The organism is Shewanella waksmanii, from assembly GCF_043643685.1.
GTDB classification, from domain to species: Bacteria; Pseudomonadota; Gammaproteobacteria; order Enterobacterales; family Shewanellaceae; genus Shewanella; species Shewanella waksmanii_A.
Window position 1 is genome coordinate 134960 of sequence record NZ_JBHZSN010000001.1, and the last position, 230686, is coordinate 365645.

Annotated in this window: 192 protein-coding genes, 2 tRNA genes, 1 pseudogene and 1 other annotated feature (2 of these 196 cut by a window edge); of the genes and pseudogenes, 118 read left to right on the top strand and 77 right to left on the bottom strand. The window is 44.2% G+C overall.

Annotation, left to right across the window (positions count from 1 at the left end):
• Positions 1–126: the 5' end (the start) of a chloride channel protein gene (locus ACHUFW_RS00665; RefSeq protein ID WP_394200010.1), read on the bottom strand. The gene continues 1590 nt to the left of window position 1, outside the view; only the first 126 of its 1716 coding nucleotides appear in the window; its start codon is at positions 124–126; its stop codon lies beyond the left edge, outside the window.
• Positions 127–193: 67 nt separating this feature from the next.
• Between ACHUFW_RS00665 and ACHUFW_RS00670 the strand changes: the two genes are divergently transcribed.
• Both ACHUFW_RS00670 and erpA read left to right on the top strand, forming a co-directional pair.
• Positions 194–1051 (top strand): DUF6776 family protein, encoded by an 858-nt coding sequence (locus ACHUFW_RS00670; RefSeq protein ID WP_394200012.1) that lies wholly within the window; start codon positions 194–196, stop codon positions 1049–1051.
• Positions 1052–1214: 163 nt separating this feature from the next.
• Complete coding sequence (gene erpA, locus ACHUFW_RS00675; protein ID WP_028774044.1) at positions 1215–1565, top strand: iron-sulfur cluster insertion protein ErpA; 351 nt, start codon at positions 1215–1217, stop codon at positions 1563–1565.
• Between the two features lie 86 nt (positions 1566–1651).
• Here erpA and ACHUFW_RS00680 read toward each other — a convergent pair whose 3' ends face one another.
• The 6 genes and pseudogenes from ACHUFW_RS00680 to ACHUFW_RS00705 all read right to left on the bottom strand — a co-directional run bounded on the left by ACHUFW_RS00680 (position 1652) and on the right by ACHUFW_RS00705 (position 9512).
• Positions 1652–2110 (bottom strand): hypothetical protein, encoded by a 459-nt coding sequence (locus ACHUFW_RS00680; protein WP_394200014.1) that lies wholly within the window; start codon positions 2108–2110, stop codon positions 1652–1654.
• A gap of 15 nt (positions 2111–2125) precedes the next feature.
• The gene (locus ACHUFW_RS00685) at positions 2126–2497 is read right to left on the bottom strand and encodes a DUF2750 domain-containing protein (protein ID WP_394200016.1); all 372 of its coding nucleotides are present in this window, start codon (positions 2495–2497) and stop codon (positions 2126–2128) included.
• Positions 2498–2608: 111 nt separating this feature from the next.
• Positions 2609–2740 (bottom strand): annotated as a pseudogene (locus ACHUFW_RS00690) (aquaporin); the annotation flags it as partial.
• Between the two features lie 160 nt (positions 2741–2900).
• Positions 2901–4241 carry an alkaline phosphatase gene (locus tag ACHUFW_RS00695; RefSeq protein ID WP_394200018.1) on the bottom strand — a complete coding sequence of 447 codons (1341 nt, stop codon included), beginning with the start codon at positions 4239–4241 and terminating at the stop codon, positions 2901–2903.
• A gap of 10 nt (positions 4242–4251) precedes the next feature.
• On the bottom strand, positions 4252–6678 hold the full coding sequence (locus ACHUFW_RS00700; protein WP_394200020.1) for an alpha/beta hydrolase family protein: 2427 nt from the start codon (positions 6676–6678) through the stop codon (positions 4252–4254).
• Between the two features lie 77 nt (positions 6679–6755).
• Positions 6756–9512 (bottom strand): TonB-dependent receptor plug domain-containing protein, encoded by a 2757-nt coding sequence (locus tag ACHUFW_RS00705; protein ID WP_394200022.1) that lies wholly within the window; start codon positions 9510–9512, stop codon positions 6756–6758.
• A gap of 350 nt (positions 9513–9862) precedes the next feature.
• Between ACHUFW_RS00705 and ACHUFW_RS00710 the strand changes: the two genes are divergently transcribed.
• The gene (locus ACHUFW_RS00710; protein ID WP_394200024.1) at positions 9863–12004 is read left to right on the top strand and encodes a winged helix-turn-helix domain-containing protein; all 2142 of its coding nucleotides are present in this window, start codon (positions 9863–9865) and stop codon (positions 12002–12004) included.
• A gap of 13 nt (positions 12005–12017) precedes the next feature.
• Here the strand turns inward: ACHUFW_RS00710 and ACHUFW_RS00715 are convergent, their stop codons facing one another.
• Positions 12018–13127 carry an anhydro-N-acetylmuramic acid kinase gene (locus ACHUFW_RS00715; protein ID WP_394200026.1) on the bottom strand — a complete coding sequence of 370 codons (1110 nt, stop codon included), beginning with the start codon at positions 13125–13127 and terminating at the stop codon, positions 12018–12020.
• Positions 13128–13139: 12 nt separating this feature from the next.
• Positions 13140–14588, bottom strand: coding sequence for a peptidoglycan DD-metalloendopeptidase family protein (locus ACHUFW_RS00720; RefSeq protein ID WP_394200027.1), 1449 nt, complete (start codon positions 14586–14588; stop codon positions 13140–13142).
• 126 nt (positions 14589–14714) lie between these two features.
• Between ACHUFW_RS00720 and tyrS the strand changes: the two genes are divergently transcribed.
• Positions 14715–15911 (top strand): tyrosine--tRNA ligase, encoded by a 1197-nt coding sequence (tyrS, locus tag ACHUFW_RS00725; RefSeq protein ID WP_394200029.1) that lies wholly within the window; start codon positions 14715–14717, stop codon positions 15909–15911.
• Between the two features lie 78 nt (positions 15912–15989).
• Here the strand turns inward: tyrS and ACHUFW_RS00730 are convergent, their stop codons facing one another.
• The 7 genes from ACHUFW_RS00730 to gltB all read right to left on the bottom strand — a co-directional run bounded on the left by ACHUFW_RS00730 (position 15990) and on the right by gltB (position 25518).
• A complete protein-coding gene (locus ACHUFW_RS00730) occupies positions 15990–16436 on the bottom strand; it encodes a nuclear transport factor 2 family protein (RefSeq protein WP_394200031.1) in 447 nt (148 codons plus the stop codon).
• A 48-nt stretch (positions 16437–16484) separates the two neighbouring features.
• Positions 16485–17111, bottom strand: a complete 627-nt coding sequence (locus ACHUFW_RS00735; protein ID WP_394200033.1) for a trimeric intracellular cation channel family protein — start codon at positions 17109–17111, stop codon at positions 16485–16487.
• Positions 17108–17497: a DUF2721 domain-containing protein gene (locus ACHUFW_RS00740; RefSeq protein WP_394200034.1), complete on the bottom strand. Its 390-nt coding sequence runs from the start codon at positions 17495–17497 to the stop codon at positions 17108–17110. The genes ACHUFW_RS00735 and ACHUFW_RS00740 overlap by 4 nt, the downstream gene beginning before the upstream one ends.
• A 66-nt stretch (positions 17498–17563) precedes the next feature.
• A complete protein-coding gene (locus tag ACHUFW_RS00745) occupies positions 17564–18544 on the bottom strand; it encodes a cobalamin biosynthesis protein CobD/CbiB (protein ID WP_394200035.1) in 981 nt (326 codons plus the stop codon).
• A gap of 6 nt (positions 18545–18550) precedes the next feature.
• Positions 18551–19249 carry a 5'-methylthioadenosine/S-adenosylhomocysteine nucleosidase gene (mtnN, locus tag ACHUFW_RS00750; protein ID WP_394200037.1) on the bottom strand — a complete coding sequence of 233 codons (699 nt, stop codon included), beginning with the start codon at positions 19247–19249 and terminating at the stop codon, positions 18551–18553.
• A 404-nt stretch (positions 19250–19653) separates the two neighbouring features.
• Positions 19654–21063: an FAD-dependent oxidoreductase gene (locus ACHUFW_RS00755; RefSeq protein ID WP_394200039.1), complete on the bottom strand. Its 1410-nt coding sequence runs from the start codon at positions 21061–21063 to the stop codon at positions 19654–19656.
• A gap of 6 nt (positions 21064–21069) precedes the next feature.
• On the bottom strand, positions 21070–25518 hold the full coding sequence (gene gltB, locus ACHUFW_RS00760) for a glutamate synthase large subunit (protein WP_394200040.1): 4449 nt from the start codon (positions 25516–25518) through the stop codon (positions 21070–21072).
• A gap of 497 nt (positions 25519–26015) precedes the next feature.
• Here gltB and mnmL point away from each other — a divergent pair, with 497 nt between their 5' ends.
• The 3 genes from mnmL to oxyR all read left to right on the top strand — a co-directional run bounded on the left by mnmL (position 26016) and on the right by oxyR (position 28620).
• Positions 26016–26966: a tRNA modification radical SAM protein MnmL/YtqA gene (gene mnmL, locus ACHUFW_RS00765; protein ID WP_394200042.1), complete on the top strand. Its 951-nt coding sequence runs from the start codon at positions 26016–26018 to the stop codon at positions 26964–26966.
• A 146-nt stretch (positions 26967–27112) separates the two neighbouring features.
• Positions 27113–27478 carry an Hpt domain-containing protein gene (locus ACHUFW_RS00770; RefSeq protein WP_394200044.1) on the top strand — a complete coding sequence of 122 codons (366 nt, stop codon included), beginning with the start codon at positions 27113–27115 and terminating at the stop codon, positions 27476–27478.
• A 236-nt stretch (positions 27479–27714) separates the two neighbouring features.
• On the top strand, positions 27715–28620 hold the full coding sequence (oxyR, locus tag ACHUFW_RS00775) for a hydrogen peroxide-inducible genes transcriptional activator OxyR (RefSeq protein WP_394200046.1): 906 nt from the start codon (positions 27715–27717) through the stop codon (positions 28618–28620).
• A 71-nt stretch (positions 28621–28691) separates the two neighbouring features.
• Here oxyR and ACHUFW_RS00780 read toward each other — a convergent pair whose 3' ends face one another.
• Positions 28692–29768, bottom strand: a complete 1077-nt coding sequence (locus ACHUFW_RS00780) for an adenylate/guanylate cyclase domain-containing protein (RefSeq protein WP_394200048.1) — start codon at positions 29766–29768, stop codon at positions 28692–28694.
• A 120-nt stretch (positions 29769–29888) separates the two neighbouring features.
• Positions 29889–30566 carry a DNA mismatch repair endonuclease MutH gene (gene mutH, locus ACHUFW_RS00785; protein WP_394200050.1) on the bottom strand — a complete coding sequence of 226 codons (678 nt, stop codon included), beginning with the start codon at positions 30564–30566 and terminating at the stop codon, positions 29889–29891.
• A 690-nt stretch (positions 30567–31256) separates the two neighbouring features.
• Here mutH and rppH point away from each other — a divergent pair.
• From rppH to ACHUFW_RS00835, 10 genes are all read left to right on the top strand, one after another.
• Positions 31257–31778, top strand: coding sequence for an RNA pyrophosphohydrolase (rppH, locus tag ACHUFW_RS00790; protein ID WP_394200052.1), 522 nt, complete (start codon positions 31257–31259; stop codon positions 31776–31778).
• A gap of 28 nt (positions 31779–31806) precedes the next feature.
• Positions 31807–34044: a phosphoenolpyruvate--protein phosphotransferase gene (gene ptsP / locus ACHUFW_RS00795; protein ID WP_394200054.1), complete on the top strand. Its 2238-nt coding sequence runs from the start codon at positions 31807–31809 to the stop codon at positions 34042–34044.
• A 71-nt stretch (positions 34045–34115) separates the two neighbouring features.
• The gene (locus tag ACHUFW_RS00800) at positions 34116–34919 is read left to right on the top strand and encodes a sulfite exporter TauE/SafE family protein (protein WP_394200056.1); all 804 of its coding nucleotides are present in this window, start codon (positions 34116–34118) and stop codon (positions 34917–34919) included.
• A 90-nt stretch (positions 34920–35009) separates the two neighbouring features.
• Positions 35010–35861, top strand: coding sequence for a thymidylate synthase (locus tag ACHUFW_RS00805; RefSeq protein ID WP_394200058.1), 852 nt, complete (start codon positions 35010–35012; stop codon positions 35859–35861).
• A gap of 312 nt (positions 35862–36173) precedes the next feature.
• The gene (gene nhaA, locus ACHUFW_RS00810) at positions 36174–37355 is read left to right on the top strand and encodes a Na+/H+ antiporter NhaA (protein WP_394200060.1); all 1182 of its coding nucleotides are present in this window, start codon (positions 36174–36176) and stop codon (positions 37353–37355) included.
• A gap of 629 nt (positions 37356–37984) precedes the next feature.
• Positions 37985–39160 (top strand): Na+/H+ antiporter NhaA, encoded by a 1176-nt coding sequence (nhaA, locus tag ACHUFW_RS00815; protein WP_394200062.1) that lies wholly within the window; start codon positions 37985–37987, stop codon positions 39158–39160.
• Positions 39157–39540: a hypothetical protein gene (locus ACHUFW_RS00820; RefSeq protein WP_394200064.1), complete on the top strand. Its 384-nt coding sequence runs from the start codon at positions 39157–39159 to the stop codon at positions 39538–39540. The genes nhaA (ACHUFW_RS00815) and ACHUFW_RS00820 overlap by 4 nt, the downstream gene beginning before the upstream one ends.
• Positions 39541–39552: 12 nt before the next feature.
• Positions 39553–40461 (top strand): transcriptional activator NhaR, encoded by a 909-nt coding sequence (nhaR, locus tag ACHUFW_RS00825; protein ID WP_394200066.1) that lies wholly within the window; start codon positions 39553–39555, stop codon positions 40459–40461.
• Positions 40462–40526: 65 nt separating this feature from the next.
• Positions 40527–40766: an FAD assembly factor SdhE gene (locus ACHUFW_RS00830; RefSeq protein ID WP_394200474.1), complete on the top strand. Its 240-nt coding sequence runs from the start codon at positions 40527–40529 to the stop codon at positions 40764–40766.
• Positions 40767–40863: 97 nt separating this feature from the next.
• Positions 40864–41148 carry a hypothetical protein gene (locus ACHUFW_RS00835; RefSeq protein WP_394200068.1) on the top strand — a complete coding sequence of 95 codons (285 nt, stop codon included), beginning with the start codon at positions 40864–40866 and terminating at the stop codon, positions 41146–41148.
• A gap of 61 nt (positions 41149–41209) precedes the next feature.
• Here the strand turns inward: ACHUFW_RS00835 and nadB are convergent, their stop codons facing one another.
• Entirely contained in the window at positions 41210–42817 is a 1608-nt protein-coding gene (gene nadB / locus ACHUFW_RS00840) for an L-aspartate oxidase (protein WP_394200069.1), read from the bottom strand.
• A 414-nt stretch (positions 42818–43231) separates the two neighbouring features.
• On the opposite strand from nadB, the gene rpoE reads away from it, so the two are divergent.
• From rpoE to ACHUFW_RS00915, 15 genes are all read left to right on the top strand, one after another.
• Positions 43232–43810, top strand: coding sequence for an RNA polymerase sigma factor RpoE (gene rpoE / locus ACHUFW_RS00845; protein ID WP_394200071.1), 579 nt, complete (start codon positions 43232–43234; stop codon positions 43808–43810).
• A 40-nt stretch (positions 43811–43850) separates the two neighbouring features.
• Complete coding sequence (locus ACHUFW_RS00850) at positions 43851–44456, top strand: sigma-E factor negative regulatory protein (protein ID WP_394200073.1); 606 nt, start codon at positions 43851–43853, stop codon at positions 44454–44456.
• A 100-nt stretch (positions 44457–44556) separates the two neighbouring features.
• On the top strand, positions 44557–45489 hold the full coding sequence (locus ACHUFW_RS00855; RefSeq protein WP_394200074.1) for a MucB/RseB C-terminal domain-containing protein: 933 nt from the start codon (positions 44557–44559) through the stop codon (positions 45487–45489).
• A gap of 11 nt (positions 45490–45500) precedes the next feature.
• Entirely contained in the window at positions 45501–45956 is a 456-nt protein-coding gene (locus tag ACHUFW_RS00860; RefSeq protein ID WP_394200076.1) for a SoxR reducing system RseC family protein, read from the top strand.
• A 104-nt stretch (positions 45957–46060) separates the two neighbouring features.
• The gene (gene lepA, locus ACHUFW_RS00865) at positions 46061–47851 is read left to right on the top strand and encodes a translation elongation factor 4 (protein ID WP_394200078.1); all 1791 of its coding nucleotides are present in this window, start codon (positions 46061–46063) and stop codon (positions 47849–47851) included.
• Between the two features lie 128 nt (positions 47852–47979).
• Positions 47980–48897: a signal peptidase I gene (gene lepB / locus ACHUFW_RS00870; RefSeq protein WP_394200080.1), complete on the top strand. Its 918-nt coding sequence runs from the start codon at positions 47980–47982 to the stop codon at positions 48895–48897.
• Position 48898: 1 nt separating this feature from the next.
• Positions 48899–49576, top strand: coding sequence for a ribonuclease III (rnc, locus tag ACHUFW_RS00875; RefSeq protein WP_394200082.1), 678 nt, complete (start codon positions 48899–48901; stop codon positions 49574–49576).
• On the top strand, positions 49573–50565 hold the full coding sequence (era, locus tag ACHUFW_RS00880) for a GTPase Era (protein ID WP_394200083.1): 993 nt from the start codon (positions 49573–49575) through the stop codon (positions 50563–50565). Before rnc ends, era begins: the two co-directional genes overlap by 4 nt.
• Before the next feature lie 127 nt (positions 50566–50692).
• Entirely contained in the window at positions 50693–51382 is a 690-nt protein-coding gene (recO, locus tag ACHUFW_RS00885) for a DNA repair protein RecO (protein ID WP_394200085.1), read from the top strand.
• 132 nt (positions 51383–51514) lie between these two features.
• On the top strand, positions 51515–52252 hold the full coding sequence (gene pdxJ / locus ACHUFW_RS00890) for a pyridoxine 5'-phosphate synthase (protein WP_394200087.1): 738 nt from the start codon (positions 51515–51517) through the stop codon (positions 52250–52252).
• A gap of 50 nt (positions 52253–52302) precedes the next feature.
• Positions 52303–52698: a holo-ACP synthase gene (gene acpS, locus ACHUFW_RS00895; protein ID WP_394200089.1), complete on the top strand. Its 396-nt coding sequence runs from the start codon at positions 52303–52305 to the stop codon at positions 52696–52698.
• Between the two features lie 107 nt (positions 52699–52805).
• A complete protein-coding gene (locus ACHUFW_RS00900) occupies positions 52806–53420 on the top strand; it encodes an RraA family protein (RefSeq protein ID WP_394200091.1) in 615 nt (204 codons plus the stop codon).
• Positions 53421–53544: 124 nt separating this feature from the next.
• On the top strand, positions 53545–54579 hold the full coding sequence (locus ACHUFW_RS00905) for a cation diffusion facilitator family transporter (protein ID WP_394200093.1): 1035 nt from the start codon (positions 53545–53547) through the stop codon (positions 54577–54579).
• A 3-nt stretch (positions 54580–54582) separates the two neighbouring features.
• Positions 54583–54999 carry a MarR family winged helix-turn-helix transcriptional regulator gene (locus tag ACHUFW_RS00910; RefSeq protein WP_394200094.1) on the top strand — a complete coding sequence of 139 codons (417 nt, stop codon included), beginning with the start codon at positions 54583–54585 and terminating at the stop codon, positions 54997–54999.
• A 199-nt stretch (positions 55000–55198) separates the two neighbouring features.
• Positions 55199–55738 (top strand): Mpo1 family 2-hydroxy fatty acid dioxygenase, encoded by a 540-nt coding sequence (locus ACHUFW_RS00915; protein ID WP_394200096.1) that lies wholly within the window; start codon positions 55199–55201, stop codon positions 55736–55738.
• A gap of 66 nt (positions 55739–55804) precedes the next feature.
• On the opposite strand, the gene ACHUFW_RS00920 is transcribed toward ACHUFW_RS00915, so the two are convergent.
• Both ACHUFW_RS00920 and ACHUFW_RS00925 read right to left on the bottom strand, forming a co-directional pair.
• Positions 55805–57088 carry an HlyC/CorC family transporter gene (locus ACHUFW_RS00920; protein WP_394200097.1) on the bottom strand — a complete coding sequence of 428 codons (1284 nt, stop codon included), beginning with the start codon at positions 57086–57088 and terminating at the stop codon, positions 55805–55807.
• A gap of 127 nt (positions 57089–57215) precedes the next feature.
• Positions 57216–58004: a cytochrome C assembly family protein gene (locus ACHUFW_RS00925; protein WP_394200099.1), complete on the bottom strand. Its 789-nt coding sequence runs from the start codon at positions 58002–58004 to the stop codon at positions 57216–57218.
• A 307-nt stretch (positions 58005–58311) separates the two neighbouring features.
• Here ACHUFW_RS00925 and ffh point away from each other — a divergent pair, with 307 nt between their 5' ends.
• From ffh to ACHUFW_RS00990, 13 genes are all read left to right on the top strand, one after another.
• Positions 58312–59685 (top strand): signal recognition particle protein, encoded by a 1374-nt coding sequence (gene ffh, locus ACHUFW_RS00930; RefSeq protein WP_394200101.1) that lies wholly within the window; start codon positions 58312–58314, stop codon positions 59683–59685.
• Positions 59686–60141: 456 nt separating this feature from the next.
• Positions 60142–61353 (top strand): efflux RND transporter periplasmic adaptor subunit, encoded by a 1212-nt coding sequence (locus ACHUFW_RS00935; RefSeq protein WP_394200475.1) that lies wholly within the window; start codon positions 60142–60144, stop codon positions 61351–61353.
• A gap of 2 nt (positions 61354–61355) precedes the next feature.
• Complete coding sequence (locus ACHUFW_RS00940; protein ID WP_394200102.1) at positions 61356–64511, top strand: efflux RND transporter permease subunit; 3156 nt, start codon at positions 61356–61358, stop codon at positions 64509–64511.
• Positions 64508–65980: an efflux transporter outer membrane subunit gene (locus tag ACHUFW_RS00945; protein WP_394200104.1), complete on the top strand. Its 1473-nt coding sequence runs from the start codon at positions 64508–64510 to the stop codon at positions 65978–65980. The genes ACHUFW_RS00940 and ACHUFW_RS00945 overlap by 4 nt, the downstream gene beginning before the upstream one ends.
• A gap of 329 nt (positions 65981–66309) precedes the next feature.
• On the top strand, positions 66310–66558 hold the full coding sequence (gene rpsP / locus ACHUFW_RS00950) for a 30S ribosomal protein S16 (RefSeq protein WP_394200106.1): 249 nt from the start codon (positions 66310–66312) through the stop codon (positions 66556–66558).
• 20 nt (positions 66559–66578) lie between these two features.
• Entirely contained in the window at positions 66579–67109 is a 531-nt protein-coding gene (rimM, locus tag ACHUFW_RS00955; RefSeq protein WP_394200107.1) for a ribosome maturation factor RimM, read from the top strand.
• A gap of 15 nt (positions 67110–67124) precedes the next feature.
• Positions 67125–67877: a tRNA (guanosine(37)-N1)-methyltransferase TrmD gene (gene trmD, locus ACHUFW_RS00960; protein ID WP_394200109.1), complete on the top strand. Its 753-nt coding sequence runs from the start codon at positions 67125–67127 to the stop codon at positions 67875–67877.
• Positions 67878–67906: 29 nt separating this feature from the next.
• A complete protein-coding gene (gene rplS / locus ACHUFW_RS00965) occupies positions 67907–68257 on the top strand; it encodes a 50S ribosomal protein L19 (RefSeq protein ID WP_011864870.1) in 351 nt (116 codons plus the stop codon).
• A 358-nt stretch (positions 68258–68615) separates the two neighbouring features.
• Positions 68616–69707 carry a 3-deoxy-7-phosphoheptulonate synthase gene (locus ACHUFW_RS00970; RefSeq protein ID WP_394200111.1) on the top strand — a complete coding sequence of 364 codons (1092 nt, stop codon included), beginning with the start codon at positions 68616–68618 and terminating at the stop codon, positions 69705–69707.
• Positions 69708–69721: 14 nt separating this feature from the next.
• Positions 69722–70861 carry a bifunctional chorismate mutase/prephenate dehydrogenase gene (gene tyrA / locus ACHUFW_RS00975; protein WP_394200113.1) on the top strand — a complete coding sequence of 380 codons (1140 nt, stop codon included), beginning with the start codon at positions 69722–69724 and terminating at the stop codon, positions 70859–70861.
• Positions 70862–71099: 238 nt separating this feature from the next.
• On the top strand, positions 71100–72764 hold the full coding sequence (gene hcp, locus ACHUFW_RS00980; RefSeq protein WP_394200115.1) for a hydroxylamine reductase: 1665 nt from the start codon (positions 71100–71102) through the stop codon (positions 72762–72764).
• A 59-nt stretch (positions 72765–72823) separates the two neighbouring features.
• On the top strand, positions 72824–73876 hold the full coding sequence (locus ACHUFW_RS00985; protein ID WP_394200117.1) for an FAD-binding oxidoreductase: 1053 nt from the start codon (positions 72824–72826) through the stop codon (positions 73874–73876).
• Between the two features lie 73 nt (positions 73877–73949).
• Positions 73950–74285, top strand: a complete 336-nt coding sequence (locus ACHUFW_RS00990; protein WP_394200119.1) for a hypothetical protein — start codon at positions 73950–73952, stop codon at positions 74283–74285.
• Positions 74286–74427: 142 nt separating this feature from the next.
• On the opposite strand, the gene ACHUFW_RS00995 is transcribed toward ACHUFW_RS00990, so the two are convergent.
• Both ACHUFW_RS00995 and hpf read right to left on the bottom strand, forming a co-directional pair.
• On the bottom strand, positions 74428–76407 hold the full coding sequence (locus ACHUFW_RS00995) for a chorismate mutase (protein WP_394200121.1): 1980 nt from the start codon (positions 76405–76407) through the stop codon (positions 74428–74430).
• A 38-nt stretch (positions 76408–76445) separates the two neighbouring features.
• Positions 76446–76562, bottom strand: a sequence feature (Phe leader region).
• A 753-nt stretch (positions 76563–77315) separates the two neighbouring features.
• Positions 77316–77669: a ribosome hibernation-promoting factor, HPF/YfiA family gene (gene hpf / locus ACHUFW_RS01000; RefSeq protein ID WP_394200123.1), complete on the bottom strand. Its 354-nt coding sequence runs from the start codon at positions 77667–77669 to the stop codon at positions 77316–77318.
• Positions 77670–78012: 343 nt separating this feature from the next.
• Here hpf and ACHUFW_RS01005 point away from each other — a divergent pair, with 343 nt between their 5' ends.
• Positions 78013–78705 carry a cytochrome b/b6 domain-containing protein gene (locus tag ACHUFW_RS01005; RefSeq protein ID WP_394200125.1) on the top strand — a complete coding sequence of 231 codons (693 nt, stop codon included), beginning with the start codon at positions 78013–78015 and terminating at the stop codon, positions 78703–78705.
• 65 nt (positions 78706–78770) lie between these two features.
• On the opposite strand, the gene ACHUFW_RS01010 is transcribed toward ACHUFW_RS01005, so the two are convergent.
• Positions 78771–79220 (bottom strand): c-type cytochrome, encoded by a 450-nt coding sequence (locus ACHUFW_RS01010; protein ID WP_394200476.1) that lies wholly within the window; start codon positions 79218–79220, stop codon positions 78771–78773.
• 340 nt (positions 79221–79560) lie between these two features.
• Here ACHUFW_RS01010 and trpR point away from each other — a divergent pair, with 340 nt between their 5' ends.
• The gene (trpR, locus tag ACHUFW_RS01015; RefSeq protein ID WP_394200127.1) at positions 79561–79836 is read left to right on the top strand and encodes a trp operon repressor; all 276 of its coding nucleotides are present in this window, start codon (positions 79561–79563) and stop codon (positions 79834–79836) included.
• A 10-nt stretch (positions 79837–79846) separates the two neighbouring features.
• Here trpR and ACHUFW_RS01020 read toward each other — a convergent pair whose 3' ends face one another.
• Entirely contained in the window at positions 79847–80227 is a 381-nt protein-coding gene (locus ACHUFW_RS01020) for a hypothetical protein (RefSeq protein WP_394200129.1), read from the bottom strand.
• A gap of 155 nt (positions 80228–80382) precedes the next feature.
• Positions 80383–80997 carry a peptidylprolyl isomerase gene (gene slyD, locus ACHUFW_RS01025; protein WP_394200131.1) on the bottom strand — a complete coding sequence of 205 codons (615 nt, stop codon included), beginning with the start codon at positions 80995–80997 and terminating at the stop codon, positions 80383–80385.
• A 712-nt stretch (positions 80998–81709) separates the two neighbouring features.
• On the opposite strand from slyD, the gene thrA reads away from it, so the two are divergent.
• The 4 genes from thrA (at position 81710) to ACHUFW_RS01045 (ending at position 86987) form a co-directional block, all read left to right on the top strand.
• Complete coding sequence (gene thrA, locus ACHUFW_RS01030; protein ID WP_394200132.1) at positions 81710–84178, top strand: bifunctional aspartate kinase/homoserine dehydrogenase I; 2469 nt, start codon at positions 81710–81712, stop codon at positions 84176–84178.
• The gene (thrB, locus tag ACHUFW_RS01035; protein ID WP_394200134.1) at positions 84175–85107 is read left to right on the top strand and encodes a homoserine kinase; all 933 of its coding nucleotides are present in this window, start codon (positions 84175–84177) and stop codon (positions 85105–85107) included. Before thrA ends, thrB begins: the two co-directional genes overlap by 4 nt.
• A gap of 36 nt (positions 85108–85143) precedes the next feature.
• Positions 85144–86427 (top strand): threonine synthase, encoded by a 1284-nt coding sequence (gene thrC, locus ACHUFW_RS01040; RefSeq protein ID WP_394200136.1) that lies wholly within the window; start codon positions 85144–85146, stop codon positions 86425–86427.
• Positions 86428–86681: 254 nt separating this feature from the next.
• The gene (locus tag ACHUFW_RS01045; protein ID WP_394200137.1) at positions 86682–86987 is read left to right on the top strand and encodes a hypothetical protein; all 306 of its coding nucleotides are present in this window, start codon (positions 86682–86684) and stop codon (positions 86985–86987) included.
• Between the two features lie 2 nt (positions 86988–86989).
• On the opposite strand, the gene nfo is transcribed toward ACHUFW_RS01045, so the two are convergent.
• Positions 86990–87847 (bottom strand): deoxyribonuclease IV, encoded by an 858-nt coding sequence (gene nfo, locus ACHUFW_RS01050; protein WP_394200138.1) that lies wholly within the window; start codon positions 87845–87847, stop codon positions 86990–86992.
• Between the two features lie 261 nt (positions 87848–88108).
• On the opposite strand from nfo, the gene ACHUFW_RS01055 reads away from it, so the two are divergent.
• Complete coding sequence (locus ACHUFW_RS01055) at positions 88109–88651, top strand: hemerythrin domain-containing protein (RefSeq protein WP_394200139.1); 543 nt, start codon at positions 88109–88111, stop codon at positions 88649–88651.
• Positions 88652–88720: 69 nt separating this feature from the next.
• Here the strand turns inward: ACHUFW_RS01055 and ACHUFW_RS01060 are convergent, their stop codons facing one another.
• The 5 genes from ACHUFW_RS01060 to ACHUFW_RS01080 form a co-directional block, all read right to left on the bottom strand.
• Positions 88721–88909: a DUF3545 family protein gene (locus ACHUFW_RS01060; protein WP_394200140.1), complete on the bottom strand. Its 189-nt coding sequence runs from the start codon at positions 88907–88909 to the stop codon at positions 88721–88723.
• A gap of 227 nt (positions 88910–89136) precedes the next feature.
• On the bottom strand, positions 89137–90774 hold the full coding sequence (pgi, locus tag ACHUFW_RS01065; protein ID WP_394200141.1) for a glucose-6-phosphate isomerase: 1638 nt from the start codon (positions 90772–90774) through the stop codon (positions 89137–89139).
• A 12-nt stretch (positions 90775–90786) separates the two neighbouring features.
• The gene (gene tal, locus ACHUFW_RS01070) at positions 90787–91743 is read right to left on the bottom strand and encodes a transaldolase (RefSeq protein WP_394200142.1); all 957 of its coding nucleotides are present in this window, start codon (positions 91741–91743) and stop codon (positions 90787–90789) included.
• 264 nt (positions 91744–92007) lie between these two features.
• Complete coding sequence (locus ACHUFW_RS01075; RefSeq protein WP_394200143.1) at positions 92008–93102, bottom strand: OmpA family protein; 1095 nt, start codon at positions 93100–93102, stop codon at positions 92008–92010.
• 230 nt (positions 93103–93332) lie between these two features.
• Positions 93333–95699, bottom strand: coding sequence for a phosphoketolase family protein (locus ACHUFW_RS01080; protein WP_394200144.1), 2367 nt, complete (start codon positions 95697–95699; stop codon positions 93333–93335).
• A 433-nt stretch (positions 95700–96132) separates the two neighbouring features.
• Here ACHUFW_RS01080 and ACHUFW_RS01085 point away from each other — a divergent pair, with 433 nt between their 5' ends.
• Both ACHUFW_RS01085 and yaaA read left to right on the top strand, forming a co-directional pair.
• Positions 96133–97611: an alanine/glycine:cation symporter family protein gene (locus ACHUFW_RS01085; RefSeq protein WP_394200145.1), complete on the top strand. Its 1479-nt coding sequence runs from the start codon at positions 96133–96135 to the stop codon at positions 97609–97611.
• A gap of 123 nt (positions 97612–97734) precedes the next feature.
• Positions 97735–98508 (top strand): peroxide stress protein YaaA, encoded by a 774-nt coding sequence (gene yaaA / locus ACHUFW_RS01090; RefSeq protein ID WP_394200146.1) that lies wholly within the window; start codon positions 97735–97737, stop codon positions 98506–98508.
• Between the two features lie 59 nt (positions 98509–98567).
• On the opposite strand, the gene ACHUFW_RS01095 is transcribed toward yaaA, so the two are convergent.
• Positions 98568–99983, bottom strand: coding sequence for a M20/M25/M40 family metallo-hydrolase (locus tag ACHUFW_RS01095; RefSeq protein WP_394200147.1), 1416 nt, complete (start codon positions 99981–99983; stop codon positions 98568–98570).
• Positions 99984–100118: 135 nt separating this feature from the next.
• Between ACHUFW_RS01095 and ACHUFW_RS01100 the strand changes: the two genes are divergently transcribed.
• Positions 100119–100415 carry an ArsR/SmtB family transcription factor gene (locus ACHUFW_RS01100; RefSeq protein ID WP_028774842.1) on the top strand — a complete coding sequence of 99 codons (297 nt, stop codon included), beginning with the start codon at positions 100119–100121 and terminating at the stop codon, positions 100413–100415.
• A gap of 197 nt (positions 100416–100612) precedes the next feature.
• Here ACHUFW_RS01100 and rpsT read toward each other — a convergent pair whose 3' ends face one another.
• Complete coding sequence (rpsT, locus tag ACHUFW_RS01105) at positions 100613–100879, bottom strand: 30S ribosomal protein S20 (protein WP_028772570.1); 267 nt, start codon at positions 100877–100879, stop codon at positions 100613–100615.
• Between the two features lie 246 nt (positions 100880–101125).
• Between rpsT and murJ the strand changes: the two genes are divergently transcribed.
• From murJ to ACHUFW_RS01165, 12 genes are all read left to right on the top strand, one after another.
• Positions 101126–102685, top strand: coding sequence for a murein biosynthesis integral membrane protein MurJ (gene murJ, locus ACHUFW_RS01110; RefSeq protein WP_394200148.1), 1560 nt, complete (start codon positions 101126–101128; stop codon positions 102683–102685).
• 65 nt (positions 102686–102750) lie between these two features.
• Positions 102751–103686, top strand: a complete 936-nt coding sequence (ribF, locus tag ACHUFW_RS01115) for a bifunctional riboflavin kinase/FAD synthetase (protein WP_394200149.1) — start codon at positions 102751–102753, stop codon at positions 103684–103686.
• 32 nt (positions 103687–103718) lie between these two features.
• Positions 103719–106541 (top strand): isoleucine--tRNA ligase, encoded by a 2823-nt coding sequence (ileS, locus tag ACHUFW_RS01120; protein ID WP_394200150.1) that lies wholly within the window; start codon positions 103719–103721, stop codon positions 106539–106541.
• Between the two features lie 13 nt (positions 106542–106554).
• A complete protein-coding gene (gene lspA / locus ACHUFW_RS01125) occupies positions 106555–107076 on the top strand; it encodes a signal peptidase II (RefSeq protein WP_394200151.1) in 522 nt (173 codons plus the stop codon).
• Between the two features lie 9 nt (positions 107077–107085).
• Positions 107086–107508, top strand: coding sequence for an FKBP-type peptidyl-prolyl cis-trans isomerase (gene fkpB / locus ACHUFW_RS01130; RefSeq protein ID WP_394200152.1), 423 nt, complete (start codon positions 107086–107088; stop codon positions 107506–107508).
• A gap of 2 nt (positions 107509–107510) precedes the next feature.
• The gene (gene ispH / locus ACHUFW_RS01135; RefSeq protein WP_394200153.1) at positions 107511–108461 is read left to right on the top strand and encodes a 4-hydroxy-3-methylbut-2-enyl diphosphate reductase; all 951 of its coding nucleotides are present in this window, start codon (positions 107511–107513) and stop codon (positions 108459–108461) included.
• Positions 108462–108690: 229 nt separating this feature from the next.
• On the top strand, positions 108691–109245 hold the full coding sequence (pilV, locus tag ACHUFW_RS01140; RefSeq protein WP_394200154.1) for a type IV pilus modification protein PilV: 555 nt from the start codon (positions 108691–108693) through the stop codon (positions 109243–109245).
• A complete protein-coding gene (locus tag ACHUFW_RS01145) occupies positions 109246–110229 on the top strand; it encodes a PilW family protein (RefSeq protein ID WP_394200155.1) in 984 nt (327 codons plus the stop codon).
• Positions 110230–110241: 12 nt separating this feature from the next.
• Positions 110242–110679: a pilus assembly PilX family protein gene (locus ACHUFW_RS01150; protein ID WP_394200156.1), complete on the top strand. Its 438-nt coding sequence runs from the start codon at positions 110242–110244 to the stop codon at positions 110677–110679.
• On the top strand, positions 110679–114242 hold the full coding sequence (locus ACHUFW_RS01155; RefSeq protein WP_394200477.1) for a pilus assembly protein: 3564 nt from the start codon (positions 110679–110681) through the stop codon (positions 114240–114242). The genes ACHUFW_RS01150 and ACHUFW_RS01155 overlap by 1 nt, the downstream gene beginning before the upstream one ends.
• Positions 114243–114272: 30 nt before the next feature.
• Positions 114273–114665, top strand: coding sequence for a type IV pilin protein (locus ACHUFW_RS01160; RefSeq protein ID WP_394200157.1), 393 nt, complete (start codon positions 114273–114275; stop codon positions 114663–114665).
• Entirely contained in the window at positions 114662–114955 is a 294-nt protein-coding gene (locus ACHUFW_RS01165; RefSeq protein WP_394200158.1) for a TapY2 family type IVa secretion system protein, read from the top strand. Before ACHUFW_RS01160 ends, ACHUFW_RS01165 begins: the two co-directional genes overlap by 4 nt.
• Here ACHUFW_RS01165 and ACHUFW_RS01170 read toward each other — a convergent pair.
• Positions 114952–115494, bottom strand: coding sequence for a GspH/FimT family pseudopilin (locus ACHUFW_RS01170; RefSeq protein WP_394200159.1), 543 nt, complete (start codon positions 115492–115494; stop codon positions 114952–114954). The genes ACHUFW_RS01165 and ACHUFW_RS01170 overlap by 4 nt on opposite strands.
• Before the next feature lie 112 nt (positions 115495–115606).
• A complete protein-coding gene (locus tag ACHUFW_RS01175; RefSeq protein ID WP_394200160.1) occupies positions 115607–116119 on the bottom strand; it encodes a GspH/FimT family pseudopilin in 513 nt (170 codons plus the stop codon).
• A 225-nt stretch (positions 116120–116344) separates the two neighbouring features.
• Between ACHUFW_RS01175 and ACHUFW_RS01180 the strand changes: the two genes are divergently transcribed.
• A complete protein-coding gene (locus ACHUFW_RS01180; RefSeq protein WP_394200161.1) occupies positions 116345–116683 on the top strand; it encodes a P-II family nitrogen regulator in 339 nt (112 codons plus the stop codon).
• A gap of 61 nt (positions 116684–116744) precedes the next feature.
• On the opposite strand, the gene ACHUFW_RS01185 is transcribed toward ACHUFW_RS01180, so the two are convergent.
• Positions 116745–117758 (bottom strand): LacI family DNA-binding transcriptional regulator, encoded by a 1014-nt coding sequence (locus ACHUFW_RS01185; protein ID WP_394200162.1) that lies wholly within the window; start codon positions 117756–117758, stop codon positions 116745–116747.
• Positions 117759–118195: 437 nt separating this feature from the next.
• Here ACHUFW_RS01185 and ACHUFW_RS01190 point away from each other — a divergent pair, with 437 nt between their 5' ends.
• Positions 118196–120916 (top strand): TonB-dependent receptor, encoded by a 2721-nt coding sequence (locus ACHUFW_RS01190; RefSeq protein ID WP_394200163.1) that lies wholly within the window; start codon positions 118196–118198, stop codon positions 120914–120916.
• Between the two features lie 125 nt (positions 120917–121041).
• The gene (locus ACHUFW_RS01195) at positions 121042–122553 is read left to right on the top strand and encodes a tryptophan halogenase family protein (protein WP_394200164.1); all 1512 of its coding nucleotides are present in this window, start codon (positions 121042–121044) and stop codon (positions 122551–122553) included.
• 22 nt (positions 122554–122575) lie between these two features.
• Here ACHUFW_RS01195 and ACHUFW_RS01200 read toward each other — a convergent pair whose 3' ends face one another.
• Positions 122576–124087 (bottom strand): tryptophan halogenase family protein, encoded by a 1512-nt coding sequence (locus ACHUFW_RS01200; RefSeq protein WP_394200165.1) that lies wholly within the window; start codon positions 124085–124087, stop codon positions 122576–122578.
• Positions 124088–124138: 51 nt separating this feature from the next.
• Complete coding sequence (locus ACHUFW_RS01205; RefSeq protein ID WP_394200166.1) at positions 124139–124861, bottom strand: SapC family protein; 723 nt, start codon at positions 124859–124861, stop codon at positions 124139–124141.
• 643 nt (positions 124862–125504) lie between these two features.
• Between ACHUFW_RS01205 and ACHUFW_RS01210 the strand changes: the two genes are divergently transcribed.
• From ACHUFW_RS01210 to ACHUFW_RS01220, 3 genes are all read left to right on the top strand, one after another.
• Positions 125505–128519, top strand: a complete 3015-nt coding sequence (locus tag ACHUFW_RS01210) for a TonB-dependent receptor (RefSeq protein WP_394200167.1) — start codon at positions 125505–125507, stop codon at positions 128517–128519.
• Positions 128520–128736: 217 nt separating this feature from the next.
• Complete coding sequence (locus ACHUFW_RS01215) at positions 128737–130251, top strand: tryptophan halogenase family protein (protein WP_394200168.1); 1515 nt, start codon at positions 128737–128739, stop codon at positions 130249–130251.
• Between the two features lie 22 nt (positions 130252–130273).
• Complete coding sequence (locus ACHUFW_RS01220; RefSeq protein ID WP_394200169.1) at positions 130274–131788, top strand: tryptophan halogenase family protein; 1515 nt, start codon at positions 130274–130276, stop codon at positions 131786–131788.
• 44 nt (positions 131789–131832) lie between these two features.
• Here the strand turns inward: ACHUFW_RS01220 and ACHUFW_RS01225 are convergent, their stop codons facing one another.
• Both ACHUFW_RS01225 and ACHUFW_RS01230 read right to left on the bottom strand, forming a co-directional pair.
• The gene (locus tag ACHUFW_RS01225; protein WP_394200170.1) at positions 131833–133338 is read right to left on the bottom strand and encodes a tryptophan halogenase family protein; all 1506 of its coding nucleotides are present in this window, start codon (positions 133336–133338) and stop codon (positions 131833–131835) included.
• 56 nt (positions 133339–133394) lie between these two features.
• Complete coding sequence (locus ACHUFW_RS01230; RefSeq protein ID WP_394200171.1) at positions 133395–134192, bottom strand: sulfite exporter TauE/SafE family protein; 798 nt, start codon at positions 134190–134192, stop codon at positions 133395–133397.
• A gap of 1263 nt (positions 134193–135455) precedes the next feature.
• Here ACHUFW_RS01230 and ACHUFW_RS01235 point away from each other — a divergent pair.
• The 6 genes from ACHUFW_RS01235 (at position 135456) to nagP (ending at position 144228) form a co-directional block, all read left to right on the top strand.
• Positions 135456–138104: a family 20 glycosylhydrolase gene (locus tag ACHUFW_RS01235; protein WP_394200172.1), complete on the top strand. Its 2649-nt coding sequence runs from the start codon at positions 135456–135458 to the stop codon at positions 138102–138104.
• 226 nt (positions 138105–138330) lie between these two features.
• Positions 138331–139233, top strand: a complete 903-nt coding sequence (gene nagK, locus ACHUFW_RS01240) for an N-acetylglucosamine kinase (protein WP_394200173.1) — start codon at positions 138331–138333, stop codon at positions 139231–139233.
• A gap of 66 nt (positions 139234–139299) precedes the next feature.
• Positions 139300–140298, top strand: a complete 999-nt coding sequence (nagB-II, locus tag ACHUFW_RS01245) for a glucosamine-6-phosphate deaminase NagB-II (protein ID WP_394200174.1) — start codon at positions 139300–139302, stop codon at positions 140296–140298.
• A 51-nt stretch (positions 140299–140349) separates the two neighbouring features.
• Positions 140350–141480 (top strand): N-acetylglucosamine-6-phosphate deacetylase, encoded by a 1131-nt coding sequence (nagA, locus tag ACHUFW_RS01250; protein ID WP_394200175.1) that lies wholly within the window; start codon positions 140350–140352, stop codon positions 141478–141480.
• Positions 141481–141554: 74 nt separating this feature from the next.
• The gene (gene nagX / locus ACHUFW_RS01255; protein ID WP_394200176.1) at positions 141555–142691 is read left to right on the top strand and encodes a transmembrane glucosamine N-acetyltransferase NagX; all 1137 of its coding nucleotides are present in this window, start codon (positions 141555–141557) and stop codon (positions 142689–142691) included.
• 235 nt (positions 142692–142926) lie between these two features.
• Entirely contained in the window at positions 142927–144228 is a 1302-nt protein-coding gene (nagP, locus tag ACHUFW_RS01260; protein ID WP_394200177.1) for an N-acetylglucosamine MFS transporter NagP, read from the top strand.
• An 869-nt stretch (positions 144229–145097) separates the two neighbouring features.
• Here the strand turns inward: nagP and ACHUFW_RS01265 are convergent.
• A tRNA-Thr gene (locus tag ACHUFW_RS01265) sits at positions 145098–145173 on the bottom strand.
• Between the two features lie 6 nt (positions 145174–145179).
• Positions 145180–145255: transfer RNA gene (locus ACHUFW_RS01270), tRNA-Phe, on the bottom strand.
• Positions 145256–145613: 358 nt separating this feature from the next.
• Here ACHUFW_RS01270 and ACHUFW_RS01275 point away from each other — a divergent pair.
• A complete protein-coding gene (locus ACHUFW_RS01275) occupies positions 145614–146165 on the top strand; it encodes a cytochrome b (RefSeq protein WP_394200178.1) in 552 nt (183 codons plus the stop codon).
• Positions 146162–146737, top strand: coding sequence for a YceI family protein (locus ACHUFW_RS01280; protein ID WP_394200179.1), 576 nt, complete (start codon positions 146162–146164; stop codon positions 146735–146737). The genes ACHUFW_RS01275 and ACHUFW_RS01280 overlap by 4 nt, the downstream gene beginning before the upstream one ends.
• A gap of 30 nt (positions 146738–146767) precedes the next feature.
• On the opposite strand, the gene ACHUFW_RS01285 is transcribed toward ACHUFW_RS01280, so the two are convergent.
• Together ACHUFW_RS01285 and mutY are read right to left on the bottom strand one after the other, a co-directional pair.
• The gene (locus ACHUFW_RS01285) at positions 146768–147046 is read right to left on the bottom strand and encodes an oxidative damage protection protein (protein ID WP_394200180.1); all 279 of its coding nucleotides are present in this window, start codon (positions 147044–147046) and stop codon (positions 146768–146770) included.
• A gap of 2 nt (positions 147047–147048) precedes the next feature.
• Entirely contained in the window at positions 147049–148104 is a 1056-nt protein-coding gene (mutY, locus tag ACHUFW_RS01290) for an A/G-specific adenine glycosylase (RefSeq protein WP_394200181.1), read from the bottom strand.
• Between the two features lie 234 nt (positions 148105–148338).
• Between mutY and trmB the strand changes: the two genes are divergently transcribed.
• The 5 genes from trmB to ACHUFW_RS01315 all read left to right on the top strand — a co-directional run bounded on the left by trmB (position 148339) and on the right by ACHUFW_RS01315 (position 152653).
• On the top strand, positions 148339–149055 hold the full coding sequence (trmB, locus tag ACHUFW_RS01295; protein ID WP_394200182.1) for a tRNA (guanosine(46)-N7)-methyltransferase TrmB: 717 nt from the start codon (positions 148339–148341) through the stop codon (positions 149053–149055).
• Positions 149056–149095: 40 nt separating this feature from the next.
• Positions 149096–149419: a YggL family protein gene (locus ACHUFW_RS01300; RefSeq protein ID WP_394200183.1), complete on the top strand. Its 324-nt coding sequence runs from the start codon at positions 149096–149098 to the stop codon at positions 149417–149419.
• On the top strand, positions 149419–150333 hold the full coding sequence (glsB, locus tag ACHUFW_RS01305) for a glutaminase B (protein ID WP_394200184.1): 915 nt from the start codon (positions 149419–149421) through the stop codon (positions 150331–150333). The genes ACHUFW_RS01300 and glsB overlap by 1 nt, the downstream gene beginning before the upstream one ends.
• Positions 150334–150528: 195 nt before the next feature.
• Positions 150529–151356 (top strand): YggN family protein, encoded by an 828-nt coding sequence (locus ACHUFW_RS01310; RefSeq protein ID WP_394200478.1) that lies wholly within the window; start codon positions 150529–150531, stop codon positions 151354–151356.
• Positions 151357–151708: 352 nt separating this feature from the next.
• Positions 151709–152653, top strand: a complete 945-nt coding sequence (locus tag ACHUFW_RS01315) for a LysR family transcriptional regulator (protein WP_394200185.1) — start codon at positions 151709–151711, stop codon at positions 152651–152653.
• 617 nt (positions 152654–153270) lie between these two features.
• On the opposite strand, the gene ACHUFW_RS01320 is transcribed toward ACHUFW_RS01315, so the two are convergent.
• The 8 genes from ACHUFW_RS01320 to ACHUFW_RS01355 all read right to left on the bottom strand — a co-directional run bounded on the left by ACHUFW_RS01320 (position 153271) and on the right by ACHUFW_RS01355 (position 160485).
• Positions 153271–155118 (bottom strand): DUF885 domain-containing protein, encoded by a 1848-nt coding sequence (locus tag ACHUFW_RS01320; protein ID WP_394200186.1) that lies wholly within the window; start codon positions 155116–155118, stop codon positions 153271–153273.
• A gap of 464 nt (positions 155119–155582) precedes the next feature.
• Entirely contained in the window at positions 155583–156722 is a 1140-nt protein-coding gene (hemW, locus tag ACHUFW_RS01325; RefSeq protein WP_394200187.1) for a radical SAM family heme chaperone HemW, read from the bottom strand.
• On the bottom strand, positions 156722–157324 hold the full coding sequence (rdgB, locus tag ACHUFW_RS01330) for an RdgB/HAM1 family non-canonical purine NTP pyrophosphatase (RefSeq protein ID WP_394200188.1): 603 nt from the start codon (positions 157322–157324) through the stop codon (positions 156722–156724). The genes hemW and rdgB overlap by 1 nt, the downstream gene beginning before the upstream one ends.
• A gap of 107 nt (positions 157325–157431) precedes the next feature.
• Entirely contained in the window at positions 157432–157866 is a 435-nt protein-coding gene (locus ACHUFW_RS01335; RefSeq protein ID WP_394200189.1) for a DUF4426 domain-containing protein, read from the bottom strand.
• A gap of 112 nt (positions 157867–157978) precedes the next feature.
• Positions 157979–158266, bottom strand: coding sequence for a DUF167 family protein YggU (yggU, locus tag ACHUFW_RS01340; protein ID WP_394200190.1), 288 nt, complete (start codon positions 158264–158266; stop codon positions 157979–157981).
• Positions 158266–158814 carry a YggT family protein gene (locus ACHUFW_RS01345; protein WP_394200191.1) on the bottom strand — a complete coding sequence of 183 codons (549 nt, stop codon included), beginning with the start codon at positions 158812–158814 and terminating at the stop codon, positions 158266–158268. The genes yggU and ACHUFW_RS01345 overlap by 1 nt, the downstream gene beginning before the upstream one ends.
• Positions 158815–158844: 30 nt before the next feature.
• Entirely contained in the window at positions 158845–159663 is an 819-nt protein-coding gene (gene proC, locus ACHUFW_RS01350; protein WP_394200192.1) for a pyrroline-5-carboxylate reductase, read from the bottom strand.
• 114 nt (positions 159664–159777) lie between these two features.
• Positions 159778–160485, bottom strand: coding sequence for a YggS family pyridoxal phosphate-dependent enzyme (locus tag ACHUFW_RS01355; protein WP_394200193.1), 708 nt, complete (start codon positions 160483–160485; stop codon positions 159778–159780).
• A gap of 35 nt (positions 160486–160520) precedes the next feature.
• Here ACHUFW_RS01355 and ACHUFW_RS01360 point away from each other — a divergent pair, with 35 nt between their 5' ends.
• From ACHUFW_RS01360 to hemH, 5 genes are all read left to right on the top strand, one after another.
• Complete coding sequence (locus ACHUFW_RS01360) at positions 160521–161558, top strand: type IV pilus twitching motility protein PilT (RefSeq protein WP_394200479.1); 1038 nt, start codon at positions 160521–160523, stop codon at positions 161556–161558.
• Positions 161559–161572: 14 nt separating this feature from the next.
• Positions 161573–162685, top strand: a complete 1113-nt coding sequence (locus tag ACHUFW_RS01365) for a PilT/PilU family type 4a pilus ATPase (protein ID WP_394200194.1) — start codon at positions 161573–161575, stop codon at positions 162683–162685.
• A gap of 97 nt (positions 162686–162782) precedes the next feature.
• Positions 162783–163916: a hypothetical protein gene (locus ACHUFW_RS01370; RefSeq protein ID WP_394200195.1), complete on the top strand. Its 1134-nt coding sequence runs from the start codon at positions 162783–162785 to the stop codon at positions 163914–163916.
• A 90-nt stretch (positions 163917–164006) separates the two neighbouring features.
• A complete protein-coding gene (locus ACHUFW_RS01375; protein ID WP_394200196.1) occupies positions 164007–164549 on the top strand; it encodes a glutathione peroxidase in 543 nt (180 codons plus the stop codon).
• 30 nt (positions 164550–164579) lie between these two features.
• On the top strand, positions 164580–165587 hold the full coding sequence (hemH, locus tag ACHUFW_RS01380) for a ferrochelatase (protein WP_394200197.1): 1008 nt from the start codon (positions 164580–164582) through the stop codon (positions 165585–165587).
• Between the two features lie 51 nt (positions 165588–165638).
• Here the strand turns inward: hemH and ruvX are convergent, their stop codons facing one another.
• From ruvX to ACHUFW_RS01400, 4 genes are all read right to left on the bottom strand, one after another.
• Complete coding sequence (gene ruvX / locus ACHUFW_RS01385; RefSeq protein WP_394200198.1) at positions 165639–166058, bottom strand: Holliday junction resolvase RuvX; 420 nt, start codon at positions 166056–166058, stop codon at positions 165639–165641.
• A gap of 44 nt (positions 166059–166102) precedes the next feature.
• The gene (locus ACHUFW_RS01390; protein WP_394200480.1) at positions 166103–166663 is read right to left on the bottom strand and encodes a YqgE/AlgH family protein; all 561 of its coding nucleotides are present in this window, start codon (positions 166661–166663) and stop codon (positions 166103–166105) included.
• Between the two features lie 19 nt (positions 166664–166682).
• Positions 166683–167012 (bottom strand): stress response translation initiation inhibitor YciH, encoded by a 330-nt coding sequence (gene yciH, locus ACHUFW_RS01395; protein WP_394200199.1) that lies wholly within the window; start codon positions 167010–167012, stop codon positions 166683–166685.
• Positions 167013–167160: 148 nt separating this feature from the next.
• Positions 167161–167475 carry a hypothetical protein gene (locus ACHUFW_RS01400; RefSeq protein WP_394200200.1) on the bottom strand — a complete coding sequence of 105 codons (315 nt, stop codon included), beginning with the start codon at positions 167473–167475 and terminating at the stop codon, positions 167161–167163.
• Positions 167476–167656: 181 nt separating this feature from the next.
• Here ACHUFW_RS01400 and ACHUFW_RS01405 point away from each other — a divergent pair, with 181 nt between their 5' ends.
• Together ACHUFW_RS01405 and ACHUFW_RS01410 are read left to right on the top strand one after the other, a co-directional pair.
• The gene (locus tag ACHUFW_RS01405; protein WP_394200201.1) at positions 167657–168217 is read left to right on the top strand and encodes a DUF4136 domain-containing protein; all 561 of its coding nucleotides are present in this window, start codon (positions 167657–167659) and stop codon (positions 168215–168217) included.
• A 164-nt stretch (positions 168218–168381) separates the two neighbouring features.
• Positions 168382–168828 carry a DUF924 family protein gene (locus ACHUFW_RS01410; RefSeq protein ID WP_394200202.1) on the top strand — a complete coding sequence of 149 codons (447 nt, stop codon included), beginning with the start codon at positions 168382–168384 and terminating at the stop codon, positions 168826–168828.
• Here the strand turns inward: ACHUFW_RS01410 and ACHUFW_RS01415 are convergent.
• Complete coding sequence (locus ACHUFW_RS01415) at positions 168825–169712, bottom strand: LysR family transcriptional regulator (protein ID WP_394200203.1); 888 nt, start codon at positions 169710–169712, stop codon at positions 168825–168827. The two genes, ACHUFW_RS01410 and ACHUFW_RS01415, sit on opposite strands and share 4 nt — an antisense overlap.
• Before the next feature lie 87 nt (positions 169713–169799).
• Here ACHUFW_RS01415 and ACHUFW_RS01420 point away from each other — a divergent pair, with 87 nt between their 5' ends.
• From ACHUFW_RS01420 to ACHUFW_RS01430, 3 genes are all read left to right on the top strand, one after another.
• Entirely contained in the window at positions 169800–170225 is a 426-nt protein-coding gene (locus ACHUFW_RS01420; protein WP_394200204.1) for a PACE efflux transporter, read from the top strand.
• Between the two features lie 258 nt (positions 170226–170483).
• Complete coding sequence (locus ACHUFW_RS01425) at positions 170484–171041, top strand: OmpA family protein (RefSeq protein WP_394200205.1); 558 nt, start codon at positions 170484–170486, stop codon at positions 171039–171041.
• A gap of 30 nt (positions 171042–171071) precedes the next feature.
• Positions 171072–171899, top strand: coding sequence for a mechanosensitive ion channel family protein (locus ACHUFW_RS01430; RefSeq protein WP_394200206.1), 828 nt, complete (start codon positions 171072–171074; stop codon positions 171897–171899).
• A gap of 86 nt (positions 171900–171985) precedes the next feature.
• On the opposite strand, the gene ACHUFW_RS01435 is transcribed toward ACHUFW_RS01430, so the two are convergent.
• A complete protein-coding gene (locus tag ACHUFW_RS01435) occupies positions 171986–172621 on the bottom strand; it encodes a trimeric intracellular cation channel family protein (RefSeq protein ID WP_394200207.1) in 636 nt (211 codons plus the stop codon).
• A 310-nt stretch (positions 172622–172931) separates the two neighbouring features.
• On the opposite strand from ACHUFW_RS01435, the gene ltaE reads away from it, so the two are divergent.
• The gene (ltaE, locus tag ACHUFW_RS01440; protein ID WP_394200481.1) at positions 172932–173942 is read left to right on the top strand and encodes a low-specificity L-threonine aldolase; all 1011 of its coding nucleotides are present in this window, start codon (positions 172932–172934) and stop codon (positions 173940–173942) included.
• Positions 173943–174048: 106 nt separating this feature from the next.
• Here the strand turns inward: ltaE and ACHUFW_RS01445 are convergent, their stop codons facing one another.
• From ACHUFW_RS01445 to ACHUFW_RS01455, 3 genes are read right to left on the bottom strand one after another with little or no spacing between them, the layout of a single operon-like run.
• Positions 174049–174768, bottom strand: coding sequence for a hypothetical protein (locus ACHUFW_RS01445; RefSeq protein WP_394200208.1), 720 nt, complete (start codon positions 174766–174768; stop codon positions 174049–174051).
• A 52-nt stretch (positions 174769–174820) separates the two neighbouring features.
• Positions 174821–176467 carry an alkaline phosphatase gene (locus ACHUFW_RS01450; RefSeq protein WP_394200209.1) on the bottom strand — a complete coding sequence of 549 codons (1647 nt, stop codon included), beginning with the start codon at positions 176465–176467 and terminating at the stop codon, positions 174821–174823.
• Positions 176468–176481: 14 nt separating this feature from the next.
• Positions 176482–177987, bottom strand: a complete 1506-nt coding sequence (locus ACHUFW_RS01455) for an alkaline phosphatase (protein ID WP_394200482.1) — start codon at positions 177985–177987, stop codon at positions 176482–176484.
• A gap of 607 nt (positions 177988–178594) precedes the next feature.
• On the opposite strand from ACHUFW_RS01455, the gene ACHUFW_RS01460 reads away from it, so the two are divergent.
• Entirely contained in the window at positions 178595–178963 is a 369-nt protein-coding gene (locus ACHUFW_RS01460; protein ID WP_394200210.1) for an acyl-CoA thioesterase, read from the top strand.
• Positions 178964–178999: 36 nt separating this feature from the next.
• On the opposite strand, the gene ACHUFW_RS01465 is transcribed toward ACHUFW_RS01460, so the two are convergent.
• The 3 genes from ACHUFW_RS01465 to ACHUFW_RS01475 form a co-directional block, all read right to left on the bottom strand.
• Positions 179000–180301 (bottom strand): NAD(P)/FAD-dependent oxidoreductase, encoded by a 1302-nt coding sequence (locus ACHUFW_RS01465; protein WP_394200211.1) that lies wholly within the window; start codon positions 180299–180301, stop codon positions 179000–179002.
• A 362-nt stretch (positions 180302–180663) separates the two neighbouring features.
• Complete coding sequence (locus ACHUFW_RS01470; protein ID WP_394200212.1) at positions 180664–181032, bottom strand: cytoplasmic protein; 369 nt, start codon at positions 181030–181032, stop codon at positions 180664–180666.
• A 344-nt stretch (positions 181033–181376) separates the two neighbouring features.
• Positions 181377–184208 carry a TonB-dependent receptor domain-containing protein gene (locus tag ACHUFW_RS01475; RefSeq protein ID WP_394200213.1) on the bottom strand — a complete coding sequence of 944 codons (2832 nt, stop codon included), beginning with the start codon at positions 184206–184208 and terminating at the stop codon, positions 181377–181379.
• 633 nt (positions 184209–184841) lie between these two features.
• Here ACHUFW_RS01475 and ACHUFW_RS01480 point away from each other — a divergent pair.
• From ACHUFW_RS01480 to ACHUFW_RS01495, 4 genes are all read left to right on the top strand, one after another.
• Positions 184842–185999 (top strand): efflux RND transporter periplasmic adaptor subunit, encoded by a 1158-nt coding sequence (locus tag ACHUFW_RS01480; protein WP_394200214.1) that lies wholly within the window; start codon positions 184842–184844, stop codon positions 185997–185999.
• 12 nt (positions 186000–186011) lie between these two features.
• Positions 186012–189137: an efflux RND transporter permease subunit gene (locus ACHUFW_RS01485; RefSeq protein ID WP_394200215.1), complete on the top strand. Its 3126-nt coding sequence runs from the start codon at positions 186012–186014 to the stop codon at positions 189135–189137.
• Between the two features lie 154 nt (positions 189138–189291).
• The gene (locus tag ACHUFW_RS01490; RefSeq protein WP_394200216.1) at positions 189292–189597 is read left to right on the top strand and encodes a hypothetical protein; all 306 of its coding nucleotides are present in this window, start codon (positions 189292–189294) and stop codon (positions 189595–189597) included.
• A gap of 116 nt (positions 189598–189713) precedes the next feature.
• On the top strand, positions 189714–190868 hold the full coding sequence (locus ACHUFW_RS01495) for an acetyltransferase domain-containing protein (protein WP_394200217.1): 1155 nt from the start codon (positions 189714–189716) through the stop codon (positions 190866–190868).
• Between the two features lie 58 nt (positions 190869–190926).
• On the opposite strand, the gene ACHUFW_RS01500 is transcribed toward ACHUFW_RS01495, so the two are convergent.
• Positions 190927–192084, bottom strand: coding sequence for a BamA/TamA family outer membrane protein (locus ACHUFW_RS01500; RefSeq protein ID WP_394200218.1), 1158 nt, complete (start codon positions 192082–192084; stop codon positions 190927–190929).
• A 368-nt stretch (positions 192085–192452) separates the two neighbouring features.
• Between ACHUFW_RS01500 and ACHUFW_RS01505 the strand changes: the two genes are divergently transcribed.
• Entirely contained in the window at positions 192453–193814 is a 1362-nt protein-coding gene (locus tag ACHUFW_RS01505) for an NCS2 family permease (RefSeq protein WP_394200219.1), read from the top strand.
• A 52-nt stretch (positions 193815–193866) separates the two neighbouring features.
• Here the strand turns inward: ACHUFW_RS01505 and ACHUFW_RS01510 are convergent, their stop codons facing one another.
• Positions 193867–194286, bottom strand: coding sequence for a CBS domain-containing protein (locus ACHUFW_RS01510; RefSeq protein ID WP_394200220.1), 420 nt, complete (start codon positions 194284–194286; stop codon positions 193867–193869).
• A gap of 131 nt (positions 194287–194417) precedes the next feature.
• Between ACHUFW_RS01510 and dapE the strand changes: the two genes are divergently transcribed.
• Positions 194418–195617 (top strand): succinyl-diaminopimelate desuccinylase, encoded by a 1200-nt coding sequence (dapE, locus tag ACHUFW_RS01515; RefSeq protein WP_394200221.1) that lies wholly within the window; start codon positions 194418–194420, stop codon positions 195615–195617.
• A gap of 421 nt (positions 195618–196038) precedes the next feature.
• Here the strand turns inward: dapE and olsF are convergent, their stop codons facing one another.
• The 4 genes from olsF to ACHUFW_RS01535 all read right to left on the bottom strand — a co-directional run bounded on the left by olsF (position 196039) and on the right by ACHUFW_RS01535 (position 205022).
• Entirely contained in the window at positions 196039–197787 is a 1749-nt protein-coding gene (olsF, locus tag ACHUFW_RS01520) for a bifunctional ornithine lipid synthase OlsF (RefSeq protein WP_394200222.1), read from the bottom strand.
• 163 nt (positions 197788–197950) lie between these two features.
• On the bottom strand, positions 197951–201655 hold the full coding sequence (locus tag ACHUFW_RS01525; protein ID WP_394200223.1) for a two-component regulator propeller domain-containing protein: 3705 nt from the start codon (positions 201653–201655) through the stop codon (positions 197951–197953).
• A gap of 137 nt (positions 201656–201792) precedes the next feature.
• On the bottom strand, positions 201793–203124 hold the full coding sequence (locus ACHUFW_RS01530) for a YjiH family protein (protein WP_394200483.1): 1332 nt from the start codon (positions 203122–203124) through the stop codon (positions 201793–201795).
• A 353-nt stretch (positions 203125–203477) separates the two neighbouring features.
• Positions 203478–205022, bottom strand: coding sequence for a methyl-accepting chemotaxis protein (locus tag ACHUFW_RS01535; protein WP_394200224.1), 1545 nt, complete (start codon positions 205020–205022; stop codon positions 203478–203480).
• 391 nt (positions 205023–205413) lie between these two features.
• Between ACHUFW_RS01535 and ACHUFW_RS01540 the strand changes: the two genes are divergently transcribed.
• A complete protein-coding gene (locus ACHUFW_RS01540; RefSeq protein ID WP_394200225.1) occupies positions 205414–206100 on the top strand; it encodes a DUF998 domain-containing protein in 687 nt (228 codons plus the stop codon).
• 1 nt (position 206101) lies between these two features.
• Here ACHUFW_RS01540 and ACHUFW_RS01545 read toward each other — a convergent pair whose 3' ends face one another.
• Positions 206102–206995: a U32 family peptidase gene (locus ACHUFW_RS01545; RefSeq protein WP_394200226.1), complete on the bottom strand. Its 894-nt coding sequence runs from the start codon at positions 206993–206995 to the stop codon at positions 206102–206104.
• Positions 206986–207987, bottom strand: a complete 1002-nt coding sequence (ubiU, locus tag ACHUFW_RS01550) for a ubiquinone anaerobic biosynthesis protein UbiU (protein WP_394200227.1) — start codon at positions 207985–207987, stop codon at positions 206986–206988. The genes ACHUFW_RS01545 and ubiU overlap by 10 nt, the downstream gene beginning before the upstream one ends.
• A gap of 198 nt (positions 207988–208185) precedes the next feature.
• Between ubiU and ubiT the strand changes: the two genes are divergently transcribed.
• Positions 208186–208695, top strand: coding sequence for a ubiquinone anaerobic biosynthesis accessory factor UbiT (gene ubiT, locus ACHUFW_RS01555; RefSeq protein ID WP_394200228.1), 510 nt, complete (start codon positions 208186–208188; stop codon positions 208693–208695).
• 195 nt (positions 208696–208890) lie between these two features.
• Here the strand turns inward: ubiT and ACHUFW_RS01560 are convergent, their stop codons facing one another.
• The 3 genes from ACHUFW_RS01560 to ACHUFW_RS01570 form a co-directional block, all read right to left on the bottom strand.
• Positions 208891–209163 (bottom strand): hypothetical protein, encoded by a 273-nt coding sequence (locus ACHUFW_RS01560; RefSeq protein ID WP_394200229.1) that lies wholly within the window; start codon positions 209161–209163, stop codon positions 208891–208893.
• Positions 209164–209741: 578 nt separating this feature from the next.
• Positions 209742–210890: an L-threonine dehydrogenase gene (gene yiaY, locus ACHUFW_RS01565; RefSeq protein ID WP_394200230.1), complete on the bottom strand. Its 1149-nt coding sequence runs from the start codon at positions 210888–210890 to the stop codon at positions 209742–209744.
• A gap of 317 nt (positions 210891–211207) precedes the next feature.
• Complete coding sequence (locus ACHUFW_RS01570; protein ID WP_394200231.1) at positions 211208–211666, bottom strand: hypothetical protein; 459 nt, start codon at positions 211664–211666, stop codon at positions 211208–211210.
• Between the two features lie 290 nt (positions 211667–211956).
• Here ACHUFW_RS01570 and ACHUFW_RS01575 point away from each other — a divergent pair, with 290 nt between their 5' ends.
• From ACHUFW_RS01575 to ACHUFW_RS01605, 7 genes are all read left to right on the top strand, one after another.
• Positions 211957–212871 (top strand): sensor domain-containing diguanylate cyclase, encoded by a 915-nt coding sequence (locus ACHUFW_RS01575; RefSeq protein WP_394200232.1) that lies wholly within the window; start codon positions 211957–211959, stop codon positions 212869–212871.
• A gap of 349 nt (positions 212872–213220) precedes the next feature.
• Positions 213221–214342, top strand: a complete 1122-nt coding sequence (locus ACHUFW_RS01580; protein ID WP_394200233.1) for a class I adenylate-forming enzyme family protein — start codon at positions 213221–213223, stop codon at positions 214340–214342.
• Positions 214343–214347: 5 nt separating this feature from the next.
• Entirely contained in the window at positions 214348–216120 is a 1773-nt protein-coding gene (locus ACHUFW_RS01585) for an AMP-binding protein (RefSeq protein WP_394200234.1), read from the top strand.
• Positions 216117–216965: a hypothetical protein gene (locus tag ACHUFW_RS01590; RefSeq protein WP_394200235.1), complete on the top strand. Its 849-nt coding sequence runs from the start codon at positions 216117–216119 to the stop codon at positions 216963–216965. The genes ACHUFW_RS01585 and ACHUFW_RS01590 overlap by 4 nt, the downstream gene beginning before the upstream one ends.
• Positions 216958–218040 carry an MBOAT family O-acyltransferase gene (locus ACHUFW_RS01595; RefSeq protein WP_394200236.1) on the top strand — a complete coding sequence of 361 codons (1083 nt, stop codon included), beginning with the start codon at positions 216958–216960 and terminating at the stop codon, positions 218038–218040. Before ACHUFW_RS01590 ends, ACHUFW_RS01595 begins: the two co-directional genes overlap by 8 nt.
• The gene (locus tag ACHUFW_RS01600) at positions 218041–218187 is read left to right on the top strand and encodes a hypothetical protein (RefSeq protein WP_394200237.1); all 147 of its coding nucleotides are present in this window, start codon (positions 218041–218043) and stop codon (positions 218185–218187) included.
• A complete protein-coding gene (locus ACHUFW_RS01605) occupies positions 218184–219428 on the top strand; it encodes a hypothetical protein (protein ID WP_394200238.1) in 1245 nt (414 codons plus the stop codon). Before ACHUFW_RS01600 ends, ACHUFW_RS01605 begins: the two co-directional genes overlap by 4 nt.
• A gap of 2 nt (positions 219429–219430) precedes the next feature.
• Here the strand turns inward: ACHUFW_RS01605 and ACHUFW_RS01610 are convergent, their stop codons facing one another.
• Entirely contained in the window at positions 219431–221311 is a 1881-nt protein-coding gene (locus ACHUFW_RS01610) for a methyl-accepting chemotaxis protein (RefSeq protein ID WP_394200239.1), read from the bottom strand.
• Between the two features lie 123 nt (positions 221312–221434).
• Between ACHUFW_RS01610 and ACHUFW_RS01615 the strand changes: the two genes are divergently transcribed.
• From ACHUFW_RS01615 to ACHUFW_RS01635, 5 genes are all read left to right on the top strand, one after another.
• A complete protein-coding gene (locus tag ACHUFW_RS01615; protein WP_394200240.1) occupies positions 221435–222643 on the top strand; it encodes a porin in 1209 nt (402 codons plus the stop codon).
• A gap of 287 nt (positions 222644–222930) precedes the next feature.
• Positions 222931–225075 carry a 4-alpha-glucanotransferase gene (malQ, locus tag ACHUFW_RS01620; protein ID WP_394200241.1) on the top strand — a complete coding sequence of 715 codons (2145 nt, stop codon included), beginning with the start codon at positions 222931–222933 and terminating at the stop codon, positions 225073–225075.
• Between the two features lie 25 nt (positions 225076–225100).
• A complete protein-coding gene (glgB, locus tag ACHUFW_RS01625; protein ID WP_394200242.1) occupies positions 225101–227335 on the top strand; it encodes a 1,4-alpha-glucan branching protein GlgB in 2235 nt (744 codons plus the stop codon).
• 1 nt (position 227336) lies between these two features.
• The gene (gene glgX / locus ACHUFW_RS01630; RefSeq protein ID WP_394200243.1) at positions 227337–229469 is read left to right on the top strand and encodes a glycogen debranching protein GlgX; all 2133 of its coding nucleotides are present in this window, start codon (positions 227337–227339) and stop codon (positions 229467–229469) included.
• Positions 229469–230686 carry the beginning of a glycogen/starch/alpha-glucan phosphorylase gene (locus ACHUFW_RS01635; RefSeq protein ID WP_394200244.1) on the top strand. The gene runs 1320 nt beyond the window's last position, so only the first 1218 of its 2538 coding nucleotides appear in the window; its start codon is at positions 229469–229471; its stop codon lies off the right edge, out of view. Before glgX ends, ACHUFW_RS01635 begins: the two co-directional genes overlap by 1 nt.

Consider the following 230686-nt stretch of genomic DNA (forward strand, 5'->3'; position numbering starts at 1 on the left):
AAATAGCAGTGCGATCAAGCATAACTGACCGCTAATTTTGGCTTGTGACAGTTTGTCCCGGAGTTGATTCCGGACATATTTTGCGCTGTGAATATAAGCTTTTTTAACAAGGTGCTGCGCAGTCACTGTCGACAAATTCCATATTGTAAGTGTGAGACGTTTGACTAAAAAGAGTATAAGGGGCTTTAACTTAATGCCAAATTATCATCGTTGGGCGAGTCGTATGCAAGCCAAAGAGCGAAAAATTCGTCCTTCCAGTGTTTATCTATTGTTACTGGTTATTGTGGCTTTTTCTTTAGGGGCATTAGTGTGGCAAACCTGGTTAGATCACCAAGCGGCTGAGGTTAAGGTCGATAATCGACGTGAACAGCAGCTTAGTGCGCAGCTCAAACAGCAAGCAGAAGTGTTGGCTGCAACAAATTTATCGCTGACTTTAGAGCAAGAAGCCAATAAAAATATGCAGCAAATGTTTGCTCAGCAACACAGTAAGCAACAGGAGCTTGAACGAGAATTGGCGTTCTATCGCAGTATTATGGCGCCGGAGAATATTGCTGAAGGGGTTGCCATCCATGGATTAGAGTTAATTCCGAGTCAATTGGACAATAAATATCGAATCAAGTTAGTACTCACTCAGCTACAAAAGCGCAAGCAATCGATGAAAGGACAGGCAAAACTCACTTTTATCGGCTTGCAACAGGGAGAAGTGGTTAATATTGATTTGTCGACATTGTCTGATGCAAGCTTCGCATTTCAGTTTCGCTATTTTCAGGTGTTAGAAACTGAAGTGGTTTTCCCTGCTGATTTTGAACTCAATCGGGTAGTGGCAAACGTGAATGTGCCTGCAACACGTTGGACCAAACGGGCGCAAACTGAACAAACCTTTGAGCGCGCTGATATCGTGCCGGTTGATTTAGATTCGGTGCAAGTTGATCAGCTTGAAGTTGGCGGTGATGAGCTTGAAAATGATGGGCTTGGTGATAAAACGATACCGGTGACGCAAGCGCCAGACAGTGAATCTCAGCCTGAAGAGGTGGCGCCGCCAAAGCCATAGTGCTTGGCGGGGTTTTAACCGTAATAAGGTTATTTAAGCGAACTTCACTGAGGTTTATTGGCTCATGGAGTTCACAGTTTATTCGATAGCTGCGCATATTACTTGAACAAATTGGTCAGGTATCGGATAATTCCGCTCAGCAAACCGATGTTTAGAGGTAGTAATGACAGAACAAGCTGAAGATACAATGCCAATCAAGTTTACCGATGAAGCGGCTTCAAAGGTTAAAACCTTGCTTGATGAAGAGCAAAATGACGCGCTTAAGTTGCGAGTGTATGTCACTGGTGGAGGCTGCTCTGGTTTTCAGTACGGTTTTACTTTCGATGAAAAAGTCAATGAAGGCGATTTCACGGTAGAAAAGCAAGGGGTACAACTTGTTGTTGACCCTATGAGTCTTCAATATTTAGTTGGCGGTGAAGTGGATTATACTTCGGGCCTTGAAGGTTCACGCTTCTTTGTTAAAAACCCTAATGCGACAACAACCTGTGGTTGTGGAGCGAGCTTTTCAGTTTAATGTTCTACTGCAACAAGGCGAACCACAAATAAAAAAACCAGCTAATGCTGGTTTTTTTGTGGTTGCAGCGATCGTGATGACCGCTATTAGCTCATAATATTCATATTCACTTTGGTGGTGCAATAAGCTTTAACTTTAGGAGTGAATGCTATCCAAACTTGGATGATTGCCAATACAATTAGCACAGAAAACACTAACCAGTCCGGCAGTTTTCCTTGCCACGCGCCTAAATCAAAACTCGAGTCTTTGGCAACAACTAGATTGTCAGGGTCGTAAAGCATCACAGGCAACATACTCACTAATGCTAATTGCAGTGCAGTGTAGATGCGTAACATCAGCAGGCCGGTTTTCTGTTTGCCGGCGACGGCCACAACAATAAACAGGGTTAAGACGCAAAATAGCACGCCTTGATTAGCAATTAAGCCACTAATCGATACTAAGGTTAAAAACAGTAGCAATACGACCAAGCGCTTGGGAATGGCTGCTACTGCTGATTTTGATGCCAACGCCTGGTTATCTTCAGTTGATGAGTTTTGCTGTTTCACAATAACCCCTCGATATTAGTGGCGCTTTTTAGGGGCTAAACGCTGCTCTAATTCATAAGGTGGAATGACCACACCAAGGTCGTCATGTACAGGGAACACGGCGACAAATAGGTCATCATCTTGCATACCTGGTACCCAACGTTCTAGCCATTCTGCGAGTGGAATCGCTAATACGCTGCAATCTTTCCAATCATCGACCGCCCAAGCAGCTGCACTTTCTTCAGTTGGCCACATAGGAATACAGTCTTCCTCTTCTGTGGTTAACATTACGCAGCCATCAAGATCTTGAAGCGTCCACAATACCTCATGGGTTTTGGCTTGCTCGACCAAAAAGTCATAACGGGCTTCAGGGGTCATCTGGCTTGGGTCTTTGGCACTTTTGCTCATGGTGAATACTCATTAAATTGGCGTGATTGCTTGGTGGCAGATAATAACATCAGTATTAAGGCGGACAAAGCGCAAATGGCTATGGCCGCCCTGTATTAAGCCAATTTTGATTTAGCTATTCTTATTCGCGAAGGATTTATATATCAATCCGGCTAATATAGCGCCTGCGATGGGAGCTACCCAGAAAAGCCACAATTGTGCTAACGCCCAGTCACCAACAAATAGTGCCGGCAAGCTTGTCGAGTTAATTGACGACACTCTGTATCCAGTGATGTTGGTCGTGATTGGAGCGAGAAAAGGAAACGCAACGGTTTATCGTATACCTTCAATTTACTCAAATCAGCGAGACCAAGTGAATGAGTCAGCGCTGATATGAGCATAGTCGGTTTTGCGTTAATTGGTATTATTTGGCAATGAAGCTAATAATTTTATTGGCAATTTCAGTATTATCTACGTGGCCATAAAAGTGGTGTTTCCCTGCGCCATAGGCAAACACAGGCACATCAATGCCATCGTGGCCGCTGGTGGTCCAACCGGTGTAAGTGAGCGCATCTATTTTGCGCTTAATCCTGTTCGTCATTAGTCGATGGGCATCTTTTGATTTGCTCGACTCAAGCAGACTTTGCTGCAGCCTAGCTAATGAATCGTCGGCGATGCTTAAGTTGATTTGAGTGTGCCAAACCGCACTAAATTTGCGGTAATCGCTGAGTATTTCGGGGTTGTCGAGTAATTGTTTTGCAAACACTTTCGGTAGCACCGTTACCTTTTTTAGCTGTTGACCTTCCCATTTGTAATCGCCTTTTCGGCCTAGAGTTAGGCCGCCAGTTGAGTGATCTGCGGTTGCAATAAGTAAAGTGTCTGGGTGCTTATCAACAAACGCTTTTACGGCCATTAATGTATGCGCGAAATCATCCATTTCATGCATAGCACAGACAATATCGTTACTGTGGCCACACCAATCGATTTGGCTGGCTTCGACCATCAACATAAAGGGAGCAGTTTGCCTACTAAGTAACTGTAAGGCTTTATCGGTCATTTTTTGTAGGCGACGGGGCTCGTCTGCGCCCAAAGCTGCTGGCATGCCGCTTTTAGCAAATAAGCCGATGGCTGGTAGTTTTGTCAGTGACTCAAGTTGATTGAGCTTATCGATGTATTGGTAACCATTGTCAGTAAATTCACTAATCAAGTTGCGGTCATCGCGAATAAAATACTGAGTACCACCGCCGAGTATTAGCTCGGCTGTACCTAAACCATTGTGCAAATTGTCGGCATAGCTGTCTGCTATTTGATTGTAATTACGTCGACTTTCATTGTGGGCTAAAAAGCTGGCTGGTGTGGCATGGTTAACCTGAGAGGTCGCGACTATCGCGGTGATGTAGCCTGCTTTAGTCGCTTGCTCCATCATGGTTGATATGGGATTGTGCTGGTGGTCGACTGAAATCGCGCCGTTATAGGTTTTGTATCCGGTGGCTAAGGCGGTGGCAGCGGCAGCTGAGTCGGTCACATAGGTATCGTCATCAGGGTAAGTGCTAGATGCCCCCACAAGGAGATGATCAAAGATGGTTTTTTCAACTTTTTTGGTCGAGCTGTCGTCGTTGAAATAGCGATAGGCGCTGGTATATGCCGGCCCCATACCATCGCCAATTAAAAAGATGATATTGCGCGGAGACTCAGCATGTGCCCATAAAGGAGCAAAACTGCTGACGGCCAAAGCCAAAGCGGCTTTTAGACTGATAGATTTCATGGCGCTTCCTTTAATGTAGCGTGCGAATAGTGGATTGTTCAGGCTGCGATGCAGTGTTATCGTTAGCGACAAATTGCAGTAGCCAGTTTTCTTGCTCCCACCACATATGAGATAGTGACTGCTTAGCGGCGTAGCTGTGGCTTTCATAGGGGAGTGTGACGAGTCTCGCCGTCCCTCCTAATCCGCGGATAGCTTTGAATAGACGTTCAGACTGCATTGGGTAGGTGCCTGAGTTGGCGTCCATCTCACCATGAATGAGCAGTAATGGCTCGTCAATTTTGTCGGCGTGGGTAAAGGGAGACATTTGCTGATATAAGTCTGGCGCCTCCCAGTAGTTACGTTTCTCATACTGGAAACCAAATGGTGTGAGCGAGCGATTATAAGCGCCGCTGCGAGCAATTCCTGCACTAAAGAGGTCGGAATGAGCAAGTAGATTGGCAACCATAAAAGCACCGTAGGAGTGCCCGCCTATAGCAATGCGCTGTTTATCGGCAATGCCCATATCAAATAATACATCAACAGCAGCTTGGGCATTCGCCACCAGTTGCTGTCTAAAGCTATCGTTAGGCCGGGCCTTGCCTTCGCCAATAATCGGCATTGCCACTTTGTCAAATACCGCAAAGCCATTGGCTACCATGGCAACAGGGCCTTTAGCGCTGATTTTTTGATATTGATGCTCAGAGAAGTTGACCTGACTTGCCACTGCGGCATCTTTGTACTCTCTTGGGTAAGCCCACATGAGTACCGGAAGTCGTCCTTGGCTTTTTTGATAGCCTTTGGGCAGATAAAGCACGCCGGATAAGGGCGTTCCATCTTGGCGTTGGTAATGAACAAGCTGGCGGGTCACGCCTTGAAATTGTGCCAGTGGTGCTTGCGCCTGGTGCAGCAAGGTTTGCTGTTTATCATCTAGCAGCCAATATTGTTTTGGCGTGTGAGCATCCTCGCGGCTAATGATCATTTTCAATGGTGAGCGGTTGATAAGGTAGACCATTTTTTCTAGCTTATCTGGTTGGCTTTGCCATAACACTTCACTGGCTAATCCATCCATGGAGGTTTGCTTTACAAACGGCTGATAACCTTGGTTTGATGCGCCTAATCCAGCATGAATGAACTTGCTAGATTGGACATTCACTAGTGGCGCAACGGATCGTTTGTTATAGACTAACTTACCAGGGTCGTTGTAGGTATCGCGTTGCGACTTTTGATACCAAACGGTCGCGCCCTTGCTGCCATTATCTTGAAAAAAGCTCACTCTAATCTGTTTCTTTTTACTGTTTTTTTCGGTGATAAATAGGGTGCTCTCCTCGCCCCAAGCCAGCCTACTGATGCGCCAAGGGGTTTTTAACAATGGCTTAGCTTGACCGGTAAAAGGTGCTGTTAGAGTGCGAATTTCGTCACGATACGGGTGTTTGCTATTACCGTCGCCATTATCAAGTGGCGTCACAAAAGCGATGGTATTGGGTTGGTCTTTGCGCCAGTGGATAATGCGTGGCCCGCGTCTCACTGAATCACTGCCACTGGGTCTAAACTCACCGCTTTCTAGCTGACCAAAGGAAATAACCTGCTGTCCTAGGTGATCGAAAAGGCTAACAGTTTGGGCAAAGTCTCGATATTTGACGATGTGAGAAAAGGGGCTATCTATTTGCTTGACCAAAATGTATTGATTATTGGGTGAAACTTGAAAGCTCACGTTGATGGCGGGTTTACCAATTAATGTTTGCTCACCATTAAGTGCAATTTTGGTCAGTTGCGCAGTGGTGATGTCAGCAAAGCGTTGTTCGTCGTATTGGCTCTTGATTAAATCTTGATAAGTTCTTCGTGGCGCCTTTTGACCTTGGGTTTGGCTGATGTTCGGTGAGATCTGTAATCTAGATTTAGCGGGTTGACTTGAGTGGATAGCAAGGTTGGTGATGATGGCTTGGCTATCGTATTGCCATTGGTAGTAAAACCCTAAGGATGCGTTCAATCTCGCTGTTGATAACTTGGATTTTGCATGGCTTTTAACATGATATAGCTCAATATAAGCGGCTTGTTGATTATTGATGATATAGCTTAAGTATTGGCTATCGGGTGAGAATTTTACGGCGTGGATACTTGTGCCTTGCGGCGCTTCGATAACCTGACGCGTCTTGTCGACAAGATTAATAATTTCGAGTTGTTTGTATTGATATTTACTGCGCGATGGCGTTAATGATTCGGGGTTAATTCTAAGTCCTGCCAATTTGAGTTCAGGACGTGCTAATTGGCTGATGTCGACATGGGAAATCGGCGTTAGTACCACCATATATTGATTATCTGCTGATAATCGGGTGGTGACTGCTTTGGGCTGATTGATGACTTGTTCAATAGCACCACTTGGGTGCTGGTATTCGCTACTCATGACTTGAAGACTGCAAAACCAGATCAGGGCAGTGAACAAGGTAAATAATTGCTGCATGACTTTCTCCTGACAGAGAGTGCGATGGACAAAAATAGGCGCCCCTAAGGGCGCCAAGGGAAGGGCTGCGCTAGCAGTTAGAACTTCTGTGAGTAGCCAACAAAGACACTGCGACCTTTGGCTGAATAGCTACTGTTGTAGTCTTCATAAAATGGCCAGTCATTGTGCTTATCATTGCGAACATCAAACAATGGTGGCATTTCATCGGTTAGGTTTCTCACACCAGCGGTGAACTTACCTTTCCATGGGGCTGAGTAACTTAGCGTTAGGTTAATGGTTTGATACGGGTCCAGGGTATCCGTTTCCATTGATTCAACATCGTCACCGTTGGCATCCGTGTACTCAAATAGGTCAACGCCTTTTGCTTCGCCAGTGTAGTAGTAAGCGATAGTGGCGCGGAAATCTTGATAGCTCCAGCTTAAACTGGCATTACCTTTCCATTTCGGGAAATAATCGGTTTCAGTTTGCTCTTCAACTTCACCGCCTTCTTGCTCAAGATACTCCTTTTTAATCAGGTATGACGCTGCTAGCTTAAGCTTAAAGTCACCCGCTGCTGTTTCAGGGAAGCTGTAGTTGAAGCTGGCATCGATACCTTCAGACGCTTCATAAGCACTGTTGATTGGGCCTTTACGCATACAAGCGATATTTTCGATGCCGTCATCGTCGAACTCATTGAGGTAGCCGACTTCCGCCATCTCGGTACAGTCGTTGTATTGGCCTGTTTTATTATATTTAGGATCGTTAATCACATCATAGCTTGAGATGGTTTTTACTGCGCCTTCTAACTCGATGTTCCACCAATCAATGGTTAAGTCCGCATTGTCAGTAACGTTAGCGACTAAACCGACGTTCCAGAACTCACCTTTTTCTTCTTCAAGGTTAAGGTTTCCTGAGTTATACGACACATAGTCATCTTCATAAATATCGTTTGGATCGTTAGGGTGTGGCACATCAATGCTGCTATAACCGCGGGTTTGACCAGCGTATAGACGGTGCATATCTGGTGCTCGGAAACTGCGTCCCCAGTTAGCGCGAACCATGACTTCATCGATTGGACGGTAGCTTAGACCGACTTGTGGTGTAGTGGCGCCGCCAACATCGGAGTCATCTAGGTAATGGTCATAACGCAGAGCTGCAGACAACTCTAGAGATTTGATGCCTGGCATATTGCTGAGTAGTGGCCATTGAATTTCACCGGCAATAGCGACTCTGTCACGATCACCTTCACCGCCAGTGCCGCCCATGCCAATATATCCGCCGCTCATGGTGATTTCATCTAGGGTATCTTCGTAGCTTTCACGAGCCCATTCCGCTGTGGTTGCAAAACCAACTGTACCCGCTGAGACTTCCATTAAGTCGCCAGAGAAAACAGCTTGTAACTGATGCATACTTGAGTCGGACTCTTTGGTTGAATCACCCATCAGGTAATCGGCTTGTTGCGCTGTTAATGCCTGATGTGGATACCATTTCTCATCACCACCCATTTCAGGGTTCATGGTTACGATATCAAGTAGATGAGCGCCATTGACCATATGGTGGTTTTGTTTCTCATACAGGGCATAACCGCTAGACCATGAGATATCTAATTCGTAGTCACCAATGGTTCCGTTAGCACCAAAAGCAAGTGATGCTTTGGTGTTTTGGGTGTCATAGGTACGAGGTCCAGGAAACTCTTCCATACGACGGGCAAGGTAGTAACGGTTATAGTCTTCAAATTCGTACCTGTCGTAACTGTATGCGCCGGTTACTTCATCTTCATAAAGGTAAGTGCCAAAGCCTTTTTCATCTTTATATTTTGTGCTTTCTTTATATGAAGCGTTGAGCATGGCGTACAGCTGCCAGTCATCATTTAAATCATAGGTGGTATTGACCACCAAATTGAGTCGGTCGTAAGCAGATTGCAGGCCGCGGTCGGCGTATTTATCGTAGTAGCAACCATATTTGTAATCTGGGCGATAGATGCCCTTTTCACCGAAAAGGTCGGTACATTCTTGTTGGCTTAAATTGGCATATTTGTCGTCATGATAAATCTTGCTGTAATCGGTAATTCTTGAAGACCAGCTTGAAGGCGCTGCATCACCAAATGGGCCAGCGCCCCAAGTAAGCTCGCCGTCGCTATTTTCATAATAAGCAGGGTTGTAGAGACTATCGCGGTCAGAGGTTTTGATCTCTTCAACTTTGCGGTATTCAAGCATGACCAAGGTTTGGCTGTTTTCGGTGTTAAAGCCTTGAAGGTAAGATAGGTCTAGTTGCTCGCCACCACCTTGGGTTGTATCCGAGTATTTGGCTTCAACTTTGGCGCCTTCATATTGTTTCTTAAGAATAATATTGACTACACCACCCACGGCATCAGATCCGTAAATAGCCGATGCACCACCGGTTAATATTTCAATACGTTCAACTGCGGCGGTTGGAATATCAGAGACGTCAACAAAGTTAGACGTACCACCGGCAGCTGATGGAAACGCTGCTTGGCGACGGCCATTGACCAATACTAAGGTACGGTTTGCGCCCATACCACGTAAGTTGACTGAGCTAGCGCTATCAGTATATCCATCGCTTTCACCATTGAGTGAACCACCGGTATTAGCAACAGAAGATTGAAGTACTTCAGTAATGGAGCTAAGGCCACTAGTAGCAATATCATCAGCAGTAATTACCGTAACTGGTGCCACACCTTCGAAGTCAGCACGCTTAATACGCGAACCCGTGACTTCAATCTTTTCCATTTTCTTTTCAGCGTTAGGTTGTTCTGCGGCTTGCACATTGGCAGAGCTTATTGAAGCAAGCGTGATGGCAACGGTAAGCGCAGATAATTTCATTGTTGGTCTCATCTCGATACAGTCCTTAGTTTTTATAGTTAATGCCCTGTTTTGTTCCCTAAATCGTGTTTGGGTTACAGGGACTAGTGGCTTGCTCAGCGGGGATGAATGTGGACTCTCCCTGCGAATGTCGCCAAGTTGTTGCTGGATTAAATTTGTAACCACTTTGTTATTTGTGGGCAATTGGGGTGGGGTCGTTTATAGGTTGTTTATTTATCTATTAAACATCTATTGTTATTTTTTACAGTCACTTAAAAGTCTTTTTATGCTCTTTTGTATGCTTGTGAAAAATAGGTTAAGCCCGTATTATTCAGTCAGTGTTAATGCTACTGTTCGGCGATTGGCTTTGGGGGATGGCGAAAATGAAGATATCTAAACATGCCGCTTTTGATTTACTTGACTGTAAAGTATCGCCAACGGATAACTGTTTGTATTTTGCAGACCCTCAATCTGGTATTGAGCAAAGTGTGTCGTTGCAACCTAAGTTCATTGAAGTGCTCAGTTATCTTGCGCGCCACTTTCCTCGGGTAGTGACCCGCGAGGAACTCATCGAGGAAATATGGGAAGGCAACCATTATGTTGGCTCTAAAGCGCTAACTAATGCAGTTTGGCATTTACGTCAGCATATTAAATCGGTAACAGGGCAAGAGAGTGCCATTGAAACCGTAAGAAAAACCGGTTATCGCTTGTTGATCACCCCTGAGTTTGATGCTGCGGATTTAGTTGATGAACCCGATTTATTGGAAAAGGCTGAACTTAAGATAGCGCGGCTAAATCAGTTTAATCGCCAAGTTATTGCCACCTTCGGTACCGTACTGGTGTTGGTGCTGGGGTTTGTATTAACTCACCTTTACTTAGACAGCATCAGATACATACCGCAGTTACAAACTCGGCTTACGTCAGATGCCGGACCTGAGCTTTATCCAGTGGTTTCACCCGATGGACGCTGGCTGGTGTATGGGGCACGTGGCGTTGATGGCTATGCAAGCTTGTATTTAAAAGATCTGCAGACGCCTAGTGATACTCCTAAGCAGCTAACATCAAGCAGCAGTAAAGAGATTCGAGCGGTGTGGAGCCCAGATGGCAGCGCTCTGTATTTTGCCTCCGAAATACGCGCTAATAAGCAGTGTTTTATCACTAAGCTAGTCCTTGATAGCAACCAAACCACCAGTCTTGCCCCCTGTAATACCTACAGTACCGGGCTTGATATTTCACCGGATGGTAAATTTGTTGTTTTTGTTTCTTCAGAGCAGCAAGTGCCAGCTTCAGGCCTGTATCAAATCGATTTAACTGCACAGGCACCCAAGGCAGAAAGGATCTCTTGCGGCACCGATTGTAGCTATCGCGATAGAGATTTAGCGTTTAGCCCTGATGGACGCTGGTTAGCTATCGCAAGGCGGTTTGGCAATATCTCTGAGGATCTATTCATTAGAGATTGGGCCACAGGTGCCGAGCAACGACTAACCCGAGGATTTGAAGATATGCGCGGGTTAAGTTGGCACAGTGATAGCAAGCGTTTGGTGTTTAGTAGTGAAAACTCCGGTGTGCGTAATGGCTTTATAGTGACAATTGCCAGTAAGAAAGTAGAGCCATTGCACGTTGAAGGGTTAAGTTACCCACGTTTTGTGCCACTCAGTAATGACATTGTTTACGCCAATTACATGCGTGATTTTCGTCTAAGTAAATTGGAATTGTCGCAAACCATTGCCACAGCACCGTTTCCTTTGTTACGGGTGGAATATAGTTATCGAAACCCGAGTTACTCGTCTGCTACCAAGCGTTTGGTGTATGTCTCTAACGAAACTGGGTTTAATGAAATCTGGTCATCCAACATTCACGGTGAAGAGCGCAAACAACATACAGCGTTAAAACGCCGCGTGGCGTATCCAAGTTGGTCCCATGATGGCAAGAAAATCGCCTTTCTCGCGCCTGATGATAAAAGTGAAGGTAATAAGATCCATGTGCTTGATGTTGCCTCTGGCAGTATTACGATTCTAGCTACGGCTTATCTCGACCATCAGCGCCCCAGTTGGGGCTGGGACGACAGTTTCATTGTTGCTAATACCTATGATGGTATTACTCAATTTTACTTGGACAATCGCTTACCAACGGTGATTAGTCAAGTTGGCATGCGTTTAGGTAAGATGGTTGATGGCAATACTTTACTGTTTTCTAGGGCCGATAAGCTTGGCTTATGGTCGATGGATATTAGTAAACCTCTACTGCTAAATGAGCTGATTAGTGGTGAGCAGTTTTATGAGCGCTACAATTGGGACGTGTCGGATAAAGGCGTGTATTTTCGCCAAAATGGTGCAGATCATCAATTGATTGCATTTTGGCGATTCAGTACCGAGCTGGTAACTCCCATACTAAAGTTACCCCCATCGAGTTTGCCTAGGCACGGTGCGATAAGCTATGTGCCAGACTCCCATAGCGTGTTGCTAACGGAGTCTGAAAATTACAAGCGTGATGTGATTCGACTTCAGCACCGCCTGTTACAATAGCGGTGCAAAGACATTAGTTAGCAGGGAAAAAACCGCCCAAAATTGCTTCGCGGCTTGCGCCAGTGACGGCGGGTAAGTTACCACTGAGTTTATAGTGATGCCGCATGGCAAGCCAAGAAAATGCGATGCCTTCGACCCACTGCGGGGCAATACCTAATTGCTGAGTTGTGGTTACCTGTTGATTAGGTAATAAAAGGGCTAAGCGTCTTATGAGTTCGTGATTAAAAGCACCACCACCACAAACGTAGACTTCAGCGTTGTTTGATAGCTTAGCGCAGTCATTGGCTATGCTATGACAGGTTAGATCCAACAATGTTGATTGAATATCGGCTTCATTTAAGTAGCCAAAATTAGCAATCTGTTGTTCAAGCCAAGCTTGGTTAAATAATTCTCTACCGGTACTTTTGGGGGCGCTAAGGGCAAAATATGAGTGCGATAGTAGATGTTTGAGTAACTGCTCATCGGTGTTACCACTGGCCGCCCAAGCACCATCTTTATCATATTGTTTATCATGGACATGCTTAATCCAGGCATCCACTAAGGTATTACCAGGTCCAGTATCAAAGCCGATCACTTGGTCAGCAGAGCCAGGTAAATAGGTGATGTTGGAGATCCCACCAATATTGACAATAATTCTTGCTGTATCATCTTTGGCGAACAGTTGTTGGTGGAAGGCTGGGACTAAGGGAGCGCCTTGGCCACCTAAAGCAATATCTTTGCGGCGAAAGTCTGCGATGACATCAATTCCCGTCAGTGCTGCGATGGTGTTTGGATCGCCAATTTGCAAGGTAAAGCCCATCTCTAGGTTAGGCATATGCCTAACGGTTTGTCCGTGGCTACCAATGGCGGTGATTTGTTCTGCAGTGATATTGAACTTATTAAGTAGCTCATCAACCGCTTTGGCAAAAAGCTGGCCTACGGCTCTATCTAAGCTGCCTTGCAGATTGATTTCGTCATTGCCAGGTAAACATAATCGGGTTAAGCCCTTCAATAAGCCATTTGGCATAGGTTCACTATGGGTTCCAATTAAATGGGGCTGCTGATGGGAAAACTCCACCAACACGGCATCGACACCGTCCATGCTGGTGCCTGACATGAGGCCAATGAAATAGTTTTTGTTCATGTCACTTCCATCCTATTGTGCAGCCAATCTTAGCTGTTTGTTTTGTTCTAGTTGTGCCATGAGTTGTTTGCTGAGACTTAAAAATTGCTGCTTTTGGTCTGCCGCAATCGGCAGAGATTGTGGCAATTTTACTGTTCTTGGGTTGCGATGAACGCCATTAACGATAAATTCGTAATGTAGATGTGCGCCCGTGACACGACCGGTTGCTCCTAAGGTGCCGATGATCTGTCCCTGTTTGACAGTTTGTCCTTGCTTCACTTTACGCTTTTTAAGGTGTAGGTATTTAGTGGTGTAGGTATCATTGTGCTTAATGAATACGTAGTTACCATTGTATTTATTGTATGCCGACTTGATAACCCGCCCTTTACCCGCAGCTTTAATTGGCGTACCCACTGCAGCGACATAGTCTACACCGCGATGAGCACGGACTTGGCCAGTGACTGGATGAAGGCGTCGAGGGTTAAAACTTGAACTTACGTACTTAAAGTCTACCGGTGAGCGTAAAAATGCTTTACGCATGCTGCGGCCATCTTCGGAGTAGTAGTTGCCGTCACTGTAACGTACAGCGGTATATCTATCCCCTTGGTTGGTAAACTCCGCGGCGAGAATATTGCCATTTTGTAGGAATTCCCCGTCGGCATATTCTTGTTCAAATAAAATGGCAAAATTATCGCCTTTACGTAGATCTAGAGCGAAATCGATATCCCAGCCGAAAATGGTCGCCAGCTGCATGATTTGATTGGGGGTGAGGCCTGCACCTACACCTGCATTCCAAAAGTTGCTATTGATGGTAGCGTTTGCAAAGTTATTGCGTACTTCCACTTCTTTGACAACAACAGCTTCTTGATAACCGCTATCGCTATGTTCAATCACTAAGGTTGAAATTGCGTCGAGATGATAAGTGACTTTAGCCAGCTCGCCTGCTGCTGTTTTGCTAATAATGATTTCTTCACCAGGCATGATTCGCAGCAAATTTTTCTTGGCTTTTGGTAGCTGAGTAATTTCATGTACATCACGGGGAGTTAATCCGGCTCGTTTAAACAGTGCTGCTAAGGTATCGCCGCGTTTCACCTCAAAGCGTTTATCTGTGAGTAATGGGGCACTGACTGCCTTAGGCGAAGAATTGTCAGTCTCGACCGAACTTGGATTGGTGGCGACATCGAGCGGCATCTCGGTTTCAGCGTTGGCGTTGTGGTCAGTATTTTGGTTTGAGCTAGGCGGTGTAGGTTTACGAAATGCCAGCGGTACCTGACGTTGAGCTTGATTTAGGTCTGTTGCTTGGGTATCGGCTGAATCGTTAAAAACCTCGATTCGCCCGGATAAACTGGAATTGGTACTTTTTGATGCTTGTGCGTTATCTGCTGGCAATAACAAAATAGTAAGAGTGACGATGACCAATACACTCAATAGAACTTGGTGCATTCTAGGCAATAATTTTAATAAGGTGATTAGCTTTCCCATTGACCTCGATACCAATTTTGCATAATCGTGCTGATCCCCTTAGTGTACACCCTTTCATTTGTGCTGGCTAACAAGTAACATTACTGTCCTTAATTTTATACTAGGCTCTTAGGGGTAGTTGCCAAGATGGCTGATTTAGACCAAGCACTTGCAGAAATAAAACGCGGAACCGACGAGATTTTACTTGAGTCAGATCTGCTGGAAAAGTTAAAAGAAGGCCGTCCATTACGGATTAAGCTAGGAGCAGATCCTACCGCGCCAGATATTCACCTTGGTCATACGGTAATTCTCAATAAGTTGAGAACTTTCCAAGAGTTAGGTCATGAAGTGATTTTCTTGATTGGTGACTTTACCGGTATGGTTGGTGACCCAAGTGGTAAAAATAGCACTCGGCCTCCGCTCACAAAAGAGCAAGTACTTGCTAATGCTGAAACCTATAAAGAACAGGTATATAAAATTCTTGACCCTGCCAAAACTCGCATTGAGTTTAACTCCAGTTGGCTAGAGCCATTGGGTGCAGCAGGTATGATTCGCTTAGCGTCACAGCAAACCGTGGCGCGTATGATGGAACGTGACGATTTTAAAAAGCGTTATGGTTCTGGGCAAGCCATTGCTATTCATGAGTTCATGTATCCATTATTGCAAGGCTATGACTCGGTCGCGCTGCAGGCCGATGTTGAGCTTGGTGGTACAGACCAGAAGTTTAATTTGCTAATGGGTCGTGAGTTACAAAAAGCCGAAGGTCAAAAGCCACAAACGGTGATTATGATGCCATTGCTTGAAGGTTTAGACGGCGTTAAAAAGATGTCTAAATCGGCACATAACTACATTGGTGTGAGCGAGCCTGCCGGTGAGATGTTTGGTAAGATCATGTCAATTTCTGATGAGCTAATGTGGCGTTATTTTGAATTGCTATCATTCCGCCCGCTTACAGAGGTTGAGCAGTTCAAAGCAGATGTAGAATCTGGTGCTAATCCACGTGACATTAAAATCGCTTTAGCTAAAGAGATCATTGCGCGTTTCCATGATGAAGCAGCAGCGGATGCAGCGCATCAAGAATTCATCAACCGCTTCCAAAAAGGCGCGATTCCAGATGATATTGCTGAGCTTGAGATTGAAGCCGGTGAAGGTATCGCCATTGCCAATATACTCAAGCAAGCAGGTCTAGTGAACTCTACCTCAGACGCAATGCGTATGATCAAGCAAGGCGCTGCCAAAATTGATGGCGCTAAAATTGAAGATACCAAGCTACAACTAAGTGCTGGTACGACTGGTGTGTTCCAAGTGGGTAAACGTAAGTTTGCTAAAATCACTTTAGTATAGTGATTTGAATTTAGTGACTGGTTGTATTAATAAAAAACCCGCATAAGGCGGGTTTTTTTATGTTTGATTAAAGGCTAACTATTGCGTAGATAGTTGATCGGCCATGGTTTGATAATCCATTAGATCTTCATGTTCTGTGACACGATGATTAGTCATATCCAGTTTTACCGTCGTAACCCCTGGGATCGCGAGTTCAATAATTTTGCCTGGCTTACCAAATTGCGCACCAGGTCCGCGGTAATGGTAGTTACCAATCATTACAACTAGTGAGCCTGAGTTATACATGTGCTCTATATTGAAGTTGTATTCAAGTACCCCCCGGTGGGCACGTTCAAAAAACTGTAAAATATTACGACGACCTGTATAGGTTTTGCTGGCTGTACGGTCGCTAAAAACACTGTCGCGATTGTAAAAGGTACTAAGCAGACCATAGTCGTGATCGGTTAACGCCTTAATATAACGCACGGCCATTTGTTGCTCTTTTGGCATCTGGCCCGTGTTGGCCAATAGCGGAGCGCTTAACATTAGGCTCCAAGCTATTAAAAATGTGCGAAAATATTTAGCAGTCATAAATCAAGAAACTTTCTTTTTCAAATCAAATGCAGGTAACGATAAATGCCATTTTATTGCTGCAAGCCTTATGGCTAGGGCGGTGCCGAGTGCTAACAATAGCGCGACCTTATCAGCTGCACCCCAATAGATAGTTAAGGTGTAACAAATCCCGCCCATAATTGAAGCGGTCGCGTATATCTCAGTTCGCAAAATCATCGGCACTTGGCGACACAGTAAGTCTCGAATAATGCCTCCTCCGACTCCGGTTATCAAGCCCATAATCACTGCAACCATGCCTGTTAGCCCTAAACTCAGTGCTTTTTCTGCGCCGATGACAGTGAACAGGGCTAACCCCAGGGCATCAGCCACTGGTAGCGTATACTGAGGTACTCTTTTGGGTTTTCTGACAAAAATCAGGGTGAGCAATACAGTGGCAAGAATGACAATGATGTAGTTGGGGTCTTTGATCCAAAAAACCGGCGTTGTCCCTAATAAGGCATCACGAATACTGCCGCCACCGACCGCAGTGACCGAGGCTAATACAATGACCCCAAATGGGTCCATTCTGTGTCTGCCTGCTGCTAATGCGCCAGATAATGCAAATACCGCGGTGCCGCAGAGGTCGAAAAAGTAGATCCACTGGCTCATTGGTCGAGTTCTTCTAGGTGTAAGTTGAGGGCATCAACTGAGATGCGGATTTCGATGACAGATAATAGTAGCGAGTACAACAGCAGTAATAGACTACAACCGAAGATGATCGAGCCAGTTTGGTTAAAACCGATATAGATAAAAATCATACACAGCACGCACAGGGCAAAGCTTGACACCCCAGCTTCTTGCATGCGACGAATGATGACTATTCGCTTACGTAGATTAGCCAGCTGGGCACTGTGTACCGGTTTACCCTCACTACTGAGGTTGCGGATCAATGCAGCTAATGAGAAAAACCGGTTGGTATAGGCTAGTAACAGCAACGAGATAGCTGGAAACAATAGTGCAGGGGTGGTCAGTAATACATGTAAATTGTCGAACAATGTGGGCGTCTCATTCTTCCAAGCTGTTTTAGCGCATCATACCAAGCAGTATCTCGATGTCTAGCGTTAAGCGAAATATCTCAGCAATGCCCAGATAGCTGGGATGGTGACTAAGGTGCTTATCCAGATGAGGGTGGTAAATCGGGTTAGCTTAATGGCTTTACCGATATCGTTTGCCGTAGGTAAAGCGCCGTTACCGACTTTTTCTATCGCAACGCGCTTGCCTTCAAGTTTCATCGGGCCTGCCAATTCAATATTGAGGATTTGTGCAAATAACTGACAGGTTTTTAGGTGGTTATTAACCGGGTATTGGCTGGGTTTAACCTGAAAAAGTAACCGTATTGCTTTGGGCCCACCTTGAATCGCTAAGGTGAAATTCCATAATACAGTCGGGATGAAATATAGCAAGTAGCAGAGGTAATAACTGGCTTTTCCAAAATGTTGGTATTGCGGATTAACCTTAGGCCAGCAGTACTCCACTTGTTTGACCATTCGTGCTCCTAGCACGAGGGCGGTGCCTCCCACAGAGAAAAACAAAATCGTTGCCACCGAGCCATAAATGGGGGTGGCCATCATTTTCTCAATGGTGGCTTTGGCTATTCCAACCGAGGATAACTCGTGGGTATCGCGATAAGACCAAGGCGCGAGAATCTTCTTGGCTCTTGAATTATCTTGGTCTTCAAGCGCGTGCTGAACTTCTTCGGCGACACGATTAAAGTGCTCATCGCACAAACAGATGTAGAGTAAAACGATATCAAAAAACCATGGGAAGGCTGAAAGATCGAGCAAAAAACTGATGATCAACCAAAAAGGCACAACGATTAATATTAGTGCTAAGGTGCCGGCAATGGTTTGCTGCTGCGAAGAGCGTTGAACGTGGTTAACCTTTTGTGCAAGTTGCTTGGCTAAATGGCTAAACCACACGAAAGCTTGCGCCTCTCTTGGGAGTGGCGCAGCTTTAGCAAGTATGATGGCTATCAGTAAAACTAATGCGTCTTTGTAAAAGCCGCTATCGTTTAATACCTGTTGCGCAAAGTCGGGGATCATTCAGCGTTAAGCTTCTAATTGACGTAGCAGCGACATCACCATGAGTGCTGAGTGGTGTCCGGCTTTAACAATATAGCTGTCGAAATCTACTGGCGAGTCATTGTTGGCATTATCTGACAGCGAGCGAATGACCACAAAAGGCACATTGAATTGGTGACATACTTGAGCGATTGCTGCACCTTCCATTTCGCAAGCGGCCATCGTTGGGAAGTTTGCTAGCATTTGCTCTGTACGTTTAGGATCGCAAATGAAACTGTCACCGGTACAGATCAAACCTTCAATCGCTTTTACTTCGCCTAAATCAGCAATGGCTTTATTGGCCGCGGCTTTAAGTTTGGCATCTGGCATAAATGCCGCTGGCTGTTGAGCCATTTGGCCAATTTCGTAACCAAAAGCGGTAACATCAACATCATGGTGGCGAACTTCAGAAGAAATTACGATATCACCAATGTTTAAACTATCTACAAACCCGCCTGCGGAGCCGGTATTGATGATGTAGTCAGGTGCAAACTTATCGACAAGTAAAGTTGTGGCAATACTTGCAGTCACTTTACCGATACCTGAGCGGGTCACCACGACCTCTTTGCCTTCTAATTGACCTGAAACCAGCTCAATACCAGCAATGGTAATTGCTTGTGGGTTATCCATTGATTTAATTAGGTGAGCAACTTCTGGCTCCATGGCACCAATAATACCGATTTTCATTCAACGACCTTTCGATGACGACGGGTTATCAATATGTACTAACCCTATGAGTAATGGGCGCTAATATAGCAATAATCACGCGTGCTGGCGAGAACCTGTGTCGCAACATGAGGGATGATTAATAAACCGGTTAAGATTGCTAATGAGTTACTAAGGTTTTATCGCTGTTGTGGAGCCTAATACCAACTTCTTATACAGGTTGGTATAAATGGGAAATTATAAGCAAAGGCTTTCGCGAGTGCTTTGATAAGAGACAGTTATTAGCGGGCCACTGAAGGCGATTGTCTGTGACGAATAATTTCGCAAATGTTGTTAGTGGACAAAGCTTATCTGGGCTGTGCTTGTTGATAAAAAAAGCGCTTCAGCTTATCCAGCATGAAGCGCAAACTCACAAGCAAACTGTATTATTCAGAAAAATAATTTAATATGCCCATTGCGGCGTCGCGGCCTTCTGCAATAGCTGTAACCACCAGATCTGAGCCTCGAACCATGTCTCCGCCAGCAAAGACTTTAGGATTCGAAGTTTGAAATGGGTTGTCTGCGACTTTAGGTGCTTTGACTAAGCCCCATTCATTAAGCTCAATGCCAAAGTCGCCGAGCCATTTCGCTGGACTGGGCTGGAAACCGAAGGCGATAACCAGAGCATCGGTATCGATGAGCTGTTCACTGCCCTCAATTGGTTGTGGGCGACGTCGTCCGCTGTCATCAGGTTCACCAAGTGCTGTTTCAACACACTCAATGGCTGTGACCACACCAGCATCAGTTTTAATTGCGGTCGGCTGACGATTAAATAGGAATTTCACCCCTTCCTCTTTCGCATTTTCAACTTCACGACGAGAGCCTGGCATATTTTCTTCGTCACGGCGGTAGACACAAGTGACTTGCTCGGCACCTTGACGCACTGCGGTGCGAACGCAGTCCATCGCAGTATCACCACCGCCCAGTACTACCACTTTTTTACCGGCTAAATTCAGATACGGCGCGTCAGCACTTTCGGTGCCCATCACGTGGTGGGTATTGCCGATAAGGTATGGAAGTGCTTGGTGAACACCTTGAGCATCTTCGCCGTCAAGTCTTGCTTGCATTGGCGTGTAAGTACCCATGCCTAAAAATACCGCATCGTACTCATCAACTAAGGTTTGAAATTCAATATCTTCACCGATAGTGACGCCTAGTTTAAATTCGATGCCCATGCCTTCCATCACACTGCGGCGGGTAGCCATGACCGACTTATCCAGTTTAAACGATGGAATACCATAAGTGAGCAGGCCACCGATTTGCGGATGCTTATCATAGACAACCGCCTTGATGCCATTTCGGGCCAGAATATCCGCGCAACCAAGGCCTGCAGGACCGGCACCGATGATGGCGACTCTTTCTGTTCGGGCCTTAACCTTGCTCATATCTGGACGCCAACCTTGGGCGATTGCAGTATCGGTAATGTATTTCTCAACATTACCAATGGTGACCGCGCCAAATTCGTCATTAAGGGTACAAGCTCCTTCACAGAGACGATCTTGCGGACATACTCGGCCGCAAATTTCTGGCAGTGTATTGGTTTCGTGGACTAAATCTGCCGCTTCAAGAATACGCCCTTGTTTGGCCAAATTTAACCAATTCGGAATGTAGTTATGTAACGGACACTTCCATTCGCAATAAGGGTTACCACAATCTAAACAACGGTCAGCTTGCTCTTGAACCTGCGGCTGAGCAAAAGGCTGATAAATCTCAATAAACTGAGTTGCACGTTGCTGTACCGAGTGTTTCGTTGGATCTTTACGACCCACTTCAATAAATTGAAAATCATTACTCATTAGAAGTTACCCCGCAACAACTGTCAGTTCTGGCTCTGAACGTTCTAACTTCAATAAGTCAGATACTTCAACACTCTTTGGCTTAACTAATACAAAGCAATCAAGCCAGTTTTCAAAATCTTGCAGTAACATTTTGGCGTGTTCACTGCCGGTCTCTTTAACATGCTCTTCGATTAAGCCTTTCAGATGCTGTTGTAGCACAGGTGAATCAACCTTATGGGTATCAACCAGCTCGGTGTTAACTCGGCGTGAGAAACGTCCTAAACGGTCGAAGACATAAGCAAAACCACCAGTCATACCTGCACCGAAGTTAACGCCTGTTTTACCCAGAACGACAACGATACCGCCGGTCATGTATTCACAACCATTGTCACCTAAGCCTTCAACAACAGCAGTTGCACCTGAGTTACGTACCGCAAAGCGTTCACCTGCTTGGCCAGCGGCGAAGAACTTACCGCCCGATGCGCCATAGAGGCAGGTGTTACCGACAATCGCTGAACGTTCGCTTTGGAAAGTGCTACCTAACGGCGGATGGATAGTTATCTTGCCGCCCGCCATGCCTTTACCAACATAGTCGTTCGCATCACCACAGAGGTTTAGCTCAACACCTGGGCTGTTCCATACCCCGAAGCTTTGTCCAGCGCTGCCGTTAAAGTTGACACTGACTGTTTGCTTGGTGCCATCGCGGCCAACATGAGTAGCGATATAACCTGACAAACTCGCACCCACTGAACGGTCGGTGTTATTGATGGTAAATCGGCCTTGATAGGGCTCACTTGCATCAATGGCAGATTGCGCATCAGCAAGTACCTTTTGATTTAGCTCGCCTTTATCTGAAGGCGGGTTTAGCTCCTGCCATGTATGTGAACAACCTGCTGGTACTGTTGGTTTATACAAAATTGCAGATAGATCCAACTGGCGCTGCTTGTCTGTTTCACCTTCAATGGCGTGCAGCCACTCACTGCGACCCACTAGATCTTCAAATTTGGCTACCCCTAAGGTTGCCATCCATTCGCGGATCTCTTGAGCAACAAACTCGAAGTAGGTCATCACACGCTCGGGTAAGCCGTGGTAATGATTGTCGCGTAGTGCTTTGTTTTGCGTCGCGACACCAGTAGCACAGTTGTTTAGGTGGCAAATTCGTAAGTATTTACAACCTAGCGCAATCATCGGCACGGTACCAAAACCAAAGCTCTCTGCACCAAGTAGTGCCGCTTTAATCACGTCAGTACCGGTTTTTAATCCGCCATCCACTTGTAAGCGAATTTTATGACGTAAACCGTTGGCGACGAGTGACTGGTGAACCTCGGCTAAGCCAAGCTCCCACGGGCTGCCGGCATATTTTACTGAAGTGATCGGGCTGGCACCTGTACCACCATCATAACCTGAAATGGTAATCATATCGGCATAGGCTTTTGCCACACCAGTTGCAATGGTACCCACACCTGGTTCAGAGACTAATTTAACTGAGATCAGAGCTTTAGGGTTAATTTGTTTTAAATCAAAAATCAGCTGAGCTAAATCTTCGATTGAGTAAATATCATGATGTGGCGGCGGTGAAATCAACGTCACACCGGGGCGCGCGTTACGCAGCGCTGCAATCTCGACACTTACTTTGTGGCCTGGAAGTTGGCCACCTTCTCCAGGCTTCGCACCTTGAGCTACCTTAATTTGTAGCACTTCAGCGTTGACAAGGTAGTGGGCTGTGACACCAAAGCGTCCCGATGCGATCTGTTTAATCGCTGAGTTACGTTCAGAGTTAAAACGTTTAGGATCTTCTCCACCTTCGCCAGAGTTTGAACGACCACCGAGACGGTTCATCGCAACGGCTAAGGCTTCATGCGCCTCAGGACTCAGTGCACCAATACTCATGGCGGCACTGTCAAAACGCGGATAAAGCGTTTGTGCTGATTCAACTTGCTCAAGCTCGATAGCGTTTTGATCTGCTTCTACCTTGATCAAGTCACGCAACGTGGCAACAGGTCGCTTGTCTACTAGTTGAGTAAACTGTTTGTATTTGGGGTAGTCTTTACCGGCAAGGCTTTGCTGTAAGGTGTTAACCACATCTGGGTTAAAGCAGTGGTATTCGCCACCTTCAACGTACTTTAATAAGCCGCCTTGCGATAAGGGAAGGTGAGCTCTGAAAGCATGTTTATGCAGGATCTGCTGATCTTGTTCTAGCAAGTCAAAATTCGCCCCGGCAATACGGCTAACAACACCTTTGAAGCAAAGCTCTACCACCTCTTGTGCTAAACCGATGGCTTCAAACTGTTGGCTACAACGATAGGAACCCACAGTACTGATGCCCATTTTTGACATAATTTTCCGCAGGCCTTTATCGATACCTTGACGGAAATTAAGCATCAGTTTTTGGGTTTGCTCAATGCCTTGATTCTTTGCCATCGCTGAAATGCTTTCATAGGCAAGATAAGGGTAAATCGCCGTAGCACCAAAGCCGAGTAACACAGCAAAGTGGTGAGGGTCACGGGCTGAGGCGGTTTCGACAATAATGTTGGTATCACAACGTAAGCTCTTGTCGACTAAGGTGCGCTGAACTGCGCCAACAGCCATCGCTGCAGGCACAACTTGCTTGTTCTTGCACGTGGCTCGATCCGATAAGATCAGCAAGGTTGTTCCCGTTCTAGCCAAACGCTCGGCTTCGTCGCACAGACGAACAATCGCAGCTTCTAGTCCTTCTGAAAGATCGTAATTGAGATCTAAGGTGTTAGCGCGGTAGTAGGTTGAGTCAAGACCCAATAGCTGATTGAAATCACTAAACAACAAAATCGGCGAGTTAAACATCACTCGGTAGGCATGACCTGTAGTTTCATTAAACAGGTTTTGCTCTCGGCCTACACAGGTCGCTAAAGACATCACATGCTTTTCACGCAGTGGGTCAATAGGTGGGTTAGTCACTTGGGCAAACTTCTGACGGAAATAGTCGTAGATGGTCCGTGATTTTTTCGATAGCACCGCCATTGGGGTATCATCACCCATGGAGCCTGTGGCTTCTTCGCCTTTTTGTGCTAATACCCATAGCACTTGCTCAAGCTCTTCTCGTGAGTAGCCAAATTGTTTTTGGTACTGCAGCAACGCGTCGGCAGAAAACTCACTGACACCCTGGGCCTCAGCTGGCATATCTTCTGCTGCGGTAAGCTGTTGGCTGTTCTTTTTCATCCACTCTTTGTAGGGGTGGCGGCGTTTTAAGTCGTTGTCGATCTCAAAAGAGGGGTACAGTTTGCCATCAAGGGTATCTAGTACTAGTAGCTCACCTGGGCCCACTCGGCCTTTTTCAACTACTTCATCGGCGGCATAATCCCAAATACCTATCTCAGAGGCGAGGGTTAAAATACGGTCTTTGGTGATAACGTAACGCGATGGACGCAGGCCATTACGGTCTACGGCGCAAGCAACATGGCGACCATTGGTCATTACAATACCTGCAGGTCCATCCCAGGGCTCCATATGCATGGAGTTAAAGTCGTAGAAGGCTTTAAGCTCTTCATCCATCTCTGGGTTACTTTGCCATGCGGGTGGAATAAGCAGGCGCATGGCTCGATAAAGATCCATGCCACCGGCTAACAGCATCTCTAGCATGTTATCGAGTGATGATGAGTCTGAACCAGTTTCATTTACAAATGGCGCAGCCTGTTGTAAATCGGCAAGTAGTGGTGCATTAAATTTATAGGCGCGAGCGCGAGCCCACTGTCGGTTACCGGTAATGGTATTGATTTCACCATTATGAGCTAAGTATCTAAATGGCTGTGCTAAGGGCCACTTTGGTGATGTGTTGGTGGAGAATCGTTGGTGAAATAAGCAGATTGAACTTTGTAGGCGTATATCAGCCAAGTCAGCATAAAAAGCCGGTAAGTCCGCAGGCATCATTAGGCCTTTATAGACAATCACCTGACCCGATAAACTAGCAACATAAAAATCTTTGTCGTGGGTTAACTGCTGTTCTAAACGACGTCTGGCCATATAGAGACGGCGCTCTAGATCTTTTTCTCGCCAACCGATCGGGGAATTAATCAGAACTTGATAGATTTGTGGAAGGCTGTTTTTACCAATAGGCCCAAGTACTTCAGCATCAACAGGAACCTTACGCCAACCCGCAACACTTAAGGTTTCTTTTTCTAGTTCACGTTCTAGCAGTTGCTTGGCTTGTTCTGCTAGCTCATCGTCTTGACTCAGAAATAGCATACCAACTGCGAACTTACGGCTTAAATGCCAATCATTTTCTTCAGCGATAGCTTCAAAGAATTTAATCGGAAGTTGCATAAGCAAACCGCAGCCATCACCCGTACGGCCATCAGCAGCAATTCCGCCGCGATGTTTCATTCGGTCTAAACCATGAATTGCTGTTCTTACAATGCGGTGACTAGGTTCACCGTCCATTTGGGCAATTAAGCCAAAGCCACAGTTGTCTCTCTCGAAACTGGGGTGATACAAGCTCATACACAAACCTCCCTTACACATTCCAAATACTACTCGGGGAAATTTAATAATTTAGTTCTTATAGATATGCACCCGAACCACTCAAATTAACTTTTCATATTACAAAGGTCAAACACAAAAAATGCATAAAACGTGACTAAAAATGTGCGATTCATACGCTTGTTATACGGGGTTTACGTTAACGTTAACTGAAAATTAATACGTATAACCTTATGAATAAAAAGAATTTTGGTTTTGTTGATTTGCTTTGTTTACTAAATTATAACAAAAGGCGGGATTGTTTTTTATTTCAAAAAAATGATTTTTATTGCATGCACAGTGAGTTTGATACAAGTATTTTTTGTGACTAACTATTCAATTTCTGTGTTTTGGTGAGTTGAGTCACCAAAAATCCATTTAATTAATAAGGGCTAATATAAAGATCTTTGATATACCACTAAGTTTTTTCGCCACCGATACGTTAGGATCGCTGCCCTAAAAATAGCAGAGGGTAAGCCGTGGGGCTGGATAGTTTCGTCAATACATTTGGTGCGATATGTAAGCATAAATATGGTGAGCGCTTGCGTAAATTGACCATAGACGCCAAATTTACTTGTCCAAATCGTGATGGCTCATTGGGTAAAGGTGGTTGCACGTTTTGTAATGTTGCCTCGTTTAGCCATGAACATGGCAGTGAGAAGTCGATTGCAGTGCAGCTCAGTGAAGGTCGCGAGCGACTAAAAGGTAAATCCAGTAAGTATTTTGCTTATTTTCAAGCATACACCAGTACCTATGATGAGTATCAGGTGTTGAAAGCGAAATATGATGAGGCGATAGAAGATCCCGATATCGTCGGTTTATTCGTTGGCACACGTCCTGACTGTGTTCCTGACGAGGTGATTGAGCTATTAGCCAGTTATCAGCGCAGAGGGCTAGAAGTTTGGTTGGAGCTTGGTCTGCAAACCGCTAACGAGACCACGCTAAAGCGCATCAATCGTGGTCATGGCTTTGCCGAGTATCAAGATACGGTATTACGTGCACGAGCAGCAGGTTTGAAAGTGTGTACTCATATGATCTTAGGTTTACCTGGAGAAGCACATGCTGATTACCTGTCAACATTAAAGCAAGTGCTTGATGTGGGAGTTGATGGTCTTAAGATCCATCCTTTACACATTGTTGCCGGAAGTACGCTTGCCAAATCCTGGCAGGCGGGCAGAGTGAGTCTAATCAGTAAAGAAGACTACGCAGCCAGTGTGGGTGAATTAATTAGACATACGCCAAAAGAGGTCATATTTCACCGAGTTACGGCATATGCTAAGAAACCGGTTTTACTAGCACCAGATTGGTGTGGTTTTCGCTGGGATGGATTAGTTGCGATAGTTGATGATCTTAAATTGCATGGCGGGCAGGGTCATTATGTCGATTTGAATTGTTGTTTTGAAAGTGTATCAGCAGTTGCAAATCAATAATTTAATTAAATTTTGGTTAATGAAAAGTTAAATATTAAGTGAATTTATCGCCAATCGATGCATTTAGTTGCACATGCAATTATTGCGGGTATGATGTGGTAAATAGTTTTTTATACAGACAGTATTATTTCGAGAGGTGCCTTGATATGGCAACAGCTGAGTTAGAATCAATTTTAGATCTTAACACCTTAGAGCAATATTGCAGTGCCATTGGTGCTGGAACCTTGCTAAAGAGCGTCGTCTTATTCGAGCAGCTTATGCCGGAATACGTAGGTAACCTAGTTAATGCTAAAAACGCTCAAGATAAAGATACCCTGTGTTCAGAAGCGCATAAATTTAAAGGCGCGGCAGGCTCAGTGGGATTAAAGCGCATTCAGCAATTTGCTCAACTATTGCAGCATGGTGAAGAAGCTAACTGGGCAGAGAAGCACAGTGAATGGTTGCAAGTTATTGTTGACCACGCCAATGCAGATTTGGCAGAGCTGAAGCAGTACTTAGAATCTAAAGCATAATCTAATCGGAGCTAATCGGTATGTAGCTTGGCTCTGAATCGCATTTAGAAAAGCCTTTGCACTTTGAGTGTGAAGGCTTTTTTATTGGCTGTTTTACAAGTTATACCGATTGGTATTAGCCAATACAATTCAGATTTTGGTCACAAAATGACAGCACAACATACCCAGCTCTGAGGCAAGCTATGATACAGTTAAATAGAGTTTATAAATAAACATTAAGGCTGGTAATCGATTTTATGAAACATTTACCGAGTTTGAAGAATCTGTTCTATTTGGTGAACCTGCACCATGAGCAGAATTTTAATCGGGCTGCCAAGGTCTGTTTTGTCAGCCAGTCTACGCTATCTAGCGGTATTCAAAATTTAGAAGAGCAATTGGGCCATCAGCTGATTGAGCGGGACCATAAGTCTTTTATTTTCACTGCTATCGGCGAAGAAGTGGTGCAGCGTGCCCGCAAATTATTGACCGACGTTGATGACCTTGTTGAGTTGGTAAAACATCAAGGTGAGCCGATGACTGGTGACATTCGTCTCGGCTGTATTCCGACCATTGCGCCATTTTTGCTTAGTCGCGTGGTAAAACATTGTCATCAAGCTTATCCAGATTTGACCTTGTTCTTGAAGGAAGATACCACAGAACGCTTACTTGATGCGTTGGGTAAAGGCGAGCTAGATCTATTATTGCTGGCATTGCCAGTTGATACCGCTGGTTACCACAGTATGAAAGTCGGTATTGATCCATTTAAATTGGTGGTTCATGAAGAACTGTCTGATGACATCCACGAGCCGCTTGATTATCAGCTATTACCTGATGAAAGTATCTTTTTATTGCAAGCAGAACACTGTATCACTGGTCATGCGATAAGTGCGTGCAGTTTGGGCGATAGTGAGAAGATAAATCCCTTTGCCGCTACGAGTCTACATACCTTAGTACAGATGGTTAACAGTAAATTAGGGACGACATTCTTACCGCAAATGGCCATTGATGCCGGGATTTTAAATGACACCAGTTTGGCAGTTATGAATCCCCCAGGTGAGGCGCCATATCGGGATATAGGCTTAGTTTGGCGACAAACGTCGAGCCGGATTTTGACCTTTAGAACATTAGGTTTAGATATCCAGTCACTTTTGGCTCAAGAATAGTAGCTCAAGAATAAAAATAGGCGGTGTTATTACACCGCCCATTTCGTTTATATCGCTAAAAGAATCGATGGTTACTGAGTATCTTTAGGTTTTACCCCGAACACTTCAATCGAGTGCTGCTTACCTTTTAACTTCATTGGCCCAAGACTTTCCAATTTGTACTGGCTATGAGTATTGTCAAGGCGCGACTCTAACGAGCCAGAAATCAACATGCGCTGGCCTAGGGGGTTACATTGGTCTTGCAAGCGAGCCAAGGTATTGAGCACGTCACTAAAGAAGCTGATTTCTTGTTTTTGCACCCCAACAACAGCCGCAACGACTTGTCCACAATGGGCTGCCGCTTTAAATTTGGGGACAAAACCGTATTGTTCTTCAAAGTACTGGCGTTGCCAATTGAGCTGCTGGCTAAACTCAAAATATATATTGAAGCTACGGTCTTGAATGACGCCTTCTTCTAACGGCCAATGGATTAATACCGCATCACCCATATAGCGGTATATTTCCGCTTCATTGTTCACGACGGTATCTGATAACAAACTAAAACAGTCTTGAATTAAGCGACTGAATCGGTAATCACCTAATGATTCAGCGTGGGTGGTTGATGCCACCATATCAAGATACAGAAATAACCGCTGCTCATATCGAGGTTTGTGGTATTTACCTAATCCAATATTGAACAGAACCCTAGGCCCTACCAGCAAAGCCATTTGCTCGATAAATGCCAGTCCAACGCGGACAACAACTAAGTAGATAATCAGCGCTTGAAATGAAGGGCTATAAAGCACATGCGCGGTGAGCATTTGCCTTAAGGTGGTCATGTGGTTTTCAATGGCCCACATATTTAAAAACTGGGTGATGTAGGCGAGGGTAGTCGCACCTAGCAGGAGGAATAAACCCTTAAAAATAACCGAGAATAGATAAGGTAGCCGGTTGATGGCACTGAAGTCAGCAATCAGGTTTGACATCCAATGTAGGCTGCCAAAAATAATCCCCATGTAGATAGCTAATGTGGCAAGATCTGCACTGCCAACGGCCCATTGCGGAAGCTCTGGCGCCTGAGCATAGCGAAAAAAGACAAAAGCCACCATGGCAATTGTCCAAGCAAAAATCGCAAATATTAGCTTTTTGACTTGTATACGCGCTCTCACGACAGGAATTTTTTACCTAATACATCAAATATTTCAGGATGCGGTAGTTTATAGAAAATACCCCTATGATTACCAGTAGTATTTGTGATCTTGGTCAAATGAACAGCGGATCTTTTGCTGTTAACGGCTAAAATGTCGCGCGAGAATGCCATGGGTGAAGGGGATCTTGAGGTAAAAGCCCCTTGGGTTAGTGAGTTTTATTTGGCCATCACTGGCAATACTGGTGGTCACAGAGCGGCTATTGGCCCCTTTGGGTCGCAATTGTAGTACCTCACCATGCCTTGCTGTGATCTGCTCAACTTTACCAAGCGCAATGAGCTCCATGATCTCTTCCCAGTCTTGCCTTATTTGGGCGAACTCTTGCTCGGATGGGGTCCACAAAATGGGCATACCAATACGGCGCTGTGCTATGGGAATATCTCGTTCCCCTTCAACAGGGATCCATAATACCCGCTGTAATTTGTGGTACACCAAACTATCTTGCCAACGCAGCCCTTGAATATCGACCAGTGGTGCCACGGTGACATAGGTGGTTTCTATGGGTTTGCCATTGCGATCAATAGGAATCGTTTTTAATTCTACGCCAAGGTGAAGAAAATCTTGCTCAGGTTTTGAGCCTGCCGTTGCGCCGAGCTCTAATTCGATTAATTGGCCAACCCATCCTTTATCGCGCTTGAGGTTCTCTGGTACTGGGATACCGTGGATTTGGCTAATTTGTCCAAGTGATAGTCCTGCCATATCAGTGGCGCGTTGCATCAGTTCTTGCAGGTCTTTTGGCGGTATAGGTTTCGTTTTCATAGCGGAATCATAGCGATTTTTACAGCCAAGGCCAATGAGGATAAATTTCGTACAGCAAAATAACCGAGAGTTATTCATTGGGTATTAGCGCGCTAAGCTAATGTTTTTTAAGTGCTTAGTTTTACCTTTAGGGGAAAAGGTGATCATTTGGATCAAGTTACACGCTGATTTCCCCTGCTTTGCCAACATAGTTATCCACAGTTTTGTTGGATAAGTTAGTTGTTCCGCCCCTTAATCACGCTGAAACTGGTTTGTCAACGCAGAAAGGCGGCTTGTTGGCGAATTTTAAAGCGAATGTATTTGCTTGAGTGTGAATAACATTGGCCCAAATAAACAAATAGTTTTTGCTATTGTCACTTGTGTGTTTTTTGTTCAAACAAACCTGTTCATTTTCAGCTTAAGAAAATGATTTTACTTAATGGTTTAAAAAACAATGCTTTATAAGTGCCTCTTGCTGTTTGATTGCGTACGCAAAGTGGTTGAAATACGTGCTTAACCTGAGTTTACTTAAGTTGCGAACAGAGATATCCACAGATTTTGTGGATATGTTGGCGAGTATGTGCGAGCTCTTGTGTATAAATGTAATTATTGCTGTTTTTTATCCAAAGATTATCTGTTATCTGGGAATTGCCTCCGATCCCGCTTTGTGAAACAATCGATGTAATTAAAAAATTTCATATTGGAGTCCATGTGATTGATAGTGACGGCTTTCGTGCAAATGTAGGCATCATTATCTGTAATCGCTTTGGGCAGGTTATGTGGGCTAGAAGATTTGGTCAGCATTCCTGGCAGTTTCCACAAGGTGGTGTTGATGACGGTGAATCACCGGAGCAGGCCATGTTTAGGGAGTTGTATGAAGAAGTGGGGTTAAAGCCTGAACATGTAAAGGTATTAACTTCCACTCGTTCCTGGTTGCGTTATAGATTGCCCAAGCGCTTAATAAGGCAAGATAGTAAGCCTTTATGCATTGGGCAAAAGCAGAAGTGGTTTTTATTACAGCTTAAAAGTGATGAAAATGCGGTTGATTTAAATGCCTGCGGTCATCCTGAGTTTGATGATTGGCGCTGGGTGAGTTATTGGTACCCGGTGCGGCAGGTTGTCTCTTTTAAGCGAGATGTCTATCGTAAGGTGATGAAGGAGTTTGCGCCAGTGACCTTAGCCTTGCAGAGTAAGGATTCGCAAGGAGGGCGCAAGCGCGGCCGACGCAGGTAAACCGATACCAAATAAAAGGGAGCAATACGTGTTAACCATATTGAGAGATATCACCATGGCCGTCGCTACGGCCGATGATTTTGCTTCCGCACTTTCCTTATTGGTAACTCAAACAAAACAGGCGATGAAAACTCAGTGTTGCTCGCTGTATTTATTAGAAGAGCAGCAACTTGTCCTATCAGCTACCGATGGTTTAGCTAGCGAAGCCGTTGGTAAAGTGAAAATGCCCCTAACGCAAGGTCTAGTCGGCCTTGTTGCTCAACGTGAAGAGCCTATCAACCTCGCTGATGCACATCAGCATCCTAGATTTAAGCGTTTTAAAGAAGCCAGCGAAGAGGGATATCGTGCTTTTCTTGCTGTGCCTATTATTTATCAAAAGCAGATTTTAGGGGTGCTGGTGGTTCAGCAAACTAATGAGCGCCAGTTTAGTGAATCCGAAGAAGCCTTTTTGATGACGTTAGCTGCGCAGCTTGCGATGACTGTCCGTGAACAGCGCCATAAGGATGTCGTCAGTCGTACCGATGAGCAGATGTTGTATAGCGGAACTAAGGCTGCAAGTGGCATAGTGATAGGTCATGCGCTGGTGCTTGGCGGTGATATCGATATCATCCAAGCCAAACAACGCTGTGAAGATATCGACAATGAACTAGTCCTGCTCGGTCAGGCCCTTAAAAGCTGCCGCGAAACCATTAGCTCGCTGTCGCAACGTTTTGATTTTGAGCAAGAGGTTGAGGTTCAATCGATTTTTTCCGCGTTATTACTATTGCTTGAAGATAGCAGTTTAGGCGGAGAGTACCGCCAAGAGGTGCTCCAAGGTTGGACTGCTGTATCGGCGGTAAGCCAAGTATCACAAAAGTACATCGATCAATTTTTGCAAATGGATGATGCTTACCTTAAAGAGCGTGCTAGCGACATCCGTGAATTGGGCCAAAGGGTGTTACGGGAGCTCATTGAACCGCAACGCATCAATCTAGAGCTCGATGTTCCAGTGGTACTAGTGACCAAAGAGGCAACAGCGACCATGCTGGCGGAGTTTCCTCGGCATAAACTGGTTGGTATTGTCACCGAAACTGGCGGGGTTAATTCCCACGCAGCCATATTAGCCCGCGCGATGGGGGTGCCAGCGATTATCGGTGTCGAAGGAGTGTTAAAGGCTGGGCTTGATGGCAAGCAGGTCATTGTCAATGCCGATCGCGGTCAACTGCTCGTGACGCCAACTGAGACCATGGTCAATGAATATCGCAGCTTGATATCAGCGCAGCGGGCATTGGCAGATAAATTTGCTAAAGAGTTGCCGCTTCCAGCCCAGACCACAGACGGAAAACGTGTTCACTTATATCTTAATGCGGGTTTGTTAAGCTCATTATCTTCAGAGATCGCCGAGGGCGCTGACGGCATTGGCTTGTACCGCACTGAAATCCCCTTTATGTTGCAGTCACGCTTCCCCAGTGAAGCTGAGCAAGTGGATGTATATCGGCAAGTGCTGCAAGCCGCTGAGCAGCGACCTGTGGTGATGCGTACCTTAGATGTCGGTGGTGATAAGCCGCTACCTTATTTTCCTATCGCTGAGGAAAACCCATTTTTGGGCTGGCGCGGGATCCGCTTATCACTGGATCATCCTGAGCTGTTTTTAGTGCAATTGCGGGCGATGTTGCAAGCAGCCCAATCAGGACATCAGCTACATATACTACTGCCCATGGTCAGTAGCCTTGATGAGATTGATCAAGCCCTCGCTTATTTGGAGCAAGCCTATCAGGAGCTCAGGATTGACTCAGGGCTTAATCTACAACGGCCTAAAGTGGGTATTATGTTGGAAGTGCCTGCTTTGCTTTACCAGATGCGTGAAGTGGCGATGAAAGTTGATTTTGTGTCAGTTGGCTCCAACGACTTAACACAATACTTATTGGCGGTTGATCGCAATAACCCAAGGGTAAGTGCACTCTATGATTGTTATCACCCCGGTATATTGCGAGCGCTGCAACGGGCAAGGAAGGATTGCTATCAATATGACTTGCCTATTAGTATCTGTGGAGAATTGGCCGGAGAACCCATTGGGGTCATTTTATTGATTGCCATGGGATATGAGCAACTGAGTATGAATCAGGGTAGCCTTGCTAAAATTAATTACCTCATACGTCGAGTGTCAGTGGCTGATCTGTCCGAACTGCTTGATGTTGCCTTAAGTCTCAACAATGGTGCCGAAGTGAAGCAGTTGGTGAAGCAGTATTTTACCGACAAGCAACTCGACAGCTATTTAGTGAGTTGATGCGTTGGTATTAGTGGCCATTTGCTTTAAGCTATGGCCACCTAAGTTAATTGTATGATGAGTTTGCTGTTGTGGATGCCCTAGTTGTTGTGTTTTTATCCTGTATCGCTTTGGGGGCATTTATCGGCTTTATGGCCGGCCTTTTAGGAATAGGCGGTGGCATCATTGCTGTGCCCGTTTTACTTTATTTATTGCCAAGTGTCGGGGTAACTGAAGCCCACCTTACCCATGTGGCAATCGCTACTTCATTAGCGGCCATCATATTGACCTCTATTTCATCAGCACGCGCTCACCATCGTCGAGGAAATATTCCATGGCACCTATTTAAGGTCATGTTGCCAGGTCTTGCTTTAGGTGCGGTATCGGCCGGCTTTATTGCTCAGCAAATTGCCTCACAGCAGCTGAAACAAGCGTTTGCGGTATTTGTGATTTTAATGGCCATTCAGATGGTTTTTCCTTTTAAACCCGCTAAGCAAGACAAACCCATGCCAGCGCCGATTGTGATGTTTACGGTGGCGGCAGCAATCGCTATTATTGCTGCCTTAATGGGGATTGGTGGTGGTATCTTATTGGTACCTTTTTTAACCTGGTGTGGTCTGCAGATGCGTCAGTGTATCGGGTTTTCCGCGGCGACCGGATTTTTAGTGGCACTTTTTGGTAGTGTCAGTTATGTCATTGCTGGTTGGCAAATCACTGATTTACCTGCAGGTACTTTGGGTTATGTCTATCTGCCAGCATTAATTGGTATTGTGTCAACATCAATGTTAGTTGCCCCAATAGGTGCAAAAGCGGCGAGCCATTTGCCCACCGCTCATTTAAAGAAAGTATTTGCAGTATTACTGATAGTGACTGGACTGAAGTTGGTATTCAGTTAGGGTCGGTTGGTTTTAAACAATTGCGTTATTCACCACCATGGCATTTAAGCCAATAGCTTGGGTAAACGCACATCATGGTAGGAAAGAGGCATGAGACAATATTTAGACCTGTGTAATCGTATTATCACAGAGGGAGTATGGCAGGAAAATGAGCGTACTAAAAAACGCTGTTTAACTGTGATTAATGCCGATTTGGTATACCGTGTTGATAACAATGAGTTTCCTTTAATCACCACGCGAAAGAGCTTTTGGAAGGGCGCAATCGCAGAAATGCTTGGCTATATCAGAGGTTATGATAATGCTGCGGATTTTCGAAAGCTTGGTGCAAAAACCTGGGACGCCAATGCCAATGACAATGAAGCTTGGCTTAACAACCCACACAGAAAAGGTGTGGATGACATGGGGCGTGTCTATGGGGTGCAAGGGCGTGCATGGAGTAAGCCAGATGGTGGTAGTATCGACCAACTGCGCAAGATTGTTGATAACCTAACTCGAGGAATTGATGATCGTGGTGAGATTTTAAGTTTTTATAACCCCGGTGAGTTTCATATGGGATGCTTGCGTCCCTGTATGCATACCCATAATTTCTCGCTGCTAGGCGATACGCTTTATCTCAATAGCTTCCAGCGTTCTTGTGATGTGCCTTTAGGACTAAACTTTAATCAGGTGCAAGTGTTCACGTTATTAGCCTTAATCGCGCAAATTACCGGTAAGAAAGCAGGTACTGCCTACCATAAGATAGTTAATGCGCACATATATGAAGATCAACTGGAGTTAATGCGTGACGTGCAGTTAACCCGTGATCCGTTTCCCTCTCCAAAGTTAGTGATTAACCCCGATATTAAGTCACTCGAAGACTTAGAGACTTGGGTGACGATGGATGACTTTGAAGTGACGGGGTATCAACACCACGACGCGATTAAGTATCCGTTTTCAGTTTAACCTTAAATTACCTGTAATATGACACAGTCGCTCGCAAGCGACAGTGTCACTCATTGCTCGGCTTTCTTGGCTTGAGACTCTCTTCTTATGCTGATTGGTATAATACCAATCAGCATAAGTTTTGATCTAGCTCGCAGATTTCCAATGGGCTCTTTTTGAAATAATCCCGTCTTTTGTTACTTAAGTTACTAACGTGCTTGATATTTATCTTTTAATTCGGTTTTTTCGAGTTAAATGGCTTAAATGTTCGATTTTTCGGAGTTTTTGGCTTAATGTACACTGCGCCGCATTAAATGTTAATGGAGCGTAATCATGAAACAGGCGATTAGGAACTTTTTAAGCCAAGAGTCTGCTGGCGGCATCATTTTGATGGGCGCAGTATTGTTGGCGATGCTGGTAGCAAATTCGCCGCTATCAGGGCTATATCAAGGATTTTTAGACACCGATATGCAAGTGCGTGTCGGTATGTTAGATATCAATAAGCCACTTATTTATTGGATTAATGATGGTTTAATGGCGTTATTCTTCATGCTGATTGGCTTGGAAGTAAAACGTGAGCTACTTGAAGGGGCATTATCAAGCCGTGCGCAAGCATCATTACCGACATTTGCGGCAATCGGAGGCTTAATTTTTCCAGCTCTGATCTACATACTATTTAATTACTCTGAGCCGATGGCGCAAGCTGGTTGGGCGATTCCGGCAGCCACAGATATTGCGTTTGCCCTTGGTATATTAGCGCTGTTAGGTAGCCGAGTACCTGTTGCCTTAAAAGTCTTCTTACTCGCGCTTGCGATCATTGATGACTTGGCTGTAGTGATTATTATTGCGCTGTTCTACAGCAGTGATCTGTCCACATTGAGCTTAATGATTGCCGCAGCAGCCATCTTGGTATTAGTTGGGCTAAATCGTAAAGGCGTCACTGCATTAGCGCCTTATGGTGTAGTAGGACTTATTTTGTGGGTAGCGGTATTAAAGTCAGGTGTGCATGCAACGCTAGCAGGTGTGGTCATTGCGTTTTGTATTCCTTTGCGCGCCAAAGATGGCAGCTCACCATCTGAAAGCTTAGAGCATAGTTTGCACCCATGGAGTACGTTTGCGATTTTGCCTATATTTGCGTTCGCTAACGCAGGAGTCGACTTTGGCCCGCTGAGCTTTGCAGACATCTTGTCACCAGTGCCAATGGGTATCGCCTTAGGCCTATTAATTGGTAAGCCATTAGGTGTCATGTTGTTTAGCTATATCGCTGTTAAGTTAAAGTTAGCGGTATTGCCTGAAGGCTTAGGGTGGAAGCACTTAGCGCCGGTTGCTTTAATGTGTGGTATTGGCTTTACGATGTCGATGTTTATTTCATCACTCGCGTTTGTCGGTGACGCCGAAATGTATGCTGATGTGTCGAGGCTAGGTATCCTAATCGGTTCATCATTGTCAGCACTAATAGGTTACTTCTGGTTGGCTAAGCTATTTCCGCCAAAGAAAGAACCTGTATATGGATAAGGATTAGTCAAATACAATCTGGCTAAACTGAACTGATAGAAGCCCTGATAATCATGATTATCAGGGCTTTTTTACCAAATCACGACAGTTGCTTTGTACATCATAAAAATAAGCAATCAATTCCAATTATCAATGATTTATTATTGATGCTAATAGTGACCTGGTGTAATCCGTTAATGTCATAAAAGGTGTTGCTTGATGCAGTTAGATGGACTGGCAAAAAGGCAACATTGAGTATTATTGTCTTACTATTTTACTAACGCGACATGTTGGCGCTGCATTTGCTTGTTTGGGCAAATTTTTACTCCAAAAGATCCAGAATAATGTGCTAAAAGGTAGAAAATACTGAGGTGAGCTGCGAATGTAACTTGAGTAATAAATCAGCATTATCTCACCTTATCTGCATAATATTGCAGGCTGATGTGCTGCAATTTGTGTGATCTTGCTCGCAAAGCTTTATCTTATGCGTTATGTAAATCGTTATCGCAAATCTTTGTTGATAACTATCCAGCCTGAGTTTACACTCAATACTTCGGTTTTTTCGATGTTTAATGCTGAAGCTTTCGATTATTCAGTTTGAAAGCATTCCGCTACACTCAAAATCATTGAGATTTATTGGAGCGTTAAAAATGGAACGGGCGATTAGGAATTTCTTAAGCCAAGAGTCGGCGGGTGGCATCTTATTGATGGCAGCTGTTGTGCTGGCTATGCTGATGGCAAACTCGCCGCTATCAGGTATGTATCAAGGATTTTTAGACACGGAAATGCAGATCCGTGTTGGTACATTAGATATTGATAAAACATTAATTCATTGGATTAACGATGGATTGATGGCGTTATTCTTTATGCTAATTGGCCTAGAAGTTAAACGTGAGCTGCTAGAGGGTGCATTGTCTAGCCGTGCACAAGCATCGTTACCGACGTTTGCAGCAATTGGCGGCATGGTCTTCCCTGCTGCTGTATACCTAATATTTAACTATTCAGACCCGCTGACACAAGTTGGTTGGGCGATTCCTGCTGCAACAGATATTGCGTTTGCATTGGGTATCATGGCGCTGCTCGGTAGCCGAGTTCCGGTGGCCTTGAAGGTATTCTTACTCGCGTTAGCAATTATCGATGACTTAGGCGTTGTTGTGATCATCGCGCTGTTTTACAGCAGTGATTTGTCTACTGTTAGCCTGATCGTTGCAGCCATAGCGATTGCTGGATTAGTTGGATTGAACCGTAAAGGTGTGACCGCATTAGGTCCCTATGGCGTGATCGGACTAATTTTGTGGATAGCGGTACTTAAGTCTGGTGTTCACGCGACACTCGCTGGTGTGATCATCGCATTTTGTATTCCACTGCGCGCGAAAGATGGTACTTCGCCGTCGGAAAGCTTGGAGCATAGCTTACACCCATGGAGCACGTTTATCATTCTGCCTATCTTTGCATTTGCCAATGCGGGCGTTGATTTGAGTCCTATGAGTTTTGGTGATTTATTGGCGCCAGTGCCAGTGGGTATTGCTTTAGGTCTATTACTTGGTAAGCCACTTGGTGTCCTACTGTTTAGCTGGATTGCTGTTAAAGCTAAGTTAGCGGTATTGCCTGAAGGTCTTGGATGGCGTCATATTGCACCGGTTTCTATTATGTGTGGTATCGGCTTTACGATGTCGATGTTTATCTCATCACTGGCCTTTATCGGTGAAGGGGATATCTACGGTGACGTTTCGCGCTTAGGTATTTTGACCGGCTCGATAGCTTCAGCACTAATCGGTTATTTCTGGTTGGCGAAAGTGTTCCCAGCTAAGGAAGAAAAGGCATGAGATTAGCACTAGCGATATGTTGGATCGGCGTGACTTTGAGCTGTACGGTTAATGCCTCTGAGGTAGCAACCTGTAACCAAGATATCAATAGTGCAACTTGCCAGCATTATTTAGCTGGAGTGGTTGATGGGGCATTAATGTATAAGCCCAGCGCCACGGGTGCGCGCATTGAGAGCGATAGCTATCAATCGCGCGCACTAAAATACCGCAGTGGTAAGCGGTTTCAACAAGCTAATCGCACTTATTGTGAGAGCCGTATTCCAGACCGAGCAGTGTTGGTCTCCGGTCTTATGGACGCGTTTCAATCAGGCTCAGTTAATACGGTCGATGATTTAAATCACGCGATGTACAGTCTACTTGACTGTCAACGCCTCAAATAGCCTAACCTGCTTATGTCACATTTAAACTATAACCACCTTTATTATTTCTGGATGGTGCATAAAAAAGGCTCGGTTGCGAAAGCTGCTGAAGCGTTATGTTTAACGCCACAGACGGTCACTGGGCAGATAAGGGTATTAGAAAACCGCCTAAAAGGGAGTTTGTTTAAGCGTGTTGGTCGCTCTTTAGAACCAACGGATCTCGGTGAGATAGTGTTTCGTTATGCAGATAAGATGTTTAGCCTCAGCTACGAAATGCTAGACCTACTCAATTATCAAAAAGATGAAAATATCTTGTTTGAGGTGGGCATTGCCGATGCGTTATCCAAAGCGCTGGCTAGCCGAGTGTTGTTGTCGGTGGTTCCCAGCGATGGCTCAATGCACTTAGCCTGCTTTGAGGCCACCCACGAAAGCTTGATGGAACGGCTACGTGAGCATAAATTGGATATGATTTTGTCTGATTGTGCAGGCGAGTCATTGAAGTACCCGGAAATCATGTCCAAAAAGCTTGGTGAGTGCGGGATTGCTTTCTTTTCTGCCGAAACCTATGACCGACCTTTTCCTGAGTGTTTAGAGCAGGGCAAACTACTGATCCCAGGTAAGCGCACATCACTTGGGCAGCAATTACATCACTGGTTCGATGAAAACGGTTTGAATATCACTATTCTTGGCGAGTTCGATGATGCGGCGATGATGAAGGCCTTCGGTTACTTTAAGCAAGGTATCTTTGTTGCACCGTCTGTCTACAAACAAGATATATTGTCCCACGGCATGCATTTAATTGGTGAGACCTCAGATGTGAAAGAGGTTTACCATGTGATGTTTGCCGAAAGAATGATCCAACACCCTGCTGTAAAACGCTTGTTGGCGACCGATTTTGACGATTTGTTCGCAGGCAAGGATGTTCAAGTTCAGCGGCTATAAATGTCACTAACTAACTGATACACTACTGCCAATCGATTTTATGGAGTCTTGCTGTGTCAGAGCCAATGAATATCGCTCGTGTAAAATGGGCATGTCGTCGCGGTATGTTAGAGTTAGATGTGTTGTTTCAACCTTTTGTTGAAACGCGCTACGAAGGGTTAAGCGATCAACAAAAAGCCACGTTTGTGCGCCTGTTAGAGTGTGAAGACCCTGAGTTGTTCGCTTGGTTTATGGGTCATGAAACCTGCCCAGATGCGGCGCTAGCCGATATGATTATTCAAGTTCGTGGCCGTCCAGCGCCATAACTTTAATTTATCTTCCAGCTTCAGCCAGCACTTGTCGTTGGCTGTCCTTGCTGCCGTATGTGGCAGCAGTTTCCTTGCCTGGCCTCCTAGCAGCACCTTGGCGGTAATAGTATTTAAATGGATATGCATCGCCATATGGTTAAGCTTTTTTAGCTATCAGTTTTTCCGTTTACGTCATTGGCGCTTGTGTTTTTGGCTTGATGAAGCCGCTCAACTTAATTGGTACAACAGCGAAGATAAACGACCCGTCAAGTTGTTGGTGGTAGGCAGTTACCTTTGCGCTTTTTACGTGGAGGGGAGATTGATTATTGTTTGGCGGGATATGTGCGATGAAGCTCAGTATCGCAGCCTATGTCGTGTGCTATTAAAAAGCCGTAATTAACCGATTGTGTTTATCAGTTAATCATGGCTTATGTTTCATTTATCCGTTTAAGGCGTGAATGCTAATCGGGAATGAGAATAGTCGGTGATGGCGTCTCTAATCGATGAGGGTGGTCAATATTATAGTGTAACCCTCGACTTTCCTTGCGCTCCATCGCACAACGAATGATCAGCTCCGCGACTTGCACCAAGTTACGTAGCTCCAATAAGTTATTACTCACATGGAAGTTACTGTAGTATTCTTGAATCTCACCTTGTAGTAATTGGCAGCGTCTTAATGCACGTTCCAAACGTTTATCTGAGCGCACAATACCAACATAGTCCCACATAAATAAGCGTAGCTCATGCCAGTTATGGGCAATGACAACTTCTTCATCTGAGTTAGATACTTTACTTTCATCCCATGCAGGTAGATCACCGGGAAAGGGAATCTTTTGCAACTGGCTTTCAATATCTTCTGCAGCCGCCCTTGCAAATACTAAGCACTCTAATAATGAATTGCTGGCAAGGCGGTTAGCACCATGCAGGCCTGTATAGGCAACTTCGCCAATGGCATATAAGCCATTGAGGTCTGTTTGTCCATGCAGGTCAGTCATGACCCCGCCACAGGTATAATGGGCCGCTGGAACCACAGGAATTGGGTTCTTGGTGATATCAATGCCCAATGATAAACAACGTTTATAAATGGTGGGGAAATGCTTAATGATAAAATCGGCGGGTTTGTGGGTAATGTCTAGGTACACACAGTCAGCACCTAAGCGCTTCATCTCAAAGTCGATAGCACGTGCGACAATATCGCGTGGCGCTAGTTCTGCGCGTTCATCGAACTCTGGCATAAAACGGGTGCCATCAGGACGGCGCAAATAGGCACCTTCACCGCGTAGCGCTTCAGTGAGTAAGAAGTTACGCGCATCGGCATGGTATAAACAAGTTGGATGGAACTGATTAAATTCCATGTTAGCCACACGGCAACCCGAGCGCCATGCCATCGCGATGCCATCACCGGAGGCGATATCCGGGTTAGAGGTGTATTGATAAACTTTGGAGCTGCCACCAGTAGCTAAGGCAACAAACCTTGCTTTGATAGTTTCAACTTGCTCCTGGTTGCGATTCCATACATAGGCGCCCAATACCCGGTTGCCTGGTCGGTTCAATTTACGACTGGTGATCAAATCGACCGCGTTGTAACGTTCCAGTACAGTGATATTGGGATGCAGTTTAGCTTGGTCTTCTAATGTGACTTGCACCTCTTTGCCTGTTGCATCTGCGGCATGCAAGATACGTCGATGGCTGTGGCCACCTTCACGTGTTAAATGGTAGGGAGCTGAACTGGCATCACCATCGGTTTCTTCTTTATCAAAAGCAACGCCACATTTGATCAACCACTCCATGGCACTGCGTGCATTTTGGGCGGTGTAGGTAACGACATCTTTATCACAAAGGTCGGCACCGGCGACTAAGGTATCCGATACATGACTTTCAATGGTATCGCCTTCATCAAAAACCGAGGCGATGCCACCCTGTGCATAGTAGGTTGAACCTTCACTTAGAGGACCTTTGGAAAGTAAAATCACTTTAGATTTTTCTGCAAGGTGAAGCGCTAAAGTGAGACCTGCAGCACCGCTGCCAATAACTAAAACGTCAGATTGGTGTTCAACTACTTGTTTCATCGGGTATCATGGTATGTTGTGCAATGACTGGTAATGGTAAACCATGTCGGTATTATTGGATACCAGCGACTTTGATCTTTCTCATGACTATGTGCATTAACTTGTGGGATTTTGATGCTAAAGCCAACTTTTTGCATTTTATTGGCTAAACTTTATTGGTTTAAGCCTAGAAAGAAAAAATTGCCGTAAAAATTAACTAAATTTAATGTCAAACAAGTATTTATGGTTTGATGTTAGATTGAGCATTATCGGGAATAACACCGCTTTGGCGTTAATTCTGTGATGTGCGCAGAAAAAATTTTGTTACTTTTGCAAATATTTCAGAACTTTTTCGACGTAGGCTAGTCTACATATGTGAATATGATTCGAGCGACTGAGAAATCAGCATTTTAGATTTAGGAGTAGTCGGCTCGGATGAGTGGACAAATTAGTGATCAACAGTTAGTTGAACGAGTACAGCAAGGGGACAAAAACGCTTTTAACCTATTGGTACAGAAGTACCAACATAAAGTGGTTAACCTCATCGCTAGATACGTAAAGAATCAAGCTGATGTGGCGGACGTTGCACAAGAGGCCTTTATTAAAGCTTATCGTGCATTACCTAACTTTAGAGGTGAGAGTGCGTTCTATACTTGGTTGTACCGAATAGCGGTCAATACCGCAAAGAATCATCTGGTTGCCCAAGGGCGACGCGCACCAGCGAATGATGTCGATGCCGAAGAGGCGGAGTTTTATGAAGGTAGCGATGCGTTAAAAGAGTTTGCTTCTCCAGAACGTATGATGCTGTCAGATGAGATTCAAAAAGTGGTTTTTGATACCCTCGACACATTGCCAGAAGAATTGAAAATGGCTATTTCATTACGTGAGCTAGATGGTATGAGTTACGAAGAAATAGCAAATGTCATGGATTGCCCTGTCGGCACCGTGAGATCACGAATATTTCGTGCACGAGAAGCCATTGACAAGAAACTTCAGCCCTTGCTGGAAAGATAGAATTTTAGGTTTTCGACCCTTTTAAACATATAGGTGATAAATGGATAAGTTAGGTCAAGAGTGGGTATCTGCTGCCGTTGATGGTGAAACTGACGCGCAGACAATGGCTGAATTAGCCGCAGATACTGATTCACATGAACTGTGGCAGGATTACCATCTTATTGGTGATGCGATGCGCGGTGAATTGCCTCAGCAGATCAATTTAGATTTGACCGCCAACATAGCCGCTGCGATAGAGCAAGAGCCAACGATTATGGTGCCCAAAACCGACAAGGTTGAGGTCGCTGAATCAACACAGCCTGCTGCTAAACTGGCGAATGTGATTCCCATGTTTAAACAGTTTGGTCAATATGCCATCGCTGCAAGCGTTGCATTAGTGGCGGTAGTCGGCGTGCAGAATTACAATCAAGCTCCGGAAGTTGACGCTTCACCGTTACCTGTACTTAATACGCGTCCGCTTGTGGGTAGCGCGACACCCGTTAGTTTACAAACTGGCCCGGTTCAGCAAAGTCGTGCTAACGAGCAAGTCCATGAGCAACGCCACCGCGTTAACACCTATATTCAAGATCATATGTTGCAACAGCGGCTGAATAATGGTGTCAGAATGGAAGAACCTAACGATAGCATTACTATTCCAGTAAATTAGTTGTCATCTGTTTGCCAATTTAGTTGTTGTATGAGACCATTTTTAGTGACTAAAAATGGTCTATTATTTTGTGGGATTGGCAATCCATTAAGGAGTTAGCTTGCGTCTTTTTTTATTGGTGTTGTTAACCATTGCATTTCCTACCTTGGCGCAGGACGATATGACGCCAAAAGCTTGGCTAGAAAACATGAGCCAAGCGCTTCGTCAGCAAGAATTCAAAATTTCTCTTATTCAACTGCAAGCAGATCATATCCGCCCATTGGTGTACATACATGGTCATGTGGATGATCAAGAGGTGGCTTTTTTAGAACACCTAAATGGTCCCCCTAAAAATGCGGTACGAGTGGGAAATACGGTGACTTTTATCGAGCACGATCAACCCGCTTACAGTGTTAAAGCGAATCGCATTCAGGGTGTGGTGCCGCCTGCCTTTGCAGGGGATATCAGCGGTCTAGAAGCGGGATATCAATTTGTATTAGCTGGACGTAGTCGTTTAGCAGGTCGTCCCAGTCAGTCTATTCGCATCATCCCAAAAGATGATATGCGCTATAGCTACCAAGTGTGGTTAGACATGGAGACCTACCTACCACTGCGTTACGACATGTTGAGTCAGGACAAGCAACTATTAGAGCAGATACTGGTGGTTGAGTTACACGTCCTCGATGACGCGCCAGAAATACTTAAAGAAGCCTATAAACAAGATTGGCCGCCAGTGATCAAACAGTCTGAGCGCATTCCTGCTGATAACTGGCAATTTACCTGGTTACCTGTGGGATTTGAAGTGCTGGTTAAAGATAGCCATCGTCTTATTGGTAGTCATGAAGCCGTTGAATATATCTCTTTAAGCGATGGCCTGACCCATATTTCGGTTTATGTAGCTCGCGCTGGCGAAACGGTATTACCTGAAGAGATTGTTGGTCGTAATGGTTTGTCTTTATCGACTATTCGCAAGGGTAATGCTGAAATTGTTGCCGTTGGTAAAGCGCCCGCTGAAACATTAACTCGAATTGCCCAGAGTATTACCATCGAATAGGGGGTTGGCTCATGATGGAAGAAGTGGCCAAAGTTATCTCTCAAGATAACAGTGGCTGGGTTACGGTAGAGGTTAAAGTGAAAAATGCATGTAACCATTGTGATAACAATGAGTCATGTGGCACCTCGGCCGTGGCTAAAGCTTTTTCCCCTAAGGTGCAGACTTTTGCTTTGCCAAGTTCTGAGCGCTACCTCCCAGGTGATTTGCTTAAAGTCGGCTTACCAGAAAGTGTGTTACTTAAAGCGGCTGCGTTAGTCTACCTATTGCCATTATTTGGATTGTTCATTGGTGCCTTACTTGCCCAAAGTATTGCTTCTATTATTACTTTAGGGTCTAGTGATGTGTTGGTGATTCCTATGGCGCTGCTTTGTGGTTTCGCCGCTTGGCGTAAAGCCAAACAAGTGGCTAGTCGAATGGAGCAAGACACCCAGCCTGTTATAATTGCTAAACTAGGTCATGGGATCTAATTTTTAACCTAGTTTGAGCGATTCCAATTGGTATTGCAGTGCTGATCAGGTACAATTCGGCACTTTTAGATAATTTTCAACTTCGAGTTTAGTCATTTCGCATAATGAAGCATATTAGAAACTTTTCAATTATTGCCCATATTGACCACGGCAAATCAACACTGTCTGACCGTCTGATCCAAGATTGCGGTGGCTTGTCTGACCGCGAAATGGCGGCTCAAGTACTTGATTCAATGGACCTTGAGCGTGAGCGTGGTATTACCATCAAAGCGCAAAGTGTCACACTAGAATATAAAGCCAAAGACGGTGAAACTTACCAGCTGAACTTCATTGATACACCAGGCCACGTGGATTTCTCCTATGAAGTCTCCCGTTCGCTTGCAGCGTGTGAAGGTGCGTTGCTTGTCGTTGATGCTGGCCAAGGTGTAGAAGCTCAGACTTTGGCTAACTGCTACACAGCCTTAGAAATGGACTTAGACGTTGTACCTATCCTCAACAAAATCGACTTACCACAAGCCGATCCTGAACGTGTAGCGGAAGAGATTGAGGATATTGTTGGTATCGAAGCCGCTGATGCAGTGCGTTGTTCAGCAAAAACTGGCGTGGGTATTAGCGATGTACTAGAAACTATTGTTGCGCAGATCCCACCCCCAGAAGGCGATCCTGAAGCACCGCTGCAAGCATTGATTATTGATTCTTGGTTTGACAGCTACTTAGGCGTTGTGTCTTTAGTACGTATTAAAAATGGCGTACTGAAAAAAGGCGATAAGTTTAAGGTGATGTCGACCGGTCAAACCCATAATGCTGATCGTGTAGGTATTTTTACCCCGAAACAAACAGACACTACTGAGCTGAAGACCGGTGAGGTTGGCTTTGTTATTGCGGGTATCAAAGAGATCCACGGCGCACCAGTGGGTGATACGCTGACGTTGGCAAAGCATGGTGCAGAGCAGCCACTACCTGGTTTTAAAAAGGTTAAACCGCAGGTTTATGCAGGTGTATTCCCAATCTCTACCGATGATTATGAAAGCTTCCGTGATGCATTGAACAAGCTAAGCTTGAATGATGCGTCATTATTCTTCGAGCCAGAGACGTCATCGGCGCTCGGATTTGGTTTCCGTATTGGTTATCTAGGTCTGCTCCACATGGAGATCATTCAAGAGCGTTTAGAGCGTGAATATAACCTTGATTTGATCACTACGGCACCGACAGTAGTTTATGAAGTGGTGACCACGAAAGGCGAAACCATCTATGTTGATAATCCGTCAGATCTACCGGCGATTAATAACATTGAAGAGATGCGCGAGCCGATTGTTGAAACAAACATCTTAGTACCAAAAGATTACCTCGGTAATGTGATTACCCTGTGTGTTGAGAAACGTGGTGTGCAGACCAATATGGTTTATCACGGCAACCAAGTGGCTATCACCTATGATATGCCAATGGCTGAGGTGGTTATGGACTTCTTCGATAGATTGAAGTCAACCAGTCGTGGTTATGCGTCACTTGAATATAACTTTAAACGTTTTGAAGCCGCGGACATGGTGCGTCTTGATGTACTGATCAACGGTGATAGAGTTGATGCATTGGCGATGATTATTCACCGCAATAATATTCGTTACCAAGGTTTGGCTTTGGTGAATAAGATGAAAGAACTTATTCCACGGCAGATGTTTGATATTGCAATTCAAGCGGCTGTGGGTAGCCAAATTATTGCTCGCTCATCGGTTAAAGCATTACGTAAAGATGTAACCGCCAAATGTTATGGTGGTGACGTATCACGTAAGAAGAAACTGTTACAGAAGCAGAAAGAAGGTAAGAAGCGCATGAAGCAAGTCGGCAACGTTGAAGTGCCGCAAGAAGCGTTCCTTGCTGTATTAAAGCTCAATGAATAATGGTTTGTGTTAACCTTTATTCATAATATGCGCCGCAGTTTGCGGCGCTTTCGTTAGTGCAGTATAAATGAACCTTGGTTCAAATCATCGCTCAAATCGCCTCAGTGAAGGCAGGAGTTAATTAAACTATGGCAGCCTATTTCTCTCTTATCTTGGTGTTAGTTACTCTAGGTAGCGGCCTTATTTGGATGGTCGATGCATTGGTATTTGCGCCAAAGAGACAAGCCAAACTCGCAGCAGCACAAAGTGCTCAGGCTGATATCAGTGAAGAAAGCGCTGAAAAGATCACTCGAGAGCCTGCACTGGTCGAAACCTCTCGTTCTATCTTCCCTGTTATTGCATTTGTATTGATCTTGCGCTCATTTATTTATGAGCCGTTTCAAATTCCTTCTGGTTCAATGATGCCTACTTTGTTGGTTGGTGACTTCATTTTGGTGGAGAAGTTTAGTTACGGCCTTAAAGATCCTGTATGGCGCAGTCAGTTGGTGGAAACTGGCAAGCCAGAGCGTGGTGATGTTGCGGTGTTTAAATACCCTGAAAATACCAAGATTGACTACATTAAACGTGTGATTGGATTACCTGGCGATAAGGTGGTTTATCGAAACAAGCAAGTTTATATTCAACCTGCTTGTGAGAAAGGGGCAAGCAGCTGCCCTGAAATGCAGCTTGTTGCCCGTGAGTCAGTTAATACCGGCGAATTCACTCAAGATAATGTCGCATTGATGCGTTACACCGAGCAGTTGGGTGATGTTAGCCACGATATTTTGATTAACCCTAGTCGCCCTGAGCCTGTCGGTTATTACTACCACAGAAACAACTTACCATTAGGTGAGTTCGTGGTGCCAGAAGGGCAGTATTTTGTAATGGGCGATAACCGTGATAACAGTACCGATTCGCGTTTTTGGGGATTCGTCCCTGAAGAGTTATTGGTGGGTAAGGCCGTTGCTATTTGGATAAGCTTTGAGTTTGAGCGTTCACCTGCAGACTTTTTGCCAACTTGGATCCCAACAGGTGTGCGCTTTAACCGTGTAGGCGGCATTGTTTAATATGGAACCGATTAAGAATATCCCGAGATTATGTCGTGTATTGGGTTATGAGTTTAGTGATGTCAGTTTGCTTGACCAAGCATTGACCCATCGCAGCGCTTCTAGCCGTCATAATGAAAGGCTAGAGTTTTTAGGTGACTCAATCTTATCGATTGTGATTTCTGATGCACTTTATCATCAGTTTCCTAAAGCCACCGAAGGTGATATGAGCCGCATGCGAGCAACACTTGTGTGTGGCAAGATGCTGGCAGAGGTCGCCCTAGAATTTAAGTTGGGCGACTATTTGAAATTAGGTCCAGGTGAATTGAAGAGCGGCGGCTTTCGTCGTGAGTCGATATTAGCCGACACAGTCGAAGCGATTATCGGTGCGATTTATCTGGATTCTGACATCGAAACTTGCCGTCAGCTGGTGCTCAAATGGTATCAGTCGCGCCTAGTATCCATTAAGCCTGTTAATCAAAAAGATCCTAAAACCTTGCTTCAGGAGCACCTGCAGGGCTTTAAAAAACCGCTACCAGTATACAAGGTTGTCAATATTACTGGTGAAGCGCACGCCCAGACGTTTACCGTTGAATGTAAAGTCGAGGAGTTAGATAAGCCTGTCACTGGGGTGGCTAATTCTCGCAGAAAGGCGGAACAGATCGCGGCAGCTGAAGTATTGGAGTTAATTAAACGATGAGCAATAAACCTGAGCACGAGTCAGAGGCTAATGAACCGAGTTTAGACGAGCTGTTAGCGCGTATGAATTCTGGTACTTCGTCTCAATATGATGTGACTTATTGTGGCATGGTCGCGATTGTTGGCCGACCTAATGTGGGTAAATCCACATTGCTAAATAAGCTACTTGGGCAAAAGATCAGTATTACTTCAAAGAAGCCGCAAACAACGCGTCATCGCATTATGGGGATCCATACTGAAGGCCCAAGACAGGTGGTGTTCATTGATACGCCCGGTTTACATATAGAAGAGAAGCGGGCGATTAACCGTTTGATGAACCGTGCTGCATCCAGTTCACTTGCAGAAGTCAGCTTAGTGGTGTTTGTGGTTGATGGTCTTAACTGGACGGCAGACGATGAAATGGTGCTTAAAAAGCTTCAAAGTCGTGACGATGGCCGCAAGACAGTATTGGCAGTCAATAAAGTTGATAACATCAAAGACAAAGAGGCGCTATTCCCTCACTTGGAAGAGCTAGCTAAGAAGTTTGCTTTTGATGAGATATTGCCTATTTCGGCAACTCATGGCACTAACGTAGAGCGCATTATGGACATGGCGATTGAGTCTGTCCCTGAGTCACCACATTATTTCCCTGAGGACTATGTCACTGACCGCTCTCAGAAATTTATGGCGTCGGAAATTGTACGTGAAAAGCTGATGCGCTTTTTGGGTGACGAATTACCCTATGACGCTACGGTTGAAATTGAACAGTTCAAAATGATGGAAAACGGTGTTTACCAAATCAATGCGCTGGTATTGGTTGAGCGTGAGACTCAAAAGCGCATGGTCATAGGTAACAAAGGTGAGCGAATCAAGAAGATTAGTTCAGCTGCCCGAGTGGATATGGAAGTGTTATTTGACAATAAAGTCTTCCTTGAAATGTGGGTGAAGGTCAAATCTGGTTGGGCTGATGACGAACGTGCGCTGCGCAGCTTAGGTTACGGCGAAGAGTAATTTTTAGTCAAACCATCCAGGTAGGCGATTAAAGTATATGAGGCCGAGATGGCAAGGTGCAGCAAGAGTTGCAGTTTGTAGTCTCGGCCTTTAACGTAGATACAACGAAGTTAAGAGAGAACCGAACATGCTGCGGGGCTATGTACTGCATACACGACCATATCGAGAATCTAGCGTATTAGTGAATATGCTAGTGGATGGCCATGGTCGAGTCGACTGTGTAGCGCGTTTAGGCAGCGGAAAACGTTCAATCAAAAGTATTCTTCAACCATTCCAGCCGCTAATATTTCAACTATCAGGCAAAAGTAGTTTAAAGAACCTCTATCAAGTTGAAGCGGCAAGCCCTGCGATTCCATTAGTGGGCGAAGTCAGCTTTGCTGGATTTTATCTTAATGAAATTTTAGTCCGCAGCTTAAGTGTCGAACATGGTGCGGAGCAATTCTTTTATACCTATCACGATACCTTAATGAAAATGGCAGCGGGGTTTGAGCAGGCGCAACTGCGTTATTTTGAAGTTGCCTTGTTGCAAGAGCTCGGCTTGATGCCATCCCTCGATGAAGATATTAGTCAGCAAAGCATTGAAGCAGACTATTACTATCGTCTGTTGCCCGAAGAGGGCTTTGTCAGTGCCTTAGGGCCAAAACAACATCATTATGCGGGGGCTATGCTGAGGAACTTGGCTAACAAACAGTTAAATCAGCAAGATTTAAAAGCAGCAAAACAATTGATGCGACAATTGCTTAGTCCCTGTATCGGCGATAAGCCACTTAAATCTCGTGCGTTATTTAACCGTAACCTAAATAGTGAAACGCAATAGTCTCAGTGGCATTCGAATACACAGGGCACCCCTTGTGCTAATGATGAATGTTTTGCCATTGGTTTTTATAAGTAGGGTCAGTACAATAGCGCAGTCTTATCATCAGCTTTGTTAATAGATTAAGGAATAGCCATGGGCCGTATTCATCTTGGTGTTAATATCGATCACATAGCGACTTTACGTCAGGCTCGAGGCACCACATACCCAGACCCAGTTCATGCTGCGGCAGTCGCAGAACATGCGGGTGCTGAAGGGATCACCGTGCATTTGCGAGAAGATCGCCGCCATATCACCGATCGCGATATTTACCTGCTAGCACAAACGATTAAGACGCGAATGAATTTTGAAATGGCAGTGACCGAAGAGATGGTCAATATCGCCTGCGAAGTGAAACCTGCTTATGCGTGCTTAGTACCAGAAAAGCGTGAAGAACTAACCACTGAAGGCGGTCTAGATGTGGTTGGTCAACAAGATAAAGTGGCAGCCGCAGTAGCGAAGCTGACCGCTCAAGGTATCAAGGTCTCGTTATTTATTGACGCCGATAAGGCGCAGATTGATGCAACTGTTGCAGTAGGCGCGCCGGTTATTGAGTTACATACTGGCTGCTATGCGGACGCCAAAACTGACGAAGAAGCGCAGCAGGAGTTGGCGCGCATTACTGAAATGGCGACGTATGCCCACAGTAAAGGGCTAGTGGTTAATGCCGGTCATGGTTTGCACTACCATAATGTTAAACCGATTGCGGCAATTCCGGAGTTATATGAGCTCAATATTGGCCATGCTATTATCGCCCGCGCAGCGATTGATGGCTTGGAGACCGCAGTTCGAGATATGAAACAGCTGATGGTTGAAGGCCGTAACGGCGAGTAATCAATCCGCTTTGGTTGAGTTAATAGATAGCGTCGGTTGATGGAAAAAAGATGATTGTAGGTTTAGGTACCGATATTGTAGAGATCAATCGCATCGACAAGGTGGTTGCTAAAGCTATTGCCGGTAGCGGCTTAGCTAAATGCCGCCTTGCCTTGCGCATACTGACGCCGTCTGAGCAGGTTATTTTTAACCAGTCGACTCAACCAGCACGTTATTTAGCTAAGCGTTTTGCAGCAAAGGAAGCGGCAGCAAAAGCGTTAGGCACAGGTATTGGTCGCGGTGTGTCATTTCAGCATATTGAAGTTAGCAATAACGAAAACGGCGCGCCGCAATTAACTTTGAGTGCAGGCGCTGCTGAGCGCATGCAGCAGCTTGGCGCTCAACATGTACACATCAGCATTGCTGATGAAGCCCACTATGCCACCGCAACCGTGGTAATTAGTTAACACTCAAGCCCCCAGCTTTGATTGCCTGCTTCACTTAAGTCGAACTGCTAAAAATTTTCAGCCATGGTATAACTTTACTGATTAGACCAGTTATAGGAACCAATATCATGGAAGTTGATTTTAGCTGTATTGCTACCCCTGACTATGCCAACGTATTAGGCCATCAGCAGTTTATCGATTATCGCATCCACCCTTTATGGCCAGATATGCCCAGAATGAGTGGCCCAGCATTCACTGTTCAGCTTAGTGCTGGCGATCATCTAATGATGCACGCAGCAATTTATCAAGCGCCCAGTGGTTCAATCATCGTTGTTGATGGTGTCGATGATAAGTTTGCGGTCGCTGGTGGTAATGTTTGCGCTGTGGCTCAAAGTCGTGGCATCAAGGGCTTTATTATTGATGGTGTTATTCGGGATATTACCGAGATACAGCAGATGCAGTTTCCGGTGTTTGCTAAAGGCGTATTTCCAGTACCAGGTAAAAAACGGGTCTATAGCGAGCTAGAACAAACGATACAGTGCGGTGGAGTTAAGGTTTGCAGTGGCGATATTATCGTTGCGGATACTGAAGGTGTGGCTGTTTTACCAAAAGAGCAAGCTATTGAGGTTTACCATGCCGCGAAAGATAAGGCTGATAAAGAAGCTGCGATGTCACTTGCACAATGGCAAGCCAATCATCAGTCGCGTATTGAAGCTGCATTGGCGGCTGCGAAGAGCAGCTAGTTTTGATGTAGATCACAGTTAGTTAAATGATTTAGTTACTTACACATTACATCCGCTTTACTTATTTACTTTGATAATCAAACAATATAGATTTTATTTAGTTTGATTATCAAGGTATATATTCATGCTTAGTGACGCAGTCGAAAAACATACACATCACCACCAGTTTGAACAACATAATCACCAAGGTGAGCGCCGGACTTTTATCGTGTTAATGATCACCATTATCACAATGATGGTGGAGATTGTAGCTGGAACCCTATATGGCTCAATGGCGCTGCTGGCAGATGGCTGGCACATGGGCACCCATGCTGCCGCTTTTGGCATCACGCAGTTTGCTTACCGCTATGCAAGAAAGCATGCCAACAGTGACAAATTTTCTTTTGGTAGCGGCAAGGTCAGTGTATTAGGCGGTTATACCAGCGCAATCGCTTTAGGTATTGTGGCGTTACTGATGGTGGTAGAGTCGGTGCATCGACTGTTTTCACCTCAAGCTATTCAGTTCAATGAAGCAATTATTGTGGCTATTATTGGTTTGGTGGTGAATGTGGTTTGTATGTGGCTACTGCATGCCGATGGGCACGATCACGGTCACAGCCATGAGCACAGTCACGGTCATGAGCATGGTCACAGTCACAGCCACAGCCATGAGCACAGTAACGGCCATGGACATAGCCACAGTCATGAGCATGGAGGGCATCATAACCATGATCACAATCATAACCATGGACATAGTCACAGCCATGACCATAACTTACGCGCAGCCTATATGCATGTGTTAGCCGATGCATTGACTTCATTGCTGGCCATAAGCGCGCTGATTGTTGGCAAGTTCTTAGGTTGGACATGGCTTGACCCCATTATGGGAATTGTCGGTGCCATTGTGATCACTAAGTGGGCCATAGGGTTAATGCGCCAAACCAGCCCTATTTTGCTTGATGAAAGTATGCCAGAGAAGCTGCGCCAGTCGATAGCTCAAGCATTAGAACAACAAGGTTGCCAAGTGGTCGATTTACATGTGTGGAAGGTGACTGCTAGCCATTACAGTGCTGCGATAGCTGTGGTGGCTGAGCAGCCACAATCTGCAGACTTTTATAAACAGAAGTTGCAAAAATTTGCTAATATCAGTCATCTTACTGTTGAGGTCAATCAAGGTTAGTCGATGCAAAAACTGAAGCAACTCAATCATCTGCTTATCGAATTTTACGATAAGTTGTCGTCATGGGAACAATCTGTCGTCAAAGAGACGGGATATACTTTGGCGCAAGTTCATACGATTGAAGTGCTCGGTAGTCATGGTCCTATGCGCATGAAAGAGTTGGCTGACCGATTAAGTATCACCACAGGTACATTAACGGTGCAGGTTGATAAGCTGGTTAAAGCCGGGTTGATTGTGCGCTTACCACAGGAGCAGGATCGTCGCTCAATTTTAGTTGATTTAACCCCTGAAGGCCGTGCATTGCATCAGCACCACAATGCGTTGCACCTCGCTTTGGTGGAAGACTTAACTCGTCACCTCAGCAGCGAGGAGCAACAAATGTTGATCTCTAGCATGACGAAAATCAATCAAGAGTTTTAGGTTTATTACCTGCGCATGGAACCTAGGGTATTGTTGTCTTGAATATTAGCTCTAGAAACTAAAGCTAAAATGCATTAGGTTAAGTGAGATAAGGATCACGTTTTTAACTCATTTAACCGCAGCAGTAATATTAACCGGTAGCCTGACATTGAGATAAAAGCTGTGGCGATAATAACGATAAGCCAGGAGCGATTAAGCAATGAAATCAGCAGTGGAGCAACTTGCACAGTATAAAAGTGTGCACCTTAACCCCAAGAATATTAAAACCCACTTTATTGGTATTCCCGGGATTATTTGGTCACTGTTCGTGTTATTGAACCTGATTCCAATCAATCTGGTCGCCGTTAATGATTTTAAGATTAACGTTGCTGATGCGTTTACTATTGGTGTACTGATTTACTATACCATACTGCATCTCAAGCTTGCGCTCGGCATGGTGGTGTTTATCATTCCGGTGCTGTACACCTCCGAGATGGTGGCCCAAACTGAATATGGCTTATGGATAGCCATTGTGGTGTTTGTGGTGGCGTGGATATTTCAGCTCATTGGTCATAAGTATGAAAAGGCAAAACCTGCCTTTGTTGAAGACTTAAATCAGCTTTTGATAGGCCCGTTTTTCTTGATGGCAGAAGTGTACTTTATGTTGGGTTGGGCTAAGGACTTGGATAAAGCCATTACGCCACTTGCTATTACCAAACGTCGCGAGTTAGAGGCGGCGCGTAAAGCAGCATCGGCGTAAAGCAGTATTAAGCACTAAAAAGGGGCCTAGCGGCCCCTTTTTAGTCACTATTGCTAATTAGCATCATTAGTCTTGTTTGTTTTTTGGTGCTTGATAATGCTGCGGCATCACTCGTACGGTTTTCACCATGTTATCTGCTACATCAATGACTTCTAGAGGGTAGCCGGAAAGGCGCATAGAGGTGTAGGGCTCAGGAATCTCTTCTAGGTATTCTAAAATAAGGCCGTTAATGGTTTTGGGGCCATCAATGGGGAAGTGCCAATCCATCTCTTTGTTTAGATCGCGAATGTTAATACTCGCTTCAATGAGAAAACTACCGTCTTGTTGCTTATTGATATCTTCACTGGCTGTGGTGATCATCGAGGTGGTAAATTCACCGACAATCTCTTCCAGAATATCTTCTAATGTTACGAGTCCCTGAATATCGCCGTATTCATCGACCACTAAACCGATACGCTCTTTGTTTTGCTGAAAGTTTGCCAGCTGCACATTTAGAGGTGTCGCTTCAGGCACAAAGTACAGTTCTTTTACGGCTCTCAGTAGTGATGATTTGCTAAATTGCCCCTTTGATTGCAGCCTAAGTGCATCGCGAAGGTGCACAAAGCCCACCGCATCATCAATATTATCGCGATAGAGCAGCACGCGGGTATGGGGGCTTTGAATCACCTGTTTGTTAATGCTCTTGAAGTCATCATTGACATTAATGGCATAGAGGTCTGAGCGCGGGATCATGATGTCATCAACGGTGACTTTTTCGAGATCCATAATCGACAGGAGCATCTCTTGGTGACGTTGGGGGATAAGTGCGCCGGCTTCATGGACCACAGTACGCAGCTCTTCTTGACTTAGGGCATCATCGGCTTTTACTGAACGAATGCCAAGTAAACGTAAGAAACTGCCGGTTATAAAATTGACCGCTTTGACTAAGGGAGACAGGACAACCAAGAGACCCTTTAGTAAAAAACTTGAAGGGAAAGCGATACGTTCTGGATGCAGTGCGGCGACGGTTTTTGGAGTGACTTCAGCAAAGACCAAAACCACTAAGGTTAAAATACCGGTGGCAATGGCCACGCCAACGTCACCAAACAAGCGAATACCGATAATGGTTGCAATGGCCGATGCAAGAATATTAACCAGGTTATTCCCAATAAGAATGAGGCCAATAAGCCGGTCGGGACGTTCGAGCATTTTTGTGGCGCGTTTAGCGCCTTTGTGGCCGCTGTTAGCAAGATGCCGTAACCGATAGCGGTTGAGCGACATCATGGCGGTTTCTGAGCCAGAGAAGTAGGCAGAAATAATGATCAGTATGAATAAAATTAAAAAGAGTACGCTAGTGGATATCGCGTCCAAAAAGTGGCCCCGCTATGGCTTGCTTTAATGAATGTCCTTGTCTGCAAACAGTAATTACCGTCATTTTAAGGACGTGTCAAGTGAACCTAGGTTTGCCCTTGCAGCCAAACCTAGGTAATAGAAGGGATTAACGCAGGATAAGTTCTTTGACGATTCGGGCGCCAAAATAGGCTAACGACAATAAGGTTGCGCCAGTTAAGGTATACAGCACCGCGGTGCGGATACGGCAACCAATCCAGTATTGTTGCGCTAACATGGCAATATAGGTAAACCACGCCATGATAGATAAAATGGCTTTGTGACCTTTGCCTTCTTCAAACATATCATCTAAGAAGATAAAGCCGGTTGCTAAAGATAAACTCAGTAATACCACACCCACAATCACCAAATGATATAGCTGCTTTTCAACAGTCATTAGTGGTGGCATTGCCGGGCTCATGATGAGCTTTTTACTTTTTAGCTTGTTTTGAATAATCGCCAGTTGGATAGCATAAAGCGCAGCAATCATTAGCGCACTATAGGCCATTAAAGATAACACCACATGCACGAGTACATCGGGGTGGATCTCGAAATGGGTAATATACTCAGGTGGCACTAACCACAATAGGGCGACCGAAATGACCGAGCAGGCGTAAACCACTGGCACCACTACAATCATTTTTAGCCTAAATAGCAGGATGGTAAAGCTAAAGGCAATGATCCAGTTCACCATAGAGATGACATTGGTCAGACTAAAGTTTTGGCCATTTTCGGTGACGATGGCTTGTGACAATGCCGCAGCGTGCAGTACCACTGCTATCGCAGCAAAGCCTGCGACGACACGTCGATTAGGGCCGTCCGCATGAAACAGGCGGCTGACTACCAGTATTAGCGCAATACAGTAGAAAAACATGGCTGAGGCGGAAAAAATGACCATCGAAAATTAACCTATTGTTTGTTAGTTTTCTGCATATACTCAAAGACATGATCTGAGAATGCATCTTAATCTAATGCTAGAATAACACGACAAAAGTGCTCTTGGGCAGTAGCAAAAGTGACAAATATAAGTGCAATGTGAGCGGTAGCCCTAAGTTTTGAAAAATAGTTGCTCATCCTTTGTGCGTTCATAATGCTAAGATAGCCCGATAACACAAGGATTCTGTGGCGATGCGGTAGCATAATATCTAAGCATCGCTATAATACTGCCCCATTAATGTAAATTTTTACGGTAGAAGAACACGATAATGTTTGAGAACCTCACCGACAGATTGTCACGTACCCTGAAAAACATCAGCGGTCGCGGACGTTTAACAGAAGACAATATTAAAGAGACATTACGTGAAGTGCGCATGGCGCTGCTTGAAGCGGATGTGGCGCTACCCGTTGTACGTGCGTTTGTTAACAGCGTGAAAGAGCGTGCGGTTGGCCAAGAAGTCTCAAAAAGCTTGAGCCCGGGCCAAGCCTTTATCAAGATTGTCCAAAGCGAACTTGAAAACGCCATGGGCGAGGCGAACGAAGCCTTAGACTTAAGTGCTCAGCCTCCAGCCGTGATCATGATGGCTGGTTTGCAAGGTGCGGGTAAAACTACCAGTGTTGCAAAGCTGTCTAAGTTTTTGCGTGAGCGTTCGAAAAAATCGGTATTGGTGGTCAGTGCCGATGTTTATCGTCCGGCCGCGATCAAGCAGCTAGAAACATTAGCTAACGAAGTTGAAGTAGAGTTTTTCCCATCTGATGTAAGCCAGAAGCCGATTGATATTGTTAATGCGGCCATGGCTCACGCAAAGCTTAAATTCATTGATGTTGTTATCGTCGATACCGCAGGTCGTTTGCACGTAGACGAAAGCATGATGGATGAGATTAAAGATCTCCATGCTGCAGTTAAGCCAGTTGAGACCTTGTTTGTGGTTGATGCCATGACAGGTCAAGATGCTGCTAATACTGCTAAAGCCTTTAATGAAGCGCTGCCGCTTACCGGTGTGGTGCTAACTAAAGTCGATGGTGATGCCCGTGGCGGTGCGGCGTTATCTATTCGCCATATTACTGGCAAGCCAATTAAGTTCTTGGGTGTGGGTGAGAAAACTGACGCGCTAGAGCCTTTCCATCCCGATCGTGTTGCTTCACGTATTTTGGGTATGGGTGATGTACTTTCACTGATTGAGGAAGTTGAGCGCGGCGTCGACAAAGACAAGGCAATGAAGCTGGCTTCTAAAGTGAAAAAGGGCGGTAACTTTGACTTAGAAGACTTCCGAGAGCAGCTGCAGCAAATGAAAAACATGGGCGGCATGATGAACATGATTGAAAAACTGCCCGGTGTTGGACAGTTACCACCTGAAGCACTTGCTCAAGTACAAGAGGGTAAAATGACAGGTCAGATGGAAGCCATCATTAATTCGATGACCCCAGCTGAACGTCAACGCCCTGATATTATTAAAGGCTCTCGTAAGCGCCGTATTGCTGCAGGTTCTGGTACACAAATTCAGGACGTCAACCGTCTTCTGAAGCAATTTAACCAGATGCAGAAGATGATGAAAAAGATGTCTTCCAAAGGCGGCATGAAGAAGATGATGCGCGGTATGAGCGGCATGTTACCACCAGGAATGAAAATGCCAGGCCGTTAATTTCGCCGAACGACAGAAAAACCAAGCTTAGGCTTGGTTTTTTTATGTCTGGTTGAAAAGCGTGATGGCGACGGCGATGGCTTATACCAATTGGCATAAGAAAGCGATCTACTCAGAGCTATTTTTGTGGTGAATGTCATTAATGCACGACGATAGGGATATAGGAGGGAGAGTATCGCAGGAGCTGTTACCGAGGAGCATTTAATGACCGTGTCTCTGAAGCGCTAAACTCTCGCTGAGCGATCACATCTTTATGCGATTGGTATTATCTATGTTTTAGCCTACAGCTATCGCTGGCATTTTATGCTTTTTGCTTGCTGTTGTGGTGAATATACGTTTACACTTCGAATACAGAGTTAGATAACACTCTGTTTTTTCTCGGCTGTTTATCCGATTCAGCGGTAAACCCAGGCCTTTCTGCACAATGGATTATTTTGGGGCATATTCATGGTTAGAATGCATTTCCCGCATCAGAAATTATTAGTTGTCATTGCCACTCTGACTGCATTACTTGGCTGTGAAAAAGCCCTGCCGCCCATTACCCCCAAGCTTGTTGTTGTCGAAGAAGTGACTGCTGCAACGGTGCCACTGTATGGTAACTATATTGGTGTTACTCAAGCTTCTTTAGATGTTGAAGTGAGAGCCCGAGTTGATGGCTTTGTTGAAGATAAAAGCTTTATCGAGGGCAGTGCGGTTAAAGCAGGTGCGGTGCTATATCAAATTGACAACCGACCTTATTTGGCAGTGGTTAATCGTTTAAAAGCCAATGTTGAGTCGCAACAGTCTGCGCTTGAGAAAGCACAACGTGATGTTGAACGACTAAAGCCACTTTATGAGCAAGACGCGACCAGCCAGCTCGACTTTGATAACGCGCTGTCAGTACTGTCTCAATCTCGCTCAAGTCTTGCAGCCAGTAAAGCCGAATTAGAAGAGGCGCAGCTGGAACTCAGCTATACCGAAATTAAATCACCGATTTCAGGCTTGGTAAGCCGTTCTGAAGTCGATATTGGTGCCTTGGTTGGCAGCAGCGGCCAGTCGCTATTAACGCGGGTAAAGCAGGTCGATCCCATCTATGTGACTTTCAATATGTCAGCGCTTGATTACCTTAATGCGCGTCGGCGAATGACCAGCTATTCGGAAAAGAAAGAAGCGGAAACAGAAGGTAAAGCGGTAGAAGGGTTTGTGACAATCACCTTACCTGACAATAGTGAATACCCTTATCTCGGCGACGTCCGTTTTACCGACCCTTCAGTCAACCCAGAGACCGGAACTTTCCAAGTCCGCGCTGAATTGCCTAACCCCAATAAAGAGCTATTGCCAGGTCAATACACCAATGTGCGTATCAAACTCAATGAGATTAATGATGCGGTTGTTATTCCACAAAAAGCCACCCAAGTAGAACAGGGCGGGGTGTATGTGATGGTAGTATTGCCAGACAACAAAGTTGAACGGCGCTTCATTGTGATTGAGCACCAAGGCAAGATGGGCGTGGTGGTAAAAAGCGGGCTGCGAGCGGGCGAATTAGTGATTGTTGAGGGCATGCACCGTGTACGCCATGGTCAATTAGCTGAGCCGCTATCCAGAGAAGCTTACCAGAAACGAGAAGATAAAATAGAGAAGGAACAGGCGCTTAAACAGCAAGCGTTAGAACAAGAGCAGGAGCAATAATCATGGCGCAGTTTTTTGTCACGCGACCCGTTTATGCTTGCGTGATCTCTATCGTTATTGTGTTACTCGGTTTGATTGCCATGTTTAAGCTGCCAATCGATCAGTATCCGTACATTACGCCTCCGCAGGTTAAGGTGTCAGCGTCCTATCCCGGTGCAACCTCAACCACCGCAGCAGAGTCGGTGGCGACTCCGCTAGAGCAAGAATTAAATGGCTTGCCTAATATGATTTACATGAGCTCGAAGAGTACTAATTCGGGCAGCGCCAATGTCACCATTACCTTTGATGTCGGAACGAATCCAGACTTAGCAGCGGTTGATGTACAAAACTCGACGCAGCAAGCCACGGGGAGCTTACCGATTGATGTGCAAACAGAAGGGGTTTCAGTTTCCAAAGAGGCTTCGGTTGAGCTACTTAAGTTGGCGTTAACCTCCACCGACGATCGTTATGATGAAATCTACCTTAGTAACTACGGTACCATTAATATTGAAGCGGCACTCAAACGTATTCCTGGTGTTGGCCGAGTGCGAAACACCGGGGCAAGAAGTTACTCGATGCGTGTGTGGCTTAAGCCCGATGTGATGGCGGGTTATGGCTTGACGACGGCAGATGTGATTAATGCCATTAAAGCGCAAAATAAGGAGTCTCCGGCAGGTTCTATTGGCTCGCAGCCTAATACTGAGTCGTTAAGTATGACATTGCCTATCACCGCTGCAGGGCGGATGAGCAGTGTACCGCAATTTAAAGAGATCATTGTCAGGGCAAATACCGATGGCTCTATTGTCAGGTTACGTGATATTGCCCGCGTAGAGCTAGGTTCGTCAGCCTACACATTGCAGTCACAACTCAATGGCGCTAATGCGACCATTCTGCAAGTTTATTTGTTACCGGGAGCCAATGCGCTTGAGGTGACGAAGAACGTTAAAAAAGAGATGGCTAAGCTGGCTGAAAAGTTCCCGCAGGGGATGAATTGGGAAGTGTTTTTCGATGCATCTATCTTTATTGAAAACTCCATTGATGAGGTGGTTAAAACCTTAGTTGAAGCCTTAGTCTTGGTGATTTTGGTGGTGTACCTGTTTCTACAAAATGTGCGCGCAACGTTAATTCCAGCCGTTGCGGTACCTGTGTCGTTAATTGGTACCCTTGCTGCGATGTTAGCGTTTGGGTTTACCATCAATACCGTGAGTTTGCTGGCATTGGTGTTAGCTATTGGTATTGTTGTTGATGACGCCATTGTGGTGGTTGAAAACGTTGAGCGTTTAATGCATGAAAAAGGCCTCAGCCCTATCGATGCCACACGCATGGCCATGAAAGAATTATCGGGGGCGTTAGTCGCGACCAGTTTAGTGTTGGCTGCGGTATTTGTTCCGGTGTCATTCTTGGCAGGGATCACAGGCATTATGTATCGCGAGTTCGCCATTGCCATTACTGTAGCTGTGTTAATTTCTACTGTGGTAGCATTGACTTTATCGCCTGCATTATGTGCTTTGTTATTAAAGGCCGGTGGCAAACCCAGCCGCGGCTTTTTTAAATGGATGAACGACAAGTTAGATAGTTGCACAAATCAATATGTTGCCATTGTCGCTGCCACTACCCGACATGCCAAGCGCAGCTATTTGGTATTTGCGATTATGGTTGCAGGTGTCTATCTCATTATGAGCAACTTGCCAGCCAGCTTCATGCCCGATGAAGATCAAGGGCGCTTTTTCATTGACATGACATTGCCTGATGGCGCAACGGTTAATCGTTCTCAAGCAGTGTTAAAGAAAGCAGAAGCGAAAGTGTTGGCTCACCCTGCTGTGGCGTATTCCTTTACGCTGGCAGGTGAGAATCGTCGTTCAGGTTCGAATCAAGCCAATGGCCAATTTGAGATTATTCTCAAGCCTTGGTCAGAGCGTGCCGATTCCGGCGCAACCGTACAGCAAGTGATGAAAGAGATACATCATGCTTTACAAGATGTTTTAGAAGCCCAGTTTAATCTTTATTTGCCATCTGCAGTGCCGGGGCTTGGTAACGGCTCAGGGGTGGAGATGGAGCTGCAAGATACCTCCGGTACCAATTTTAAAGGCTTGATGGAAACCGCGGATGAGCTAGTTGAAAAGCTCAAGCTACAGCCGGAGATTGCTACCGCAAGTTTGTCATTGCAAAGTGCTATTCCTCAGCTGCACTTAAGTGTCGATGAAGCTAAAGCGATGGCTATTGGTGTTAATGTGGCAGATATATACAGCACCATTAAAACCTTCACTGATTCATCAACCGTGAACGACTTTAACTTGTTTGGTCGAGTATATCGGGTGAAGGTGCAGGCTGAGGAAAACTATCGTCAGTTCCCCGAGCAAATCAAAGACTATTATGTGCGCTCATCAAGCGGCGCTATGGTACCGATTGGCGTGTTAGCTAAATATGACTACTCTGTTGGGCCAGCAGCCGTTACCCACTATAACTTGTTTAGCAGTGCCTCAGTTAATGCGTCGCCGGCAGCGGGGTATGCATCAGGCGATGTGATACGGGCCATTGAACGTGTCGCTAAGCCAATGTTACCTAATGAGTTTAGCTATGAGTGGACCGGGATTACTTTCCAAGAAGTGCAATCGGCAAATCAAACCAGTATTGCTGTGATGCTAGCTATGCTATTCGTGTTTTTATTCTTGGCTGCACTTTATGAAAGTTGGACGATTCCAATTGCGGTGTTGCTTATTGCGCCTATTGCTATGTTAGGCGCGGCAATGGGGACTTGGGTCAGTGGGATGGAAAGTAACCTGTTTTTCCAAGTTGCCTTTATTGCGCTCATTGGCATGGCTGCTAAGAACTCTATTTTAATTGTTGAGTTTGCCAATCAGTTACATAAAGAGGGTAAAGACCGCGTAGAGGCAGCCCTAGAGGCCGCTAATATGCGCTTTAGGCCGATTTTGATGACGTCGATGGCGTTTATTTTAGGGGTGTTGCCTTTGGTGTTATCGGTTGGCCCAGGTGCGGTCAGCCGCCAAAGTATCTCTATTCCTATTTTATGCGGAATGGTATTTGCCACCACAATCGGTATTGTGTTGGTGCCGCTGTTTTTTGTGACGACGGCAGGCTGGCTCAAATCCAAAGTTAAATCAAAAGTGGCGAGCGATTCACAATCTGAGCCGGTTAAGGTTGAGGGAGAGTCGGCATGATTAAGCGTCCAATATCCCCGAGCGATTTATTACGCAACCTAAAGCGTGCTGTAATCACGACCAGTGTGATTGGTTTATTTGGCTGTGCCATGGGCCCTGATTATCAGCGACCTGAGTTAGCCGTTCCTTCGCAATATCATCAAGAACTGACTCAGGATGCGACGGATAATGCAGGGTTGATAGCATGGCAAACATTTTATCTTGATCCTAATGTTCGCCAGTTAATTGAGCATGCACTAAAACAGAATTTAGATTTAGCGGCTGTTCGCTCGCGTCTCATTGCCGCAAGATCTCAAGTGACAGTGACAGACGCTGCGCTATATCCAGAATTAGGGCTTGCTGCTAATGCTGAGCGTTCAATTGATAGTGGCATTACTAGTGACGACCCAACCCATGGTAATGAGTTCGATATTGCCGGCACCGTTTCTTGGGAGCTGGATATTTGGGGCGCCAATCGTCGTCGCAGTGAAGTGGAATATGCCAACTTTTTGTCTGCACAGGAGTCATTGGATTTAGCCGTTATCAGCCTAATTAGTGATGTTGCCAGCCGCTATTATGAGTGGCTCGACATTGAACAGCGCTATCGCATTTCCGCTAATACGGTTGCATTACGTAAGAAAGAGCGTGATTTAGCCCGATTACGAAAGCAAAACGGGGTGATTTCTGGATTACAAGTAAAGCAAGCGGAAGTGGAGTATCAAAGTGCCAAGGTAACGTTACCGGATCTGGATTTTGAACGTCAACAAAAAGCCAACCAACTAAAGATATTGCTAGGTGAATATCAATACGCATTACAGGTGCCAGACAATATTGATAGTTTGACCTCTGCAGATATTTTTCCAACAACATTTAAGGTGGGGATCCCGTCGCAAATGTTGTCGCAACGGCCTGATGTCAAAGCCGCTGAGCAAGCTCTGATTGCAGCTAATGCCAATGTGGGGGTCGCAAAAACTGCATTTTTCCCCAAATTTAGTATCACTGGCAGTTACGGAACAGAAACCGATGACTTAGACAAGATTTTCGACAGCCAAGGGGTGACCTGGTCTTTGCTGGGGGGCATTACTGCACCGATTTTCAATTCGGGCCGCATCTCTGCCCAGTATGATATTGCACAAGAGTCTGCGAAACAGGCGTTACTGACTTATCGCAGTACTGTGTTAGCTGCTTATTTCGAAGTTAATGACGCCATGAATAGTTTTCGCCGATCTGAGTTGGCCATTGAAGCCCAAAAGGAGCTGGTTGAGGCTTCTCGAGGCTATACCCATTTGGCGATGCTGCGTTATCGAAATGGGGTGTCTAGTTCATTAGATTTGATGGATGCACAAAGAAATCTATTTAATGCAGAATTGTCGTTGAGTGAAGTGCGCCGAGATAAATTATTAGCCATGATTAAGTTGTACCGCTCATTAGGAGGCGGGGTATTGAGTGATGAGGAGATGGCGCAGGTATTAGCTCCCAGTGAGGATTAATATTAAGCACTAATTTTAAACCTACCAATATCAACAACAGGCTCACTGTTACAAGTGAGCCTGTTTTCAGTTTAGTTAGAGTTCAAATTCAGCATTAAGTTTTCGATATAGCCAGGCTTTCAGGCCTTAGTCGGCATGTAAATGCCTTTACAAAGCTTATTACTGTGTTGTTAGGGTTTGGCAGGCTATTTTATAGACAAAAAACATTGCATTCGCTGGTCAGTCAGGTAAAATCGTCCGGCTTTCTATCTGGGACTCTTCGCGAACACGGGGTTCCAGTTTTTATTTTTGCTTCATGAAGAAGCAAATCATTAGAGGATAAAAGACGCATGGTTACCATTCGTTTAGCTCGTGGCGGCGCAAAAAAGCGTCCATTTTATAACATCGTTGTTGCAGATAGCCGTAAGTCTCGTGACGGTCGTTTCATCGAACGTGTTGGTTTCTTCAACCCATTGGCTCGCGGCCAAGAAGAGACTCTACGTTTAGATCTTGATCGTGTTGAGCACTGGGTATCTCACGGTGCTGCTACATCTGAGCGTGTAGCTAAGTTGATCAAAGACGCTAAAGCTGCTGCTTAATAGCGTTAAGGTATAGATTAATGACTAGTCAGCAAGCACCTGTCGTGTTAGGCAAATTAGGTTCTAGCCACGGCATTAAGGGTTGGTTGAAAATCACTAGCTATACCAATTCTGTAGAAGATATTTTTGACTATTCACCTTGGTTGGTTAAAGAGCAAGGCGAATGGCGCGAGGTAAAGGTGTTGCAGTGGCGCGTTCAGGGTAAAGCACTGATTGCTGAACTTGAAGGTGTAACTACGCGAGACCGCGCGCAAATGCTCACTAACTGTGAGATTGCGATCGCTGCGGAGCAGATGAAAGATCTACCAGAAGATGAGTTCTACTGGCGTGATTTAATCGGTTGTGAAGTAGTGAATACCAAAGGCTATAACATGGGCAAAGTTGAGCAGATCGTGGAAACAGGATCGAACGACGTGCTGCTTGTTAAAGCTAACGCGAAAGATGGCTTTGGCAAAACGGAACGAATGATTCCTTTTGTTACCGAGCAGTTCATCCAATCGGTGGACTTAACGGCTAAACAGATTTTAGTGGATTGGGATCCGGACTTCTAAGTCGAGGAACAACAGATGTGGTTAGGGGTAGTAACCCTGTTTCCAGAGATGTTTCGTGCCGTGACAGACTTTGGGGTAACGGGTCGGGCTGTTAAAAACGGCCTGCTTGAGTTGCAAACGTGGAATCCTCGTGATTTCACCCATGATAAACATCGTACTGTTGATGATCGTCCATATGGCGGTGGTCCAGGAATGTTGATGATGGTGCAACCGTTACGCGACGCTATCCATGCAGCGAAAAATGCTGCGGGACAAGACACAAAGGTGATTTACCTTTCACCTCAAGGGCGCAAGCTGACACAGCAAGGCGTCGAGGAATTGGCTAAATCAGAACGCATGATTTTAGTGTGTGGTCGTTACGAGGGTATCGACGAGCGCATTATTCAAGCGGAAGTGGATGAGGAGTGGTCGATAGGAGATTACGTGCTTTCGGGCGGTGAACTTCCTGCGATGACTTTGATTGATTCAGTTTCACGTTTGGTGCCAGGAGTACTTGGCAAGCAAGCATCAGCAGAGCAGGATTCCTTCTCTGATGGGTTATTGGATTGTCCTCATTACACACGACCTGAGAGTTTAGATGGTGTTGATGTTCCAGCAGTGTTGTTAAGTGGCAACCACGAACATATTAGACGCTGGCGTTTGCAACAAAGTCTCGGTAGAACTTTGTTACGACGACCAGAATTATTTGAAAATCTAGCTCTGACTGACGAACAAACAAAGCTATTGGCGGAGTTTGTTAAATCCACCCAAGATGGTGAGAAAGACTGATCAGTTATTACTAGTATGGAGTTTATTTCATGAATAACATCATTAAAATGCTCAACGATGAGCAAATGAAGCAAGATGTACCAGAGTTTGGTGCAGGTGATACAGTTGTAGTTAAAGTACGTGTTGTAGAAGGCGGTAAAGAGCGTCTACAGGCGTTTGAAGGCGTAGTAATCGCTAAGCGTAACCGTGGTTTGCACTCTGCATTCACAGTACGTAAGATCTCTAATGGTGAAGGTGTTGAGCGTGCGTTCCAAACTCACAGCCCACTAATTTCAAGCATCGAAGTTAAGCGTCGCGGCCGTGTTCGTCGTGCTAAGCTTTACTATCTACGTGAGCGTTCAGGTAAGTCTGCACGTATCCGTGAGAAGCTTGCTAAGTAAGCAACCGCTTATTAGTAAAACTAGATGCAGTGTTCGCACAATAACCCGCCGTAAGGCGGGTTTTTGTTTTTAAAGCCCCCACGCTTAATCGCTTTTGGTTTTCTTTTTTGATCGATAAAGTTTTCTGTGTAATACCCATGCTGGTTTGTAACAAACAGAATTTAACCGCAAAAAACCGACATTTCCTTGCAACATTTGAATCATTTTTGATGAATATTACTTAAATTGCCAAATATCGCTTGATCTACTTGCCGGTCACAGGCATAGTTAGCGCCAAATGTAATGGTGTAGCGTTACACCATTTCAAGATGAATTAAGCGTAATGACGCGTAGAGTCGTAATAGAGTAGGTGGCAAAGATGCAGCAAGACACAATTAATAACGTTCATATTAGTTCGGAAAAAGTACTGGTAACCCCCAGTGAGCTAAAACAACAACTCCCTCTATCTACCTCTGCATATCACTACGTATTAAATGCGCGTAAAACAGTGGCCGACATTGTCCATAAGCGTGATAACCGAGTACTGATTGTTACCGGCCCTTGCTCGATTCACGATATTGAGTCAGCTAAAGAGTACGCACTGAAATTAAAAACCTTGCATGACGAGTTACAAGATCAGTTTTACATCTTGATGCGGGTTTACTTTGAAAAGCCACGTACAACTGTCGGTTGGAAAGGCATGATCAATGATCCTGATATGGATGAGTCTTTTGATGTCGAGAAAGGCTTGCGTCAAGCAAGAGAGCTGATGATATGGCTTGCTGAACTTGGGTTGCCAGTGGCAACCGAAGCACTAGATCCAATTAGCCCTCAGTACTTGTCAGAGTTAGTGACGTGGTCTGCCATTGGCGCGCGGACAACAGAGTCACAAACTCATCGTGAAATGGCTTCGGGCTTATCCATGCCTGTTGGTTTTAAAAATGGCACCGATGGCAAACTAGGCGTGGCCATTAATGCATTAGAGTCTGCCGCAAGTGGTCACCGTTTTATGGGGATTAATCAACAAGGTCAAGTGGCATTGCTACAAACCGCGGGTAACCCAGATGGTCATGTGATTTTACGTGGCGGTAAACAACCTAATTATGACGCTCAAAGCGTTGCTGAATGTGAACGCCAACTGCATGGAGCTAAGCTTAATGCACGTCTAGTTGTTGACTGCAGTCACGGCAATTCCAATAAAGATCACACCCGCCAACCACTTGTTTGTCGTGATGTGTTTTCACAGATTGAGCAGGGTAATAAGTCGATTATTGGTGTCATGTTAGAAAGCCATCTAAATGCAGGTAATCAAAGCAGTAGCAAGCCAATGAGCGAACTGGCCTACGGTGTCTCTGTTACCGATGCTTGTATTAATTGGCAAGATACCGAGAGCTTGTTACGTGAAGGGGCTCAACAATTGGCATCGGTTTTACCCCATAGATTTGATATGCTCAAAGCAGTTAATGAGTGAAGGACAGTCTTTAGATGAATGAGAAAACCACAGCTGAACTTGAGAAGTTACGTGGCCATATAGACAATGTTGATCAACAGCTTTTGCACTTGTTGAGAAAAAGATTAGATTTAGTCGCGCAAGTCGGTGCGGTCAAACATGGTGCAGGGTTACCGATTTACGCACCTCAACGAGAAGCTGCGATGTTAGCTAAGCGCCGCGAAGAAGCGGCGAATATGGATGTGTCACCACAATTAATTGAAGATATCTTACGTCGTTTGATGCGCGAATCTTATTTGAATGAAAAAGATGTAGGCTTCAAGCAGGTCAAAGCAGATCTTGGCCCCGTGGTGATTGTCGGTGGTGCTGGTAAGCTCGGCGGCTTGTTTGCGCAGATGCTGACATTATCTGGCTACGAGGTGCGCAGCTTAGATAAAGACGATTGGCAGCAAGCTGATAGTATTTTTGAGGGGGCAGGTTTAGTGATTGTCACTGTGCCTATCTCTATTACTTGTGATGTCATATTGAACCAGCTTAATCACTTACCTGATGACTGTATTTTGGCTGATTTAACGTCGATTAAATCTGCGCCGCTAGATGCAATGCTAACTGCCCATCAAGGGCCCGTGTTAGGGCTGCACCCTATGTTTGGTCCTGATGTTGGTAGTTTAGCTAAGCAGGTTGTGGTTGTGTGCCATGGCCGAGGCAGTGAGCACTACACTTGGCTATTAGAGCAGATTAAAATTTGGGGCGCGAGATTGGTTGAAGCCGAAGCGGATAAGCATGATAAAGCCATGCAGCTGGTTCAGGCCATGCGTCACTTCTCGTCGTTTGTTTATGGTCTAAACCTTTATCGCGAAGAAGCCGATATCGATGCGCTATTGCAGTTTAGCTCACCGATTTACCGACTTGAGCTAGCAATGGTTGGACGGCTGTTTGCGCAAAGTCCGGAGCTCTATGCCGATATTATTTTCGCTCAACAGGAGAGCATGGTAGCGATTGGTGACTATTTAGATAATTACAGTCAGGCGTTGAGCATGCTAAGACAGGGTGACAGACAAGGTTTTATTGACCAGTTTAAACAAGTGGCTGAGTGGTTTGGTGACTTTGCACCGCAATTCCAGCGAGAGAGTCGCGCGATGCTGCAGTCAGTTAATGACATGAAAACCAACTAAACTAACTTGTTATTGAAAAGGGAGCCTAAGGCTCCCTTTTTTATTTCTATTATTACTAACTATCTGATAAGTATCTTTTACTTTATATTTTTCTGCTTTGAATTCGACATTGCTAATTTGATCTAACTCATAGTTTTGTCGATAAATTCAAGAAAGTGCTTAGCACTGACGGTGTTGCAAAGTACACTCTCCTTAAAACATGCAAATAAAAAGCATGATTAAAAATAGGAGCCGTAAAATGTTTTGTATTCAGTGTGAGCAGACAATTCGAACCCCAGCTGGAAATGGCTGTAGCTACTCTCAAGGTATGTGTGGCAAGTTGGCCGATACCTCAGACCTGCAAGATTTACTTATCTATCAACTTCAAGGTGTGTCAGCGTATGCAGAAAAAGCGCGTGAGTTTGGCATTATTGACCCAGACGTTGATACCTTTGTTCCAAAAGCATTTTTCTCTACGTTAACCAACGTTAACTTCGATGATGACCGCTTAATTGAGTATGCGCAGCAGGCTCATGAATATCGAAACAGCCTTAAAGCCCAATATGAAGCAGCTTGTGTGGAAGCGGGCAAAACCCCAGAAACCATGATTGCAGCAGCTAATCTTGTACTAGCAACGGCTAAGCCAGAAATGCTAACCCAAGCGGTTGACGCAGCTCCGAATCGTGGTCATCAAGATGTACATGAAGATATTATTGGATTGCGCTTACTATGCCTTTATGGCTTGAAAGGTGCAGCAGCTTATATGGAGCATGCACGAGTTCTGGATCAAACTGACGCAGAAGTAGCGGGTGAATTCCATAAAATTATGGCATTTTTAGGCTCTGACTCAGTTGATGGCGACAAGCTTTTCGCTACGGCGATGGAAATTGGCCAATTAAATTATCGTGTGATGGCGATGCTTGATACCGGTGAAACCCGTGCATTTGGCCACCCTGAGCCAACACAAGTCAACACGGTGGCAGTGAAAGGTAAGGCTATCTTGGTATCTGGCCATGATATGAAAGACCTTGAACTGATCCTTGAGCAAACAGCCGGTAAAGGCGTTAACGTATTTACTCATGGGGAAATGTTACCTGCGCTAGCTTACCCTGCGTTTAAGAAGTACCCGCATTTAGTGGGTAACTATGGTAGTGCTTGGCAAAACCAGCAAAAAGAGTTTGCTAATTTCCCAGGTGCAATTGTGATGACTTCTAACTGTATTATTGACCCGAACGTCGGTAATTACGGTGACAGAATCTTTACTCGTAGTATTGTTGGTTGGCCTGGTGTGACACACATTGAAGGTGATGATTTCTCTGCTGTTGTAGAAAAAGCCTTAGCATTAGATGGTTTTGCTTACGATGAAATCCCACATATGATCACCATTGGTTTTGCACGTAATGCGCTAATGGAAGCCGCACCTGCTGTTGTTGAAAACGTCAAGAATGGTGCTATTAAGCATTTCTTCTTGGTTGGTGGTTGTGATGGTGATAAGAATGAGCGTAGCTACTTTACCGATATTGCCAAGTCTGCGCCGAAAGACTCCATTATTATGACCTTAGGTTGTGGTAAGTATAAGTTCAATAAACTGGCATTTGGTGATATCAACGGCATCCCACGCTTGCTTGATATTGGCCAATGTAACGATGCGTATAGTGCTATTCAGTTGGCTATCGCATTGTCTGAAGTCTTTGAATGTGAAATCAATGAATTGCCACTAAGTCTTGTACTGTCTTGGTTCGAGCAAAAGGCGATTGTTATTTTACTTACGTTGTTGTCACTTGGGGTGAAGAACATCCGTACAGGTCCAACACCACCGGCTTTCTTAACGCCTAATCTTGTTAAGGCGCTAGAAGATAAGTTTGGCCTAAAAACGACTACCACTGTCGATGCCGATCTTAATGACATTTTGAACGTCGCTTAGTGTGTCAGCGCCCACTGTTCTGGTGGGCGTTTTTTTCTTTTACCTGAAGGGCATAGGTTATGAATAGCCAGTTGTTGAATTCTGCTACATGGCAGCATGGTGAGGTAAGGCTTGTCTGTGTTGAGCGTTGGCATGAAACCCATGATGTGATTAGTTACCGTTTTCAAGCTGAACAACCGGTAAAATTTCAGTTTAAGCCAGGTCAATTTATTACCTTGTTGCTTGACATTAATGGTGAGCGTGTTGGCAGAAGCTATACTATTTCTTCTTCACCGTCTCGACCCTATTCTATTGTATTAACGATTAAAACTATCTCAGACGGTTTAGTGTCTAACTATTTGGCTGATCACTTACAGGTAGGCCATCGGATACTGGCAACCGGACCTGATGGTGTATTCAATTTGGTTGACATTGAGACTGAAAAATACCTGTTTTTGAGTGCTGGTAGCGGTATTACGCCTATGTATTCCATGTGCCGTTGGCTTGAAGATACTCAAAAAGGCAGTGATATAGCCTTTCTTCACAGTGCTAAATCACCAAGAGATTTGATTTTTCATGCTGATCTAAAGCAGTTTGATAACGTTAATGAACATTTTAATTTAGCTTATTCACTGGAAGAGGGTGAGCTGCAAGATGGTACCGCTGTCGTTGAAGGTCGATTTAGTGTTGAATGGTTAGCGAATCAAGTCGCTGATTATCAATCTAGAACCATTTTTGTATGTGGGCCTGCGCCGTATATGCAAGCGGTAAAAAGTGCACTTATTGAAGCGGGTTTCGATATGGAGCGCTATTACCAAGAGAGCTTTGGTGGTGAACCCACTTCGACGGTTAACCAAGCAGCCGAGCAGGAAGCTAAACCGTTTATGCTACACATTAGCGATAAAAAGGTGGATCTAAGTGCGGAACAAAGCTTGTTAGAGGGCATTGAAAAGTTGGGGCTACCTATCATTGCTGCTTGCCGCGCTGGGGTTTGCGGTGCGTGCAAGTGTAAAGTTGTTAAAGGGGAGGTTGAGTCCAGCAGTCAAATGGCATTAACCCCCGAAGAAATTGAGCAAGGTTTTGTTTTAGCATGCTCAACACAACTACGCTCTGATGCATTAGTTGAACTTTAATATTTGCGCATTGCCAAGGTTGGCAGTATGGTTAAAGTAGAGATTAACCTCTTTTCTTTAATGGAGCGCTGCAATGCTTACGACTTCTTCAGGTAATGCGGTAATAAATGATTTAAGCCTTGGCCATTTGCTCTATGGCTTAATGGCGGCGTTTCCGGTGCTGTTTTTACCGCCGTTAGTCAGTTTGATGATTAACTATTGTCAAAAGCCTAGCTTAGTTGGTGAAATTTTATATAGTCATATCCGCTGGCAGCGTTGGTCTATCGTCGCAACTCTGGCGATGTTAGCCGTGAGCTATATCTTGCCTTTAGTGTGGTTGAGTTATGGATTGGCAAGTTTGGCATTGCTTTGGTACTGTCACCGCCTTGTCAAAGGCTGGTTAGTGCTGATTGAAGGTAAGCGGATATAACGCTACCAAAGAGCGTTGCTGACATGGCCGTATAACCATATAGCCCTATGACTAAAAAACATACCGCAAAATAACGCGTATGAAGTTTGTAAAAAAGGAGCCGAAATGGCTCCTTTTTTATGGGGTGTTATACCGATTGGTATTAATCTTTGCTATATAGCGAAGTTAACGTTTGTGCACTTTGATGTAGGCATTGCTCTAGTGTGCCGTCTGTTTCTGTCAGGTTTAACATGATGCCGTCAGCTTGCAGCTGTTTGGCAGCCTTGGCCACAGCAGGCACCTGTTCTTGATTGGTGGCGTAGCATGGATTGACAATAACCGGTAAATGACTGAGCGCTTTAATACTCACCAGTGCTGAAAGATCCAATGCGGGCATCGCATCGTCGTTAAAGGTACGTACCCCAGATTCACACAGAATTAATTGCTGATTTCCTTGGGACAAAATGAGATCTGCAGCATTGAGGAATGCGTCGCTGCTGGCCATGGTGTTGCGCTCTAGGATAATGGGCATATGCAGTGAACCGACTTGCTTGAGTAATGATTTATTACCCATTAATTTACCTGTCAGCATGACGATGGCAGCAAACTCAGTAGCAAGCTTTAACTCACTTTCATGTTCAATTGCGATGATTGTTTCCAGCCCGAACTGGTCTAGTCCACGCTTTAAACTGGCGAGATTCCGTGTGACATCACTTTGGCGGCTAATACCTTCAACAACGACGGCTTGAAAGCCCGCTTCTTTAATCTGTTTAGCTTGTTGACTATATAGCTCTGGTGATTGCGGCAAGGTTAAGTGGGCAATAGCACCAAATTGCTGTTCCCCAATTTGTAATTGACCACTGACGATTTGGGTCGCCGTTTGTTTGTACGCTTTACTATAACGCGCTTGCTCTGAAACCTTAGAGACTGTTTTAACCTGCTGCTCTCGGCTGGTATTAGGCTCTATCATTAATTGGCTATTACTTAACTGGGTTGGGTCTACCGTCTCACATGGGTAGCAGCCAAGCACTTTAATAAAGCGAGTAATGCGCTCTAACTCTTTTAATGCTGATTGCATCGCTTCACTGGCTAAATTGGCTTCAAGATCCAGATAAAACATCTCTTCCCATGGCGTACCAGGGATTGGACGCGATTCCAGTTTACTCATATTTAGATCATGGGCTTTAAGTACCAGCAGCGCTTCTACCAAGGCGCCCGGTTTTTGTCCCGTAGCCATAATCAGAGTGGTTTTTGCCAATAGCTGTTCGGGTACTGCAATAGATTTACGCGCCACAACAATAAAGCGGCTTTGGTTGATTTTTTGATTGGCAAGCTCTTTGGCTACCGCCTCTAGCTGGTACAGTGCGCCGCCTTCTGCGCTGCCAATTGCGGCTACGTTACCACTGTCAGCCTGCATCACTTTATCCATAGCCTCAGCACTACTAGAGCAATACTCGAGTTTGAGGTTAGGGTATTGAGTTAAGAAGCGCGAACATTGACTTATAGGTTGGGGGTGAGCGTAGACCGTGGTGATGTCAGCCAGGCGTGCGCCAGGTTTAGCGAGTAGGCAATGGCCCACTTCGATGGTGGTCTCGCCAATAATGGCTAAACTAGTGTGCTGTAGTACATCGTAAACCTCGTTGATAGAACCTGACGAGGTGTTCTCAATCGGTAAGAATCCATAATCAGCATGTCCAGACTCAACCGCATGGACAATTTCATCAAAGCTGCTGCAACCTAGGTCTTGCATGTTGATTTGACGGCGGTCGCAGTAGCGGTTGGCGGCTAAATAAGAATAAGAACCTCTAGCGCCTAGGTAAGCGATGCAATATTGCTGTTTCTTATGATCTGGATTGGCTCGGCTTTGTAGGTAGGCTTGCTGATTGAGAACAGAATCTTCAATGATGCTTTGATACAGTGAAAGGACATAGTGGGCATCAAGTCCTTGTTCACGGCCTTGTTTAACTAGGCGAGCAAGTAGTTCTTTTTCACGTTGTGTGTCACGAATCGGTCGAACATCGACTTCTTTACTTTTTGCGACGTGAATACTTAGGTCTCGCCTTTTTGCTAGCAGCGCAAGCAGCTCATTATCTAATGCGGTGATCTGGTCCCGAGTGTGGCTCAAGGGTTGTGCTTTGCTCATACTGGCCTCTACTACAATTCTTTAATGGTTCGCTAAATACTAAAAAGCCTCCCGTAGGGGAGGCTTGGAATTTTCACTTTCGTTTTTACACCGAAAATCCGCCTCCCTAAAAGGGGGGAATAAAAAAGAAAGTAAAAAGAAATGAAATTAACATTTTCATCCATTCAAATTAAATTGCTGGCTGCTGGGTGTCAATGAAAAATTATGCAGATGAAGAATAATTCCTGTTTCATTATGTATTCTGGCGTTGAGAAGACAATTTTTGCCGATATCATAGAAAAAGCGCACCAAGTTGGTGCGCTTATGGATGTTGTGACAAGCTAATAAGCATTAACTTGTGAATCAGACTTTATCCCTCAACTGAATGGCTGGCACTGCTCGCGGCAGGTATTAGCCTCTCTAAATAAGGGTAGGTGATTAAGCTAGTTCACTAGCGGTTATCCCTTTAGCACTGTTTGTGTTGGGCGTGATGTTTCACCTACCACGTAAACCGAACAAGTAACATGGATAATAAATCGTAAATACCTCGCAAAATCTATGGCTTGATTGTAATGAGCAGTATTGACCGTTCGCAATCGAAGCAAAGTGGCTAGGTGGTGATGGGCTACTTAGTAGCAAATATCCCTATGTGTTGGTATCTACACTCTTTAGGGCTTTAAAAATCACCATACGATACAAGCTGATACTAGTAAAACCTCTGTGTATTGCGCCTCTGTTGTTATGGTGCTTGCGGACTGTTTGGGCTTTTAAGCGGCCTAACCGTTGCTTGCACGCTGTTTTAAGTATAGAACAGATTGTTAAAAGTGGCTGCGGTAATCCAAGCTGATATTGCGGTTTACGCGGTGTCTAAGCAAGTTTGCTTTTAGACCAGATGGTTCAACTTGGTACCGCAGTCGCATTAAAGCGTATTAGGCCGCGTACTCCTCTTCTTCAAGGTCAGTGTCGATGCGCTCTTCTTGAAGCACTGGTGTTATATGGCGTTGTGCTTCGGGTTTGTGGACAACTCGATTTAATTGCTTTTCGAGTTTTTGTCCCATTGAATTGATTGCCGCATAAAGATCTTTATCTCTTGCTTGAGCAAACAGCTTATTACTTGGAATACCAACTGAAGCTTCAATCATGAACTGCTGCTTCTCTTGTACAATAATCACATGTGGATTTATCAGTTGAACGTCGCGACGGCTTAGTTTACGAAGGCGGCTCTCGATACGTTCACGAATAGGAGTGGTGACTTCAAGATCTTTACTGGTAATCTTTATCATATGTCGTACCTTTTGTTGTTTCCTTGAGTTCAGACTACCAATTCCCCAATGTTATTTTGTGATCTAGATCATGATTTAGTTGTCCATAATAAACGACAGCAATTTATTTGATCATCTAGACAATTTTGGCAAAAGACACTGTAAAAAGTCTTGAATTGAGCAGGTAATAGCTTCATATTTGAATGAATAACTGCAGTATCACTTCCGTACAAACCAAGTTAAATTCCCTTTACATTGTAAGTTAGCGTGTTATTCAAACCCTAAGTCTCAGGTTTACATTGCACCTGTGATTTGCTTGAAATATCATCGAAGACCGTAGCCCATATTCGATGTGAGAAATAGCGTGCAACCATCATCTAAGTCAACTCAACTTCCAATCAAAACTAAAGTGTGGGATATCCCAACCCGCGTGTTCCATTGGGGCATGTTATGTTTACTTGCCGCGCTTTATTGGACTGCGTCAGAGGGAGAAATGGAGTGGCACCAGATCTGTGCTTACGGCTTGATGGTGTTGTTAGCTTTTCGCATTATTTGGGGAATTATTGGTAGCGAAACTGCGCAGTTTAAACACTTTGTCCATTCTCCCAAAGTTGTTTTCAATTATGCCAAGCAAGTTAAAAATAAACAGGCGCCTATTGCCGTAGGACATAATCCACTTGGTGGATATATGGTGGTGGCGTTAATCACATTAGTGTGTTTGCAGCTGATCAGCGGCTTGTTTGCTACCGATGATATTTTTACCGAAGGGCCACTATATGCCTCGGTATCGTCAGAAGTTAGTAGCTGGTTGACATGGCTACATAAAAAGAATTTTGACCTAATATTGGTATTAAGCGCTGTCCATGTATTAGCGGTCATCGTGCATCGGTTTAAAGGGGAGAAGTTGGTAGCAGCGATGGTTACCGGTTACAAGCAACTTGATCGCCATGTGGAGTTATCGTTTAGAAGTCTTGTTATTGCAATTATTGTGTTTGTGACTTTGGCAATACCGATTACAACTTGGCTTATTCTACCGGTTTGGCAGCAATTAATTTAATTAAAAAGGGCGTTCATTATGAACGCCCTTTTTATTGCTACCGAGACCGATTAAGGTTAATAGGCTTAGTCTTTTTTGTAGGCGTCATGACAGCCTTTACAGCTTTTGCCAGTATTGCCAAATGCTTGTTTGATCGCTCTTTTATCATCAGATTGTGCTACTACAGCAAGCTTTGCAGCATTTTCTTGGAAGGTTTTCATTTTTTCGTCAAAATCGGCTTTGTTAGACCAAATTTTTGCAAGTGCTTCGGTGTTGCCTTTATCTGAACCCGCGATGAAGCCTTCGGCAGGAATCACACTTAATGCAGCGACGTTGGTTGCACGGCTAGCAAACACTTCAGCATCAAAAGGTTTTTTACCTTTGAGCATAGCTCCCATATCGCCAAAGTTATAGGCAATAAGGCTGAAAGCAGATTGACGGTAGTCGATAGCGTCTTCAGGCTCTTTAAAGTTGTGGGCTTGAACGGCTGCGGCAAATATCGACGCACCTGCTGCTGTGATAAGGGCTAGTTTCATCTGCTTTTTCATCTGATTACTCTCACGATTTTTATGGTTATGTGATGTTGCTCCGATATTCTATGCGCAAATATCTGATCGACTCCATAGCTTTTTTACGATTTACTTGGTAAATCCCTATCGATTTCGTAGATATATCTTTCTAGGTAGGGTGTAAGCCGCGAAAACATAGGCTTTTGATAAAATGTTTTGGCGCTAAGCCTAGCTAAATACTTGGTAACAAATTGCGTCTGAGGGACAAAAAGCGATAGTGGTGGTGGCAATTTGTTATCTGCGGCATATTAAAGTCCCATTAAACTTGGTAGACTCGCTGTCATGATGTAATAGTACGAGAATATATATGCGAGCAGAGTGGGAGCAAGTGGTTGAAAAAGTTGAACAGCAGCAACAGCGTGAATCGCTGCAAGAGCTATTCGAACTACTACTTACCGAAGATGAGCGCAGTGCAGTAGCTGGACGACTGAAAGTATTTCAGCTTTTATTGCAAGGCGAATTAAGCCAGCGACAAATTGCCGCACAATATCAAGTGAGTATTGCTACTATTACCCGCTGCTCAAACTATCTCAAGCATATGACGCCTGAGCAGCGTCAGAGTATTCAAGCTTTAATTTTGTAATGCCCAGTTGCTACATGATGTTATTTTCTGCCGGTATTTTATGTTGTCGATAACTGATCCGACGTAACAAGATATAAAAAGAGTAGGTCAGTAGACAGATCCCTAAAATGGGGCCCGCACCTTGTGGGTAGAACCTAAATAGCAAAAAAGCAGTACACAGATAAATAAACGGCAGTAAATCGTAGAGAGACTCAGGCAAGCCACGGGATTTACGTTTGCGAACAGGGTCAGTACGGCGGTTTTTGGAGCGCAAATTATATACACGTGCACCCATCATAAAAATCACCAAAGCCGCGATAACGGCAAAGGTATTTTCTAACACTAACATGCTGGAGCCGCCTAGGGTTAGGTAGCTGTATGGCAGCACTTCATAAATTGATTTAGCGATCATCCCTGTATCCTTCAATTCCTTTTACTGCATTTGGTCGATCTTCTAAGTATAAAACAAAAAAACCGATAAGCTGGATTAATGGGCTTATCGGTTTAGACGGATATCTTATAATGGCTGGCTAATTTTTATACAGCGAGCATTAAGACGTGTTGGTATTAGTGCTTACAACCACAGCCGCCGTTGCCATCACAACCCTCTTTAGCGGGCTGGTCACTGTTATCGCTGCAACATCCACCTTCGTGATCGTGACCTTCGCCACCACAGCAGCCGCCTTCATGACTGTGTTCATGGCCACCACAGCTACCATGGGCATGAATATGACCATGTGCAATCTCTTCTTCCGTAGCAGCTCTTACTTCTAACACCTCAACGTTAAAGGTTAATGCTTGACCTGCTAATGGGTGATTACCATCAACGGTGACAGTATCGTCGTTTACTTGAGTTACTTGAACTGGACGTTGGCCCATTTCAGTTTCTGCAATAAAACGCATGCCAGGAACGATATCTTCGATATCACCAAAAGCACTTAATGGCACTTCTTGCTTTAAGCCATCATGGTATGGACCATATGCCTGCTCTGAATCGACATTAACTTCTAATTTATCACCAGCGACTTTACCTTCTAGTGCAGCCTCAAGACCTGGAATCATGTTCTCAGCGCCATGAAGATATAGCATAGGTTCAGCGTCAAACGAGCTTTCAATAAGCTCACCTTGAGCGTTTGTTAAGCGATAATGAATGCTAACTGCAGTATGTTGAGTGATTTTCATAATGACTCCAAATCTGAATGTGGCGGCATTCTAGCCTGCTTTTATCTGCTTGGCGATGATTTGCTACCGCATTTGCGAGCAAAATAGCACTATTTGTCGGTTTTATTTGATATCGATTTAATAGATTCGCTGCAGAGAACACTGTTTCCTGAATATATTTTCATATTTTTTGATTGTTTATTTATCTTGCGAATGTGGTCATAGCTGATGAAAACTCGTGGTTTTAAGCCATTAGCATCATAACGCCGCTGAGCAATGCTTCTGCTTCGTTTTTGATGGGTAATTGTGTTGGTGTGAATTTATTGTTAGTTAAAACAGCAGCTAATAAAGCTTTTCTCTTTTTACGTTAACGTAACTTTGTAGTTATACAAGTCTGAAGGTAGGCTTTTTGTTATGGTAACTTGTGTCCACTGCTGCACAGTTGATGATTTTGATGTTAACCAAGCAAAACCTTATATTTTTAAAATCAGGGGGTTGACAGTCGGGTATAAAAAAAGCAATTCTGTAGTCAGATTAGCAACCCAAAGTTGGATGTCGAAGAATTTATATGTTTAGCCTTAATCTTGTAATTACCACCATTATTACAACCACCACGATTACACACGTGGGGGCGGGCTAGGCATACTCAAAATTATTTTGAATTAAACAGCCCGCTCCCTTACCAAGGAGCGGGCTTTTTCGTTTCTAAGGGCGTGTGGTACAAGGAGAAATTATGAAAGTCATGAAGTTTGGTGGTACCTCGTTAGCCAATTGGGAGCGTTTTAGCTCCGCCGCGGATATCGTGGCTAACAGTGCGCAGAATGAACAGGTCGCGGTGGTATTATCTGCGCCTGCCACAGTCACTAATGGACTACTTGAGATGGTTGATACCGCAACCCAAGGTGGTGACTTTCTTGCCGTGTTAAACCGCGTTGAGCAAGTATTTCAACAGTTGTTTAGCGACGCCATTGAGGCCAAGTTAACCAATGACCAAGCACAGGCGTTAAAACAAGCGCTTAGCGAACAACTGGCGTTTTGGGGCAGTAAGCTTCAAGGCATCGCGCTGCTTGGGGAGTGTCCCGATTATGTGCGCGCTGAAATTGTCGTTGGTGGTGAACGTTTGTCAGCGGCCTTAATGGTGGAACTGATGCGCGCAGGCTCAATTGCTAGCGACAAATGGACGCCACAGGAATTATTTGTTGCCCACGGTGATGTGTTAGAGGCGATGGTGGACATTGAACTTAGCCGTCAGCGTTTTGCAAATCAAGATTTAAGTAAGCAGCAAGTTTGGGTTATGCCTGGTTTTACCGCCGGTGATGCAGATGGCCGCACCGTGATTTTAGGTCGTAATGGTTCTGACTATTCAGCAGCTGTGCTATCTGCATGTGTGGATGCTGATTGCTGTGAGATATGGACCGACGTCGATGGTGTTTATAACACAGATCCTCGTGTTGTGAATGATGCAAAACTATTATCTCAGTTAAGTTATCAAGAGGCGATGGAGTTATCTTACTTTGGCGCTAAAGTTCTTCATCCGAAAACCATTGCTCCTATCGCGCAGTACCATATACCTTGTTATATCCGCAACAGCTTTAATCCCAGTGCTGTGGGGACTTTGGTTTCAAATCAAGATGATAAAACTGGCCTAAACGTTAAAGCGATATCCAATTTAGACGATCAAACCATGTTCGACATCGCCGGTCCCGGTATGAAAGGGATGGTTGGTATGGCGAGCAGAACATTGGGCGCCATTTCCCGTGCAGGTGTCTCAGTGAGCCTTATTACGCAAAGCTCGTCCGAGTACAGCATTAGTTTCTGTGTTGCCACAGCTGATGCGGCAAAAGTGCGGCAAGCATTGGAGTTTGAGTTTGAGCTAGAGCTTAAAAGTGACGTGCTAGAAGCCATAGAGATGCGCCACAACCTTGCAATTGTATCGCTCATTGGTGACGGCATGCGCACTCATAAAGGTGTTGCCGGGAAATTCTTCCAAGCGCTGGCTCAAGCTAGTGTCAACATTGTTGCCATCGCGCAGGGATCTTCAGAGCGCTCAATTTCTGCAGTGATAGAGCTACCTAAGACAAAGCATGCGATTGCTGCTTGCCACCAACAGTTTTTTGATGTGCAGCATTACCTCGATGTGTTTTTAGTGGGCAGCGGCAATGTAGGCGCTGGCTTGCTGGCACAAATCAAACAGCAGGAGGAGATGCTCAAGGAGCAACATATCACTATGCGAGTTTGTGGTATCGCCAACTCTCGTCACATGTTGCTTGATGCCCAAGGTATCGATTTAAGCCAATGGTCTGTTTTACTGGCAGATTGTCAAACCCCCTGTGATTTACCTAAGATGCTTGAGTGGGCAAAAGAACAGCAGCTACTCAATCCAGTGTTAGTGGACTGTACTTCGAGTGAATACGTCTCGGATCAGTACGTGGCGGTGATGAAAGCTGGCCTGCACGTCGTTACGCCGAACAAAAAAGCCAATACTCGCGATTTGGAATACTACCAGTCATTACGTCAAACCGCGCTTGCACAGCGCAGACAGTTCTTATATGAAACCACTGTTGGTGCAGGGTTACCGGTTATTGATAACTTGAAAAAACTGTTGTTTGCCGGTGATAAACTGATCAAATTTAATGGCATTTTATCAGGTTCGCTATCTTATATTTTTGGTATGCTCGATGAAGGCATGACTTTGTCACAAGCGACTGCCATAGCCAGAGAAAAATGCTTTACTGAACCGGATCCACGTGATGATTTAAGTGGTATGGATGTGGCGCGAAAAGTGCTTATCCTTGCCCGTGAAGTGGGCATCAATATCGAACTTGAAGATGTTGAAGTCGAGTCAGTTTTGCCTGACGCGTTTGATGCCAGTGGCGATGTTGAGCAGTTTATGACCAATTTATCTCAGGTTGATGGTCAAATTGCCGATTGGGTGCAAAGTGCCCGAGAGAAAGGCAAAGTATTACGTTATGTTGGTCAAATTGATGAGCAAGGCTGCCGAGTAAAAATTGCTGAAGTAGACAGCAATGATCCGCTTTATAGTGTTAAGGGCGGCGAAAATGCGTTGGCTTTTTATAGCCGTTATTACCAGCCGATTCCATTTGTATTACGTGGCTACGGGGCGGGTACAGAAGTGACTGCCGCCGGTGCATTTGCAGATATATTAAGAACATTAAATTGGACAAGGGAGATGGGCGCATGAGTGTGACGGTATATGCACCAGCGTCAATGGGTAATGTCGGTGTTGGCTTCGATTTATTAGGGGCTGCATTGGCGCCAATTGATGGTCAATTGCTGGGTGATAAAGTTACCGTGTCGGCAGCAGAGCAGGGGATTGAGTTAACTGCATCTGGTCGCTGGGCGGATAAGCTTCCACAAGCGGCGCAGGACAATATTGTTTATCAATGTGCGGAGTTCTTTTTATCGGCGCTATCAAGTCAGCAAGGTTTAACATTACATTTAGAGAAAAACCTGCCGGTAGGTAGTGGCCTGGGCTCGAGTGCTAGTTCTGTTGTTGCTGCGCTGTACGCATTAAATGAATTCTTTGATAGACCTTATGATCAACAAGCCTTGTTGAAGTTAATGGGGGATTTTGAAGGCAAAATTAGCGGCTCTATTCATTATGACAACGTTGCCCCTTGCTATCTAGGTGGCATGCAGCTGATGTTGGATGCGCCAGGGCAAATATGTGATGCGATTCCTCACTTCAAACAGTGGTATTGGGTAGTGGCTTATCCGGGGATATCTTTATCAACTGCAAAAATGCGTGCTTTATTGCCGGCGCAATATGACAAAGCGGTGACCATTGATTTTGGTCGTTATTTAAGTGCGTTTGTTCATGCCGCTTATCAAGGCAATAGTGAGTTGGCTTTGAACGTGCTTAAAGATGTACTCGCTGAACCCTATCGCGCTGATGGTATTCCCGGCTATGGCGATGCGCGGGCGGCATTAAAAGAGTTGGGGATGTTAACCACAGGAATTTCGGGTAGTGGACCGACGCTGTTTTCGGTAACGGATAACCTAGAAATTGCCCAGCAAGCGCAAGCTTGGTTAGCGCAACATTATTTAGTTAATGAGCAAGGCTTCTCTCACATTTGTAAGTTAGATGAGCAGGGAACTCGCCGCTGTTAACCGGCGGTTTCAATTAAAGATTTTTAAGGCACTATGATGGAACTATATAACCTAAAACACCCCGAGCAAGTGGTCAGTTTTTCTCAAGCAGTTAGACTGGGTCTTGGTAAAGATCGCGGCTTATTCTTCCCCAAAAATATCCCTCAACTTGAGCATGTTGAGGAATTACTGGCTTTACCTTTTGTTGCTAGAAGTAAGAAGATTCTAGGAGCTTGGCTCGCTGATGAGTTAGGTCAAGACGTGGTTGATTCGCTCGTGGACAACGCATTTAACTTCGAACTGCCACTGGTGGAGGCCGATGACAACCGCAGCTGTTTAGAGCTGTTTCATGGCCCGACGTTGGCGTTTAAAGACTTTGGTGCCCGATTTATGGCGCAATGCCTAAACCAATTGGCTACTAATAGCAAAATTACTATTTTAACTGCTACCTCTGGTGATACTGGTGCTGCCGTCGCTGATGCATTCTATGGGCTAGATAAAGTTCAAGTTGTCGTTTTATATCCCCACGGCAAAATTAGCCTGTTACAGGAGAAGATGTTTACTACGTTGGGAGATAATATTCATACCGTGGCAGTAAGCGCTGATTTCGACGCCTGCCAAGATATGGTTAAACAAGCTTTTGAAGATAGCGACATTAGGGATGGCCTGCATTTAAACTCAGCGAACTCAATCAACATTAGTCGCTTGCTCGCGCAAGTATGCTATTACTTTGAAGCGGTTGCGCAGTTTAAAGCAAAACATCAGCAGGATCCGATTATCTCGGTGCCGAGCGGCAATTTTGGTAACTTAACAGCTGGACTGTTCGCCAAGGCGATGGGACTGCCAGTTAAGCGATTTGTTGCAGCTACCAACAGTAATGATACGGTGCCGCGTTATTTAGATAATGGAGATTGGTTACCTCATGCGACTGTCGCGACCATGTCGAATGCGATGGATGTTTCAGAGCCGAGCAATTGGCCTCGAGTTGAAGCAATCGTGCAGCACATGGGTTGGTCTTTAAGTGATATCAGTGGGGTAGCTCTCAATGAAGATGATACTAGCGCTGCCTTGCAGCAGTTAGACCAATTGGGCTACCTCAGTGAGCCGCATGCGGCGATTGCGGCTCAGGCATTATCTTTTGTTATGGAAAGTGACGATAAAGGTATCTTCTTAGGTACGGCGCATCCGGCTAAGTTCAAAGATGTCGTTGATGTACAGCTGAAAAAAGATATCCCATTACCACCGGAACTTGAGGCAGTGAAAGATAAGCCAATATTATCAGTGCAATTGCCCGCTGATTTTACTCAGTTAAAAGCGCATTTATTTACTACACTGAGCTAATTAGCATTGGTTTAAAAAGAGTCCTTAGGGGCTCTTTTTTGTTTGTATCGACAATGTTAATTGCGGTAAATGCATGTCTGTTTTTTATTGTACTTGTTACTTGATGTGCTGCTATGGTGAACAATAACCCCTAATGCAATGCCATGTTCATTATTGTTACCATCTGTATCGTCACCTGTCTATTTAGTGTGATCAAGATCACCTAAATTTGAAGCGATTTCTATTATCTTTCGCAGCGGTCTTTTTCTGGAGTAATGTTTGCTGTGTTAAAAGTGTTTTGGCTAGTCGCAATTGCGATACTGATGACGGCTTGCAGTAGTGTTGAAGAGCAGCAATTTTATCATCGTATCAATGATGCCTATGACTTTGAAGTCACCCACTGTGATAGTTTCGCAATGGCTTCAGGTGTTGGTAGCGGTGAGCATGCCCTACAGGAAGCACAAGAAAAAGCTCGCCGCTACGGTGAAGAAATAGGTGGTACGCATATTGTTTGGCTGCAAACCGACGAGCTAGAAGACAGTGTTAAAGTGATTGCTGTTGTGTATAAATGTCTGCAGTAAATCTATGATTTATTGGCAATAGAACGCAGCCAGTTTATCTCTTGTGGCCAGATTTCTGGTTCAATTGTCTCAAGGATAAGCGGAATACCTCTCACCTGAGGTAAGCTCATAATGAATTCAAAGCCATCTTTACCGATATGCCCAGCGCCTAACGAGTGATGGCGGTCCACACGGGAACCTAGCGGTGTTTTACTGTCGTTGAGGTGCATGGCTTTTAAATATTGATAGCCTACTACGGTTTCGAACTCTGCAAAGCTGGCTTTGGCTGCCTCAAAACTGGTTAGATCATACCCGGCAGCGAACATATGGCAGGTATCGATGCAAACCCCAACGCGAGACTTATCTTCAACTTTATCGATAATCTGCGCTAGCTGCTCAAAACTATGTCCAAGATTCGAGCCTTGCCCTGCGGTGTTTTCTATCACTGCACACACATTACTGGTGCTATCGAGGGCCATGTTGATAGACTCGCTTATCTTGCCAAGGCATTCATCGACACTGATCTTTCTAAGGTGGCTACCTGGGTGAAAGTTCAATAGCGTCAGCCCTAGTTGTTCACACCTTTGCATTTCATCGATAAACGCACCTCTTGAACGCTGCAGTTGTTCAGTATCTGGGTGACCGAGGTTAATCAGGTAGCTATCGTGAGGCAATATACTATTTGCTGCAAACCCGGCTTGTTGACAGTTTAATTTAAAGGCATCGATTTGCTCCCTGCTAAGCGGAGCTGCCTGCCAGCGGCGTTGATTCTTGGTAAATAGCGCAAAAGCACTGGCGTTGATCTTTTTTGCATTGAGCGGGGCGTTGGCGACACCGCCAGCAGCACTGACATGCGCCCCAACGAGTAGTGGCAAGGCCATAGGTTTCCTAATTATTATTGAGGCTCAGCAGAGCAAGTAAGCGGCATTTTGCCTTAAAGGGGTTATAGCATCAAGTGGGCACTAGTAGTGAGTTTCTCGCGTCCTAGTTTGTTTCAAATTTGTGATAAACAGCTATTTTAATTTGACTTATTATTGATCTTAGTCAGGAATCAGCAGGCTTCGCTTAAGCTAGTATTGGGTAATAATTCAGCAACAACCTATAATTATGCTTATAGGCTGCTGTACCAAATGGAGACGCTCATGCTTACTCGATTGAAAAAAGACCATCAGCATATAGCAATACTATTGCAGATTTTGGCCGATAAACATCAGAGGTTAATGACTGGGGAGGTAGTTAACTTCAATTTAATCCGTGACATTATTGAATACATGCAAAGTTATGCGGAGCACAGTCATCACCCTTTAGAGGATGTGATCTATAAGTATCATGCGCAAGCTTACCCAGATGAAGTGCAGACCGAAGCCTTGTTACAGGAGCATGAGAAACTCAATGACTCTTCAGCGGCAATTATGTCTACTCTAAATTTAATCCTCGCTGACGTCCCGGTCCAAAAAGAGCAGCTATGTGATGATCTCGCAGCCTACTTTAGTTTACAAGGCGCCCATCTGCGGTTTGAAGAGAAGCATGTGTTTCCGTTGTGGAAAAAGAATATGCAACAGGAAGACTGGGACAATATAGAAGCACAATGTGCTGCAAAATTAATGATAGATCCCTTGTTCAGTGATGATGACAATCAGGTTTTTGAAGAGTTAAGGGAGTATATTTCAAAAGCTAGTGACTAGCTTGAAGATAGGTTTTAATTGTAGGTAAAATAAAAATAGCGCCACAGGGCGCTATTTGTTTATCTTGTATTACATCAATAGATTATCGAGTTCACAATCAAAGCTATTATCGATATCTTGCAGTTCCTTTAGCAAGCGGTGCTTTTCTTTCAGAGCTTCAATTTCACGCCATTTGCGCTTCTTGTTGGAGCTTCTGGTTCGACTTGGTCTTTCAACGACGGTGTCTTCTAACGCACTACCATAATCTAGACGATTCATGGCAACCTCCTATTGTTGTATTTTTTGTCATCAATTAAATACCACACTTTCATTTTATGGTGCAAGAAAAATGTTTCAAACATGTTAAATATGGGTGAAATATTTATGATGGGATAGTCTGATAATACCCCCGAATGCATGGGATGATTTACCATCAACTAAGTTATGTGTGCTGTAAAAATAAAAAAAGCCAGAATAAACTGGCTTTTTTAAATCGAATTTAGTGACTAAATCTTTTGCTGACGAAACTTGTTGATGAGTCCATTACTCGATGAATCAAGTGCTTCGCTGTCGGTATCGGCCTGTAAACGTGCTAACACATCGTTTCCTAAGGTTTTACCTAGCTCAACGCCCCATTGATCAAATGAGTTGATATCCCATATTGCACCTTGTACAAAAGTGCGGTGTTCATAAAGGGCAATCAACGAGCCTAATGTCGCAGGCGTGAGTTTATCCATCAGCAAGGTGTTGCTTGGTTTGTTGCCTTCCATCACCTTATGTTTAGCAATGAGGGCTTTTTGAGTGTCATCTAAGTCACTATTGGCCAGTTCAGCCATGGCTTCATCAAAGGTTCTGCCTTGCATCAAAGCTTGGGTTTGTCCAAAACAGTTAGATGCAAGTTGCACATGGTGCTCACCTAACGGATTGTGACTTTGAAGCGGCATGATGAAATCTGCTGGGATCAAAGCAGTACCTTGGTGCAATAGCTGGTGGTAAGCATGCTGACCATTGGTGCCTTCACCGCCCCAAATAACTGGGCCTGTATTGTGGTCTACTTGGTCTCCATCTAAGGTAACTGACTTACCATTACTTTCCATATCAAGCTGCTGGAAGTAAGCTGGCAACCCTCTAAGATAATGATCATAGGTAAGCACGACATGGGATTGTGCGTTATGGAAATTACCGTAGAGCACAGAGAGTAATCCCATAATCACTGGCATATTATCTTCTAGGGCGGCAGTTTCAAAATGGTCATCCATGGCTTTAGCGCCGTCTAAAAGGGCACTAAAGTTGTCCATACCGACAAGTAATGCGATGGGCAGGCCAATCGCAGACCATAATGAATAACGGCCACCAACCCAATCCCACATTGGGAAGATGTTGTCTGCATCCATACCAAAATCAGTGGCTTTGGTGACATTAGACGTTACTGCTACAAAATGCTTGGCGATGTCACTTTGTGTTGCACCACTTTGCAAAAACCAATCTTTTGCGCTCAAGGTGTTGGTCAATGTTTCTTGAGTCCCAAAAGACTTAGAAGACATGACAAACAAGGTGGTTTCAGGATCAACCAATTTGAGCTTCTCGGTGATAGAAGTGGCATCGACATTAGCAACAAAGTGGCAGGTTAAATTAGGGTTCCAGTATGGGCGCAATGCTTGGGTAACAATTTTAGGGCCAAGAAAGGAGCCACCTATCCCGATACTGACAATATCGGTAATGGGTTTGCCGGTATAACCCTTCCACTCACCGCTGGTGACTGAATCAACAAACTTGGCAATTTTTTGCTGGGTGCGTTTAACCTCTGGCACGATATCAACACCATCAACAAAAACTTGCTGATCAGCTGTTGCTCGCAGAGCGGTATGAAGTACGGCGCGTTGCTCAGTATTGTTAATGATTTTGCCACTGAACATTGCTGCAATCTTGTCGCTTAAATGGGTTTGCTTAGCGAGTGAGAACAGTAGATCAAGTGTGGTTTTATCAGCTCTATTCTTTGAGTAGTCAAGAAACAGCTCACAAGCACTTAGTGACATTTTGTCAAAACGAGCTGGATCATCAGCAAACAGCTGCCGCATATGCGGTAACTGACTTGTTTGCTGTTTTAATTGCTGCCAAACATCCATTTCAGTTAATCGTGTCATTTCCTGCGACTCCTAGCCTTCAAGTTGTGCTTTTAACATGTCTTCTAGTTTGCCTTGGTCTATCGCAAAGTTACGAATACCTTCAGCTAATTTCTCTACTGCCATCGCGTCTTGGTTAAACTCCCAACGGAAAGCTTGTTCTGTTAAAGGGGCTTCAGCTGCAATCGTTTCGTTAGCTGCAACAAGCTTTTGCACTACAGGTGCAGAGGAGTTAGCCATCTCTTCAAGTAAAGCTGGGCCGATGGTTAGACGGTCACAACCTGCAAGTTCAATGATCTCTCCGGTATTGCGGAAACTTGCCCCCATAACAACGGTATTAAAACCATGTTGCTTGTAGTAGTTGTAGATGTTTGTCACTGACACAACGCCAGGATCTTCACTTGCGCTGTAGTCTTTACCGGTATCTTTTTTATACCAATCTAAGATACGGCCAACAAAGGGTGAAATTAAGTAAACCCCAGCTTCTGCACAGGCGCGAGCTTGGGCGAATGAAAATAGTAAAGTAAGGTTACAGTTGATACCTTGTTGCTCAAGCTCTTTTGCAGCGCAAATGCCTTCCCATGTCGAGGCGAGTTTAATTAAAATGCGCGACTTATCGATTCCGGCTTCTTGGTAAAGCTTGATGAGCTTGTGGGCTTTTTCAATTGAGCCTGCTTTATCAAAAGATAAACGTGCATCGACTTCAGTCGAGATGCGACCTGGAACAATTTTTAAGATCTCTAAACCAATATTCACCGCCAACTTATCACCGGCATCTTCAATTTGCTGTGCAATATCGTCACTTTGAGATTTTGCCCAGGCAATGGCATTGTCGATCAGGTGTGAATATTCAGGAATTTGAGCTGCTTTAAGGATTAATGACGGGTTAGTTGTTGCGTCTTCTGGTTGATAACGCTTGATGGCTTCAATGTCTCCGGTATCGGCGACAATCGTAGTGAGGGTTTTAAGTTGCTCGAGAGTATTAGCCATGAAAATTACATCCTTCTTAAGAAGCAGCTGAAGTTGTGTTGTTTACTAACGGGTATTAGAAGCGATTTTGCCGATATTTCCAACCATATTTGAAAAAAAATTACAGTAAAGTTGTAAAATATCAGTAAAAGAGGCTTTTTTTCCTGAAAACAACGCTTGATTGCATCAATTTTGTACCAAGAGTATAGCGCTCACTTATCATTGGTAAAGTGAAAAAAAACGCTGCCGAAGGCAGCGTTTTGATTTTTGTGTGTTAAGCATAGATTATTTAATCAAAGCCTCTTTGCGAACGCCGGTCACATGAGCTTCAATTCGGCGGTTAGCCTTGTTAGCTTCAGCACTGCGGCCTTTAATCACTGGCTTAGTGATGCCATATCCTTTGGCGGTAACACGACTAGCGTCAACTCCATAAGTATCAATTAAGATCGCCGCAACAGCTTTGGCTCTGCGCTCTGACAATGCCATATTGTAATCTGGCTTACCGACATCAGATGCATGACCTGAAATCAATACCGTCGCACGGGGATGTTTTTCCATATAATTAGCCAATTTCTTAATACGCTCGTAAGAAACTTGTTTGACTGTGGCGGAGTCATTATCGAATAAGATTGAACCTACATCTCGTTGTTCAGTGACTTCTTTATAGATGGTGCAACCGTTTGAATCGACTTTATGATTGGCTGGCGTATCAGGGCATTTATCGAGACTGTCTTCAACACCATCATTATCAGAATCTACTGGTGCTGCAGCAGCCACTACTTCTGGCGCTGAACTACCAAAGCGATAACTAAGTTCTAACCCCCAGTAGTTACTTTGCATCTCTAAGGTATTCCACTTGTTTTCATCGAGGTTTTCATAGCGGCGGTATTTGGCGGCAAGCTTGATATTGTCAGTAATATTGTAACCAACGCCAGCACCAATATAAGGAGCTACTCCACTGTCGCTGTAATATTCGCTGCCCCATTGACGGTTATTTGAGATGGTATAATTCATTGCGCCGGCTTCCGCTGAAATACTCCAACGATCTCTAAACGGCCAGATACCAACCACACCAAGGGTCATACCTTTGGCACCCACATCATTAAGTTTGTTGCCGTAATCGACCCATTCAGCTCGGCCTAGATCCCGATAACCTAATTCAATACCAAAGTTTTCACTAAACAGATAGCCACCAAACAGATCCCAAGCATAAGGATCATCTGTGCCACAACTTTTCATGGTTTTTTGGTCACAGTTTGGCTCGTAGTTATTAATACCTACGCCGCCACCGACGTACCATGGGCTAAGTTCTTGAGTTGCATTCGCAGCTAGTGGGAGCATTGAAGTTAACAAAATTGCTTTCAATGTTGTGTTCATCATTTCCAAATCCTTTATATGTTTGTCTTCCCCGATGCTGTTTTTCCAACTTAGATAAAACATGCCAGCTCTTTGAGGGGGATCCTTTGTTTTTGTCGCCAGCTCTAATATTATCTACTCTAAATGTTAAATTTGCCAAACAATTTGATGACATATTGTTGAGAGTTTTAGTTTTTATATAAAAAAAGAGGATGCCGGGGCATCCTCTTTACACGATTGAAATGGCGCTATTTTTAGCGCGTCCAGACCCAGTCTTCAATGCTGCTAGGATCCACACCATGAGCTTTGATGTAATTTCTATGGTCAACTAAGCGTTGTAACATGTCAGTGGTAATCGACACATGTTGTGTTTCGTCGATAACACCTTGCTGGAACAACTTGTATGCCATATCAATCACTAGGTGATAGCGTGAAGTACCATTGCGAACGCCCATATCAAATGGGGTCGTGGTAGAACCTTCCTCTTCATAACCTTTGATACGGAAACGATGGCTGCCTTTATAGTCAAATACTAACTTCTTAATGGTATTTGGGTAGCCATGGTAGTTAAATACCACGCCTTTATCTTCGGTGAAGACTTCGTCCATTAGCCAAGGTTTAGACTGGAACTTGCGACTGCCAAGGCCGCTGCTATTAAGTTCAGTTACGCTAACAAAGCGCACTCTTACTCTAGGTAATAACTCGCGAAGCAATACCAGTGAAGCTAAGCACTCTTGGGTGACGTAATCACCACAACCTGCTAACACGACATCAGGATTTTCATCAGAGGCGAAATCCCACACCATGACACCATCTTTAGCTTGTTTACGCGCTTCCTCTAGGGTTAGCCATTGTGGAAGTGATTTCTTACCTGCAACTAAGATGTTCAGCTTGTCTCTGTCTTCATAGGCACGCTCAGTGTAAACCAAGGTACTGTTGCCATCTGCAGGTAAGTAAGCGGAAATGATTTTTGGATGCTTCTCAAGCATCGCACCTAAGAAAGAGGGGTTTTGGTGTGAATAGCCATTGTGGTCCTGACGTTCTAATAATGACGAAAGTACCACGTTACAAGCAGGAACAGGCTTACGGAAGTGAACCCCTTGGCTAGCATAGACGTACTTACAGTATTGGTCAGCCATCGATGACACCACTTGCGAGAAAGCTTCATAAGTGGGGAACATAGCGTGACGGCCAGTTACTGTATAACCGTGCAGCATACCAAATAAAAGGTTTTCCGATAGTAACTCTATGACTCGGCCATCGCGAGACATATCCTCATCCCAGCTTTCAATCGGCCATTGCCAAGCGCGCTCAGTTTCTTCAAAAACAGCTTGTAATTGGTTGGAATAGGTTTCATCTGGGCAGAAGATACGTAAGTTACGCTGATCACGGTTGAGCTTGAATGCATCACGCATCCATTCACCCATCTTGTACATAGATAAGCCACGTTGACCTCTTGGGGTCTCTGCGCCATATGCCAGTTTTTCTAAGTCAGGCTTAGTCAGTGAGCGCACGACCTCTCCACCATAGCTTAGATGTTGGCGACCACAACTGAGCTCTTTAGGTGGTAACAAGGATTGAATATCTTCATCGAAAACCAACTCGCCTTGTTCATTGATTTGGTATAGCTCATCGAACTTGTAGCTTGCTAGCCAGTCATTTAGCGCTGCAAGGTGACCTGCATCAGTGGCACATTTGTTGACAATCACTTGGTGAGAGTCGCAGTTGCCTTCTAGCTTTTTACCATCATAGTTTGCGGTACCAGTCCAACCTTTAGCTGTACGCATTAGGATCACTGGCCAACGGGGCTTGACGATGTCTTCGCCCGCACGAGCGCGGGTTTGGATATCATTTATCATCTCGTAAGAGAGATCCATTGCCGCGGTCATTTGCTCATAAACATCTTGCTCTAGTTGATCGTCAACAATAATCGGGTGATAGCCTAAACCACGAAATTCAAGGTCTAACTCTTCATGGCTCATACGGCCCATACGGGTCGGGCCAGAAATTTTATAACCATTGATATGCACAATCGGTAACACGGCACCGTTGTTTTTCGGAGAAACTAATCTATTGGCATACCAAGAAGCGGCAAGAGGGCCGGTTTCTGACTCACCATCACCAATTAAACAGGCTGCAATGAGATCTGGGTTATCTAATACCGCTCCCCATGCGACCGATAAAGAGTAACCTAACTCACCACCTTCAAGAATCTGCCCTGGTGCTTCAGGGTTAGCATGTGACGGGTAGCCATAGGCAGCTGAAAATTTCTTACAGATATCTTCAATGCCTGACTCGTTGTAAGGAATCGTATCTGGGTAGTAATGGCTGAGTGAACCCTCCATAAAAAGGTTCGCTTGTACCGCTGGAAAGCCGTGACCTGGGCCAACCAAATACAAGAAAGGTCTTTGAGTTTTAGTGATGAGACGATTGACGTTTGCGTAGACGAAGTTGATACCTGGACAGGTTCCCCAGTGCCCTAGCAGTCTAGGTTTGATGTCGCTGTGTTGCAGTGGACGTTTATGTAGAACGTTTTGTTTAAGATAGATTTGTGAGGTAGCGAGAAAGTTGCTAGCTCTCACAAACTTCTTCAGTGCGCTGATCTCTTGCTGTTGTGACATAAATAACCCCATTTATAGTAAGCAAAAAGTTAATCAAAGCTCTTGGTCGGTACTATATTTGTAATTTTATTACAAAAGTGTGTTCTATATCTTACTTTTTGAAAGTAATTTAATTGGTCAAATGTTAACTTTATGGTGGTAAATGCTAAGTTGCTAGTGTTAATGCAGTGATTTACATTTGTGAACGCCTGTTTAGCCAGTGTCACGCAAAAGAAGATCTGTGATCGGGATCACGCGAGGTAATTTTAATGCTATGCTATTTTGGTTTATCGAATACGGCACACTGCATTTAACTCAATGTAGTGATAAGGACAAGTTTACAAGATAAATCGCCGTTATTCTTTGAACAATTTGGGAAGGAAAATCAATCAAACAGATCCGGCCATGGGGATGCACCTGCTTGGCCGGTTTTGTTATGGGAACTGAGAATATTATGTTGGAATCATTAGTTACACTCATAGAGTCTGCTGTTAACGCTATCAATGGCATGCTGTGGGGAAGTGTACTTATTTATGTGCTCGTTGCGGCGGGTGTGTTGTTTACTTTAAAACTTGGTTTTATACAGTTTAGGATGTTTGGTCACGGCGCAAAATTGGTTGTGCAAGGACGTGAAAAGGTTAACGGCATCTCGTCATTCCAAGTGTTTTGTACATCAATGGCCGCTCGTGTCGGTACCGGTAATATGGCTGGTGTTGCCGTTGCGATTACCGTTGGTGGTGCCGGCGCGATCTTCTGGATGTGGTTAATTGCCTTACTCGGTATGGCCACGGCATTTATTGAGTCGACCTTAGCGCAAGTATACAAAGTTAAAGATGATGAAGGGCAGTTCCGTGGTGGTCCAGCCTATTATATGGAGCGTGGTCTAGGTAAGCGCTGGATGGGAACAGTATTCTCGATCCTATTAATTATCGCGTTTGGCTTTGCTTTCAACGCAGCGCAAGCTAACACGATGACAGATGCGCTCAATAATGCCTTTGGTTTCGACAAAACCATCATCGGCTTAGTTATTGTTGCTTTCTCGGCTTACATTATTTGTGGTGGTTTAAAGAAAGTTGCTAAGACTTCTGAAATCATTGTGCCAATAATGGCAGTAGCTTACTTAGCGATTGCATTAGTTGTGCTGGTTATGAACATCGATCAAGTTCCTGCCGCGCTAAGCTTAATTGTGAAAAGTGCCTTTGGTTGGGAAGAAGCTGCTGGTGGCGCGATGGGCGCCATGATGGCGGGTATTGCTCGTGGTTTGTTCTCGAACGAAGCGGGTATGGGTAGTGCGGCTAATATTGCAGCATCTGCATCGCCAAACCCTAACCACCCAGCGTCTCAGGGCTTTGTACAGATGATTGGTGTATTTGTTGATACCTTAGTTATTTGTACTGCTTCTGCAGCGATTATTTTACTTTCTGGTGTGTTAGATAACCCTGGTGAACAGCAAGGTATTGGTCTACTACAGCTAGCATTGACCAATGAAATGGGTGGCTGGGCTGCATACTTTATTGCTTTTGCAATTATTTTGTTCTGCTTCTCCTCTATCATTGCCAACTACAGCTACGCAGAAAGCAATGTCATGTTCTTAACCAAGAGCAAGAAAGCGCTTTATAGCTTCCGTGTATTGGTACTGGGCATGGTAATGGCTGGTTCGGTCGCTTCTTTAAGTTTGGTGTGGAACTTTGCTGATGTCTCGATGGGGCTTATGGCACTGGTCAATATTGCAGCGATTGTGATGCTGTCAAAAGTTGCCTATGCCGTTATTAAGGATTATGAACAACAGATCAAAACAGGCGTAAACCCTACTTTTGATGCTGCTAAGTTCCCAGAGATTGAAGGTCTAGAGGGCGGTATCTGGAAAGGTAAATCAGCGCCAACCGGACAGTCAAATAGTGAAACGGTTGCCTCAGAGGCATCTAAAATCTAAGGTTAGCTAACTCATTGACAAAATGAATTAGAACTATCTAAAAAACCACGTTAAATCAGCGTGGTTTTTTTGTATGCCGCAGATTATGATAGAGCCAATGAAGCCGATTTTGAAGGACAGACAATGCTGATATTAGTATCACCAGCAAAAACGCTCGATTATGAAAATCCCGCACCAACAAAAGATTATACGGTGCCGACCTTACTTGAATATAGCAGTGAGCTAATTGATGTATGTCGCCAATTAACCCCAGCCGATATCGCTTCTTTGATGAAAGTGAGTGATAAAATTGCAGGCTTGAATGCTGCGAGATTCGAGTCTTGGGATGCGGCATTTACGCCAGACAACGCCAAACAAGCGCTATTTGCTTTTAAAGGCGATGTATACACAGGACTGGATGCTGAAACATTATCTGTTGATGCATTGCACCGGGCTCAGAAACATTTGCGTATGCTATCTGGATTATACGGCTTACTAAGGCCGTTGGACTTGATGCAAGCTTACCGATTGGAAATGGGCACCAAATTAGCTAATCCCAAAGGGACTAACCTGTATCAGTTTTGGGGCGAGACCATCACCCAAAGTGTCAATGAAGCATTGGCAGAGCAGGGAGACAACATCTTAGTTAATTTAGCCTCTAATGAGTACTTTAAAGCGGTTAAACCTAAATTGGTTGATGGCACCATCATTACGCCAGTCTTTAAGGACAAGAAGGCTGGGCAATATAAAGTCATTAGCTTTTACGCTAAAAAGGCGCGCGGTATGATGGTTAGATATATTCTGGACAACAATATCGATACTATCGAAGGCTTAACTCAATTTGATACAGCCGGTTACTACTACAGTGAAGCAGAATCGACTGACATATCACCGGTGTTCTTACGCGAAGAGCAATAACAGTGAGTGACAAAAAAGCAGCCAAATTAGGCTGCTTTTTTATTTTATTCCACATATCATTACTGCTTTTTGGCAATAGGGCGAAGCTGCAACTCTGACTGGGCCATTAAGTAAGCAAATTGCGCATAGGCTGCGACATTTTGCGCAAGGGCTGCTGGTTCAATCTTATCTAAGGTATCGTTAGGTGTATGGTGATAGTCAAAGTAATCTGTACCATCTTGACGAAGAGACGCTACCGGTACTCCTAAGTTAGGTAGCATTGATACATCAGGACCACCAGAAGCGGTATTATTGCCTTTTGCAACGCCGTTATTCGCCATAACAGCAGTTAAGTTTTGTAGTGCCGGTAGGACTTGCTCATTCACTCTAAAGTCGAGCTGATAGATTCGACCAGCACCAAAATCTGACTCTGCAGCAATATAGTGTTTATCTAACTCATCTGCATGATCTTTTGCATAGGTTTTACCGCCAACTAGACCTACCTCTTCAGCAGCATAAAGCACTACTCGCACTGTTCTAGCCGGTTTTTGCGGCAAATCTTGAATCAATTTGCCGGCTGCAGTGACAATACCAACCCCTGCGCCGTCATCGATGGCACCAGTACCTTCATCCCACGAGTCTAAGTGAGCGCCAATTAGCACGATCTCATCAGGTTTTGTTGCACCAGTTACTTCAGCGATGACGTTGTATGAGGTGGCAACACCATGGCTTTGTGGCGACATGGAAAGATTAATCGTAACCGAGTCACTCCGTTTTAGCATTAAGTTGAGTTGGTCTGCATCTGGGCTAGAAAGGGCTGCTGCTGGAATTCTTGCGACGCCTTCTTTATAGCGCATCATACCTGTGTGAGCCATGCGGTCATGGTCAGTACCGATAGAGCGTATCACAATCCCTACTGCGCCTTTTTCAGCCGCTGCAACAGCGCCGCGAGAGCGACCGCCGACGGTAATGCCATAGCCTTTACCTGTTTTATGTCGCTCGGTTTTGTGATCGATAAAGACAATTTTGCCTTTTACATCTTCACTGTTGGCTTCCTTAAGTGCAGCAAGAGTGTCAAAGCGGATGATATCAGCTTGTAATCCTGCTTTTGGGGTTGCAACAGAGCCTCCTAGTGCAGTGATAACCAAAGGTTGTGGATATGGGTGGGTGACACTGGCACTGGCATGTCCGCGTTCCCATACAGGCACTTGAACGGCTTCTTGGTAAACCTTATCAAACCCTAGGCCTTTGAGCTTGTTTACTGCCCATTCGACAGCAACCAGATCTTTGTCGCTACCTGCAAGACGAGGGCCTACTTCTACGGTCAATGATTCGACCAGCTCATAGGCTAAATTCGAATTTAGAGCTTGCTGCTGAAGGGAGATGGCTACGGCGTCATCACCGGTATATTGTGTGGCTTGTTCGTTGGTTTGTTGGCAGCCAATTAAGCTGACAAAAATTAGGCCGAACAGAACGGTTATAGGGCTTCTTTTCATGAGTTTCCTTTATTTTTACTACGTATGTCCCATTTTTGAAAACAATCTAGCAAAAAGTGTGCTTTATGTCCCGACTATATTTCTGCTGCAACGTTATATTAGGGACGGGGTTTGTTTTAGGAGAAAATGCTCGTAATGAATATCGAATTAATGCAGCAACGAGCGGACCATGCCGTTGTATTGCTGAAGGCTTTGGCTAACGAACGTCGATTGTTTATCTTATGCTATTTGCTAAGTGAAGGAGAGATGTGTGTCGGTGAGATGAATAAGAAATTGGGCTTAAGTCAATCTGCACTGTCACAGCACTTAGCATGGTTAAGAAAGGATAATTTGGTTGAGACCCGTAAAGAGGCTCAAACAGTTTATTATTCTTTGAAGAGTCAAGAAGTCTCTGAAATTATCAAGCTATTAAACAATATCTATTGCCACTAATCCTGCAATAGCTCGGTGCTGGCGGAACGTCATAGTTCGGTCAGCGTTTTGCTATTTGTGTATATCGTGATGTGGTCACTGATAGTGTTGCTGACGGGGGGAGGCGGCTTATCAGAAGGTTAAGACAAGTTCGATACAAAGTTGTAGATATAAAAAAACCGGCTTAAGCCGGTTTTTTTAATTCGTTAAACGAAAAATTAAGCAGCAAGTGCTTTAATTTTTGCGTTTAGACGAGCCTTATGACGTGCAGCTTTATTCTTGTGAATAAGGCCTTTAGTCGCCATACGGTCAACGATTGGTTGTGCAGCATTAAATGCTTCAGTAGCCGCTTTGTGATCGCCAGCTTGAATAGCTGCGATTACTTTTTTCACGTAAGAACGTAACATTGAACGACGGCTAGCATTGTGCTGACGACGTTTTTCAGATTGAAGCGCGCGCTTCTTTGCAGACTTGCTATTAGCCAAGGTGCAACTCCTAAAAGGGTTAGATATTTTTAAAGGTCGAGGAATATGCCCTTTTTTTGTCACTTTGTCAATGACAATGATCGAAAGTTTATCCTAAAGATAAATTAATCGCTCATACTTGGCGTTTCTCAACCCAACTCGTGTAATATGGGCGCAATTCTAGCAGTATTTGTGGCTAGGCAACAGGGGGAATTCGAGATTTCTGGATGTTTGCCCGTACATAATCTGCACTGGTTCGGGGGCATTTTGAGCAACAAACTTTTCAAGTCAGGGATGATTGTCAGTGCTATGACACTGATTTCTCGTGTATTAGGTTTGGTTAGGGATGTAGTTATCGCTAATCTAATGGGCGCCGGAAGTAGCGCTGATGTGTTCTTTTTTGCTAATAAAATTCCTAATTTTCTGCGCCGATTATTTGCCGAAGGTGCTTTTGCCCAAGCATTTGTGCCGGTACTGACTGAATACCAACAGAAACAAACCGATGAAGCAGTACAGCAGCTACTAAGCAAAGTCGCTGGTACTTTAGGGCTAGTGATAACAGTGGTCACTTTGTTAGGGGTCATTGGCTCGCCGTTGTTAACGGCGTTGTTTGGTGGTGGTTGGTTTTTAGCTTGGTTGAACGATGAGCCTAATGGTGAGAAGTTTGAATTAGCCGCGTTAATGTTGAAAATCACTTTTCCCTATTTGTGGTTCATTACCTTCACAGCGCTGGCGGGTTCTATTTTAAACACTCGGGGTCGATTTGCTGTTTCAGCGTTTACGCCGGTGTTTTTAAATGTGGCCATTATCGGGGCGGCATTATATATCGCACCTAACATGGCTAAGCCTGAAATTGGCCTTGCTATTGGGGTCTTTTTAGGTGGTTTGATTCAATTTTTGTTTCAGATCCCTTTTCTTTACCGCGAGCGTGCTCTGGTTAAACCCAGTTGGGGATGGCATCACCCTGGGGTGGTTAAGATTAGAACCTTGATGATTCCAGCCTTGTTTGGTGTTTCAGTGTCGCAGATTAACTTGTTGCTCGATACGTTTATCGCCAGTTTTCTAGTGACAGGCTCGATTAGTTGGCTGTATTACTCAGATAGATTACTTGAGTTCCCACTTGGGCTTTTTGGTATTGCCATTGCCACAGTTATTTTACCCGCATTATCAAAAAAGCATGTCAATGAAGAGGGGGCCGGTTTCGCACAAACCATGGATTGGGGGGTAAAGGCGATATTGCTGCTAGGACTGCCTGCCATGTGTGGATTGATTGTGTTGGCGAAGCCCATGTTAATGGTGCTGTTTATGCGTGGTGCTTTTGGGCTCGATGATGTTGAAATGGCATCATACAGCTTGATGGCCTATGGTAGCGGTTTGTTGAGCTTTATGATGATTAAAGTTCTGGCGCCAGGATTTTACTCGCGCCAAGATACCAAAACACCGGTGAAATATGGCATTATCGCGATGGTGAGCAATATGGTGTTTAACCTCATTTTTGCGATTCCATTTGGATATGTAGGACTTGCAATTGCAACTTCACTTTCTGCACTACTAAATGCAACTTTATTATATCGTGGTCTACACCGAGCAGGTGTTTATCGAGTCACGGGGCAAACAGTGATGTTTTTTATTAAAACGCTTATAGCTTCTGCTGTGATGGTTTTGTTTATATATCAGTTTCTTCCAACGGTTAATCAATGGGTAGAATTTGCGTTTATTAGTCGAGTCTACTGGCTGTTCGGACTCATATTTTCTGCCGCTTTTGTCTATCTAATTGCGATGATTTTGATGGGAATTCGACCTTGGCGACTGAAAGCTGGCTTTTGAGTGCTGATAATCGTGTCTAGCTGGTATATAATCCGCCAACTTATGCTTGCTAGTTATTGAATGTAATGGAACTGATCCGCGGTATACATAATATTTTGCCCTCCCACCATGGTTGCGTGCTAACTATCGGAAATTTCGATGGTGTGCATCGTGGTCATGCTGAAGTGATCGGTAAACTAGTCAAAAAAGCTGAACAATTTCAGGTCTCATCGTGTGTGATGACTTTTGAACCCCAACCGCAAGAGCTGTTTCGCGGTGAAAATGCGCCTGCTCGTTTAAGCTTATTGCGAGACAAGATTAGCTTGTTGGACGAGCTAGGGGTTGAGCGATTATTGTGTGTAAGCTTCAATCAGAAGTTTGCCAATATGCCAGCTCAAGCATTTATTGAGCAGTTGTTGGTGAAAAAGCTTGGCGTACGCTATTTAGTGGTCGGCGATGATTTTTGTTTCGGCCATGGACGTCAAGGTGATTTTGACATGCTTAAACGCGCCGGAGAGCAGTTTGGTTTTGCTGTGGTTAGCACACAGAGCTTCTTGCTTGGTGATAAACGGGTGAGCTCTACTGAGGTTCGCCAGTTGTTGGCCAAAGGTAACTTGGAGCAAGCTAGGCGGCTACTTGGGCACCCGATGACGTTATCTGGCCGTGTTGCCCATGGACAGAAAATCGGGCGCACCATTGGCTTCCCTACGGCAAACATTGCCCTAAAACGCAAAGTAACCCCTGTTCGTGGGGTGTTTGCTGTGAAGCTTTATTGGCAGGGAAGTGATATATATGAAGGGGTGGCGAATGTCGGCTTTAGGCCCACAGTTAATGGCCAAACCTGTCAGTTAGAAGTCCATTTATTTGATTTCGATGGCGACCTTTATGGGAAAACTGTTGAAGTTGAGTTAGTGGCAAAAATTAGAGATGAACAGCCATTTAAGTCTTTAGATGCGCTGAAGCGACAGATTAAAAATGATGCTGACAGAGCCAAAGCTCTGCTTGGCTTTGACGCAGGCTAAGCTCTGTTAGTTAAATAAATGGTATAGGATCAATGAGCGACTATAAATCTACATTAAATTTGCCGGAAACAGATTTTCCGATGCGCGGAAACCTGGCTAAACGTGAGCCAGAAATGCTGAAATCATGGACTAAAGATGGTTTATACCAGAAGATTCGTGAAAGCCGCAGCGGCGCAAAACCATTTATTCTCCATGATGGCCCGCCATACGCCAATGGCAGCATTCATATTGGTCACTCAGTCAATAAGATCCTTAAAGACATTATTATTAAGTCAAAAACCTTATCTGGTTTTGACGCCCCTTATATTCCTGGTTGGGACTGCCATGGTTTGCCAATTGAACTAAAAGTTGAGCAAAAAGTGGGTAAGCCAGGTCACAAAATCAGCGCTGGTGAGTTTCGTCAAAAATGTCGCGAATATGCGGCTAAGCAAGTTGATGGCCAACGTGACGACTTCATCCGTTTGGGCGTGTTAGGCGACTGGCAAAACCCTTACTTAACGATGAACTTCGACACCGAAGCTAATATCGTTCGCTCATTAGCTAAAGTGATTGATAGCGGTCACCTGCATAAAGGCGTTAAACCTGTGCACTGGTGTACCGATTGCGGCTCTGCTTTAGCAGAGGCAGAAGTTGAATACGAAGATAAAACATCTCCTGCTATCGATGTTGCATTTAGTGCAGTCGATAAAGACGCCGTATTAGCTAAATTTGGTGTAGATGCGTTAGACCTTGATGTGTCGATGGTTATTTGGACGACTACACCGTGGACATTGCCAGCTAACCGAGCACTATCCATTGCAGGCGATATCGATTACGCCTTGGTTGAATATGTTAAAGAAGGCCAGCGCACAGCGATTGTTGTTGCCCAAGCGCTGGTTGAGTCTTGCGTTGAACGTTTTGGTGCTGACAGCCATCAAGTTTTGGGGACCGTACAAGGCCAAGCGTTAGAGTTAATGCGTTTTAACCACCCATTTTATAGTTTCGATGTCCCCGTGATTATTGGTGATCACGTTACTATCGATTCAGGTACTGGTGTGGTGCATACCGCACCAGGTCATGGTCAAGATGACTTTGTTATCGGCCAAAAATATGGTTTAGAAGTTGCTAACCCAGTTGGCGACAATGGTGTTTACAAATCTGACACCGAGTTCTTTGCTGGCCAGCATGTCTTTAAAGCTAATGACAATGTCGTTGCATTACTTAAAGAGAAAGGTGCGCTACTTAACCATGTAGCATATCGCCATAGCTACCCACATTGCTGGCGCCATAAAACGCCAATCATTTTCCGTGCCACACCTCAGTGGTTTATTTCTATGGATAACAAAGGCTTGAGAACTCAATCACTCAGTGAAATTGAGCAAACTCAGTGGATCCCTGACTGGGGCCAAAGCCGAATTGAAAAGATGGTCGAAAACCGTCCTGATTGGTGTATTTCGCGTCAACGTACATGGGGCGTACCGATCACTTTATTTGTTCATCGTGAAACAGAAGAGTTACACCCAGATAGTGTTTCTTTAATGGAGCGAGTGGCGCATCGTATAGAGCAAGAAGGTATTCAAGCTTGGTGGGATCTTGATGCAAAAGAGCTATTAGGCGATGAAGCTGAACAGTATCGTAAAGTGACCGATACCTTAGATGTTTGGTACGACTCAGGGTCAACCTTCTCATCCGTTGTGGCTGCGCGACCTGAGTATCATGGTCATGGTGTGGATCTCTACCTAGAAGGTAGCGATCAGCATCGCGGCTGGTTCATGTCCTCATTAATGATTTCTACTGCAATGAGCGGCAAAGCACCTTATAAGCAAGTATTGACCCATGGCTTTACCGTCGATGGTCAGGGGCGCAAGATGTCTAAATCTGTGGGCAATGTTATTGCGCCGCAGCAAGTCACCAATAAATTAGGTGCAGATATTCTGCGTTTATGGGTAGCTGCAACCGATTACAGCGGTGAGATGACTGTTTCTGATGAGATTCTAAAGCGCAGCGCTGATGCTTATCGTCGTATTCGTAATACCGCGCGTTTCTTATTGGCTAACCTCAACGGCTTTAACCCTGAGACGGATATGATCGCTGTTGAAGATATGGTGGCGTTAGACCGTTGGGTTGTGCGCCGTGCGACCGCGTTGCAAGCCGAGATCCTTGAAGCGTATGAGCAGTACAACTTCCACTTAGTCACGCAAAAGTTAATGCAGTTCTGTTCAGTGGAGTTAGGTAGTTTCTATCTCGATATTATTAAAGACCGTCAGTACACAGCTAAGAGTGACAGTGTTGCTCGTCGCTCGTGCCAAAGTGCACTTTATCTGATTGCAGAGGCGATGGTTCGTTGGATAGCGCCAATCTTAAGCTTCACTGCGGATGAGATTTGGCAGCTATTACCTGGGGAGCGCGAGCAATACGTGTTTACCCAGCATTGGTATGACGGCCTGCAATCTATCACCCTAGATAGCGACCTAAGCGATGAATATTGGGCGAGTTTGATCACCGTGCGTGATGAAGTGAATAAAACCATTGAACAGGCTCGTCGTGAGCAACGTGTTGGTGGTTCACTAGAAGCGGAAGTGACCTTATTTGCCGATGAAAAATTAGCTGAGTCTTTGGCAGTGTTAGGCGATGAGTTACGTTTTGTATTGCTGACTTCAAACACTAAAGTACTTCCGTTAGCTGATGCTAGCGATGGTGCTCTAAGCACTGAGCTTGAAGGCTTGAAGCTGTTGGTTGAAAAGACTGCTGCGCAGAAATGTGATCGTTGCTGGCACCACCGTGAAGATGTTGGTGAAGTCGCTGAGCACCCACTGTTGTGTACGCGTTGTGTCACTAACATTGAAGGTGACGGCGAAGTTCGTCAGTTTGCCTAAGGAACCCGTCTCGATGCCATCAAGTTGGAAAGAAAGTGGCTTACGTTGGTATTGGATAGTTGTGTTAGTGTTTGTCGCTGACCAACTGTCCAAGCAATGGGTACTGGCAAGTTTTGACTTATATGAGTCAATTCAGTTGTTGCCATTTTTTAACTTCACCTACGTAAGAAATTATGGCGCTGCATTTAGCTTTTTGAGCGATGCTGGAGGCTGGCAACGATGGTTATTTACTTTTGTTGCTGTCGGCTTTAGTACCTTATTGACTATTTGGCTGCGCAAACAACCAAGCGATATGTGGCGGCTAAACTTAGCTTATACCTTGGTTATTGGTGGCGCGCTTGGCAACTTAGTTGATCGTTTGCAACATGGCTTTGTTGTCGATTTTCTCGATTTCTACTGGAACACGAGCCATTTCCCTGCATTTAATATCGCAGATTCAGCGATTTGTGTTGGTGCGGCATTGATAATTATCGATTCATTTATTAGCGATCGTGATGAGAAAAATGCAGCTCAAAAAGATAAGCCCGCGGCATAGGAGTACAAGATGACAGACCCTCGTTCGATAGTATGTCATATGAATATCGTGTTAGAAGACGGCTCAACGGCCGATAGCACCAAAGCATCGGGCAAACCTGCTAGATTAAATATCGGTGATGAAAGTTTAAGCCCAGCATTTGAAGCACAAATCGCCGGTTTGAAGTCAGGGGATAAACATACGTTTACCTTAGACCCATCAGATGCATTTGGTGAGTCTAATCCTGATGCCATTCATCATTTAGATCGCACTAAGTTTCCTGCGGATATGACCTTAGAAGAAGGCGTCATAGTCAGTTTCGCAGGACCTGGTGGTAGTGAGATCCCTGGGATTGTGAGAGCGGTTGCCGGCGACTCCGTGACTGTTGATCTGAATCATCCGCTAGCAGGGCGTAAGGTAACCTTTGAACTGGAAGTTGTAGAGGTATTATAACCATGAGCCAACAGCAGGGCAGTTTACAAATACAATTGGCTAACCCGCGAGGGTTTTGTGCCGGTGTTGATCGTGCTATCAGTATTGTTGAAAGGGCGTTGGAGTTATTTTCGCCACCAATCTATGTCAGGCATGAAGTTGTACATAACCGTTATGTTGTGCAAAACCTAAAAGATCGCGGCGCAGTATTTGTTGATGAGTTAGACCAAGTACCCGATGATAGTATCGTTATCTTTAGTGCACATGGCGTATCGCAAGCGGTTCGCAGTGAGGCTAAACGGCGTGGACTTAAAGTGTTTGATGCAACTTGTCCATTGGTGACTAAAGTACACTTACAAGTGACTCGCGCGAGTCGCAAAGGCATAGAATGTATTTTGATTGGTCATGCTGGTCACCCTGAGGTTGAAGGTACCATGGGACAATACGACAACCCAGAAGGGGGAGTCTTATTGGTGGAGTCACCTGAAGATGTGGCCAACCTTAAGGTTAAAGACCCTGAAAACCTCTGCTTTGTTACTCAAACCACATTGTCAATGGATGATACTGCCGATGTGATTGCGTCATTGCAAAAACGCTTCCCTTCAATTAAAGGGCCGCGAAAGGACGATATTTGCTACGCGACGCAAAATCGTCAGGACGCCGTGAGAAACGTTGCCAATAATGTCGACCTGTTTATTGTGGTTGGATCGAAAAATAGTTCTAACTCAAACCGCCTTAAAGAGCTCGCCATTAAGAAAGGCACTCAATCATACCTAGTGGATAATGCCGACGATATCGATGCGGCATGGTTTACTGGTATTTCAAAAGTTGCTGTAACGGCTGGCGCATCAGCACCAGAAGTACTGGTTAAGCAAGTTATTGATGCTATTGCTAAACTAGCTCCTAGTACTATTGTTGAAGTTGAAGGTCGCAAAGAAGATACCGTTTTTGAGGTCCCAGCTGAACTTAGGTAACTAAATCGTAGTTTGTAATTAAAGGAGCCTTATGGCTCCTTTTTTATTGCTTAAAATTTAGTCTGGCTATAATGAAATAGATTTTTAGACGCTAATATTACTAGCGTGTAACATCTGACTCATCTATGATTAACCAATGCAGTATAAATATATCTAAGATTAAGATTTTTAAAGAGTAAATCACTTTTTTGTAGTCAAAATTGTGACGATTTCAGAGGGTTTGACACTAATGCGAAAAAATGACAGAGGCTTTTCGTTGATCGAGGTCATGGTAGCGTTAGTGATCTTAGTTATTGGTTTAGTCGGTGTTTTTAATCTTCATGTGGTGGCAAAACGGGGCAGTTTTGAGTCGTTCCAGCAAACTCAAGCTTCATATTATGCCAATGACATTGTTAATCGTATGAAGCTTAATCGTAGTCAATTGGCTAACTATGCAGGTACGTTTTCGGGCAATTTATCCGAGCCCGCCAAATCCTGTGATGTTGCCATTGCGGCCAATGCCATTTGCACTACAGCAGAGACTCGACAGTGGGATCTTTACCAATGGGAGCAACTGTTCTCAGGTGCGGCTGAGCAAGTTGGTGGGCGAAATGTCGGTGGTTTAGATACACCAACAGCCTGCGTGCAAGTTCAAGGTAATGGCACAGTCACTGTAGTTATGGCCTGGCGTGGCATTCGTGAGGTGTCAGATGGTGCGGCTAATAATAGCAATAGTTTTGTAAAAGGGTGTGGTACAGCAAGTGATAGACGACGCATTTATGTGCTTAATACGGTGATTATTTAGATGAGAATTAACCGGGTAATAGCAGCTAGTAAACAATTTGGCATGTCACTTGTTGAGTTGATGGTAGCTATGGTCACTAGTTTGTTTTTAGCGGCTGGTGTTTTTGCGATGTTTAATATGTCGGCAACCAATGTGACAACAACTAGTCAGTTTAGCCAGCTACAGGAAAGCGGTCGTATTGCCTTGGCGCTGATTGAGCGAGATGTAACCCAATTGGGTTTTATGGCTGATATGACCGGTACTGATTTTGTTGTTGGTAATAATACTGATGTTTTAGCTGGCGCAGTTGCAAATGACTGTGTTGGTGGTGGATTGAATAATGCGACTTTACCTAATAACCAGCCTGCACATTTTCGTCGGCTTTGGGGTTATGAGTCAGGCGTTAGCGCTCAGTCATTTGCTTGTTTAAACGGGGTTGAAACCGGAACCGATGTTTTACAAATTAAGCGGCTAGTTGGTCCGTCTACGTTAGCGCCCAATAACCCAGCACGTTATTACGTGGCAACAACCGCTAATCAAGCAACATTCTTCACCGGCGCACAAGCAGCGCCAGTGATTACTAATGCGCGGTTTTGGGAATATCAGCATCATATCTATTTTATACGTAGTGATGGAGATATCCCTGTTTTACGTCGCAGAACCTTATCTGTGAATAACGGCATGAATAACGAGGAGCAGCTTGTAGAGGGCATCGAAAATATTCGGATCCTTTATGGTTTTGATAATGATGGTGATGATACCGCAGACACCTACATGCCGGTACAGAACGTGACCAATTTGATGTGGGACAACGAGTTGTTTCAGCGTTTAGTCTCGATGCGAGTGTTTTTGTTGGTCCGGGCGACAGAGGCGGATAGAAGTTATACCAATAATACCCAGTACACTCTAGGCGATAAAACCATAGCGGCACCGGGTGATAACTTTAGGCGCAAGGTTGTTTCAAGCACCATAGTGCTAGAGAACCCTGTGATGATTCGAAATTAGATGGGTCGAATAATGAAAAAACAACAAGGGTTAGTGTTATTTTTCTCGCTTATCGGTTTGCTGATAATGACTGTTATCGGCGTAGCCCTCGCGGTCAACTCAAGCCAATCGATGCGAATGGCTGGCGCCGGCTCTGAGCGTATAGAGGCGATGTCTGCGGCTCATGGTGCGCAAGAGCGGGTTATTGATAACTCAGAAGGTGCAACTATGGCTAATATGAATGCGACGATGACCACCACTGATAATAGCCTAGGGGCATCAGTAACCAATACGCTAACTCCTTTAAGCTTGGATGATGTGAGTTGCCAAAGGAGTACTAGAGCGAATTCTGCAAATCTGATCAGTTGCCGACGAGTTGAAGTGTCCAGTGCTGCGACGTTTGGACGTAGCAATTTAGGGCAGTTAACTGTGGTGGCAGGTGTAGAGCAAGAGGTTCTCACTGGGAGTTAATTATGTTTAACAAGTGTTTTATTGCGATTATTTTCGCAGCCGTTGCAGCGACTGGCGTGACTTTTGCTGATGATACTGAACTTTATGTATTTGAGTCCTCCACCAGAACGGGTTCTCGCCCCAAGGTGTTAATTATTTTTGATAACTCGGGAAGTATGGCAACCATTGAAGAAGATGAAGCCAGTGGTTATAACCCTGATTATGTCCAGCCAGATGGCACTCCCGGGTATCCCGCAGTAGGTAGTTCTAATTCCTATCAAGGTCGAATGCTGTATTTCACTAAAGGTGGCATAGATAATACCAGCTTACCGACGCCAGATAGCCCGTCTGAGTCAAGGCGGTTTCTCGATGCCATTAATGGTTGTAATCAAAGTAAAGAGGCTTTAGATAAGTATGGTCGTTTTACCGGCTATCTTCGAGAGTATAGTGTTAAAGGTAAAACCGGGACTTGGGAGGAGGTACCCGATAACAATGGTGCCAATATCGAGTTTATTGACTGTTGGGAAGATATTGAGCAGCTCGACCCTGTTAATGCCAATAGCATTGCTCAAGGCTTTCCGGTAGATGCATTAAGAGTGAATAATAAAGCCTATCCCTATAACCATGACAGTAGCGGTAACCCTACGTGGTCAGATGCGGCAGAGCTTGCAAAGGCCACAGGTTTTGGTACCGGTGAGCCTATTACTTTATATACCGATAACTATTTACGCTGGTATACACTAGTGCAAAGAGGCGAGTTACCAACGGTTCCAAAGTCACGTTTAGAGATTGCTAAAGAAGCTATGAAAAATATTGTCATATCTACACCATCAGTGGATTTTGGCTTAGCGGTTTTTAATCTCAATTACCCCTATGAGGGAGATCGCGATGGCGGACGTATTGTGTCCGGTATTCGCAAGATGTCCTCCTCAGCAAAAGAGTCTTTACTATCAACAATTGATATGCTACCAGCAGATACTAACACTCCTTTGTGTGAAACCTTGTTTGAAGCTTACCGATACTTTTCTGGTGGCGGTATTAAATATGGTCACAAAGACAGTGATTATAACTTTGGGGGGGGTAACAAATATCATTCGAATAACCCACCTTATGATACCAGCATTGAAAGCAGTGGCAGTTATATCTCACCAATGAAGGTGTGCCCTGATATCGCTTATGTGGTCTATATAACCGATGGTTCCCCAACTGTTGATACTTTTGCTAACAGTGATATCACCGCGCTTACGTCAGCTTCTGGAGTCAGTAGTGAAGGGGATTACTCCTCATTTAGTGAAGGTCTAAGTACTGCTAGCTATCTGCCAGCATTAGCAAGTTACATGTTTAATAACGACATGATTAATGAATTAGATGCTAATGGCGAAGATCAATTTCAAAATGTTCGAACCTTTACGATTGGTTTTAGTGAAGGTGCAAATGATGCAGCGCCACTATTGAAAGAAACCGCTAAGCGAGGCGGTGGTAAATACCTTCCAGCTAAAAATAGTCTCGAGTTGGAAAGTGCGTTAAGTGACGCCTTAACATCGATTTTAGCGATTGACTCCAGCTTTACCTCACCCAGTATTGCCAGCAATAATTTTGACCGTACACAGACCTTTGACGCCGCATATTATGCCATGTTCTTGCCTGGCAAGGGGCCTAGATGGAGCGGTAACCTGAAGAAATTAAAAGTGACTTCGGGGGGGACTTTAGTGGATTCAAATAATGTTGCAGCGATTGGCGATAATGGCAACATTAAAGACACAGCGTGTACTTATTGGAGTGATTGTAGCGCAGGTAAAGATGGTAACAAGGTTGAAAGTGGAGGCGTGGCCGCTATGTTACGTGGGGCTACATCGCGCCGTATGCTTAGTAATACAGGTTCTGGTGGCGCATTAGAGTCGCTGACTGTTGCCAATGCTGCCAATGGCAGTACAGCAGATCTTGCGGCGTACATGAACACTACAGAAGATCAACTTGATAATACCTTTAAATGGTTAGCAGGTAAGGACGTCGACGATGATAATAACGACCAAAGTACATCTGATATGCGGGTCGATATCATGGGCGACCCTCTGCATTCTAAACCGTTAGCCATTAATTTCGGTTCTGCTGGTTCTCCAGATGTTCGGATTTTACTAGGGACTAACCAAGGCTTTATGCACATGTTCAAGGATGGCGGCTCGTCTGTCACTGAGTCTTGGGCGTTTATGCCGTATGAGCTACTCCCTAACGTAAGTAAGCTACGTGACAATGTCGCATCCGGTGGGCACTCAGTTTATGGTATGGATTTGTCGCCAGTTGCCTATGTTAAAACTGGTGCTGGCGGGGTTGAAAAGGTATGGGTTTATGCAGGAATGAGGCGAGGAGGATCGTCTTATTATGCCGTAGATGTTACCAGCCCTGATAGCCCAAGATACATGTGGCGTATTTCACCCGATAGCGCCGGTTTTTCTGAGTTAGGCCAAACTTGGTCTGAGCCCGTTGTGACATCTATTCCTGGTTACGATAAACCGGTTCTTATCTTTGGTGGTGGTTATGATCGCACCTATGACACGACACCGAGTGCCACGCCTCTTGGAAGAAATGTTTATATTGTTGATGCCGAGCTTGGTACTTTATTGCACACTTTTGGGGCTAGTAGCGGCAGCGGTGTTACACAGCTGCCGGGAATTAGTGATAGTATTCCAAATTCAGTGGCGGTGTTAGATAGTGACAATGACGGTGCTACAGATAGAATCTATGCTACCGATACTGGTGGTAATGTCTGGCGTATGGACTTGCCAAGTAGTGATAAGAGTACCTGGACGGCGTTTAAATTTGCGACACTAGGTGGTAGCACGTTGATGAACGATAGACGCTTCTTTGCTGAGCCTGTTGTTGCCCAAACTGTATTTAGTAACATATCTGAAGTGACAGTATCAGAAACGACGCCTGAGGGGGAAACTTCAACCACCACTAAAACCTATCAAAATGTCCCTTATGATGCTATTGCCATTGGTAGTGGTAATAGGCCTAGTCCGTCTTCGACTGATACCGATGATATGTACTACATCATCCAAGATCGTAATGTGATAACACGTAGTTTTGATGGTAGTGAAAATGCTATTCCTGCGACGATAAGTCTCGCCGATCTATATAATGTCACTAGTAAGGCGCCAGAAACTGACAGTGAAAATATCGCTTTTGGTAAGAAATTAGGCTGGTATTACGATTTCACCGAACTTGGTGAGAAGAGCCTAACTGCGGGGTTAATTGTCGATGGTAAAGTGTATTTTACTTCTTATGTTCCGCCAGCTCAGGGGGTATCAGAAACCGTTTGTACAGCATCTGGTGAGGGAAGACTATATGTGTTCGATTTACATAAAGGGACGCGAACCCATGATTTCCTATATTACGAGTTAGGCGAACGAGTGCCTGATACACCGCAAATAGTTATCCCAGCGCCAGATTCTGGTGAAGACCCTTATATCTATATTATTGGTGTGAGTAAGGGGGAGAAAAATGAAGCAGGGGAATACACAGGAACCATCAATGTCGGCTCCGGCCTTGGCGTTAATAAAATTTATTATCACATCGACGAGTGACGTTAAATGATAGGATTGATTGAAAATAATATGGTTAAGTTAAAGCGAGGGTTTTCATTGGTGGAGCTAATGGTAGCGGTTGCCATTATAGGCATTATCTCTGCCATAGTTTACCCCGCTTATACCGAGTATGTGGCGGTAAGTGGCCGTGCTGAAGGCCATGCTGCAGTGATGCGGGTTGCCAACTTGCAGGAGCAGTTTTACTTAGATAACCGGGTTTATACAGAAGATATGACCGACTTAGGCTTAGCAGCAGATCCATTGAAAACTGAACATGAACATTACAGCGTTGACTCTGCAGGCACCGCTGATTTTACTGTTACGGCTACTGCATTAGGAAAGCAAGCTGCGCGTGATTCGGCTTGCGCCACAATGACGATAACAAGTGCTGGAGTTAAGTCTCCACAGGAGTGTTGGCAATGAGAGTTTGGTTAATTCTATTGTTGGCTTTAAGTTCGGCGGTAGCCCCTGTTAAGGCGGAACAAAAGGCTGAATATAAGTGTTTTGTTAATAGTCGCTTAGGTGAGCAAATTGTGTTCTATCGATGGAAAGTGGCTGAATATCAACTAAAGGTGAAGTCTTTACCTGGTCGTTCAAATGTAAGCAGTCGTGGTGATAAATTCCTCATAACAGATGTAGTCGAGTGCAAGTTAGAGAGTGAAGACTTTGATAATGCCAGCGCTAAAAAGCTTGATGCTATTACCCTGCGTTAACTGCAAGTGACACTGTTGATTGCAAACTGAATACGTCCTGAAGCTGATACCGTTACGCCTCGGGACTCATCGCTTGTTTTGCTACCTGGACAATAAACGAAGGTTCCAGAGGTTGAGTTGGTGGCAACGAGGCCGTCGGGACTAAAGCTGATGGATGATCCATCAAAGGTAACAAAATCACTGGAATTAAAGGCATCAAATTGTTGTAGCACTTGGTCTGTACCATCAATGCTATTTGCTGCGCCGCCATCAATAAAAATATGGAACCCATCTTTCCAGTCGGTGCCGCAACCAGAGCTTGCAGTGGGGCACATGGTGACTCGCGTACCATAACTCACTGCATAATTACGAGTCAGCAATAGCGACTGTTGAATACGGCGAATTTCGCCTTCGCTTCGGTAGGCTTCATACATGGTTTTCATCGAGGGAACACCTACGGTGATCAAAATGACCGCAATAACCATAGTGACCATTAGCTCAACAAGGGTAAACCCCTTTACTTGGCGTTTTACGTTGTGTCGCTCGATACCTGTATGCATATACTTCCCCTGACTACCCTTGTTAAGTATATGTGAGAAAGCCGTTTTTTACAGCACTTATTAGAGGCTTTTTGGAGCCAATATTTTGGCAAAAGCGGCCTTGTTGACGGGGTTAATCCAAGCAATTGATATTCGATTTATTGGAAAAACGTATTCTGCCAGCTTGGTTAATCACAAGGGATTTTGATAGTGGACTTGCCTTGTCTTTGGGACAATAGCTTAGAGTACCATTGGTACCAGAAGCTAGGCCATCTCTTTGAAAGCGGATTGCAGCACGGTTGTAGCGGACAAAATCATCTTGATGAAAACTACCGGTAGTTAGCAAAACTTGGTCTTGGCCATCAAGTGTATTGGGCTCACCTAAATCAATGAAGATAGTGATGCCTTGTCGCCAATCATTGTGACAACTGCCATCGACAATCGGGCAGGCACTGACTCTCGCACCGTAGTTTATGGCAGAATTGCGAGCTAATTGAAGCGTGCTTTGAATTGAGCGTATCGCCATTTCTGTTCGAAAGGCGAGATACAGCTCAGTTAAAGACGGCAAAGCTACGCTGGTTAAGGTGATAGCGATTACCAAGGTCGTCATCATCTCAACCAGGTTAAATCCTGTTGACTGTTTCATTTTCAATCCCTGAAAAATATGCGTGCATCCTGCACTAGCGTGGCTGTTTGCGCCACAAGAAGTTAGTATAGAAGAATAAATTGGACTTGCTGTAATAAATCACTATTTGTAATTTCTCGGTGTTCATTATCGATAAGTGACTGTATTTATGTCTTTAGGCTAGCCTTTGCCCGTGATAAGCTAGCGGCTAATAATTCCGTTATGCGAACAATTTAGGAGCTGTAAATGAAAAAGGTAGAGGCCATCATTAAGCCGTTTAAATTAGATGATGTGAGAGAGTCATTGGCTGAAATTGGTATCACAGGCATGACGGTATTGGAAGTTAAAGGCTTTGGTCGCCAAAAGGGGCACACTGAGTTATATCGCGGTGCAGAATATATGGTTGACTTCCTACCTAAGGTTAAAATTGAATTAGTGGTTCAAGATGAACAAGTTGAGCAAGCTATAGAAGTGATTGTAGACACCGCACGTACCGGGAAGATTGGTGATGGTAAAATTTTTGTTACTGATATTGAGCGAGTAATTCGTATCCGCACAGGCGAAGAAAACGAAGAAGCAGTATAACGATTTCTAATTACGAGATTTTTATAAAAAGGCCGTTAATAAAAATTAACGGCCTTTTTATTTATTTAGGTTGCAAAGTGGAATCTCTTATTACTGGCTCAGGAACAAAAACGCGACCAGATTCTGATTTACTATTTGATTTTTTTGCTATTAATAATTCAGTGGCTACTTGTGCAATACGTTGGTTTGGCTGATGAACTGTTGTGAGTTTGGGCCATGTTTGACGTGAAAATGGGCTATCCTCAAAACCAACAATAGACAATTGACCAGGGATATCAACGCCTTCAAGTCTCGCTGCAAATAGAGCTCCTGCAGCGATTTCATCGTTACACGCAACAATAGCGGTGGGTTTTTCGTTCTGCTCTAATAAGCCTCTTGCACCCTCAACACCGGACTCAAATGAATATTGCCCAGAAACAATAAATTGCTCATTAACTGCAATGCCGTTATCTCCAAGTGCCTGCTTGAATCCAGCAAGGCGTTCTTTGGTTGATTCGTGATGTTGATCACCGCTGAGGAACGCAATAGATTTATGACCAAGGTCAATTAAGTGTTGGGTAATGGATATTGCCCCATGTCTATCATTGACTAATACTGCCATTCCCTGATTTTCGGGCACCTTTTCACCTGCGATAATCCGCACATAATTGGTATTAGCCTCATCCAAGGCTTTGAGCACTTTGGGGTCTTCAGAAAGTGGTGGGGTAAGAACTAAACCTGATAATCTAGCTTGTTTTACAAGTGTGGTTAGTTCATCACAAATATTAGCAGACTTGGCATCGCATGGATGAATCAGCAGTTCATAACCTGCTGCTTTACAGGATGACAAAATGCCATTTTGCATATCAATAACATAGTAGGCATTAGGGTTGTCATATACAAAACCGATTACGTACGATTTTGTGCCTGCTAAGTTTCGAGCGGCGACATTAGGTTGATAATTAAGTGCCTCAATAGATTTGTTTACTTTGTCAATTGTCGCTTGCTTTACCGAGGGTTCATTATTGGTCACCCTTGATACGGTTTTGATAGAGACTCCGGCATGTTTGGCGACGTCATTAATTGTTACTTTCATTAAACCTATACTCGCTTGTTTGGCTGTGTGCTTTTGGCAACAGGCAATGGCAACAAGTTACTTGCTTACCCAAGAAGCAATATTATCACCAAAAACCAACCAACATTTCCTTGTTTTGAAAGACTATAGTGCGAAGTTTTGCATTATTTAGCAATCACCAAATTTAATTTGATTATTACTTATATTCTAAAGTTTGGCGGGATGTTTTTCTGTTTTTGCTTTCTTTACAACAATTTAACATTCGGTGTTTCTTAAGAAATCTGTAAAAAAAATGTTCATTTGGATAGAAAAGTATCACTGATGGTTATTTTCTTGTGGCGCAACTGTTAATTCTTGTGTAATGTTTGTACTGCGACATGACAGCGTTGTCATTTTGTTAAGATGTTACTGGCGGCGCTAAAAAATAAAATAATAGAAAGTTATGAAAGGGAAACGAGATGCGACCATCTAATTTTAAGAAGACTCTACTAGCGACAAATATTGCGCTCTTGATGAGTGGCGCAATGTCGGTATCAGTAACCGCCGCCGAAACGGGTGCTGACGATATTGAGAAGATCGAAGTACGCGGTATTCGGGCTTCTCAGCAGGCTAACTTAAACACCAAACGTTTTTCAGAAGGAACTGTTGACGCCATCAGCGCTGAAGATATCGGTAAGTTTCCTGATAAAAACGTCGCTGAAACCTTAGCCCGTATTCCAGGTGTTACTATTGACCGTACATTTGGTGAAGGACAGGGTGTTACTATTCGTGGTGTTCAACCTGATCAAAACTTAACCCTACTAAATGGTCAAGCTGTTGGTACCAGTCAGTGGTTTGTTTTATCTGACGCAACCCGTAACTTTAACTTTGAGCTACTTGCTTCAGAAATGATTGCTGGTCTTGAAGTGTATAAAACAGCTCAAGCTGATATTGATGAAGGCGCTTTAGGTGGTACAGTTATCTTACGTACACGTAAGCCGCTAGATTTAGAAGCTAACACTTTCCATGGCTCAGTAGAAGGTCAGTATGGCGACCTTTCTGAAGAAGTTGATCCAGGTTTATCAGGACTTTATAGCTGGAAGAACGAAGAAGAGTCTTTCGGTATTTTAGTTTCTGCTTCACTACAAAACCGTTCAGTTCGTCGTGAAACTACTGAAGATTTTGGTTGGTTTGGTCCATCTATCGAACGTATTGATCCATTAATTGAAGCGCCAGCTGGTGCTGATGAAAAAGGTGCAACACCTTGGGGTATTGGTTCTGCTTTATTTGAACAAGACCGTGAACGTATTGGTTATGACATCACTGCGCAATGGGCGCCAACCGATGATCTCGATATGGCCCTTCATTACATGAGCTCAACAATGAAGGCTGATAACGTCAACTCTAACCTTATCGGTATTCCTTTCCGTGGCGTTGCTTTCTTAGGTGAAGATACTAACCCAGGCACAGTAAATAATAACATCGTCGAATCATTGGATGTAACAGGTGTAGATCATCGTCCAGGTTGGGCACGTCACATGGCTTACGATAATATTTTCCGTGACGGCTCTGAAATGTCGACTTACGTGGCTGACTTTGAAGGTAACTGGTCGCTAGAAAGCGGCAAACTACATTGGCAGATTGGTACTACAGAAGGTAAAGGTACCAACCGCGATTTCTTCACTGAGTTTTGGGTAGATGCTACAGATCCTCGTGCTTCGTTCGACTTTACCAACCCAGGTGGAACTGCTCCTGCAATTGACTTCACTTCTGCCAGCCCATGGTTAGCAAATCCAGGTGATGAAATGTGGCTAGGTGGTATTTTTGATCAGCTAAACGAAACCACAGACAAAGAAACTTATGCTCAGTTAGACTATTCATGGTTCGTAGACTTTGGTGGCGTAAATGAGATTAAAGTTGGTGGTAAGTACCGTGACCGTTCTATGGAGCAAAACCGTTGGAAAACTGACCTTCAAGGTCTAGATCCAATTGGGGCAGGTAGCTTAGGTGCAGCTAGTGAGTTTTGGAAAGGTGACATGGTTAACGTATCTCACGCTAACACCAGTAACCCTAGTCAAAGTTACTTTATGCCAGATCGCGACCTAATGTATCAAGCGCTATACGATGTAGCGGAGTGCACAGATACCAGTACTGGTATGTGCCGTAATACTAACGTGTTTGAAGGTGCATCATCGTTTGATGTTTCAGAGAAGATCTCTGCACTTTATGCTATGGCTAAGTTTGATGTAGAAGGTGTACGCGGTAACGTTGGCCTCCGTTATGTCACGACTGATTCAACATCTTCAGGTACTGATGTTAATAGTGGTGAAGCGGTTTCTTTTGATAATGAATACAGCGAGTGGTTGCCAAGCATTAACGTGGCGTATGACTTAGCTGATGATGTGATTTTACGTGCTGCTGCTAGCCGCGCACTGACTCGTCCTGCGCCGTTCCAGTTGGCACCTGCTGTAAACTTAACACCTGAAACTAGCTCTGGTTCAGCGGGTAACCCATTCCTAGAGCCACTAACAGCAGCGCAATATGAGCTAGGTGGTGAGTGGTACTTTACACCTGAATCAATTCTTGGTGTGACAGCATTTAAGAAAGACATTAATAACTTCATTTACACAACTACCGTCTCTAAAGAAATTAATGGTCAGCAAATTGATCAGCTAAGTACTCCAGTTAATGGTGGTAACACGTCAATTGACGGTGTTGAGCTCCAAATTCAGCACGCATTTGATAATGGTTTTGGTGGTTATGCTAACTATACCTACACAGATGTAGCCGATGCTAAAGTCACTGAAGCAGCTACTGTGACAGATGCAGATGGCAACATTGTTGGGGCAACGACAGTTGATCGTTATGTTGAACTGCCAAACACTTCTAAGAACTCGTATAACGTTGGTGGTTACTACGAGAATGATTTCTTTAGTGCACGTATTAACTATAACTACCGTAGTGAGTATTTCCTTGCGCAAACTGAAATTGGTAATCGTTACCGTGATGCTCAGCAGCAATGGGATGCACAGGTTAGCTGGAATGCAACGGACTGGTTAACGATTAAGTTCGAAGCCCTAAACATCACTGATGAAATTTGGGAAAACTACTATATTCGTGAGTCAGACGGTGCACGCTTAGGCGGTACTCAAAGTGCAAACGGTCGTCGTTTCTACTTAGGTGCAAGCTTCCGCCTGTAATTAATCGACATGTGTAGTATTAAAGCCAGTCAATAGACTGGCTTTTTTTATCTGTATCGTTAATCTGGGGCTGAACTTATTTTGTTAAACCAGCCGTTTGAGTTAAATGAATAGGAACAATAATAATGAATAATATTCCTAAAAAAATCGTGATATTAGGTGGTGGTACAGCCGGGTGGATGACCGCAAATCTAATACAGAAAAAGTGGCAGTCCTTGGGTGTTGAGGTGACTTTAATTGAGTCAACAGTAGAAGGCACTGTCGGAGTGGGGGAAGGCACGACTCCATTTATACAAAGTTTTTTTGATTCCATTGATATCAGTGAATCACAATGGATGCCAGCAGCAAACGCTACCTATAAATGTGGCATCAGTTTCCCTGATTGGTCGACGAAAGAAGGTTATCGAAGCTATTTTCATCCGTTTTATTCTTTTGTTGATAGTGATCAAGTTGAACACTTTTTTAATAACGCAAACTTTCGCCGTGAAGGCATGGATACCCATGCACACCCAGATGATTACTTTGTTACATCAGCCCTAGCAAGAATGCGTAAAGCGCCAATAAGTCAAACTCAAAATGGCAAGCGACTTGATTATGGCTATCATTTTGACGCTGAACTACTCGGACGCTTTTTAAAGCAAGTTGCGATTCAACGTGGTGTAAATCATATTGACGATAAGGTCATTGAGGTTGCTTGCCATACCAGCGGAGAGATAGCCAAGTTGAAGCTGACATCGGGGCAAATGGTAGAGGGTGACTTTTTTATCGATTGTTCAGGGTTTAAAGGATTGCTAATACAGCAGACTTTAGGAGAAAAATTAACAGATTACAGTGGTTATTTGTTTAACAACCGTGCTGTCGCTATTCAAACTCCCTTATCGCAAGACAGTCTATTACTATCTGAAACCGTATCGCAGGCATTGACTGCAGGCTGGGTGTGGAAAATCCCATTAGCAAATCGTTATGGTAATGGCTACGTATATAGTTCAGAACATTTATCAGCAGAGCAAGCTGAAGTTGAACTTAGACAACATTTGGGTGTAGCAAGTGATGGCGCTAAAGCTTTGCATTTAGCTTGGCAAGTAGGGCGAATAAACCAACATTGGAAAGCAAATTGTGTTGCGATAGGGCTCTCCCAAGGTTTTTTAGAGCCTTTAGAAGCACCGATGCTTAACGTTATTCAGCAAACCTTAGAGCAGTTTGTTAAGTACTTTGAGGCTGGGGAGTTTACCAATAAACATCAAACGGTGTTTAACAATGAGATTAACCACCTTATCGATGGCACGAGAGATTACTTACAAGCGCACTATTTGTTGAACAGTCGAGATGATACTGAGTATTGGCGCGCGTGCAGACAAAATAAGCAGCTGTCGCCCTCGCTGGGAAATATTATTAATGGCTGGCTAACTGGTGGCTCTTTTGATGCGGTTTTACGTGATAATATTCAGACTCAAGCTTATTTTAAAACTTCCTGGTATTGCATTTTAGCTGGAATGGGGCACTTCCCTGATATATCTAAACGACCCTCTAAGATCGCAGCAAGAAACCATCAAAAAGCCAAATTAGCCTGTGAAGGCGAGGCTAGTGGCTACATTGATCATCAGTCTTTAATCGATAAATTTCGATCTTTAAACTAGCTCTAGGCAAATACGCCCAAACTTAGGCGTGTATTGTCGAAAGCTGTGAGTGATGGCTAACAAAATACTGTTTAGCCATTTTTTCACAGTACGCGATTGCTTGTTGAGTTGGCCCGGCTTGGTTGTTTGTTTTCGCTGAACCGGGAAAGCGTCCCATCCCAGATAAAATACAATACCAAGAAGGTCTAAGGTAGACTAACTCTTGCTTATATTTGGTCAATACACGTTCAAAATCTTCACCGTTATCCCAGGTTTCAATTAACTCTGCGAGTGTATTGGAGATGATGATATCTTCTCTACAAGCATGCCAATACTGGCTATCCGTGCGAGTGTTGAGTTTATAGTGGGCAACAATATAGTCTTTAACACCATCAAAAGTCGCGTTGATCTCTTGATTGTAATGCTGTTGTTCATTGAGTGTATCAGCACCGCTATTTACGCGTTTGATAAACTTCTCTAGGGTGAATTGAATTAGCATTAAGGCCGTTGCTTCTAGAGGCTCGATAAAGCCTTGAGATAGGCCAACGCCAAGGCAGTTTTTGTACCAGTGGTGTTCAACTCTACCTACTTTCATCTTTAAATGCCTAGCCTCGACATCGGCATCGACAAGGTTGAGTTTTTGCCTAAGCTCTAGCTCTGCGTTGTCTGCACTTTGAAAATCATTACTATAAACATAGCCATTGCCAACTCGTGACGTTAGTGGGATTTCCCAAGCCCAGCCGTTACTAAGCGCTGTTGACACTGTATGAGGCGCAATAGCATCAGGAGCTAATGCTGGAGAGGGAATCGCAATGGCGGCATTGTTAAACAGGCTTTTATTAAAGCTCTGAAATGGTACCTTTAACGCTTTATCGAGAATTAAACTACTAAACCCAGTGCAATCGATATAAAGGTCAGCATTAAGTATTCCAGAGTTGCGACTCACAATATGGTCGACTTCACCATGGGCTGTGGTAACAATGCTCTGAACATGATCGACAACATGCTTTAGGCCTAAGTTTTTTGCACGTGTTTTTAAAAAGTGACCTAATTTTCCTGAGTCAAAATGGTAGCCATAATCGACATCAAACGGGATTGAACTATCTGGTATCGGTGCAAGCTTTTGCTGGACTAGTTGTGAAGAAACAAAGTAGTTTTCTGGGTGAACATCAGCTTGATAACCTCTGCGCCTTAAACCGCTATTATGGAAAAACATTTCCGCTGGTTTTAAGTCGAATTGAGAAAAAAATGGATGAAAATAGCTCTCATAGCCTTTTATTGTTGACCAGCGTGGGAAGGTAATTCCCGCTTTATAGGTTGCATCGCAGGCCGCCATCCACTCTTTTTCTTCAATATTTAAGTTAGAAAAATATTGTTTTAGATAAGGGGTTGAGCCTTCACCAACCCCTATGATGCCAATATCATCAGATTCTATTAATGTTATTTGGGTGTTTTCCCCCCAAGCTGCCAGGAAGCTAGTTGCAGCCATCCAGCCGGCGGTACCGCCACCTACAATCAGAATTGACTTTGGTTGTTCAAGTTTAATCGACATCATCTATCCTCATACAACACTATCAAAGGTGATAGTCAGAGAAATCTAACCTAATTATTTGCTGTTTGCATCAAACGCATTTTGCTTAGCAATTAACCGTGGTATTTGGTGAATTGATGCGCGATGGGCATAAATCACCGACAGTAGGCCCTTTTCTTTTAGTTCAATTAACAGCTCGTTTGATAGGTTGTTAATTGTTTCATCATTGACCATGTATATGCCGCCAATGTTGATATTGTTTTCCGCACTGTCTAACTTTACCGTTAACTGTTGAGGGGATAGAAGGTCTTTTTCGGCTAGGTATTGACAAATAACGCTAGTTTGCTGCGTCCAAGCTGCCATGTCTAATAATGCATTTGCTCGCTGTTTTAAGTAGTCTGATTGTTCACCACTAATCGTAAACAGTGGTTGACCTTCAGAGCTACTGACTAAATCACTGTCTTCATCAATACAGATCATTACATCATCACTGCTTGGGTCTGACTTCATCAATGACAAAGGTGCGTTGTTGAAGCCTAGTGGTTTAATTGGTGCTGTCCACAGCTCTGATTGACAATAAAGGTTAATGCCATTTTTTAACCCCATCATTGCTACGGGCATAAACTCTTCTGTTTTAGCATTTTTGATAAATACGATGGGAAACTCTGAAGCCAGTGTGATGATTTCACGTATTACGACTGGAATAATGTGCTCTTTCGTAAAACGATGGTAGTTACTTGAATCTTTAACATTGATATTTGAGTGTTTCGTTGAAGTAAGTGGAACAATATTTGTCATTGGGGGAGACCTAGTTTGGGCTATTTGGGATAGCTTATTGTTGTAAGCACTGCTGGTGAATTATCGGCTGCTTTATCCAACAATGCAGGTTAATAATTATCGAGCTACAAGTTTATCTTATGTTAACTAACTTTTGCTAGGTATACGCACAATTGACAACGCTGTCAATTGTAGCTGTTTGTTACCTATTTAAACCTTGTTGTTTTATATGCTAGCTAACTATTTATAGCTGCGCTGATTTACCTATAGTTGAATGAAATGTAACAAATTTAATCAAGGGTTTAAGATTATATTCGCATAAATTGATACTTTACTATCACAAATGTAAAGTATTGAAGTATGGTGCATGACCGAGTGTAGCAGTGTTATTTTTTTTGCTAATGAATTTGCTTATATTTTTTGTCATTTAAAATGATGGGGTTAGCAAGATTTTGTTGTGTTACTTTGTTGGTTTTGTGGCGATTTTTCCGTTTTTGTTAATTAATCTTCTCTAATGAACCCTTGTTGCGGCTTGGTTAAAAACTTGTAGCGACATCAGTCTTAGTTGTGTAGTATTTGAACTGTACATGACAGCGTTGTCATTTCCAGCGGAAGTGGTCATGAGCATAAAAAAGATAAAAAAGCTTAATAAGGGATTTTTGAGATGCGACGATTTAACTTTAAGAAAAGTGTTCTAGCAACCAGTATCGCGGTTGTTATGACAAGTGGCGCGGCACCACTTGCAACAGCTGCTGATGAGACAACGGCTTCAGATGAAAATATCGAAGTGATTGCGGTTAGAGGTATTCGAGCAAGTAGTAAAGCCAGTATTAATACTAAACGATTTGCAGATTCACAGGTTGACGGCATTACAGCTGAAGACATTGGTAAATTACCCGATGTCACTATTGCTGACTCTCTGCAACGTATTACCGGTGTGCAAGTGACTCGCTCTGCAGGTGAAGGTGGTCAGATTGCAATCCGTGGTCTACCTCAAGTTGCCACGACATTAAACGGCGAAGTATTTTTAAGTGCTACAACAATTGATACTTCTGGCGCTAACTATGGTGATCTTCCTGCGCAGCTATTCTCAGGTATTGAAGTATTTAAATCAGCAGAATCAAGCCGCAGTGCTAAAGGTATTTCTGGTTCAGTTGATCTTAAAACTCGCCGCCCATTTGATATGGAGTCGGGTTGGACGTTTAACGCAGCAGCTGATGTAACCCAAGGTTCTATCACTGAAGAGACAGATCCAAATTTCAACGGCCTAATTAGCTACAATGATGATAAATTCGGTTTTCTCTTCTCTGCCGCTAAGCAGCAAGCAACGCTAGCGACTGACTATAACGGGTATTTTGATACTTCGGAAGATGGTGGTATTGGTGCAGCTCGTAATAGCCATACTTGGGGTGCCGGACCAAACAGTACAGATATTCGTCATATAGTTCCTCAAGGTTTCTCAGCATTTAACAAAGTCGAAGAGCGCGACCGTGATGCCTTCCAGCTATCGGTACAAGCCGACCTTGGTGAAGGTTTTACATTAACTGCTGACGCTTTCTACACCAAACAAGATCGTTTTAATAACCGCAGTGGTTTTTCGCAAAACAACCGTTGGCAGTCTTTTAACGATTACGCCTTCCCAAGTGATGGATTTACCAACAGCGCACCGTTTTATGACGATGATGGCAATGAGTGGCGTGGTGTAAATGCCTTTGACATGCGTTCATTCCGTATGCAGTCATTCACTCAAGTTAACGTCAATGAAGAAGAGTCTGAGAACTATAACTTTGAATTGAACTATGACAATGGTGGCGCACTGACTGGTGGTGTGCGTATGACACGTGCGACAGCAACTGCATCAATGCGTCATGGTTATGGTGAAGGCGATATTTTAAGTATTGATGAAGGTACTTTGGTTCCAGGTCCTGGTGGTCTGACTCCGTCTCAATATTGTAATAACGGCGAAGAGATTGTTGGCGACCAAGGTGGCTGTTTCGGTCTTTATTCCTTGGGTATTCAAGATCAGTTTATGCTGAATTATGATGCACGTGGTGAGCATCCGCATTTTAGTGGTTTTGATCAAATGGTCAATGGCGCTAAAGGCATGAGATCGGTTGCTGATTACATGGCAGACATAGACTCATACCATGTTGGTGCATTCTCATCAGAGGGTAACACCGATGATAAGGGTGAAATTAACACCTTTAGTACAGCGTGGAACTATGCGTTTGATGATGTGCCATTTATCACCAGCGTTGATTTTGGTGCGCGCTATGAAGAGCGCAAGGTTGACCATGACCAGTTTACTTATACCTCTGAATTTGGTGGTGGATGCGATATTGCTCAGTGGAAAGCGGTTGACCAATTCTATGGTGAAGATTGTGTTGGTGTAGAGGGCACGGGTGAATATGTTGATGGTGAATGGACGCCATACACGCTATTAGCGCCAACCCGTCTTGATGAGCACACAACGGTTTCTTATCAAACTAACTTTGGTAATGTTACTGGTATTCCAGGTGTTTGGGTGATTGATCCAAATAACTTCCGCGACCCACGTGCATTCCATGAGAAAACGTTTGGCAATGTTCAGCGCATCGAAAATGCTGGTGCATCGTATGATGTTAATCTCGATGAGTTTAGCTACTTCTTACAAGCAAATTTCGAAGAGGGCATCTTTAGCGGTAATCTTGGTATAAAAGTGGTTGAGACTAACCAGTATGTGAAGCAGAACCTTGTTGGTCCTAGCCTACCTCACTCGGGCTTAAACCCAGATATCGGTGATGTAGTCACTGAACGCAGTTATACCGATTACCTACCTTCATTTAACTTAGCCGCAGCTGTTCATGAAGACGTTGTACTTCGTGCAGCCTACTCTAAGAACATGATGCCACTAAACCTAGGTGCGTTAGGTGGTGGTAAAACAGTTGGTAAGGTATTTAATGAAGAATGTGATTGTTTACGTGTTGTTAATGGTTCATTAGATGGTAACCCTGACTTAGACCCATGGCGCTCAGAGAACATCTCGTTATCTGCTGAGTGGTATGCAGGTGATGCGTCTATGTTCTTCTTATCTGGTTTCCAGATTGATATTGAGAGCTTCGTTGCTTCAGGTACAGTTTATATTGATGAGCCAGATGATGATGGTGTATCTCGTGGTCCATGGCCTTTCTCAACATCTGTTCAAGGTGAAGGTGGTAAGGTTCAAGGTATCGAAGTGGGTGCGCGTATCGCATTGGACGACTACTTAGATGTTGCCATTTTAAATAACTTTGGTCTTGACGCTAACTACACTTATACGGACAGTAAGCAAGAAAGTGAAGCGGCGAAAGATGTTTATGGTGACGATTTACCATTCCCTGGTATGTCAAAAGATACCTATAACTTTGTTCTATGGTACGAGCAAGATGCATTCTCAGCACGTTTTGCTTGGAACTCAGTTAGCCCACGTCTGATCACTACGGGCTCTGCTGATATCGGCAGACAATCTTTGTATCAAGATACCTACTCGCAGCTTGATTTTAGTGCGACATATAACCTAAATGAGATGTTGAGCTTCTACGTATATGGCTCAAATATTCTTGAAGAGTATCAACAGACTTATGTTGAAAACTCTGACCAGAAAGCGTTCCAGAATGTTTATGAAGCGCGCTGGACATTAGGTGCTCGTGTTACCTTCTAAACTGCTAGTAAGGCATTGAAGCAACTATGAGGCACCACTTTTAGTGGTGCCTCTTTATTTTGCTAACTAACTAAAAAGCGAGCAAAACTTGATTATTGTAATAAAGCAATTAACTTGGGAGCAGAGTACTAACAACTTGAATTTAAAGTAGAACAAATTAACTAATCACTGCTATAGCGGTTAATGCCGAGTGGCAGATAATATGCGGTAAAGAGTTATGAAAAATAAAACGACAATCAACTCAATCGTTATTGTGGGGGGCGGCACGTCAGGGTGGATGACAGCAGCTGCACTTTCTCAACACTTTAAACAGCAACAGGTGGCTATTACTCTAGTTGAGTCATCTGAAATAGGCACCATTGGTGTTGGTGAAGCTACCATACCGACCTTACGAAGGTTTTATCAGAAGCTGGGCCTAACAGATACTGATGTGCTTAAAGCGACCTGCGCCACCTGTAAATTGGGCATAGAATTTAAAGACTGGGCAACCAAAGGCAGTTCCTTTATTCATCCTTTTGGTATTTTTGGTCAAGGTACTAAAGAGACTGGATTTCATCATTACTGGTTGCGTGCAGCGCAAGCAGGCAAGGAAGTGCCGCTAGCCAATTATTCTTTAGGTGTTCAACTAGCAGCTGAAAATAAGTTTGCCTTTCCGTCATCGAAGCCGGCAAGCCAATTAGAGATTTATGATTGGGCATTGCATTTCGATGCTGCATTATTTGCCAAATTAATGAAGCAGGTCGCGCTCGCAAATGGGGTAAAGTTGATTGATGCTAAAATCAACGCAGTAGATACCAATAGTGTTACTGGCGACATTGCTACATTAACATTAGATAGTGGTAATAGCCTTGGTGGTGATTTGTTTATAGATTGCTCTGGCTTTCGTTCTTTGTTGTTACAACAAACATTGAATACGGGTTATCAAGATTGGAGTCAGTGGTTGCTTTGCGATAGTGCATTAGCGGTACAAACCCAGGTCAGCGATGATCCTATCGCTAGGACAATATCTCATGCCCAGCAAGCTGGGTGGATTTGGAAAATCCCTTTGCAGCATCGCTGTGGAAATGGTCATGTATATGCCAGTCAGTTTATCGATGATGACCAAGCAAAATCATGCTTATTAAAAAATATTGACGGGCAAGTTTTACATGAACCGCGTAGTTTTAAATTTACTCCAGGGCGAGCCAATAAAGCTTGGAATAAAAACTGTATTGCGGTGGGGTTGTCATCTGGTTTTTTGGAACCGCTAGAAAGCACCAGTATTGCATTGGTTGAAACTGCTATTGAAAAGATATGTCTATCCTTTCCTAAAAATCACTTCACTTCACAAATTGTTACTAGGTTTAACGATGTAACGGCTGCAGAGTATGAGCGAGTAAGAGACTTTATTATTTTACACTATAAGTTGACGAGTAGAGATGACTCGCCTTTGTGGCGTTATTGCCAACAAATGTCGATACCCGAATCGCTTAGTCGTAAACTAGAAGCTTATAGGCATGATGGCACAATGTTGACGTATCCATGGGAAATATTCGGTAAAGATAGTTGGCTGGCCATTTATCATGGATTTGGTGTCATTCCTGATAAGTATGCGTCTAAAGCTGAGAATATGGAGTTGTCCTATTTGCTTAAGCATATGGCTTACATGCAATCACGAGTTGCAGAGCAGGTGGCTCAAGCACCTAGCCACAAAGTCTTTTTAAATCAAACTTGTCAATTTTCATCACAATAGGCCGCTAGCCTAGAGGTATACAATGGAAGTCACTAAAAAACCGATTAGAAAGTTTGCCATTATTGGCGGTGGCACCGCAGGTTGGATAGCAGCTGCAACCTTAGGAAATATATTTAGGCACACCGAAGTTGAAATTGAGCTTATTGAATCTGAGGAGATTGGTGTTATCGGTGTCGGTGAAGCGACCATTCCGCCTTTGTTAATGATCCTTGAAAGCTTAGGTATAGATTTGGTGGATTTTATCAAACATACCCAAGCGAGCTTTAAGTTGGGCATTCAGTTTGAAGACTGGCATACCATAGGGGAGAGCTATTTCCATCCATTTGGTAATTTGGGTAGGCCAATAGATGGTCACGATTTTTTTCAGTGTTGGATGAAAATGCAAGCAGAAGGGGATAATACCCCCTTGATGGCGCATTCACCCGAGTCAGTGCTGGCTGCCCGTGATAAGTTTTTTGTGCCATTTGAAGCTAAAGGAACACCGTTAGCGTCCACCCAATATGCGCTGCATTTAGATGCCGGACTTGCGGGACAGTACTTAAGAAAGTTTGCTGAGCAAGCAGGTGTTAATCGAACCGAAGGTTTGGTTGAAGCGGTAAACAATGCTGAAAATGGTGATATTAAAAGTGTCACCCTAAAAAGTGGTGAACAAATTGAGGCGGATTTTTTCATCGACTGTACTGGGTTTAGAGGCTTGCTGATTGAGCAGAACCTTAATACTGGTTATCAGGATTGGTCTGAGTATTTACCATGCAATCGAGCTGTAACGGTATTGACTGAAAGCAGTGGCACAACCAAGCCTTACACCGTTGCTAAAGCACGAGAGGCCGGTTGGACATGGCGTATTCCTTTGCAGCATCGCACTGGAAATGGTTATGTTTTTTGTGACAAATACTGTAGTGATGAGCAAGCGATTAATACGCTATTGCAGGCAGTTGATGGCAAGATTATTGGCGAACCTAGGGTGATTCCCTTTACTACCGGCATTCGTAATAAGGCTTGGAATCGTAATTGTCTTGCATTGGGGTTGGCCCAAGGCTTTTTGGAACCTTTGGAGTCGACTGCAATTCATTTGGTGTCTAAAACGCTGGCGTTGTTTGTTCGCATGTTTCCGACACGTGAATATAACGATACCTTGACTGATGAATTTAATCGCCGAGTGTTTGCTGATTATGCCGAAATACGGGATTTTCTTGTGCTACATTATTGCACTACTGCAAGAGAAGACACGCCGTTTTGGCGCTGGTGTAAAGAGATGAATATTCCAGATTCATTGGCCCAAAAGCTGCAGTTTTTTAAAGCGCAAGGAGGGTTGATTCCGGGAGCAGAGGAGTTATTTCAACCGACAAGTTGGTACGCAGTATTAAATGGTATGCAAGTCTATCCAACAAGCTATAACGCAACGGTTGATGCGCTTGATGTTGAGAAGCTAAAACATAGCTTAGATAGCGGCCGTCAAGCCATTGAAGCTTGCGCCCAAAAGCAGCCAAGCCATGATGAATTTATTCAACGTTTCTGCGCAGCATCACCTATGTAGCACCTCAATAAGGGGGGACATTGAATTGTCCCCTTTGTTAACTGTTAATTATCAGCTTTACAATGGGCAAAGATAAAGTCTTGGTGACTGGATGCTTGGCTCGCGGCTTGGCGTATCGAACGTTGCATTTGTTTAAGGTTTTGCAATAACACCTCATTATCTATCGCATCAGCTCTAGGGTCATAACGCTTAGGTTGGACACCGAAGCCATTGTACATGGTAAGCCAGCTTGCTGCTTCAAATGATTCTTTCTCGTGTAAAACGATGTGGCCACGACTTTCAAATAGCGCAATTTTATGGGCTAGCGTTTCAGGTATTGCCATTGATTGACAGTAGCGCCAAAACTCACTGTCTTGGCGATTACTTAATTTGTAATGCAATATGATGAAGTCTCTAATATGCTCAAGTTCAGCATTGTGCAGGCGATTAACCTCACTGATGTCATGCTGATTAAAATCGCTATCGGGGAAAAACTCCAGTAATTTGGTAATCGCACTTTGAATAAGCGATATGCTTGTTGATTCAATGGGCTCTAGAAACCCACTGGATAAGCCGATAGCAAAACAGTTTTTATTCCAAATCTGCTTGCGTCGGCCAGGCTTGAATTGGAAATGCTTTGGTTGATTACTTGGGTCGCCGGTTATATTTGTCAGCATGTTGTCCATTGCGACGTCATCTTGCTCAAATTGGCTGGCATAAATGTATCCATTGCCCATTCGGTGTTGCAATGGAATGCGCCATTGCCAGCCATTAGCATGTGCGATAGCGCGAGTATAGGGGGCAGGACTGTCAACGAGTTGGCTTTGTACGGCGATGGCCTTGTCACATAACAACCATTCGCTCCAATCTTCATATCCGGTGTTAAGCGTTTCTTCAATTAATATGCCTTTAAATCCTGTGCAATCGACAAATAAATCAGCTTTTATCTGGCTTCCATCCGTCAGGGTCACGGATTCGATAAACCCAGTTACGGTTGAGCAGTTTACTTGTTCGATCTTGGCGTCGATATGATGTACACCTTGGCTAGTGGCATGCTGTTTTAATAGATTTGCGTATAGTCCTGCGTCGAAATGGTAGGCATAGGAGTAGTCGGCTAAAGGGGTGTTCGGGTTAGCATGTGGCTGAGCAAATCGGTTTTCTTGGGCTAATACAGTTGAAAAGCTGTAGTCGCTGAGCTCTGTTTCTATATTCGCATGGCGAAGTTTGTTGAGATAGTGATGAAAAGGGATGTTGTTAACTGCCAAACCATAATCGCTAAAAGGGTGAAAGAAGGCGTCTTTGTGCGTGGTCCATTGTTCGAACTGAATGCCCAGCTTAAATGTCGCTTGAGTAGCTTTGATGAAGTTAAGCTCATCAAGGCCAATCTGATGGTTGAATTGGACAATACTCGGAATAGTCGCTTCGCCAACGCCTACAGTACCAATGTCTGTGGATTCAATTAGCGTAATATTAAGATTCTTTCCTTGTGCATATTTGATTAAGCTAGCAGCTGACATCCATCCTGCTGTGCCACCGCCAACGATCACGACTTGTTTAATTGGAGTTGCCATCCTTTTTACCTCAATGCTTAGACTACGAACTAAACGCTCAATGACGCCTATTCAGTTTATGGAAACATGTGGATACCTGAAATGATGATCCAGAAAGCAAAAAACAGCTTTAAGGATCGAACCGGTAAATACAGGGCGAGCTTTTTAGCGAGAAAACCACCCACAATTGCGCCAGGGCCTGCAAAAAGCACGATATTAAAATAAGCGTCGCTGTGGGGCATTAAATGCATTGGACTGACTGACCAAACCGTTATCGCGGTAACAATAACCCCAACCGCCACAGCAAGCGTCGGTGGGAAGCGTTTTAAGATTAGGTAAATGACCAAAATTTCCCCAACACCGACAGACAACCAAGCGGTAATGAGTCCACCAAAGAAGCTTAAGATTAATAAGTGAGTGATTTCTAGCGCCGTCAATGTGCGAGTTGAATGCGGCTGTTGTGGGCGTAGCCCGCTATAGATGATCGCAAAGCCCAGCACAATTGAAAATAGGCTGAAACTGAGTTCTAGCGAGGCGGGTGCTGGGATTGAAAACAGTTCAGCGCACCAAATTCCAAGTACAGATAATGGCGCACATAACCCCAGTAAAATAGGCAGAAGGCCAGCAGATTCTTGTAGCTGAGGTTGTTTATAGTGACGCCACCAAGCAATAGAGCCAGCAGTCATGCCAAAACATTGAATGGCGAAGGAAGTGGAGATACTTTGTTGATGGCTAAGTTCTAATGAATTAAAGACAGGGATAAATATGACGCCACCACCGGCACCGGTAGAGTTTGCAAAAATGGCACCGGTAACGCCTAACATCAAAAATTGAATGTAATCCTTAATTACACCCCAAGTGTCAGTAAATTGCATTGCCCAAATCAGCCAGATTAAAGCTAAACCAGCAATGAAAATAAAGTGTCGCTGATGTTCTTTTATTATATTGAATTTTCTTATCATTATTCCCACTGTATTGGTTATTTTAGCTTTTAGTGGTGATTAAATCTACGTCGATGTTAGCAGTAATTGACAGCGTTGTCATTTTTTTGTTAATTCAGTGCTGGCGCTGAAAGCCGCATGGTTAAAGGCTTTCATTGAACTGCTTAAATGAAAAAACAAAAAACTCGCTACTTTTTGTCAAAAAGATGTAGAAATTCTGTTCAGGCTTGTGTATGTTTGTAAATGACAGCGTTGTCATTTGCTTGTGTGACTCGCTTGTCTTGTAAGGTCTGCATGGTTTAGGAAGAGGTCTCCTAATTCATGTGTTTGGCAACTGTATAGATAGATTTCTATATATTTGTGTTTGTTATTTCCGATAGTCTCTCCCCAGAAACTAGAGTTGGCTAGGTGATTTATTAGTTAAGAATTCGATAAACCACCTAGCTATTTTTTCTTGGAAATAGCGAGATCTTCAATTTGGTATGTTTAGTTACTGGCGGCAAAACAATTACTATAACTCTAGCTTTTGTCAAAAAGCGTTTTAAAGAGGTGCTGCAAATGAAAAAACAAACCTTGTCTTGTCATCAATTCATGGATTGTTGTTGGCAATTTACCTTTCATCTGTATCATGTTTTCACCTCAGCTTTTATTAGTAACTTTTTGTTTTCCAATCTAATACCAATCGGCATAAGAAAATGATCTACTCAGAGCTATTTTTGGCAAACTAGTTCGAGACGAATAACTTAAGTAATAGTGGTTCTATTGGGAAGTTATTCAACGAAGAAATAGGCAGCCAAAAAAGCGCCCAAAGGGCGAGTTTTAGCGCTTCTGATACTGTGTAAACGAACTTGAACGTAGAGTAACTATGTCCTTCATTCGTTGCCTTGTCTCAAAAGCGCTAAACTCTCGCTGAGCGATCACATCTTTATGTTGATTGGTATAAGAACATACAAGGCTAGCAGCGCTGGGTGATAGTCGCTGCGGCTAAGCAATGATAATGTTGAGTAAAATGTCGTGCGCAAGCGCAGCTAAATTAAACAATAAAATTAAACAGTAAATAATTCAGCCACTGGCATAGATAGGACTGCCTTCCATTAACGCTTTAGATTGTTGATGGAGAGGTCACGGGGAAACCAAGGGCTCTAGTGAAGTACACCGTGTTAGCGGTGACTTATTCATCACGTTGAGAGGGTAAACATGAAAAAGAAGTTAGTAGCGGTCGCTATCGGTTTGATGATGACTGCAGCAGGATGCGCAGAACGTACCAATCAAGCGGCTCAGGTTGTTGAAACACAGCCCACATTAACCCAGAATCAGCTAGATCAACTGGGTGCGACATTGGATGTCAAATACCGTTTACTTTCAAACTTTCCTGAACAATGTGGTGACACGGGTGCCAGTGAGCGTTGTTTTACCGCTCAAATCGAGCTAACACCAGCCATCGATTTTAATGACGATACATGGTCAATATACTACAGCCAAATGAGACCTGTTAAGCAGGTCTTGTCGGATAAGTTCAGCATTGAAAGGGTAAAAGGCGATCTGCATAAGATCACCCCTACCGATAAGTTTACTGGTTTCAAAGCCGGTGAAAAAGTGACGATCGATTTAGTTGGAGAGCTTTGGCAGTTATCAGAAATTGATGCCATGCCTAATTATTATATTACGGCGGGTGAATTAACACCGGCTGTGATTAAAAGCACTCAACTTGGTATTGATGCAGAAACCGGCATGGAAGTGCGTCCATATGTGATTGCCTATGACGATGAAGTGCATCACTATAAGCGCAGCAAAGATGATTTAATCAAATGGGCTAAGCCAGATGTCCTATTTGAGTCTAATAGCACCATAGAGCACGATAGTGCTCAAGTCATCAATACTATTATTCCAACCCCTGTTAGCCAGCAAGTGACTTCGACCGATCAACCTGTTGATCTCTCTCAAGGCGTAAAAGTCATTCTCAACGGTGTGCAAGCTGAAAATGTTCAGGCAGCATTAGATAGACTCGCCAGAGTGGGCGTTAATCAAAGTAATAGCGGTTTGCCGACATTGTTAGAGCAAGATAAGACAATAAAAGGAGATGGGGCTTATCAACTCAACATTGCCAAAGATAAAATCGTGATAAATGCCAGTACGGATGCTGGATTCTCTTATGCACTGGCCTCGCTAACTAGCTTGATTGATGTTAACTCAAAAAAAGTTAATTCGATGAAAGTTTCAGATGCACCGCGTTATGATTTTCGTGGTATGCACGTCGATGTCTCGCGTAACTTTCATAGTAAAGCTTTTATCTTAGATCTTATCGATCAAATGGCCGCTTATAAGCTCAATAAGTTACATTTGCATATGGCGGATGATGAAGGTTGGCGATTAGAAATTGATGGCTTACCGGAATTAACCGATATTGGCGGCCAGCGTTGTCATGATCTAAGTGAAGACACTTGCCTGTTACCACAACTCGGTAGCGGTCCAAGCGCTGATACCAAAGTGAATGGTTACTACAGCAAAGCCGACTATATCGAAATCTTACAATATGCTGGTGCAAGACAAGTTGAAGTGATTCCATCAATGGATATGCCTGGGCACTCGCGTGCAGCAATTATATCTATGGAAGCGCGTTACCGTAAGTTGATGGCGCAAGGGCTTGAGGCGCAAGCCAATGAATATCGCTTGATGGATCCTTTGGATACGACGGTGTACTCATCAGTACAGTATTACGATGACAACACCATTAATGTTTGTATGGAATCCAGTTTTCATTTTGTTGATAAAGTGATCAACGAAATTATCGCGTTGCATGAACAAGCAGGGCAACCTTTAAAAACTTATCATATCGGTGCAGATGAAACTGCGGGTGCTTGGTTAGAGTCACCAGTATGTAAGAATTTTATTGCCAATAATGACAAAGGGGTCACTTCAGTTGACGAGCTTGGAGCTTACTTTATTGAGCGCTTATCTCACTTAATTGCCAGTAAAGGTATCTTAGCTGCTGGCTGGAGTGATGGCATGAGCCATACCCGCCCAGAGAAAATGGCGCCGCATAATCAAAGTAATATTTGGGATGTTGTTTCCCATGGTGGTCACAAGCGTGCTCACCAACAAGCCAATCTTGGTTGGGATGCGGTACTAGGTAACCCAGAAGTGCTGTATTTTGACTTCCCTTATGTTAATGACCCTAAAGAGCATGGCTACTATTGGGCGAGTCGTGGTACCGATGAAAGAACGCTACACAGCTTTATGCCAGACAATTTACCGGCAAATGCTGAACAGTGGACTGATATCGAAGGTAAACCATTTGAAGCTGACGATAGAGTAACTAAAGACGATAGCGGTAAACTAGTATCTGGCCCACTAAAAAAGGGGGTTAACTTTAAAGGTCTGCAAGGTCAGATTTGGAGTGAAACATTACGTAGTGATGAGTTAGTGGAATATATGATTTATCCGCGTTTGTTAGTGTTAGCTGAAAGAGCATGGCACAAAGCCAGTTGGGAAGTTCCTTATGATTACCAAGGTGCCGTTTATAATCAGCAAAGTGGTAAATTCACTCCTGAAATGCGCGCGCAACAAAGCCAACAGTGGGGCATATTAGCCAACACTCTAGGTCAAAAAGAGCTCGTTAAGCTTGATATGGCCGGTATTGAGTACCGAGTGCCAACAGTTGGTGCCAAAATTGAAGACGGTGTGTTGTATACCAACCTAATCTATCCAGGCTTGACGATTGAGTACCGTGTTAACGGTGGAGCTTGGCAGGTATTTGCTTCGCCAGTGGCTGTTAATGGCAAAGTTGAAGTTCGTGCAGTTGCTGCAAATAATCAACGTAAAGGTAGAACACTTGTTGTGAATTAACAGGGTGTTAACTAGCGTAACCACAAGTTGTTTTTACTGTGGTTGCGCTACAAGCCGCATTCTCCCTGGGATTGAACTTAATATTGCTTTCTAATAAAGAGTTTAAAAAAATAAATGACAACGCTGTCATTTGTGTTGTAACATAGGGTTAACTTAGTCAGTGGGCAGAGCAAAAGTGACATTTATCTCTTTGCTTTGAATAAAAAAACTGTTGAAGAGGTCTGTCATGAGTGTGAACCAGACAAAGGAGAAACCGTTGTTTATAGGTATTGATGGTGGCGGCAGTAAGTGCCGAGCAACGATCTATTCAAATGAAGATGGCGTAATAGGTACTGGTGTTGCTGGACGTGCTAACCCTTTGCATGGCTTATCACAAACTTTTGAGTCGATTCAATTATCGACTGAGCTCGCTTTAAAAGATGCAGGCATGAGCATTAGCGATAGTAAAGGGCTTGTTGCGGGCTTAGGTTTAGCGGGGGTAAATGTCCCTCGACTATATCAAGACATCGTTAACTGGTCGCATCCTTTTGCGGAAATGTATGTCACCACTGATTTGCATACGGCTTGCATCGGTGCTCACCGTGGTGGTGAAGGTGCGGTGATTATTACCGGTACTGGATCTTGCGGATATGCACACGTGGGTGATAAACAAGTCTGTTTGGGCGGACACGGCTTTGCTTTAGGAGACAAAGGCAGTGGTGCTTGGCTTGGTCTAAAAGCAGCAGAGCAAGTGCTATTACACCTTGACGGTTTTGCCCAATCAACTGCGTTAACAGAACACCTGCTTGGGCACTTTAAAGTGAATGATGCAATGGGCATTGTTGAGCATCTTGCGGGTAAGTCATCCAGTTGCTACGCCAAGTTGGCGCGAACCGTACTTAGCTGTGCTCATGAAAAAGATGAAGTTGCACAGAATATTGTTAAAGAAGGTGCTGGTTATATCAGTGAACTCGCACGCAAACTATTTGAAGTGAATCCGCCGAGGTTTTCAATGATAGGTGGCTTGGCAGAGCCTTTAGCGCCTTGGTTAGACAAAGACGTCGTGGCTAAGCTGTCACCGACATTGGCACCACCGGAGCTAGGTGCCACCTATTTTGCTAGGCAAAGCTTCGATAAAAAAATCAACTAATTGGCTAGCGGCTTGATAGATAATATCAGGCCGTTTTGCTAATGCAGTGACAGGAATTTAGTCATAATGACAGAGACATTGATGGAAGCTGATGCAAGAAGTGCTACGCATTTTATCGACAAGCAACTTGCACATCACCAACCGTTAATGGCAGTCATTGGCAATAAGATTCGTCAGTTCGACCCCAAGTTTGTCATGTTAGTTGGTAGGGGCTCATCGGATAATGCTGCATTATTTGCCAAGTACTTGATTGAGATAGAGCTTGGTGTGGCAACTTTCTCAGCTGCACCATCAGTTGCTAGTGTATATGGCCAATCTTTGGCATTAAAAGGTGCGCTAGTGATTGTTGTTTCCCAGTCAGGGCAGAGCCCCGATATTATTGCTCAAGCTCAAATGGCAAAAGATGCAGGTGCTTACTGTATTGCTATAACAGGTGACGAAACTGGGCCGCTCATCGATATAGTGGCAGATGTGATCACCATCAATGTGGGGGATGAGAAAGGAGTCACTGCGACCAAAAGTTTATTGGCAACACTTGCAGCTTTAATGCAGCTAGTCAGTCATTGGGGGCAAAATACTGAACTCAAACAGGCGCTGATGTCATTGCCTAACGTTCTCAGCGAAGCCGCAAGAGCACAACCGCAGTTGCAGGTCGACCAGTTAAAAGGGGTGAGTAACCTAGTGGTTTTAGGCAGGGGGCTGGGCTTTGCTGTCGCAAGAGAAGTTGCACTGAAGCTCAAGGAAGTCTGTGCCATTCATGCTGAAGCAGTAAGTAGTGCAGAATTTCGTCACGGTTGTGCGGCGTTGATGGCTCAAGATATAAAAGTCATAGATGTATGTATTAGTGATGAGTCTTATTTTAATCACTTGGAACAACTAGAACATTTAATGCAGTGTAACACGGGACTTTTGCATCTTAATCAAGTGCTGACAGATGTACACCCTCGCATTGCACCTCTTGCATTGCTGCAGCGGTTCTATTTAGATATCGCCAACATAGCCATGCAGTTAGGCACAAACCCGGACGAGCCGGAAGGGTTACATAAGATAATGAGAACATGTTAATTAATGTCAATTTATCTCTGTTGATACAAGTTTAGGTTTAGGAATCAAGATATGAAGCAAACGTTCATTGCAGAGCAGATTTTTGATGGTGAACAATTTCATCAACAGTTGCCAATTAGTGTTGAAGATGGCCAGATTGTCGCGTTTGACAGTGTAAAAGGCGCGGTTGAAAGCAAGTTGGCAGGTACATTAGTCCCCGGTTTTATTGACGTTCAAGTCAACGGTGGTGGCGGTGTGTTACTTAATACTGACTGTTCTGTGGCCGGCATTGAGGCAATCGGACAAGCTCACGCTCAATTTGGTACCACAGGGTATTTACCAACATTAATCACCGATGACGTTAATGTGATGGCTCAAGCTGCCGATGCTGTTGCCGCTGCGGTGGCCAAAGGCAGCGCAGGCGTGCTAGGCGTGCATTTTGAAGGGCCACATTTATCTGTGCCTAAAAAAGGCGTGCATCCGCAATCGCATATTCGTCGAATTTCCGATGCTGAGCTAGCCATCTTTAGTCGTGATGATCTTGGGACTAAAGTGGTGACCTTAGCGCCAGAGAATGTATCGGTTGAGGTGATTAAAGCCTTAGTTGAAGCAGATGTACGCGTTTGCTTGGGGCATTCAAATGCCGATTACGATACAGTCGTTGCTGCTATTGAAGCTGGTGCGAGCGGTTTTACTCACTTATACAATGCGATGTCACCGTTGAATTCTCGCGATCCGGGTATGGTTGGTGCGGCAATTGAGAGTCAAGATACTTGGTGTGGATTAATCGTTGATGGTCATCATGTTCATCCTGCTGCTGCAAAAATTGCCATTGCGGCTAAGCCTCGCGGTAAGATGATGCTTGTCACAGATGCGATGCCACCAGTAGGTATGCCTGAAAATGCTACGTTTGAACTGTTTGGTATCGAAGTGGTTCGTCAAGGTGACAAGCTCAATGCGGTCACTGGTGAGCTAGCAGGTTGTGTATTAGATATGATAGGAGCTGTCAATAATACCGTGTCTATGCTCGGGTTGCCGTTTGATGAAGCGCTGCGGATGGCAGCACTCTATCCAGCACAATTTATTGGTCACCAACAGCGAGGCCAATTTAGTATAGGTAGCCAAGCCGATATGGTACTGCTTAACTCACAGCGCCAGGTTGAGCAGACAATCATTGCTGGCCAGGTTGCGTTTAAAAGCTAGTTATTTACCTAAAGCCTGAAGCGATGTCTTTGGGCTTTTTTATACCCAAAAATCATAATAATAGAGGTTGGAATATGGAAGTTAGCCAAGCTAAAAAGCCCAAAGTTCGCTTAATGTCGTTAGATGCATTACGGGGCTTTGATATGTTTTGGATATTGGGCGGCGAAGCCCTCTTTATTGGATTGTTGGCGTGGACTGGTTGGCAAGGTTGGAAAATTGCAGATGCCCAGATGCATCACAGTGCTTGGCATGGTTTCACTTTTTATGACCTCATTTTTCCATTATTTATTTTCCTGTCAGGAGTGGCGTTAGGTCTATCACCTAAACGTCTTGATAAACTCCCTATCTCCCAACGTATGCCGTTATATAAACACGCGGTTAAACGACTAGCTTTATTATTATTTTTTGGGGTTTTATATAACCATGGTTGGGGCGGCGGCATGCCAGCTGCAGCAGATGAAGTACGCTATGCCAGCGTATTGGGACGTATCGCTTTTGCTTGGTTTTTCGCTGCAATGTTGGTTTGGCATACTAGTTTACGTACTCAACTTATTGTTGCTGTAGGTGTGCTGTTGGGCTATGCCGCTTTACAACTCTGGGTGCCGGTACCTGGTGGTGTAGCCGGAGATCTGACATTGGCAGGCTCTATCAACGCCTATGTGGATACTCATCTTTTACCTGGCGTGAGCTATCAAAATCGTCCTATGGATCCTGAAGGCATTTTATCAACCGTCCCAGCGGTAGTTAATGCCTTAGCTGGGGTATTTACCGGGCACTTTATTGTAAAGCAACACCCGAAAGGGGAGTGGGCTAAGGTTGCTATTTTGGGGGGGGCTGGGTTGATTGTTCTGGCCCTAGGGTGGTTAGCAGACTGGGTTATTCCGGTTAACAAAGAGCTGTGGACCAGTAGCTTCGTATTGGTGACGACGGGTTGGAGTTTGATTTTACTTGCTATTTTCTATGCGCTTGTGGACGTACTGAAATTGGCTAAGTTAGCGTTCCCCTTTGTGGTCATCGGCTGCAATGCCATTATTATCTATCTAGCCTCTAGCTTAGTGGATTGGAGTTACACAGCGACCAGTTTATTTGGTGGCTTGATAAGCGCGATGCCAGCCTCTATTCAAGCGTTAGCGGCGACAATTGCATTATTAACTGTGCAGTGGTTACTGTTGTATTGGATGTATAAACGCGCTATTTTCATTAAGGTTTAAGCCTTTGATGGTCCAATTGAATTTAAATTTTTTGACCATTAATTAAGTTGTTTTTTGTTTAAAACCCAAAATGACAGCGTTGTCTTTTTGGGTTTTATGTTTTAACATCAGTGAAACAATCAGCAATATCAACAATAAATTTTGCTTGTCCTCCCTACGGATTTTGGCAAATAAAATAGAGCCGATATCAGAGCCAATGGTATCAACATATTAATTACTATAAGAAAGTAGGCTTATGGAAATGACATTAAATAGTGAAAATAAACGCAGCAGTCTGATCCCCATGGCGATCGTTGCTGGCCTGTTTTTTATTCTCGGTTTTGCTACCTGGTTAAATGGCTCTTTGATGCCATACCTCAAGCAAATTCTACAACTCACCCCGTTCCAAGCCTCGCTAATCTTATTCTCTTTTTATATCGCAGTGACCTTTACCGCGTTGCCTTCAGCTTGGGTGATTCGCAAAGTCGGCTATAAAACCGGTATGGCTTTGGGGATGGCGGTGATGATGATAGCTGGCTTGCTGTTTATCCCAGCTGCTAAAACGCAAATTTTTGCGCTGTTTTTGTTTGCACAGTTGGTCATGGGAGCAGGGCAAACGCTACTGCAAACCGCGGTTAACCCTTATGTGGTTCGTCTAGGGCCTGAAGAGTCGGCTGCTGCGCGTGTTAGTGTGATGGGGATCCTCAATAAAGGGGCTGGTGTTATTGCACCTTTGGTGTTTACTGCGCTTATTCTAGATTCATTTAAAGACCGCGTAGGTACAGAACTTACTGCAGTGCAAATCGATGAAATGGCAAACAGCCTAGTGGTTCCTTATCTTGGCATGGCACTGTTTATTGGTCTGTTGGCGATATTAGTGAAAAAGTCGCCCCTTCCAGAGCTAGAAGGTGAAGAAGAAACGGTCAGCGCTGATAAAGGTCATACTCGTGAAGCGCTGTCTCACCCGAATCTAGCTTTGGGTGTTGTAGCCTTGTTTTTCTATGTTGCAGTAGAAGTGATTGCCGGCGATACCATTGGCACTTTTGCACTGTCGCTTGGTGTTGAAAACTACGGGGTGATGACCTCCTATACCATGGTATGTATGGTGGTTGGCTACACTTTGGGTATTTTAACTATCCCAAGATTTATCTCTCAGCCTAAAGCATTGATGATTTCGGCTATCCTAGGCGTTGTATTAACGATAGGTATTTTGGTTGGTGACAACGACTCTTATGCTATTGCTAACGCTGTACTTGTTCCACTCGGTGGTGCCATGTTACCAGACACCTTATTAATGATTGCTTTACTTGGTCTAGCAAATGCGATTGTTTGGCCAGCAGTCTGGCCTCTAGCACTATCTGGCTTAGGTAAATTAACCAGTACAGGTTCTGCGTTGCTGGTCATGGGTATTGCTGGTGGTGCGTTCGGTCCACTGTTTTGGGGATTAAGTTCCGGCACTTCTTTAGGTATGCAGGGCGGTTACGCTGTGATGTTGCCATGCTATCTATTTATTTTGTTCTATGCGGTAAAAGGCTACAAAATGAAAAGCTGGAAATAGCTGCTAGTCATTGTTGTATAAAAGGGAGCCTCGAGCTCCCTTTTTTAATCACTAATATCTTACGCCACAGCCAGCAATTAGTAAGTAATGACAGTCTATAAAAGCCTGAAGCTTTATTTAAGTTGCAGAGCTTTGCAGCTGTGCGGCGAAGTTCACGGTGGTTTTATCTCTCTTTACTTAGCTACTTCACTAATTAACTACTTCACCAATTAACCACTTCACTATTTTATGGGCGCACTAATGGCCGCTCAGCGTCAATTGATACCAATCGGCTTAAGAAAGTGATCTACTCAGAGCTATTTTAGGCAAACTAGTTCGAGACGAATAACTTAAGTAATAGTGGTTCTATTGGGAAGTTATTCAACGAAGAAGTAGGCAGTCCCAAAAAGCGCCCAAAGGGCGAGTTTTAGCACTTCTGATACTGTGTAAACGAACTTGAACGTAGAGTCACTATGCCCTTCATTCGTTGCAAGCCACATGGATGTGGTGAATGTCATTAATGCACGACTATAGGGATATAGGAGGTAGAGTAACGCAGGAGCAGTTACCGAGGAGCATTTAATGACCTTGTCTCAGAACCGCTAAACTCTCGCTGAGTGAGCACATCTTTATGCTGATTGGTATGATCGCTTTATGAGCCTCTGGGTTATAAGGTAAACAATAACAGCACTATTGCTGTGCTAGCACTGCAACGATTAGTCAGAATTCGGTCGTTGGTATTAGTTGGGCTGGAACAGCTTGTTAGTCACCCTTGGCGATATACATTTAACCTGATTTCGATTTGTTGCGAGGCCCATGGTTGACCGACTTTAGCAATCAAAAAAACTGGGGATGAAAAAAAGCCACTCGATTGAGTGGCTTTTCTTATATGGTGCCGGCACCAAGAGTCGAACTCGGGACCTACTGATTACAAGTCAGTTGCTCTACCAACTGAGCTATGCCGGCAAATTGTGGTGCCCGAACCCGGAATCGAACCAGGGACACGAGGATTTTCAATCCTCTGCTCTACCAACTGAGCTATTCGGGCAACTAAACTAAGCGTTAGTTAACTACTTCAAACTGGGTGTTTGTGACCCGTCTCGTTTGGAGTGCGCGTATAATATAGCGATGATATTTTTCCTGCAAGTGCTTTTTTTAATAATTTTCACTGCTTGCTCAGGAAATGCGCAAACTGCTGTAATTTTGTTTCATCAAGGCTGTCAGTTGCTGTGTATTGTCGGTTTTATCGCCTTTTAGTCGCTCAATAACCTATGGGTTTCGAATAAACAGCTTGCTAAGAAGAGTACACCTTTCTAAAAAATCGAAAGGTTTACCCAATTAATAACAGTTTTTAATTTTTTAAGCTCTGTATATGCTTTTTGGTAAGTTTTTTAGGGAAAAATATTATGTTTAGGAATAATAAACAGGGCTACGGCATTATTTCCATTTCACTTCATTGGATCAGTGCTATCACGATTTTAGGCTTATTTGGCTTAGGCTTCTGGATGGTGGAGCTAACCTACTATAGTCGCTGGTATCAAAGAGCACCTGAAATCCATAAATCGATAGGGTTATTATTGCTGCTGGTTACTGTCGTGCGGTTGATCTGGCGTCAATCAAACCCTAAGCCTGTTGAGCTTTCCCACAAGCGATGGGAGCAGACTGTTGCTAGTTGGACTCACAGAGCACTTTATTTACTGCTTTTGCTTATTCTGGTTTCGGGGTATCTCATCTCGACAGCAGATGGGCGACCTATTTTAGTATTCGATTGGTTTTCAGTTCCTAGCATGGGGGAGCTCTTCGATGAGCAGGCCGATTTAGCTGGGCTTGCTCACCAATATTTAGCATATACCTTGATTGGATTGGTGGTGTTGCATGTTTTAGGTGCACTTAAACATCAGTTCATTGATAAAGACAATACGCTTTTAAAGATCATCAAACCTAAGGAAAACAGATGAAAAAATCATTGTATGGCATGGTTGCTGCCGCAACACTTATGACGTCTCCGGCTTTATTGGCTGCAGATTATGTTATCGACACTCAAGGTGCACATGCTTCAATTCAATTCAAAGTGAATCATTTAGGCTATAGCTTTGTAGTAGGGCGCTTTAATGAGTTTGAAGGCAAATTTAGTTATGATGCCAAAGCTATCGACGCATCGACTTTTGATGTGAGCATTAACACCGCAAGTGTTGATTCAAATCATGCTGAACGCGACAAGCATTTACGTGGTGCAGATTTCCTTAATACCAATAAATTCCCCAAAGCAACTTTTAAGTCTACATCTGCTGTAGATAAAGGTGATGGTCAGTTTATTTTAAATGGTGAGCTGACCTTAAATGGAGTGACGAAACCTATCGCTATCGATGCTAAAGTAGTTGGTGAAGGGCAAGACCCGTGGGGAGGCTATCGTGCCGGCTTTGTGGGTGAAACTGAATTCGCTCTTAAAGATTACGATGTCAAAATGGACTTAGGTCCCGCTTCAAGTCATGTGCAGCTTTCACTGGTTGTTGAAGGTATAAAGCAATAAAGAAAAAGGCGCCTTAATGGCGCCTTTTTATTATTCATCATCTTTTTGCGGTACATAACCTTCGATTTCGACATCTTTACCTTCGAATAAGAAGCTAATCATCTGCTCTTCTAGGAATTTTCTGTCGTCAACATTCATCATGTTTAGCTTATTTTCATTGATAAGCATGGTTTGCTTAGCCTGCCATAATGTCCAAGCTTCTTGACTGATATTATCAAATATACGTTTGCCAAGCTCACCGGGATATAGTTGGAATGCTAGGCCGTCTGCCTCTTTTTTTAAATACTGGCAATTTACTGTGCGAGCCATGATTACTCCTTAATTGATACGGTTCCTAAACTGGCTAAAATGCGCTCAGTAGCAGCAGCAAGGCCAACTTTAGGTGGTGTGGCTATGTTATACCAGACAGTGCGATTAGGTTCCATAATCTGATTACTTGTTGGCGTGGTAAACGCCACATAAGCAGTAATATCCAGATGAAAATGACTAAATGTATGTCTAAATGCGGTCAGCTCGACGTTATCCAGCATTAACTGATTTAATTCAACATAGCGTGTTAACTCATCGAGGTTATCAAACTGCGGAAAGCACCATAATCCCCCCCAAATACCCGCAGCAGGGCGTTTAATCATCATGGTTTGTTCGCTATCAATAACAGCCAACATATAAGCTGATTTTGCTGGGATCTGTTTTTTGGGCTTTTTACCTGGATATTCGCTTTGCTTGCCGGCGCGTTGAGCTTGGCAATCTACGGCTATTGGACATGCACTACATTGCGGTTTGCTGCGCGTACAGATGCTGGCACCCAAATCCATCATTGCCTGGTTGTACTTTTGTATCTCAGCTTGGGGCGTATATTGCTCAGTAAGCTGCCATAATGCATTTTCAACCGCTTTGGTCCCAGGCCAACCTTCAATGGCTGCGTGACGGGCTAAGACTCTTTTGACATTGCCATCTAAGATAGGGTGATGTTGACCTAAAGATAGCGATAAAATCGCTCCGGCGGTCGAGCGGCCAATCCCCGGCAGTGCAATAACCTGATCAAATTGTTCAGGAAACTTCCCCTCATAATCGTCACGAATAAGTTGCGCCGCTTTATGTAGGTTTCTGGCTCTCGCGTAATAACCGAGCCCTGTCCAATAATGTAATACCTCATCTTGCTCGGCATCTGCAAGGTCAGTAATGGTCGCGAAACGAGAGATAAATCGCTCATAGTAAGGGATAACGGTAGCCACTTGCGTTTGTTGCAGCATAATTTCCGAAATCCAAACTTTATAAGGTGTTTTTTGTTGTTGCCAAGGAAGGTGTTTGCGTCCGTGGTTGTCGTACCACGTCACGACACGCTGGCTGAAGCTTTTTATTGTCATGGCGCCAGTGTAACCATGGCCAGTTGTTGAGACAACAAATATTAACCTTTGGTGATGTGCTAATTCGCACCTTTTTGTATTCTTGGTATACTTTGGCAACGATAAGGGTTGCACTGTTCAGTTAACTTTGGATAATGCCTGCTCTTTGACATATTAACATTGCCAAGTGTTGCCCACGATATTGTGGTTGTATCACCGGCCAAATGAGCTAAGTAAGATAGAGGCGTAAAGCAAATGAGCGAAGTAACCACTGCTGAATTTAACGAAGAAGGTAAGTACCTTCGCAAAGTGAGAAGCTTTGTTTTACGTGAAGGGCGGTTGACTAAGGGCCAAGCACAAGCATTCGAACAGCAATGGCCAACAATGGGGTTAGATTATTCTCCTGAGCCATTAGATTTAACGGCCGTGTTTGGCCGAGAAGCTGATACCGTCCTTGAAATTGGTTTTGGTATGGGTGCTTCGCTGGTTGAAATGGCAAAAGCAGCGCCTGAGCTTAACTTTATTGGTATTGAAGTGCACAAGCCTGGTGTAGGGGCTTGTTTAGCGGAAGCTGCAGAAGCTGGCGTGACTAATTTACGTGTATTTCATCATGATGCAGTTGAAGTGCTTGAAAACTCCATTAAGCCGGCGTCATTAGCTCGTGTACAGCTGTTTTTCCCCGATCCTTGGCATAAAAAGCGTCATCATAAACGCCGTATTGTACAGCCTGAGTTTGTACAAACCATTCGCCAAGCGCTTAAGCTCGGTGGTGTTTTTCATCTTGCGACCGATTGGGAAAATTACTCAGAACATATGCTAGAAGTGATGAGTGCAGCCCCAGGGTATAAAAATCAATCTGAAACGGGTGATGTAGTTCCCCGTCCAGACCATCGACCATTAACTAAGTTTGAAGCGCGTGGCCATCGTTTGGGACACGGCGTTTGGGACTTGATGTTTGAACGAGATCAGTAAGTTACTACAACAATATCTAAATCATTAGGGGAATGTGATTATGGCAACACGTAGTCGTCGTTTACGCAAGAAGTTACGTATTGATGAGTTTCAAGAGCTAGGTTTTGATGTCAACTGGACTTTTAATGAATCAGTGACCGAAGCACAAATAGATAGTCTAGTAGACGCGTTTATTGATACGGTTATCGAGCCTAGAAACCTAGGGTTCCATGGCGGTGGGCACAAGGAGTGGGAAGGCATTATCGCAACCCAAACCATTGGTAAGTGTACCGAAGACGATCGTCAGGCAGTAAAAGCATTTTGGGATGCGCAAGATGTCAAAGATGTCGAAATAAGCGAGCTGTATGATATTTGGTGGAGTTAATGCCAGATAAGCAAATGCTCGAGCAGGTGCTCGAGCAAGTGCGACCACTGCTTGGGCAAGGAAAGGTCGCAGACTATATTCCCGCCTTGGCAAACGTCAATGCCAATAAGCTCGCCATAGCAATCACCACGCTAGATGGAACCACAATTGGTGCTGGAGATTATCTCGAGCCATTTTCCATTCAAAGTATTTCCAAAGTATTTAGCCTTACTTTGGCACTTACACTTTATGAAGAGCATGAGATTTGGTCACGGGTAGGTAAAGAGCCTTCAGGACAATCATTTAATTCTCTTGTTCAAGTTGAGTTAGAAAGAGGCTTACCTAGAAACCCATTCATTAACGCTGGCGCGTTAGTGATTGCTGACTTGCTTCAAGGACGCTTAGGAGCGCCTAAGCAAAGAATGTTGGAAGTCGTCCGTAAACTAAGTAATAACCCCCACCTTTGTTATGACAAAGTCGTAGCGGCATCAGAATATGAGCATAGTGCACGAAACGCAGCGATTGCTTATTTAATGAAATCGTTCGGCAATTTCAACAATGATGTCGATACCGTGCTACAAAGCTATTTTCATTATTGTGCTTTACGGATGAGTTGTGTCGACCTTTCTCGTGCAATGCTGTATTTAGCTAATGCCGGAACCACAATTCGTGGCGATAGATTAGTGTCACCGGTTCAAACAAGGCAACTCAATGCTTTGCTGGCCACGTCGGGCCTGTATGATGGCGCCGGTGAATTTGCTTATCGGGTTGGAATGCCGGGCAAAAGTGGCGTTGGTGGCGGCATTATTGCGGTGATACCTGGTGATATGTCTGTGTGCGTCTGGTCACCAGAGTTAGATAAAAATGGTAATTCGTTAGCGGGAACTGCTGCATTGGAATTACTTTGCCAATCTCTAGGTCGGTCGATATTTTAAAACTTAGTCAATGTCACTAAAAGTTAGTGGAATTGTTAATTTACTGCTCGTTTATTTTTTACTCTCAGCACCCTTTTCCCTATAAAACAGCGTCTTACAATGTTGGCACGATGCCTGCTTTAACTTCATTATAATCAGTTTTAGGCTTCGGCTTTAACCGAGCAATCAGTTTTCAGACATAAAGGACAATGAATGATGAACAAATTAGCGGCTTCAATTGGCATGACAGCAATGGTATTAGCAACAACGGCTTCTGCTTGGGCTCATGATGGAAATGGAAACCACGTTAGTTTTGGTGAAGGCAAGCAGTGTGATGTGGCATTAAACTATGATGTTGCAGTCGAGCCGAAAAAACTCACCGTGAGCGATGCTGGTAAAGAAGTTTACCGAGTGGAGCTGGGTAAGTTGTTTGTAGAAGGCAAGGAGATCGACCTTAATAGCAGTCAACAAGCGCTTGTGAATGAATATAGCGAGCAAGTTTCTCAACAAGTGCCTGAAGTGATTGAGTTGGTCAATGATGCAGTACAGATAGCGACGACAGCAGTGAGTATGGCGTTAACTCCATTACTAGGAGACGCTACTGGCGCAAAAATTGATCAAATGATGGACAGCTTAAGTCAACGTATTGATTCGGTTGCTTATCAAAACGGCGATAAATTTTATATTGGTGCCACTGAGTCTTCATTAGAGCAAACATTTGGTGAAGATTTTGAAAAAGAACTTGATCAGCTAGTGCAAAGTTCAATTGGTAGCCTAATGATGACATTAGGTAGCGAAATGATGTCCGGAGATGGCAATACTTTCGAAGAGAAAATGAATTCATTTAGTCAGAAAATGGAACGTATTGGCGAAGATATTGAACGAGAAATGGAGTTGCAAGCACAAGAGCTAGAGCATAGAGCGGAGCGAGTTTGTGACAATTTTGAACAGTTGCTTATTACTGAAAATAAACTGCGTGCCCAAGTGCCTAGCTTAAAAAATTATGCGCTTATTGATACAAGTAATAAAACACTTCGTGAGTAAGCTAAGCATTTAACATCTTTTCTCCTTGTTGCGCCCAACCGCAATTGCAACGGCCCTAAATTCATTCCCATTTAGGGCTTTTTTCGTTCATCACGCTAAAGTCTGATGTGCTTATACTTTTGGATTATCTTTATTGAAAAATACATATTAGAAATAATTGGCAAATCTTTGGTATACTTAAAAAAATAATAACAATATCGATCAGGTTTTTTGATAAAACACTGATTGCATAACTGACCCTACTTACGCATATTCTAAATTTATTTAAACATGTTGGATTGAGATTTCAATCTGTAATTGTTTGAATTTTATTGAATATTATTGGTGTCGCAAATACCTGAAGGCGATTTACATGTTAGAACTTTTGGAACCTATTGCAATTTTTACCCATGTTGCTCGGGCTGGCAGCTTTAGCTCCGCGGCACGTAAATTAGGCATATCTAAATCTAAGGTAAGTACTCAAGTTGCTGACTTGGAGCATAAATTAGGTGTGCAGCTAATTCAAAGAACGACGCGCAGTTTAAGTTTGACCGAAGCTGGTCAATTACTTTATACCCAAGGTGAAGAGTTACTTAGGGATGCCGATCAAGCTGTAGCGAGCGTACATAATCTTAATGACGCCACTCGCGGTGTCTTGAAAGTAGGGATCTCTCAGTCATTCGGTACCATGCATATTATTCCTGCACTACCTGAGTTTATGGCAAAACATCCTGAACTTGAGCTGCAAGTGAGCTTGCTTGACCACAAAGTGGATGTTGTCAGTGAGGGCTTGGATTTGCTACTGACAATGTCGGAGCAGTTGCCATTAGGTATGGTGGCTCGACCGCTGATGAAATGTCAGTTCTTGTTAACGGCTTCGCCTGAGTACATTGCTAAACATGGTCAACCAGAGCGACCTGAACAGTTAGTTGATCACAATTGCTTGGTTTATCATGGTGAGTGGCATGAACACAGTGTATGGCAGTTCAAGCGCGGTGAAGACTATTGCGAAATAGGTGTTTCAGGTAACTTCCGGGTTGATAATGCCCCTGCGTTGAAGTCAGCAGCGGTTAGTGGTTTAGGGGTGGTGTATTTAGCGAGCTATCTGCTAGAAGATGAAATTGCCAAAGGTACACTGGTGCCATTATTGCCTGAGTGGCAACTGACTAACCACCTACCATTGCAAGCGGTTTATCCACGCAGAAAGCACTTGGCTCCCAAAGTCAGCGCATTTATTGATTTTATTAAAGAGCACATTGGTACGCCGCCATATTGGGATGCGCCTTATGCTGAGTTGTATGCGAAGCGAAAATCTTAAATAAAATTAAGGTAAAGCTATCGATTTGAATGCTTTTTGTTCAGTAAATTTATAAGCTTACTGGAAACATTGTTTCATAGTTAGAACAAAAAAGCTCTCTAGGTAAGGCTTGAGGGCTTTTTTATTTTTAAAACAGTATTTTAGACTACTTTTATCGTGGCGATTTTTAGATGCTTTGTTTAGCTCTTGCTAATGATTGCAAGGGGTTTATGTTGCCATTTGTTCTGTAAATAATACAATGGAATAAATTGAATTAAGGAGTCTGAGACCCTTAAAAAAACTAAAGAATGACCCCTCTTGGTTTTTTTCTGCAGACAGCCGTTAAGCAACTTTAATTCAATGCTGGCAGTGGTTTAATAACTAAAACAATGTCGGCTTTAAACCATCATCCTAGTTTTTGGTTTACCCCAGCTTTTAGCTGGGGTGATTTTTCTTTGTACTTCCTGCTTTTACACACTTTTCCAATTAAGTCATTTGCTATTACTGTCGCAGTTATGGCTGGTGCTCGACTATTTTCCTTGGTGAAACCATTGATACTGGTTGCTATTATTTCGCCGCAATAAAAAGCCACCGTGAAGGTGGCTTAATGTTTGCGAGCTTAGTCTTAACTCAATGGGTTAAGCTTGTTGTGCTTTAATCCAAAGATCGACTTGTTGCTCTAAATAATCTAACGGTAGCGGGCCATTTTCCAATATCAGTGTATGGAAAGCGGCAATATCGAATTTGTCACCCAGCGCAGTTTTCGCTTTCTCGCGCAATGCTAATATTTTAATCATACCCACCTTATAAGCGGTTGCTTGAGCTGGCATGACGATATGTCTTTCAACCATTTTCACAGCATCTGACTTAGCATTAGGGGTATTGTTGACGTAATACTCAATGCCTTGTTCACGACTCCACTTTTTCGCATGGATCCCTGTGTCTACTACTAGGCGGCATGAGCGCCAAAGCTCCATCGCTAAGCGGCCAAAGTCTGAATAAGGGTCGCTATATAAGCCCATCTCTTTCGGGAAGTACTCACTGTATAATCCCCATCCCTCAATATAGGCTTGATAACCACCAAAGCGTCTAAATTTGGGAACCCCTTGCAGCTCTTGAGCAATGGCAATTTGCATGTGATGGCCGGGTGTTCCTTCATGGTAAGCTAGGGCTTCCATCTGATATTTTGGCATGGCCTCCATGTCATACAAGTTTGCGTAATACACCCCTGGACGTGAACCATCTGGTGAAGGCTGATTGTAGAAAGCTTTGCCGGCAGACTTTTCTCTGAAAGCTTCAACGCGTTTTACCACCATAGGGGCTTTAGGTTTAACGTTAAAGACTTCATCGAGACGTGATGTCATATTATCAATTAATGCCGTTGCTTCAGTTAGGTAAGCTTGACGGCCTTCCTCTGTTGCAGGGTAATAAAACTGCTTGTCTTCGCGCATGAATTTAAAGAAAGCGGCTAAATCGCCTTTAAAGTCGACTTTCTTCATAATGGCGCGCATTTCATCGTGAATACGAGCAACTTCACTAAGACCAAGCTGGTGGATTTCATCTGCGGTCATATCGGTCGTTGTCGTTCTTGCCAACGCCATATTGTAAAACTGTTCACCATTTTCAAAGCGCCATACACCATCACGGGTATCAGCACGTTTTTCCAGCTGACTGACATAGCTAATTAGCGCTTTATAGGCTGGTTCAACTTGCTTGATAAGCGCTGATTTAGCTTGCTTTAACAGGGCTTCTTGTTGGGACTGACTAATATCAAGTTTAGCGACTTTACGTTTGAAGTCCGCCCAAATGGCACTGTCTTCGCCATCTTGAAATGGCGCACCTATGATGATGTTTTCACTGTCCGATAGCACATAAGGAAATACAAATTTGGGTGCAATAATGCCTTTTTCAGCGCGGACCTCTAATGCTTGAGTGAGTTGATGTAGATTGCTGGGCACCGCTTTAAGGCGAGCGATGTACGCCTCTGCGTCACTGAGTTCATTAATCTGGTGCTGATTGATGAGGAATGAAGCGATAAATGAGTGGCCACCGTACATCTGGTTTACTGGGTAGCTGTAATGGCGCCATTGATGTTGTTCAACCGCTTGAGATAGGCGAGCATTAAGCAGATCAAAACTCAGTTTTGTTTGCTTATCCAGTTTGCTTGTATCTAAGGCATTTAGCTGAGCTAGGTGTTTCTTGGCTAACGCTAGATCTTTCTCATCGGCCTGTTCACCGCGTTCATCCCATTTATCATAATCTGTTTTGATCCCTAGCTGAGTTTGGGTTGTTGGGCTAGACATCACGTTATCCATGAAAATCTGCTCAAATAGTTCATTTGCTTTTTGGGATTCACTGTTAAGTGTTTGCACAACGGGTTGACTGGGGCTAGCTAGGCCGTTGCCATTATTAGCTAAAGCGTGAGGGGTAGTGATTAATGTACTCAGGGTTAAAGCGATAAGTGTCGTTGTTGTTTTTATTTGCATAGCGATGTTCCTATTATTATTGCTAGCTATCCTAATATAAGGCAGAGGTTAACTTTCGAATATAATTGTTAGCAGATGTGTATAGTGTGGAAATAAAGGACGGGCGCACAGATAGTTTGGGGGATAAGTGCTATAAGCTGCAGTTTTCATGCCACTTAATAGACTAAAAGAGGTGTTTAGTTTGGGCGTATCAAATGTTCTCAATTAATCTCTGTTCGAAGCGAGACCTTCCGCCAAAAGCGCTTTAACCCTGGTGAGCGTTAAGTTATTTTCCGCCTAGCATACGAAGCAAAATAGCGCTTAATAAAGCGTAAACCGCTTGTAGCCCAACCCTTCAGGCAGCGTTTGTCGCTGCTTTCTGCGTTGTTATCGGCTTATCAAATAGCTGCCAACTATTAAAGCCTCTGCCTTGTATCAATAAGCGACAAACTGCAGTAAAAATCAACGCGAAAGATTAATGCGTTCTAGTCACAAAATAGACTTAATAGTTCGTTAACGAACATGCTGCCCTTGGCCGTTAATTGCCAATGGTTTGGGCTTATTTCAACTAAACCTTTAGTTGCCGCGTGTTGCATTTGGGTTTCAATGGTCGATGCGGGCAATCCGGTGCGCTGCTCAAACTCATCCTTTGGGATTGCAGCCATTAACCGGAAACGGTTCATCAAATACTCTAATGCTCGCTCATCTGGCTCGATAGTATTTTTATCAAATAGATAATCTTTACCGGATAAATAGCCTTTAGGGTGTTTTATCTTAACGGTTCTGAATATTTGCTGATGTCCAATATCGGTAATTTTCCCATGTGCTCCGCAGCCGATGCCAATATAGTCACCAAATTGCCAATAGTTAATATTGTGCTGACATTGAAAACCTGGTTTGGCGTAGGCAGATATTTCGTATTGCTGATAGCCCAGTTGCGCCAGCTTTTTCTGCCCCTGCTCATATATATGCCATAGGGCTTCATCATCAGGCAGAGTTGGCGGCTTAGAGTGAAACAGGGTATTGGGTTCAATCGTCAGTTGATACCAAGACAGGTGAGGCGGTTGTAACTTAGCCGCTTGTTCAATATCAGCCATTGCTTGGTCAAAGCTTTGGTTAGGTAGCCCATGCATTAAATCGAGATTGAAGCTATTAAAGCCAGCTTTTTGCGCCTCTTTTGCTGCCGCTTGCGCTTCATTTTTATCATGAATTCGCCCGAGTAAATTCAACTTGTCACTAGCAAAACTCTGCACACCTATAGACAATCTGTTGATACCGGCTTCACGGTAGGCATGCAATGCATCGTGCTCAAGCGTACCGGGGTTCGCTTCCATGGTAATTTCAATGCCATCTTTAAATGCAATGGCGTTTTGAACACCATTTAAGAGCCGTTTTATTTGGGCTGCATCAAACAACGATGGCGTGCCGCCGCCAATGAAAATCGAGTGTAGCTTACGTCCCTGCACGTAAGGCAAATCGATAGCTAAGTCAGCAAGCAAGGCGTCAACATATGCTTGCTGGGGCAGCTCTCCGTGCTGTCCATGGGAGTTAAAGTCGCAATAGGGGCATTTTTGCACACACCAGGGTATATGGATGTACAGACTCAGAGGAGGAAGCTGCAACATTAGGCAAGCACACCTTTTTCACGCATTTGTGCTAGCAGCAGTTGCATTGCTTTACCGCGGTGGCTAAGGCTATTTTTTTGCTCGCTGCTAAGTTCTGCCGCCGTGCGCTGATAACCCTCTGGAATAAAAATCGGATCATATCCATGACCGTTGGTGCCAACAACCTCGAAACCAATGGTTCCTTCCCAAGATGCTTGGCAAATTATCGGCGTTGGATCGTCGGCATGGCGCATATATACCAAGACACATTGGAATCGTGCGGAGCGGTTTTCCTGCTCTGTTGCGAGTGCATCAAGCAGCTTTAGGTAGTTATCTTTTGCAGAGGCATTTTCGCCACCATAGCGAGCGGAGTATATACCGGGCTGACCATTGAGAAGATCAACTTCTAACCCTGAGTCATCTGCAATTGCAGGTATCCCGGTGACCTTTGCCGCGTGGCGCGCTTTAATGATGGCGTTTTCTACGAAGGTGGTGCCTGTTTCGGGGACTTCCACTACGTCGAAATGACTTTGTGGTAAGACTTCAATATCGAACTCAGACAAGATTTCAGAAAATTCTTTCAATTTTCCTTTGTTACCACTAGCCAATACTATTTGTTTCATCGGGTCACCTCTGGGGCTATATTTTTGCGCGCCATGATACCCAAGGACGACCCAAAACGATAGTTAAACAAAGCAAAAACCATTAAAGCATTTGCCGCGTTAGTGGTTTATTCAACATAGAATTTTTGTTTGAACTTCAGCTGCGTATTGAGTTCATTGTCATGCTTGATTGCGATTTGAAAATTAATTTCCTGATCATCGCGGTAGGGGACTTCAGCAATATAGTATATTGCACTGCCTTCACGGATCTCTCTGAAATCGAGGTTGATTCGAGCGTCTAGCAAATTGTTGGCTATGCCAGATATTTCCACAGGCACTGCAGGGTGGCCTGGTTTACTATTTTCCAGAACCGAAATATTAATGATGCCAGTGTAGCTACTTCGTTTGATGCCATATGTCTTGGCAATCGACGGCGTTAAAAAGGTGCTGCCTAAGGCAACATAGTGAATATCAAAGTTACCCACCACTTGCTTTTGCTCTGCTTGCACTGGTTGAGTTAGGGCAAAAAACACAATCATTGTACTTATTAGTAAACGTACCATAGTGATACTCCTTGGTTGACGTTTCTATCTATTATAGGGGATGGCGTGGGCTTGAGCTTGGTTTACTGTATTTTGTTACGATTTTAACCCGTATTGCCATTTGTATGGATGCTCAAAGCCATGGAGCTATGATCTCCGGTAGTTGCTTGGGCTTTAGCACTTTCACTTGTTTGTGTCTGCCCAGTTCACCTTTGGTAATCACAATATCGCTTTTAGGGACTTTAAAGGCTTTGGCAAGCCATTTTGTTAAATGGGCATTTGCTTTGCCATCTATAGGTGGCGCTGTAATGGCAACTTTAAGCTCATCGCCATGTAATCCGACCCATTTATCGCGGCTTGCTTTAGGTTGTATGTACAAATTAAGCAGCAAGTTGTCTTGCTGCTTAATCACCGCTGCCATTATACGTTAGCCCAGAACGGTACGTATTGGCTTAGAAGAATATTAAGGAAATTGAGAATTATCATCATAACAAGCAATGATAAATCTAAGCCTCCCATAGGAGGAAGAATACGGCGAATGGGCGCGAGTAGTGGCTCAGTTAATTGGCCCATGACCATTTCGATAGGATTATGGCCTTGGCTTACCCAGCTTAAAATTGCGCGGATGATGAGCATCCAGAATAAAAGTACGCCAGCCTCTTTAATTACCGACACCACAGAAACGATAAATATGGTTACTATATCGATATTTGCACCGGCCATTAAGCTCAAAATAACAAACTTGGCAATGACGACCAGCAGAGCCAGTACGACCGAGGCTGTATCGAGGTTGCCCATTGAGGGGAGCACGCGACGCATTGGAGCGACGATTGGGTGCGTGGCTTTGACGACAAACTGGCTAAACGGGTTATAAAAATCGGCACGGGCTAGCTGTAGCCAAATGCGCAGAATCACCACCATTAGATATAGGTCAAAGATAGTGCTAACTAAAAAACTAAATGCGTTCATTGTTGCTCTCTATTTAAGGTCAATAATCAATTAATATTGTTTAGCCATTTCTTCAGCTCTGGCGATACAATCATGCATTGCACTGCGAACAATACCACGCAAATCAGCTTGTTCAAATGCAGCAATCGCTTGTGCTGTTGTACCGCCCTTAGAAGTCACGTTTTCACGTAGCTGCGCCGCGCTAAGTTGTGGGTTTTGCTTTACCATGGCTGCAGCGCCCATGGCGGCCTGCTGAACTAATGCTCTTGCGGCCTTTTCATCAACCCCATCTTGTTTGGCGCTGTCGATCATCGCTTCCATCATCAAGAAAAAATAGGCCGGTGAACTTCCCGCTAGGGCGATCACTTGGTTGAGTTCGTCTTCTTGCTCGACCCAAACGACTTCGCCTCCGCTAGCCATTAGCTGCTCAACATAGTGCTTGTCAGCGGCAGAAATACTGTCATCGGCGTATAAACCTGTCATACCAACACCAATCTGTGTTGGCGTGTTAGGCATAGTACGCACTAGCTTAATGGGTTGAGCAAAATAGTCTTGATAACGCTTTGCAGTAACGCCAGCAGCGATAGTGATGACTAACTTATTGCTCATGTCTAATTGGCTTAGCTGTTGGCAAACCTGTTCCATTAAGTGAGGTTTTACGCATAACACCACCACGTCAGATTGTTCCGCGGCAGCTAGGTTGTCATTTGAAATGTTAATCTGCAATTGCTGCGCAAGTTCATCAAGCTTTGGCTGGCTGGGGTTTGTCGCGTGAATAAGCTGCGGGTTGTATCCACTTTTTACCAAACCACTGGTAATGCTGCGAGTCATATTTCCTGCGCCAATAAAGCATATTGTTTTTTCTATCATTACAGCTCTCTAAGCTCCTGCTTTTGAGACGTTTACGGGTGTTAAGTTGTTTTAGTTCAAAACCCGATAACACGTTATCTTATCAAGTGGTTGTAGAGTCTACCCTATTTGTTGTTACGCAGCACCTGAGGAATAATCCCTTGCACCAAAAATTGCCGTGCCAATTCGAACCATCGTAGAGCCATGGGCAACAGCCTGTTCAAGGTCATTGCTCATGCCCATCGACAGCGTATCAATACTCGAATATTGCTGCTTTAGCTCGCTATAGAGTGTTTGCATGGCACTGAGCTCTTGGTGTTGCTGCTCAGTTGAGCACTCGGCACTGGGTATTGCCATAATGCCTCTAAGGCATAAGTTGCCAAGTTGGCTAATCTCTTGAGCCAGAGTATAGGCTTGATCGACACTGCAGCCCGACTTACTGGCCTCACCACTAATATTGATTTGAATACAGACATTGAGTGGCGCTTGGTTATCTGGCCGTTGTTCATTTAGGCGCTGGGCAATTTTTGGCCGTGATACGGTATGCATCCAGTCAAAGTTTTCGGCAACAATTTTGCTTTTGTTTGATTGTAATGGGCCAATGAAGTGCCAAACAATATCAGGGCATTGTTGTGCTAAAGCCTGAACCTTTTGTTCGCCTTCTTGCACGTAGTTTTCGCCGAAATGACGTTGGCCGGCCTCGTAAGCGGCAACAATTTGCGATATCGGTTTGGTTTTGCTCACAGCAAGTAAATGAATATCTGCTGGATCTCGTGTCGATTTTTGCGCCGCTTGGCTAATTCTTAGGTGGGCGTTAGCCAGTCTGTCTGCTATTGTTGTCATGATGTAAGTTTTTGGTTGAATGGATGTCCCGAACTATGGAAATCACAGAGTTACTTGCCTTTAGTGTAAAACACAATGCTTCAGATCTACACCTTAGTGCTGGCGTTTCGCCAATGATACGGGTAGATGGTGAAGTCAGAAAGATCAATCTGCCGGCTTTAGATCATCAAGGCGTGCATAGTTTAGTCTATGACATAATGAATGATAAGCAGCGCAAAGATTTCGAAGAGCATTTAGAGATAGATTTCTCCTTTGAAGTCCCCAATTTAGCGCGTTTTCGTGTCAATGCTTACAACCAGTCACGCGGTGCGGCGGCAGTATTTCGTACCATTCCCAGCGATATTTTAAGTCTAGAGCAACTCGGCGCTCCAGAGATTTTTAAGAAAATCTCAAGTTATCCACGTGGGTTAGTTTTGGTGACGGGACCCACTGGTTCGGGTAAGAGTACGACCTTAGCGGCGATGATTGATTACATTAATGAAAATCGCCATGACCATATTCTGACCATTGAAGATCCTATCGAATTTGTTCATCAAAATAAGCAATGCTTGATTAACCAACGTGAAGTGCATAAGCACACTCACAGCTTTAACGCAGCACTAAGAAGTGCCTTGCGTGAGGATCCTGATGTGATTCTTGTTGGTGAGATGCGTGACCTTGAAACGATTCGCTTAGCGATGACAGCGGCAGAAACCGGCCATTTAGTTTTCGGTACTTTGCATACCACCTCTGCGGCTAAGACCATTGACCGTGTGGTTGATGTCTTCCCTGAAGGTGAAAAGGGCATGGTGCGAACCATGTTATCAGAATCTTTGCAGGCGGTAATTTCACAAACTTTGATCAAGAAAGTCGGTGGCGGTCGTGTTGCGGCCCATGAAATTATGATGGGAACACCGGCTATTCGTAACCTGATCCGCGAAGATAAAGTCGCGCAAATGTACTCGGCGATTCAGACCGGTATGGCCCATGGTATGCAAACCTTGGATCAGTGCTTACAGAACTTAGTCAATCGCGGTCAAATTACCCGTGAAGATGCCATGTCGAAAAGTGCGAATAAACAAACGACCTTTTAATTAGGAAGCTTAATATGGATGTCCTACCGTTTTTAAAGGTAATGATTGAGCGTCAAGCATCTGATTTATTCATTACCGCTGGGTTTCCACCTAGTGCAAAAATTGATGGTGAATTACGGCCACTTGCAGAAAATGCGTTCACACCCGAGCAATCGTTGGCGTTTGTTGAAGCGGTAATGAATGATGCTCAAAAGCAAGAGTTTCATGAATCTCGCGAATGTAACTTTGCATTTGCGGCAAAAGGACTAGGCCGCTTTCGTGTGAGTGCTTTTTGGCAGCGTGAGGCACCTGGCTGCGTTATGCGGCGTATTGAAACGAAAATTCCATTGGTTGATGACTTAAAGTTACCGCCAATTTTAAAAGATTTGGTAATGAGTAAGCGTGGCCTAATCATCATGGTTGGTGGTACCGGTACGGGTAAGTCTACATCGTTAGCGGCGTTAGTGGGTTACCGCAACGCTAATGCTAGGGGGCATATTTTAACCATTGAAGATCCGGTTGAATTTGTCCACGACCATCGCAAGAGTATTATTACTCAGCGTGAAGTAGGCATTGATACTGAATCATTTGATGCTGCGTTGAAAAGCTCGTTACGTCAGGCTCCTGATGTGATTTTGATTGGTGAGATCCGCACCCAAGAAACCATGGAGTTTGCGTTATCGTTTGCTGAAACCGGCCACCTTTGTATGGCTACCCTGCACGCCAACAACGCCAACCAGGCTTTAGATCGTATTATGCACTTGGTGCCAGAGAACAAGCATCAACAGTTGCTATTCGATTTATCGCTAAACCTTCGAGGAATTGTTGCTCAGCAATTGATCCCGAAAAGCGATGGTACCGGTCGCCGCGCGGCCATTGAGGTGTTAATCAATACACCGCGTGTTGCTAGCCTTATCGCTAAAAATGAGCTTCATGTGTTGAAAGAAACCATGGCCAAATCTAATGAGCAAGGAATGCAGACATTTGACCAAGCTCTACTACAGTTATATAGCGAAGGTGAAATCTCTTATGCAGATGCGCTTCACCATGCTGACTCCCCTAATGATTTACGTCTGATGATAAAACTACAAAATTCAGATTCACCAAGCTCAGGCTTTATGGAAGGGGTGACCTTAGACCTCGACTAATTGCAATGATAGTCGTATTAAGTAAAACAGGTGAATGCCTGTTTTACTTTTTTATTTGCAAATTGATGGAAAGTAACTCCCTTACAAGGATGAGTGAATGATGAATACAAGCAACAAACCTACGCCTAAGTTACACCATGTTTGGCGAGCATGTTTGCTAGCAATGGCCTGCTCAGCGACTCAAGCCAATGCGATTCCTATAAACGATGAGTGGGATGTTGGTGGCGCGCTGCGGGTCAATTATGGTTGGAAGGATTATGACAGTGATGACTCTATTGAGTTTGAGCTGTTTCGTGTCGATGTGAATTACCAATCTGATGTCCTATACGGGTCGGCTCAGTACCGTTGGTACAAAGATATCGATGTCATTCACCATGCTTATATTGGCTACCACATAAATGAGCAAAACAAGATTCAGATGGGAGTTACCCAAGTTCCCTTTGGCATCTTACCTTATAACTCTCACTCATTTTGGTTTAGTGCTAATTATTACCTTGGCTTTGAAGACGATTATGATACCGGTTTCCATTGGATAAACGAAACTGGCAGTTGGCGCTGGGATCTGGCTTACTTTATCAGTGATGAATATGCCGACGGTACTGAGTTTGACCGCTATTCATTCGATATTGCCACTACTGCAGATTCTGCTTATGAAGAAGCGGGACAAGTTAATTTGCGCGGTGAAAATACCATTAAATCTGGCGAGTTCAGTCATAAAGTTGGCGCGTCATTACAGTGGCAGCAGCTTGAGTATCAGGGTGATACCGCAGGTGCCGGCCCTGGCGATGATATCGAAGGTTATGCTGGTGCTGTTCACTGGCAAATGGACTGGCAGCAATGGCAAACGCAGCTGCAGTATATGCACTATTACTACGATACACCGTCAGATAAACGAGTCGCATTATCGGCATTTGCTTTCCCATTTGAGATTGCTAATGAAGCCGATGTGATCACCGCAAATATCGCTAAAGGCTTTGATGTTGATTGGGGACCCATTACCCACCTTAATTGCTACAACGACTATAGTCAGATTTTTGCGTCAGGCCAGGGACGAGCGGATTCGATTCAGAATGTGACAGGCTGTGCCATTACTGCTGGAAAGTTCTATTCCTATGTAGATTGGATTGCCGGTAACAATATGTGGTTTATCAATGGACCCGGTATCGGTATTGATGAAGGAGAGCAACGCTGGAGTTCTCGTTTAAATGTTAACATCGGCTTTTATTTTTAATTTCTGCCATTTACATGTTAGAAATGGACTTAAGTTGATCCAATTTGTTCGGTTTGACGTATCGGCAAATAACCCAACAAAGGAGTCGTTATGAAATACCGAATGATTAGCTTAAGTCTAGCCGCCATGTTTACTATTCCTAGCGCTTATGCTGAAACGCAATGCGCTGACTTTTTAGATGTAACCGCAAGAAAGCTACATTCTGAAAAGCAAGTTGATATCTGTGAGTTAACCCAAGGAAAGCCTGTATTGATTGTCAATACGGCCAGCAATTGTGGTTACACCTCGCAGTTTAAAGGCTTGGAAGCATTACATAAAAATTATAAAGATAAAGGTCTGGTGGTATTGGGTTTCCCATCCAATGATTTTAATCAAGAAGAAGCCGAAGAGGTGAAGACCGCCGATGTGTGCTACATCAATTATGGCGTCACTTTCACTATGCTAGCACCGGGCAAAGTCAAGGGAGCTGGCGCGCAAAGTATTTTTAGTCACTTATCAGCACAAACCAGTGAACCGAGCTGGAACTTCAATAAGTATCTTGTCAGCGCAGATGGCGAGGTGGTACAAAAGTTCAGCTCCAGTGTAAAACCGGATTCAACGACATTAGTGACAGCCATTGAGCTGCAGCTTTAACACTGCTTAAAACAAACCTAAGGAGACACATTGAGTAAGTTTGTCGGAATAACAAAGGAGCAAGGGCATCAGCAGCGCGGCAAGGTCGGGGTGCTTTTGATGAACCTTGGGACACCTGATGCACCAACTGCGGCATCTGTTAGAACCTATTTGGCGGAGTTTTTGTCGGATCCGCGCGTGGTTGAAATTCCTAAGTTGCTGTGGATGCTGATTTTACATGGCATTATTTTGCGTGTAAGACCTGCCAAATCGGCGGCACTGTACAAAGAAATTTGGCAACAAGATGGCTCGCCGTTAATGAGCATTACCCAAGCTCAAACCGATAAGCTACGCAATCGCCTAGCAAACGATAATGTTGTGGTGGACTTTTGCATGCGTTATGGGAATCCTTCAGTGGATACTGTGCTAAATAAGATGCATCAGCAAGGGGTTGATAAAATTGTCGCCCTGCCATTGTATCCTCAGTATGCAGCGCCCACCACAGGTTCGGCGTTTGATGCCCTAAGTAAGACGCTGACCAAATGGCGCTTTCTACCATCTGTGCATTTTATCAATACTTATCATGATAATAGTGAGTACATTGATGCACTAGTATCATCAATTAAAGCGGATTTTGATAAGCATGGAAAACCACAGAAACTGGTCTTGTCTTATCATGGTATGCCTGAACGCAATTTGCATTTAGGCGACCCTTATTATTGTTACTGTAAAATCACCACGCGGCTGGTGGTTGAAAAACTGGGTTTGACTGATGATGAGTATATTACGACATTTCAATCTCGCTTTGGTAAAGCAAAGTGGTTGGGGCCATATACCGATGCCACACTTGAGGCACTGGCAAAAGATGGCGTAAAGGACGTGGCGATTGTATGTCCAGCTTTTAGTAGTGACTGTCTCGAAACGCTTGAAGAAATTGAATCGGAAAACCGAGAAGTTTTCGAACAAGCTGGTGGCGAAAAATATCGCTACATTGCGGCACTAAATGATCGTGACGACCACATAGAGATGATGGTGAATTTAGTCAAACCGCATATTTAGCCAATAAAAAAGCAGCCATCAGGCTGCTTTTTTGATTGATCTGAATGATGTTCAAAATTGATTCTCAAAGTAGCTTTCGATGATCAGCACCGCAGACATCGAATCCACTTGCCCTTTTGTTAATGCTTTATAGCCACCAAACTCAAATAACCTTGCTTTGGCATCAGCGGTGGTGAGACGTTCGTCTTGCGTTGCTATTTTTATCCCAAAGCGGCCGTTAATGCGGTTGGCAAATTTACGTGCGCGTTGGGTCATTTCTTGCTCTGTGCCATCCATGTTAAGCGGTAGGCCAACAACCACAAGATCCGGCTGCCATTCATCGATCAAGGCGCCAATTTCTTCCCATTTTGGAATACCGTCATTGGCTTTGATAGAAGTCAGTGGTCTTGCACTAGCGGTAATGGCTTGCCCTATTGCGACGCCAATACTCTTAGTGCCAAAGTCAAAGCCTAAAACTGATTGGCTGCTCATGTCGATTTCCTAAAGTAGATTGTCATCTGTGGGTTTTAGTTTGCTTACGCTCTGCCAGTTTGATGAGACAATTGCCAGATATCAAACCCTAATGATTGAGTTGCTTGTAGCCAACGTTGGTCATGGTCGGTATTAAACAGAATTTCGGCAGTGGCAGGGATAGAAAGCCAACTGTTTTCGGCAATCTCTTGCTCGAGTTGATCACGTCCCCAGCCTGCATAACCTAAAGCAACAATGTAATCTTTTGGTGAACTCTCTTTCCCGATAGCGGCGAGTACATCGCGTGAAGTGGTAAGCATTACCTCATCGCTAATCTGCTCGCTGTTGGCCCAATGGGATTGAGGCGTGTGTAATACAAAGCCTCGCTCAGGGTTAACAGGGCCTCCGACTAACACTTTGGTGGCAAGTGATGGCATCAACTCAAGATTATCGTCTAACTCCATCTGTTTCAGCAACTCTTCGACTTCTACACCAATAGGCCTATTGATCATTATGCCCATTGCGCCTTTTTCATCATGCTCACAAATATAGATAACTGAACGTTCAAAAAAAGTGTCCTGAAGCGATGGCATCGCTAAAAGAAGGTGATTTTGTAGACTTGTCATTTTAGGCTCAGCCACAGGATTAGCCTCCAGCAAGTTTAACCGTATAGTTCAGCTTTTCGAGTAGTGTTTTAAGTTGTTCGCGGTTATCTGTTTGAACTTCAATATTGAAATCTTTGACCGTGCCGCCGCAACCACATTGTTTTTTAAGCTTTTGAGCCAAGGCTTTTAATTCCTTTTCATCTAGCTCAAGACCTTTAATTACCGACACACCTTTACCTTTACGGCCTTTACTGTCTTTGTGGATACGAATTATACCGTCGCCTTTAGGGGCGCTTTTCTGCGGTTTTTCAGGGGCAATTTTCCCGCCATCTGTGCTATAAACAAGTGAAATGTTCGGATCAATTCTCATGATTTATGTACTGGTGATATTGAGTTATTTTAAGTTTAACAAACTCGTTGTCACTATGGGAGAAAGGCAAAAAAAAAGACCACGAAAAGTGGTCTTAGAGCGTATCGATCAATTTGCAGGGAGATCGCTGAGCATAAATACCGTGTTGCTACAGATTGCCAATTATCGCAATGATGAGGGCAACACTGGTGAGTCCGGCGCAAGGCAGGATAAAGCGACGCAGCACTGGGAGCGCAATACTGCAAGCCGATAAAACAAAACCTAAAGCAACAATGTCAAACATTGAGGTTTGACTATTTAGTTGCGTTACCGCGAACCAGCCTAATACCACTATGGGGAGTACCAGTAGTGACCATTGCTTAGGCAGTTCACTGTTTTTATGAGTTTGTTGTTCGCTCACTTGTTTGGGGCCGAAGATAAAAATTGCCGTAGCGATAGTAAAAGCAGCGATGAACCAAGTCATAATTTATCTCTGTTAAATTTATTAAGTGATAATCATTATCATTTACATGTTTGCTGAAGTCAAGCTGAATAAAAGTGATTTAGATCTAAAATAGAGTTGTGGAACACCCAATAGCTATGTAAGCTCTTTGCTAATGAATTAGGTATATAACCTAAGCTTGGGATTTATAGGAGTGAAAGTTATGAAGAAGTTTATCGTATTGGCAGCGGCGTTAGCCTTGTCCGCTTGTAGTTCATTGAAAACTAGCTCGGATTATGATCCTCAAGCCAATTTTGCTGATATCAAAACTTATGCTTGGGTTGAGCAAAAGAACAAAGATGCTACTTACCACCTTGATGGTCTTATGGACCAGCGTGTCCGCAGCGCGGTTGATAACAACTTACAATTAAAAGGTATCAGTAAAACTGATCCGCAAAGCGCTGATATTTTAGTTAACTACTTAACTAAGGTGGATAAGAAAATTAACGTAGATACCTTTAACACCAGTTTTGGCTATAACCCATACTATGGCCCAGGTTGGGGCTATGGTGGCAACATGCATACTCAAACAACTGTGCGTGAATATGAAGTTGGCACATTGATTGTTGATATGGTTAATCGCGAAACCGGTAAGTTGATTTGGCGCGGTTCAGTTGCTGATACCATTCGTGATAAAAACACCCCTGAAGAGCGCGTTGAAGTGATCAATAAAGCTATTGGTGAAATGATGTTGAATTACCCACCAATGCCTTCGGCAAAGTAAGAAAGTTCATCATTTTTAAAGAGCGGCAATAGCCGCTCTTTTTGATCCTGGCTTCTGTAGAAGTGTGATCTAACAACCAGTTAGACCAAAGTCCAACATATCTGTTTTGAGTGCAGGTGGTATGCTGCCTGTCTAATCATTCAAGTTGTAGGTTGAGGCGAAACGTGGAAGGTTTTTTACAGCAGTGGTTTCATCATTATCAAAAGGGTGATGGTGTTGAAGTTAACGAGCTCAGTGAAGCGACTCAAGTTCACTGGAAAACGCTGTTATGTCAGCTAAAAGCTGGCGAGCTTGATAGTTGGCAAAACTCACCACCAGGCCGATTATCATTGATTTTGCTGATGGGACCAGTGGCACACATTTTTGAAGATGAGCACTCAATCAGTTTTCAGCGACGAGCTCATGAGCTATGTGTCAGTGGCGTCGACAAAGGTTTTGACACTCAACTCAATCCTATTCAGCGTCGTTGCTTTTATGACCCCTTGTTTTACTCTACTCGCGCTGAAGATCGTGCACTATTAATTAAACTACTTGATGGCATGCAGTTTCAAGTAGAGCAGGCTGTGCGCCCGGCTTGGTCTAATTGGTATCAACAAGCACAAGTCAGTTAGCCACGGCTAGATTGCATCATCAGCCGCAACTGGCGACGTAGCTCTTGGCTAGCGGCGTTGCCAGTACCTAAATGCTGAATAATGTCGATGTTTGCTAGCCAATCCAGTTGCTGAAAGTTGGCTGGTAAGCTGCAAACCTGTTTCGCCATGAGCGCATCTTGCATAATGTGTTTAGGGACAATTCCCCAACCAAACCCACCTTTAATCAATTCGGCAATCATGTAGTAGTTATCTGCAAACCAAACATCTGGAGAATGCTGCAGATTATATAGGCTAGGCGAGCGATCACGGGCACCAATGACAACTTGTCGATGCAACTTAAGCATATCTAGGTGGGTCAGCTCTGTTTTCGCTAAAGGGTGGTTTGTCGATACCATCAAATCAAACTCAATACTGCCGATAGTTTCGAACTCAACCAGATCTGGGTAGGTTATTTCACTAACCACTAAACCAATATCAGCGCGCCTATGCTGGATTAGTTGAATAATATCGTGGCTAGAGGCATTTAAGAATTCAAGTTCAATATTAGGCCAAGCTGTTGAAAAAGCGCTGAGGTGTTGTGCTAACTCCCCATAGGGAACACCTTCATCTAATGCCAGTGTTAAGGTTTGTGGCTCCGATTCATCTAGGCTTTTTAACTGCTGGCTAAGGCGTCGGTGTTGTGCAATGACCGCTTTGGCTTGAGGTAATAATCTCTTGCCTGCTTTAGTGAGTTGCGGGTATCGGCCGCTTCGGTCAAACAGTTGCTGATTGGTATCTATCTCCAGCGTCATTATATGCTGGCTAATTGCTGATTGAACCTTTCCCAGCTTGCGTGCCGCTGCTGAAAATGAGCCAGTTTCTACGGTTTCAACAAATGCACTCAATTGTTCAATGGTAAACATATCAGTAAAGGTGATGGTATCTAGTTTTTAAGTATCTTATTAATGAATGATAATAAGTGCAACAACAAACCGGACTAGGTCATCAACATGAATACTAAACAAAGAATTACTCACGCATTACTTTTTGAATTTTTCGCTTTAATCATTGTTGTGCCACTCGCTACCTTGTTTGCACAAAAAGATGCTGCTGACATGATGGTGGTGGCCGTCGGTCTTAGTATTTATGCCGTAGTATGGAACTACTTCTATAACATTGCATTTGATCGCTACTTTGGGGCTGAGCGCAGCAGTAGAACTGTAATGATGCGAATTGTTCATACACTAGGCTTTGAAGCCGGAATTATCGTCGTTACGCTACCTGTAGTTGCTTGGTTCTTAGGGATTAGCTTGTTATCTGCACTGGTTTTAGAAGCGGCGTTTTTAGTGTTTTTCTTTTTCTATGCAATGATTTTTAATGCGATATATGACCGTTTTACCGAATCAAATATGAAAGAAATGGCTAATGCGGGGTAGTTAATCGATGTATTTGACTGACTTATCTTGGCTAGACGCAATAAATTGCTGATTAAGCTTTGTGGTTACTTAGGAATAACGATAGAATGCCGCCAATGTTAATGATGTTGGCGGTTTGTTGTTTTTTGTTCTAGATGAATTAACTGTGTCATTGGCTTTGGTCATTTTTAGTTTGTGCATCTATTGTTTAATTCTGGCAGTTAGTCTATATAAGTCTTAGGTATTAAGATCTTAAGTGGCAATAATAGAGCGGATAATATGCGTAGACATTTTCTGATTGCAATATTGCTTTGCTACATTCCCGTTACATTGGCTTGGCAAGACAGTGATGGTGATGGCGTACCGGATATCAAGGATGCATGCCCAGACACTCCTAGGGGAGCCGTAGTTGACGCGGCAGGCTGTCAGCGACCACAAGTTACTGAGAAGCTGTGTTTAAAAACTACCCAGGGAGGTTTGTTTCCAAAAAGCTGCACACAAGCAACGCCATTATTTGTTCAGTTTGCTTTCGCTGAAGCGGAAATCGCCATGTCACAATGGGCTAAAATTGGACAGATAAATGAGTTTTTGTCGGAACATAACAAGCATTTAAGTTTGCTTGGGTTCACCGATAGCATTGGTGAATCAGGCTTTAACCTAAAGCTCTCTGAGCAACGCGCCAACAACATAAAAGATGTATTTATCACTGATTTTGGCTATGACCCAAGTGTGTTTACAGTGAAGGCGATGGGGAGCAACGACCCTATTGCCAGTAATGACACTGAATTGGGTCGTAGTTTGAATCGACGCGTGGAATTTGTAGTAAATAGTAACTAAATTTTATTCGAATCGTTAAGGGAGTAATAAATGGATAGTATTGAAAATTTGTTAGAGCAGGCGCCTAACTTGATCATGAGTTATGGACTCAATATCTTGTTTGCACTTGTGATATTTCTGGTGGGTAAGTATTTAGCAAACGTGGCTAAAAAAGTATCTACTAAGCTAATGGATAAGCGCAAACTAGAGCCAACTGTGGTGTCTTTTGTCGCTAACATGGCCTGGGCAGTTGTGTTTGTGTTTACCGTTATCGCAACGTTAGGGCAAATTGGTATCCAAACAGCTTCGTTAGTTGCTGTATTGGGTGCTGCCGGTTTGGCTGTAGGTTTAGCACTGCAAGGGAGCTTATCTAATTTCGCTGCAGGTGTGTTGATGGTTATCTTCCGCCCATGCCGAGTCGGGGATTATGTGGAAGCGGCAGGCGTAGCCGGCACCGTAGATGAAATCACTATTTTTTCGACCAAATTACTGACGCCAGACAATAAAGTGGTTATCGCGCCCAATTCTGCAGTGATGGATGGCACCATTGTGAATTACTCAACCATGGATAAACGCCGAGTTGATTTCGTCATAGGAGTTGCCTATGACGCTGATCTGGCTAAAACTAAGCAAGTGCTCACATCGGTTATCGAAAATAACGCCTATGTATTAAAAGATCCTGCTTATACTGTGGCAGTGTCTGAATTGGCGGATTCATCGGTAAACTTTGTAGTTCGCCCTTGGGTTAAAGGCAGTGATTATTGGCCAGCATATTTTGAAATTTTAGAGCAAATTAAGCTGGCGCTTGATGAGGCTGACATTGGTATTCCATTCCCGCAGTTGGACCTGCATGTTAAGGAAACACCGCCCGCAGCATAATGATATAACATAAAAAAGGTCGACATGATGTCGACCTTTTTTATGTGCTAGCGGCTAAAGTTAATGGTTAACTCGAATCGTTAAAGCTAATGGCTGTGCTGATCTTCTTGTTGGTAATTAAACTGTGGTATCGACCAGCGATAGTGTAGCGCCACCATTCTAAAACCAAATCCAAAGCTTAAACTAGCTGCTAGATTTATCCACTCAGGAACACCGAAAAATTTCATCGTCACATAGAGTGAGGCAGTGCTTAAGGCCACAACAGCGTAGAGTTCTTTTTTAAATACCAAAGGGACTTGATTGCATAAAATATCACGAATAACCCCACCAAAAACGCCGGTTACTAACCCCATTACAATCGCGACGACAGGACCAAAGCCTAGCATCAGGGTTTTTTGTGCGCCTACAATTGAAAATACTGCTAGCCCGAGTGCGTCAATAGTCAGAAATAACTTCGATAAGTAACGCATTACAGGGGCAATCACCACCGTCAGTAACGATGCAAAAGCAATGGCAAGTAGGTAGTGGGGATTTTCTATCCAAATAATAGGGTAATGCCCCAACAGCATATCGCGTAAAGTTCCACCACCTATGGCCGTAGCGCAGCCAATGATCACCACACCAAACAGATCCATTTGGCGTTTGCCGGCGCTTAAGGCACCAGTCATTGCTTCAGCAATGATGCCAATAAGCCAAAGTAAACTGATAAATTTAATTTCCATGGTGTTACTGCTCAAAAAAATAGGCAGCAGATTTTGCCTCACATTGGCTATTTTTGACTAGTGTTTTTATTCTATTTTGCATTATATTTTCTAATCTTTAGTGGTAACACCTTAACCTAGCTAATAATGCTTTTGGCTTAAGCTGATTATCATGAGCCTTAGGAATACTGATAGCTGAGTTATGGCGAAAACTGAACTGCAAAATTTGGCTTAGATCGCACACTAAGTGAAAACTTGTTGCTCGTGACTAGAGAGTTTTCAGTTGTCGGAGTACTATGCGATTTTGTACTTGCAGTACCCAGAGGGTGACATGATTGATTTTAGAAGTGACACGGTCACGCAACCTACACAAGCGATGCGTGATGCAATGAGCACAGCGTTAGTTGGCGATGATGTGTATGGCGATGACCCAACGGTTAACCGTTTGGAAGCGATGGCTGCCGAACGCTTTGGCTTTGATCGAGCGTTATTCACCTCCTCTGGCACTCAGGCTAATTTATTAGCATTGATGGCACATTGTGAACGCGGTGATGAATATATCTGTGGTCAAGATGCTCATAATTATAAATTTGAAGGCGGTGGCGCTGCGGTGCTTGGCAGTATTCAACCTCAGCCTTTGCTTAATCAAGTTGATGGCACAATTGCATTGTCTGATATTAAAGCCGCCATTAAGCCTGATGATGCCCACTTTGCCCGCACGCGGTTATTAAGTTTAGAAAACACGATTGGTGGCAAAATTTTGCCTATGGACTATCTCGCTCAAGCTCAGGGATTGGCTTTTAATCACGGCTTGAAGATACATCTTGATGGTGCTCGTGTTGCCAATGCCGCGGTAGCTCAAGGTATCGCGATTAGCGATATAACTCAGCACTTCGACTCGGTTTCTATTTGCTTATCTAAAGGCCTTAGGGCTCCCGTTGGTTCTTTGTTGTTAGGTGATGAGCGGTTAATCACCAAAGCGCGTCGCTGGCGTAAAGTTCTGGGTGGTGGTATGCGCCAAGCAGGTATATTGGCTGCGGCTGCACAGTTGGCGATTAATGATGAAGTCGCGCGTTTAGCTGAAGATCACCAAAACGCATTATTTTTAGCCCAGAAACTTGCAGAAATCGACGAGTTTGAGCTGGATGTGAGTGCGGTACAAACTAACATGCTATTTGCCAAAGTTGCCCAAGGTGTGGATATTCATCAATTGGCTGCAAAGCTTAAAAAAGACGGTATTCTTATCAGCCCGGGCAGCACGCTAAGACTGGTTACCCATGCAGACATTAACCGCAGTGATATTGAAACCTTTATTACTAAGTTAAAATCGCATTTAGTGTAAATGATAAAGGTAGCTCGGGCATAGCGAGCTACCTTTAACTGCTGCACAGCAGTTAATGGCTATAAGTCAGCTAATGGCTATAGTTCAGCTAATGGCTATAGTTCAGCTAATGGCTATGGGAATGGCCGCTACCACCCATACTGTGGCCATCACTGTGATAAAACCCCGAGCTGCCATGTTCTATAAATCCTTGGTTTATCATTTTAGCGATAAACGGATCTGATTCACTGTCACCAATATCTGCAAAGTCGATATCGCTAAATTTACTCACTTTGGCATTGAATGCTTCAGCAGAAATCGAACTAATTTGCTGCAGTGAAAATTGCACTTGTTGCTGACCACTTTGATAGCTAAATGTGTGGGGAAGTTGCAGTGCTTCCATCCAAGTTACCGCTAGCTGATGTGTTTGAGTGCTGTTGTATTGCGTGAGCTCGAAGCAGGGGTGGGCAGACGCACTTTGTTGCTGAAGCTGTTCTAGCGAAGCGGGAGCGATCAAATGGAATTTTTGTTCAATATTAGGCACCCGGTGCAACGAGCGCAGATCGCCGACGGTATAAGTCACTGAGCGCTGCTCTTTAACAAAGAAGCGGCTAAACTCGCCTTGTTGTGTCCACTGCTCAAAGATATTGTCACTATTTTGATAACGTATGGTATTACCTAATCGAGTCAAAACCAGTTGGTGAGTTTCACCATTGGCACGTTTTACATGGTAAGTGGCTTGATAAGCAGTCGGTTTCAGGTTTTTGGGGCAGGTGTCTGCTGCTAACACTGGCCCTGCTAAAGTAACTGGGCTGAGCAGCATGGTTGCCATTAATACATTGCGCATGGCTTAATCCTATAAAGCGCCGAGTAACCAAGGTTACTCGGCTAGTATGATGTTATTGCGCTGCTTGGGCTTGATTAACAAGACCGGCTGCATGGTTCATAACATGGAAGATATGGTTTTGTTCTACAGTACCTTGTAGAAGGTGAGATCCTGGACCGCTAGCAAAAATTGCCACGTCTTCACCCGCGTGGGTTTCACTTGATAGCGGAATCAGTGCCTCTTGATGGAAGCCTGCACTTTGGGTGTCAACGTAATTAAGATCAACCCGTCCAGCCTGTATATCGTAACCATAACGTTCATCTCCGCCCATGGCTAAGTTGGCAAAACCACGACCGTTGGTGTAGCCAACTGTGGTATATGGCAGACCATTGTTGTCAGTTGAGTTGAGTACTGATGGAGCGCCATTAGCGTCATTACCTTTGACTAAACCAAGAATTGGGTTACCACGAGTTGGATAGCCTGCAATAGTAAATACATGACTATGATCGGCTGTCACCATTAACAAGGTATCGCTGGCAGAGGTTTTTTCCATCGCGACACGAACTGCTTCCGACAGGGCGATGGTATCGTGCAGCGCTCTAGCAGCATTACCAGCGTGGTGAGCATGGTCAATACGGCCAGCTTCTACAATGAGGACAAAGCCTTTGTCATTCTTTTTAAGAATATCAATACTTTTGGCCGTCATTTCAGCCAGTGATGGCTCACCGGTAACACCATCTTCAGTGCGGTCATAGTCGTAATCCATATGAGATGAATTAAACAGCCCAAGTAGATGGTCGGTCGCTGCAGCATCAATAGCTAAAAGCTGATCGCGGTCTTGAGCATAAGCTGAGTTAACATACTTAGTGGTCCACTCCGAGGTTAAGTCGCGTCCGTCGCTACGTCGCCCAGACTTGCCTTCAGGGTCGGTCATGGTTGACGGGATAAAGTTACGGCGTCCGCCGCCCATCACCACATTAATGCCGGCACCATATTGGTAGTCTAAAAGTTGTGCGGCAATATCTTTACAACCGTAGGTGACAGCTTCATCGGGTAGGTCACTGTCATTTTCCCAGTTCCTCTCAGGTACATGAGCATAGGTCGCTGCTGGCGTTGCGTGGGTGACTCGGGCGGTAGAGACCACACCGGTTGATAGCCCCGCAATAGACGCAAGTTCAACTGCCGTCATTAGGTTCTGACCCGAGGTTGATTCACAGTTGCCACGCGTAACACCTTGGGCTTGTGAAATGACACCGACATCAGTTTTTACACCTGTGACCATTGCAGTCATAGTGCCTGCAGAGTCTGGAGTTTGTCCGTCGACATTGTATGTCTTGGCTAAACCTGCATAAGGTAGCGTTTCAAAGGACAGTGAGTTTTCTTCACCCAATTGTCCCTTTAGCTGGCCATCTAAAATGCGAGCGGCAGTTACTGTAGATACACCCATGCCATCGCCAACAAATAGAATCACGTTTTTAGCTTTACCTGCTTCATTGTTAATTGTCAGTGATTGCGCATTGGCAACGCGGTTTTGCCCATCGACAAACCAGGCGTTGACATTAGTCCAATCTGTGCCGTTACTACCGTCGCTGCCATCAACCCCGTCAGTGCCGTTACTGCCATTTGAGCCAGCTGCACCAGTGTCACCATCACTACCACACGCGGTAAGTCCAAGTCCTAATGCTGCAGCAAGAGACAATACAAGTAGATGCTTTTTCATGTTGATTACTCCAATTAGTACTTAGTGCCGCCAAGCATTTGGGCTTGATTAATGATGTGGAAAATGACGTTTTGCTCAATAACGCCTTGAGCTAAATGGGCACCAGGGCCACTGGCGTGCAGGCTAATATCCTCACCAGCATGGGTTTCACTGCTAGTGGCAATGAGAGCTTGCTGCTGAAAGTCAACATTTTGGGTATCAACACTGCTCAGATCTTCTCGACTGCCTACTACAGCACCTGGACCGTTGGTGTAACCTAAGGTGGTATAAGGCATGCCGTCAGCAGCGGTAGATAGTGAACCATCGACGCCATGAACCAGACCTAAAATAGGGTTACCACGCTTTGGGTAGCCTGCGATGGTAAATACATGGCTATGATCTGCGGTAACCATAATGAGCGTGTCATCATTGCTGGTTGCGGCAACGGCAGATTGCACTGCATTGGAAAACTCGACTGTGTCGACAAGTGCACGTTTAGCATTACCGCCATGGTGGGCATGATCGATGCGTCCTGACTCAACGATCAATAAATAACCTTGGTCATTTTTACTCAACATTTCGATCGCTTTTGCTGTCATTTCTGTCAGTGAAGGTTCACCGCCAATGTCATCTAAACGGTCTGCTTCATATTCCATATGTGAAGAGTTAAATAGACCGAGCAAGTGATCCGTTGTATTGACATCAATAGCATCAAAACCTGCTTTGTCCCAAACATACGCTGCATTTTCAAAGTTATCTAACCAAGCTTGGGTGAGATCGAGTCCATCACTTCTTCGACCTGACTTATTCTCGCCATCAACCGTTTCACTAGGAATAAAGTTACGACGTCCACCACCTAAGGCAACGGTGAGGGCATTGTCAGCGTCACGCATCACTAGCTGTTTTGCTATGTCGCTACAGCCATTGCTGAGTGCTTCTTCTGTTAAGTTACTATCGGCTTCCCAGTTACGCTCAGGGCTGCGGGCATAACTTGCCGCTGGCGTGGCATGGGTAATTCGTGCAGTGGAAACTACCCCGGTAGATAAGCCTTTAGCATTGGCTAAATCGATAAGCGTTGTCAGCTCATTTCCCTGTGAAGATAAACAGTTTCCTCTGAGGCTAGTGTCAGATACTGAAAGTACGCCAGCTTTTGATTTGACCCCAGTGACCATAGCAGTCATGGTACCGGCACTGTCAGGAGTTTGTTGGTTGGTATTATAAGTTTTAACGAGTGCGGTATTATCAAAGTGCTCAAAACTAAGGTAGTGTTCTTCACCGCCTTGGTTGCCTTCGATTTGTTGTCCTGCGTATATACGAGCAGCAGTCAGGGTCGAAATACCCATACCATCGCCGACAAATAAGATGACATTTTTAGCCTGTTGCTTAGGGGCTTGCTGGGTTTTTTCTACAACGCGTTGAGCGCCATTTTTATACCAGTCACTTTCTGTTTGTACATTGGGGAGTACTGCAGCGTTTACCCCAGCACTTACTATGCTGGCCGCGAATAGCGCAGCTATTTTGTTATGGTTTATCACTATCATCACCCTTAGGTCTATTGAGGAATATTTAGAGTTAACTCACTAGGGGCTGCTAACCTTTTAACGGTTAAATTCTATCTGACACAAAAGCATTGTTATCTTGGTTTAAGATTTGATGCTGAGCAAAACGCTAGCAATAGCGAAAAATGCTTTCAGTCGAATGCTTTTGGCAACGTCTGTGGTCTATTTTTGAGGTGTTATGACTTATTTGTGTCACGAGCTGTACCGTACAAGCTCCACTCAAAATAAAGACTCCACAAGTTGTTGTTAATATCATTTAATCAGAACAACAGTCCCTAAAACCGCTGTGATTGTCGGTAATATTTGTGACAAATGCGTGTTATCGATGTGTCTGTTTTATGACTTATTTAATATGTGTTTCAATATGTTATGTTGTAACATCATGAAGTACTTGTGGGAAAATCGGTGGTGCTGCTGATGTTAGCTTTGCACTATATTGGGTCTTGGTTGGCTATTATTAGTGCATAAACTCTTTAATGAGCCTTTGTTGCTAACTGGTAACCCCCTAGTTTTCTGAGGAAATCCGTTTTTAAAAGTGGCCACTCTTTTGCATACCTATAAAGAGGTATTCTTATTGGAGTGATTTAAGATGAAGTATTACAGCCGACGTTTTATTAAACCTGAGCACCTTAACCCTGCAAACGCCTTATTTGGTGGGCAGTTGCTGAGTTGGATTGATGAGGAAGCTGCGATATTTGCGGCATGCCAAACACGCAGTAACAGTATTGTGACTAAACTAATATCAGAGATTAACTTTATGACACCGGCAAGACAGGGGGATGTCTTAGAGTTTGGATTGGAGTTAGTGAGCGCAGGTAGTTCATCGATCACTGTCAGGTGCGAAGTACGTAATAAGGTTAATCATCTCCCTGTCGTGGTGATTGATAAAATGGTCTTTGTTTGTGTTGATGAACTTGGACGACCGCAATCCCATGGGCTACGTGCTAATGTGGCATAAATAAAGGGCTTCATTTGAAGCCCTTTATTTTTTACGTTAATGCAGTTTCAAGTGTGGATGGATGATGCGGCTAATTCCTTTGGCAAACATCAGTAGTGTCCCTTTGAACACACCATGTAGCTCTATCAGATGGCGACGATATAACGAGGTATAAACAAATCGTGCAATTTTACCTTCAACCAGAACGCCACCGCCCATAAATGACATCAGGTTACCGACAGTATGGAACTTAGACAGATTAACCAAGGAGCCAAGATCTTTATAAACATAGTTATGTTTGGGTTCTTGGCCGTCTATCATTAAGCGAATATTGTCAGCTGTCATTAACGCCATTTGACGTGCAGACTGACCACGTGGTGGCACCCAAGAGCCATCTTCCTGCGGGCATGCGGCACAGTCGCCAATCGCGAAGATGTGACTATCGCGAGTGGTTTGCATATTCTGTTGTACCATCACTTGATTGATATGATTGCTTTCTAAGCCGCCAATGCCATTAAGGAAGTCGGGAGCCTTAACACCAGTAGACCAAATCACCATGTCAGCGGGAATAAACTCATCGCTGGTGGTATGCAGCCCTTCAGGCGTGACTTCATTAATACGCGTGCTGGTTCTCACATTCACACCAATGGCGGTGAGCTCCTTGGCGACAGAGTCAGAAATTTCTGTTTTTTCCACTTTGGGTAGGATACGTTCATCAGCTTCAATCAGTGTGACTTCCAGTAAACTGGTATCAATTTTGTAGCCAAATCCACGTAACTGATCAACTGCGTGGTGCATTTCTGCCGACATTTCCACGCCTGTGGCACCGGCGCCCACTACGGCAATTTTGATTTTTTCATCAAGCTGATGGTGGCTAGCGTAACGCATGAATTTATTGAGCAGCATGCTACGAATTTCCATCGCCTGCTCAGTACTATCTAAAAATACGCAATGATCACGTACACCCTTAATATTGAAATCATTGGCAATACTGCCAATTGCAATAACAAGATACGTATAATCGATACGCCTTGCCGGTAGCAGTTCTTCTCCGTCTTCATCTAGAATAGGCGCAAGAATAACTTGTTTATTTTCACGGTCGATATCGGTCATCGCCCCTTGTTGAAAATGATAGCCGTGTGCCGCTGCATGGCCGCGATAACTCAATGCATCGATGCCAACATCAAGGGCGCCAGTGGCAACTTCATGCAATAAGGGTTTCCATACATGACTTTCTGCGCAATCGATAAGGGTAACTCGAGCTTTATTCTTTTTGCCGAGCTTGTGTCCCAATTTAGTGGCAATTTCCATTCCACCTGCGCCACCACCAACGATGACGACATTGATCATTTCTTGCATGGATTGCGTTTTCCTATCAATAGAGTAACGACGATTATTAAGTTTAGAGGCTAACAGTGATTTTTGTGCAGCGATTGTGATAACTAAGCTGTATCTCTAGCGCTACGGCACTGTATTGGATTGCTTAAAATTGTATCAATGATAGGGAAATTCAACAATTACACTTAAATTAAAGGTGTAAACAAGTAAATAGTATATATCTTGACTTAAGTTTTTGTTTTAATTGTTTTTTGTAAATAAGTTTTTCAACTTTTAGAATAGATTTGGGCGTCGAGTGTAGATAGAGAACTGTGATCTATGAACAAAGTAAATAACGAAATTGTGAGCTACCTCAATATCGACGTAGCTCACGAGTGTCTATTTTAGCTATCAATTTTTGCGATACGCTCATCAAGATCAGCAATCAAGTGCTGCATAATTTCTTGGACTGACGTGTCTTTGGTCGCGTCATCCATAAAAATTTTAAATGTGACAAGCACATGGCCATCATTCTTAATTCGTACATTGTTCATACTGAAGTAAGCGCTCTCGGTATCAGCTTCTCGTACTACAAAGCCATCAATGTCAAATACCCGGTGGCCAGAGCGGCCATGCCACTTAGTAACGCGACTTAAGCCTATTTCACATGATTGATTAAATTCTATGTGGTTTTGCCATGTTGTTGGGTGGGCGGGATCCTTAATATGCGGGCATCGAACTGTATAGTTGTAGACATGTGAGATTGCTGTCATAAATTACCTACCTGTATGTTGATACTCATGCCATCTTAGGCACTGAACTTTGATTCGGTCAACTTTTATTCGTATTTACTAAATTGAACACTTTATTCTGCTTGTTACTGTATATACACCGGCTCGTTACAATTGGTTTTAACATGCTTACTGGTTGCTATCTTTGGGCTAGTTCTCATTTAATATAATTGGAGTGCTTAGTTTTGTTGTTTGATTAAATTTGCTTCAGCTAATAAAGGTATTGAGTATTATTTAAGGTTTTTTTCTTTAGTCAGTAGAAAGTTGATATCTCTTAAACAAAAAAGGGCCCACTATGTGAGCCCTTTTAAAACATAACTATTAGATTATAGCTTGTAGTTCGCGCCTAAGAAGAACGAACGACCTTGCGTATCATAATAACCATCACCATCATAAACATATGGGTTACGTGGTGGAGTTAAATCGAACGCATTTTTCACACCGAAACGAAGTGAGAAGGCATCAGTGAAGTCATACGAACCAGTGAAATCCCAAACAGTGTGTGAAGGAATATCATTGTAGTTGTTGTTCTCTGGCTGCCAGTCGTTGCTAGCGACACTTGCGTGGCGGTAGTTAGAACGAGCTTCTAGAGACAATGCATCATAGGTCCAACCTAAGCTAAACATCGCTTTCCAGCGAGGATCTGTGTATTCGCCAACATCAACTTGAAGATCTTCTTCAAATCCTGTTGGGTTGGTTTCCCATTGCTCAAGGTAAGTCGCGATGATGTGAATTCTGAAGTCACCAAAGCTATCTGTTGGGATATTGTACTGAGTTTCAATATCCACACCTTTAACATCGAAAGATGCAGAGTTTACTGGAGATTGAACAAAGTCAACAATGTCACCGGTAGTAGCATCACGGGTGAAACGATTACAGTATACATTATCTAATGATTCTGAGTCATAGCAGTATTTAACCGCTGTGGCGACGTCAATATATTGAATTGCATCACTGATCTCAAATGCCCAGTAGTCCACAGTTAAAGAGAAGCCTTCAAGGTATTCAGGGGTATAGACAAGCCCCACAGTGTAATCGTTTGAGGTTTCAGCTTTCAGATCTGGGTTACCGGCATTAGAACCAGGGTGGTTACTTTGATACCACTCATCACTTGGATTCCAGCCTGCTGGGAGACCAATTGCGCGACAGTTATTTTTACGGTTGTCGTTTGGACCTAGTTCAATGTTGATAGCGTCACAAACGTCGGTGAAACTTTCAAATGTTTGACCAGGAGGTGAAAATAGCTCACCAATGTTAGGGGCACGCACTGATTTCGATTTAGTTGCACGGAAACGAAGATCTTCGATTGGCGCCCAGTTTAAACCAATTTTCCAAGCATCGTCTTGCCCTGCAGTGCTATAGTCCATCCAACGATAAGCTAGATCTAGGCCTAAATCGTGTGCCAGGAACATATCTGAAAGAAGTGGAATACTAAATTCAGCTGCAAGCTCAGTCACATCGTATTCACCCTGCATTGGTAGTGCAGTATTACCGAAGATAGTACCATCGATTAGCTCTTGGTCAGGATTTGTTTCTGACTCTTCTTTACGGTAATCGGCACTGAATGCTGCTGCAACATAGCCAGCTGGTAAATCAAACAGAGCACCATTAACAACTAAACCAACACTTGTTTGGGTTGTTTTCGCTGTTTGACCAGCACTTGTGCTAACCCAATCAATCGCTTCTTGACTCGCTTGGTCTACACCTAATAGGTTCAGCGGAATACAGCCATTGGCACGAGCGTCGGCATCACGACATACTATGCTACCGTCATCTGCAAATACTGCATCTTTAGCTTGATCATAACGATCAGCCCAAATCTCACCGCGCCAGATAGATGTTTCTTCGAGTTGGCCACGTTGAGCATGGATAGAATATTCCCACTCATCAGTAATTGCACCTTCAACGCCAACTAAGAAACGGAATGTTTCACGGTCTTGGTTGTAAGTACGGTTGCCAAATTCAGTATCGATACGGTAAAGGTTAAAGTACTCCATACCTGTATCTTGCATTAACTGTCTTGTTTCATCAGGTAGGAATGCGTTGTCTGCTTCAATAAAGTTACGAGTATGGAAAACAGGCGTACTTTCACCATTTGATTGATAATCAACGTAAGTAATTTCAGTAAATAACTTATGGTTATCATTGATTTGGTAATCAGTATTTAAGGTAAAGACCATACGCTCAAGTGGCGTTCTGATGAAACCATAGTTAACTGGATCGTAACCTTCACAGCTAGGGCCACAGTAGTTACCGTTGTTACCTGGCCCTTCAATCAAGCCTTCACCGTAATCAAATAGCTTCATTGCGCCATTACTATCGAAGGTGTACTGACCATTAGGGCTAAAGAAGGTACCCGCTTCATTAATCCATGATAGAGGCTTACGGCCTTCGTACATGATACGAGCTGGAGCGCCTTCAGAAGTATCAGGATTATAGATACTGCCCATTGGGTTATCTAAGAAGTCTCTTTCTGATGGACGTAACTCTTTTTGTTCAGCATAGGTAAAGTTAAAAACAGTTGACAGTTTATCGTCCAAGAAAGTGCCGCCCGTAGTCAACGAGAATTGCCCTTCTTCACCGCCACTTTGCTCTGGCTGTTCATAAGATACGTCCAATTCAACGCCGTCAACATCCTTACGAGTAATAATGTTAATTACCCCAGCGATCGCATCAGAGCCATATACAGCAGAAGCACCACCGGTAATAACTTCAATACGCGATACCATAGCTGTTGGGATTGTGTTCAAATCCACGGCTGAATCGCCGTTTGAACCGGCAACAAAGCGTCTACCATTTACAAGAACCAAAGTACGGTCACTGCCTAAACCACGTAAGTTAGTGCGGTTTAGACCGTTTGCAAAGATTGTATTGTTTGATGTTTCAGGCGAGATTCCGACAGTTGATGATGGCAGCTTATTTAGGATATCGGCTACGTTTGTGATACCCATGTCCATCATATCTGCACCAGTAATTACAGTTACTGGTGTAGGCGATAGTTCCCCAATACGCTTAATTTTAGAACCGGTAACTTCGATTCTTTCAATTGCTGCTTCCTCTTCTGCTGCATAAACACTAGTACCAGCTAGCATAGCTGTGCTTGACGCGGCATAAATAGCAACTTTCACGGCATTTGATAGCCGATTCAAAGTTTTCATATTGTCATTCCCTTTGTTTGAGTGCTGCTCAACATTTTTGTTAAGTTTTAATTGTTATTTACTGCAATGATTTGCAGTTGCGTCACAAAATTTACATATTGGAAACATCTAGTCAATATTTGTAATCATTTACTGTGACTAACTGAGTGGAAAGTAAGCGCTACAGACCCGGGTTAGGCTTTTCTAATTTAGTTTTTTATGGGTTATTTGTTGGTAAATCAGCATGCTAAAGTCCTGAAAAAAGTTACCATCAGATGCAAAGAGGCTGTTAAAGCTCAGGCTGAGTAGAAAGTTTTTGGTTTGAACTCTAGAGGGTTTAAATAGCTGGGTGAGTAATAAATAGCATAGTATACAATCTGTTATCGCCTTATTCTGCAGTTTTTTATTGTTGTTTTTTAGTCGTCAGTGTTTAAATGCAGAGCCAAGGCTAATAAAAGGCTATTTTGTAGCTACTAAGTACCTATGTGATTTTCGGTATGAATCATTGTGTCTACTAATTTTAGTTTTTGTTGATTCGGCTCAGCTGTTGGGTCAATGAAAAAAAATTGTAAAAAAGTTTTAATGGCACAGCGATGGTCTTATACTCAATATCACTCAAGTTATTAATTTTATTAATTGTTACCGGAGGCCGTAATGGTTGTTCGCACTGTTTCAACATTTAAGTGGTGTTCTGCAGTATTGGCACTGCTTATTTTAACCGCATGTGGTGACGCGCCCGCGCCAGCACAAGCGATGTTACCAAGTGTTGTGGTCAATACAGCCCAGACCAAGGAAGTCACACCTAGTAGTGAAATAGTCGGTCGAACCGAAGCGTCTGAAGATGTGGTTATTCGCTCACAAATTCAAGGTCAGTTGTTAAAGCGTAATTTTGTTGAAGGCGATGATGTTACCGCAGGGGATCTGTTGTTTGAAATTGACCCATCGACCTATAAGGCTGAGCTTGCACAGCAACACGCAGTCCTAGAGCAGGCCATTGCTTCCCGCGATGTGGCGGTAATGAACTGGGAACGTGGCCGACGTTTGCTGCCAGACGGAATGATTAGTGCCCAAGATATGGATGAGCTAACCAGTCGTAAGCTCACTACAGCTGCAGGAGTTGTGCAGGCAGAGTCAGCAGTAAAAGCGGCAGAGCTGCAGTTGAGCTATACCAACATTTATGCGCCAATTTCTGGACGTATTAGTAACGCCATGGTGAGTACCGGTGACATTATTACGCCGCAATCAGATATGGCTAACTTAGTACAGTTACAGCCGATGTGGGTATCGTTTCAGGTTCCTGAAAAAGGCCTGATTACCGCGCAGCAAAACTTTTCTAAAGCTGCAAAGCGGGAAATCAAGATAAGTGATATTGTCATCAATCTACGTTTACCTAATGGCACTATGTTTGATGAAACGGGTTATATCGACTTTGTTGGTAACCGTGTTGATGCTGCTACCGGAACGCTTCCTGTGAGAGCAACATTTGAAAATAATACCAAATTGATGCTGCCAGGTTTATTTGTCACCTTAATCATCGAATCCCCTATCACTGAAAAAGCGCTGCTTATTCCTCAAGCTGCGGTGCAGGAAGATCAACAGGGGCGCTTTGTGATGGTAGTGAATGAAAACAATGAAGTACAAAAGCGAGTGGTTGAATTGGGCGATCGTTTTGGCATCGACTGGCGCGTGTTAAGTGGCCTAGAAGATGGTGAGCGTATCGTAGTTGATGGACTGCAGAAAATCCGCCCGGGTATTAAGGTCGAGGCAGTTGAGCAACAAGCTGTGCCATTTCAAGAAAATAGTGATTCATAGCCGGAGCGCATCATGATCAGTGATTTTTTTATTAACAGACCTAAGTTTGCGTTTGTCATCTCTACTGTGCTCACGCTGGTAGGGTTGATCTCCATTCCCATTTTGTCTGTCGCAGAGTTTCCCGAAATTGCGCCACCTCAAGTTAATGTTTCAACCAGTTATTCTGGTGCCAGTGCTGATATTGTTAAAGATACTATCGCACAGCCATTGGAGGCGGAGGTCAACGGTGTAGAAGGCATGCTCTACATGGAATCAAAGAGTGCCAACGACGGAAGTTATTCGTTGAATGTGACCTTTGAAGTAGGCACCGATGCCGACATGGCGCAGGTAAAAGTGCAAAACCGTGTGCAGCAAGCTATGCCTAGGTTGCCAGAAGAGGTGAAACGCCAAGGGGTTAAAGTTGAAAAACAAAGCCCGAATATGTTGATGGTGGTAAACCTGGTTTCGCCAAAAGAAACCTTCGATTCGCTGTTTATTACTAACTATGCTGGCTTAAATGTAAAAGATGCCCTCGCTCGACAAAATGGCGTTTCTAAGGTGCAAGTGATTGGTGCCTTAGATTATGCCATGCGTATTTGGCTCGACCCCTTTAAAATGGCCAGTTTAAGCGTAACAGCAAGCGATGTGATTGCTGCGCTGCAAGAGCAGAATATTCAAGTGGCAGCAGGGCGGATCGGTGCAGCACCGGTGGACCCTGATCAGCAGTTTCAATATACCTTGCAAACCAAAGGGCGTTTAAAAGACCCTGATGAGTTTCGCAATGTCATGATTCGCGCAAATAACGATGGCTCCAAAGTGGTGGTGGGTGACGTTGCTCGGGTCGAGTTAGGTTCACAAACCTATGATGCGCAAGGTAAACTCAATAACAAACCTTCGGCAATTATCTCGATTTATCAGTCACCAGATGCCAATGCATTAGAGGTTGCTAAGGGCATTAAAGCGGAAATGGAGCGCTTAGCGGAGCGTTTTCCTACTGATTTAGAATATGAAGTCTTATATGACACTACCGAGTTTGTGGAAACTTCGATTAAAGAAGTGGTGCAAACGCTGTTCGTATCTATTGCCTTGGTGGTGTTCGTTGTATACATCTTTTTGCAAGATGCTCGTTCAACCTTAGTTCCTGGGATTGCGATTCCGGTATCATTAATCGGTACGTTTGCGTTTTTACTCGCCTTTGGCATGAGCATCAATACGGTGTCTTTGTTCGCACTTATCTTAGCCATTGGTATCGTGGTTGATGATGCCATTGTGGTAGTCGAGAACGTAACGCGCTTAATGCAGGACGAAGGTCTATCCCCCAAAGAAGCCACATCCAAAGCCATGAAAGAGGTGACAGGGCCGATTATTGCCACCACCTTAGTATTGTTGGCTGTGTTTGCTCCGACAGCTGTGATGCCGGGTATTACTGGTCAGATGTACGCACAGTTCTCGGTAACCATTTGTATTTCTGTACTTATCTCTTCTATTAATGCATTAACATTGTCGCCAGCGTTATGTGCATCAGTATTACGACCACCAAAGCAGCACACTAAAGGGTTCCACGCGGCGTTTAACCGAGTATTTGAAAAGTTTACCGGCAAGTACATGACGCTAGTGAAGTCGTTAACGCGTAAGTTGACGTTAGTGGGAATTGTTTATGTGTGTTTGATTGGTCTAACTGGAGGCATCGCCAAGATATTGCCGTCGGGTTTTGTCCCCATGGAAGATAAAAAGGCCTTCATGGTGGACATTCAACTGCCTGATGGCGCTTCACTGAATCGTACTGAAGAGGTGATGCGGGAACTCGTTGAGTTAACCTTACAAGAGCCAGGTGTTGAGAATGTCATTCATGCTAGCGGTTTTAGTATCTTAACGGGTTCTGTTTCTTCAAATGGCGGCTTGATGATTGTCACTCTGTCAACATGGGAAGAGCGTTCGTCGCCGGATATGTTTGAAGCGGCAATTGTGGCCAAGTTACAAGCTAAGTATGCTGCAAACCCTTCTGTTAAAGCTATGGCTTTCTCATTGCCGCCTATTCCAGGTGTAGGTAGTGTGGGTGGCTTTGAGTTTGTCCTGCAAGATACCCAAGGCCGCTCTCCCCAAGAGCTTGCTTCGGTGATGCGAGCCTTGATTATGAAGGCCAACGAGCAGCCAGAAATTGCCATGGCATTTAGTAATTTTAGAGCTGATGTTCCGCAGATGTATGTGGATGTTGATCGCGATAAAGCCAAGGCGTTAGGCATATCATTGAATGAAATCTTTAGTACCATGCAGACTATGCTTGGCTCAATGTACGTCAATGATTTTAACCGTTTCGGTAAAGTGTTTAGGGTTATTTTGCAAGCAGAAGGGGATTATCGTAATTCGGATAAAGACATTGCCAGCTTCTATGTACGCTCAAATACTGGCGAGATGGTACCGTTAAGTACCCTGGTTAAGGTGACCCCAATTCTTGGGCCGGACGTGATGAACGCATACAACATGTTTAGTTCAACCACGATCAATGGCTTCCCTGCACCAGGTTTCAGTTCCGGCGACTCGATTGCAGCGATGGAGCGTGCTGCTAATGAAAGTCTTCCTGCTGGTTATACCTTCGAGTGGACAGGGCAGACCTATCAAGAAATCAAAGCAGGTAATCTAGCGCCACTGATTTTTGCGTTAGCGTTAGTATTTACTTACCTGTTTTTAGTCGCGCAATATGAAAGCTGGACCATTCCATTTGCCGTTATGCTTGCGGTGCCCATTGCGATATTGGGGGCGTTCCTCAATATCTTATTGGTGGGGGCCGATCTTAACCTTTACGCGCAAATCGGTTTAGTGTTGCTGATTGGCCTTGCTTGTAAAAATGCGATTCTCATTGTCGAGTTTGCTAAGCAGTTACGTGAGGAAGGTAAGAGCATTTTGGATGCGGGTGAAACCGCGGCAAGATTGCGTTTTCGCGCGGTGTTAATGACGGCCTTCTCGTTCCTACTTGGCGTATTACCATTAGTTGTTGCTACTGGTGCAGGCTCTGGAAGTCGCCGTGCATTAGGGTATTCGGTATTTGGTGGTATGATGGCTGCGACAATTGTCGGGACATTATTGGTGCCAGTATTTTACGTGATCATGCAAAAACTGCGTGAGCGGGTAAAAGGTCAACCGAAACAAGAGGCAGCATAATATCGGTGAGCGTCAACAGTAATGGCGCTCCAATATTTCCGTGCTTGTTAAAGTGATTAGCTAAGTCATTGGTTGCTAAATTTGACCGCTAAGGTGACTTTCGCCAAAGGGTTGCATTATAATTTGCAACCCTTTTTTGATTTTGGTTTTAAGCTTGGCAAATTTTGCGATAAATAGACGTGCTACCTCCATCGGCCTCATTATTGTGATGCTGGTGCTAGGGTTCTTGTCTGCGCAACATAGCCTTGCCCATGTTGTTGATGAGCCACAACATCAAGCCGAAACCTGTACCTTCTGTACTTTCAAACAGCTACAGCAGTTTGCACTACCTGTAACTAGTCCATCTAACGTGGCGACGGGGTTGCAACCTCAAAGGTGTGTAGCGCCACTACGAGCTTCCCATAACGGTACTGACAAACAAAAGGTTCACTGTCGAGCGCCGCCAGCATCTGACGTTTAATGTACGCCATCGTGACAAGTGAGTCAGCAACAAGTCACTCGACCTTATTTCACCTCACTGCGTGTATTGTTGCCCAGCTTGTCACCGTATTTATTGATGTTTTTTGAAGGTAGTAGATGCAAACTGTAAATTCATCGGTGCTGAAAAAGCGCATCGACAGTATTGATGCTATGCGCGGCATTGTCATGTTGATAATGCTGCTGGATCATGTTCGAGAGCGATTCTTTTTTCATGAGCAAGTTACCGACCCTATGACGCTGGACTCCACCGGCACGCTGTTGTTTTTTAGTCGCTTTGCCGCGCATTTTTGTGCCCCCACTTTTGTGTTTTTAACAGGCATTTCAGCCTGGCTGTACAGTCATCCACAAGTCGGTCCGCAGCGCTGTGCGAGATCATTTTTGATTAAGCGTGGTTTATTTCTTATCGCGCTTGAATGTACCGTTATCACTTTCCAATGGATGGGCAATTACGACATGATATGGCTGCAGGTCATATGGGCTATTGGGATTAGTATGTTAGCGTTGGCCCTGTTGATTAACTTGCCACGAGTGTGGCTTGCGGTCATTGGTTTAGTGATAGTGTTTGGTCATAACTTGTTGACACCAATTACTTTTGAACCTAATGAACTCGGTTACACCCTTTGGGCTATTTTGCATGATCGCGGCAATATCTTTAGCAGCGATTTTGTTGGGATTCGAGCTAGCTACCCGGTGCTGCCTTGGATTGGGGTGATTTTACTTGGTTATGTGGTTGCGCCAATTTATGCGGCAAGCTTTGATGATAAGCGTCGTCACTCTTGGTTAATTGGTTTGGGTATAGCCTGTTTGTTGATGTTTGCATTGTTACGTGGCTTTAATATTTATGGTGAGACATTACCTTGGCAACAGGGCGATACTTGGCTGATGACGCTAAAGTCTATGCTTAACCTGACTAAGTACCCACCCTCTTTAGGTTTCCTATTGGTGACCGTGGGAGGCACGCTATTAGGTTTGCGTGCGCTGGAGCAGTTAACGCCCAAGCTCAGTAAAGTGCTGACTATTTTTGGCTCTGCACCGATGTTTTTCTATATTGTTCACCTGTATTTACTGTTAATCATGTATCAACTAGCGCTACATATTTTGGGACCTAACCAAGGTGAGCTTTATGGCTTTAGCAGCATGTATACGGTTTGGCTTGTTACGGTGATACTGGCGGTCTTGCTGTATTTCCCAACCAAGTGGTTTAGTCGTTACAAGCATCAAAGTCGTCAAGCTTGGCTAAAATACTTTTAGCATCGATAGAGGTTGAAAGAACTTAAATAACAAGCAGCCATTTCAAGTGGCTGCTTTTTTAACGCCAAGCACTGCCAAATTGAATGTAAAAGGTCCATTCTTCGGGTCCTTTAGCAACATCAATACCGCTACGAAGACCAAGCTGTCTAGCGATCAAATAACGAAACCCAGTCCCTTGGGTTGCTTGCCAGTCAGCGTCGGTAAAGCTTTGATTGTCTTGTACTGCTTTCCCCACTCCACCGAAACCAAGTAGTGTCCAGCGGTTATTGATATCGTAATCAATTTGAAGCTCTGCGAGTGATACTTGGTCGCCCTGATAGCGCATAGCCGCGATACCACGCATATTGATAAACGGGCGAGCATAAAATGGCGCGCCTTGGGTCATGTAATCGTACTCTCCCCGTAACCTTAATCCCCATTGGGTATTTAGACGCTGAAAGTGGTGTACATGGGCGGAATATTGCTGATAGCTAAAATCTCCGCCTAAGTTCGGATGGTGTATAGCTGCTTCAAAGCCGGCTTTAAGGCCGTTACGGGGCGAAAACTGGTTGTCACGACTGTCATAGGAAAGTTTGGCGCTAAGCGCGGCATCTTGGCTATCTAGGGTGAGGGGATCGATGCCCGGTAAGTTATCGGCAATATCAAATACCGTTTTTGATGCTACGTAGGTATAACTCAGTCCAGCAAAAAAGTTGCTATCGGCTAATCTGAAATCGATATCTTGCAGGAAATACAGTCCTTCAATATTGAATTGGGCGGCCATGTCGGTAATCGGCGTATAATAATCTAGGTTAATCGACCCCGCCATTATGCCGCCAAGGTATCGTATATTGTCTTTGGCCCAGTTACCGGAATGAAACAGACCCGCAAATTTACTGCCGTTACTGGTGGCACCGCCAACCAGTCCGGTGACACTTGGCGGAATAGCGGATACTTGATTTGGATTTTGTTGTCTAACTTGTTTTTGTTCTGCAGTTTCGTGAAAAAACAGCAGCGCTGCACCGCCACCTGTGCCGACAGCGGGTTCGGTAATGATAAATGGCACAGGCATAAAACCGTGGGCATTATCTAAAATCCATTGGCTGGCATCAAATTGACCGTCATTTGGGTCGCTAAGTTGTTGCCAAAAGTCGGCTTGCACCGGCGTCGTCGCCAGCAAGCCTAAACCGATAGCAATGGTATTCATTGGTGTGTTGAAGGTGGTTCGTTTTAGCATTCCTTGGCACCCACATTTTTATATATGCACAATATCAATGTGTCTCATTTGGTTTTATATTGGACTTTTTTCAGGGGGTTAACAAATGATTAATCAAGGTTTGGTTGGCATTTGCTTTTAGTATTTGAACAGTTTGTTTCATATTTGCTGCCTATGTCCCTTTTCCTTTGCGCATCATCCTGTAGAATCCGCCGCCAACATAAGGTTGTGTTGCTTTGTATTGATACAAAGCAATGGTTGATGCTGCGGCATTAACTAGCAGATCATAGAGCCGTTTGTGCTTTATGGATCTCTCACCCGCAATGCGGGGCTCTCATCTGCGACACCCTTAACCAAATGACACAAGAGATCAAAAATAAGGTAATGCTATGACCTCGCCCCAAGCGACATCAACTTCGGCCGATAGTGCGCCAACATCTAAACTTGACCAGTTTTTTTCAATTAGCCTTCGTGGCAGTAATGTAAAGCGGGAAACCATCGCCGGTTTAACCACTTTTTTAGCCATGGTTTATTCAGTGATAGTGGTGCCAAATATGCTTGGTACCGCAGGGTTTGATCCTGGCGCTGTTTTCATTGCCACCTGTTTAATTGCCGCTTTTGGCTCTTTGCTAATGGGGTTTTGGGCAAATTTACCTATGGCGATAGGTTGTGCGATTTCATTGACCGCATTTACCGCTTTTAGCATGGTATTGGGACAGGGGATTTCAATACCCGTGACCTTAGGTGCCATTTTCCTGATGGGTATCGTGTTTACCTTGGTGAGTGTGACTGGGTTGAGGCAATGGATTTTAACTAACCTGCCTAAAGGCATTGCCCATGGTACAGGCATAGGTATTGGTCTATTTTTGTTACTTATCGCCACTAATAGTGTGTCACTGATTGTGGCCAATGATGCTGGTCTACCTGTGAAGTTAGGTGATATTCATAGCTTACCGGTACTGGCGACCATTATTGGACTAGCAGCTACCATTGGACTTGAGCGCCGCGGTGTACCTGGTGGCATTTTGTTGGTCATTATCGCGTTATCATTGTTTGGTCTGGCATTTGATCCCAACGTTAAATATCAGGGCTTTTTTGCATGGCCAAACTTGTTCTCTGAGTCTTCTCTTATTGGTCAGATGGATATCTTAGGCGCACTGAATCCGGTCGTGCTGCCGATTGTACTGGCATTGGTTATGACGGCGATATTTGATGCGACCGGTACGATTCGTGCAGTAGCAGGTCAAGCAGAACTACTTGATAAAAAAGATAATATTATTGATGGTGGTAAGGCGCTGACTTCTGACTCGGTGAGCAGCATATTTGCTGGTGCGGTGGGTGGCTCACCTGCAGCGGTATATATTGAATCAGCGGCAGGTACAGCGGCAGGCGGTAAAACAGGGCTCACAGCAGTGATTGTTGGCGTGCTGTTTTTGTTGATGATGTTCTTAGCGCCGCTCAGTTATTTGGTACCAGCCTATGCCACAGCACCTGCACTGATGTATGTTGGGTTGTTGATGTTAAGTAATGTCACTAAGCTCAACTTCGATGATAAAGTCGACGCCATGGCGGGGCTAACCTGTGCCGTGTTTATTATTTTAAGCTGCAATATCGTTACCGGCATTATGTTAGGGTTTGTGACGTTAGTGATAGGTCGTATTTGCAGTGGTGAGTGGCGTCAGCTTAAACCTGGCGTTTTGGCTATCACCTTAGGTTTAGTTATATTTTACATGGGTGGTTGGGCAATCTAGTCGCTAGACCGAAAGCGTCGCCATACCGAAAGCATTTTGGGCGGCAAATTCTTCAAAGCGTTTCATCATAATTGATAAACGCTTTGAGGAGATCTTTCCAGGTGATAATGCCAACCAATTGACCATTGTTAAGTACCGGTAGCGAACCAATGCCATGTTCAAGCATCTTTTCACTTGCTTGTTCAATACTACTCTCGGGTGAGATGGTCACAGGTTTACGGCTCATTACTTGGTGAGCCCTTTTTTGTAAGGTTTCTGCGTCACGTTCGGTTTCGCAGATTTGTCCAAGATGAGGGCTTAAGGCCCGTAAAAAATCGCGTTCTGATAATACTCCTTGAAGTTGATTATTCTCGGTCACCAACAAATGGTGAAAGGGGGCATTATCAAAAATCTCTTTTGCTACCGTTAAGCGGTCGTCCATGTCGATGGTGACCACACGGCTGCTCATAATCGTTTCTACCTTGATAGTCATACGCATCTCCTTGTTATACTAGTTATAACAGACAAAACATCGTTCAACAAATAGCCATGATAAAGTCACAATAATGTCATTGTTCTTGGGTCTAATAGCTGATGATTAGGCCTAACCTCAGGACGTAAATTATGATTGGCGTTCCAGCGTATTCACACTCACTTCCGTCCCCAAAACAGCTCACTCATAAAGCGATTCGTTATACCGAAACACTCATCAGTAAAGCATCAGTTACTCCCTATGATGCTGGGTGCCAAGCTTGGGTTGCGCAAAAATTACAGCAATTGGGTTTTCATATTGAACAATATGATGACCATGGGGTTACCAATACCATTGCCAGTTTATCCAATAGTAAGCCGGTATTGGCATTAGCAGGCCATACCGATGTCGTCCCGCCTGGCGATCTTGAGCGGTGGCAAACAGACCCGTTTAGCCCTGTTATCAACAATGGCATGTTAATCGGCCGAGGTGCCGTTGATATGAAATCTGGGGTTGCAGTAATGCTGGCGGCACTAGAGGACCATATTCAAACCCATGGTCGCCCCCAACAGAATTGGCTATTTTTGCTCACCAGTGATGAAGAGGGTGAGGCAGAATATGGTACGCAGTCGATAGTTCAAAAGTTACAGCAGCGCGATCAACTTCCTCAGTATTGTCTTATCGCTGAACCGACAGCTGATAACCAAGCTGGCGATGTGATTAAAATTGGCCGCCGTGGCGCAATTTCTGGTCATTTAGTGATAACCGGTAAACAGGGCCATGTTGCCTACCCTGATAAAGCGATTAATGCGGTGCACCTAAGTGGACAAATCAGCTTTGCACTATCTCAGTTAACTTGGGATACAGGTAGTGAAGACTTCCCAGGAACGAGTTTACAGGTGACCTATGTGAACTCCGGTGAGTTTAGCGATAACCTTGTGCCGGCTCGCTGTGAGATATGGTTCAATTTGCGTTACAGTCACCGCTATGATGTTGATATGATTAATACGCGTATTCGATTGGCCGTTGAGCAAGTGCTGGCAAATAGCGGCGCAAGTTATCAGCTTAGTTGGCAACGTGATTGTCAGCCTTACCACATTGCCGATATCGAGGATAAAAGTGCCAGTTTAATCACCAAAGTGGAGCAGGCGATTGTTGATGTGACCCAACGCTTTCCGCGCTTATCAACATCTGGTGGTACATCTGATGGCCGTTTTTTGAGCTCGGCGCAAACTCAAGTCATTGAGCTTGGACTGCCTAATAAGACCATTCATCAAGTTAATGAGCGTGTGAGTTTAGCCCAAGTGGTGCGATTGTATGATATCTACCGTAAGCTGTTACAGCAGTTTTAGCAGCTCAATTCATTTTATTGATTTTGTAATAATTAAACCGGAATAATCGAGGCGCTAGCGATGATGCCTATTTGGTAAGATGATACCTGTTCGGTAAGGTGTTGCTTGTTTGGTAGGGTGTTGCTTGTTTGATAGGATATTGTCTATTTAGTAAAAAGTCAGCGCCACAAGTCAGCTACACAAATCATTTAAACAGGCTCGCAAGCAACTCAAGCTCGCAAGTAAATTTAAGCAAAGTAGTTTTAACTAATCTGTGCAAAGTGACTAATCTGTGCAAAGTGGTTTTTAATCAACCGCTCTGGCAGCTCTTGTCGTCATTTTACTATGTTAGCGACTTATTGTGTGCAATAACCACACAATAAGTCGCTGCCTGGTATCAATGTTCAACATCTTGCCCCAGTGCTTGGGTGAACAATCACGCCTAAGAGACTTGATTGAGCTCTGCTAAATGGCAATCTATGTAACGGCTGCGTTTTTTCGGCTTGAGCTTGTGGGTATCAACCAAGACCAGGCCGTCGATGCAATCACCGAATTCTGCATCGACACCAAAGTCTAAAAACTCCACCCCGCCAGTTTGGCAAAGCTCGCCATATTGTTTGTACAAAGCTGGTACAGCACTGTTCATGCTAGATAGTGCCTGTTTGAGCTGTTTAAATTCTGTTTGATAATCCAGCCCAGGGTACTGGGAGGCTAAGCTTTGCTGGCGTGTGGGCTCTATGGTGTATTGGCTGTTCGCTTCTGCCATGGCTTGTGTCGGCGCAAAGTGAGTGCGATAAAAATGCACTAGGCTCTCTTTGGCATGTTCAGGTAGATTGTCGCTGATTGAAACTGGGCCAAATAAATAGCGACACTCAGGATGTTTTGCAAGATAGGCACCGATACCGAACCAAAGATAATCTAAGCTGCGTTTGCCCCAATATTTAGGTTGTACGAAGCTACGTCCAAGTTCTAACCCTTTTTCAAAATATGGCGTAAATGCTTGGCTATATTGAAATAACGATTGGCTGTATAGCCCAGTTTCATTAGTAGCAGCATGTAATTTGGCTGCATGTCCAAAACGGTACGCGCCAACAATTTCTAATGCTTGAGGATCCCAAAGTACCAAGTGCAAGTAGTGAGCATCATACTTATCGGTATCGCGGCGTTTGCCACTGCCTTCACCCACAGCGCGAAATGCAATTTCTCGCAAGCGGCCTATCTCACGCATGATCGGCGAGCTATCGCTGTGTTGGTATAAGAAGATCTGTTTATCGTCGTGGGTTTGCCCAAGCAGTTCACATTGCATTAATGCCTCATTGAGATCGCTGCGAGATTCTGGGTGAGCAATGGCATTTTGGGTAGTAAATAGAGGGCTGCGATTTTTACCAATACGGTAGAGGTGGTTCTTGAGCAGCTTCACTTGGGTTTTAAGTGGGAAATCGTGCCCCATTACCACTTCTTTCGGAATAAGCTGCCCGATTCTAATCGGCATGGTTTTTTCAGCTTGTTTGAACATCTCTTTGACTAACATCAAGCTGGCTAAGGGTTTGTAAATCATCGAAGCCCCATAAAATGCGGCTGAGTTTTTTGCATCGGCAAACATAGGTAATAGCGGTGCATGGCAAGCCTTGGCTATTTTTACGAAACCACTATGCCAATGTAAGTCACGTACACCATTTGGACGCAAACGAGACACCTCTCCAGATGGAAAGATTAACACCGCACCTTCACTTTTTAAGTGTTGATGGATGTTATTTAAATGCTGTTTAGGCGTGCCGCCAGTCATGTTTCTTACTGGCAGTAAAATATTGTGTAGTGGGGCTAAAGCCATTAATAGCTCATTGGCGACGACTTTAATATCTGGGCGGATTTCGCTAATCAGTTTTATCATCGCGAGTGCATCAAGGGAGCCAATAGGATGATTGGCGTAAATGATGACACGGCCTTCGCTGGGAATATTCTCGACTTCGCTATTAGGAACACTGTAGTTAAAGTTGAATTTCGCAAGTACCTGCTCAATAAAATCGATACCACTAAGGTAATCAAACTCTTGGGTGATTTGCTGGCACTGCTTTTCCATAAGAAAATAGCGTAAAAGCGCTTTTGTTGGCGTTGCCAGCCAAGGTGACTGATTGATCTTAGGTAGGTTATTGGCAACAACATCATCAACACTAAAAATGGTCTTTTCCATAATGGTCACTCGTAGTCTGTTCCATTCAATTAGGGAGCGAGCTAAATACTGATACACAGCTTTAGCGAGCTTAAGGGCAGAGTACGGTGGCCGTTTGACCAGTTGATGACTAATTTATTGCAAGTAAATGAACGAGGACGAGGCACTTAACTCTGATAAAAGCTTAACCCTCATCTAGTAAGCTAAGTGGTAATTTTATGGTAAATAGGCTGCCATTATTGGGGCTCGATTGTAGTTCGATATTGCCCCCTAGAACCTGGCTCACCAAGTTGTAAACAATATTCATGCCTAAACCACTGCCGCCTTTTCCGCGCTTAGTGGTATAGAAGGGGGAAAAAATATTGTTTTTAACTTCTTCACTCATACCACAACCATCATCCTGATAAGTCATGATCAGTGCATCGTCACCGCGAGTGATGGTTAGGCTTAGCTGGCCGCTTCTGCCATCAGGGTATGCGTGGATCACAGAGTTATTAAACAAGTTACTGATAATTTGATAAAACGCACCGGGGTTACTGGTTACCTGCAGGTTTTTAGGACAGCTGTATTGATATTGATGTGGGGTGCGAGAAAGTAAAGGATTGAGAGAAACAAAAATTTCATCTAAATAGTTGTGTAGATCGAATTGGCGAACGTCTTCGTGGGATTGGTCAACAGACACTTGTTTAAAACTCTTAATCAGCTTAGAGGCGCGCTCAAGGTTGGTTAGCATCAGTTGTGAGCATTCGGCAACCTCTTTTTGATATTGCTCGAAGTCATCATGGGAGACATCTTCATTGGCATAAGCCTGATTAAATTGTTTGACGCTTTCTTGTAGGTGCGATGCAGCTGTGACACTGATACCTATGGGAGTATTGATCTCATGGGTGATAGAGGCGACCAAGCCACCCAGTGCGGCCATTTTCTCTTTATCAAGCAATTCTGTTTGCGCATGCTCTAAACTTGCTAAGGTATCTGTCAGCTCCTGATTACTGGCCTCGAGTGCTTGAGTACGAGCTTTAACGCGGTCTTCGAGCTCTGTATTTAACTGCTTTAAGGCGAACTCGCTTTGTTTGAGTTGTTGAATGTTCTTTATGGTGCCAGCAATTCGAGTGGGTTTATTATGGCTGTCGCGATTGACAACCTGGCCTCGGTTGAGTACCCAAACCCATTGATCATTTTCACCGCGGCCGCGATACGCGACAGAGAATTTGTCAGCGCGGTTTTGTAAACATGCTTCGAGTTGCTGGCGTATTTCAGCAATATCATCTTGATGAACACATTGAGCTAATACCTGCTCTAGACTAACAGTATCTTTGGGGTAGTCTAGAAACGAGTTGGTTCGGACTGTGCGTTTAGCCACCAGGTCCCAGTCCCAAAACTCATCACCGCTGCCCCACAATGCCAACAGTAAACGTTGCTCGCTATTTTCAATGCGGCTGAGCACCTGAGATTGTTGCTTAAACTGGCGGTGTTTAAAGTAAAACAACCAAGTGATGAGCATTAAAATAATGACGATGTAGCTCGCATAAGCCCAGGAGGAGCGCCAAGGTGCTGGTGGAATGATAATTTTCAGTTGTTTATTGGGACTCAAGTTGCCATTTAGATCTCTAGCTCTTACTTGAAATAGGTAAGCACCAGGCTTTAGCCCAGTAAAATAGATAAAGCGTCCTTCTGGCGAGGGGAGCCAAGTGTCACTCACGCCAATCATGCGATACTCATAGCTAAGCTCATCAGCTGCATGTAGGCTAGGGCTATGAAAGTGCAAAGAAAACACTTGGTCATTGTAGTGTAGTTTTAGGGTGGCGGCGCGGCTGCCTTTTTGCAAGTTGCTGGTTGTGGTGGTGGGAAGCGCAACTTGTTTATCTAAGATGTATAAAGCATCAATAATGGGGCGCTTGGGGGCTGATGCTGGGCGAATATCCGCTGGTTGGAAATGGTTAAAACCATTAATACCGCCGAGATAGAGCCTGCCAGAATCTGCTAGGTAGCTAGCGCCAAAATTAAACTCATTGTCTTGAATGCCATCGTTACGGGTAAAACTGGTAACCTGTTCGTTGCTGGGGTTGAAACGGCTTAAGCCGTTAGCAGTGCCAAGCCATAATTGGCCACTGACATCTTTGGTTAGCAAGTAAACAGTATCACCTATCAAGCCCGATTGTTTGCTGTAGAATTGATGCTGTTTAGTCACAGTATCGAACTTTACTAAGCCATCGCTGCTGGCAATCCACAGTAGATTATTGTCACCGAGCACAATATTAAACAGGTGATTAGAAGGAAGTGCAGCATCAACGTAATGGTGGAATTGACCATTGAGATCTAACTCGACTAACCCATCTTGATAAGAGGTAAACCAATAATGTCCTCTGGGATCTTGAATGACATCGGTCAGTGCATTGGTCGGTAAGTGATTGATCTCATTTTCATCATAATGAAAGTGCGTTAACGAGCCCTTTGAGTCGATTTTAATGAGGCCGTCATCCTTAGTGGTTATCCATCCTTGAGCTGCATTGTCAAAAAATACCGAGTACAGCTGATTGCTAGGTAGATAATTTGGGCTGTTGGGGTTGTCGCCTTGGAATAAGTGTTGATACTGGCCTTGTTCATCATAAAGATACAAGCCATTGCCACGGGTACCAAACCAAAGCTGGCCATTGGGTGCTTGTTGGATAAAGCTAATAAAGCTATTACTTAGGCGGCTATTGTTTGGGGCAAACTTTTTAAAGCCGCTGGTTGGTTGATTGTCCGTTAATTTTGCCACGTAAACACCTTTGGCTGTGCCAACATACAGGTTGTCTTTATGGGGAAATATTGCCCTAACATCTTTGTTTCTTAAATTGTTTTTACTGAAGCTATAAGGGTGAATATGGCCAAATAGTTGACTGTTCAGATTGACCTTATTCAGCCCACCACCTTGGGTGCCTATCCACATTTGCCGCTCATCATCTAGCCATAGCGTATTGACCAGTGGACTGGATAAAGAAAAAGAATGTGAGCCATTGTGTTTCAGTGGCTGCGCAGTTTGCAGCTTAGTGTCGTAAAGGGTGACCCCCTGATTTTTGTAGCCAATCCATAAAGTGTTTACCCCATCATATTGCAGGCTACTGATAGCGGTATTGAGCTGACGGTCATGTAGTGATATGGCAGAAGTCATGCGTTTTTTTGGGTTAAATAACCACAACTCGCCCGTTTCAGTACCTAGCCAAAAGTTGTTATTGGGTGCTTGCTCTATGCTAGTAAACTTGCTGTTTCCTGCGGTAATTTTTGCACTAACAAATAGGTTTCTAGTGCTATCGAGTACCATCAGTTGATGCTCGAACAGTACCCATAAGCGTTTAAACTGATCTTGAAATAGCGCAATAATTTGGTCACTGGCAATGGCCTGCTCAGAGCCATCGGCGCGATATTGTGCCCGTACCTTGTTGTTGCTCGGGTCAAAGTAAACTAGGCCTTGATCGGCAGTCGCTATCCATAAGTGGCCAGTGCTGTCCTCTGCAACGTCAGTAATGTGATTGTTGGGTATGCCACTATTGGCGAAGTTAAAGTACTCAAAGGAATCAGATTCTGGGTGATATAAGTTAAGTCCGTCACTTCGGGTAATGAGCCATAATCGATTACTGTCACTGAGGTACAGCTGGCTGATGTGTTTTTTAGATGGGCCTTGGGATTGTGGATTGGGTAGGTATACTCGAAACTGTTTGCCATCAAATCGATTTAGTCCAGCTTGGGTTGCAACCCATAAGTAACCTTGATTGTCACTAATTACGTCATTAACTGTATTCATCGATAAGCCTTCATCAACACCGAAGCTATCAAACCTTGGTGAAAAATGGGCTGCGCAACTGTAATAGCTGAAGCAATAGAGGATGACTAGCAACAGTTGTCTCATGACACTTCGCCGATTAATTTTTAATAAAGTTAGGGTGTTAAGCTATAAGTGTAGAAGGGATTAATGAAAGTGCGAGATAAGTAATAAAAAGGGAGCCTAGTTAGTGGCTCCCTTGGTTTTAATTGTGACCGTTAGCGTTAAAAAATGATATGCGCTACACCAGCGATAACAGGCAGAGTCACCAATGTACGTAGAATGAATACCACGAACAGTTCAGCGATATTGACTGGGATTTTACTACCAATTAATAGTGCGCCGACTTCACTCATATAGATAAGCTGCGTAACAGACATAGCCGCAATCACAAATCGGGTCATGTCAGATTCAATCGATGCAGCTAGAATTGACGGAATAAACATATCCGCAAATCCGACAACGATGGTCTTTGATGCCGCGGTAGCTTCAGGAATCTGCAACAATTCTAGTAGCGGAATAAATGGCATACCTAAGTAATCAAATATTGGCGTGTATTCAGCGATAATCAGCGCCACAGTACCAATGGCCATAACCACAGGAATTACACCAAAAATCATGTCGATGACGTTCTTAACGCCATCTTTAAGTGTATGGCCAACACCGCCGGCTTTTGAGGCTTTATTTAACGCCTGATCTAGACCCCAAGACATCACGCCGTGCCCATGGGGAATCACTTCATCATCAGGATGACGTGGCGTGTTGTCGATATAGTGATCTTTTTTCCAGCTGAGCGGCGGCAGTTTAGGCACAATAATCGCTGCTACAATACCGGCTAAACAAACCGTTAGGTAAAATGGTACGAATAGATGTTCCAGTTTTACCTGCGAGATCACCACTAACGAGAACGTGATTGAAACTGCAGAGAAGGTGGTACCGATGACAGCCGCTTCACGTTGGGTATAAAACCGAGCTTCATATTGCTTGCTGGTCATCAAAATACCGACGCTACCGTCGCCCAACCAAGATGCCATACAATCAATAGCACTGCGACCTGGCAAGTTGAAAACGGGACGCATAATTTTGGTCAGCAGCGTACCAAAGAGCTCTAATAGGCCAAAATTCAATAGTAGCGGTAACAGCATGCCGGCAAAGATAAACACACAAAATAATACCGGTAGTAGATCATTTAATACTAATGCACCAGTATCACCTGAGCGGATGGCTTCAGGACCTACTCCCATAAAGGTTAATACGATAAACACCGCACCAAGCAGTCGCACCACAGTCCAAGCTGGTGACACATCCAGCAGAGAAGTGAAAAAGCGACTATTGCTAACTATTGCAGGTTTAAAGGCTTTAGTTGCCAACGTAGCAAGCGCAGTGGCAACGACGATTGCGGTGACAATACCGATAATGGCATCACCGATATAGGCTTGTAAGCCTTTAGAGATGATCGCGATGGGGATAGTGATCGCGTCGTTATAGCTTATCGGTGTCATGAACAGCAATAAGCCGATAAGTGAAGGAACGATAAAGGTCAATATCGTTCTCATGTTATGGGTTTGTTTTTCTGCCACTTTTTTACCCTAAATATCTACTTAGTTGATTCGAGTCGTTTACGTTACAACTCATTGCTAAAGTTTTTTTGATGCTGAATATCCATTCAAGCGTAGCGACGAAGGTTACTCCCTTCATCTAGCCATGTAAAACGATTCCAGCAATAGGTGAGAATAATCACTGATGAAGAATAGTTATTAGCTGATTTTGACTAAATATATTGTAGCGGAAAAATAGCAGAATGCACCATGTAATTTTTGGTTAAAATCCTTTTAAAACAATGTGGTAGTTATGTTTGTAGATGTTATTGTTTGCCGCCATCTAGACAGCGGCAAACAATAATTGATGATTAACCAAAGGTTTGCCTTAATCCTTTGGCTTTATCTGCATTGTATTTTAGTTCGAGAATGGAGTTTTCAACCTCGGTCAATGCCGACAAGTTAGAGTTTGCAGCATGGTTTATTTCATAAATGCCGTGATTAATTTCGCTGACAACCTGTTTTTGTTGGTCGGCAGCGACCGCATTTTGCTGTGCGAGTGACTGAATATGACTAACCGATTGGTAGATGTTTTCCAAATGATTGGCGGATTCTTGGGTTTCATTAGCACAATCTTGAGCTTGCTCTTTGCTTTGTTCCATCTGCTTTGCCCAATCGCTGAGCATATTAAACATCTTATCCACGCTGGTGGAAATGCTGTTGGTTGATACTTGAGTGCGAGAAGATAGGGCTCGAACTTCATCTGCCACAACGGCAAAGCCTCGACCTTGCTCACCGGCTCGTGCTGCTTCGATGGCGGCATTTAGGGCTAACAAGTTAGTTTGCTCTGCGATGGCATCGATTTCGCTCATGGCATTGGCGACTTGTTCGGCTTCTTTATTGAGTTGTTGAGCGTTTTCTGCCGCCACTGTGACCGAATGGGTGAGGGTGGCAATACTGTTGGCATTAGTTTGCATCTTATCGCGACTGTCAGCGCAAAGCTGGTAGGTTTGTTCAATATGATCGGAAGTGGATTGGGTGTTGGTCGCAACCTCGCCGATAGTGGCGCCCATCTCTTCCATTGCACTGGCTATTTGCTCTATTTGCTGGTTTTCTTTGTCGATGCCCGCATGGGTTTGGTTAGCAGCCACGATTAATTGGCTGGCAATATCATTGATGGTATTGGCGCTATCTTGGTTGCGTCCCAGCACGCCTTGAAGCTTGGCTTCTTTCATTAGCATCTGAAAATCAAGTAGTGATGAGGTATCACGGCCACAATAGATAAAACGGCTGACCGAATCATAGTTATCTTTTAATGCCATCAGTTTGGCAGGGACGCGAAATGCTTCGTCATAGAATATGGCGAGATTAATAGCCATCAATATGCAGCCTGCGACGATCACTTGCCACCCAAACAAGTACCCGGCTATCGCTAAGCCAGTGGTAGCACTTATGGCGGAGATGATGCGCTTGTTGTTTAGGCTAAGCGGGTCATTTACCGATTTACCTAGGTTTAAGCGTTTGTAGATTTTCTCTGCAGCTGTAATGTAGGCCTGTTTAGGTTTAACACGCACAGATTGGTAGCCGATGACTTTACCATTTTCATATAGTGGTGACACAAAAGCATCAACCCAATAAAAGCGGCCATCTTTGCAACGATTTTTGACTACGCCTCGCCAAGACTGTCCTGCTTGTAATTTTTGCCACAGATCAGCAAATGCCGCTTTGGGCATGTCGGGGTGGCGAATAATGTTGTGATTTTGACCAATCAGTTCTTGTTCAGAATACCCAGAGATATCGATGAATGTTTGGTTGATATAGGTGATTTTTCCAGATAAGTCGGTACTCGAGATCAGTTCATCATCAGCGGCGAGCTTAACTTCCCGCATCGCTTGGCTTACTTGCTGTCGGGTCATAAATTACTACTCAGAGGTTAATTTTAAATTGAACACTTATATTTTTTATGTTGTGGATTTTATCACTTAACCATTTGTTTTGTTAGCCATATCACATAAAAACCACAATTGTGATGTGGATTAGTTTTTCCTGTGTTTTTGCCATGGATATCCGCTATTTTCCAATATGCTGTGCTGTTATATTTCGCTTTATTAGCGAATGCTGCTTTGTACTGATTTCAGAACAATGGCAAAAAAGGGTAAGAGAAAAATAGTGGTTAAAAATTGAACGTAGCCAACAATCGATTTGTTAGTGATTGACCACATTGTAAATATTTCAGGCTAGACCTTAGTAATAAAATCTGTTTCCATAGGGGTTTGTGGCATTTTATGTGTAGTGAATGTAATAACTATGATCTCAAGGCAACAAAAACTTTCTAAGCTCGCATTTCGGTTTGGCATGCTTGGTTTGCTGGGTTTAGTGCTAGGTGTGGTTGCCGCTACATTGAGCTTTTCTGATGTTGATGGCCACAAATTTAGCTTTTTGAATTTTTCCGTTAGCGAACTTGGGCATTACGGCCACTCCCAAGGTGCGGTGCTGTTAAATGGTGGGTTGTTTTTTGGCAGTTTAAGTCTGGTGCTTTTTTGTTTGTTCGCTATGCAAATCAGTGACAGCCCCTGGTTATTACCTTGCTTTGTGCTTTTAGGTGCTAGCTTCTTGTCGCTTGCTGTGGTTGGACTGTTTCCTATCAACGTGTACCATTTACACAATAAGGCCATGCATTGCTTTTACTACTTTGGCTTTAGTAGTAGCTTGATGTATCTGTTTTATATTGCGTTTGCTAAACGCCGATTTGCCGCTTTAGGCAGTGTATTTTGGGCGTTTATTACTTGGCTTAGCTTCACTTTATCGCTGTTATTAGCGCATTTAGATATCGGTATCGCAGTTAATGGTAAGCCGTTTTATCAGGAAATGGTGATGGCGCAACCAAGGCCTGAGCTTTGGTGGCCAGCATTAATCGAATGGGTGAGTTTAGGCTTATTTATGATCTGGGTATTCTCGCTGGTTTGGAGCCAGCGAGAATCACAGGTGGAGTGAGCTAAACCGCCGCGCCTAGGGTAAACCCAGGCTTTCCATGCCAGTATCCATCGCAATGTGTTTGATTATCGCTTCGTTCAATAACCGTTTCAGCGTTGATGAGCCGTTGTGCTAGCTCAATACAGCGCAATGATGATGGTGATACCCGAAAGTAATCAACCCCCATTGTTTGCATTGATTGCAACTGATCCGTTAAATCAATCGCTTGTGCAGATTGAGTCTGAATACCGTTAATACGCAATAGTGGTTGGTTTTCTTGGGTTTGTGCAAGTAAGCCTTTACTATGTTTTATGCAGGCTATTTGACAGCCATCCTTTTGCCGACCAAGTTGTCGTGCGGTGAAGCAGCGAGCGGAATGAGCCAGTGGCAGATAGCCATGACCAAAAACTTCGGCTTCAAAGTGCTGTTGTTGTCGATTTGCCAAAATATGTGCTAGCCAATGTTTTGATAGTTCAACGGGCATGACAAACCGCTGCATTCCCCAAGTTGCCAGCTTGTTTAACGTGGCAAGATTATAGTTATTGATAGTTGGACCACAAATAAACGGCAACCCCAGTGATTTAGCCACTGATACCGCTCCCATATCGTTAGCCTCAATAGCAAATTCACCATTATCAATATGCTTACTTAGTTCAGTAAACTCGGACGGTGCTTCAATTAAAGCCAATGTAGACAGTACGACCTGCTTGCCACTGTCCCTTAGCTGTTGTGCAATAGCAAAGTAATCTGCAAACTTCATTTCACGGCGACGACTGCAAACCGCTTCACCTAAGTACACAAGCGGGATGTTGCTTTCGGCAACGTGTTGGTAAAACTCGGTGACCTTCTCTTTCGACCAGCAATAAAGCAAGGGGCCCAGAGAGATTTTTAAGGTGTTTTGCATATTTACTGCCATGCTCGCTCGTAGGCGCCTAATGTCGTTGTTTGACCTTCAGAGACTTTGGCTAATGCCAGATCCCATTGTTGTTTGGTTTGATAAGCTTGTGGATCATTTAAATAAGTATCAATGGCTTGGCGCCAGACTTTAGTCACTTGCTCAACGTAGGCTGGACTGCGTTGGCGGCCTTCAATTTTCAGTGAAACCACGTTAGCTTTGGCGAGTTCAGGCAATAGACTTAAAGTATTAAGACTGGTTGGTGACTCTAATAAATGACTAGGGTGACTGTTTTCCTCGGTGGTGTAACGGCCTTTACACACCACGGGATAACCCATTTGCTCATCAATACTGGACTCGTCGATGAGCACGTTATTGAGCCGGGTTTGACGACTGCCGTTAACCTCCTGCCAGCGGACATGTTGAGCCGGTGAGCAAGAGCCACCGGTATTAGGAGATTGTCCCGTTACATAAGAGGATAGATGGCAACGGCCTTCGGCCATGATGCATAAGCTACCAAAGGCAAAGACTTCTAAATCAACAGGGCTAACCTTAGACAGGTCGCGGACCTGTTTCATCGAAAGCACTCTTGGCAGTACTGCACGCTCAATGTTGAACTCTTTTTTGTACAGGCTGAGTGCGCCCAGGTTGGTGGCGCTAGCCTGAACCGATAGATGTAAAGGCAGTTTAGGATAGCGGCTATGGGCATAATCAAGCAGGGACAAATCGGCCATGATCAGTGCATTTACGCCGGTATTCGCCGCTAGGTCAATGGCGTCATACCAGCGCTGTTCTTCGCCCGGTTTAGGAAAGGTATTGATCGTTAGGAATATTTTTTTACCTAATGCTTGGGTGTATTGCGCTGCTTGCTGTAGCTTTTTTGGGGTAAAGTTTAATCCTGCAAAAGAGCGGGCATTGGTGTCATCTTTTAAACCTAAATAAACAGCATCAGCCCCCGCATTTAAAGCGGTTTTTAGTGAAGCCAGATTCCCTGCTGGACATAACAGCTCCATATTGTGTTCTCCCACAAAAAGATTGGAGTGTAAAACCGATTCCAGTTTGAATTGTTGATGTAAAACAGGTTTGTGATCATAAAATCTGGTTAAACTTGGTTTCTTTTTCGTAGCAGCAGCTAAGTTGCTGTATTAATCGCCAAATGTTTCATTCATTTTGGTGACCTTATCATGTTGATGTGTATGGAGAGACCTTTGATGCAATCGCGTTTTTTTGCCAATGCGGCTAAACAGCTTATTAATCATGGACCACAGGTGATTGCTAAGCCATTGCATTTAGTTCCATTTGCAGTGAAAAGCCAAGTGCTACAGCGACTATTGAGTTTGGTTCTAAAGCAGCAAATCGCAGATGAGGAACTGGATTTTCTTAATCAGCGCTGGGTGGGTATCGAAGTGAGTGACATGGATCTTCGTTTTGAAGTGAGCTTTGATAAGCAAATCGTTATTGTACCTAATGGTAACGCTGAGGTGGTTTTTAGTGGTAATTCTAAAGATCTGCTGTTGATAGCCGCTGGCAAAGAAGACCCTGATACGCTATTTTTCCAGCGAAAGCTCACTATTGAGGGCGACACTGAGTTAGGGCTAGAAGTAAAAAATCTGCTTTTAGGTGTGGAGTTTGACACTATGCCTGCGCCACTGCGTGACAGTGTTGAAAAGTTGGCTGAGCTACTACAATTTTTGCAACGCCAAAATCCGGCATCCGTTTAAGCTAATACCAATCGGCATAAAGATGTGACCGCTCAGCGAGAGTTTAGCGCTTTTGAGATAAGGTCATAAAATGCTCTTGCCGACTGGTATAAGTTGTAGATGCACCTTCATCAGAAGTGAAGGTGCTGCTAGATGGCTAAGTGTTTAAGTGACTAGTTGCTTAAGTACCTATGAGTAGTTAAGCCTTAAGCGCGGTTACTTTTTTTTGCTGAGCCACTGGGTCAGCAATGAGATACTTAAATGTCCAATGGCGGCTGCGAGTCCTGCATAGAAAAACGTCGGCATAAACCAGCTAGTAAAAGTAGCAAGCACGTTATCCCATTGTGTGGTTCCCCCCGCATAAAATACGCCTCCGGGGTTTTGTAGCCATTCCCATAATGTCACTAGACTACTTATTACCGATGCGGTAATCAGTCCAAATGCGATTCCAAATGACCAAAAGTGCTGTCCAAGTTGTGCCCATTGCATAGCGAGGTTGGATCCTTACTTATTCATTTTACTCAGTGTAAACCAGCTAGCTTAAGGTGACATGAAGTTAACATTTAGCTGTTTGTCTACCCATAAAATTAAGGCCCAAGAAATCAACTTTCTTGGGCCTTTAGCTTGCTGATTCTTTGCAGGGAAAAAGCGAACTGTTAACAGTCTATAACACTTGTATCTCTTTGTGCTAGCGGTTTTGCTAGAAAATTTGCGCTGTGACCGGGTGAATATTTTACTCGCTGATTTGCGGTAGATTTTACAGACAGTTATTTAGTAGGGGGGACCTTTTGAGCTGGTTTTGCAGCGGTTTATGGGGTTTTTAGGTAGAGGCTTTGATATGTAGCTGCGCTACTAGATAAGCCTAAAACATAAGCCTAAAGCGCAGTTAAAAGGAGTAATAAGCACTGTCAGAAGCGGGCGGCTACAAGCGTTTTCTGTTTGTTGAGGGTGTTTTACTTAGTATGCTTTATAAAAAGGCCTAACGATGAGTTAGGCCTTTTGCGCTTTAAGTTTGCAGGGAAAAGCGCGAGAGGGGACGGCCGTAGACTGACCGCAATTTCTTACGCTTATAGTGCGTTAGTGAAGATTTGACAGATCTCTTCATGGGTTGCTTGCTTAGGATTGGTTAAGCCACAGGCATCTTTTAATGCGTTGTCTGCAAGCGTTGGAATATCCTCAGCTTTCACCCCAAGTTTGGTGAGGTTTTCAGGAATATGCACCGCAACTGAAAGTGCTTTAATTGCATCAATAGCTGCTGTTGCGCCTTGCTCGTCAGACATACCTGTAACATCGACGCCCATTGCTTTGGCGACATCTTTCAGGCGAGGTGCAGCCACTTGCGCGTTATATTCTTGAACATGTGGCAACAATAACGCATTACATACCCCATGCGGTAAGTCGTAAAAACCACCAAGCTGGTGAGCCATTGCATGAACATAACCTAAGCTGGCATTATTAAAGGCCATGCCTGCTAAGAATTGTGCATAGGCCATTTGGTCACGTGCATCAATGTTTTGACCATTCTCTACCGCTTCCACCAAGTTGCCCTTGATAAGCTCAATCGCTTTGATGGCGCATGCGTCAGTGATAGGGTTTGCCGCAATAGAAACATAAGCTTCAATGGCGTGGGTTAATGCATCCATACCGGTAGCAGCAGTAAGTCCAGCAGGTTTAGCTAGCATTAACTCTGGGTCATTTACCGATAAAATAGGCGTGGTGTGTTTATCAACAATCGCCATTTTGATATGACGCTCTTCATCGGTAATGATGCAGAAGCGGGTCATTTCACTTGCAGTACCTGCAGTGGTGTTGATTGCCACTAATGGCAGCTGGGGTTTGCTTGAAACATCAAGTCCTTCATAGTCTTTGATGCTACCGCCATTGGTTGCGACCAAAGCGATACCTTTGGCACAGTCATGGGGTGAGCCACCACCTAATGAGATGACAAAATCACAATCATTTGCGGTTAGCAATGCTAGGCCCGCTTCGACATTGCCGACGGTTGGGTTGGGTTGAACACCAGCGAAGATAACAGAGCTGATATCTGCCTGGCCTAGCTTTTCAGTAACTTGGGCAACCAGTCCAATATCAACTAATGGTTGGTCTGTGACAATAAGCGCACGTTTAAAGCCAAGGGTTTTAATATCACCAATCGCATCATCGACGGCATTTTGACCAAGTACGTTAACAGATGGGATAAAAAATTTAGCAGCCATAAAATCACCTTTATGCTCAAAATTAAAAGTTGTTATCTTTTCTGGTAACTAAAGTACCAACCCAAGTTGCTAAAAGGTGTGATCTGGTTCTAATAAGCGGCCTGATTAGCCATAGGGATGGTGAAAAAGTCGATCTGTACGACTTATTTTGTAATTTTATGACAAAAGTGTAAAAACTGGCCTCTTTCTCGCTAGCGAGCAGGCTGGTTTAAGTACGGTAGGTGGAGGCCAATCCCCGCTTATAGGCTGTGGCGTGTGCTTATCTGTTAGTGAAGGGCATAAGCCTGCGGGGAAAAGCGTTGTCGGTAAAGCTGCACTTATTGCTGTGCAGTGGATTTGAGTAAATCAGGTAAATGACGGTAGTTTAGATAGTGATGAATATATCCCACATCTACCTCGGCTTCATTGGCCATTTGGGCAAAATGTACGTTCATTCGTTTCAATAGCGCGGTTTTAACCTCTTCAGGAGGTAGTGACTGATTGCTAACATAGCCCATGTAATCTTGCATTTCATCTAGGGTATGAAGAGCGGGTAGCTGGCTCTCTGATGGGTGTTTAAATAATCTATTAATACGTTCGATACCGGCTTTAAAATCGGAAGTTGATAGACCAATATTTGCGGCAATAACTTGATAACACAGCTCTACGGGGGTGATAAGGCACTGTTTCGGCGTAATTAGCTTGATGTTGCTACCCGGCAGAGGCTGCGCTGTCACGATGGAAGGGATGAGAAATAGCGAAAATAAACCACTTAGTTTAAGTGAAGATGAAATCATACAAATACTCCATTATTTATGCTGATTTAATCGAGCTGAAGTTCATACCTTAACATGGTTTTTTTAGCTGTAACTAAATTAATACTATATTTGATTCAAGCTTTTGCTGAAGGCTAGACCTTGAAGAATTATTAGCCAAGAGAATGGCATGTATATAAAGCATATTTTTGTATTTTGACCTTCAGTTCGATCTCTTTATTTATTCTGAATCAAACAAATCTCAGATGGCACTGGCATGCTTCTGCACTTTGGCTATGGTTTACATTAGGTAAACTAACAGGCAGTGTGTGATGGACGATATAACTAAGTTTTTAGATTTTCTCGCTGACGCCATTATTATTGTAAATCGTCACTCACAAATCGAGTTTGCCAATCGCGCCTGTGAACGATTATTTGGTTATGCGCAGGATAGAATGCTAGGGTTATCGATAACCGATTTAATGACGCCAGAAAAAGTGAAGGGACATCATAATAAAGTGGCTAACTTTATTGACAACCAGTCCCACTCTCGGCCAATGATGTCTCGCAGTATTATGCCGTGTATTAATGCTAAAGGAGAGTGCTTTAATGCTCGCATCTCCATTTCTAATATTCAATTTCACGGGCAGGCGTGTGGTATTGCCACGATTCAAGATTACTCAACCGTTCAAGAGCTCATTAATGAGTTACGCAGTGAGGCCAGTACCGATCCGTTAACAGGGCTGTTTAATAAGCGTCATTTAGACAATGTGATGAGTAAGCCCTATTTGGGGATTTATGACTCTGGATGTCTGGGTGTTGCCTATATTGATCTTAACGGATTTAAGCAAATAAACGATAGTCTAGGTCATGATGTTGGTGATAGTTTGTTAGTCGCGATGTCACAGCGCATGCAGGCGCAGTGTCGTAGTGATGATGTATGTTTTCGACTTGGTGGAGACGAATTCCTTATTCTTTTTAAAATTAATTATCACAAGACCTTTCTCGATGAAGCTAATGGAATAGGTAAAAAGTTACATCGATTGCTGACCCAACCTGTGGTAGTAGACAAACTCCGCCAACCTATTACCGTTGGCGCTAGCATTGGTATCGGCGTAGTCCCGTTTGATGACAAAGATCTTGCTCGAGTTATTGAGTTGGCAGACAAGGCAATGTATTTAAGTAAAACGCAGCAGCAACCTTATGTGTTAGTTAAAGAGGCTAGTGAACAAACAACCTCTATTTAAGTCATTAAATATCCGTTATTTTTCTTGGGTACTCATATTGAACTTCACTTCGAAGATGACCTCAATTTAATACAATCGAACTAGGGATCGTAAGTCTTTTTTGTTACTGGTCACAAGTGTTTCATGATTGTTAATCTTTGGCGGTTGTAATATCTTGTTGCCCGAGCGGACGGCTGAAAGTCATTCTTCATTAGTCAATAACATACTTGAGTAGATTGTAATTATGGACCCTAACAAGCATTTTCTATCTTCTCATAAAAACAATGTACTTATTAAAGTAAGTGAACTTAATCAAGCTGTTGTGGACTTTTGTAGATACGTTTTAAGTCAAGATAAGAATCTAGTTATTGTGGACGCAAACGCTCACCATATCGATATACAAAAGACCGCATTAGAGTTAGATGACACTGACATCTTGACAGATACTGAATTGAGCAAACTTTGTGGCCCATTCAACGTTGATAGTGCTTTGGTCTTAGCTTGTAAGAAGCACGTTATGCTATTTACTTCAGGCTCTACAGGCCGAGCCAAATGTATCAAGCTTGTTCCCGGTAAAGTGATGCAGTCGGCGCTAGATTTTTGTGATTGGTTTAATATCGACTCGACTTCGAAAGTACTTTGCATTGCACCTTTATCAACGATGACAGGATTGCGGACTCACCTATTCATGCCTATGGTAAGTCAATGCCAAGTAATGCTGTCAGGTGTTGGTGATATCGGAATTTTTAAGTATCTTGAAATAGTCGAAAAACAGGCGGTGACTCACCTTATCGTTGGACCGCCTTTTATAAGAATGTTGGCGGTTATCGCCAAGAGAATCGCGCCATCACAAATTACCTCACTACGGTATATATTATGTACCGGAGCAAGCTTATCTCAAAAAGATGTGGCGACTATTCAGCAATATTTGTCGCTGAAAGTGTTGAATTACTATGGGTTGACGGAAACCTATGGATTTTGTATTGCGCAAAGAGCAGATGATAACAATTTAGAAAGTGGCAGTATTGGCATAGCAATCAATGGTGTTGATGCGCAATTACGTCAACCAAACAGTGATGGAGTGGGGCGCCTTATTATCAAAAGTGACCGACTATTTTCGGGTTACCTTGGCGCCGAGGGAGCCAAGGTGACTGAACTGGATACTGGCGATTTGGCGAGCAAAAGTGGATCTGGTGCGATAATTTTGCATGGTCGAGCCGATGAGGCCATCAAGCTATCTAGCACCGAGCTTGTTTACCCTCATGACATTGAATCTGTGTTGAAAGCCTGCAGTTATATTGATGATGTGGTTGTTGGTAGGCATGAACAAGGTTGGCAAGCAACGATAGCCTCTGGACTTGCTAAATCTGAGCTGCTGCAAAAGTTGAAAGCCGATCTTGATGGAAAATATATTCCGCCATATTTCTCGGTTTCAAAGACATTACCGCGAACCCCATTAGGTAAACTTCCGCAACGATTAATCAAGGATTGAACATCATGACTACAAAGAGTTTGTCTAGGCTACTTTGGGATAGCTTGCAAAATCAAGCCAGTTCAAAACGCAAATTTGGCTATGTTGCTAATCAAGAACTGTCATATTCACAGCTTATTAAAACAATTAAAAAGCTCTCTAACTTTTTTGTACAGCATCAAATTAAGCGTATTGCTATCGCCAGTAATGACGAATGTTGTACCGCCGAAATTGTGTTGGCTGCGCTAATAAATGGGGTGCTGTTTACGGTTCTAGATAGTGATATTAAACAGCCTAGGTTTGACGGTATCATGCAGCGCTTCAAGCCGGATCACAGCTTTATAGATGAAGCCACAAATTTAACCGTCAATGGTGAAGTCACGCTCATTTCCAAAGCAACGTCGAGCTCGATTTTTTCAAACCTGTTTGGAAAGCCTCAGAATACCCAAAGTTATCCAGGCATCTTAAAACATTATTCAGACAACTTACCTAATCTTGATCATGGCAATAACCAGGCTTATGTCTTGTTTACTTCAGGTACAACATCCAAGCCCAAGGGCGTGATGATATCGGAAAGGGCATTGGCCAGTCACCTAGATACACTTAAGCTTGTTTATCAATACAATCAATTTAGTCATATACTCAATGCGTTACAGTTGTCCCATGCCGACGGCTTAGTTCAAGGGCCTATTTTGGCGGCTTATCTAGGTATCACCTGGTCTCACCTTGGTCAGTTTGATATCGCTAATGCTGACAGTATTTTTGACCATATCGTCGCTAAAGAGGTGACTCACTTCATCACGGTGCCAGTTGTACTGGCATTACTCAATAAATACGCAGCTACAGACGATGCGCTAAGTAGTGAAAAGTTTCATTGTGTAGTGTCTACCGGAGGAGCGTTATCGTCGCAACTATGGCAGAGCTTTGAGGGTAAATATCGGACGACAGTTAGTAATTTATATGGTTTGACCGAAACTTGTGTTGGCGGTGTTTTTACTGACGTCGGTGATTCTGAAAATTGCTACGGAAGGATAGGTCGCCCCGTTAATATGAAGTATGCGTTAGGCTCACCGTTTGAAAAACAAGAGCTTCAAGAAGGCGTGCTATGGTTGAGTGGTGACAATCTCATGGATGGTTATCTTGATGCCCCTGAAGAAACACGTGAGGTGCTAATAGATGGCTGGTTGAATACTGGAGATATCGCTAAACGACATCAAGATGGCAGCCTAACTATCATCGGCCGGCAAAAAGAACTGATCAATGCCGGTGGTTATGCAGTTTATCCTCAAGAAATTAATGAATCTTTATGTACTCATGCCGATGTAGACAATGCTTATACAACGTCGCGAATTGATGACCTGTATGGCGAATATATCGTCTCATTGGTTGCCACCAGGCTGAGCAGTAGTGAAGCAATTATTGCCCATGTTAGAAATGTGCTTGAAGCTCATAAAGTGCCACGAACTGTGTATTTGATAGACGCGCTTCCTATTGGGCCTTCAGGTAAAGTAATAAAAGCGGATGCTGAAGCTATTATTGATAGAATGCAGCCTCAGCAACAAAGCGTAGTTAGTAAAGATGAAGGGAAGCTTTTAGCCATTGCTGCAAGAATTTTTAATTTGCAACAAACTGAGCTCTCTATCGCCTCAAACAGCCAAAATACACCTGGCTGGGATTCTCTTGGACATTTGATGTTAGTAACAGAAGCTGAAGAACAGTTTGATGTGCAGCTATCGCCAATAGAGATTATGCAAGCAACATCGTTAGAGCAACTACTGGCTTTGATAACTAACAAATGAAGTCTTATTCCCTGGTGGTGGTTTGGTTTACTGTATTGTTGCTAGTGCTACTGGGACTATATTTCAGTTGGCAATCGGCATTTACGCTAAGCGAACGTAAAGCTTCTTTGATAAGCAAGTGGGTGACAGATGCAAAACCACTACAAAGTCAAAACTTGCGACAGGCTGAGTTTAACGTTGTAATTATTGGTACTAGTTTAACCCAGGCTGGATTTGATACTGGTCAAGCAATTAATAATCAAAATGTTGCTGTTTCAAAGGTAACGGTTGGCGCAGCCGCAGCAACAGAGCTTGAGGCAGTACTTATTCATGTTCTGCGTCAGCAACCAGACTTGATTTTGATAGAGATTAACCCTTGGACTCTGAGCTTTGGGGCTGGTCATCACTTCTCGTTACACCGCTTATGGATGGCTTCCATTGTGCAACAAGGCTGGGGTGGTGTACCTCAAAGGTATCATCAAAGTGGGCCAAGTTCTCGTAGTGATGTCTACCGATTGCCCAATTCTACCAGCATGCAAAAATTTGTTGGGTTCCAGCCAATCTATCGCCCTTTTTCAGCGCTTACAATACAAGCGCTCATTAATCGAAACACTCAAATCGCGGTTAAATTCTTTTATCCTGGTATGGCATTAGAGGTGGCATCAACCAAAAGCAAGGCGTGGCATGAGGCGTTGGATAAAATGCATCAAAAAATTAGTCTGCAAACCGGTGTGGACTTAGTACCTGCAATTGATAATCTTAACTATCAGAACTACACGGATTTAGTCCATGTTAATCGTCAAGGAGCTAAGGCCTATATGGCATGGCTTGAAGCGGTGATAAACGAGTACCGTGACGATGACTGAGCAAATTATCTACCTAAATGCCGGTATTTTCATTTCTGTATGGCTAAGCTTAATGCTCAAGTCAAGCTGGCAAATGAATGGGTTTCTTTTTAGCACCTTGCTGCTATTGGTTTTTATCTCACAAACGACTGCTGCAGCATTGTTGGCGTTCAGTAGTTTGACATATGCCTGCAGCTATCTTTTTGTTCGATCACATAGAAAGATGGCGATATTTGTTGGCGTGAGCCTGTGTGTTTTGATCTTTGTAGCGGCGAAAATACTTCATGCACAGGCAGCGCAAGTTGTGTTTATTGGTGTTATATATGTTGTGTGTCGTCAGATACACTTTTTAGTCGATACCATGAAAAGCAACACATTACCTTGTGGTTTTCTACCTTACCTTCGTTATCAGTGTTTTCTGCCGTGTCTTATTGCTGGCCCTATTCACCGTGTGGATGATTTTGAACGACAGTTACGTCGTAGGAAAGTGTCTATACAAGCAGTATCAAATGGTTTAGAGCGGGTTGTGTGGGGGCATTTTAAGGTGATTGTGATTGCCGCTGCGTTGATCAATTATATCGAATTACAATGTATGCCATTTATCCAGCACGCTATGCTCACAACGATGGTTTCAAGTTTGTTTGATTGGATCAAATTGTACATAGTATTCAGTGGCTTTTCGGATATAGCGATTGGTTTTTCCCTCATGTTAGGGATCACAATTAAAGAGAATTTTAACTTTCCCTTTATTAGTCAAAATATTAATGAATTTTGGCAACGGTGGCATATTAGTCTATCCCAGTGGTGTAAAAGTTATGTCTTTACACCAGCCTTAGCCATCAGTCGTTCGGTATTTATTGCATCCGTTTTGTCCATGGTAGTCATCGGATTATGGCATGAATTCTCTTTGCGGTATGTGCTCTGGGGGATTTATCACGCCACCGGCTTAATTGTTTATCAATGGTATAGTCGGCAAGCTTGGCGGCCTCGCTTACCTAAGAGCGTGGCAGTGATACTGACATTACTGTTTGTTGTTTCTAGTTATCCAATCACTTTATATATCAACCAACAACTGATGTTTTTGCTAGGAAGCTAAATGAGTAAAATATATCAAAGTCTGCAGAAGAAAATTCCGTCTTGGTTAGCAGGGGGGGTAACCGTAGTCATTTTGGTGTTGGCGATTTTACTGATTTACGCCTACTCAATATTAAACGCGGAAGGGATAGGGTATATCAACATATGATGAGTATTTTCTCCTGCCCACTTTGTGGAAGTGAACTTAAGCAAACTACTAAGGTTTTGGAGTGCCCGCGAGGTCATCAATATCCTCATATTAGTGGGCAGTTTTATTTTTTACCATTATTTCAGAATGATAGTTGGTCTTTTGAGCAAATCGATGGGTTGCAAGATAAATTGAATAATAGTCAATTCTTACAGTATATGCAGCTCAAAAAACGTAGAGGTATTATTGAACCTTACGCCGCGTTTCAGCCATTCAATGAATCATTTCAAGCGTTGTTAAATTGTATTGATGTACTAAAAAATCATTTAAAACCCGGTGATGTAATTTTGGATACTTGGTGTCGAACTGGTTGGAGTGGTGATTTTTTAGCGAACTTATTTCCTGAGCAGTCTGTAATATCAATATGGGAAGGAGATAATTCTGTATTGGGTTATAAAGGTTATCAAGCGTTGTTTACTCCTGAAACTCGAGCGGCTAATCATACCATTATTTTTCATGATCCTAATAAGCGCTTACCACTGAAAGATCACACCATAGCGTTTTGTTTTGCTTACGACAGTTTGCATCGTTACCAAGGAATTATTGATGAAGTTTATCGTGTCACCAAACGAGATGGCATCATCAATTTCGCCCATGTGCATCTTGCCAATTCGGAGCCTGAACCGTTTTTTGAACGAGGTGGCATATATCGTTTAGGTCTTGAATATCAGCAGTTACTTGAGTCTCATCAGTATAATTATGGCAGAAAGGTTAATGTACTAAGTGAGCTGGATGTTTATTCAACAAGCCAATATACAGAGATGAGAACCAGTCCACAGACTGAGCATTACAATGGATATATTTGGGTTGCCCCGCGAGAGTATAGTTATTTGACATCCTCATATATCGATATTAAGCCGAGTAATTATGTATTTTTTAACCCGTTGATGATGGTAAGTTCTTCGGGACGGTTAAGTATTAATCGTGACAGTGACAATAATCGTCATATTTTAACACGTCACCCTTTTTTAAATCAGGCTTATGAGGCTATATCAGCGATTTCTGAGTCCATCATTGCTAATTTGCCCCCTTTAAACCAGTTTACGACTATTAAGCAATTACAACAGGCACAGTTGACTGATGGTCAAATTGAGTTGTTGATCAAGCAAAAAGTGTTGTTTGCAGCATCGCTGTCAAGTGCAATGCTAGAGGCTCAAGCAATGCATATGAATGCCGAAAATGTCACGTTAACATCGACTTAATCTCAAACGGTAAACTTGTTTAACAGCTGCTGCTGTTGGTTAATTTGCTCGACGAGTTCACGGTTGCTGCTGAGCTGGCTTTCTGAAAACTCACCCACGCTGGTACTGATATCGTTGATATTGTTGGTATTGAGGTTAATCTCTTCAGCAACGACGCTCTGTTGCTCAATGGCGGCAGCAATTTGGATATTGCGGTCCATTATGTCTTTGACTGACTCAGAGATCTCTTGCAATGCGGTACTGGCGGTATAAGCGTGGTCGACACAGGTTTGGGCTTTCTCTTTACTGTCTTGCATCGCTTGCTGTACCTGTGCTGATGCTGATTGAATTTGCTCGATTGTACTTTTGATTTCAGTGGTGGACTCCTGGGTTCTTGAGGCTAAGGTCCTGACCTCATCGGCAACAACTGCAAATCCACGCCCTTGCTCGCCCGCACGAGCCGCCTCAATTGCTGCGTTGAGTGCGAGTAGATTGGTTTGTTCAGCAATACCATTGATCACCGATAGCACTTGCTCGATATTGGTGCTGTATTGCGCAAGTTGGTCGCTGACCCCTTGTGACACAGTAATGGTGTCCGACAGTTGATTAATGTAGTCCGAGGTTTCAGTGAAGGTGATTTGGCTTTGGTCGGTGCGATCATTGACCGCGGTAATTGAACTGGCGGCTTCTTGAGCACTACTGGCAATATCCGCTGATGTGGCCGTCATTTCATTCATTGCGGTCGCCAACCCTTCGATTAGCGCTTTTTGTTCAATAAGCTGCTCGCCAGATTGGGTGGCTAAGTCGGTTGAGTCACTACTGTGCCTCACTACAGAAACGGCTTTGTGCTTAATGTCGATAACTAAGGTTTGCATTGATTCAAGAAACTGGTTGAAGTTTTTGGCGACAGCGCCACATTCATCTTGGTTTTTAATGGTTAACCTTTGGGTGAGATCCCCCTCTCCAGAAGCAATATTCTCGATCGCTTTTTCCAAGTCATTTAATGGCATAAGCAAATGTTTGGCTAGCTGTTTAAGCAGAAAGAAACAGATAACAATACTGAAAAATGCAAAGATACCCGTGCGCCAAGTTAAATCCGTTAACGCTTGATAGACTTTGTCTTTTTCTAATAACACCGCTAAATGCCAGTCGATACCATTGGTTTTAGGTAGCGGGTAAAAGTACAGCAGTTTGTCTACGCCTTGATGTTCGATATTGATGATTTGCTGACTTGTTGATGGTGAGTGCTGATAAACTGAGCTGGTGTTCTTGCCGTTAAAGTCGGCTTGAGGATGGGTAATAATGTTGCCCTGTTGATCGGCGATAAATGCGATACCTGTGCCGTCAAAGTTAATGGTGTTGACCGTTTTAGCGATGGTATCAAGGCTTAGGTCGCCGCCAATAACTCCTTGAAATCCATTTTGGGTCTCAATTTTACTGACAATAGATAGCAGCACTTCTTTTGTTGCTGCATCTTGATAGGGGGCTGTGAAAACCGAGCTACTATTGGAGCGAGCTAATGCATACCAAGGCTTTTCTCTAAAATCCACACCGGCTGGATTTTGTCGATTAGGGTTGTTTGAACGCAGTCCCGTTTCGGTTTTTAAGGTGCCAAATACCAATAAAAAGTCATCTTTAGCCGCAGGTAAATTTAACGTGTCTTGAAATGATTGTGCTGAGAAATCCTGCTCAACCACACTCTTTAGCAGGTCTATCTGCCGGCTTCGATTAGCTAGCCAATTACCTATGCTGGTCGTTAATAAAGAAGCGTTATCCTGAATGTAGGCCTGTGTTTTCTCTTCCAAGGTGGTTTTTATAGCCAAATCGGTTGATATCGCCAGTACAGATACCACCAGGAAAATAACGATGCCTGAGGCGACTGAGAATTTGGTTCTTATTTTCATGGCGGCATTCCTAATTTGTGCAAATCAACTGCTGCTATGCAAGGCCCTGATAGCGTTCTCTCCTGCTTATGGTACAAAAGTATAGTCTATACTTTTGTCATTGCTCGCCAGTTTTGGAATGAAATGATGCGTAATTTAACTAAGATACTGCTGATGTTGGTTGCTAGCTTTATACTTTGTTTCAATGTGTTGGCAGAAGACGCTCAGCTAACAATCGAAATGCTAAAACAGCAAATAGACAAGTTGCAGCAACAGGTTTTAGCGTTAGAGCAAGCGCAAAAAGCACAAATGGCCCAACAAGCAGAAGCCAAGCAAGCGCAACTTACTGAGTATTCTCGTCAGCCTGCTCAATCAGCAGTAGCTCCCGTTCCCGCAACGAATAATAGTGAAGCAACTTCGTCACAACCGCAAATAGCCAATACAGTTAAAGTTTACGCTACCATGCGGCCGACTTATGGGTATATTGATGAGCAAGGCGAGCAATTTTGGGATGTAAGGGATGCGCTCTCCCACGCGGGTATCAAGGCCACCAACGATTTTATGCCAGGCTGGCAGGCCATTCTTCATGGTGAATGGGGCATCGATTTATCAAATAATGGTGATTTTGGTAATGCCCGCCGTGCCTACGCCGGCGTTGATAGTCCTTTTGGTCGAGTCGCCGTTGGTAAACAGCGACCTCCACAATATTTACTCATTGCCGAGTATGTCGATATTTTCAATCACAGTAATAGCCCTTTTTCTTACGATCCAGAAGGGTTGTTTTTCGTTAACAATATGGTGACCTATCGTCTAGATATTGCCGGCTTAAGTTGGTTAGCCGCTGGTCAATTTGATGGTGATAGCGGCAACAATAATGCTGATATGGTCAATGTCGGGGTCGGCTACGATATCGGTGCATTTCATGCCGCAGTCACCTATCTGCAGCAAGATAGCACCGAAGATGGACTCAGTATTGGTGAAGATATCGTATGGGCGGCTGCGTTAGCCCATGAGTTTGATATTGGGCTATATTTAGCAGCGGCCTATCAAGATAAAACCTATCAACGTGATGCCCAGCCGCAAGATAGGCAGGGGCATACTATAGATTTCTCCGCAGCCTATCAGCTCACGCCAATATTTAAGTTAAAGGCTGGCTACTTTGAGTTTGATGATGGTTACCATGCTGGATTAAGCCAAAACTTTACCGGTTATAACACCACCTTTGAATGGTTGCCCGATGACAATTTACGCTTTCACTTAGAATATTTGGTGCGAGATTACGATTACCTCGACGATTTTAATTCATGGTCTGTCGGTTTTAGGTATGATTTTGCCAAAGATTGGCAGTTTTAACCGTTCTGCGCTTCGCAACGCTTTTATGTGCAATGCTTGGTTAGCGCGCACCGTTGCGGAGCGATTGCCTTAATATTGTGCATACCTCTTATTGGGTATTGCTCTGCTGAGCGAATTGTTACCCTATGCTTGTTTGTTCTCTGTTTTTAGTTATTACTCTAAATTGTTGTAAATAAAGCAATAACTCCTGTCACGCTTTTGCAATCAAACTGTCTTTAAGCTGTTATGTCTGCTTGGCATGCTTAGTGCAATTTTACCATGGTGTGCTAAGGAATAGGGCGAATTCAATGGGGCTTGATAAGCTGCTTTACTTGCGAGGAGTCGGTGCTGAGTTCGTTGATTGTAGCGGTCAGTTAACCTCAATAAGTTGCCAAGATCGGCAAGCTATGCTGCAGGCTATGTTGAACGTTGAGGTGATTGATGATGCTTTGATAGCCGCGCAAATAGATCAACTGGATGTCCAACCATGGCGTGACATGTTACCCGTGTTCCAACACTGTTACGTTGACCAATTATCTCTGGAGTTTCACCTTGCAGACAATGAAACTCGCCATATTACGCTTGAATTTGAATCACGCCAAACTCTGCAAAACCTCAAGATCGACATTGACCACAGTTTGTTGCAACAAGTCGGTGACTACTATACCGAAACTCAGCGCTTTGTTCGTTATCGCTACCCTTTACCTCAACGGGTGGGATATTTGTGCCGAGACAATATTGGGTACCTTGTTTGCCACCTAGCGTTAGCAGGGGAGGAGATGGCCCAAGGTGAGTTACTGATCGCGCCAAACAGCACTTATCAATTGACGGCAAACTTAGCCAAACCCAACGTGCAGCGCAAACCTTGGGGCGTGAGCGTACATGTTCCTAGTTTACGCAGTGATACGCAGTGGGGAGTGGGGGATCTGGCCGACTTACAGGCTATTGTGAATGTGGTTGCTAGCCAAGGTGGCGACTTTGTTATTCTCAACCCTTTACATGCTTTGTCACTGGCGAGCAGCAACAAACTGAGTCCCTACAGTCCCATCGATAGGCGGTTTATTCATCCACTGTATATCAGTATTGAACATACGCCAGAGTATAAACACCACAAGGCAAAGCTTGCACTGCGCGTGCTCGAGCCAAAAAGGCAGCAAATCAACGCGTCTACGCAGCTAGATGGTGAGCAGGTGACGAGCTTGAAACTTGCGGCCTTATATCAACTCTATTTGGTGTTTGTTAGCCACGAGCTTAATACCAATAGTGAACGGGCCCTCGCATTTAAAGCATTTGTCGACCAAGGTGAGTCGGCGCTTGCGGCCTACCTTGAACATCAATCCACTGCTGTTCCACACCTTTTAGGTGATGAACATAGCGACAATGACAGCCGTCAGTTTTTAGCTTATTTACAATTTGAGGCGAGCCAGCAACTGATAAAAACTCAGCAACTAGCGACAGCCCAAGGAATGAGCATTGGACTGGTGGGGGATTTAGCCGTTGGCACTTTGGCCGATGGCACTGAAGTCAGCGAGCAACCTCAACAATTTTGCGTTAATGCAAGTATCGGTGCCCCAGCAGATAGCTTTGCTGTTGATGGCCAAAATTGGGGCCTAACACCCTTAGACCCCTGTACATTGAAGCAGACTGGTTTTGCGCATTTCAGGCAGCTTCTACGCGCTAATATGGGTTACTTCGGCGCGCTTAGAATTGATCACATTATGAGTTTGTTTAGGTTGTGGTGGTGGGTTAATGAGTCCACAGAACAACCAGCCCCCGGCGCCTATATTTATTACGATGTTGACAATTTATTCGCGATTTTGGCCTATGAAAGTCATCAAGCAAAATGCGTGGTTATTGGTGAAGATCTTGGTTTAGTGCCGGAGGAAGTCAGACAAAAACTCGCTCAGTTTGATATTTACTCCAATGCGCTATTTTATTTTAGCTATCAACAACAGCATCTTGCTCCTCCCACAGCGCATCCACCACGCAGTCTAATGATGCTCGCAAATCATGATGTTGCTCCGTTTGCCGCGTGGTGGGAAGAGCAAGATTTGCAACAAAAGCTAAGCCTTGGCTTGCTTAATGAGTCACAGTTTCAGCAAGCCAAGACCCAGCGCGCTATAGATAAAAGCCATTTATTAGGGCGCTGGCAAGAGTTGGGCTTGCTAGCAAATAGCGATAATTATGCGGCCATTTTACGTGCTTGGTTAACCGATAACGCCCAAAGCAGTGCAGCTTTGCTTAGTGTGCAGTTATGTGACTTATTGGCTGAAAAGGTCTGCATAAATATCCCGGGTACAGACACCCAATACCCAAACTGGCGTCAGCGCTACCCTAAAACTATCACCGAGATTGCTAATTGCCGCCAAGTCCATGGCTTGTTGCAAACCATCGCCAATGGGCGGGGGCTGAGCCCCATGTCAGCGCAAATGACCATCAATCAGTCAGCATGAATTTAACTATTTGGGAGAACCCGTTATGACACAAAATGCCCCCCACTTTAATGATGGTGCTGATACTGCTTTGCTCCAAGGTGAATATATCGATGTTTTTTCACTGCTGGGGATGCATCAGGTTGTCGTGCCGCAAAAAGGTAAGCCTGATAGCAAACGTCTACTTGTGCGTTGTTTCTTGCGAGGCGCGACAGCCGTTGAGGTGATAGCGCTTAAAGATAAACGTAAAGTGGCGACGTTGAACAAGGAAAGTGATGAAGGCCTGTTTGCAGGTTTTATCCCGAGGAGGGTAAACCGGTTTGCTTATGCACTGCGCGTGACCTATCAACACTGTATTGAGGACATTGTCGACCCTTATCAGTTCCCGTCATTACTGAGTGAGCAAGATGTGTATTTGTTTGCTGAAGGTAAGTTACGTCACGCCTATCAGTTTCTCGGTGCCAATCGTAGGGTGGTTGATGGGATTGAAGGGGTATGGTTTTGCGTGTGGGCGCCTAACGCAAAACGGGTTTCTCTGGTGGGGGATTTTAACTATTGGGATGGCGCCCGTCATGTGATGCGTCAGCATCTGGCTAATGGTATTTGGGAGATCTTTATTCCCGATGTTGCCGCGAGTAGTTTGTACAAATTTGAAGTGATTGGCATGGACGGCAATCGGCAACTAAAAGCCGATCCGTTTGCTAAAGCGATGGACCCGGCGCCAAGCAATGCCTCTAAAGTGGTGCCAGCTTATGAGCATGATTGGCAAGATAGCAACTGGATGCAACAGCGCAATCAACAGCAATGGCATCAGCAACCCGTGGCAATTTACGAAGTGCATTTAGGCTCGTGGCGTCGACAAGGCGACGATGGCCAGCAATATTTAGATTACAGTGCGCTTATTGACACATTGCTGCCTTATGTCAAGCAACTGGGCTTCACCCATTTACAACTTATGCCCATTAGTGAATACCCTTTTGATGGTTCTTGGGGGTATCAACCCGTGGGAATGTTTGCGCCCAGTCAGCGATTTGGTCAACCACAGGGGCTAAAAGCCTTTATTGATGCGGCTCATCAGTTAGGCATAGCCGTGATTTTAGATTGGGTAGCAGCGCATTTTCCTAAAGACCCCCATGGCTTGCAGCGATTTGATGGCAGTTGTTTATATGAACATGACGACCCCAAGCAAGGCGAGCATCCAGATTGGGATACTTTAATCTACAACTATGGCCGCGGCGAGGTACAAAGCTATTTACTCAGTAATGCCTGCTATTACCTCGAAGAGTTTCATTTTGATGGTCTTCGTTTGGACGCGGTATCGTCAATGCTCTACCTCGATTACAGCCGAGAAGCTGGCCAATGGCGACCCAATGAGCTTGGCGGACGAGAAAACCTACAAGCCATTAGTTTGCTTAAGCGATTAAATACTGAGCTATACCAAGCCTATCCTGGCATTATGATGATTGCTGAAGAGTCCACGGCTTGGCCCGGCGTGACACAAAGTGTAGACAATGATGGCTTAGGCTTTGGCTTTAAATGGAACATGGGATGGATGAACGATACCCTGCGCTACATTCAGCGTGATCCCCTCTATCGAAACCATCATCATAGTGAGATGACTTTCAGCTTAATGTACTGTTTTAGCGAGCAGTTTATCCTGTCGCTGAGCCATGATGAAGTGGTGCATGGCAAAGGTTCATTGCTACATAAAATCCCTGGTGATGACTGGCAAAAATTCGCCACCCTACGGGCCTACTATGGCTTTATGTGGGGACATCCAGGTAAAAAGCTGCTGTTTATGGGCAATGAGTTTGCTCAGCGTGATGAATGGAATCACCAACAAAGTCTCGACTGGCACCTCTTAGACTATGCACCTCACCAAGGGGTTCAAAGATGGGTCACCGATCTCAACCAGTTATACCAATCCGCAGATGCTTTGTTTGCTAAAGACCATGTGGCTGAATCATTCCAGTGGCTAGATTGTGACAATGCCACCAGCAGCGTGTTTTGTTTTATTCGTGCTAGTGACTCGCAGCAACTTATTTTTGTGGTCAACATGACGCCACAAGTGCACCACGGCTATCGCATAGGGCTACCAAGTGGTGATAGCTATGCTGAGCTTCTCAATAGTGATAGCGAAATCTACGGTGGAAGTAACGTGGGCAACCAAGGGCTGATTGTTGCTGAGATGCAAGCATATCAAGGCATGGACTACAGTGCGCAAATTACTGTGCCTCCACTAGCTTGCCTAGTGATTGGTCAACCGCTTAAGGCCAATTAACATGCAGATCACCCGAGGCCAACCTTATCCATTGGGCGCGACAGTTGATGATACTGGGGTTAACTTTGCGTTGTTTTCTGCCCATGCCAGTGCGGTTTATCTGTGCTTGTATGATGCCAGTGGCCGCAATGAGATTGCCCAAGTAGCCTTACCGAGGCAAAGCGACCATATTTGGCACGGTCACATTGAGGGGCTATCGACACAGTATACTTATGGCTATCGGGTCGATGGGCCTTATCAGCCGCAATTAGGGCACCGATTTAACCGCCATAAACTGCTGCTCGATCCCTATGCTAAGTTGCTACAAGGTGAGTTTACCGATCATATTAGCCATTATGGTTATCAGCAGGAGCACGAGCAGCAGGACTTGAGTTTTTGCACGCTCGACAGTGGCGACTATATGCCAAAGTGCAAGATTGTTGATTGTCGTGATCTGCCGCCAATTGCGGCCGTTGCTAAAGCTTATGATCAAAGTCAGCCGTCACTGTCGCTGCGGCGCAGTATTATCTATGAATTACATGTCAAAGGTTTCACCCAACGTTTCCCAGACCTTCCGCAAACTGAGCGCGGGCGGTTTTGTGGATTGGCCAATGCCGAGGTTATTGACTACATCAAGGCATTGGGGGTAACCGCTGTTGAGTTGTTGCCTGTACAGCAATTTGCCAGCGAACCCTTTTTACAGCACAAGCAATTAAGCAATTACTGGGGCTATAACAGTATTGGTTTTTTCGCTCCTCATCAGGCTTATCTGCAGCAAGCTGATATCAATGAGTTTCGCCAGATGGTCAGCGCGCTACATAAAGCGGGTATCGAAGTGATATTAGATGTGGTCTATAACCACACCGCTGAAGGAGACTGTCTCGGGCCCACTTACAGTTTTCGGGGAATCGATAACCTCAGTTATTACCGGTTGCACCCGCAACAGCCCCGTTACTACATCAATGATACCGGCTGCGGTAATAGTGTTGATTTAAGTAATCCCCATGTACTGCGTTTAGTGATGGATTCGCTGCGTTACTGGGTTGAGGTGATGGGCGTTGATGGGTTCCGCTTTGATTTGGCGGCCACCTTAGGCAGAGAACCTCAGGGGTTCAACGCTAATTCGAGCTTCTTTGATGCCATTAAGCAAGATCCTGTATTGAGCCGAGTGCGCTTGATTGCTGAGCCTTGGGATATCGGTCCAGGCGGCTATCAGCTGGGGCAATTCCCCATGGGGTGGAGTGAGTGGAATGACCGATATCGCGACACGGTAAGACGCTTTTGGCGAGGTGATTTGGGCATGTTACCTGAGTTTGCGAGGCGTTTTCATGGCTCAGGCGATCTGTTTGAGCATGCAGGGCGTAAACCCAGTGCCAGTATCAACTTCATCAGTAGCCATGATGGGTTTACATTAGCTGATTTGGTCAGTTATCAGCAACGGCATAATCAAGCCAATGGCGAGCAAAATCGCGATGGCAATCAGGAAAACTTTAGTGAAAATTATGGTGTTGAAGGCCCAAGTTTTGATTTACAAATCCAAGCACTAAGAACTCGCCAATCGCGCAATATGCTGACCACATTATTGCTGTCGCAAGGGGTGCCGATGTTGCTCGCTGGAGACGAGCTAGGTCACAGCCAGCAAGGCAATAATAATGCCTATTGCCAAGATAATCCTATCACTTGGTTATCTTGGCAGCATGATATCCATAGTGACGAGCAATTGGCATTTACCCGCCGATTGATTCAACTTCGCCAGCGCTTTCCCATCTTGTGTAATCGAGATTATATCCATCAGTCATGTACCAATGGTGCGCCAGCATTGGACTGGTTTTGTCGTCAAGGCGACCCCATGACTAAAGCCCTTTGGAGCGAAGCCCATACCCGCACATTAAGTGTCGTAATCAGCGGCGAGCTTGAAGCACAAAGCGGCTGTAAACAGGCCTTGTTATTGATGCTCAATGCCGATGAGACGCCACTGAACTTTAGCTTACCTTCGATTACCGGGATCAGTCATTGGGATTGCTTAATTCATACCCAAGATTTTGTGGGTCAAGGTGAGGGTAGTTTTGCTGGTGGTATCGGTAAGCAGCAACAGTTTTTATTGCAAGACAAAAGCTTAATGGTGTTCTACGCCCAATTTGAAGGAGCAAGCTAATGAGCGAATCCCAGGCTAGTAAAGCTAAACGCAAACCTAACAGCACCACTAAGGCTAAATCGGCCGCGAAAACTAACGGCACATCTAAGGCCAAAGCCGTGCCCAAAAAGGCGGCTACAACGTCTAGGCAGCAACAGCTAGCGGACAGTTTGTCACGACAAATTATGCATGGCTTGAATGGCGACCAGCATGATAACCAGGAACTGTTTAATGCGCTGGCACAGAGTGTTAAAGAGCTGATGTTAGATGACTGGCGTCAAACTCGACTCAAAGATGGCCGTTATCAGCGTAAGCAAGTTGCTTATCTGTCGTTGGAGTTTTTAATGGGCCGCGCTTTAGGCAATGCCTTGTTAAATTTGGATTTAGATACCGATGTGCGCCAAGCCTTGTTGCCCTATTCACAGCTGTTAGAGACCATTGCAGAGCAAGAGCACGATGCAGGTCTAGGTAATGGCGGCTTAGGCCGACTAGCGGCATGCTTTCTTGATAGTTGTGCCAGTATGGATTTGGCTGTTGTGGGCTATGGCATTCGCTATGAATACGGCATGTTCAGTCAAAAGATCCAAGATGGCTATCAAATAGAGTGTCCTGACAGGTGGCTCAGAGATGGTAATCCATGGGAAGTGCGAGTACCGAATCACAATGTAACGGTGCCGTTTTTTGGTCATACCGAGTCCTATGTTGATCATCAAGGTCGCCGTCATATGACCTGGGTTGATACTCAAGATGTGTTAGCGGTTGCCTATGATATGCCAGTCCCTGGTTACCGCAATAAACGCATTAATACCCTGAGGCTTTGGAAGGCAGAGGCGACCGATGATTTTGATTTAGCGGAGTTTAACCAAGGTGATTACGCCGAAGCCGTTGCGCGTAAAAACTTGGCAGAGCAGATCACTATGGTGCTTTACCCCAATGATGCCAGCGTCAACGGCAAAGAATTGCGTTTAAGGCAGCAGTATTTTTTATCTTCTGCAAGTCTACAAGACCTGCTAAAACAATATGTTGCAGTTCATGGTGATGACTTCAGCCAGTTTGCTGATTTGCACGCTATTCAGTTAAACGACACCCATCCAAGCATCGCTATTCCAGAGTTAATGCGTCTGTTGATTGATATTTATGCTTTGGAGTGGGATGAAGCATGGCAAATCACAAGCCAAACCATGGCTTACACCAATCACACTCTGTTGCCAGAAGCGTTAGAGCGATGGCCTGTGCGT

Coding starts and splice junctions, on each gene's coding strand:
- ACHUFW_RS00755 (WP_394200039.1), bottom strand. CDS start 21,063: ATGAGTAATGATTTTCAATTTATTGAAGTGGGTCGTAAAGATCCAACG.
- ACHUFW_RS01495 (WP_394200217.1), top strand. CDS start 189,714: ATGCAAACTGTAAATTCATCGGTGCTGAAAAAGCGCATCGACAGTATT.
- ACHUFW_RS01575 (WP_394200232.1), top strand. CDS start 211,957: ATGGACGATATAACTAAGTTTTTAGATTTTCTCGCTGACGCCATTATT.
- lspA (WP_394200151.1), top strand. CDS start 106,555: ATGCCATCAAGTTGGAAAGAAAGTGGCTTACGTTGGTATTGGATAGTT.
- yiaY (WP_394200230.1), bottom strand. CDS start 210,890: ATGGCTGCTAAATTTTTTATCCCATCTGTTAACGTACTTGGTCAAAAT.
- ACHUFW_RS01095 (WP_394200147.1), bottom strand. CDS start 99,983: ATGAAAAGAAGCCCTATAACCGTTCTGTTCGGCCTAATTTTTGTCAGC.
- ACHUFW_RS01510 (WP_394200220.1), bottom strand. CDS start 194,286: ATGACTATCAAGGTAGAAACGATTATGAGCAGCCGTGTGGTCACCATC.
- ACHUFW_RS01585 (WP_394200234.1), top strand. CDS start 214,348: ATGACTACAAAGAGTTTGTCTAGGCTACTTTGGGATAGCTTGCAAAAT.
- tal (WP_394200142.1), bottom strand. CDS start 91,743: ATGGCTAATACTCTCGAGCAACTTAAAACCCTCACTACGATTGTCGCC.
- ACHUFW_RS00860 (WP_394200076.1), top strand. CDS start 45,501: ATGATGGAAGAAGTGGCCAAAGTTATCTCTCAAGATAACAGTGGCTGG.
- ACHUFW_RS00700 (WP_394200020.1), bottom strand. CDS start 6,678: ATGCAGCAATTATTTACCTTGTTCACTGCCCTGATCTGGTTTTGCAGT.
- ACHUFW_RS01310 (WP_394200478.1), top strand. CDS start 150,529: ATGAACAAATTAGCGGCTTCAATTGGCATGACAGCAATGGTATTAGCA.
- ACHUFW_RS01400 (WP_394200200.1), bottom strand. CDS start 167,475: ATGACTTGGTTCATCGCTGCTTTTACTATCGCTACGGCAATTTTTATC.
- trmD (WP_394200109.1), top strand. CDS start 67,125: ATGTGGTTAGGGGTAGTAACCCTGTTTCCAGAGATGTTTCGTGCCGTG.
- ACHUFW_RS01150 (WP_394200156.1), top strand. CDS start 110,242: ATGAAAAAACAACAAGGGTTAGTGTTATTTTTCTCGCTTATCGGTTTG.
- ACHUFW_RS01445 (WP_394200208.1), bottom strand. CDS start 174,768: ATGCGCAATGTATTAATGGCAACCATGCTGCTCAGCCCAGTTACTTTA.
- trpR (WP_394200127.1), top strand. CDS start 79,561: ATGCGAGCAGAGTGGGAGCAAGTGGTTGAAAAAGTTGAACAGCAGCAA.
- ACHUFW_RS01415 (WP_394200203.1), bottom strand. CDS start 169,712: ATGTTTACCATTGAACAATTGAGTGCATTTGTTGAAACCGTAGAAACT.
- ACHUFW_RS01390 (WP_394200480.1), bottom strand. CDS start 166,663: ATGACAAGTCTACAAAATCACCTTCTTTTAGCGATGCCATCGCTTCAG.
- ACHUFW_RS01425 (WP_394200205.1), top strand. CDS start 170,484: ATGCGTAGACATTTTCTGATTGCAATATTGCTTTGCTACATTCCCGTT.
- ACHUFW_RS01470 (WP_394200212.1), bottom strand. CDS start 181,032: ATGACAGCAATCTCACATGTCTACAACTATACAGTTCGATGCCCGCAT.
- ACHUFW_RS00715 (WP_394200026.1), bottom strand. CDS start 13,127: ATGAACAAAAACTATTTCATTGGCCTCATGTCAGGCACCAGCATGGAC.
- dapE (WP_394200221.1), top strand. CDS start 194,418: ATGATTGGCGTTCCAGCGTATTCACACTCACTTCCGTCCCCAAAACAG.
- yggU (WP_394200190.1), bottom strand. CDS start 158,266: ATGGCAGCGGTGATTAAGCAGCAAGACAACTTGCTGCTTAATTTGTAC.
- ACHUFW_RS01450 (WP_394200209.1), bottom strand. CDS start 176,467: ATGAAAAAGCATCTACTTGTATTGTCTCTTGCTGCAGCATTAGGACTT.
- ACHUFW_RS01600 (WP_394200237.1), top strand. CDS start 218,041: ATGAGTAAAATATATCAAAGTCTGCAGAAGAAAATTCCGTCTTGGTTA.
- ACHUFW_RS00970 (WP_394200111.1), top strand. CDS start 68,616: ATGCAGCAAGACACAATTAATAACGTTCATATTAGTTCGGAAAAAGTA.
- ACHUFW_RS01220 (WP_394200169.1), top strand. CDS start 130,274: ATGGAAGTCACTAAAAAACCGATTAGAAAGTTTGCCATTATTGGCGGT.
- ACHUFW_RS01175 (WP_394200160.1), bottom strand. CDS start 116,119: ATGAAACAGTCAACAGGATTTAACCTGGTTGAGATGATGACGACCTTG.
- ACHUFW_RS01615 (WP_394200240.1), top strand. CDS start 221,435: ATGATGCGTAATTTAACTAAGATACTGCTGATGTTGGTTGCTAGCTTT.
- ACHUFW_RS01190 (WP_394200163.1), top strand. CDS start 118,196: ATGCGACCATCTAATTTTAAGAAGACTCTACTAGCGACAAATATTGCG.
- ACHUFW_RS01280 (WP_394200179.1), top strand. CDS start 146,162: ATGAAAAAATCATTGTATGGCATGGTTGCTGCCGCAACACTTATGACG.
- rdgB (WP_394200188.1), bottom strand. CDS start 157,324: ATGAAACAAATAGTATTGGCTAGTGGTAACAAAGGAAAATTGAAAGAA.
- nfo (WP_394200138.1), bottom strand. CDS start 87,847: ATGGCCTTGCCACTACTCGTTGGGGCGCATGTCAGTGCTGCTGGCGGT.
- ACHUFW_RS01460 (WP_394200210.1), top strand. CDS start 178,595: ATGAAGTATTACAGCCGACGTTTTATTAAACCTGAGCACCTTAACCCT.
- ACHUFW_RS00940 (WP_394200102.1), top strand. CDS start 61,356: ATGGCGCAGTTTTTTGTCACGCGACCCGTTTATGCTTGCGTGATCTCT.
- ACHUFW_RS01165 (WP_394200158.1), top strand. CDS start 114,662: ATGAGAGTTTGGTTAATTCTATTGTTGGCTTTAAGTTCGGCGGTAGCC.
- nhaA (WP_394200062.1), top strand. CDS start 37,985: ATGGAACGGGCGATTAGGAATTTCTTAAGCCAAGAGTCGGCGGGTGGC.
- tyrA (WP_394200113.1), top strand. CDS start 69,722: ATGAATGAGAAAACCACAGCTGAACTTGAGAAGTTACGTGGCCATATA.
- ACHUFW_RS01540 (WP_394200225.1), top strand. CDS start 205,414: ATGATCTCAAGGCAACAAAAACTTTCTAAGCTCGCATTTCGGTTTGGC.
- nagX (WP_394200176.1), top strand. CDS start 141,555: ATGGAAGTTAGCCAAGCTAAAAAGCCCAAAGTTCGCTTAATGTCGTTA.
- ACHUFW_RS01180 (WP_394200161.1), top strand. CDS start 116,345: ATGAAAAAGGTAGAGGCCATCATTAAGCCGTTTAAATTAGATGATGTG.
- ACHUFW_RS01300 (WP_394200183.1), top strand. CDS start 149,096: ATGGCAACACGTAGTCGTCGTTTACGCAAGAAGTTACGTATTGATGAG.
- mtnN (WP_394200037.1), bottom strand. CDS start 19,249: ATGAAAATCGGTATTATTGGTGCCATGGAGCCAGAAGTTGCTCACCTA.
- nagK (WP_394200173.1), top strand. CDS start 138,331: ATGAGTGTGAACCAGACAAAGGAGAAACCGTTGTTTATAGGTATTGAT.
- nadB (WP_394200069.1), bottom strand. CDS start 42,817: ATGAAACAAGTAGTTGAACACCAATCTGACGTTTTAGTTATTGGCAGC.
- ACHUFW_RS00735 (WP_394200033.1), bottom strand. CDS start 17,111: ATGAGCCAGTGGATCTACTTTTTCGACCTCTGCGGCACCGCGGTATTT.
- ACHUFW_RS01590 (WP_394200235.1), top strand. CDS start 216,117: ATGAAGTCTTATTCCCTGGTGGTGGTTTGGTTTACTGTATTGTTGCTA.
- ACHUFW_RS00935 (WP_394200475.1), top strand. CDS start 60,142: ATGCATTTCCCGCATCAGAAATTATTAGTTGTCATTGCCACTCTGACT.
- ACHUFW_RS01225 (WP_394200170.1), bottom strand. CDS start 133,338: ATGGCAACTCCAATTAAACAAGTCGTGATCGTTGGCGGTGGCACAGCA.
- rpoE (WP_394200071.1), top strand. CDS start 43,232: ATGAGTGGACAAATTAGTGATCAACAGTTAGTTGAACGAGTACAGCAA.
- ACHUFW_RS01145 (WP_394200155.1), top strand. CDS start 109,246: ATGAGAATTAACCGGGTAATAGCAGCTAGTAAACAATTTGGCATGTCA.
- ACHUFW_RS01215 (WP_394200168.1), top strand. CDS start 128,737: ATGAAAAATAAAACGACAATCAACTCAATCGTTATTGTGGGGGGCGGC.
- ACHUFW_RS01465 (WP_394200211.1), bottom strand. CDS start 180,301: ATGCAAGAAATGATCAATGTCGTCATCGTTGGTGGTGGCGCAGGTGGA.
- thrA (WP_394200132.1), top strand. CDS start 81,710: ATGAAAGTCATGAAGTTTGGTGGTACCTCGTTAGCCAATTGGGAGCGT.
- ACHUFW_RS00985 (WP_394200117.1), top strand. CDS start 72,824: ATGAATAGCCAGTTGTTGAATTCTGCTACATGGCAGCATGGTGAGGTA.
- ACHUFW_RS01525 (WP_394200223.1), bottom strand. CDS start 201,655: ATGAGACAACTGTTGCTAGTCATCCTCTATTGCTTCAGCTATTACAGT.
- ACHUFW_RS01345 (WP_394200191.1), bottom strand. CDS start 158,814: ATGAACGCATTTAGTTTTTTAGTTAGCACTATCTTTGACCTATATCTA.
- nhaA (WP_394200060.1), top strand. CDS start 36,174: ATGAAACAGGCGATTAGGAACTTTTTAAGCCAAGAGTCTGCTGGCGGC.
- ACHUFW_RS00710 (WP_394200024.1), top strand. CDS start 9,863: ATGAAGATATCTAAACATGCCGCTTTTGATTTACTTGACTGTAAAGTA.
- ACHUFW_RS00905 (WP_394200093.1), top strand. CDS start 53,545: ATGCTTAGTGACGCAGTCGAAAAACATACACATCACCACCAGTTTGAA.
- ACHUFW_RS01365 (WP_394200194.1), top strand. CDS start 161,573: ATGGATGTCCTACCGTTTTTAAAGGTAATGATTGAGCGTCAAGCATCT.
- ACHUFW_RS00995 (WP_394200121.1), bottom strand. CDS start 76,407: ATGAGCAAAGCACAACCCTTGAGCCACACTCGGGACCAGATCACCGCA.
- slyD (WP_394200131.1), bottom strand. CDS start 80,997: ATGAAAATCACTCAACATACTGCAGTTAGCATTCATTATCGCTTAACA.
- hpf (WP_394200123.1), bottom strand. CDS start 77,669: ATGATAAAGATTACCAGTAAAGATCTTGAAGTCACCACTCCTATTCGT.
- ACHUFW_RS01315 (WP_394200185.1), top strand. CDS start 151,709: ATGTTAGAACTTTTGGAACCTATTGCAATTTTTACCCATGTTGCTCGG.
- nagB-II (WP_394200174.1), top strand. CDS start 139,300: ATGACAGAGACATTGATGGAAGCTGATGCAAGAAGTGCTACGCATTTT.
- ACHUFW_RS01160 (WP_394200157.1), top strand. CDS start 114,273: ATGGTTAAGTTAAAGCGAGGGTTTTCATTGGTGGAGCTAATGGTAGCG.
- glsB (WP_394200184.1), top strand. CDS start 149,419: ATGCCAGATAAGCAAATGCTCGAGCAGGTGCTCGAGCAAGTGCGACCA.
- ACHUFW_RS01560 (WP_394200229.1), bottom strand. CDS start 209,163: ATGCAATGGGCACAACTTGGACAGCACTTTTGGTCATTTGGAATCGCA.
- ACHUFW_RS00705 (WP_394200022.1), bottom strand. CDS start 9,512: ATGAGACCAACAATGAAATTATCTGCGCTTACCGTTGCCATCACGCTT.
- era (WP_394200083.1), top strand. CDS start 49,573: ATGAGCAATAAACCTGAGCACGAGTCAGAGGCTAATGAACCGAGTTTA.
- ACHUFW_RS00820 (WP_394200064.1), top strand. CDS start 39,157: ATGAGATTAGCACTAGCGATATGTTGGATCGGCGTGACTTTGAGCTGT.
- gltB (WP_394200040.1), bottom strand. CDS start 25,518: ATGAGCTTGTATCACCCCAGTTTCGAGAGAGACAACTGTGGCTTTGGC.
- pilV (WP_394200154.1), top strand. CDS start 108,691: ATGCGAAAAAATGACAGAGGCTTTTCGTTGATCGAGGTCATGGTAGCG.
- erpA (WP_028774044.1), top strand. CDS start 1,215: ATGACAGAACAAGCTGAAGATACAATGCCAATCAAGTTTACCGATGAA.
- ispH (WP_394200153.1), top strand. CDS start 107,511: ATGAGCCAACAGCAGGGCAGTTTACAAATACAATTGGCTAACCCGCGA.
- lepB (WP_394200080.1), top strand. CDS start 47,980: ATGGCAGCCTATTTCTCTCTTATCTTGGTGTTAGTTACTCTAGGTAGC.
- ACHUFW_RS01045 (WP_394200137.1), top strand. CDS start 86,682: ATGTTTGCTGTGTTAAAAGTGTTTTGGCTAGTCGCAATTGCGATACTG.
- recO (WP_394200085.1), top strand. CDS start 50,693: ATGCTGCGGGGCTATGTACTGCATACACGACCATATCGAGAATCTAGC.
- ACHUFW_RS00850 (WP_394200073.1), top strand. CDS start 43,851: ATGGATAAGTTAGGTCAAGAGTGGGTATCTGCTGCCGTTGATGGTGAA.
- ACHUFW_RS01610 (WP_394200239.1), bottom strand. CDS start 221,311: ATGAAAATAAGAACCAAATTCTCAGTCGCCTCAGGCATCGTTATTTTC.
- ACHUFW_RS01420 (WP_394200204.1), top strand. CDS start 169,800: ATGAATACTAAACAAAGAATTACTCACGCATTACTTTTTGAATTTTTC.
- ACHUFW_RS01205 (WP_394200166.1), bottom strand. CDS start 124,861: ATGACAAATATTGTTCCACTTACTTCAACGAAACACTCAAATATCAAT.
- ffh (WP_394200101.1), top strand. CDS start 58,312: ATGTTTGAGAACCTCACCGACAGATTGTCACGTACCCTGAAAAACATC.
- ACHUFW_RS01080 (WP_394200144.1), bottom strand. CDS start 95,699: ATGTCACAACAGCAAGAGATCAGCGCACTGAAGAAGTTTGTGAGAGCT.
- ACHUFW_RS00830 (WP_394200474.1), top strand. CDS start 40,527: ATGAATATCGCTCGTGTAAAATGGGCATGTCGTCGCGGTATGTTAGAG.
- ltaE (WP_394200481.1), top strand. CDS start 172,932: ATGATTGATTTTAGAAGTGACACGGTCACGCAACCTACACAAGCGATG.
- ACHUFW_RS01235 (WP_394200172.1), top strand. CDS start 135,456: ATGAAAAAGAAGTTAGTAGCGGTCGCTATCGGTTTGATGATGACTGCA.
- ACHUFW_RS01320 (WP_394200186.1), bottom strand. CDS start 155,118: ATGCAAATAAAAACAACAACGACACTTATCGCTTTAACCCTGAGTACA.
- mutY (WP_394200181.1), bottom strand. CDS start 148,104: ATGACAATAAAAAGCTTCAGCCAGCGTGTCGTGACGTGGTACGACAAC.
- ACHUFW_RS01370 (WP_394200195.1), top strand. CDS start 162,783: ATGATGAATACAAGCAACAAACCTACGCCTAAGTTACACCATGTTTGG.
- ileS (WP_394200150.1), top strand. CDS start 103,719: ATGAGCGACTATAAATCTACATTAAATTTGCCGGAAACAGATTTTCCG.
- ACHUFW_RS00670 (WP_394200012.1), top strand. CDS start 194: ATGCCAAATTATCATCGTTGGGCGAGTCGTATGCAAGCCAAAGAGCGA.
- ACHUFW_RS01010 (WP_394200476.1), bottom strand. CDS start 79,220: ATGAAACTAGCCCTTATCACAGCAGCAGGTGCGTCGATATTTGCCGCA.
- ACHUFW_RS01335 (WP_394200189.1), bottom strand. CDS start 157,866: ATGGTACGTTTACTAATAAGTACAATGATTGTGTTTTTTGCCCTAACT.
- rimM (WP_394200107.1), top strand. CDS start 66,579: ATGACTAGTCAGCAAGCACCTGTCGTGTTAGGCAAATTAGGTTCTAGC.
- ACHUFW_RS00900 (WP_394200091.1), top strand. CDS start 52,806: ATGGAAGTTGATTTTAGCTGTATTGCTACCCCTGACTATGCCAACGTA.
- ACHUFW_RS01060 (WP_394200140.1), bottom strand. CDS start 88,909: ATGAATCGTCTAGATTATGGTAGTGCGTTAGAAGACACCGTCGTTGAA.
- ACHUFW_RS01085 (WP_394200145.1), top strand. CDS start 96,133: ATGTTGGAATCATTAGTTACACTCATAGAGTCTGCTGTTAACGCTATC.
- ACHUFW_RS01505 (WP_394200219.1), top strand. CDS start 192,453: ATGACCTCGCCCCAAGCGACATCAACTTCGGCCGATAGTGCGCCAACA.
- ACHUFW_RS01100 (WP_028774842.1), top strand. CDS start 100,119: ATGAATATCGAATTAATGCAGCAACGAGCGGACCATGCCGTTGTATTG.
- thrB (WP_394200134.1), top strand. CDS start 84,175: ATGAGTGTGACGGTATATGCACCAGCGTCAATGGGTAATGTCGGTGTT.
- ACHUFW_RS00910 (WP_394200094.1), top strand. CDS start 54,583: ATGCAAAAACTGAAGCAACTCAATCATCTGCTTATCGAATTTTACGAT.
- ACHUFW_RS00745 (WP_394200035.1), bottom strand. CDS start 18,544: ATGATCCCCGACTTTGCGCAACAGGTATTAAACGATAGCGGCTTTTAC.
- ACHUFW_RS01535 (WP_394200224.1), bottom strand. CDS start 205,022: ATGACCCGACAGCAAGTAAGCCAAGCGATGCGGGAAGTTAAGCTCGCC.
- tyrS (WP_394200029.1), top strand. CDS start 14,715: ATGGCTGATTTAGACCAAGCACTTGCAGAAATAAAACGCGGAACCGAC.
- ACHUFW_RS01020 (WP_394200129.1), bottom strand. CDS start 80,227: ATGATCGCTAAATCAATTTATGAAGTGCTGCCATACAGCTACCTAACC.
- ACHUFW_RS01500 (WP_394200218.1), bottom strand. CDS start 192,084: ATGCTAAAACGAACCACCTTCAACACACCAATGAATACCATTGCTATC.
- yciH (WP_394200199.1), bottom strand. CDS start 167,012: ATGAGAATTGATCCGAACATTTCACTTGTTTATAGCACAGATGGCGGG.
- yaaA (WP_394200146.1), top strand. CDS start 97,735: ATGCTGATATTAGTATCACCAGCAAAAACGCTCGATTATGAAAATCCC.
- trmB (WP_394200182.1), top strand. CDS start 148,339: ATGAGCGAAGTAACCACTGCTGAATTTAACGAAGAAGGTAAGTACCTT.
- ubiU (WP_394200227.1), bottom strand. CDS start 207,987: ATGGAGCTGTTATGTCCAGCAGGGAATCTGGCTTCACTAAAAACCGCT.
- thrC (WP_394200136.1), top strand. CDS start 85,144: ATGGAACTATATAACCTAAAACACCCCGAGCAAGTGGTCAGTTTTTCT.
- ACHUFW_RS01545 (WP_394200226.1), bottom strand. CDS start 206,995: ATGGCAGTAAATATGCAAAACACCTTAAAAATCTCTCTGGGCCCCTTG.
- ACHUFW_RS00695 (WP_394200018.1), bottom strand. CDS start 4,241: ATGAAATCTATCAGTCTAAAAGCCGCTTTGGCTTTGGCCGTCAGCAGT.
- ACHUFW_RS00945 (WP_394200104.1), top strand. CDS start 64,508: ATGATTAAGCGTCCAATATCCCCGAGCGATTTATTACGCAACCTAAAG.
- malQ (WP_394200241.1), top strand. CDS start 222,931: ATGGGGCTTGATAAGCTGCTTTACTTGCGAGGAGTCGGTGCTGAGTTC.
- ACHUFW_RS01195 (WP_394200164.1), top strand. CDS start 121,042: ATGAATAATATTCCTAAAAAAATCGTGATATTAGGTGGTGGTACAGCC.
- hcp (WP_394200115.1), top strand. CDS start 71,100: ATGTTTTGTATTCAGTGTGAGCAGACAATTCGAACCCCAGCTGGAAAT.
- ACHUFW_RS01210 (WP_394200167.1), top strand. CDS start 125,505: ATGCGACGATTTAACTTTAAGAAAAGTGTTCTAGCAACCAGTATCGCG.
- pgi (WP_394200141.1), bottom strand. CDS start 90,774: ATGACACGATTAACTGAAATGGATGTTTGGCAGCAATTAAAACAGCAA.
- ACHUFW_RS00730 (WP_394200031.1), bottom strand. CDS start 16,436: ATGTTAAGCGCTCCGCTATTGGCCAACACGGGCCAGATGCCAAAAGAG.
- hemW (WP_394200187.1), bottom strand. CDS start 156,722: ATGTTGCAGCTTCCTCCTCTGAGTCTGTACATCCATATACCCTGGTGT.
- ACHUFW_RS01230 (WP_394200171.1), bottom strand. CDS start 134,192: ATGCAATTTACTGACACTTGGGGTGTAATTAAGGATTACATTCAATTT.
- glgX (WP_394200243.1), top strand. CDS start 227,337: ATGCAGATCACCCGAGGCCAACCTTATCCATTGGGCGCGACAGTTGAT.
- ACHUFW_RS01530 (WP_394200483.1), bottom strand. CDS start 203,124: ATGAGAACGATATTGACCTTTATCGTTCCTTCACTTATCGGCTTATTG.
- ACHUFW_RS00685 (WP_394200016.1), bottom strand. CDS start 2,497: ATGAGCAAAAGTGCCAAAGACCCAAGCCAGATGACCCCTGAAGCCCGT.
- ACHUFW_RS00925 (WP_394200099.1), bottom strand. CDS start 58,004: ATGGTCATTTTTTCCGCCTCAGCCATGTTTTTCTACTGTATTGCGCTA.
- ubiT (WP_394200228.1), top strand. CDS start 208,186: ATGCAATCGCGTTTTTTTGCCAATGCGGCTAAACAGCTTATTAATCAT.
- fkpB (WP_394200152.1), top strand. CDS start 107,086: ATGACAGACCCTCGTTCGATAGTATGTCATATGAATATCGTGTTAGAA.
- ACHUFW_RS01405 (WP_394200201.1), top strand. CDS start 167,657: ATGAAGAAGTTTATCGTATTGGCAGCGGCGTTAGCCTTGTCCGCTTGT.
- nagP (WP_394200177.1), top strand. CDS start 142,927: ATGGAAATGACATTAAATAGTGAAAATAAACGCAGCAGTCTGATCCCC.
- ACHUFW_RS01480 (WP_394200214.1), top strand. CDS start 184,842: ATGGTTGTTCGCACTGTTTCAACATTTAAGTGGTGTTCTGCAGTATTG.
- proC (WP_394200192.1), bottom strand. CDS start 159,663: ATGATAGAAAAAACAATATGCTTTATTGGCGCAGGAAATATGACTCGC.
- ACHUFW_RS01435 (WP_394200207.1), bottom strand. CDS start 172,621: ATGGAAATTAAATTTATCAGTTTACTTTGGCTTATTGGCATCATTGCT.
- oxyR (WP_394200046.1), top strand. CDS start 27,715: ATGAAACATTTACCGAGTTTGAAGAATCTGTTCTATTTGGTGAACCTG.
- nagA (WP_394200175.1), top strand. CDS start 140,350: ATGAAGCAAACGTTCATTGCAGAGCAGATTTTTGATGGTGAACAATTT.
- ACHUFW_RS01275 (WP_394200178.1), top strand. CDS start 145,614: ATGTTTAGGAATAATAAACAGGGCTACGGCATTATTTCCATTTCACTT.
- ACHUFW_RS00990 (WP_394200119.1), top strand. CDS start 73,950: ATGCTTACGACTTCTTCAGGTAATGCGGTAATAAATGATTTAAGCCTT.
- ACHUFW_RS01170 (WP_394200159.1), bottom strand. CDS start 115,494: ATGCATACAGGTATCGAGCGACACAACGTAAAACGCCAAGTAAAGGGG.
- rplS (WP_011864870.1), top strand. CDS start 67,907: ATGAATAACATCATTAAAATGCTCAACGATGAGCAAATGAAGCAAGAT.
- ACHUFW_RS01285 (WP_394200180.1), bottom strand. CDS start 147,046: ATGGCTCGCACAGTAAATTGCCAGTATTTAAAAAAAGAGGCAGACGGC.
- ACHUFW_RS01185 (WP_394200162.1), bottom strand. CDS start 117,758: ATGAAAGTAACAATTAATGACGTCGCCAAACATGCCGGAGTCTCTATC.
- ACHUFW_RS01430 (WP_394200206.1), top strand. CDS start 171,072: ATGGATAGTATTGAAAATTTGTTAGAGCAGGCGCCTAACTTGATCATG.
- ACHUFW_RS01605 (WP_394200238.1), top strand. CDS start 218,184: ATGATGAGTATTTTCTCCTGCCCACTTTGTGGAAGTGAACTTAAGCAA.
- rpsP (WP_394200106.1), top strand. CDS start 66,310: ATGGTTACCATTCGTTTAGCTCGTGGCGGCGCAAAAAAGCGTCCATTT.
- pdxJ (WP_394200087.1), top strand. CDS start 51,515: ATGGGCCGTATTCATCTTGGTGTTAATATCGATCACATAGCGACTTTA.
- ACHUFW_RS01455 (WP_394200482.1), bottom strand. CDS start 177,987: ATGATAGTGATAAACCATAACAAAATAGCTGCGCTATTCGCGGCCAGC.
- ACHUFW_RS01355 (WP_394200193.1), bottom strand. CDS start 160,485: ATGACAACAATAGCAGACAGACTGGCTAACGCCCACCTAAGAATTAGC.
- ACHUFW_RS00805 (WP_394200058.1), top strand. CDS start 35,010: ATGAGACAATATTTAGACCTGTGTAATCGTATTATCACAGAGGGAGTA.
- glgB (WP_394200242.1), top strand. CDS start 225,101: ATGACACAAAATGCCCCCCACTTTAATGATGGTGCTGATACTGCTTTG.
- ACHUFW_RS01485 (WP_394200215.1), top strand. CDS start 186,012: ATGATCAGTGATTTTTTTATTAACAGACCTAAGTTTGCGTTTGTCATC.
- ACHUFW_RS01570 (WP_394200231.1), bottom strand. CDS start 211,666: ATGATTTCATCTTCACTTAAACTAAGTGGTTTATTTTCGCTATTTCTC.
- ACHUFW_RS01375 (WP_394200196.1), top strand. CDS start 164,007: ATGAAATACCGAATGATTAGCTTAAGTCTAGCCGCCATGTTTACTATT.
- ACHUFW_RS01475 (WP_394200213.1), bottom strand. CDS start 184,208: ATGAAAACTTTGAATCGGCTATCAAATGCCGTGAAAGTTGCTATTTAT.
- ACHUFW_RS01075 (WP_394200143.1), bottom strand. CDS start 93,102: ATGATGAACACAACATTGAAAGCAATTTTGTTAACTTCAATGCTCCCA.
- ACHUFW_RS01595 (WP_394200236.1), top strand. CDS start 216,958: ATGACTGAGCAAATTATCTACCTAAATGCCGGTATTTTCATTTCTGTA.
- mutH (WP_394200050.1), bottom strand. CDS start 30,566: ATGAAAACGAAACCTATACCGCCAAAAGACCTGCAAGAACTGATGCAA.
- ACHUFW_RS01360 (WP_394200479.1), top strand. CDS start 160,521: ATGGAAATCACAGAGTTACTTGCCTTTAGTGTAAAACACAATGCTTCA.
- ACHUFW_RS00770 (WP_394200044.1), top strand. CDS start 27,113: ATGGCAACAGCTGAGTTAGAATCAATTTTAGATCTTAACACCTTAGAG.
- ACHUFW_RS01200 (WP_394200165.1), bottom strand. CDS start 124,087: ATGATGTCGATTAAACTTGAACAACCAAAGTCAATTCTGATTGTAGGT.
- ruvX (WP_394200198.1), bottom strand. CDS start 166,058: ATGAGCAGCCAATCAGTTTTAGGCTTTGACTTTGGCACTAAGAGTATT.
- nhaR (WP_394200066.1), top strand. CDS start 39,553: ATGTCACATTTAAACTATAACCACCTTTATTATTTCTGGATGGTGCAT.
- lepA (WP_394200078.1), top strand. CDS start 46,061: ATGAAGCATATTAGAAACTTTTCAATTATTGCCCATATTGACCACGGC.
- acpS (WP_394200089.1), top strand. CDS start 52,303: ATGATTGTAGGTTTAGGTACCGATATTGTAGAGATCAATCGCATCGAC.
- ACHUFW_RS01055 (WP_394200139.1), top strand. CDS start 88,109: ATGCTTACTCGATTGAAAAAAGACCATCAGCATATAGCAATACTATTG.
- ACHUFW_RS00915 (WP_394200096.1), top strand. CDS start 55,199: ATGAAATCAGCAGTGGAGCAACTTGCACAGTATAAAAGTGTGCACCTT.
- ribF (WP_394200149.1), top strand. CDS start 102,751: ATGGAACTGATCCGCGGTATACATAATATTTTGCCCTCCCACCATGGT.
- olsF (WP_394200222.1), bottom strand. CDS start 197,787: ATGGAAAAGACCATTTTTAGTGTTGATGATGTTGTTGCCAATAACCTA.
- rnc (WP_394200082.1), top strand. CDS start 48,899: ATGGAACCGATTAAGAATATCCCGAGATTATGTCGTGTATTGGGTTAT.
- ACHUFW_RS00720 (WP_394200027.1), bottom strand. CDS start 14,588: ATGGGAAAGCTAATCACCTTATTAAAATTATTGCCTAGAATGCACCAA.